This is a genomic window from Roseivirga sp. (assembly GCF_049099775.1).
In the GTDB taxonomy this organism is placed as follows: Bacteria; Bacteroidota; Bacteroidia; order Cytophagales; family Cyclobacteriaceae; genus Roseivirga.
Genome location: NZ_JAGDZM010000004.1, coordinates 1 through 230686 on the forward strand (window position 1 = coordinate 1; position 230686 = coordinate 230686).

Below are 230686 nucleotides of genomic sequence, written 5' to 3' on the forward strand. Positions count from 1 at the left end.
CAGTGATGCCAATGAGTTATTGCTCTTACAAAGCCATCGGTTTAGGTTTTTTAGGGGGGGCGCGAGCCTGCAAACCGAACTTTCAAGTAATTCAGGAAATTATGAGGCCACCGGTTTTCGTTGGAGGTCTTCTGACGATAGTTTGGCAGTAAATCAAGATGGTAATTTGACGCTGGATACGTTACTTAATACAAGCAACACGGCTATTCGATCTGGCGGTACATTAGTGATAGGAACTGATCAGGATGCGGTAGATGGAGGTTATGTACTCGAACAATTTCATTCGGGTACATTTACAGAGCTGATGCTGTATAATGTATACCTTAATACGGCCCAAAATACGATAGTTAACAACTATCTAGCCGCTAAATATAACCTGTCGATTACAAACGATTTCTACGCCTATCAAGCCAGTCACCCCCATGATGTGGCCGGCATTGGAAGACATGATGCTGATAACATCCATAAAGCGGCTATGTCTGACAATATTTTAAGGATAGAAAACGCTAGTAACCTTATCAATGATAAATCATACATGCTTTTTGGTCATGATAATGGGGCAATTGATACATGGTCGGAAAGTATTGGTTTAAATACACTGAAAATATCGAGAGCATGGCGTGTAGATAAGACAGGAGACTTAGGTGATGTGGATGTTATTATTGATACTAGTCAACTACCTGCTCTACCCTCTGGTTATACCGATTACATTTTGTTAGTAGATGCAGATGGAGATTTTAGTTCAGGTGTTACCTACTATCCGTTTACTGCTGATGAAGAAGTCAATGAGTATAAGTCCCCTGGTTTGTCGCTTAATAATGGAGATTATTTATCCATAGCTACTTTTAAACCAACACTAACAATAATAAGTGAGAACACTGTCAGTGGACTGGAAAATGCTGATTTTACTTTTAATGTATCGCTTAATTTCGTTCTGACCGAAGCCGTGACCATTGATGTAGTGATTTCAGACCTTTCAACCTCTGATGCAGATTATAACGTTAACAGTAGTCAAATAACAATTCCAGCTGGCAGTATTACTGGAAGTTATACACTGGATATTGTAGATGACGTCATAGTTGAATTAGATGAAGGTCTTCAAATTAGCCTATCCAACCCTTCCTTACCTCTGACACTCTTAAATAACGATATTAACTACACCATTTTGAATGATGACGAATATACATTGGCTTTTGCAAACAGTTCGGATGTATACCTGGGCTACGAAAACATTGCGGATAATGAAGGTAATGCAAATCCAAACATTTTAATTCAAATGGATCAGCCCGCTCAATCAGATTTAGTTATAGGTTATAGTATTATTTTATATTCAAGTAATAATGCAGAACTAAACAGTGACTACGTATTAACTGGTTATAATACAGTTACTATGTTAGCAGGTGATGACGAGGTTGAAATTCCTGTTCAGATAATTGATGATGGATTTTATGAATTACCAGAGGTTTTCATTCTAGAATTAACAGCTGATCCATCCTATGAGATAGAAGAAGGTGCAAGTGTCGCTTATTATGTCATATACAATAACTCAGATTCACCGGAACCAACTATCGGATTTATCAATGAGTCAGTCAGTGTGAATGAGTCTGCTAGGTCAGTAAGCATCGGAGTTAGTTTAGATGCTGCATCAGGTGTTGATGTATCTGTTCGCTATCAGGTTTCAGGGGGTACAGCTACCGGCAGTGGTGTGGACTATACACTTACAACTGCTTCATTGCTGACAATTCCTGCTGGCGATACTGAAGCTTTTATTGATATCACCTTAATCCATGACATATTGGAAGAAGGTACTGAAACTATTGTGTTGAGCCTCTCGAATCCCGATGAATCAGTACTAGGCACCAGTTCTGCTACCTTGAGTATTCTTGATACCCCTATAATCGGTATAACTGGCCCAGGTGGCGTAGGTGATGCAGGTACGAACAAGCTATGGCTGACTCCGGGAAGTATCAATTCAGGAAGCTCAAGTTTAAATTCATGGGATGATGTTTCTGGCAATTCAAATAACCTATCAGAAGGCAATGGCAGTGCCAGTACACTCCCTAGCTATAGTGCTAATGTGTTAAATGGCTATGGAGGAGTAGTGTTCGATGGTATTGACGACCGTTTGGTGCGTTCAAACTTTACTGATTTTCCAACGGATGCGGTTTCTGCATTATATGTGAATCAAACTACGGATAGTCATGACGGTGTTATTTCATACGCGATTTCAGGTGATGCCGGTGATGCCAATGAGTTATTGATCTTTCAAAGCCATCGGTTTAGGTTTTATGTAGGTAATGCGTTCGTACAAACCGAACTTTCAAGTAATTCAGGGAATTTTGAGGCCACCGGTTTTCGTTGGAGGTCTTCTGACGATAGTTTAGCACTAAATCAAGATGGTAATTTGACGCTGGATACGTTACTTAATACAAGCAACACGTTTATTCGATCTGGCGGTACATTAGCGATAGGAGCAGATCAAGATGACATAGATGGAGGTTATGAGTCCACACAATTTCATTCGGGTACATTTACAGAACTGATCCTATACAATGTCTATCTTAATGAAACACAGAATATCATTGTAAATAATTACTTAGCGGCTAAATATGACCTAGTCTTAACGGCAAATGATGTTTATAATGAAGATGAGGGAGCCAATGGGAATTTTGATTATGAGGTTGCAGGAATTGGTCAAATCAGTGCATCTGACAATCATTTAGAAGCTAAAGGTAGCGGCATTGTTAATATCAGTAATCCAAGGGATATAGATAACAATGAGTTTCTCTTTTGGGGGCATAACAATAGTGCGTTAAAAGCAGAAAGTCTCAATGTGCCGAGTAGTATTAGCCGTAGATTAGAGCGGGTATGGCGGGTAAGTCAAGCTGATTTGTCGGGCAGTACTGTTGATGTTGGTGGCGTAGATTTAAACTTTGATCTTACAGGTTTAGGTACAGTTAGAATAGAAGACTTAGTCCTTCTGATAGACACAGACGCAGATTTTTCTTCAGGAGCAACCGAAGTAACTGGAGCAGTTTACATAAATGAAAATCAATTTGGATTTACCAATGTGAATCTACCGGATAACAGCTATTTTACTTTATCTACAGTTAATCGTAATGAAACACCGCTTCCTGTTGAGTTGATGTTTTTTGACGGTCAAGTAGTAGGAGGTTCAAATGTACAACTGCATTGGTCAACTGCAGCTGAAGTCGATAATAGCCACTTTAACATAGAACGTAGTACTGATGGTATTGTATTTAATGCAATAGGACAGAAACTATCTATTGGAGATACCCAAGAGGTGTCGGAGTATGATTTCTTAGATGAAAGCCCCAATACTGGTATGAATTACTATAGGCTTAAGCAAAATGATGTTTCAGGCGACTTTGTGTACTCTTCTGTGATTAGTTTAAGGATTGAAAGAAATGAAGAGGAGAACCAATACAAAGTGTTCCCCAATCCTATAGCTGTAAATGAAGCATTGAAATTAGGGTATTCACTCATCGAGCATACGAAAATTAACATCCAAGCTTGGAACTCTAAAGGGGTAATTCTATATAAATCTACCCTAGACCTAAAACAAGGAGAAGGTCATGTTTCAATCGACTCTAATTTATTTAAGAGCGGGATAGTTTTTATAAGAATAACTGACGACCGAGGTAAGACAAGTCTTTTTAAAATCATAGTTCGCTAGTTTATTTTTTGAATTGAACGTTCATATTCTGTATTTGAAATACAATAAAATGCGTTCATTTTGAAATTTTTTTTTTAAAAACTTAGTGTGAATCATGATTATTATAAGAGAAATATTTATAATTGAACATGTGAATTGAATAGCCTAGATGGTGAATTTTAGATTTCGCTTCGAACGAAGCTTTTAAAAATTATTATTCATAAAAAATGTTGTTGAAGTATTATTGGTCACATACCAATGATCTAAAGTTCTCTTTAGTAAAAGCAACTGAACTTATCTGAACCTTTATTGCACTCCTTTTATTGATTTATCGAATATGTTATGCTCGTAAAAGGCTAATGACTGATAATGTATACAAGGGGATACTGAATTTCTTAAAGGATAGCTTGGAACTTGGTTAACTAAGTACTGGACTCCTTCTGAATATACAATACCTAGGATGTAAGGTCTAGGTTTTAATTGAAATAGAATAGGGCTTAGGTCTGAATTCGGCTGGCGAAAATATAAGTGTTTATGTCCATTGTACCTGAAATGGGACGGCATAAATGCACTAAATCTTTTGTGTCAGCTAGAAATTTAGACAATTGAAAAAAGTCATTATTTATTTATTGTTGTCAAGTATATATACTTTCAACTTCGGAAAAATAGAATCAAATACCTTTTCCCCTTCTAAGAGTAGAAGAAACTTTCGAGTAAAAGAAAAAGCTGAATCCTATTCCAAAACGGTTACAGGCGCTTGGGTAAACGCGGAAGAAAATTTTCGCAAACCGGATTATACACGAAATTATAAAGAGAAGACCAGTACAATTGCATTCAATTCCAGTTCAGGAGAAGGTGATGAAAATACTACTAATATTGAAATTGGTGTCGCCTTAAACCAGGTTTCAAGTCTTGATGTAACTGTTGATTTTAGTGTCACCAGTGGTACTGCCGATAGTTTAGATTACTCGTTAAATAGTAGCTCGCTCACGATACCTTCTGGAGAAATCAACGGTTCAATTAGCCTAACTGTCTATAGAGATGTGTTGACGGAGTCAGATGAATTTTTGACAATTACTTTAGCTAACCCGGTGAATACGGACTTAGGTGGTATTACGGCATTTAATTATACAATAAAAGATGTCCCGATGGGGCATACCGGACCAGGTGGCATCGGTGATGCCAACACTTTAGTAATGTGGCTTAAGCCGGAATTTTTGAATTATAATGACGGAGATGCCATTGGGATATGGACAGACGCTTCTGGCAATGGAAATGATCTTATACAAAATGACGATAACTTCAAACCTACATATAAGGATAGTGTATTAAATGGTTTTCCGGCTGTTCGTTTCGATGGTAGTGACGATAGGCTTGTGAAAGATAACTTTATTGATTTTCCAACAACGAGTTTTACGCTGTCAAATACAGTTAATTTTAGTACAGGTTTAAATCATACTTTTTATTCATATGAAATAAGTGATTATGCCAATGAATTAGAATTATTTAATGAAGGTACATTTTGGCCGATACGTATTTATTTAAATAACAGCAATTCAATTGCCCTACCTATTTCTCCTCAGAGCGACTTTCATAATTTGCTCTATGGTTATGAACGAATTCGGAATATACTAACTGTTTCTAAACTGAGCGAAGGCATTTTAGATTATCAGGTACAAAGCTTTCAGAATAACAGCGACTTGATTTCAGGTGGTAGATTTGCTCTTGGAGCGCGACAAACGACCACAAACGAAAATAATACGGAGACTATTACCGATAGTAATTTCTATGCTGGAGACGTTACTGAAAGTATCATTTATAATGTATACCTTAATGAAACACAACGTTATATTTTAGAGAATTACAAGATAGCGAAATACAAACTAACTCGTAGTAACATTTACAACAACTTTAACATTGGATTTGGACATGAAGTAGCAGGGATAGGTCAAATTAGTGCTTCAGATAATCATTTAGACGCCCAAGGAACAGGTATTGTTAGAATTAATAATGCACAAGATCTAGATGATGGCGAATTTTTATTATGGGGGCATAATGAATATACGGACCTTGATTTTACGTCAGCTGATGTTCCAAATGGTTTAACTGAACGCTTAAATATAGCTTGGTTAAGCATTGAGAAAAATTATTTTTCTACATCAAGTGCAGATGTAGGTGGTGTGGATATTAGCTTTGATTTATCTGACGTAGCATTAACAGTATCATTGGCTGATTTGGTGCTTCTAGTTGATGATGATGGCCAGTTTGCCAGCGGTGCTTCTATGATACAGGGCGGAATTGATGTCGGAAATAATATTATACGCTTTGAAAATGTTTCTGCCTTATCGGATGGTTCATATTTTACTATAGGTACTACAGTACCTGAAATTCAATTTAGCCAAGCCGAAGCTAGCGGTTCGGAATCTGTTACGAACTCATCTATTGAAGTAATACTCAGCGAGTCTTCCAGCAATGACATTACAGTAAACTATACTGTAACAGGAAATACTGCAACAGCAGGGGTAGATTATACAATGGAAAATGGAGCGCTAACCATACCTGCCGGTAGCACAAGTGCCTTTATTTCTTTTGATATAAGCGATGATACCTTAGATGAACTTGACGAAACGTTTTCTATAAACTTATCCGCTGCAACAGGCGCAAATATTGGCGCTATTAATGAGTTTACTTATACCATATTAGATGACCCTATTGGTTATTTAGGGCCGGGAGGAATCGGGAATTCAAACACCTTGGTGCTTTGGCTTAAGCCAGAAAGTTTGATGGAACTTGAGAATGGTGACCCTGTCAGTTCATGGACCGATGCATCTGGAAATGAAAATACCCTAACGCAAAGTATAACAAGTTCACAGCCAACATTAATTGAAAATAGCGTCAATGGTTGGCCATCAGTAAGGTTTTCAGCTGCAAATGGCCAATATTTAAAAACTAACAATGGCTTTAATAATTTTGATTCTAGTAGTTTTACTTTTTTTCAAATGAGTAAAGAAGACCCTTCGAATGATAAAGATAATTCTTCTTTTTACGCTTTAGGAACAGACAATGACATTGGACACTATTGGTTAAATTCGAATCTTCGTTATAAGCTTTATGGAACTCCAATCTTTAGTTTCAATAATAACGAATATACTGATTTTGTAATCCATGAATTTGTTTGGAGAAGGAGAGAGTTAAGCCTTTGGGCATTAATTAATAAATACGGTATAATTACTAACTTGATTTCTCAATCGGCATTCACAACACCATCATCAGGCGAAAACTTTGTCTTATCAGCTCAGTTTAACGGTGATGATCAATCATTTACCAACTATTATGCGGGAGATTTTTCAGAATTTATCGTTTATAATAAAGGAATCAATAGAACACAGATAGATATCTTAAGTGCATATTTAGAAACTAAGTTCGGCCTTACTCCTTTTGTTAAAATTTATAAACATGGTGACGATGCCAATGGAAATTTTGACTTTGATGTAGCAGGAATTGGAAGAGTCAATGAAGAAGATTATCATCTAGATAGTCAAGGGACTGGTATTGTAAGAATTAATAATCCACAAGATTTAGACGATCAAGATTTTTTATCATGGGGTCATGATGGCATTGACTTGAATGAATCAAGCAATGATGTGCCAGAAGGAGTAAGCATTAGATTAAAAAGAAGGTGGAGAGTATCTGAAGTTGTAAATATAAATTCAGCATTTTACAATTTTGCAAGTGGTGATGTTGGTGCTATTGATATAAGCTTTGATTTAACTGGGCTAGGCGGAGTTGATGTTACTGATTTAGTATTGCTAGTTGATGCAGATGGTGTTTTTATATCGGGTGCGACTTCTATAACAGGCGCGGAAGATCTCGGAAATAATATCTATCGCTTTTCAGGTGTAACCGCCATTTCAGATAATGATTACTTTACATTGGGCACTGCCGATGCAAATGAAACACCACTGCCTGTAGAGTTAATCAGTTTTGAAGGTAGTGTTTCGGACAATGCAAATATTGCACTTCAATGGGTGACTGTTTCTGAAGAAAATTGTAGCCATTTTGTACTAGAAAGAAGCGGCCCAGATATGATTTATAGTGCTATAACTAGTATAATGAGCCGTGGAAGCGCCGAAGAAGAGACTGAGTATAATTTTATTGATTTATTTCCATTGACGGGAAGAAATTACTACCGATTAAAACAGTTTGATAATGATGGTACTTACCATTATACGCCTGTTGTAAGTCTCAATTTTGGTGAGCAGAATTTAGAAAGCCAGTATGCAATTTCGCCAAACCCTATCGCCATAGGAGAAACCCTTCAACTAAAAGTGAATCTAAGTGAAGCAGGGCCAATAGAGGTATATATTGTTAGTTCAGCTGGGAGGCAATTGCATCGAAAGGGTTATAATCTTTCAAAAGGAGCAAGCACCCTTAATATTTCAACTTTAGGCCTTACAAAAGGATTAAACTATTTAAGAATAATTGACCTGAAAGGTTCGACTAAAGTTTTTAAGATAATTGTTAATTAGCCATATTTCATTCACTTTTATTCGGCTCTCAAGTTTGTCACTGGGTTGGTGCGGGCAGCTTTCAATGTTTGATAACCAACTGTTAAAAAGGCAATCAAAATTGCCAGTAGACCAGTTAAGCCGAAAATCCACCAAGAAAGATCAATTCGATAAGCAAAACCAGCCAACCATTGTTTCATAAGGTATACAGAAAAGGGTAGAGCAATTATAAACGCGAAACCCACCAGTATTAGAAAGTCCTTAGAGAATAGACCCACAATACTTACTACAGAAGCGCCTAAAACTTTCCGAATGCCAATCTCTTTTATTCTTTGCTCGGCAGAGAACATGGCCAAACCTAAAAGACCAAGACATGAAATAGCAATGGCCAATACCGCGAAAATATTCGACAAGCTGCTCACAATCTTTTCATTTTTATAAAGCTCAGCATATTCAATATCCATGAATTCGTAATTCAAAGGATAGTTCGGGTTTATGGTTGAAGCCACGTCCTCTAGACTTCGCAAGGCAGTTGAAGTTTGCCCTTGCAATGACTTTATCATAATTATTCCAAAATCAAGGTCTTCCTTTACATCTACAATTAATGGCTTAATAGGCTCATGAAGAGAGTGTGTATGATAGTCCTTCAATATGCCTATAATTCTACCTTGCTTACCCCATGCAGAAATTCTTTTACCCAATGGATTTTCTAAATCCATGGCTGCAAGAGCAGTTTCATTAATCATAAAAGCGGCACTATCTGTGGGAATACCCTGATCGAAACCGCGCCCATCGACAACTTCAAGGTTCATCATTTTTAAGAAATCGAAACCGACTGATGTTGGTTTGAAACTCATTTGTCTTCCTTCTTCCATTCCTTCCCAACGAAATGGACCCGCAATTTCAAAGCCCATATCATGTGGTGCTTCACTACTCCGATCAACCATAGCAATACCAGGTTGCTTTAATAACTCTTCTTTAAAAACTCCATATTTCTGGACCAAATCTCCTTCAACACGAACGTAGATAACATTTTCTTTATCATAGCCTAGATTTGCATTTTGGACGTAGCTAGTTTGTTTCGAAACCACGAGCGTGGCAATAAGGAGAAGTATTGATAAGCTAAACTGAAATATGGCTAGTCCCTTTCTTAGTAGTTGAGCAGACTTTGTGAACCTTGCCAGCCCTTTCAAGACTTTTGAAGGCTGTAACGATGATAAGAATAAAGCAGGGTAGCAACCAGATAGAAAGCCAGTGACTAAAACTAGACCAATCATTAGTAACCAGCTGTGCAATGAGTCGAAAGGCAAGTACATGGCTTTGTCCGTAAACGCATTGAAGATGGGGAGTACAGCACTTACAGCTATAAGTGAGATTACAGTCGAAATGGTCGTCAATAATAAAGATTCACCAAGAAATTGACTGATTAAGTAATAGCGAGTAGAACCAATTACTTTTCTAACACCAACTTCCTTAGCCCGTTTAAGCGATCTTGCTGTGGTTAAATTTGTGAAGTTTATACACGCGATAATTAGGATGAAAATGGCAACACCACTAAAAATTCTAACATATTCAATTCTTCCTTTAATAGGTTTCCCATTTTCGAAGCCTGCTTTTAAATATCGATCCCCAAATGGTTGTATGCCCAACGTAAGCTTTCCGAAGTTTTCATTAAAGTAAGAATCATTGTAGGTCGCCAGTTTATCTTCGAGAAGTTTTGGGTCAGCATTTTCCTTTAACTGTATAAATGTCGACCATTTGTTATCTGAAAAAACAACTGAAGCATTTTTGGCATTTTCCCAGCTAATGAGGAAGTCAAATTTCAATGAACTCTTGGCATCAACGTCTTTAAAAACCGCTTTGATAATCAAGTCACGCTTGTTTTCGTAGCGTATTGTTTTACCTATGGACTCTTCAGGCTTCTCAAAAAATAAAGATGCCATATGTTCAGAAATTGCAATACTGTTTATTTCTGTTAGCGCATTCTCCGCATTCCCAATCAAAATTTCATAAGAGAACATTTTAAAGAAATCTCCACCGGCTGAAGATCCTTTTAGTCGATGAGAAATATCGTTGATGCGAAAAGTAGAAGGGTAGCCCCACGGCAATTCATAAGATGTAGCATACGAGCTCACGTATTTTATCTCAGGAAAAGTTGGTTTCAATTCGTCAGAAAACCAAGGGGAATCATCACGGAAGTCATTATAGAATTCATATTCGCTAATCAAGTAATTCCCTGTTACTTCACCTTTCAATGTTTTGGTGACATAGAGGCTATATAGGTCGTCTTGATTTTCATGAAAATTATCTATACTTCTTTCATCATTCACCCAAAGCATAATCAAAAGAAATGAAGTGATGCCGAGAGCAAGGCCAACCACATTAATAAAAGAAAAGGCCTTGTTTCTTGAAATATTACGTGTTGCAGTAAGAAAGTAGTGTTTTATCATGGCAAATAGATATGGTGATGATTTTGAATCTTGTTTACGCCGAAAGGCTGTAGCTCTTATATAAAAAAGCACCTCTTTCAGGTACCTTCGGTTAGTTTGAAAACGCTCTTTTGAGGTGTTTTGAGATGTATAACGTTCATGTAAATCACCAATAACCTCTTCTAATAAATGGTCTGGACAAACCCACTTGATGATTTTATCCATCCATTTAGGTGGTAAATCTGTCTTTTTGGCCTTAGACTGATTGAATTCAGACATATTAATGAGTGCTTAGGTTTGGTAAAGATTGAGGTCCCATACTATTCCATAAGCTATCGCGAATGTCTTTCACGCTGTGTAGCATTTTACTGCCAAGTGTTGTTACCGTAAATAACCTTTTCCTTCGGCCACCACGTTCTTTAGATGCTTGTCCCATTTGTGATTCCAAATAGCCTTTCTTTTCGAGCCTTTGTAAGGCGGAGTGAACAGCTCCAGTGGTTACTGTTTTGGCCATTTGTTCTTCCAAATGTTCTGCCACTGCAACACTGTATGCAGTAGGCGTAAGTACGGCTACAGTCAATAAAACCAACTCTTCAAACTCACCTAAATCACTTCGTCTCATAAAAACATATGTATTACATCTATTTCGGTATAACAAATACTTTACCAAACTATGGATGGCCTTTCAGGATCTCTGAGAGTACTTTTTTGCTTTAGAGTCTCCAATGTGTCGTTCATCTTTGTACACCTTGAGCAACATTTTCGGACAGGTTGTTTATCAATTGCGAGAGGAAGAATGGAATATTAACGCCTGTTGTAAATGACGAATCAATTCGATTTTTCAACCGATATCATGCGTGTTTTGGAGAAACCGAATTGATGAGTTTAAAAATCTTTCGGACTAAAAGGAGAAAGGATCGGCTCATTTTGGCTATCTTTACATAACAAACTTAAAACCCGTAGATAATTAATGGCAAGATCACAGAATACGTTCCAAAAGAAAGAAAGAGAGAAAAAGCGCTTACAGAAGCGTAAAGAAAAGGAAATGAAAAAAGAGGAACGTAGAGCCAACGCATCAGGCGGTGGACTTGATGAGATGATGGCCTATGTTGACGAGTTTGGAAATATCACTGATACTCCGCCAGATCCACTTGCTAAAAAGAAAGAAGTTAAAGCTTCAAGTATTGAAATAGGAGTTCCTAAGCAGGAAAAAGAAGATATGACCGCCGAAAGGAGAGGAAAAGTATCTTTCTTTAACGATTCTAAGGGTTACGGATTTATCAATCAAGATGGTACACAAGAGCGTTTCTTCGTTCACGTGAATGGACTCACTGAACCAATTCAAGAAGGTGATAAAGTTGGGTTTTTACTAGAGAAGGGAATGAAAGGAATGAATGCCGTTTCTGTTCGTGTAATTCGATAATTCTTTATCCTTAAAAAATAACGACACACATTCCAAGTGTGGTAAAAAGTACCGGAGACTATTCTTCGGTACTTTTTTCAGTTTCAGCCGAATCGTCAGTTGACTCTTCTTCCGTTTCTACTCTTGAGGAGATTGATACGTTCAGTTTGAATTGCTTGTCGAGCTCAAAAGCATAAGTCGCAGTTTGCATCAATTCATTTGCCTTTCCAGATTGTTTTATAACAGCGATAAAATCCTGAGCAACAAGTGATGTTTTAGGAGCTACTAGAGGAGCACCTTGGAACATTTCTAGCTTAAATGAATAAACAATATTCTTCTTCGGAGCTAAATCCGTGAATTCATGTTTAGACATTTCATATTGTTGAGGTTCCTTGTCAGCATCAACCATAAGCTTGAGCATAACAGGGCGGTATTTCTTCCAAAGAGGATAAAAGGCACTAGTCTGGAGTGTATCGTATCGCATAAATCAGTTTTTGGTATTTAAGGCTGTGTCTGTTTTTAGTTTAAATGTTTAGGGTTAACACGGCCCCTTTTTCAAGTAGTATCTTGAATTAAAATAAGATTGATTTTTTGAATCAGACAGAATTCACTTCCAAGAATGAGCGCGTTTTGCCTTGTTCAAACTGCAAGTTATGAAAACCAATAGATAACTCGCCCTTCAAAGCCATTTGTTTTGTAGACTTTAGAGAGAATATTAGAAGAAAATCAGACTTAGGCCATCGTATTTTAAATAGGCTGGGCCTTTATGGCCATAATCTACCGAAGGTACTGATACACTATACTAGATACACCTTGAATAGACTAAGTGAATTTTCATACCTAAAATAAAGAGGTAATGAATTAAATCTTTTCAAACCATAAGTTTCTGATGAAATCTGTAAATACCTGAAAACCAGAAATTAATCCATCTGAACTTTGTTGAAAGTTTACGCCACCTAAGAACCACGAATTGCTTTGAAAAGAATGTTCTGTTACACCAGTTAATGAAATGCCATCGTTATGAATGTTTTTAACTAGCAACTGTCCATTACTAATAGAAATATCAAAAACGATGTCCAACGATCGGCAAAGGTAAGTGCCTAGATACTTTTGAAGATCATTTTCATCTAAACCCGTAGGGATGTAAGCTTCCAATAAAATGGCATCACTTTCACCAATAAATAGGTCTATCATTTTGTTTCCATTTACCGTATTGAACTCGAAAATTACACTTTCATCACCGCCACTTACCATTTGAAATACATTCTTCTTAATTGGAAGCAGCGCACTGTGATTGCCAGAAGAGCGAACATACCTTAGCGTATCATCTATAACTTCAATTCGCCTAGTTACAGCACCAAGTTTATCCCAATAGTCGCCAGCAAACTCCGATAACGCTTTTCTATTTAAATCGACAGTCTTTAAGCTTGCAAAATCAACTGTGGCAGGAACTTCGAAGGAATTTTCAAGAAACAAATAGCATGTCTGCATGCCCAAATAGCCGGTATATGGCTCGCCCGAATTACTGAGAACGATGATGGTGAATTCATCCTCAGGAAACTTAAACATTGAACTAGAATAGCCACCTAAGCTACCGGTTTTATAAATATTTAAAACACCTCGCTCTTTATGAAGAAACTGTTGTCCGTTTGTCAGTCGACCGTGAGTAGGGTTAATTGTATTTCCGTTGTTAAGCAATGCTGCACTATTCATTTTGTGAAACATCTCAGTACTACCAATTTTGGGATTCAACATATTGAGCTCCCATAAGGCCAAATCTGTACTAGAAGAATACACATTGGCCGATCCTTGATGAGCATAATTTGTTTGAACTTCGATAAAACCATTTTCAGAAGGGAAATAAGAAATGGCTTTGTTGCTTAATGACTCATCAACATTATCAACTATTGAAGTATTCAACATGCCTAAAGGTTGAAAGATGTTTTCGCTACAGAATTCAGAAAAAGATAAACCTGAAATATGACTTACAATTTCAGCTAGAAGAATCGCTTCGGTATCTGTGTTTGTGAAGACGGAGCCTGGTTTAAAACCTAGGCCTTCCTGAGCGTTTATCATAGCCATGGCATCTCTGTGAGTGAATGCGTCATCATCATCCCAACCAGCCAGTGATCTCAGTGTCCATACATCATGAAAACCGCTGCTATTTGAAAGTAAATGATTTATCGTAACCTTTTTATCTAATTTTTCGAACTGAGACAGGTACTTGCTGATGTTGTCCTCAATGTCCAATTTTCCCTGATCCGCCAACAGATAAATGGCAAAAGCCGTGAAGTGCTTCGACATACCCGCCAACTGAAATTTTGTATGAGGTGTATTACGTTCTCCAGTACCCAAGTTGGCTATCCCAAAACCTTTATTATAGATTATTTCTCCTTTTGAAATAATAACCGCTGCTCCACCGGGCGATTCTGTTTGACTTTTCCAATTAGAAAAAATGGAGTCTATTTGTGCTTCGGACTGAGCGAATGAACAAACAGAGCAAAAAAGAAATAAAACGGTCGCATTGAATCGATTTTTCATAATGAGTTTTTCACAATTATATATTGTGAATTGAGCCACGAGCTATGTCCTTATAAGACCGTGCTACGGATTTATAATTTCAAAGAATAAAATCACTCGCCAAATTCAATAGCTTAGTGATTGTTAAACAAACTAATTGAATGGATAAAGAAAAAGCCATTGCCAAGCTTTCAGGTAAATTGGATGATGAAAGTATAGAAGCATCAAAGTTTTTAAGTCATCTAGGCAGTATAAAGGAAGTAGAAGCCTTAAGTCTTTTGTTGAATCATAAAGAAACTGAGAACCGATTTTTAGCAGCCAAAACACTGGAAGACATGGAAGCCAATCAAATAGCACTTCCAAGGCTTTGGGAGGCCATAGAAAACCCTGAAAATTCAGAAATTAAAGGAGATTTGATGTCTACCCTCCAAGGCTATGATATCAGTCTATACTATGTTAACATTTTTAAGCTATACCTTTTTGGTGCTTTCAAAGTAACGCGAACTGCGGAAAACCTACTTGATTTTCAAGATTTCGACATCACCGCTCGTGTTATAAAAAAGGCCAAGAAACAGTGGGCACATTACAGCAACAATGTAAAGCAGGATGATGCCTATACCTTGAAAAAGTTGGAAGTAGAAGAGCGACTAAAAGACCTACAGGAATTCGTCGATTCACAAGAATCCCAATCATAAAACATCACTTGTGAAAATGTCAAACGAATGACTAAATTATAAGACCTTAATTTATGACTACATGAAGAATCTGGATAGAAGAAATTTTATTAAGAAGACATCCATTTCTGTTGCAGGCCTAGCAACTTTAGCATCCATTCCTGGTTGTGCAGATGAGCAAACTGAAAGAGTTCCCAACGCGCAATATATGGGTGGTTTTGCGGCACCAAAATTAGAAACCATTAGAGTAGCCTCAATTGGAGTAGGTGCAAGAGGGCCCGGTCATTTAAGGTTTCTTTCAAAGCTCGATGGCACAGAAATAGTCGCCATTTCCGATCTCTATGAGGATTTGGTTATGAAAGAAAAGAAGTATTGCGAAGAAGTTGGTCAAGGCCAACGGCATACAAATATCGCGACCTACTTCGGAGATGAAGACAAGTGGAAGGTAATGCTAGAAGAGGTAAAGCCAGATGTTGTATTCATTTGTACCAACTGGAAGAATCATGCGCCGATGGCGATTGAAGCCATGAAACAAGGTGCCCATGCTTTTGTTGAGGTACCTATTGCTGTTACGCTCGAAGAAATGTGGCAGATTGTTGATACCTCTGAAAGCACTAAAAAACATTGCATGATGATGGAAAACGTCAACTATAGTCGTGACGAGTTGATGTTCCTTAATATGTGCAGAGAAGGCGTAATTGGAACTCCACTTCATGCAGAAGCAGCGTATATCCATGAGTTACGCTTCCAAATGGAAGAACAAGAACGCGGTACAGGTTCTTGGCGAACGCATCATTATGCGAATAGAAATGGAAACCTTTATCCAACTCATGGATTGGGCCCTGTTGCACAATACATGAACCTAGGTCGTACGGAAGATACGTTCAATACGCTGGTTTCCTTTTCAACCCCATCAATGGGACGTGCCATGTATGCAGAAAAGAACTATGCTTCGGATCATAAATGGAATCAACTTGACTATCAAGGTGGAGATTTGAATACTTCCATAATTAAAACTAACCTTGGGCGAACCATTATGGTACAATGGGATGAAACTAGCCCAAGACCTTATTCACGTCATAACTTAATTCAGGGTACAAAAGGAACCTTAGCCGGCTTTCCAACACGTGTAGCACTAGAAGGTGGAGTAGAAGGCGCTACCAACAGCCATCATCAGTGGGCGCAAGGCGAAAAACTTGCCGCCATGTACGAAAAATACGATCATCCACTTTATAAACGCTTAAGTGCCGTTACACGAGAGAGTGGTCATGGTGGCATGGATGGTTTGATGGTCTACCGGATTGTAGAATGCCTAAGAAACGGGTTGCCATTAGATCAAAACATGTATGAAGGCTGTTTATGGAGTGCCGTAAGTCCGCTGAGTGAAGCCTCAGTAGCCAATGGTGGTGCTCCTCAACAATTCCCAGACTTTACCCGCGGTGGTTGGAAAACAACCGATCCACTTAAAATCATAGCTTAAACACTCTTTTATGAAACCCAATTACACAGGGCTAATCGTGCTTTTAGCCATTTCGATAATCACAAGTTGTTCTACACAACCAAAAACCATCTCATTATTCAACGGTCAAAATTTAGATGGATGGACGAACCATGGAGAAGAGCAGTGGTATGTTGAAAATGGAGAACTTATCTGTGAAAGTGGCCCAAGTGCTCAATACGGATATCTATCCACTAACGAATATTATGATGATTTTGAGCTGAACCTTGAATTTCTTCAAGAGTCGAACGGTAATAGTGGTGTCTTTATTAGAAGTACAGTGGATGGTACAAAAGTAAGTGGCTGGCAAGTAGAAGTTGCACCTCCAGGGAGCAATACTGGCGGAATCTATGAGTCTTATGGCCGTGGTTGGCTAATTCAGCCAGCACCTGAAAAAGACAATGCCTTGAAAATGGGAGAGTGGAATAAGATGAAAATTCGAGTAGAAGGCCCTAGCATTACCACTTGGCTAAACGGCACAGAAATGATTACGCTCGATGATGAAAAAATAGGCGAAGGCAAAGGTTCTGTCGCCTTACAAATTCATGATGGAGGAGGCATTAAAGTCCGTTGGAGAAACTTAGAACTTACACCAATCAATACTGATAAATAGAAGAACATGAAAAGTAGAACGCTTAAACGTTTCAATCTTGCAATTTTAGTTATTGTCCTCGGTAGCTTTATCGGGTGTCAGGCTTCATCAAAAAATAACGAAGAAGATGATTGGATGTACCTTTTCGACGGTACCTCAACTGAAGGTTGGCGTGCTTACAATGGCGATAAATTACCCGAGCAATGGGTGATTAAAGATGGCGCTTTGACTTTTGATACAGAAAAGAAGTTAGAATCAGAACACAGCGGAGGAAAAGACATTATTTACGGAGCAGAAGAGTTTGAAAACTTTGAACTATATCTTGAATGGAAATTGCCTCCAGGTGGTAATAGCGGTGTTTTTTATCACCTCAAGGAAGGTTATTCAGGCCCACCAGAAGTATCACCAGAGTATCAGTTGTTGGATGATCTACAATGGGAAGAAATCAATAATGCTACGTTAGCTGAATGGCAGAAAACGGCGGCGGATTACGCCATGCATACGCCTGACAACAGTGTTAAAATTGTAAAACCAGCTGGTGAATGGAATACAACAAGAATAAAGTTTACACCAGAGCTAGTCGAGCACTGGCTGAATGGCAAGAAAGTACTCTCATTTGTACCGTGGACTGACGATTGGTACGAGCGTAAAGCGGCTGGTAAATGGAAAGACTTTCCTGATTATGCCAAATTCAAAACAGGCTTTATCGGCCTGCAAGACCACGATAGTCCACTCTGGTTTAAAAATATTAAGATCCGCAAACTGTAAATCTTCCAAGAAATGAATAAAAGAGAGTTTTTAAAAAATGCTGCAATACTAACCTCTGCTTCTGTTTTGCCATCCTCTATTTGGCAATATGCCAAAGCAGATAAATTAAGAACGGCTCACATTGGTGTTGGGGGAATGGGCATGGAAGATTTAAAGTCAATCTCATCTCATGAAGCGGTAGAAGTCACGGCGCTTTGTGATGTAGATGCCAAGAATTTAGCCGTTGCACAAAAAAGACACCCAAATGCCAAAGTATTCGCGGACTATCGTGAGATGTTGAAGGAAATGGGTAATGAAGTAGATGCTGTAATCGTGTCGACGCCTGATCATACCCATGCACCTGCATCCATGATGGCTATGGGATTAAATAAGCCAGTTTATTGCCAAAAACCCCTCACACATCATGTTTCTGAAGCCAGAGCGATGCGAAAAATGGCCGAGGATAAGAATTTAATTACCCAAATGGGTATTCAAGTCCACTCATTCTATGACTATAAACTAGCCACTTTACTCATTCAGGCAGGTATTATAGGAAAAGTAAAAACCGTAAGAGCTTGGTCACCTAAGAACTGGGGGTTCGACGGACCCGCACCTACAGGATCCGATCCAGTCCCAAGTCATTTGAATTGGGATTTATGGCTTGGCACAGCCAAAGAACGCCCCTTTAAAGAGAATGTATATCACCCAGGGAATTGGCGTAAAATATTGGACTATGGCTGTGGTACTCTAGGCGATATGGGGGTGCATATATTTGATACACCATATAATGCATTAGCATTAGACATTCCTTTAACCATTAAGAATAAATGTAGGAAGCCAACTGGGTTTGGTTTCCCTGAAAATAATACCGTTACCTATAAATTCCCCGGAACAAAGTATACAGCCAAACATCTAAAGTGGGTTTGGTACGATGGCATTGATGCCCCTAAAAAGCATAAGGACTTGCGTTTACCAAATAATGAAACGCTACCAGATCAAGGCGCCATGTTTGTGGGTGAGAAAGGAAGACTATTGCTACCACACTTTATGCAACTCCCTAAATTGATTGTAAAAGGGAAATATCAAGATATCGATATGTCTATTATTCCTGAAACCGATCGTTTGGGCGAGCCAGTCAGAGATTATGGTCCGGAAGGAGAAAAACACTATCATCAGTTTGTAGATGCCTGCTTAGGCAAAGGAGAGTGTACCGCACCATTTACCTATTCTGCAAGGCTAACGGAAACCATCTTATTGGGCGTAATTGCAGGAAGGTTTCCGAATAAAAAGCTTCACTGGAACAATGAAACTTCTCTTTTTGACGAGAAAGAAGCTAATGAGTTTTTAAACTCTCCGTATAGAGAATTTTAAAACACGGCATTCCTAATTGATAAAAAAAACATCCTTATAACTATTATGAGGGTGTTTTTTTTGCCTTTAAGTGACTAGAATTTAATGTTTAGCGCATCAAATAAATGGCTCATCGTCCATGCCGGACCAATCATTAAGAATTGAACATCTTTTAAAAAAGAAGGCTTTTTGCCCTCATGCTTATGTCCAACAAACTGAACGATCCACGCCACCACAAATATTACTAACATGACAACCCAAAGGGGGGCCAAGTCTAATAAAACCACTTGTTGAATCGCTAATAATACTATCGTAGAAAACACCAACATACTGAAAAAGAGGATGACGGAAAGCCTTAAATAATAAATCAAACCAAGAATGACAATAACGCTTCCTACATGAGCAAAAGGCCTTAAAACTTCAGGTAAAAATTCTTGTACGGCCACTGGTAAGGCGATTCCAGCAAAAAGTCCTATCAGGCTCAAAAAAATAGCAGGAACACAGAAATAGTGAACTATACGATTGAATTTAGTTTGGTGACTTTCCCCGTATTCACCTAAAAGCTGGTCAATTTTTCTCATCGTTCAATTTGTTTTTCATTAAGACTTCCGATTCGTAATACTGATTTAGCAAAATTCTATTAATCATACAAATCCATAAAATTTTGAAGAGGGGGTTGGGTAGAGCCATCCGTTATGCGTCATCTCAACAACAATGAATAAATGAATTGAACTCAAGAACCAAATATGGATGGGTTCAATGTTTCACTAAAACTAAGAACGATGAAGAAGGCAAAATTAACTTTACTCTCCCTAGTCATCTCTATGGCTTTTGTAATCCAAAGCTGTAACAATGATGAAGAAATAATTGATGGATTTGACGAAACTGAAATCGACGATATTTCAATAACCGGCAATGGAATAGCACATGAATGGACAGACCTAATGTTGCGATTAGAACAGTATTCACAAGGCAGACCAAATGCATCAGCAAGAGCACTTGCCTATATTTATCTTACCGCTTATGAAACCGCTGTTCCAGGAATGACAAATTACATTTCTGTTGACGAAAGACTGAGAGGTCTTCGTATAAGAGATAGCGAAAGAGCAGATGAAGTTGATTATCAAATCGCACTAAATACTGCTTTTGCAAAGGCAATTGATCATTTTTTGATTAACGTACCGGAAAATTTAACCAGTGAAATCAATGCACTTGAAACTGAGATTGAAAGTCAACTGTCTACTGAAGTCACAGAAGAATTATTAATCGCATCGCAAGAATGGGGTAATTATGTTGTTGATCAAGTGATCTCTTACAGCCAAAGCGATGATGATGCTGAGGAACAAATATTGGACCCACAGCCATTGTCATACGAGCCACCAACTGGTGATGGATTCTGGACATATTCAGCTGATCCTGAACGTGCATTATTTCCTTATTGGGGAGAAAAAGTGAGGACATTTGTGATTGACCCTGATGAAACTACTACAGTAGACCCAATTGAGTACAGCGAGGAAGAGGGTAGTGACTACTTTGCGCAAATGATGGAGGTATATAACGTAAACAATGCCGCCAGAGCCGATCAAGGAGAACAACTTTGGATTGCTGAATTCTGGAGTGATGATGTGGAAGGCTTAATGATAAGCCCTCCAGCGAGGCAATTTGCCATTGCAAACCAATTGATTGTTCAATATGACTTATCACTTGATGAAACACTCGCGCTTTATTTAAAACTTGGTTTTTCACTTAATGATGCCGCAGTATCAGCTTGGAAATACAAGTATGAGCATATGGTAATGCGCCCAAATGTCTTTATTCATGAATTTATAGATGAAGAATTTCAAACGAACTTATTTAGACTCGTTGATTGGCCAAATCCTAGTTTTCCGGGTTATCCATCAGGTCATTCTACATTTGCATCAGCCGCAGCAGGTTTGTTTATAGACGCTTTTGGAGATGCTACCAACTTTACGGATAGAACACATGAAGGAAGAACTGAATTCCAGAGTGAACCAAGAACATTCTCTACATTTTCTGATATGGCATATGAAAATGCCTTTTCAAGAATACCATTAGGCGTTCATATTAGCATGGATTGTGAAGAAGGACTACGCCTAGGGTATGAAATTTCTGATGCTGTAAATAACTGGAACCTACTTTCAGATAGTTTCTAGTACTAAATCAGAATAGTTTTAGCTGCCGTGCTTAGACAATTATCTTGTCGACAAGATAATGGCTTAAGTACGGCTTTTTTACTCTTCATTACCATCATCGGCTTGCTCAACGTCGCCATTTTGAGAAAGCATAATAGCCACCCGTTTAGTGTTGGGGAATTGAGAGAAAACAATTACCATTACTACCGTAATAGGCGTACTCAGCAACATACCCGTTATACCCCAAATTTGCCCCCAAACAATAAGCGCCAATATGGTAACGAGTGGGCTTAAGTTAAGAGAGTTGCCCATTACTTTAGGTTCAATCACATTACCAATAACCCATTCTATAACGCCCAGGCCGACTAAAATGATCAAAAAAGGTGTGAATTCACCAAATTGCATCAAACTAAAAACAGCTGGAAAAAGTGTAGCAACTAGAGAACCAATGGTAGGAATATAGTTTAAAAGGAACATCAAAAGTGCCCAAAAGAAAGGTGAGTCCACCCCCATAATAGCAAGGAAAACATAGCCAACAATTCCGGTAAGTAAACTCACATAGGTTTTGAGTCTGATATAGTCACCAAAAGAAGTGCTAATTCTATTTAAGATTTTCATCACCCTAGACTCTTCACTCGATGTAATAAACATTTTTGTGAGCTTTTTCTTAAAGCTCGTTTCCTCTGAAAACATAAACGCAGCGTAAACCAGAATAATAATAGCATCTCCTAAAATTCCGGAGATAGATCCTGCAATTCCGCTGAGTGTATCGCCATAATCGAAACCCTCTTGAGCCGTATTAAATTGTTCTTGAATATTTATATTGAAAGTTTCGTTAATCTTATCTAAAAGACTGTTAATGTTTACCTTATAACTTTCATATGAAACAAGTAGTGAGTCAATGTTATTGGTGATTAATTTCGATAAACCTGCAAATCCAACCACTAAAATGACGAAGACCAAAACATTAACCATAGTGGTATTAAGCTTCTGACCAACTACCGGAATTTTGCGCGCTAATTGTTTCATTGAGGTACCGAGGTACCAAAGAATTACGCCAAAAACCAAAGGAATTAAAATACTTTCAGCATAGATCAATAGTGCTAAAACACCCGCAATACCGATAACACTATAGGCTAACTTTTTCATAAGTCAATAATAATCAATTAGAGAGAATATTTAAGGTTATGTATAGGAAGGTAATGTCATTGGTTAAAATATAAACTCTATAAAGTGTAATGAAAATGCGTCGACCAGTCTGTAAAGGCGGCAATTAATAATCCGATAAAGACATTGAGAAACGAATAGTCATATGCAGTTATATGAACAAAAAGAGCAACTGACTTATATAAGTCCAGTTGCTCTCTTTTCAAAGTTTTTAGACGCGGTTAGTCGATTTTAATAGATTTGTTCTGACTTGAAAGCATGTCGTTTACCTTCTTTAGGTCATTTTTTAGAATATTTTCCATTTTGTCTAAGTGTCCTTTTAGTTCCTTTTTCAATTCATCAAAAACCACATAAGCAGCATCAGTGGGTTTTGACTGGCCACCTTGAATACTTCTTCTCAAAGAAGCTAATCGATTGTTCAGTTTAATAGGGAAGTTCAATGGGTCTTGCGGACTTTGGTTTTTTACCTGATACAAATCCTCTTCAATGACCGTAAGCTTTTCAAGCATGCCTTTAATGGCAGTGTTAAGATCATTATTGTCTCCAGAAGCAATTTTCAGTGCTTGTTTACGGATTTTTCTAATCTGAATAACCGCTTCATTGGCTTCAGATGTCTTGTCACGAATCGCCACACTTAAATCAAATTGTAATTGCAAATCTTCGGGTGTTATTCCTTCAAGATTTGGATTCATTTCAATATCAAAATCAGTCGTATAAGATTTTCCATCATGAGTCATTTTTACTTTATAGTTCCCGATAGGCGCTATTGGCCCGCTTTGCGGTCTGGCACTCCAAATGATCATTCCATCAAATACTGTAGCGCCAGGATATCTCAAATCCCACGTAAAGGTATTCAGCCCTTTGGCAGTTGTAGGAATGCTGCTTCTACCGTTTTGTTTATTGCCAGTAAACGACTTAATCAATTCGCCATTGGCATCCATTATTTCAATTTTCACACTATCGGCCTGTTCAGGTAAATAGTACTGAACCGTTGCATTATAAATACCTCTGATAGGATTAGCAGGCTTGAACAGCGTGACTTTATTATCTCCATTGATTTTTGCAGCCTCTCTGAACGGTCGAATATCATCTAAAATCCAAAAACCGCGGCCATGCGAACCTAAAACTACGTCATCATCCCTCAAGACAAGATCACGAATAGGCGTGTCAGGTAAGTTTAATTGAAGCGATTGCCATTTAGCACCATCGTTAAACGAGACATACACACCATGCTCTGTTGCTAAATAAAGAAGTCCTGGCTTTTGTAAATCTTCACGAATAGCGCGGGCAAAATGTCCTGGTGCAATACCATTAATGATTTTAGTCCATGTTTTACCATAATCGGTCGTTTTGAAAACATAAGGTTCTCTGTCGTCAACCTGATAACGATTAGCCGCAACGTATAAGGTGCCTGGATTAAACTTACTTTCATCGATAATACTGATTCTTGAATATTTCGGTAAATCCTTTGGCGTAATGTCTGTCCAACGTTTTCCGCCATTTCTAGTGATGTGCATTTTACCATCATCGGAACCAGCCCAAATTGTATTTACATCATGATTTGAAGGAGCCAGTGCAAATACTGTCGCGTAAATCTCTGGCCCATTCATATCTTTGGTAATAATACCTCCAGTTTCACCAAGGGTTTCAGGGTCAGCATATGTCAAATCAGGACTGATTTTCTCCCAGGTTTGGCCATCATTTGTTGTTTTCCAAACATGCTGCGATGTAGTGTACATCGTAGATGGATCTTTTGGCGAAAACATAATAGGGAAGGTCCATTGCCACCTTTCTGGTAAGGCACTAGAAGGTTCACCAGAAAAGAACCTCGGATAAACCTGAATATCTCTTCTTTGGCCTGTTTTTCGGTTATAGCGTGTTAGTAAAGCACCTTGACTACCTGCATAGAATACATCAGGGTCAGTAGGACTCTGCGTAATCCAGCCACTTTCTCCACCGCCGACAGGGTAGTGCCATCCGTGTCCGGGGCCTCTGCCCAACATGTGCCGCCAGCCATCGCTTGGCATCGCCAGTGTACTATTATCTTGTTGAGCACCTGCTACGTGATACGGTACATCACTGGTAGTCATAACATGATAAAACTGAGTGGTGGTATAGTCTTGTTCTGTCCAAGATTGCCCACCATTTATGGTCACCGTTCCACCGCCATCATTTGCACTAATCATTCGGTTAGGGTCATTCGGATCAATCCACAAATCGTGATGATCACCGTGTGGTGGCCTGATTCGGATATCGAACGTTTCACCACCATCCGTTGATTTCCAGAAATTCACGTTTAAACCATACACTACATCCTTGTCTTGTGGATCGGCATAAATTCTAGAATAATAGAAGGCACGTTGTCTCAGTTTTCTCTCAGAATTCACACGTTTCCAAGTCCACCCCGCATCATCTGATCGAAAAATTCCACCTTCATTAGCTTCTACCACTGCCCAAACTCTATTGGGGTCAACCGGAGAGACGGTTACACCAATTTTTCCGATTGGTCCTTCAGGCATACCTGGGTTTTTGGTCAGATCAACCCATGTATCACCACCATCCAATGATTTCCAAAGCTTACAATCAGGGCCGCCGCCCCACATTTTCCATGCCTTTCGGTATACTTGCCAAGTGGAAGCATAAAGCACATCAGGGTTAGTTTTATCAATAATTAAATCCGCTGCACCAGCTTTATCGCTTACATAAAGTACTTTTTCCCAAGTATTTCCACCGTCTTTAGACCTGAAAACTCCTCTTTCTTCATTATCACCATAAACATGACCAAGTGCAGCCACATAAACGATATTTGGGTTTGTAGGGTGAACCCTGATTCTTGAAATGGCTTGAGTTTCTTTCAAACCAAGGTGTCGCCATGTCTTTCCGCCATCGGTAGTCTTATAAACGCCATCGCCTTGCGTAATACTACCCCGCAATTGAGTTTCACCACCACCTATATAAACAATATCAGGATTGGTTTCTGCAACGGCCACTGCGCCAATACTAGATGAGGTAATTTGTCCATCAGTTACTGGAAACCATTCGTTTCCGCCGTCTGTAGTTTTCCAAAGGCCACCACCAGTTGCGCCAAAGTAATACTCATTGGGTCTTCCAGGGCTTCCAGAAGCTCCTAAAGACCGCCCACCGCGTTGTGGACCAATATTTCTCCAAGAATAGCCTTGATAGAATGATGGGTCAACAGGATCAGGATTTTGAGCTGAAATGTCTTGTGTTGAAAAAATCAACATGATGCCCAAAAAAGAGAGCAAAATAGATTGCTTAGTTTTCATTGGTTTGAGATAAGGTTGAAGTGAAAAATACGAAATCTATATGTATGGTGGAGTACCATTTATTTTAGTGGTGAGCATTTTATCAGTCTGTTTAATTCAAACCTAAAAGTCGTTGCGTAAAATGGAATGCTTATTAACCTGAAATTGATCAAATTTTTATCTGGATTGAAAACTACGTTTGAAGAGAATTGAAATTCAGACTGTGTTTTTTTCACTCTCTTTAATTCTAAAGCGAATTTGATTCCATGTATTAGTACTCTGAAACATCCTTATTGCCCGTTTTTCTTTATCTGATACGTGAAACCCTTAGTAGGCCTTCAGTGTTTGGATTACTTTCAGCTAGGTTATTACCCCTAGATTTTATAGGGGATTCTGGGCAATAAAGATTGGATGTTCTTCTAATGTATGGGGACATAGTCTTATCGACATTTAGGTATGAAAATCAACTGAAACTAAAAACCCAGATGTCATGAAAAATCTAATCCTTTTCCTCGCGCTAATCCTCATCGGTAATGTATCAGTAGCCCAGCACTATTATTTCAATTCTCAACAAAAAAGAGCCCAGAGCTTTCAAGTTGGAATCAATTCAGGTGTTTACAATAATCACCTCATGCATGGTATTCAGATCGGAGCCAACTTCAATGAGAAATTAGAAGTTTCCTTTTTTCATATGAGAGATTATAAGTCGAGCAGAGAGAGTTGGATGGACTCAAGATGGTCTGGTCTTAACCTTAACTACATGCTAAATATCAATGAGAAAGTTCAATTAGGACCAATTATTAGAATATCTCAATTCAATAGCGAGTTTCAGAAACCATTTATCGGCCTAGAATCTCGTTTTGTATTAAACGACAATGCTAAGATTGGATTCTTCTACGGAAACGCTAGCTCCAATGGTGCTGGTATAAAACTTATTTGGAACCTCTACTAAAACTGACAGTCATGAAAGCTATCGTCGTCATACTCATTATAATTCTGTCATCCTGCTCTGACTTATATATTGTTCCAGAGTCACATTACATCATACCTGAAGGTAAGCACAGCAGTAAATTAGTAAACGGTTCAATAGGAGATAAGCTAAGATCTATCAAGACTGGGAGACTTGAGTTTAGTGCGAGATTTGACAACTCAGCTAGATATGATTTGCACAATAACAACCAACAAGACATAAATAAATTGATGGGGTTTTCAGAAGCCAATCAACATCATCAAGATGGTAGTATTCGCTTCGGTTGGAGATACGATAAAGCACAAGACATGGTAGAGATATTTGCTTATGCCTATCGCGATAAGCAATTGTACTATGAAGGCATAACTATGGTAGAAATTGGTCAGACTGCAGTTTACCGTATTGTGGTTAACCCATCAAGTTATTATCTCGAAGTGGATGGTGTTTCGTTAGTCCTTGATCGAGAACAAAAAGAACAGAAAGGATTCTATTATATGCTCTATCCATATTTTGGTGGAGATGAGAAAGCACCGCATGACATACACATTTATATAAAAGAATTGTTTAGGTGAGCTCATAGTAGTCGAGCTTTAAGTGTAAAGAGGTGTCGGAAGGGCACCTCTTTTAAAGGCCAGTCATCATTTATAAAACTATAAAACTAAAGTCATGAAAGCGCTCATCATTGTCCTTGTCATTTTTATAGGAACTCTTTCCTTACCAGCTCAGGATTATTATATAATGCCATCGAGGGCTTCGGTTCAAATTGAATTAGCAGCTTATGGCAGACGCTCAATCTTAGGCTATATGAATGGTATCAATATTGGAGTTGATATCAATAGCCGTTGGAATTTCTCATATACTCAATTGGTCCAAATCGCAAAGGGTGCAGATAGAATTAGCCAAAATAAATTTGAGGCAATAGATGTGAGTTATGCGATTAACCCAAAAAGCAATTTAAAATTAGAGCTTAACGTACAAGGTGGGTTTTATAATAAAAATTACTTAGCCATCCATCCATCATTACAAGTAAAGTATGCCCCTGAGTCAGATTACTTTGTGACTTTTGGGGTTGGTAAAAGCGATGGATTTCCTTTATTCAACTTTAAAGTTGGTGCTGTAATTTTCAAGAGGTAATTACCTTACGGTCTGCAATTCGCCTATTTAAGTGAAACACGTAGAAATGCATCATAGAATTTTTATCTATTACTAACGACTAAAATTCAATTAAATGGAAGGTTCAATACTTAAGAAAGAAGTAGAAAGTAAGCCCATTGGATATGCTCGATTTGAATTGACCGTAAACGACTTAGGGGAGCCAATAGATGCAAAAATTCTCGAAGTAAATCCAGGATTCGAAAAGTACTTTGGAATGGGAATCAAAGAGTTAAAGCACATTACAAAATTTCAATTGTTTGAATCTTTCTATAAAGGGCAAGAAGATCATTGGTTAAAAAAATATTATGACGTTGCCTTTAACGGAAAAGACTTTGTCGAGATCGTTGATTTCGACACATACCTTTCTTTTGAATTAAGTGTCTATTCTCCCGTTAAGGGGCAATTTGTTACCCTATTTCAGAACGTTTCAACCCGACAAAACAATGACCTTTTATACCGTGACATATTGACCAATATGTCCGAATCTGTATTTATCACCGATAAAGGCGGGTGCTTTAAACTTGTATGCCCTAGTACTAATGACATTTTTGGGCTTACACCTGACCAAGTCCAAGAAATAGGTTCAATAAACGAACTTATCGGTCTAGAGAAACAAGATTTATATGAATATGTCAACAATTCTAAAGAACCAATCGTAGCTAAGGATCTTATTCATAGCATAAAATGTCATAATGGAAGTGTCAAGCATTTGTCTGTAGATATTAAGAGAATCAATTTCTCGGATGAAGACCTATTATTCGTGTGCAGGGATGTAACAGATCAAATGGAGGTCACTAACGCACTAATGTTAGAGAAACAGAAGCTTAAATCGATAATCAATACAATTCCTGATTTGATTTGGATAAAGGATACATCAGGAAAATATATAACCTGTAATAAAGCATTTGAAAAACTGTACGATTTATCTGAAGATGAAATAATTGGCAAAAAAGACGATGATTTTGTGACTAAAGATGAGGCTGAGTCATATTTAAAGTATGACTTAATGGTAATGAATAAGACGCAAATTATTAAAAATGAACAGGTTTTATACCACAAAGATGACAACCAGAGAATAGAAGTTGAAACTACTAAGACACCGTTTTATGATTCTGGAAAAAAACTTCTAGGAGTTTTGGGAATAGCCAGAGATATAACCGAAAGAAAACGGTCACAAAAAGAGGTAGAACTATCTAATAAAAAATATGAGATGCTAGTGAGTACTACATCAGACGCTATATATATCCTAAATAAGGATCTCATTATAATGTCCGCTAACCATGCGGCTTCAGCCATGACAGGTTATTCTTCGGCTGAACTAAGAGGGATGTTTATTGGTGATTTGGATAAAGAGATAGGAGATGCACAGAGTGATAGTTATTTCGATGAATCGGTTGAACAAGGAGGAGCTTACCTTTTTGAACGTATTTATACCACTAAAGATGGGCGAAAAGTACCAGTAGAAATTAATGCTAATGTGGCTAATAAAGCTAGTGAAGACCAATATTTTTGTATAGTACGAGATATTTCTATTCGAAAAACGAAAGAAAATAGGTTCCATGAAATAATTGAGCAAGCCCCATATGGTATTGCATTGGTTGCCGACAATGGCACACCATATATGGTAAATGACAGCCTTAGTGACATGCTTGGTTATACCGCTAATGAACTATCAGAAATGTCCTTTGTGGAGTTCACACATCCAGAGGATAGGGAACAGGACCTTAACTTGTATAAAAAACTAGTTAATAGAGAAATTGATAGTTACAAAATCAATAAACGCTACATAACCAAAACTGGGAAGATTAAAAATTGTAGACTGGTAGTCTGTTTAATTGATGACCCATATGCTGACAACGGAAAAAGGGCATTGGCAATGGTGCAAGATGTAACAAAGAGAAAAAGACAAGAAAGAGAACTGGCAGAAAAAAACGAACTACTAGCGCAAGCGCAAAAAATAGCTAAAATTGGAAGCTGGCACCTCAGTGTTTTAGATGATAAGTTAAAGTGGACTGATGAAGTCTTTAGAATATTTGATACTGAACCACAGTCTTTTGAGGGTACGTTAGAAGCTTTCACCAGTTTTATCCACCCTGATGAAAAAAAATCAGTTATTCAGTATTTCAATGAATGTGTGGCTGAAAGAAAGCCTTATAGTATTACACATCGCATTGTTACCAAATCTGGAGTAATCAAATTTGTTGAAGAGAAGGCTTACTTTGAGTTTGATGATAAAAATAAAATGATTATTGCCCATGGCACAGTACAAGATGTAACTGAGACGCTCAGTTATCAAAACAAAATGAGCCTTCAAATCCGAAAGCTTCAAATGGCCTTAAGTTCCGATAACCTTGTTGCATTTGAGGTAGACCTTGAGTCTGGAGCGATTGACGTCTTCAGGGATGTAGAAGAGATTGATCCAAGTGTTTTTCCTCTGACCAATCTCCATAGTTTAGATAGTTTCATATCTAGTATTCGAAGAGAACAAAGAAATTCTGTGCTGCGCAAATTAGATGCATTGAAAACGGGTGCCTCAGATACCCTTATTAGTGAATTTCAAATTGCTCAAGATCATGGCTACACTTGGTATCGTGCTGTAATGTCTAGATTAGATATAGCGACAGAAAGCAATGAAAGACTCTTCATAATCATTAAAAATATTGATCAGGAGAAGAATCAAGATGATATTGAGCTCGTTGCACAGGAAATGGAGCGCCTAAGGATTTCAAGAGATATTCATGACAGTATTGGTCAGATGCTTATTGGAACCAGATTAATGCTAAAAACACAAATCATTAATGAAGAATACCGTCTAGAAGAGATTGATGAAATGCTAGATGAGATGATCAAAGAGAGTCGATTAATAATTAATAATTTCAGCATAAAGGTTAATGCCAGCAAAAATTTAAAAGAGACTTTTATAGACTTATCTGATAAAATGAGTCGCGTTTATCATGGTAATATTGAGATTTACTGGCAGGGGAAAGAGCAGTTCATTGATTTAAAGGTGATGACCAATATTTTCAGAATTTATCAAGAAGCTATTTCAAATGCTATAAAATATTCTGGCGCAAAGAAGATTAAAGTTAAAGTACGGAATCGTGATTTATTCTTTATGGACATTATCGATAATGGCAGAGGTTTTGATCCGTTGAATGTGGAACAAGGGTTTGGTATGCAAAACATGAAAAGCAGGTCGGAATCAATTGCAGCGGAACTGAATATTGAATCTGCTATTGGGGAAGGTACTGCAGTAAGGTTTAGATTAAAAACTTAGTAGAATAGATCGTCAAAGAGTTTTTCTCGGATCGCATATTTTACTAAACCTGCTATGTTTTTTGAACCTGTTTTCTCTAAAATATTGTGTTTATGAGTTTCAACAGTCCTCAAGCTAATGAAGAGTTCATCAGCAATTTCTTGATTGCTCCGTTCCTTAAAAACCAATTCTAAAATTTGAAGTTCTCTTTTAGTCAATTCTATGCCTGCTAACGTATTTGGAGAGGTTGTTAGCGTAGACATGATAGTTTCTGTTACTGCTCGAGAGTAGAATTTTTCTCCATTTACGACCTTTTCTATAGCAGATAGTAAATCAGCCGTATCACCTTCCTTTAAGACATAAGCTGATGCCCCTGCTTTGAGCATTTTTTTTATGCTTACTGAGTCGTCCATCATAGAAAGAGCAATAATCTTAGCTTCATTATCTATTTCACTGATTTGCTTAGTCATCTCGATGCCATCCATCTTTGGCATATTAATGTCCGCAATAATTAAATCAAAGGGTTCTGATTTCCACAGGTTTAATCCTTCAAGCCCATTATTGGCTTCTTTTAAGTTGCAGTCCAAAGACTTTCGTAAAAAAGAACCCAACACAGTGCGGATAATACGGTGATCATCTACCAGCAGTATATTCATACAATAAATTTTGGTCTAGAATAATATACTTAGTTTATCACTAAATGTCAACTTGATGACATTGTTCATAAGTGCAACTTAGTGGCTATTAAGTCTAATTCTGTACCTCTCAGCCAGATAAGTATTATATTTAACGGACTGCTCTATTAAATTTATTCTCAACCGAACCAAACCATGAAAATCACTATTAACTTACGCTCAGCCTATTTTAGCTTGGCTCTATTATTTCTCAGCGTTTTTGCCTTCGGCCAATCTAAGAAGGCTTTGAATCTCGAAGACTATAAAATTTGGAACAGCATTAGAAATACGGTATTGTCTCCTAATGGAGAATGGATGACCTATACCTATGCTCCAAATGAGGGAGATGCTACGCTACATATTAGACAAATAGATGGGGATACCATAAGAACGGCCACCAATGCAAAACAGGTATCCTTTTCTGAGGATAGTAAATGGGTGGCCTATATGGTCGACCCAGCTAAAAAAGTGGCAGATAAACTACGCGCTGGTAACAAACCTGTTGTCAGTAATTTGCACTTAGTAGACCTGAATACCAATGCTGTACAAGAAATCAAGAATGCGAAATCATACAGTTTTTCAAAAGATGCCAAGCTCATCGCTATTCACAAAAATGCGGCTGACAAGAAAGCCGAACATAGTGGTAGTGATTTGATCTTGAGGTATTTAGAGAGCGGCGTTACAGCCAATATTGGCAATGTATCGAGTTATGCATTCAATAAAGCAGGTACGCTTTTAGCCTTTCTTGTAGATGCCGATGGAGATGGCGGCAATGGTATTTATATAATGGACCTTACCATGAATAGGAAATGGCCATTACATACAAGTGCGTCAACCTATGCGCAAATGACGTGGAATAAGGCAGGTGATAAGATTGCAGTCTTATATGGTAAGAAGGAAGACGGGAATATGCAGCGTGATAATGCGCTTTTTTGGACGACTGGACTAACACCTGGAATGGCAAACGCATACAATGACCTCTATGAAGCAACAGCTTCTAATTTTCCCAAAGGAATGGTGATCAGTGAATATGCTAGATTGTCTTGGAATGAAAGTGGCACCCAGATTTACCTTGGAATCAAAGAACAACAGCAAGAGGTTAAGAAAGAAAATCAATTAAAAGCCAACGTCGATGTATGGCACTGGAAAGACGAGCAAGTCCAGTCTACACAGATTGTAAGGGCTAACAGAGACAGACGCGCTACGTACGCTGCGGTGCTCAATCTATCCAATGCTAATTTCATTCAACTGGCCAATAGCGACATGCCAAATGTCAATTTTAGTGATATGAGCAATTGGGCAGTGGGTAGAGAAGATAAGTCTTATAGAAACGATGTAAACAATCCCAGCGGCTTCGCTGATCTCTACAGCATTAATACCAAGACCGGCGAAAAACAATTGATCAAGAAAGGCAACTACTTTTTTTCCGGTATGTCACCAAACGGGCAATGGGCGATGTTTTCTACTAATGCCGAGTTAATGGGCTATAATTTTGAGAGCGGAGAAACTGTCAACCTTACAAAAAAAGCAGGAGTAAGCTTCTTAAACACTGAATTCGATAAGCCTACAGAAAAGCCAACCTATGGTATTGGTGGCTGGTCGGCAGATGGGAATTGGGTTTTAGTTAATAATAAATTCGATGTTTGGGCTATTTCAATGAATGGCAATGAGGCAATGAATCTAACGAAAGAGATGGGCAATGACCAAAGCATTCGTTTTAGAGCAGTGCAATTAGACCCAGAGGCCAAAGGTTTCGATATGTCAAAGCCAATCCTTCTTTCAGCCTATGGCGAGTGGACTAAGAAATCGGGCTATTACGAAGTGAAACTAGGTAAAAAGCCCAAGGCGCTTCGCTTTGAAGATAAAATGATTGGTCGATTGATTAAAGCTAAAAATGCTGATCGTATTGTTTATACCGAACAGACATTTGTAGACTTCCCAGACTACTGGATGTCGGATTTATCGTTTAAAAAACCACAACAAATTACAGATGCAAACCCACAGCAATCAGACTATAAGTGGGGGAAAAGAATACTCGTAGACTATACCGATAAACGAGGCCATAAACTTCAAGGAACGTTAGCCTTGCCTGCGGATTATGAAGAAGGTAAAAAGTACCCAATGGTGATCTATTTCTACGAAAGAATGTCACAAAGACACCACCAGTATTCTATGCCTACTTATGATGATAGGCCTCATATGTCTACTTATGCAAGCAACGGATATCTTGTGCTCATGCCAGACATTGTTTTCGATGTGGGGCTTCCAGGTTCTTCAGCATTGGATGATGTCACAAGCGCCGCCCAAGCCGTAATTGATTTAGGGTATGCTGACCCAGAACGAATTGGTTTACAAGGACATAGCTGGGGAGGTTATGAGTCTTCATTTATAGTAACACAAACAGATATGTTTGCCTGTGTTATTACTGGTGCGCCATTAACTAACCTCATCAGTATGTATAATGTAGCTTATAAACGAACAGGTAATTTAAATGGACCAATACTTGAATGGTCTCAAGGAAGAATGGGAGTAAGTCCGTGGGATAATATGGAGCTGTATAGAAGTCAATCACCTATCCATCATGCGAAGCATATTAACACGCCATTTATGATTTTACATGGAACTGCCGATGGCGCAGTGGATTGGGTACAAGGCTTAGAATATTATTCAACCGCACGAAGATTAGGAAAAGAAGTCATTCTCCTGTCTTACCCTGATGAACCGCATCACTTAGGCAAAGAAGCCAACCAAAAGGACTTCCAGATTCGAATGAAGCAATATTTCGATCATTACTTAAAAGGCACACAAGCGCCATTGTGGATGAGAGAAGGCGTAAAGCATTTAGATAAGAAGAAAATAGGTCCAGAAGTAATGGAGAAAGGAAATTAAGCCAAAGATAACATAGAATTAAGAGGCCAACTTTGTTACAAAGCTGGCCTCTTTTTTATGGTATGTGCATATGATAAATGTTGTTAACTAATGCATTGTCGATCGGCAAAATTGGCGAATAATCATTAGATTGAAAGACCGTATGTCCTTTAAACGTAGAGAATTAATCAAAATATTGCCGGTGGGCGCGCTTTTGCCCTGGCAGCTGATCAGTACATTTGCAGATCAAGACAGTCTCAACACAACATCTGCTTCCAAACGGCATCAAGAGGTCGATCAAGTGTACAATCAAGCGATTGTCTTTGACGGCCTACTGATTCCCCGAGGATGGAATGAAGCTTCCTTCAAGGCACTTGCCAAGTCGGGTTATACAGGCTTTAATGCCTCACTAGTTTCAAGAAACCTGAAGCTTGCTATGGCTTCTATGCGTGAATGGACTCAACGTATCGAAGACAACTCCGACAAGCTTATTCATGCGAAAACGGCAGATGATTTTCTGCGCGCCAAGCGAGAGAAAAAAGTAGCCGTGATGTACGGGTTTCAAAATGCCACCATGGTAGAGAAGTCCGTCGACAATGTTGACACACTCTACAAAGCAGGCGCCCGCTGGATTCAGTTGACGTATAATGAGCGTAATTTATTAGGCGATGGCTGTACCGAACGCACCAATGCAGGCTTATCCGACTTCGGGCTTGAAGTTGTAGAGCGTATGAATGAGCTCGGCATAGTCGTAGACCTATCGCATTCCGGAAGGCAAACCACCAACGATGCCATCGCTTTTAGCAAAGCAGGCGTTTCCTTTAACCATACCATGTGTGAGGCTTTATACAAAAATCATCCACGTGCCAAAACAGATCAACAGATTCGTGCCATGGCCGATAAAGGCGGCATGATGGGCGTGATTGGTCTAGGGTATATGATTGGTCCAGATCCCGGAGGAAAAACGACTTTAGACACCTATGTCGATCACATTGAACATGCGATTAAGATAGCAGGCATTGACCATGTGGGCGTAGCCACCGATTTTGCGATCGAAGGCCTCGAAGCCAATGGCGCCACGCGCGAAAACTGGTATATACCTCGATTGACAAGATTCAAACCCTCTTATCAAGTCCGCTGGCCACCTTGGATCCCAGAGTTGGACCAACCCGAACGCTATAAGTATGTTGCCAGACGATTAGACAAACGGGGCCATAGCACCACAAATATTGAGAAAATACTCGGTGGCAACTGGTTGAGATATTTTCGAGAAACATTGAAGGCCTGATTTTTTAATCGATTCAAGGCAAATTTTCTATGATGCATATGAACATGAAAGCAATATTGAATAATGGCACGTGGAAGAAGTGCTCCGTTTTAGGATTGATAGCACTGATGCTATCCTTCGGCTGTAGTCCTGAACCGAATCAATGGGAAGACATTAATGAAGAAGGAGCCTTTCTCGTGTACCGAAGGCAATCACTTATAGGAGAGGAGTCTTACAAAATCACTTCCAACAAGGACTCAATCATTGTGAAATCCCTTCAAGGTGAAAATGAAAGAGGGCGCATCACGGGCGTAGATGCTGAGCTGCATTTGACCATGGACCTATCACCAACCTACTATGTCAATAGACGGCTCGCCAATGGTGATACTACGAATAATTTGATCGTAGAAGTCAAATCCGATCAGGTTTCCGTATGGGAAAAGCGCTTTGAGGTAGCCACCACTTCAACACCCGATATGTTCTTTCCGCTGCACAGTAACATCCCTGCTGCGATGGAGATGATGCTCTATCACTACTATTTTAAGCAAGGTAAGCCAGAGGGCATTCCCACTTTACCGAGAGGTGAAATCACGATTACCAAGACAGGACAAGATATCATTCAGATCAAAGGAGAGGAAGTTACCCTAGATCGCTATGTGGTCGAAGGCATCAACTGGGGCGGCCGAACCATCTGGCTAGACCAATCCAACAACTTGATCGCTTTGGTCAAAGCCAATACACAAATCAGGGAATTGGTGAGAAAGGGCTATGAAGAAGCCTTACCAACCTTTGTGGCTGGTAATGTAACCGAGCAAATGAATACCTTGGCCCAATACACTGCCGACCATAAAGAAGATCAACCAGCTATTACCGCTTTGGTGGGAGCCGATGTGGTCGATGGCCTCAGCGATGTTACCCAAAAAGACATGACCGTGATCGTTGAAAACGGTAAGATCAAAACCATTGGAAGCCGAGCATCCACAGAAATCCCCGAAGGCGCTCAAGTGATCGACCTAGCCGGAAAGACCTTAATTCCGGGATTGTTCGATATGCACGCACATTCCAACCAAGTACAGTGGGCACCGGCTTATCTTGCAGGAGGCGTTACCACCATTCGCGACAATGGCAATGAAATTGAGTTCGCCACAGCCTTTAGAGATGCCATCGCCAAAGAAGGAGCCTTGGGTCCGGATATTTTGTTGGCAGGCATGACGGATGGCGCAGGCATTATGGGCAATGGCGTAATCCGAGCCACTTCACCCGAAGGAGCTCGCGAAGTGGTCGCCAAGTATTATGCGGAAGGCTACAATCAGATTAAGATCTATACCTCCATACAACCTGAGGTGTTGAAGGTGTTGGCGGAAGAAGCCCACAAAAAGGGAATGACCGTCACGGGCCATGTACCCAGGGCGGTTGGTAACACGGTAAGCGCTGTAGAAAGCGGCATGGATCAGCTCAGTCATAAAGGACTCTTTCTATCCGTACTTTATCCCGACAAAACCACCACCGAACTCGGTCGCTCTTTCTTATCCGAATATGAGGTCAGTGCTGCGCGATTGAAGCAAGCGACTGACTTCTTCCTCAAGCACAAAACCGTCCTTGACCCTACGATTGCACTCGATGTAATCAGAAGCCTACCCAGAGGAACACCCATCGAAGTAGCCGAACCTGATGCTTTTAGAATGGCCTATGAGTTATTTGAGGGAAAAAGATTCCGTAGCGGTGTGGGGCCAAAACGGTCGGTAGAGGCCACTAAAGATTATACCAAAGCGATGGAGATCATTGGTCACTTTTATAGAGCGGGTGTGCCGATCGTGGCGGGCACGGACAATGTGGTGCCTGTCTATAGCCTGTACCTAGAAATAGAGACTTACCACAAATTAGGCGGACTTACACCTTTGGAAGCCCTCAAAACGGCCACTATTATTCCTGCTAGGGCCATGGCCTTAGGAAACCAAACCGGAACGCTAGAAGTAGGTAAGGAGGCCGATATTGCCATTCTGAATAAAAATCCACTAGAAGATATCAGCAATTTAAGAACTGTAAGTGCAGTAATGACCAATGGAAACTATTACCTGAGCGATCCACTATGGAAAGCCGCAGACTTTATTCCCCGCAACAACTAAGCATTGATCTTCAAAACCTTTACCATGTACAAAACCAATACGCAATGCCTTGCGGCTGTCCTCTTAATGATTTTAGTGGCCAGCTGTACCTCACAACCTAAAGCAGAAGCCCCAGAGGCAGACTACGACCCGGAAGCCCGGTTAAAAGAACTTAATATCACACTACCAACGCCACCACAACCTGTGGCCAACTATGTCAATGGTGTGCGTGCTGGTAACTTGATTTTTTTGGCGGGGAAAGGCCCCAAATATCCAGATGGACGAGAGTTGAGAGGCAAGCTCGGTCAGGACATCACCATTGAAGAGGGTTATGAAGGTGCCAGAATGACGGCCATCAATCAAATGGCAGTTTTAAAAACCATGTTAGGCGATTTAAAGAAGGTAAAGCGTATTGTAAAAGTACTGGGCATGGTCAATTGTGATCCTTCTTTTGTAGAGCAACCCGCAGTGATCAATGGCTTTTCAGATTTAATGGTCGATGTCTTTGGCGAAAGAGGTCGACATGCTCGAGCCGCAGTAGGCATGACCTCATTACCTAGAGGCCAAGCTGTGGAGATCGAATTGGTGGTTGAAGTATATGAATAGGGGTTCATGAAATAGAGGATTTCACGTGTAACAGAAAATGCTTGATCAGTACTTTGGTGCATTCACAAAGAATAACTATTTATTTAGTTTATATTTGAGTAAATCTAAACTTCATCAATGAAACAGAAGGCCATTTTTACGCTACTCTTGCTTGCAACAGCAGCGCTTTCATTTGCTCAAGTTGACCGATCTGACACCACTAAGATTCTTTTCATAGGCAATAGCTATACATATTTCAACAGCGCTCCAGAGTTATTGAAAGGACTGGCCAAAGAAAAACTACCCAATCATGTCGTAGAAACACAATTGATTAGCCAAGGAGGGATGACTTTAGAAAGGCATTGGGAAGAATATCGGGCAGTGAAAGCCATTCATGCCAACGATTGGGATTATGTGGTGCTTCAAGAACAGAGTAAGCTTGGTATGCGCGTTATCATCGATGACCTTACTTATTTTGGACAAACTGATCGCTTCTTTGAGTATGCTAGGAAATTTGACGCGGAGATCAAAAAGACGGATGCCAAAACAGTATTCTTTATGACTTGGTCCATAGAAGACCGGCCAAAGGAACAAAAGATTCTGACGCAGGCCTATACAAACATCGCCAAAGAACTGGATGCTATAATTACCCCTGTAGGGCTGGTTTGGGATAAAGTACGAGATAACGACCAAATGGACTTATACTTTGTAGACGGTTCGCATCCATCTCCATCAGGTTCCTACTTAGTCGCTACGACAATGTTTGCCACCTTATTTGATAAAAGCCCAGTTGGTTTATCAGGAAAGTTAATGGGCAATCGACTTTCAAGTTTTGGAGTACCTGACTCAGTACCATCTCAGCTCGTTGATATCCCAGCTGCAAATGCAAAAACGATTCAAGTCGCGAGTTGGGTTGTCGCTAAAGCAATGAAAAGGAAAGGGGGCTATCCTAAAATCAAGAAACCAAAATTAAGTTATAAGATTCCCTCTCCTGAAACTGGCAAAAGTATTACTACGAAAGATATTGTAGGTAAATGGTACGGTACGTCTACCTATAGCAATGACTATAATGGATTGCTTTTAGACATTGAGGCAGTTGGTAATAGACTCACTGTGAATCTATCTTTCTACACGCCAGACAGAGCAGATCGAATGACTGTCACAAACGTAAGTATAGAGAATAATCAACTTCAACTAACCATTATGGATAGTTTGAGAAGCTTAAGCTCCAATATCAGCTTTTCGTTTATCAAAGATCAATTGAAGGGAGTATCAAAATCATCCTTGCGCAATGTAACACGCTATAAGCACTGGAATCTGACCAGAAACAATATGCAGAACGGCCTTGATTTAGAAGCTTCAGATATGTTATTACAAACGTTCATGTCCGACAGTAAGAAATCAGGATATATCGATGCGGCACTTACTTATTATAGAGATTACAGTGCGCTAATTGGTAAAGAATACAAACCAACAGAAGCCTATTTGAATGCCATGGGTAATATTCTATTAGAAGGTAAAAAGGTGACCGAAGGGCTGAATCTCTTCGAACTCGCCACGGCATTGTATCCACAATCTGTCAGTGCCTACCAGAATTATGGCGTAGCATTGTCAGGAGCAGGTCAGCAAGAAAAAGGGATAAAAGTGTACACCGAGGGGTATAAATTGGCTAAAAAGACAAACCACAAAAACTTATCGGTTATCGAGGCTAATCTGAAAAAGCTTAAAGCAAATGCAGCAATTCAAAGTATGCCACCACCACCACCGCCGCCACCAGGAGGTGGGCAATAGGCTTAAGGTCATTCGGAAAGCGAGCGCATTGCTTTCAGGGTTACTATAAATTTATTTCAGGATCTAGAAACTCTGATAAAGAAGCGGAACCTCACACATAATTAGGGCTATACATTTTCAGTGGAAATGGCTAGTTTACACTCATTGTCAATAACCAAACTACGACTAATTATGATGTCTCGCTTACTTATCTGCTTATTCTTATTTTCGAGTACACTCGCGTTTTCCCAAAAGAAAACACCACTTCGAAATTCTATTGAAACCTCTCAGCGGTCCATTCGCAAAAATGTACCTATGACCAATTCCATTCGCAAAGCTTTTGCCGAAGGTACGCGTGATTTTACGGGACGACCAGGTGCTAATTACTGGCAAATTCAGACAGATTATGATATTAATGCCAGCATTAACCCCAATACACAGATTATTACTGGTAGTGAAACCATCAGCCTGCATAATAATAGCCCAGAGCCCATGACAATGATCGTTTTAAAGCTCGATCATAACATTTTTAGAGGCGATGTACCACGTGGTTCTTCGCGACCAGCAGAAACAACTGACGGTATGGTGGTGACTAGAATTACGGTAAATGGCGACTTGGTAGATCTTGCACCAATTCCTAGGCCGCGTCAACGAGGGGCCAGATTGGCACCGCGGTTAGAAGCTTCAGGTCTGCAACAAACAGTAGCCTACATTTCTTTGGCGAATCCCATTCCAGCCAATTCAAAAGCGACACTAGAAATTGATTGGCATACGAAACTACCGGGTGGCGAAAAAGGTAATGCCCATAGAATGACACAGCGCTGGCAGCGAAGACTTTTTCAGCCAACGCAATGGTTTCCAAGAGTAGCCAAGTTTGATGACTTAAGGGGATGGAAAACGCAGCCTTATTTAGGTCCAGCAGAGTTCTTTAACAACTTCGGACGATTTGATGTGAAAATTAAGGTGCCGGCGGGTTGGTTAGTGAGTGGAACTGGAGTGCTTCAGAATCCTGAAGAGGTTTTAATGGCACCGATTAGAGAACGCATGGCAAAAATTACCGATTCAGACGATGAGATTACCATTGTTGGTGAAAATGAAAGAGGTGCGGGAAAAGCAACAACTACCGGAGAGAGTTTAACCTGGCATTTTGTAGCCGATCAAGTGAATGATTTTGCTTGGGCTACTTCTAATGAATTTATCTGGAAAGCTACACGCGCTACCATTCCCGGAAAAGGAGAAATCCCTATCCATATGTTCTATTTACCAGAAAGAGCGGAACGTTTTGCCCGCGCAGGCGAAATAGGAAGACATGCCCTAGAGTTTTATTCAAATCTTTGGGCGCCTTATGCCTTTCCTCAATTGACTTTCCAAGATGGACCAAGTGCGGGAATGGAATATCCGATGGTGGTGAATTCCAATCAGGGAGCGGCAGATCATGAAATTGCACATCAATGGTGGCCAATGATGCTTGGAACTAACGAAACGAGATATGGCTGGATGGACGAAGGCTTTAATTCATACATGAATATCCTTTCTAGAAATGATGCGAGGGGTGTGCCTTTCAACTTAGATAATAGAGGCAGAAGTTATGGTAGAGTAAGTGGTGGTGAAGATGAAGCCACAATGATGTGGAACGCCAATTACGGTGGGAATGGCTATGGCTATCAAACCTATAGCAAAGCCCCTGCGATGCTCTCCATGTTGGGCGGAATTGTGGGCGACGATAAAGTGATCGCAGCCATGAAAAAATATTCTGAAGTATGGGCATTCAAGCACCCTTCACCATGGGATTATATCTTCTTTATGAACAATGAACTCGGTGAAAACCTAGAATGGTTTTGGTACTACTGGTTATGGACTACCGAATCAGTAGAAGGATCGATAAAAAATGTAAAAACAGGCAGTACAACAGAAGTTACAGTACACCAAGCGGGAGAAATGCCTTCTCCTGTGGTCTTAAAAGTAGAATTTGAGTCTAATGGACCGAAAATCAAAGGCATGAAGAATGCGGTAATGGTGGATGATAATACAGCCATTGTTACTTGGCCTGTAGATGTTTGGTTTAATGGCAGTAGAACTTTCAAAGCTAAAATGACCTTTGGTGGAAGAAAGATTGCTAAGATCACTTTAGACCCAGCGGGAAGATTCCCTGATAAGGATGCCAGCAATAACGTTTGGACTAAGAAATAACCAATTCCCTGAGCCATTACCGCAATAAAAAACCTATGTCAATGGATGTCTCAATCAATCGAGGCATCCATTGATGTTTTAAAAATGCTTTGGTCAATTATGGCGAACTTTGCTGGTAATATGTATCAAATTGAAATTTCCATGTCTCGATCGATAGACATAATCAACTAAGCTACTTTAGGTGATTTTAGGAGGTTCAAGCCTTGAAGATTATGATTAGTTGCCAATAAGTAACTGAGCATCGGTTTACTCACTTAAATCGATTTTTATAGTCTAAATAATCAGAATAATCGGTTTCTATATGCTCTGCTGAAGACTATCTGATGCTTCAAATATTGCGAATCGTAGCATGTGTTACATGGTGTACGTTATTTTTGAAATATAAATAAATAATTATTTAATTCTATAAAATAATTTAAAAATAAAATATATAAAGTAATAATTATATTATAGCTAATAATATACCTCAAATTGGGTATTGTCAGTGTAATTGAAGCCTACTAGGTTTGTTTTAAATGACACTTGAAAAACAGATCAAATTTGTTTCAAATTGTTCACAATAGGTGAGAACCAGTTGAGGATATTAATGGGTCATTGAAATAAACACACACATTAAACCTTATTTTATCATGCAAAAAAAAGCAAAAAATCAATTTAAGAACGGGAAAGAAAAACTAACCTTCAACGAATCGAATGGCTACACTGAAGCAGACGCTAACCTTGAACTTGCTCATGGAAGTGTAATTGTTGCAGATATAGTTGCTGATGTAGTTGCTGATGTAGTTGCCGATGCCGTTGCCGATGCCGTTGCCGATGCCGTTGCCGATGCCGCTGCCGATGCCGCTGCCGATGCCGCTGCCGATGCCGCTGCCGATGCCGCTGCTGATGCTGCCGCTGATGCTGCTGCCGATGCTGCCGCTGATGCTGCTGCAGATGCCGCTGATGGTGGTATTTCTGCAACTACAGCCTCTAGGTTGAAAGCTTTAGGCCTTATTCTGGCAGGTTCCGTTATGGACCAGATTGTCACTCACGTAGTAGATGCTATTAAAGCTGCAAATCAAGGACCAACACCCGCCACAAGTGCTGACTATTGGAATGCAGTTCACAAACTAATGCTTAAAGACTATCCTTGTGATACAGGTAGTGGTACTCCATGTGGTAAAAATGTGAGGGCTGCTCAAGAGGCCATTATTATTCAAACTGCGGTTAATATTGCCAATAAATACCCTGATCAAGCTTCGGCTGCTAAAACGTTTGAGGGAAATTGGAGCTCTGCCGATCAGGATAAGCTTAAGAAAACCTTGACAGCTATGTCTACCGCATCTGGAATTCCGTCTATGGTTCAGTTTATGGCTTCTTATACCAGCTCTGGAGCTAGTGGAGGTGCATTGTTTATAGCAACTACGAATGTAGTCTCAGCAGTAACTGCTTATGTTTATTCAGATTAACTAATGATTAAGACGGGTTGGTATATCAGAAAAATGTTCGGTTGGCCTGAATGTTTTTATACCCGTCTTATCTTTTTTAAATGTTATCCTCTTCTATACTAATTAGATAGAGTACTTCTTGAATAGTAAATACTCAATACTCAATTGATCAATTACATCAGGTCAATTCTAAGTAATAATAAAATAGTATAGTGTCAAGCACTCTTTTCCAATAACAGGCAATATATATATGGATTCTAATGTAATCAACTTCATTAAGGAGAGTATTAAATACTATGATTTCCCTCAAGTTTCTTTAGGAATGGTAGTTAATCAGAGAGATGATTTTCATCAACATTTTAACTTAGAGGATAAAACAAAGACATGTTATAAGGTAGGGTCTATAACTAAAACAATAACAGCGTTAGGCATATTAAAACTTGTCGAAGAGCGTAAAATGTGCCTAGAAACCAACATCCATATGATCCTTTCGGGTTTTGGACACCTTCCTTTTTACAAGGATTTTTCAACTATTAGAATAGTCGACCTTCTTTTACATCAGAGCGGTTTGCCAAGAGGGAATAGCCGATACAGTAACCCTTCCTTTAAGGAGGTAGCTAACGAACTAGAGAATATCGAAGAATTATCAGCTCGAACGTACAAATATTCAAACCTTGGGTACATTATTTTAGGTTTAGTTATTGAAAAAATTGCTCAGAAAAGTTTCGAACAATACGTTAAAGAAAATATCTTAATACCACTTGAAATGAGGAATTCAGGCTTTGGACCTGAAAAATCTCTTCTCACAACACCAAACGCTTCTACATACTTACACTCTTCTGAATATAGAGACCGAAGATATAAGAAAATAAATATGATATCAGGAGCACATTCCAGTTTTGACCTTCATGTTTCTGTTCAAGATTTCGCCAACCTTATCCACTGTATTTTAAACAATGGACAGTTTAATGGGAAACAAGTCTTTCAAGAAAAATCTATTATTCAACTCTTCTCAAATAAGTGTAGAATTAATGAAAGAGTATGCAGTTGCCTTGGGTTAGATGAAATCAGTGGCTTAGGAAATAAGATCTATGTGGCTAATGGGGAGCATTGGGGACATAGCGCGTCAGTACTACTTGTTCCAAAATATGCATTTGGAATGATTTTGATGACCAACAGAGGTTCTTGTGGAGCTGTTCTTGCCCATCTTCTTCAAAAAGTGAATCGCTATTTACTTATGCAGCGAGACTCTCATCATTTATCATTTCATTATCATAGGGCTAAGGATATAATAGGTGAATTCATAGATATAGATAGTCATAAGGTTCTCGAGATATGCATAGAGAATAATTTGGAACTCTCTATGAAATTTAATGGCACATACAGGAATCAAATTCGATACTGGGGCCAAGGTATTTTTGATATTTTGGAAGGAGAGCTGTCTCAATTCATGATTATTCTAGAGTTTTCTAAAGATGGAGTTTCTGGCCTTAAGGTTGGTCCATATCACTTTGCAAAGAAAGGTGCCTTGCTAGTAAAAAAGAAGAACTGCAACTTCTCACTATTAGAGGGTGTCTATTATAATTCGACTGCCGGATTGCTTTCTGTTTTTAATCGTAATGGAAAGCTTTTTATTGGTTATTCCGCATCCAAAGAATCGGAGCTTCTTTTCCTTAAAGAAAATCGATTTATTCAACTAGATGGCCCATTTAAAAACGAAGAAATTGAGTTTGATAATTACTCTAGTCGGATGATAGTAAATGAAATGACTTTTGTAAAAACTATTGAAAAAAAATCTACCTAGTGTTTTCCTCTATACTGTATATTTTCACTAATGCCTTTATCATGTTAATGGTTTTTTGGATGATTTTCTGGGACTCAGAACGGTCGAACCCAATCCGGAAATACTTTATCCCCAGAATTCAGCATTGGTTTATTTGGTTGGGCTTAACCGCTGAATGGAAAATGTTTTCACCAGATCCTCCTTTAAGGAACATATGGCCTTTAGTAAAGTTTACCTTCTCTAATGATGAATTTGCCATTTGGGAACCTGAATCAATTTCGAAAATGTCTGTCATCAACAAGATCAGATACAAGAAATTCCATAAAGTATATTTCGAGGTATCAAGAGCAAAGGGAGCTACCCAAGCTAAAAGAGATTTTATAGACTACTTATTGACGAAATACTCATTCAATGATTCTTGTATTAAAGTTGAGGTGTATACGGTTTCTCAAAAGATTAATTCTTTCTATAAACAAAGTGAACCTGAACCAGAGATTTTCAAACAACTTGTTTTCACTTTTCATCCTGAACTAAACCTCTCGAATAATGACAACAATTGAAGGTATATATTCGGCGTGGCAGACATTCTTTTTCGAACCTCAGGAGGGTTATACAATAGCCTTGTTCAGAATAGGGTTCGGAATAATCCTTCTAAGGGAGGCCTTCTATATAATGGCTAACCTAGAAGAGTACCTAGGTCCTAATGGTTTAGTTGGCTACGACCGATACTATAGTCGGTCTAGAAAAGTTACATTCTCTCTTTTTCTTTATTTCCCACCAACTATGAGGTCAGTAAAGGGCATAATGATTTTGCATTTCCTAGGCATTGTAGGAATGATTCTAGGATTTCTAACTCCATTATGTATTGCGGTAACCTTTATTACGACACGTTCGATAGTCAATCGCAATCCATCGATTTGTAACGGAGGCGATAATGTATCGCGTATAATGTTATTTTATCTGATTTTTGCAAATGCGGGTCATGTTTACTCTTTGGATGAGATACTCTTTTATAACGCAGACTCCTCTGGTATTAGCCATACACTAGTATCACCATGGGCGATTCGACTGATGCAAATCCAGTTTTCTATTATCTACCTCAATACAACTTATTGGAAAATGAAAGGCACTACGTATAGAGAAGGTACTGCCGTGTACTATGCCATGAACAATCATATTTATAGTCGTGGTAGGATACCTGTATGGTTTATTCAAAAGCCAATGGTATTTGTTTTAACATGGGGAGCCTTGGCAGTAGAGTTCTTTTTAGGCTTTGGTGTTTGGATTGAAGAATTAAGGCCTGCGACAGTAATTGCAGGAATGGGTCTTCATTGTGTTATGGAATACATGATGAATGTTCACTTGTTTGGATGGTATATGATTACCTGTTGGATATTATTTATTGACCCAATTACTATATCTAATTTCTTTAATTCTATCATTATCTGATCTCATTTAATAAATCATGGTAAACAACCTTTTCAACTATAACAATAAAATCAAGGAGAAACTTTATCAGGGACAGGTGTCTTTTGGAGCATTTTTACTAAGTGCCAATAGTTTTATTGCAGAATCCTTGGCGAATCAAAGATTAGATTGGCTTCTTATCGATATGGAAGCCTCTCATGCTTCAAAAGAGGACCTTATCCATATTTTACAAGCATTAAATGGTTACGAAATATCACCCTTGGTACGTGTTTCTGATCGCAATAAACATAATGTGGACTATAGCTTAGATTTTGGTGCCAAAGGAATCCTATTTCCCAAGATAGACACAATTAACCAGGCGGATGAAATGAGTCTTTCTTGTTTTTATCCACCTAAAGGGACAAGAGGAGTAAACCCTATACGAACGTCGGGTTATTATACAAAGCCTACCAGATATTATAGTAGTATAAATGACGCATTGCTCGTATCAGTGCAAATAGAAAGTAGGGAAAGTGTTGAGAATGTCTTTGATATCGCTCAATCGGAGCATGTAGATGTTCTATTTCTGGGACTAGGCGATCTTGCAGCATCTTATGGACAAATAGGAAATGTAAATGGAGAACTGATGGAAGATGCGAGAAAAAGAGTGCTAAGGGCTTGTAAAAAGTACGATAAAATCCCAGGCATCTTCGCACATAGCAATGATGTCGCTAAGCAATATGTAAAAGAAGGATTCTTGTTTATAGGCATTGGTAATGACATTAAATTTATGAATGAAGGACTAAAAGATTGCCTCAAGCGTATCTGTGAATAAGATAGTGAGTCTTAACCTAATCAGGCGATAAAAAAGTCAGTATAAACATCAGCATTAAGGGAAAACCTAAAATATGTTGTGGTTGTTGCTCTAAAGGAAATCAACCTTACCTCTTTTTATCTTTTTTTATACTCTTTAATTCAAACTAACTTGAAACCTCGTCCTACCACTTTCTCTGCTATAAGTTAGTGTACCACCATGCGCTCGCACGATATTACGAGAGAGGGTTAAGCCAATACCGGAACCTTCGGCTTTCGTAGTGTAGAAGGGCACAAAGATCTCTTGCAGGGCATGTTCTGGAACACCAGGGCCATTGTCTTCTACGGTGATGTTGATGGTCTCTGCTTCCTGAGTCAGTGAAACTTGTAACTGAGGCTTCTCAATGCCTTTTAGGGCATCTGTAGCGTTCTTAATGAGGTTAATCAATACCTGAACCATCAAAGCACGATCTAGCATTAGGGTCCCCTTGACATCATCCTGAATCACAAAGTCAATGGATGGATCAGGCGCCATCAAGGAAGTAATCGATTCAATAAAGGCTTGGCTTTCGATCGCTTCAATATGCGGTTGAATCGGACGATTGATTTGTTTATAGGCTTCTACAAACTTGAGCATATCCGAAGTCCGCTCTTCAATCGCATTTAAGCTTTTGGCCACATTGCCTTGGTCTTTGGCGTTTAACTCAATGAGTTCCGGACCATTGATTAATTTCTTGTTGACCACGCGAATCAGCGAAAGGATAGGCGTGGTGGAATTCATGATCTCATGCGTCATCACCCGCATCAGCTTTTGGTAGCTTTCAAGTTCCTTGGCTTCTAAAGAACTTCGAATATCAGTGAGGGAAGTAATCTTCAAGGCTTTCCCTTTAAGTTTAAAGGATTCCGTTTTCACAAAGAGCTTTTGTCCATTGTTATGGTCAATCCATTCAGCAGGAGCACTTTCTTTCGCCATCAGCACCTGATAAATCTTCGGGAAGTCTGTCGCCAGTGAATCCATTTGACTCAAGCCCACAAGCTCTAGCAGTTCATTAAAGGCTTTATTAGTAAAGACCACCTGTCCATTTTGTTGATAGCAGATGACGGCACTGGAAATATGTTTCAGCACGGTCTGAAGGAGGCGAAACTCCGCTTCACGATTGGTTTGAAGCGTTTCCATTTGTTCGGAAATCAAATGAAAGGCTTCTTGCAATTCCTTTGAATGCGTTTTGTGCTGATAGGTGCGATTAAAATCGCCATATTGGACAGACTGTAAAAAACTCGCCCAATTTCTTTCCTGACTATGCAAACGCCAAGACAGCTCAATCGTCAAGATCAAAATCAACACCCCGAACATAACAGGGGTAATGGAAAGCTCCGTCTCTAAATAGGAGTAGACCAAGCCTATGGCGAGTGCTACGATCAGTAAAACCCGGATAAAAATCAGTAAGAAGCCTTTTTTAAAGATCATACTTCTTCAGTTTTCTGTACAGTGTGTTTCTTCCAATACCGAGTTCATTCGCTGCGTGGGTAATATTACCAGCATGTCGTTCCATCACTTCAACAATCTTCAGTTTCTCTACTTCATAGAGATTATCGGCTTTCTTTTGCGACGCGTCGGCACCTTTAAAAGAGTCGTCACTATCCATAATGACCATTCTCTCAATTGTATTCTTCAGCTCACGAATATTGCCTGGCCAATGATAGTCTTCTAGCGACTTCAATTGGGCTTTATCTAGTTTGAAGATACGCGCGTACTTCTTGTTAAAATGCGCTAGAAAATGTTCTACAAGCGGTTTTATGTCTTCTTTTCGGTTTCTTAAAGGCGGTAGTTCTATGTGGACTGTATTAATTCGAAACAACAAGTCTTGACGAAATTGATTGATATCATTCAATTCTTCCAAAGTCTTATGTGTTGTGCTGATCAGGCGAATATCAATAGCTCTCGGTCGATGATCACCCACACGGCTTACCGCTCTGTTCTGAAGTGCCGAAAGCATTTTGGTCTGTAATACTAAAGGGAGGCTACCGATCTCGTCCAACAAAAGTGTACCCAAATTGGCACCTTCCATTAAGCCTTGTTTGTCTTCACTAGCATCGGTAAAAGCACCTTGTATGTGGCCAAAGAGCGTAGACTCAAATAAACCACTTGAAATAGCACTCAAATCAGCGTTAATAAAAGGCTGCGCGGCTCTGGCCGACTGTTGATGTATGAGTCTGGCCAGCACCTCTTTCCCCGTACCGTGCGGACCAGTTATTAAGACAGAGGCCTCTGTATTGGCCACTTTAGAGATCATATGCATTACTTGCTGCATGGCTTTAGATTGGCCAATGACCATACTGCCCGATTGATTGGCCTGGTGAATAAGCAAGTCTCGGTTTGACCGAACACCTGCCAGATCTTGTTGCGTTTTCGCTAAGTTCAAACCCGCTTGAACCGTAGCCACTAGCTTTTCATTAGAGAAAGGTTTTTCGAGGAAATCTGTGGCACCTTGTTTTAAAGACTGCACGGCAATATCTAGAAAGCCATGCGCTGTCAGCACGATAATGGATAGGTGAGGCTTGATCTCCTTTAACTTCTTAATCCAGGCTAAACCTTCTGCACCATCCGAATCTCCGATAGCGAAGTTAAGATCGAGCAGGATTACCTTTATATCGGAAGTTTCTAAGCGAGACAATGCAGCGTTGGGGTGCTCCAATGTCAGAATTTCACCGAAAGCATCTTCCAACACCATACTAATGGTGTGCAGCATTAAATGATCATCGTCTATTGCGAGAATATCCACGAATAAATATAGTAATTTACTGTTCTAGGTTGGAACAGTAGCATGTACTTATGCGATCACTTTCGGTCTGTTTTACAAAGAAAATCTATTTATCTAACTGATTAGCAGGTGTTTAAAATTTGTGGCAAGTCTTTAGCCTAATAAGGGTCAAACGCAAACAATTATGACTAAGACTTTCTTTCTTTCGATCATTAGAAATCTCTGGAAAAACAGAGTAACCTCGGCCATTAATGTAATCGCCTTAACCCTTGGCTTAAGCAGTCTATTATTTCTTTATGTGCAAGAGCGCTATGAGCAGAGCTTCGATATGGATCAGCCATTGGCTAGCCAGATTTATAGGGTTAACCTCACGCTGAACTATCCAAATAGGTTGCAAAAGACAGGTAATACGCAATCGATGCTCGTGAAGGCGATTCGAAATGAATACCCAGATCTTCAGGGTGCTTTTCAAGTGATTGGCCCTGAATTCGCTTTAGTCACAATCGACCCTGGAACATCTTCTGAAAAGGTATTCGAAGAAAGTAGAAAGTTGCTTTATGCAGATAGTGCTTTTTTGAAATATTTCGACTACGATTTTATTGCAGGTAATAAAAGAACTGCCCTTGACGATCGTAACGCCTTAGTACTATCAACCAAAATGGTAGAGAAATACTACCCCGAATATGTTGGGAAAGAAGCTGGTTTGTTAGGGCAAGAAGTGGCGCTTTTCGATTCTATGCGCGTGTATATAACAGGGGTAATCGACAACCCGCCAAGCAATAGTAATATGCCGTTTCAGATGCTTACGTCTTCTGAGATTTATTATAGAGTGAATGATTGGGATAGAGACAATTGGGGAAATGTTTCGGCTGGTCTTACGTATGCAGTATTAAAAGAGGGTCAAAACCCGGAAGATTTTGAGGCTCGTTTTCCTCAGATGGTAGATAAGTATCGCACAAAAGAAGAGGCCGAAATAACTACTTATAGCTTAATCAACCTAAAGGATATTCATAATGATCCACAATGGGGCTTTTCAGGTAATTACACCAATGATCCGTCAATTGCCGTAGCGTTTTGGGCATTAAGTCTATTCATAGCCCTATCAGCTTGTATCAATTTCATTAACATACAAACCGCCCAAGTGGTAACACGGGCTAAAGAAGTTGGCGTTAGGAAGGTATTGGGTGGCAGTAGGTTGCAATTGATATTACAGTTCTTAACAGAGACCATTTTCTTAACGACTGTTTCGTTTTTTCTGGCCATATGGATTACTGAATTTGCTTTAGTTGGCTGGAATGACTTGCTCACGATTGTACAGATGAACATGCAGATTGATAGTTCAGTTTGGGCCTTTGGAGTCGGTATGATCTTAGTGGTCAGCTTAGTGGCAGGTATTTATCCAGCCATTAAATTATCGGCCTATCGACCTTCTGAAGCTTTAAGAAGTGGCTTTTCGGCCCTTACGAAAACGAAATCGGGTCTAAATTTGCGTCAGGCACTGGTTTTGACACAATTCGCCATTACGCAATTGATGATCATTGGAACGATTGTCGTGTCATTTCAAATGGATTATTTCATTAATAAAGACATGGGTTTTGATAAAGAAGAGGTAGTACAGATAACTACTTTCAGTCCTACTGATCGTGATGTAGATCGCTTAGCCCAAGTAATTGAGAGTATGCCTGAAGTGCTTTCTTACACCTTTGCATCCGGACCTCCAATGGACGCTGGTCGTTATTCTACCACTTATAGAGAAATTGGTTATGAGGAAAAAGGGGATATGCGTGTACGTAATAAATGGGTAGATCATCGATTTTTAAATACGTATGGCATCGAACTGATTGCTGGGAGAAACTTCCGTGCCGATGAATACAACGATACTATTGAGGGCTTTATCGTAAACGAAATGCTTGTCAAACAATTAGAGGTGGAGAGTCCGCTTGACGCGATCGGTAAGCAAATCCGATGCTATGGTACGAATGCTAGAATAGTGGGTGTTGTAAAAGATTTTCATGTCGACAGACTAAATCTTCCTATTGAGCCAGTGATTATGTTTCCTTGGCGAACACAAGTGAATGGTGCCAGCATTAAAGTAGCTTCAAGCAATATGCCTAAGGTTTTAGAGCGTCTTGAAAGTGAATGGCGTGATGTATTTCCAACGCGAACTTTCCAATACCAAACCGTTGACGATTTTATCAAGGAGGCTTATATCGTTGAGGGAATCATGTTTAAGAGTATTCGTATTTTCTCTTTAGTGGCCATCATAATTGGATGTCTGGGTCTCTATGGCTTGGTGTCTTTTATGGCTGTAAAGCGGACAAAAGAGATTGGAATCCGAAAAGTATTGGGCGCTTCTTTTGGGCAGATATTATTCAGCTTTTCGAAGCGATTCTTCTTACTAACGATCATTGCCTTCTTGGTAAGTGCTCCGCTAGCCTATAAAGCCATGGAATTGTGGTTGGCCAACTATGTGTTTAGCATACCGCTGAGCTGGGATATTTTTGCCATAGGTCTATTGTCTACTTTAATGTTAACAGTCGTCACGGTGAGTTACATCTCTTTTAGAGCCGCTACAACTAACCCGGCAGATACCTTGCAGGTAGAGTAGAGATTTAAGGCAAAATACGTTTAACGCGATCATAATGAATCGCTTCGAAATCATTAATAACCAAGTCTGCCTTTCGGTAGTCTTGGTTTTTTGAATGGATACTTTCAAAGCCAATGCAGAAAAGACCAGCGCCTTTGGCCGCTTCTATGCCATTGGTCGCATCTTCAATCACTAAACACTCCTCCGGGCCGAATCCAGTCGCCTCAGTGGCCTTTAAAAAGATTTCGGGGTGTGGTTTTGATGCTTTAAGATCGGCACCACTTAATTTGGCTTTGAAATACCTATTCAAATCAAATCGATCAAATATCCGATCAATGGTTGGCATTGATGCAGACGAGGCCAGAACAAGTGTAAGTCCGTTTTGATGATAGTCATCAATCAGGTTGCGAACACCACTGATCAGGTCAAAGGATTTATCAGTGTTAAAGATGACATCGAAATGACTTCTTTTTATAGCGACCATATCTTCTGCCGAACGATCAAGATTGAAAAGGTTGATCAGTTCCCGACAGACGTTAATAGTAGATTTCCCTCTTAGAGTATCATAAAGTACATCAGAAACAGATATTCCTACTTCTTTGAACATAGCAAAATATGCTTTTTGATGAAGTGGTTCACTATCAATGATAACTCCATCCATATCGAATATTATTGCTCTAAGCATGCGACTTCTTTTTTGCGAAGATATGCGTTTGGATTCAATTTTAACCAGAACTCAGGTTTGTGCTAGTTTAAGATTCCAGCCAGGTTTTGAATGGAATTGCTTTCGATTTACTGATAATCAATTCCTCGTTTGGGATAGGGCTTAATTTGATCTTCAATTTCCTGTTAAAATGTTGTGAGGCCGATTGTACTGATGTTCGTGAAATGATAAACTGCCTGTTGGCTCTAAAAAATTCCTGAGGATCTATCTGGTTACTGATTTTCTCTAAAGTCTGATCTATTTGGTAGCGCTGATCGTTGTGGGTTACGCAATAGACCATTTCATTTTCTAATTGGAAATAAGCTATGTCTGACAGTAAAAGCGGAATTATTTGATCGCGATAATAGACTAGCAGACTCTTTTTATACTGTTTTGTCTCTGTTCGGCGTAACTCGTTTATAGTACTTAATAACTGACTGTAAGTAGAAGTTTTATTGGCATAAAATATCGCATACTTATCTAGTGCCGCCGCTAGTGCTTTTTTCTCAATAGGCTTAACAAGATAGTCTACGCTGTTAACTTTAAAGGCTTTCAGCGCATATTCGTCATATGCCGAAGTAAAGATGATGGGGAAGTGGATTTCAGTTTGCTCAAAAATCTCAAAGGAATCACCATCGGCGAGTCTTATATCGAAAAAACCAAGGTCAGGTTTAGGGTTGGAAGCTACCCAATCGATTGTTTCTCTTACGCTTTCTACAATGGCCAAAACTTCAATTTCTTTGTTTAAGGATAGGAGAAGATCACACAGGTTTTGTGCGCCGCCTTGTTCGTCTTCAACAATCAATACTCTCACAGTAATGGGATTTTCACTTCAAAAGTGTTTTGCTCTTTTAAGATAACAATATCTCTTTTAGCGATGAGCCTATAACGCTGCGATAAATTAGATAAACCCATTCCTAAGCCCTCAGATGTCTCTTTTTCCCGTAAGTTGTTGACAACACAGATATTCTCATCTTCGATATATACCTTAATAAAAAGTGGATTGTCTTTAGTGATTACATTGTGCTGAGTGGCGTTTTCAACCAATAACTGAATTGACATGGGCGGTACTTTTTTTGATAAGTGCGCTCCGCTAACTTCAATTTCACATTTTAGTTTTTTGCCAAATCTTTTGCCCAATAGAAATAGGTATGACTTTACAAAGTCTAATTCTTCCTTGAGCTGTACCAGTTCTTCTCTTTTACTGGCCAAGGTATACCGATAGGTATTAGAGAGTTCTTGGATGAATTCAAGCCCAGCTTCCTTTTGCTCGTTCCGAACAATACTGCTCAAAGAACTGAGGGTATTAAAAAAGAAATGTGGACTGATTTGCTCTTTTAATGCGGCCAATTCTGCATTTGATTTTTCTTCTTTTAACTGAATTTTTTCGACTTCCGATCGCCTTACTTTTCGCCATAAAATCAAGAAATAGGCTTCTGCAATGGCAATTAAGGCAATAGGCAAGTTGTTCCAGATGAAATACTCAAAGGCTATTCTTTTCTTTATTGTAATGAAGTTATCGCTACTGTATAAGTTTTGGAGATAAGTAAGCCCGAAAAACACGATAACTGATAGCAAAACGATGACGAGAACCTTGAAAGGATTTGACCAAGATGCTCTTATCAAACGGTCTTTCCACTGGAAGTGAAAAAGGCCAAGTACTTGAAAAAGAATGAAATGTACTATAATAGATAAAAGACCAAAATGTAATCGCTGACGCCCGAGAATATCAAGAGAGGAGAAGTCTTCTGAGAAAACCCACTTGAAAGTACCAAGGTTCATCAATACCATAACCAGAATGCCGGATACAATAAGTAATGCGATAGACCAATCCTTTGTGCGCTGCATGTTATCTAAATCTATAGGCTAGCGTGAGCATAAAGTATTGACCAATTGTATTCCATTCCGTTTGAGAAAGGAAATTTCCCGTACTGATACGCTGAAAACCTCTGTACTTATTCAGTAAATCAAAAGTATTGATACTCACGGTTGCTTTTTCTGCTTGGAGGAAGCCGTAACTTACACTAGCTGATATTAATGGAATTGTGACTGATTCATCAAAACTCTGTGCATTAAAATTGGTGACGTTGGCATTAGCCGTAAAATTCCATCTTCTTGTAGGAGTGTATCTCAAGGTAGAAAAGTAACTGATATTGAAGAAGTTATCGTCTGGAATGTCGGCAATAGAAAAGTCATATTGGGTGTAGTTGATCGTTCCACCAAAGTTAATTCTAACCTTTTCTTTACTTCTGTTTTCGAAGCTCATGGTGAGGCCATGATTGAATGTTTTTGTTTCGTTTTCCTGACCGTTAACTAGGGTAATTCCGTTGGTCCAGTTTTCTAAAACAGAAACACTATAGTTTAGGCCTAGTGACCTAATAGGTGCCGAAAATTCAGCATTAAAGGCTAACATTGTCTGTCCGCTCGTGTTGACTGGCGTTGTGGTTTGTATCAATTGATCATTGACCGTTACAACATTATTAATCTTATGATTCGTATAATTCCCCATAGCGCGAATGAAAAATGAGGTAAAAGAGAATTCATCGAAAACAGACCATAGGAAACTTGCATTATGATTGAATTCTGGTCTTAAATCGAAATTTCCTTGATATAGATTGACTTGATTCTGGTTGTTTTCGATTGGAAACAATTGATTTGGGCTAGGTAAGTTGGCACTTGTATTATAACGAAATTCAATTCTTCTACCGCTTCTATATTGGTTACGATAAATCAGTCTTGGTGTAAAGAATAAATACTCTGGCGACTCACCGATGGTATTACTCAACGATTTTTCGAAGCGGGTGCCGCTAGCACCGAGGGAGAAATTGACAACTGACTTAGTCGTTGCCCTTCTTAAAGTAATTGTAGGTTTTACCGTCGTTTCTAAGGTGCTAAAATCTGGAATATCAATTCCAATTAATTCATTCTGGTCATTAAATGTACCTTCTTCTCTGTTTAGGTTTCTTTTGTTTGAGCTTATCGAAACTCCTAGATCGGTAGACCAGTAATTGTTAATTTTCTTGGTTAGGGTGGGTATAACGGTAGCATTTAGACGATCAACACGATCAGTTCTCAATTGATGCACTGTATTTGTAATCTCAGGCTGGAAAAGCGAAGTAATATTGGTCCAATCAAGTGCATTTTCATTATCGGTATAGTTGATGCCAAACTTAAGGCCAAACTGCAAATCATCGCCTTTTATCTTTAAAGAGTAGCTGTTATTGGATACAAGCGCAAATTCGTCAGCCACATTTAAAGTATTATTGATAAATGTGTTAAGGTCCATGTTACCTAGGTTAGCATTCGAATTAGTTTGGCTATTGGTTCGGTTTGAGCCTAAAGTAATATCTCCGTCTATTACAATGAGTTGTTTATCACCGATTTTGTGTCTCACTCCAAAGTCAATGTCGTTTGGCCGATCGCGCTCACTTTCGACAAGCGTAGAAGTTTGATTGTAATCTCCAGTTTCCAGAAAGTTCTGAGTAGATGCTGTTTCTAAAAGGTTCTTTTTGCGATTATTGCCTAGGAAACTGGCAAAGTATCGGTTGCCATTAGCTTTATTTAAAGAAAGATTTAGTCCTGCGGCAAAAGACTCATTGATTCCTTTAGAATTCTGACCGAAAGTGTCATTTCCTTTGTAGGTAAAACCGAATTGGTTAATGTTATTCTGAAGGCCTAAGACAGCTGCTTGAATCTTATCTGAAAAGCGATAAATCTTTGCTTCTCCTGTATAACTGCTATTCGTGCCTGCACCTGCTTTTATTTCTCCAAAATAGCCATTCTTGTGGTCGGCCTTCAATAATAGATTGATAGTTCTTTCACGTTCACCGTCTTCTATGCCTGTGAATACCGCTTGATCCGTTTTCCGATCTAATACTTGAATTTTATCAATCGCTTTAGCAGGAAGGTTTTTTGTAGCCACTTTAGGGTCATTTCCAAAGAACTCTTTACCATCCACCAATACTTTAACAACATCTTCTCCCTGCGCCTTTACATTGCCCTCACGATCTACTTCCACGCCTGGTAATTGTTCCAAAAGCTCTTCTACAGCGGCGCCTTCCCGTGTTTTAAAAGCATTGGCATTGTATTCTATGGTGTCAGTTTTAAACTTAATAGGAATTAACTCAGCCTCAACAATAACTTCATCTAGTGCTTTAGGGTCGAGGAACAAACGCTGATCTCCTAAGTCTGGATTTTCTAGCGGCACATTGATAGTCTTGTAAGTTGTCTTTAAACCAGTGAAAGAAAACTGCATTAAATATTCTCCAGATTTCACTCTTTTTATCTGGTATACACCCTTATCATTGGTGACACCAAAGTATTTCATTACAGAATCTGTTGGCTGTAACAATACTACTGTAGCAAAGGAGAGAGGCTTTCTGGCAGAGTCTAAGACTCGCCCCGTCAGATCCTGTTGCGCCTGTCCCTGAAAAATGAAACCGCTTACAAGCGTAGATATGAAGAGAAACTTTTTCATTATTGACCCTTGCCACCAAGACGTTTCGCACCGCCCCCGGATTTGTTCTTCATGTTGGCTTTAAACTCTTCTGTTTTGGCTGCTACTGTTGCGTCAAACGCTTCCCTTGTCATTCTCCTTCCATCCTTTAATTGAGATGCGAGTTCTTTAACCTCAAAGGATAAGTCTACTTCAGTTGCCAGTATAAACACCTCTTCGTTCTTTTCTACGGCAAGCACCAAACCAGGTAGACCTATATAGCCTGCAGGGCCTCCTGAAATAGGGATTTCTGCAGTAAACCAAGCAGTAAAGACTTGGCCGTTTTTAGTAGTTTCAGCACCAATGCATACATAATCAAGGATCTTTTTCTTTTGGCTAGTCAGTTTCCAAGCCATTGGTTCAATCGCGGAGCTCACTTGAAAATTCCTTGTCATAAACTCTATTTGTTCTACTTGTTTTCCTTTATCAAAGTCATAAAAAACCTCTTTCATTTCAGGTTTAGGTCCTTTTCCCCAATTAGCTTTTTTAAGAGCAGATTGGAGTTTCTCTGACATTGGTGCGTCGTCGTTCGGGTCTGTTTTGTAAAAGGCGGTGTTATTAACAAAACTGAGTAAATATTTATTTTTCCCTTGTTTTGGTTGATCTGCTAACCAGGCTTCCCAACGAGGATCGCTTTTATAATCACCAAAGTCATAAGTGGTAATTTGCTCATAGGAGACTTTTCCGGTTGTCTGTGCCCATAAAGAGTCACATACAAATAGCGCTAGGGTAAAAAAGAGCAGCTTAATTAAAGTCTTGTTCATAGATAGATCAGTTACTTGATGACTAATTTGAGTTTAAAAGCTTTAAAAAGGTAGAAAAAATCGGGTGAAGCGGACAATAGTAGGGCTGAATTGACCCATTTTAGCCTATGGTCGATGTTTCCTGTAAACATTGAGATGACTTTGGTATAATTTTTATCACCATATATTTCAAAAGTAAGCTCACGGTTGCCTTTCGCTAAATTTGAAAACGCTTCATTTTTAATGTGACATGACAGAAATAAAGGAGACTAGTCTATAAAAGAAGATTTTGAATATGATTTCGGGTTCAATTGTCTTCTAAATCGATTCAGGAATTGTAGCTAATTCATCAATCAGAACATCACCTGATTAATAAGGCTAGCCGTGAAAATACTGAGCAGGAACCAACCTAAGAAACCCTGTAAAATACATACATATCGGGCGATGCCGGTAGTAGGAATAGTTCCAAAGCCAAGAGTAACAAAAGAGTTTAAACTAAGCGTTAAGGCGTTCAGCAAACTTTTAGTAAAACCTAAGGACAGCATAATAAAGGGTTTTATATAGCCCTGTTCATTTTTATCTACAAAGGTTCTGTAATCTAGTATCAGCTGTCCTTTACTCTTGGTATCCCACTCACTAGGGAAAAAGAAATAGAACACCGCAAAGATGAGCAAGACAAATATCGAAATATTAATGGCCTTGGATGGGTTTGTACCATAATCAGTATAAAACCTTAGGAGTCGATTGAGTCTCCAGTTGATCCAATTTTCAAAGTCTTTATCGTTTTTCCATTTATATGAAAGTTCTCGAAGTTCCACATCCTTCATTTCTACATAGACCTGATTGGCGTCTTTCACCTGCCCATTTTCTTTTAATATTTTATAAAGCCGATAGTAGCTTGAAATCAGTTCTTGAAATAATTTTTCATTTGCCAGTTCTTCATCGGTTTCTCCATAGTAAACATCGTAGTACAAATCAGTTCCCTGAGCAAAGTATCTTTCCCAAAGCCCCAAAGGATCATTTTGATATGGGGCGTTATTAGCCACATCTGCTTTGTGCTCGGTAGCGGCCATCTTAAAGCCAGCCATGTCGCTCCAAGAGAGTTCGTTGTTCTTGGCCGAAAGTACCACATCTGTGATATCCAGCTTTTTGCGGAATACATTCTCCCAAAAACTCCAATGCTTATTAATGGCGGTATTCATGACAAGGGTAGTTCCGAAGTCATTTTGCCTCATGACAAGCGTTTTAACTTCGCCTTCTAGGTGTACTAATTCTTCTTCCGAACCAGGTTTAAAAACGTTATTGTTCATCGACCACTGTGAGACAGGGGTGTAATGGACGACATGGAATTGAGTTTTAAAGGTGTAATTTTCTGTAGAATCCGAATTGTAAAGCTTAAAGTTGCTGTCAATGGGTTCAAAAACGTTCATATCCATTGAAAAATCCGAAAAACCATCTCCATTTGTGATACCAAGGTATCCGCCATTTTTAAATGTACAGTCGCTGATCCAAAACTCACCGTCCATATAGATATTCCCAACATTTAGAAACTTCTTAAAGGTATTACCATTCCAAAAAGCCTGATTCATACTATTATCGAAACTCTCATAAAGGCCTAATTGAGAACTCTTTAAATTATATTGGCGTTCTATTTTTATTGAATCCAGGCTTAAAGTATCAGCTGAAACTTCACTAATTGTGAGCCTTCGAAATATGCTTTTTCTGAACATTAAGTTTTCGAGCTTTAACTGACTGATATTTAGGGCTGAACCAGAGACATTATAAAAGCTCAAGACCTTGACTGATGATTTTAGCCAAATAGAGTCAATGGCAATTGTTCTTCCCGTCTTTTGAGCTAGGCTTTCAAAGAATGATTCAGCATCTGATGGACTACCAGTATTAATGTCGTCTATCAGCCTGTGATCGCTTACCTCTAGGTATTCCTCACGACTATCCATTAGCTGAAGATAAAGTTGCGAGAGCTTGAGTGGGGATTGGAAGGCGTTTAGTGATACTGTAAGACTGCTAAAAAGCAATAAGGCCAGCAGTGCAGGCCTAAGGATGTTGTTTGAAATCATTTCGCTGAATTTAAACAAATTCAAGGAATTGATTTAGCGGTAGCACGTAATTAACCAAACAGTGGCCTTGCAGCCTGAATAAACGATATTCATTTCGCTTGTCTGATTGTATGGCTTTTGAATTAAATTAGCCCCTCATGTGACAATTTTTCAAAATGTGGTACTAACCTATTAAAGACAGCTTAATTATGATTTCGGACAAACAACGTTTTATGAGAATTCTTGATGAGCATCAAGGCATTCTGATAAATCTATGTTCGATTTACTACGATAACCCCAAAGATCAACAGGATGCCTTTCAGGATGTGGCAATCCAACTTTGGAAGTCTTTCAAAAGCTTTAAAGGCGATTCTAAATTAAGTACATGGATATATAAAGTTGCGCTGAACACTTTATTGAACAAAAAGAGAAGAGAGAAAAGACGCGCTTTGGAAATTACGTCTCTCGACCAAGCCGCAACTTTGCCTTTGCGTGAAGATCAAGGAGTAGATGATGATTGTCAGTTGCTAATGAAGTTAATTTCTGGCCTAGGCGATAAAGATAAGGCCATCCTTATTTTACACCTTGAGGGGTATTCTAATAAAGAGATTGCATCATCATTATCAATGAGCCAATCCAATGTTAGTACACGTATGAACCGTGCGAAAAATACATTAAAAGGAAAGTTAGAAGATAATAAGAAATGGAGATTGAGGATTTAAAACCTGCTTGGCAGAGCCTGAAAGTTAGGAATGCTTTGAATAATGGGAAGATGTATCAGCCGCAAGAGCTCATGCTACTGCTAGAAACTCAGGTCTACCGATCTGTTTCGCAGCGTTTAGTGGGAGCAGGGGTTATGTTGGCCTTAATCTTGTTCTTTTGTCAAGGTGGTTGAAATGTTGAATCAAATTATCTGGGATATTAGACCTAATATTTTCCCTGGAATAGAAATGTTTCGTTGGTATGGTCTCTGCTGGGCGATTGGTGTTCTGCTCGGTATCTATTTTCTTAAACAAGGCACCAAAAAAGACGAGTACCCAATCGAAACCGAAATACTAACCATTTATCTGATGATTGGTATTTTAGTTGGTGCACGTTTAGGGCATGTTTTGTTCTATGAGCCGGTCTACTATTGGGAAAACCCTGAAGCACTTTTACCTTTTACTATAAGTCCTTTCAAGTTTGTTGGTTTTCAAGGCCTAGCTAGTCATGGCGGCGTAATAGGTACTATTATCGCCCTACACCTTTATTGCAGAAAGTACGGACAAAAGCATTTGTTTATTCTGGATAGAATTGTGATTCCATCGGCCATTCTAGGGGCTTTTATAAGAATAGGAAACCTGATTAATTCCGAAATATTTGGTTTACCGACTGATGTGCCTTGGGCTTTTGTATTCGTAAAAGCGGATGATCTTCCACGACACCCCACTCAGATTTATGAGGCATTGTGCTATTTGCTCATCTTTTTCAGCTTGAGATTTTTAAAAAACAGGGCTTATTTCACAGCGATATCTGGAAGACTATTTGGTCTTGGGTTGGGGTTAGTTTTCTTATTACGCTTCTTGGCTGAGTTTCTAAAAGAAGATCAAGTGGCTTTTGAAGGCGGGATGCTTTTGAATATGGGCCAAATATTGAGTGTCCCAATGATTTTAGTCGGGGCATTTTTTGCCTTTAGAAAAAAGAATGCTGATTAGGTTTTAGCAAGTGTTTTCCAATAGTATTCTTTGCAGTGATTGAAGTTAACCATCCATTTTATTAGTGATAAATACCTGTTTCTGGGTATTGATTTTTAAGAACCAAAGTAGTAAATAGATAATATTAATCTGGGTACACTTAATTGTAAGCCTAGAGCTAAGCAATCTGTCAGGTTAGTTTTTTGAATTTAAGTAGCCATACGAAAAGAAGAGCTTAGCATTTAAACAAAATATTAGTAAGCTATTCAGCATATAATAAAATGGAAGAATCATTAAAAGTACTTCTTCAAGAGGCTCGTGAAATGGCCGATGGAAGTGGAAATCAAAGATCAAAACTATTGGACGCGATGCTTATAATCGCAGAAAAGGAGAATAATCCTGTTCAGCAGAATATTTTTGATTTATTGATGAGCTCCTATAAAAATTTAGAAAAGAAAGCGACCAGCCAATTAAGGATTTTGCAAATAGGGATTTTACTGATTATTGGAGGTATTATATTCTATTTTTATACTGAAGGTGAACATGGCAAAAAGCTTGAAGTAATTGAGGGAATAAAGAATAGTAATCTTCCTATTTCTTTAGTGTCCGATGAGAATGGCACAAAATCGAAACTAGAATTTGAAGGCGAAAGTTTCAATTCTGAAATTGCGGGAGAGTTAATAGACGACTATCAGGAAACTATTCTTTCTATTGGTGTAATAAACCATATTGCGCCAGAACAAAAACTTAGCAGTAGTTTTAAACTAGTTGATAATAAAAAACGGCTTGAAATCTCATCCAAAGATGATGTTCTTGGTTACGTTCAACCTACTTTAAAGATTTATGAGGTAGGAAAAGATAGTAATTCTAACGGTTCAGTATTAGAGAAATTAGATACTGAAGAGCATTATAATTTCGATTATCAAGACTCTGACGGTAGAACTATGTTTTACGGAAGGATTTTAAATAAAGTAGATGTAAAATATCAAAATGAAGAAACCGAAAATCGGTACAAAGAAAATCCAAGACTCTGCTTTGAAGAAGAAATTTTTCCTGGCTCATTTGAGTATACTGTGGAATTTAGCCTAGACAAAGAAAAGTGGATTGGACCGTTTCGATTTAATAATAGTTCATACGGAAGTAAAAAAGTTACCTTCATAGTAAAGGATAGTAATATAGATTTTCCTTATGTAATTGATATAGGAGCAGGGAAAGCCTGCGATAATAAAATTTACTTCTTTAACTCTAAGTTGCATAAGGCAGTTGTTTATTAGGGTTTTATTTCATTAGAAATGCCATAACGCTAATTTTTACTTCAGAACTGTTTGGTTATATGCATGATTACCAAGGTATTACAGGTCAGGTATTGACAGGATACACTGGCTTCAGTATGGGCTTAGTTTATCTCTGGAAACGGAATATTTGGTTAAACATATTTATCCATGGTGCCATAGATACCATTAGCATGTTTCTACTCTATAAGGGACTTTATATAGCCTGAAATCTTTTAGGCAATTTATCAAGTACCATTCCTGACTGGAAAGCCCATCTGCGCCCAAATTAAAATACCTTCATCTATTATGGCTGTATTCTTAAAGCCATAACGTTTGAGTGTGCTCTGAACACGCTCTGAAGCAGCATGCGGGCAAGCACAATAGATAACTATTTGTGTGCCGTCATTAGGAATGTTATCGATAAAATTCTCAGGATCTTCGTAATATGGAACGGGAGCAGCACCCGGAATATGCATCTGTCGCCAAGCCACTTCTGATCTTGCATCCAGAATTACCATTCTTTTGCCATCTTTCAACGCTTGATTGACTTGCTCAGCGGCAACATATCTACCGTCACGTAAATTAAACTCCGGTGCTTTGCTATCGGGGTTCAATACATATTCTTCAGGTGTAGGTACGCGCACTGTGTCTAACTGAGGAATGTCCCAACCTGAGGCTCTACTTCTTAAGAAAGCGGTAAGAGCATCAATGTCTTCTTTATTCAAATTATCTTTAAAGCCTACCATTGGGGTTCCATCACGACCTTCTGCAATAGCATACCTTAGAAAGTGATCTGTTGCTGTCGCTAAAAGCATAGGATTTGCAAGGGCGGGTGCGGAAACACCTTCACCTTTCTCTCCATGACAGACTGAGCAGTTTTCGGAATACAATGTGGAACCTTTTGCAATATCTCCTAAAACAGGTTCTCTCGATAAATCAATTGGATCAGTTACCTCAGCGGTTTGTTTAAGGTATTCTAAGAGCAACTCAATTTCTATATATTCCATTGGGCCACCTTGTGTTTTTAAATAACCTCCCATGGCCGTATTTGCTCTACCGAACTGAATAGTGTAGCGCATGAAATTATTATTCATGCTTGTGGCTAAGAGCGAATTCGATCGGAGGGAAGGGGCATTGTCTGCAGCGTAGCCTTCTCTATCATCACCATGACAAAGGGAACAGTATTTAGAATACATTTCACTGGCGTATTGGATCGCGAGTGAATCTAGTTCAGGTGTTGGTGCTAGTTTTCTAACCAGTTTACCTTGTTCCTCAGGTTCTTGAATAAATTCCAGTTGTACACCGAAGGCATTTTCAGCAGGTATCGTTATTCTTTCTGCACTTTTTTGTACGATGGTTTCCCCTAACTCGCTTTCCAAGTACTTATAAGTTGAATCAAGATTGAGCACATCGAACTGAATAGCAAATACACCTTCTCCTTGGGCTGTGTTAAATTCAGAAGCTTTTGAGTCACTTTCAGCGTTTACCAGGTGTAATTCCTGATTGTCGTATAACTTATATCTAACAACGTCATCCCCGGCCGCTACTTCTTCAAAACCCAATTTATTGTAAGTGTCGGAAGATGCTTTTAGATCGTCTACTGCCATTTTTAAGGCTGAAATTCCAACCACACCATTGGCGTGTTTGCTGAACATGCGCGTAAAGACAAACCAGGTATTCCAATCCTGTCCCATGTCTTGGTAATTGGTGGCTGTATTCTGGATAAATCTTGGTAGGTTCTTAGGTGGATTGTTCTGATCAAAATCAAGACTTCTGCGTTGCGGATCTCCATCATCTCTAGACCAACTTGTCGACACAGTGGAAGATGTACGATAAGACCTTGCTGAGTCCATTTCATAGCCTTCAGCAATTAAGCTTGAATAGGTAGAATCTACCGATGAACTGCTCAGAGAGAACATCCTTATGCCTTCGGCCGAAGAAAGGTAATTGGAAATAAAGTGAGGAACAGCACTTTGATTAGCAGAATCGCTAATAGACATAATCTCGAATGAAGTCATATCTCCAAACCCGATAGAAGCCATTACCGATTCGTCAAAAGTACCAATTCTACCGTTTCCATTGATGGTAAATCCTAAAGAGTCACGGTAGTATTTAATCACCGGTTCTAAATTATTAACCAATAAAGTGGCATTGTTGAGTCCAGATCCTTGGCCCATCAAGAAATTTGGTTCTTCTTCTTTCATTTGACAGCTGCCAAGTACAGAAAGGCTAAGTACCAACGCAAACAGGTTTAATAGATTGAAATGGTTTTTGGGGAGAAGTGATTGTTTCATATACTGCATATTCTACCTGAATATACAAATTGGATTCAAAAACGATAAATGGTTTTTGGTAAGTACTTCTCGGGATGCTGTTTTTGCTCTAATTAGCCTTATTCTTGGGGACTCGAGTTACAGGATTGATAAGAGATTAGTTTGGTTAGCATTTAAATGGAAGAGGTAAGCCGCTTTAGTTGGTACTATGTTTAATAGCTCTTTTCTCCGAATTGTTTGCCATTCTAAAATCGAAAATCAAGTTAGTACCTTCTACGGGCAAGGTAATTCTATGGAATTCATGCGCTGCTTGAACTTTTTGGAAGAATATTTTACCATAGTATTTTTCACCTGGAGCGATAATCTTTTTGTCGAATAATTCTTCAGGAAGGTAGACTTGCTCTGCTGCTGCTTTATCCGCCTTATTGTAAGCCACTTCTGATAGTACTCCAGTAGTTAAAAGGCTGATACCTGCTGTAAGATCTCGACTGGATGACCTTCTTTGATCTTCACGTGACCAACTTCTTTTAGAATTATCTTTTGCATCTAAAACGGCATCAACGGTAGTGATGGCCGCACCTAATAAGAAAAACAGAACTCCAGCATTGTTACTGTTTCGTTCTTTTGATTCGAACAACTCTATGGTTTGTTTTGGTAGCATAGCAGGAACTATTTCTTGTAAGGGTTTGTGCATTTCTCCTTCTTGATAAGACTCGTGATGTGCGTATTTTAGAATTTTTTCGGTATCGATGAGCAATGGAGAGGAGCTGTTATTCTGAATGCCCAAGCCAAACACATAATGATCATTTTGTATTTCAAGGTTGGCCAAGGTGATAGTAGCTTCGTCTAAATCTATGTAGGCTTCTAGGTTATTTTCTTTTGCGTCATAATCATATGGGACAAGTTTAAGCGGTCCGCAACTGCAAAAAAGTACAAGTAGGAGAAGAGTGTGTGTCGGTTTCATGCCAACTTTTAAGCAAGAATGAAGCCAATCCAAAATTGATCGAATTTTTCAAATGTTACAGAATAGCTCTATAAAAAGGTATTGTAATTTACGCTTGTAATTTCTTATTCGAGAACCGATTATCCGTCTTTTCCTTCATAGATAATCGAGCACTTTCATGGATTTTTCTGAAAGAAATAGTTATTCACGCTACTTAGTAATTAAGTTGTCTTGTTGATTTTAAATAGCCTTTCTTAATAAGTAAAAGGTTAAGGTTAATCATAAAAAAGTGTAATGTACTTGTATACAGAGCATTATAAGTTTACCTAGGGGCCATAACATCGAACGCTTGCCTAATGAATTGAATTTATTACATCTTTAGTAAAGCATTATAAATGCTAAATATAGTTTTTGGTTGTAATTTCAACCATTGGAATGTGAAGCCCATATCAGAATAAACAAAAAATAATGTGTTAAATAGTTTAGCATGTTCTCTCATATATCTCTTTTCCATTATTGATTCTTTTAAACATATTTTATTAGCGCCTAATTATAGACTTATTACTTTATGACCGTATGTGCTATTATTGTGGTTTTTGAGTGTCACGAGATCTCATTAGAAAGAATTATTCAACAACTCAATGTTATTGGTCTTCAACAAATAATCATTGTCAATAATGGTATAAGTGAATTGAGTTTGGCTTGTCAACCTATTGTTAGATTGATTGAACCAAATGAAAATCTTGGTGCAGTAGGAGGGTTTAAACTTGGAATGCAAAAAGCGCTCGAATCTAATTGTGATAATTTTTGGTTACTTGATGAGGATAATCTCCCTGAAGAAAATGCTTTGAGTACTATTTGCTCTGATTGGGATCAACTCAAACAGCATACTCCTGAAAACAAACTAATGATGCTTTCTTACAGGCCTCATCTTTTTAAGTATCTACACTTGAGTAGAACAGAAAAGGCTTTAAATATCGGGCCTTTGAAAAATAGTTATCTCGGTTTTCACTACCGTCAATTTTTTCAATTTTTACATAGAAGACTGACAAAATCTCAAGGAAATATTCACCCAGATAAACAAGGACTGGTGAAAATGAATATGGGTTATTTTGGTGGACTTTTTTTGCATAGGTCAGTGATAGCAGATGGTTTTTTACCCGATGAACTTTTTACTATATATTGGGGAGACCTTCATTTCACTAAGCACTTTAGGCATGCTGGTGGAAGCATTTATATGTCTTACAACAGTGTAATAAATGATATTGAAAATGAACTGAATCAGCAAAAACACTTTTTACATCACCCGGTGCTGGATCTTGTACCAGCATTTAAAGCCTTTGATTATGTGACAGGGCTATTACGTTTTGAAAATGAGATTCAAAGATCTACTATACCCTATAGTATAAATAAAGTTATCATGCTTTCTTTACTAAGGTTAATGGCAATATTAAGAGGAAAGTCATCGCGAATTAAGCTTTTGTCAAAAGCCAGAGCCGTTATAAATAAGTAAAGCAAATAGCATTCAACTGTTTTCCAAAATTCATAGCATGGATTCAAATTTTCGAGGTTTGACCATAAATATTATTTATGTAAAAGGTACTGTTGATTTGTTATTGCCTTTTTTGTCTACGCTTCTTCAATTTAGTGAATGTAGATTCAGGCTTGTTTCTAATGCTTGCCCTGCAAATGAAGAGGCACAATTGAAACAGTTTGTTATAACAGAAAATCGAACTTCTTTTTATTCGCTGGAGTCTTATCAAGTACTACTGCACCATGAAGTTTTGCATAGACTTTTAGCAAAAGAGCAGTCAGAATGGTTTGCCTTTATGGACTCGGACATATTTGCAAAGGGGAGCTTTCTTCCGGAAATGATGTATGCTTTAAAAGATAAAGATGCTGTTTTTACCGGGCTACCATTGTGGCATGAAGATTCAGAGTTGAAAATGCCTCAGAAATTCAAAATTATGGGCGGACGTTATTTTATGTCTCATAATGATTGCCTCTTAGGATTGTCTTACATGGCTATTTATAGAACAGGAAGTCTTAGGCATTTCATAAAAAGTACTGGCGTAGACTTTCGAAGGTATTATTGGAAGGAAATACCGGCTCTTTATCAAGATATTATAAGCAAGGCAGGTCTACGCAAGCATATGTATGATACGGCAAAAGTGCTCAATATTCTTTGGCAGGATCAAGGTGCTCGCATGGTCTACCATCCAGTAGATAACCTGATACATTTAGGCGGAGTGAGTGGAGAAGATAATCAAGGTGGATTGTTCTTGGCTATGAAACGGAATCTGTTGAGACTTATTCCTGCCTTAATCAGTACTTCTGTTAAAAGCATGTTTGGAATATCTGATAGGATTTCATTTCAGGAAAGATTAAACATTGAAAGGTTAGTCAAAAAAAGAAGAATATCAGCTATGCTGTTAAGGCAAAGGTTATATTCGTCGTCTGTAGGCTCTGATATGCAAATGAGACACTTTCTGGGCTCTGAAATAGCTCAGAAGTTTGAAACGGCCATAGAGATCATAGATCCAGTGATCAAAGAGTTTTATCAAAATCGATCGAAAAAGTAGTGTCAGAAAGACAAGATTTATTTACAAGGCTTATTAATGCTTACTCTAATCGTTATCTCGAGTTAAAGATATACAATGATCTAGAGAAACTATTCAACGCATCGCTTAAGAAGCCTCTTGCAGAATTAAAGATCCCTGTGCCTCAAAACAATGGAATGTCTCCAGTTATTTTATTGGGAATGCATCGTTCAGGTACAACACTGTTATCTAAAATACTCCGTGAATCTGGTGTTTATATGGGTAGTCTTAGGGGCAAAGACACAGATGAGTCTCTTTTTTTTCAAAATGTAAACAAGGCGATTTATAAACTCTCAGGTGCAACTTGGGATGTCCCTGAACCTTTTAAATTATCTCTTGAAGATGAGCTACATAGGTGTATTCTGACGAAAGTATTAAGTGAGTATTGCCTGATACCTCAAAAGACTAAAAGTTATCTGAGTACTACTTCCTTTACTAAACCTACTTTGTTCTCAATACCACAATTATGGGGCTGGAAAGACCCAAGGACCTGTTTTTCCCTCCCACTATGGCTCAAAATATTCCCAAGAGCAAAGATTATCTATATACAAAGAAATGGGGTAGATGTTGCTCAGAGCCTTATAGTAAGAAATGGAAAACTCAAAGGGAAACAATCATTTTCAGCAACTAAAGGAGACTTACTGGGAGCCTTTAAGCTTTGGGAAATGTACAATCAGGAGTGTTTAATTGGTATCAACTCGTTAGATCCTGAAAGAGTGCATACAATGCGCTACGAAGAGCTACTAAGAACGCCTGAAGAGATACTCTCTCAGGTATTTAACTTCCTTAAACTAGAAAAGCCTCTGGTTAATATAAATGACCTTATTAAGAATATAGACGACCAAAAGGCATATGCATTTACAAAGAGTACTGAATTGATCGATTTTTATGAGGGAATTAAAGAGACCGAGTTTATGAAACAATTCGGTTACGATAATATTTCAATTTAACGGGTTGATTTGTTCAATACTTCATTAGCTCTTTGCATCCATTGCCTTGTGTATTCGTTGTCAAATCGCTGATGTATGGCTTCTATTTCTGGTAGAAGTTTTTGCGTTAATTCATATTCCAACTTAGCGGGAATAGCGCCATGACACCCTTGATTTTGAGGTGTTATAAGATCTTTTTCAAGTTGAATGGAGCTATAGTTAGCATCTACACCTAAAAAACAAAAAACATCCTTTATTAATCTGTTAGGAGCTTTTTCTATTTGATCGAAAAAGCCAATAAACAACTGAGAATTGTCGAAATAACTTGTCCATCGTTTAATGTGGTAAGTATAACTAGTGTGTTCAAATAGTCTTTTATGTTTAATCTTCAGAACCTCTTCATTTGAAATTTCACTATTCACATCCGTCCTCCTCTTATACATATTTATTTGAGACCAAACACGATCAACCGGGTAGCGTATTAGGTAGATAAGTTTGGTTGCTGGCATCAGTTGGTGTATATGTGCTATTGTATTCGCATCGAGCCAGGCATAAGCAGGCGTTACTTCACCAGAAACCTGTTCAGCATCTGGTTTAAATAATGCTTTGTAGTATTCATCAGTCCTTTTGCCAAAGATGAATCGTGTTGTCCATAAAATACTGTTCTTTCGAAGAAAATGACGAAAGTTGCCTCTTACAAATTTACCTTGTAATTCGGGAGATAATATCTTGTATATCAATCTATTACCACGAGGTCTGTCGAAATAGTGGAGTTCTTTTACAAGTGGTAACCATATTTGAGGATGTAGACTCAGTTGGTGATGAAGCCAGGTAGTACCTGACTTTTGAGCTCCAATACATAAGAAATCGGGGTAGGACATCTATCAAACTAAGTATAAAAATCTCTTAATTTGCCTGAATTTAATTCTGACGGATTATGAAGCAAAGATGTAAGAATTCCTGAACTTGACATAAGTTGAATAGAGATTAGATGAAAATTAATGAAGCTCTTCTATCTTTGAAGATAAACTTCATTAAGAAGAACAAAAGTGAGCGAGATAGTAAGATCAGCAATCAGTTTTCATAACCAAGAACAACTGGAGTATTTCGGTAAAAAGGTCAAGAAAACGATGATTCCTGTAGAGTCACCTTATGTCATGAATCACATAAGGCACTTCTTACAGTTTACAGACATTTTAGTTGGCCAGGATATACTTGAAGTAGGGTGTGGCATGGGTAAATTCACTTTCCCCTTGCTCAAAGCTGGTTGTAAGATTACAGGTCTTGATATATCGCCATATTTACTCCAAAAATTCTTGGAGTATAATGAAGGCAGGTTTAACACCTCTCTAATATGCTCTGATATTCTAGAAATACCAGAAGAGTATAATGAGCGCTTCGACAAGGTGATTGGTTTTTTTGCATTACATCATTTCCATCATTTAGAAACGTACTTTCAAGCCATGGCTAGGGTTTTAAAACCTGGTGGCGAGATTATCTTTGTTGAACCTAATGCATTCAATCCATTCTACTATCTTCAAATATTTATTACTCCAGGTATGAACTGGAAAGGAGACAAAGGGGTAGCTCAGATGAGACCAAAAGTGTTTCAAAAGGCAGCTAAATATGCCGGGCTTAAAATGGAGAAAATAGATAGTTATGGATTTTTCCCACCCTTTATAGCTAATAAATCCTATGGTCTCAAATTAGATCATTTTCTAGAGAAACAGGCGCTATTGAAACCCATACTGCCGTTTCAATTAGTCAGGTTGGTTAAGACAGTTTGATGAACCAACATTTTACAGATCATTTTCAATTTTTAAAGCGTGCTGGTAACCTCGAGGAACGCAGTTCGGGTCATTGGGTAGGCAAAGGACAAAATCTGGATGTATCTTATCCAGCGTCACATCATAATATATTGCTAGAAGAACAGGAGAAATCCTTCTGGTACCGGCATAGAAAAAAATGTTTGAGTTTGATTTTAGACAGCTTTCCTACAAGAGAAATACTTGATGTAGGTGCTTCTAATGGTTTGTTAGCCAGTTATTTATCTACTAAATCAAGGTTTGCAATTTTAGAGCCACATGTAGCCGGCATAGAAAATGCTGTCTCTTTGGGAATCAAGCCAGTGATACAGGCAGATTTTTTAACAGCCGCATTTGAGCAAGATAGTATTCCGGCTATTGGCCTGTTTGATGTACTCGAGCACATTGAACATGACCTGACGTTTTTAAAAGAAGTACGACGGACCTTGGAACCCGGAGGCAAGCTTTACCTGACGGTACCTGCTTTCCATGCTTTATGGTCTGAGTTTGATGTACAAGTTGGGCATTTCAGGAGGTATAATCGAAAAAGGCTAGAAGAACAATTAAAGTTAGCCGGTTTTGAAATAGAATACTTTACCTACTTATTTGCTCCATTACCACTGTTTATTTGGATCCAAAGAGTGATAGGGGGTAAGAAAAGCGCGACAGCTACAACCAAATCCCATTATGCGGAAGGAGGAATTATAGGAAGTATGTTAAAACGATTACTCTCTCCGGAGTTTTACATGATTAGAAAACAAAAAACCGTGCCTTGGGGCTCAAGTTGTCTTTGTGTAGTATCCAAACCACAACGCTGATTGTTATGAGATATAATTTTGAGTTATACTCTTTTTACTCGGATGCAGAATCGATGAAACAGTGTATAAAGGCAGGAGTTGATGGTATAGTGGTTGATTGGGAGGTGGCCGATAAGAGACATAGACAAAGTCTTTTCAATACTCAGATTAACCGTCATGATCTCAGTACCCTAAAAAGTGCTGCCAGTACTTACCATGGTACGATAATTTGCAGGGTCAACGGAGGTGATCTGATATCACAAAATGAGATCAGTAGTGCCATAACCCATGGCGCTACTGATATCCTAGTTCCAATGGTAAAAAACCTGAGCCAGATAGAGCAGGTATTGAGATACATAAATGGCCAAGCACGCTGCCTGATAATGATTGAGACTATTGAAGCTATCAAAATCAGTGCTCAAATCGGTAGTCTTCCTATTGACGGGGTCTATGTAGGGTTAAATGATCTGGCGATAGCCAGAAACTCCAGAAATATTTTTGTGCCTATTGTTGATGGCACACTCGATGAAATTAAATCAAATATTCCTATGAGACTGGGGGTAGCCGGACTTACTCATCCAGCATTTGGGAGTCCTATACCAAGCCATTTGTTGGTGAATGAACTTAGGAGACTTGAATGTGATTTCACTTTTCTCAGGCGATCTTTTTATAGGGATGCCAGCCAGTTGGGTATAGCATCTACCATATCTGCTATTCGTAGGTCATTGGAAGAGCATACGCAATTCGATAAAACTAAATCGGAGATTTTTAAAAAACTGGTAAGTGAGATTGTTACGCCTATGATCTAAGCCTATATATGCGGCATTGAATGGCGCAGTAAGTGGCTCTAAACGCATAATAGCAACGCTTTCGAAAAGTATAAGATGATATACCTTCATTGGTAGCCCTGGCGGCTGGTAGATATTTTACATTTTTTGAAAGTGAATATGCCATTATCGTCATTATAGGATATCTACAATCGAAACTTATCATTTTTAGAACAACGCTTTGTTTGATTAAATAATAACTGCCGGCCTTGCGATGTAAACCCGTAATTGACTGTAAAAAGCCTTTGAAAAGGAGAGAAGTAAGCATTCTTCCTGCTTTCTGGTATTGACCAATGCGCTTAATAAAGACTACATCAGTATCTTTATCCAACGTTTGCAAGAGCTTGGATATCATTTCAGGATCATCCTGCAAGTCAGCATCCATGGTCAGAATTACTGGGGACTGTGCTTTCTTCAATCCGGTGTAAATGGCCATATTCTGACCACCGTTTCTTACCAAATTAATTCCGGTCACCTCTGAAAAGCGATTTGATAAAGTCGATATAGCTTCCCAGGAATTATCCGCAGAAGCATCATTGACTAATATGACTTCGCAACGGTGTCCAAGATCTTTTAAATCACCGATTATTTCTGTACAGAGGTCCGTAATGGTTGGTTCATTGTTATAGACAGGTATGACAACTGATACGTCTGGTTTTATTTGTCTCGTTTTTGTCATTAGCTACGCGATCGATACCAGTTAACTACATCCTGTAAACCCACTTTAATATCAAATTTAGGCTCCCAGTTAATAAGTCTCTTTGCCTTTGAAATATTTGCCTGTTTAAAGGTTTTGTCCATCTCTGAACTGGCATAGGTAATTTCAGAAATCAAGTCTGTAGTACGCAGAATTTGTTGCAAATAAGTCACGATTTCTCGTGCAGTATAAGCTTTACCACCTGCTAGGTTTATCTCTTCACCTGGAGTCAAAGGTACTTCACACATTTTGGCTATAGCAAGCACAATATCGTCTACATGTATGTAGTCTCTCACGATATGGTCGGATACAAGGTCGATAGACGCTTTCTGATTGTGTCTTTCCAACGCATTCACAATGAGTTTCTGTGCTGAATCATATGGTCCGTAAGCCCTGAAAACCCGGGCAAGAGAAACCGGTAGATTAAATTTCTTGGCGTAATCACGGCAAAGATTTCGTTCATTGTTTTTTACCAAGCCTCTATATGTATTAGGGTTGTATGGTCCAGTTTCCGAAAAAGCATCCTTTTCGTTGCTGCCATATACCATGGAGCTACAAAGATGAATCATTTTTTCTACCTGCATTGCCCTTGCATATTCCAGTACGTTGGTGAGCATTCGACTAGAAACATTCTGGGCTGTAATAAAGTCTGAAAGAGACTTAGGGCCATGACTACTAGGCTGGGCACTATGAATAATGATATTAGGGGCAATCTCTGGCACTTGCTCGATCAAGGAAGTAGCACCATCCAAAACAATACGATGCATGTGTACATCTGTAAGTACGTTCTGAATACGTTCAGTCGAACTCGATACTCTGGCTATAAGATGTACCTCTTTAGCCACTGAGGCGAGTCTTCGGACTATTGCCGAACCCACAAAACCAGTACCACCAGTAATAACCACACATTTGTTAGAGAAAAAACTAAGCTTAGTCGCGAAGTCAATGAACATTGAGATTCTTTTCTGCGATATTAGAGAATCTATCTTGTTCAATAAAGTAAATTTGATTTACTTTTAGATTTTTAATTCAATCTCATTTTTAAGTTAAAATCACCTTGCTGCAAAATGAAACACATTGATTGGTAAGAAAGCATTTTTGATTCATGACCATGGTTATTGCTATTGGCGGTTTAGGCGGGAGTGGTACCAGAGTGATAGCTGAATTGTTTATAAAATCAGGTATATATTTTGGCGATTGGACGAGAGAAACCAATGATAACATTGCCTTTAGTGCTCTTTTTAGAGGCACCGCTGTGAAAACTGACGAACAAGCATCTTTGATTCAAAAGAAGATAGCTCTCTTTATTAAGTACATGGAAAGAGATCACTTGAGTTTCTCAGAAGCATTGTCTTATCTAAATCTCTCAAAAGAGGCTGCCTTTTTTCGTTCCGCTAACATTAGTAAAAAACACATTTTCGGAAAGGTATTAAGCAAACCTAAGCAAAGACCATTATGGGGTTGGAAAGAGCCTAATACACACCTATACCTCGAATCACTCTTTTCTATGATTTCAGGTTTAAAGTACATTCATGTATTAAGGCATGGACTGGACATGGCTTTTTCAAAAAATAAGTCGCAGCTCAATAACTTTGGATCTTACTATGATCTCTCAGTTACTGGAAATGAAACATCCGATCAGTTAACTTATCTGCAATTGGAATATTGGATACGCTCAACTGAAGCGTTCTTTGAATCACAAAATCAACAAAAGAAGGAAACATATCTTTTGAATTATAATGAGCTATGCGCTGAGTCAAGTAACAATATAAAAAGGCTAATGAAATTTTGTGATGTCTCCATTACCTGCCAAGAACTAAATTTCTTAGCTAACTTGCCAAAAGAAACGGTTTCGAATAAAAGATATATTAAGTATGATCTTGGCATTTTTGATCAAAGGCAAATCGATTTTGTGACGCAAATGGGATTCGAAGTATGATTCGATTATTGAAGAATAATAGCAATGTAAGTGGGTTTTTGCTTTGGTTTTTGCTTACGCTGATTGTCTTTGCTTTTATAAACCCTTTTGATATTGCGATCTGGCGGGATAGAGCCTATCTGATGTATATGTCGCAAACTATTGCGAGAGGTACGGATCTATATGCAACGACACCTTTTGGTTACACACCTTTGGCTGCAATGGTCGCTGGGGGTATTATGTCAGCTATCCGGTTTTTAAATGGTACGGTTGATACAATTTTAGTTTCTAGGTTGATGGGAATGGGCTTATATGCCTGTATTATTGGAAGTCTATTTGTGCTGGGCCGAACGATCACAGGAAATAAAAGATCAGCCCATTTATTGAGCCTGCTTTTCTTAGGTTTTCTCTTTTTCTCATATGTCTCCGCTGTCAATTTTGAGCCTAAGTTTCTAGCCCTTTTACTGCAAATATGGGCCATGTATAGCCTGGTTAAAACAAAGCATCTGCAGGCTGGTATATTCTTCTCTCTTGCTGCTATGTGTTGGCAGCCTATGGTTATTAATTGTCTGGTTGTAATTCCCTTTTATTTGTCTATCGAAGGTTTTACCAAATCAGGGTTCCAGAAGTTGAGTTTATTCAGTCTGGGTGTTGTTGCTGGTACAATACCCGTATTATTCTACCTTTCTATTACGAACGACTGGATACATTTCTGGAATCAGGCCGTGTTAAGAAAAACGGGGTACGAAGGTAATGCACTACTGGATGCTCCATTGGCTTGGTTGCTATCAATTATCAACCCTAAGCTACTTTTAGACTCAATTCCTATACTAATTGGTTTCCTGGGAGTCTTTTTAATAGGCCTGAATATGTTTTTAAAGAAGCCCTTTTTGAAGACTTCGCTCCCGTATGATGGTACCCTTCGGTTATTGTACTTTTTGTTTTTTGGCTGGTTTTTCTTCAATGCTATGGAATTTCAGGGACCTATGGATTTGATTCCTTTGCTACCTGTAATGCTGATATTCGCTATTCTGTTAATGCAGAAATTCATTACTAAACTTTCAAGTAGTCACTTTCGTCTGGTTGTTGTTATTGTAGGCATATACGCTCTGTTCGATTTTGCCTTGCCTCTAAAACAGGCCACATTCACAGAACAAAAAGAGTATATCTCTGACTTGAAGGATAGATATGGCGATGCCTTTGTGATCAACTTTGAAGAATATTACGTATTGCAGCAAAAACCAATGCCACTTTACTATATGAGAATGGCCCTTTTTGAAGATCACCTGATCGATCGTTTTGAACCAGGAGGTTGTGCCGCCATTCTTAGTCAGGTCAAGGAAATGAAACCTGATTTTATCATTTCCAGAAGAACCACAGGACAACGTATGAGTAGTATTGGTAAATGTGGCCAAAAGGTGCTGGACACTTTTTCGACTACGTTTTATGATACTCATGAGATAGCTTCCGGGCAAGCAACTCCCATAAAAAGAAGTAATAAGAGATTTACTTATGATGTATATAAGACCCAGTTTCATTCAATAACGTTGGAATAATAAAGTATAGGGCTTCATTGATTAAAGTAGATTTATGCCATAAAATCAGTTATGAATAAACCCGATTTTTTGTGTATTGGAGCAGCAAAGGCCGGCACCACATGGCTTCATCAACAGTTTATGGCGCACAATGATATCTGGGTGCCTTTCGTCAAAGAGATTCATTATTTTGATCACCCACAAGTAAAACGCTGGATAAGTGTTGTTTTCAAAAAATCTGTTTTCGGCTCAGTTGTCCGTAAGGCAATTGTAATTGGAGTATTAAAAGGAGAGTTTAGGTGGCTTTATCAATACCTTTTTAAAGAAAGACACCCTAGCGACTATCATAAACTTTTTGATAAAAGAGAAGGGAAGCTGACGGGCGAAATCACACCTTCTTACGCATGGCTTCCGGAAGAGACTATTAAGAATATTGCTGCTGTACAACCCGATTGTAAAATCATCTATGTACTGAGAGAACCCACCGAAAGGATTTGGTCTCATTTGAATATGATTAAAAAGAAGAGCAGTCGAAATATTACAGACAAAGAGATTTATGCACGAATTAACAAGAGACATTACGCCTCGTCTGACTACCTCAATAACCTGGAGCGATGGGAGCGTCACTTCCCCAAAGAAAATATTCATATTGCTTTTTATGATGAACTCAAGGCTGATTCGGTCTCTTTCTTGAATAAAATTTATCATTTTTTAGAAGTCAGTCCTATCAACGAAAGCCCAGGTCAAAAAGAGTATAAAAGGAAAGTGAATGTAGGAAGATATGATAAAAGGCCTTCTAATATACCGATGGACTTAACGGTGAAATATCAACAGGACTTGATTTCGCTGCACCAAAAGTTCAATAATGTTTATACAGCAAAATGGCTATCCGATTCTATCACAAAAATAAATTCCACAGATTGATTCTTTAAGCTTGAGACGTGGGTTTCACCTCGGCTAATAAGAGTAGATTATTCATTTGATTTTATTGCCTCTACCAATAGCTGACTCAATAGTTTTGACCCTTTTTCATTCATATGTCGACTGTCGCTTAAATTATTCACATCAAGGAAAGATTCATGGGCGTAGACGCCATTAAAATTGTAAAATGGCACCTTCATTTCCTGTGAAATATGGTCGAGATAATTTAGCAGTATGGAATTCTTATCTGAATCAAAATTGTACTCTGGAGGCATTACCATTTTTACTTGAATGCCTGCATTCTGAAGGTTTTTTAATAAGTTTTCAAAACTTGCCTGAGTCTCCTCTGATAGCTTAAAGTAGTTTCTTTGTGCTCTTACATTATTAGCGTCAAAAGGTCGGTTAAAAGGTATATAACCACGGTCGTATTTATCCAACTGAAAGTATACGGCACCTTTGCTTTCAAACAGCGTATTGAACAATTTCTTTCTGTATTTGAAGGCATGAAACTGATTAAGAAAAAGAGAAGTAGCATTTAAGCCGTCTGCCGTCATCAAATCACTCAGCGCTGTTAGCGGCATGTATTCTGCATCTTGTTCGAGTACTCTTCCGTTGTTGGTGCTGAAGAAAAAGCGGTCTACAGAAATTATACAATGAGTTACTTGTTGATCATATTCTGAAAAAATATGCTCAAACCAATCTTCGTAAAAGTTAAGCCCAGCTCTACCATAACCAAAGTTATAATACCGAACCCCAGTGGCATCCAGTATAGAGGGCACAAGTGAATAAGCTACTGTAGAATTACCGATAATGATACCATTGACCTTATCGGGTGAGCTCTTAGCATTGAAAAGCTCTGCATACTTTTTATGAAAGTGCTTAGGTTCATATGGACGTGAGGCCTGGTAAATATTTAAGCCAGCAAAAATACTCGCAAAGAGTGCAATAAATATCAGGATATGTCGGACGAATTTTTTCATGATCAGAACTGAAAATATATAAAGCGACCTTCGTCAAAAGCTCCCAAATAGATAATGGCAAAAGTGATACAAATGTAAACCGCCCACCGATAGGATTTTTTCCATCCATAGCCCAGGTTTTCTATTGCAAAAAGCCTGGTTCTGCCATTCCACTCTATCAGAATAAAGATTATGACTATTAAAATAGTAGTGTAGACACCGTTTATATTCGGTAGGCCGAGACCAGAGAAGATAGAAAAAGAAAATAAACCTATAAAATAATCTAAGGCATGTGCCAGGTTATTGGCTCTGAATAGGATCAATAAAAATGAGATGGTAAGAAAGGTACTGAGCATTCCAAAGAACTCTCTGAAAGTAGGTAACCTTCTATTCTCTGCCACAGTACCTGTATGTTTTTTATGAGTTCCTCTGAGCATGGAAGGCAGAACAAACAGGCCATTGAACAGTCCAAAAAGAATGAATGTCCAGTTGGCACCATGCCAGAGACCGCTGATAGCAAAAACAATTAAGATATTCCGGGCGTTGATCAATTTAGACCCACGATTTCCTCCCAATGGAATATATACATAATCGCGAAACCAGGTAGAAATAGAAATATGCCATCGTCTCCAGAATTCACCATAATCTCTGGAAAAATAAGGGTAATTGAAGTTTTGCTTTAGATTGAAGCCAAATAACCGGGCTAGACCAATGGCTATATCAGAGTAGCCTGAAAAATCGCCATAAACCTGGAAACTAAATAGTAATATGCCTAAAACCAGTGTACTAGCGGTGAGCGTATCAGAATTGGCATAGATATGGTCTACAATCCTGGCACAATTATCAGCAACAATGACCTTCTTTACCAGCCCCCAAAGCACCTGCTGCATACCATTAACGGCCTTTTCATAACTGAATGCTCTTCTTTTGAAAAACTGAGGAAGTAGGTGAGTTGCCCTTTCAATAGGCCCGGCTACCAATTGGGGGAAATAACTCACAAAAGCAGCAAAGGCTATAAAGTCTTTGGTAGGTGCCAGTTTACCTCTGTAAACGTCAATGGTATAACTCAGTGTTTGAAAAGTATAAAAACTGATACCCACTGGTAATAGAATATTCAACCGGTTCGGACTAAACTCAATCCCTAACATTGAAAAACTATCGACAAAGCTTTCCAAAAAGAAGTTATAGTACTTAAAGAATCCCAGCAGTCCTATATTGACAAAAATACTGGTCATTAATAACCAGGTTCGCCGGACTTGTTTAATCTCTTTACCTAAAGCTAATCCAATGAGATAGTCTATTAATGTACTAAAGGCAATAAGTCCGAGAAATTTCCAGTTCCAACATCCATAAAAGAAGTAACTGGCTAAGAGTAAAAATAGGTTTTGCTCCTTAGGTCTATCGCTTGATATACACCAATAGATTATAAAAACTAGAGGTAAGAAAAGTACAAAGTCTATGGAGTTGAAGAGCATTTTCTGCTACCTGAGTTATGATCTAGCAAAAATAGAGAAATGTCTGGAACGACTACTTAACAGAATTATTTATAGTTTTTATTTGGCATGATTGGATTTCTGTGTTGGTTACAAGTAAAACGCCTTGTTAAGGAGTAATTATCACCAATTTGAGTTTGGTTATGACCTAAATCTATCAAATAAATTTGCTTGCATTGATAATGCTAAGTCTCGGTAATAAGATTAGATACAGACTATTTATGTATAAAAATGGAGTGGTGATATGATTTTTTATGTCATCATTAGCGCTTTACGCTCCTCTAATTGGTATATACTTTGAGGAGCAACTAGAACTAATAATTCAATTTTGTTAATCATACAACCTATGGGGACTATATTTCGTAATTGGTTACGTACCTTTATTCAACTGCTGTTGTAACAAAACTATTTTTCACAGCGTCAAAACTCACAACTCAAACAACAATTTGCATGCTTAAAAATTATATCAAGGTTGCTATCCGAAGTCTTCTTAGGCAACCTGGCTATACAGCCCTTAATATCATTGGTCTTACTGTAGGTATAGCCTCCAGTTTAATTATTCTGCTCTATATTTTTCATGAAACAAGTTTCGATAAACAACACTCAAAAGGAGATCGCGTCTATCGACTATCTACAGAGATAACAGAGCCAGATAATTCTTTTAAGTGGGCCAATATGACAAGACCCGCTGCTTTTACTATTAAAAATGAAAACCCTGAGGTGATTCAAGCAGCCCGCTTGCAAGGCTTAAGCGGTCAAGGCGGTATGCGGTTTACCCTAGATCAGGTAGATTATTTTCAAGATAACGTGTATGCAGCTGATTCAACCATATTCGAGTTATTTGATTATGAATTTGTGGCGGGTGATCCTAAAACTGCACTAGAAGCACCAAATTCCATTGTCATAAATCAATCGATGGCGACTAAAATATTCAAGAATGAGAATCCGATTGGTAAAACGATTCTTAACGGAGGAAATAGGGAAACTTCTCTGCAAGTTACTGGGGTGTACAAAGACATGCCCAAAACTTCTCACCTAATTGCTGAAGCCTTAATTTCTTGGAAAACAATTTTTCAAGGTGATGATGGCGGTTGGGGCGGCTGGGGTGTTTTTTCTTATGTCCTAGTAAATGAAGGGGTAACTAAAGAAGCACTACAAGTAAAACTTGATTCTACTGTAACTAAATACATAGCTCCAATTTTTGACCCACTCAATATAAAGGTAAAAATGATCCCTGTTCCATTAAAGGACATTCATTTGACTTCTGATTTTGAAAATGAGCCGGTTCCAGCAGGAGATATTCAATATGTACAGATTTTTACCGCAATCGCAATCTTCCTTATCATTATTGCGAGTATTAATTATATGAATTTAGCCACTGCACGGTCTACAAAACGGGCTATGGAAGTAGGCTTAAGAAAAGTAATGGGCGCACAACGGGGTGGTTTGATTGGTCAGTTTTTAACTGAGTCCATACTCATTACCCTCATATCGCTTATTTTAAGTGTACTCGTTATGATGGTTGTTGTTCCAAGCATCAATAACATTGTGGGTACAAGTTTAGAAATTGACGCCTTACTCGATACCAACGTTATTTTAGCAGTTATCGGCATTGTGTTTATCACAGGGTTTTTGGGTGGTTGTTACCCAGCTTTCTTCTTATCCTCTTTTCAGCCAGCGGCGGTGCTTAAAGGTGGCGCTGGTAAATCTGGTAGCAAAATCTTAAGAAAGGCTTTAGTAACGCTTCAGTTTTCTATTTCCATTTTCATGCTGATTGGCACTTTAGTGATTTACAGACAAATGCAGTTTGTGAGAAACAAAGATTTAGGTTTCGACAAAGAACAAATGATGCAAATCGACTTTAGGAGTAGGGCAGATGTAGAAAAATGGAATGTGCTTAAAAATGAATTAGTTCAAAATCCAAACATTTCTGGAACAGGCTCTTCTAGCACGACTCCAGGAAATGGCTATTCTAAGAATGTCTTCCTAATTGAAACAGAAGAAGGACCGATGGACAACCGTGGCTTAGACAACTATCGAGTGGATTATGATTTTTTCCCTACACTGGGTGTAGATGTAGTTGATGGACGAAACTTCTCTTTAGAATATCCATCTGACTCTTCTCAAGCTGTAATGGTGAATGAAGCCATGGTGCGTAGAATGAATTGGACTAACCCGATTGGTAAGAAGATAAACCTTACAGGAAATGACTCTTTACCTTCTGCGCTAGTTATAGGTGTTGTGAAAGATTTTCATCAGCAATCGCTTTATGATCCCATTACTGCATTAATGTTTACACCAAGTAGACTTAATCCTTCTGCTATTGTAAAAATCTCAGGTAAGGATGTGAATGCAACTATAGATTTTATTGAAGCGGCATGGGAAAGAACTTATCCAACAACCGCATTTGATTACGTGTTTATCGATGAGCAATTCATGGAGAACTACGAAGCAGATCAAGTTAGGGGTCAGTTGTTTTTAGGTTTCTCTGGAATGACCATCCTAATCGCATGTTTGGGCTTACTAGGCTTGGCTTCTTACACAGCGGAGCAACGTTCTAAGGAAATTAGTATTCGAAAAGTGCTTGGCGCTAATACGCAAGGCTTGATTAATCTATTGATCAAGGATTTTGTCATCCTTATTATTTTTGCGGCAGTACCAGCCTCCGTATTGGGCTATTTCTCTATGATGAATTGGTTGGGGAATTTTCAATTTCATATTACACCAGGCTTCACCATCTTTGCTACGGTTCTACTAAGTACCGTTTTAGTAACCGTACTCACCACTGGTTATCATGCGCGCAAAGCAGCTACAGCTAACCCTGCTCAAAAGCTGAGGAGTGAGTAAATTCAAAACGCTACTATTTCTATAATCATCTACTACGCTTCTAATTCTTATCTTGAATTAGAAGCGTAGAGCATGCATATTTGCGGATATAAAACAGAAACAACATGTCAGAAAAGAAGTTATATCATGTGGGTGAGTTAAGTTCGGAACAGCCTGCTAAAACACAATATGAATCTGCTAAATTTAAAAAGGCGCGCCACCCTGAGCCTTACCGTTTCGAAGTTAATTTAAGTGCTGAGGCAGGTAATATGCAAAGTAAAACTGGAGTTGTATCGGTTAATATTCCTGGTTTTAGCCCTGTTAAACTTTATTGCGATGAGCAGCCACCTGTAGGAGAGGATACTGCACCGCCACCATTAGCTTTCTTTTCGGCAGGTATTGGTTTTTGCCTAATGACCCATCTTACGGATATTCTTACCGCTAGAAAAATCCAAGTTGACAGTTTGAAACTGGAACAACGCATTGTTTTTGCAACTAACCTTGGGCATATGCGCGAGCATGGTTATATGACCGATGGTAGATGCGATATGGTTGAAACCCACGTAATCATTGATAGCCCTGAACCTGAGGAAAATATTAAAGACTTACTTAATGAAGCCGAAAATGGTTGCATGGCCCACTTTGCTTTAAGGAATCCAATTCCTTGGTCGACAAGGCTTGTATATAATGGTCAAGAGGCTATAAACAGATCATCTGAAGACAATTCTATTTGAAAATAATAGGCCATTAATTGTGCTACTAAATATTAAGATCAAAAAAAAAGCCCCTGCTAGAGGGGCTTTTTTTTCGACATATTTTGATTTTTAATCGAGGCTAAATTTTACCAGTCTATTCAGTGGACTTTCTAAAAAGTATAACTCATTGTTAAAAACATCAATACCCTTGGGGAAAGTCAATGTACTTAGTTTTCTAACTAATTCAGCTGCGGGATTGTCTTGAGTCAAGTCTAGTGTATAGATTGATCCTAAGGCACTATAATATAAAGTAGTTCCATCTACATTCATTTCATCAGGAAAGAGTAAATCTGATTTTAACGTACTTGCTTGCGGGGTTCCCTGACTTAGGTCGATTTGAGTGATTTTTGCATTAGAGCTCTCTTCCGATATGTATAAAATGTCACCTCCTAAAGTCATGTTTATTGGACTTTCAAGACCTGAAATTCCTAAATCTACTATCGAAAATGAGTCTGCAGTAAGGTCAATACTTACCACATCACTCTTACGTAAATCGGTTAAATATAAAAAGTTGTTATGGACGGCCATTCCACCAATTGTCAGACCGTCTAGCATGTATTCAACAGAAGGAGAGGCATCTGTTAGATTTATACGAGACAGTTTTGTGTCAATTCCCGGTACTTCCGTACGCTCGCTAATATATAAGTAGTCTTCATGCTTTACCAATTTCCAGATATTGCTTAATCCTGATACGACTGTTGTATGCTGCGAAGGGTCATTCATGTCTAATTTCAGCACCTCTTCATCTGTTGATATATAGAGGTCATTTCCCTCTCTAAACATAGAAGTCGCGCTAGAAAAGGTGTTTATGAAGTCTACGTTCTCGTATTCTGTTGTCACTGTAATTTCAGTAGAAGGAGTACTGCTTCCATTGATATAGACCTTTACATTATAAGTACCGGGTAGGAATGCCTTAAAATGGGCATCAAGGTCTTTTCCTGTATTTGTCCATTCTTGAATACCGGTAGTTTCATCCAGATTCCATAACCAGTTAGAGACAGTAAAAATATCAAAGTCCCAATCTAGGCCCGTCAGGCTACCACCTTGTCTTTCAAAGGTTACTTTTAATCTCTGACAATTCTCTTGCAGAGAAGCCGATAGGCTTAATGAAGTTCCTGCATCGATTGTAATATTTTGACCTTCAGTTCCTAGAATATTGGGGCCAAATGTACCTTCGGTAGGAAAAACAATGCTTTCTGTACCACATACTGTTGGTACCTGTGGAATGGGTTCTTCATCTTCAGATCCGCATGATAAAATTAGTAAGCAAAAAACTATTGAATAAAACAGGTTGATCTTTTTCATCTTTATTGATATTAGGTTTATACACATTTTGGTTCGATACCTTCACAATAGTCAGGTATATGAAAATGAGATGCTAAGCTTGATTATCGTATGAAGTATTGATGATCAAATGGATGATCAAATGGTAGGCTATCAGGAAATTACCGTTGGATAGACAGTTCAGGGCTATCGGTCAAATTCAGTTATATTTCGACAAATAAAATCATTAAGGTGTGTCCAGAAAAATGCTCAATCTTGATCTAACTAACTTAGAAAGGGTAACTCGAGGTAATCAATCATCGCTATTGAAATACCTTCGGCAGTTTAAAGAGTTAATTCCAGAAAGGGTGAGTCAGCTGAGACAAATGATAGCAGAAAAGGACAGAAAAGGGATTAGACAGTGCCTTCACAAAATGAGTCCTCAACTTGAGTTTTTTGGACTTAATGATGCGGTTGTCTTAAAACACAGGTTGGAACTGGAGTATGACAGCTTCCCTCAGGAAGAAATGGATGCTATGCTGAGGCAACTTTTAGATAAAATTGACCAGTCTTATATTGAAATTGATGAAGTCATCGCCAAACATATTTAGTATATGAGCTTTAATATCAGCTGTTTAATAATTGATGATGATCCTTTTATCCAGGACCTGCTTCGTGATAAACTAAGCTTCTTCGATGAAATTGAAGTAGTAGGTCAAGCACTGAATGGACGCGATGGTCTGACGCTGATCGAAGAGAAACGGCCAGGTTTAGTCTTTCTCGATGTAGAGATGACTGACATGACTGGTTTTGAATTACTATCTAGCATTTCTGATATCCACTTTAAAACGATTTTCATTACTTCTTATGGTCATTATGCAATTAAAGCCATTCGGTTTAATGCGCTGGATTACCTTTTAAAGCCTATTGATCTAGAAGAACTGAGAAATGCCATCAGGCGGTTTAAAGAACAAAGTCAAAATGAAAGCTCCAATAGTGCCCGTCATTTAGTGAGTAACCTCAAGCGCAAACCAGAAGATCAGTTATTGATATTAAAGGTGCAAGAAGGAGAGTTTTGCAGGCCTTTGAAAGACATAATCTGCATTGAAGGAGATCGCAATTATTCTAGAATCAAATTGACTGATGATTTAACCGAATTAGTAGCCAAAACGTTGAGTTATTTTGAAGAATTGTTGGAGGATAAAGATTTCTTTAGAATACATAAGTCGACCATCATCAATCGCTTACACATCTCCAAAGTTAAGAGTGAATTTATAGTACTATCCACTGGAGAAGAAATAGCTATTTCTAGGCGAAGAAAGTCTGATTTTATAGCATGGTATAACAAGAATGAAGCCTAATGAAAGCATTCCTGTTCTTCGCTTTCTTTACGTTTTCTACATGGAGTATACATGGCCAAGAGGCTGCTTATACATTTGAGCAATTACAACTGAAAGAAGCTCAATTGGAGCAAATTGAAAGGTGGGAGTATTGGCTAGGAGTAGCTGATAATCAGTCAAATACTTCCGAACAGATGAGAATATTGTTGAAACTATCGGAAAGTTATTACTCACTCATCGGAAATCGCGCCAAGGCCTATGACCTGTCTCTCCGTTTAGAAAAACTTATCGATGAACACCCAAATGCTAAGGCCATTTCGGAGGTATCTGCAAGACTCTATGTACTGTTAGGGAAGTTGAATGGCGATCAAGAAGAATATTTATTGTCACTCGGTTATTTTCATAAGGCTAAAGATTCAGCCATCCAATCTCAAGATACTTCAACACTTATTGAGACTAGTAACTATGAGGCGCAGACTTACTCTATTTTAGGTAGGAATGAGGAAGCTATGACACATTTCAATAAATTAATTACCGACAGTTCATCAAGCTATAGAACGCTATCGCAGTCTTTTCTAGCCAGACATTACCTAAGAAATAATCAATTAGATTCTACACTATATTTTGCTCAGCGAAGTATTACCTACAAAGCAGCACCTTTGCTTATGTCAGACCGACATTGGCTGTTGGCTACAAGTCATTTTTACGTCACCCAAAACTATGACTCAAGCCTCTATCATGGAAAACAAGCGCTGAATTATGCACTAGAAATGATGGCACCTAGGCAAGAACTTAATGCAAATAATATCCTTCTTAAGGTTTATGAAAAATTAGGGAATGCTCCTAAGACTAATTTTCACTTAAAGCGGTTTTACGCTTTACAGGAAGCACAGAACCGTTTTAATGATGCCTTGAAAATTGGAAGAATTAACATCCAAAAGGAAAGAGAAGAAGCCATACTTCAAAAGGAACTGGCAGATGAAAAGTTACTGGGCAGAAATCGTGCAATTCTTATTATAGCTTTAGCGGTGGTGGTTTTAACTATTTCGATGTTATTTATTCTGAAGCAGCTAAAACAAATTAGAAGACAAAATTTTGAAATAGAGAAAGAGAAACAGCGAGCAGAGATTTCAGAGCGATACAAAGAACAGTTTTTGGCCAATATGAGCCATGAAATACGCACGCCAATGCATGCTATTTCGGGTATGCTCAATGCATTATTGAGAAAGGTACCAAGGAAAGATCAGCAGGTTTTTCTGAATGCAATGAAAATCAGTGCTGACAACTTATTAGTGCTTTTGAATGATGCCTTAGACATGTCAAAAGTTGAAGCAGGTCAGCTTGAAATAGATCAAGATAACATCCGGCCAGGAGATATAATTAATCAAGTATTGGAGCTTTTCCAGTCAAAAGCTCAAGAAAAGAACCTCTTACTAACAGCTGAGCTTGATCAAGGTTTTCCTGAATGTGTGCTTGGTGATGCAGCCAGACTTAGTCAAGTCTTAATTAACCTGGTAGGGAATGCCTTGAAATTTACGGATAAAGGTCATGTTTTATTAAAAGCAACATTATCAGAGAATAAGCTGCTTATTTCTATAAAAGATACGGGTATTGGCATACCTAAAACAGAGTCCGACAATGTATTAGGTGCTTTTACGCAAGGAAGTAATATTGAAAAGGGTAAACATGGCGGTACTGGTTTAGGACTCAGTATATGCCAACAAATTATTGAGCTACAGCATGGTAGACTGTGGTTTGAAAGTACGGAAGGTGAGGGTAGTACTTTCTATGTTGAACTACCGTATCTGCCGTGTGATGTAGATGCTAGTGAATCTGAAATGCCTTTAGTTTATGAAGCGGCAATGAAAAAGGGCGAAGAACTAACCGGTTTAAGGCTATTAATTGCCGAGGATGTTGAATTTAATGTGATGGTAGTTTGTGATGATTTGAAATGGTTCATTCCTAAGGTGGAGTTTACTGTTGTGAATAATGGTAGGGAGGCGTTGGAAGCTATGGCGAATCAACCTTTTGATATTGTTTTAATGGATGTTCAAATGCCTATAATGAACGGCTATGAGGCCACTCGAGCCATACGTTCGACGCGTGACGGCTGGTCAAAAATTCCTGTTGTCGCGATGACTGCTAGTCTGTTAAAACAACAAGTTGACAGGTGTTATCAAGCAGGAATGGATGATTACATTCCTAAGCCCTATAAGCCGGAAACGCTAATTGAAAAAATTCATACATTGATTAAAAGTTGACTGAATTGATGAGTAAATACAGGATCATATGGTTTGCAAGTTTACTTTTAAGCGTATACTCCATTGGTTTGGCGCAGCAAAAAAAAGACTCTCTTGCTAAAGTTGGATTAGCACTCTATGCTGATAAAGATTATATACAAGCAGCAAACATTTTTGACCAAGTGGTCCGTGAAGAGCAAGTAGAAGGATTAGACTTTTTTAATGGAGCACGCATGTGGGCTAAGGCGAATGATGCAAACAAAGCATTTGATTACCTCAGACTCGCTTTTAATTATGGATTCATGGATTTGGATGCGGCTGATAAAAGTAAAGATCTCAGCTTGATCAGGCGATCTGATTCGTATAGAAAGTTAATTGCAAAAGAGCGTGCATTTCAAGCCGATTCAATTATTTCGATGGCGGATGTAGTTCACGCCCTTATTGAGCGAAATGTTGTCATTTTCAGTAATAAAAGGTTTATCAGTGATGTTCAGCCTTGGTTCGACGATCGAAGTGCTATAGAGGCACTCATCAAACAAGTGAACGATGAGCGTGTCAATAAGACACCAGAAGGACTCATTGATTTCCGGAGTAAGTCGCTTGTCATCAAGAACAGTACAGGGCCTATTCACCTCAATGGTTTGGCGTTAAAATCTCTAGAAATTCGGAATTCAAATGATCTTTCGGTCAATAAAACTAGAAGCTCTTCTAAAATGGAAGTGGTACAGCTCACTAACCTAGATCTAGCATCATTTTCTTTCGATTTAAATGGTCAGTCTTACGTCAGGTTCTTCTACATTAAGGCAGACCATGTCTCAGGTTATAATTTGAGGAACATCGTCAAATTTACGATTTCAGGCAGTGATCTGGAAATTAACACCCGCTATATATCAAGTTTTGAGTATGAGCTTTCTGGATCATTTGGCACTAAAGATGCACCACTGAAAGATGTGCTTATTAATAACACTGTTTTTAGAAAGGCTAAGGCGAATGGTACAACTATGACTGCACTAGGAATTTTTTCGAACACCTTATTTATAGAGCAATGTACTTTTGAAAACGAAGTCTCATTTCGGACTTCAGCAGTGAATAAAGTGTTGTGGCCACAAAACAGGTTTCTAAAGCCAGTTGACCTTAGCAAAGTTGAGTTTGGGAAGAATGGGCTACTTCTACCATATGGTCAGTTTGAAAAGGGTTTGGGTGTGGTAGATGTGCTTCGCCCATGGGAAATTGCTAAAGACAAACTGCTTATTACTGGTAACCTTGATGAAGTTAAAGACCCTCAAGCCTTCAGTTTTCTAGTAAGTAGTTATAAATTTCTTTTGGAAAGCTACGAAAGGGGTGGTGACAAAGCATCGAGTAAGGAAGCTTTTCTCAAACTTAAAAACTTGTTCTCGGTTAAAGACCGTCAATTGCTCGATGAGCAATTTTCAATTACTCGTTTATTAGATTATCAAGTGAATAGACTTAGCGGTGTGCTGAGTAATTATGGCACAAGTGCTGGCAAGGTTATTTGGCTGAGTTTTTTAACGATGATCATATTTGCAATTATATACTTGTTGATAGGAATCGGCTCTAAACGTGAGGTTCTAAACCATAATTTCAAGCAAGTTCTAATCCTATTTTCAACGGCGCTTATGACCAGTATTATGGCGCAAATAACCTTGAAGCCTGGCAAAGGGGCTATTCTTGGGTTGAAGTGGCTCTGTATAGTTCAAGGCATGATAGGGTGGACACTTTTTAGCTTTTTCATTGCAGCGCTGCTATATCAAACTTCAGTTTAATTGTATTAATGCCTTTATGTTGAAGATTGAATTTCACGTTCTTTGATATTTGAGTCAGTATTTATGCTAGAGGGTGAGCTATATTTTGACTATGCTACTTTTGATAGTCTATTTTGAGAATTTTCCATATAAAATCACCCATTTTAGTTTTGACTATCACTTCATCCCCAACAGTTTTATTAAGAAGCGCCTTCGCCATGGGGGAGTCCATAGAGATGTAATCTTTGTTACCTATTAACTCTTCGTAACCCACAATACGAAAACGATTTTGAAAACCTTTTTCTTCGTTTTTAATTTCTACCCAAGCACCAAAACTCACTTTCCCTTCTTGGTTGGGGTGATAGTCAATTACTTTAAAATCATCAATACACTTACACAAATAACGAACGCGATTGTCAATTTCTCGAAGACGCTTTTTATTGTAGTGGTAATCGGCATTTTCAGAACGATCGCCTAAACTTGCAGCCCAAGTCACCTTAGCAGTAACATCTGGGCGTTCAACTCGCCATAAGTGATCATGTTCTTCCTTTAACTTTTCAAAGCCTTCGGGAGTAATCATTTGCGAGCGATTGAGCTTTGGTAACGTAGATTCTGGAATTTTTCGTCTCATGATAAATGACCTTGTTTTGAAAACTTTCGCAAGATAATAAATGATGGATAGTTTGATGCGCAAATAACCAACCCACAGGCTTTCATTACTCGCCAACAGGAGGGAGAGGCTTCATGAATTGATCTTCAATCAGATTAAACTGGTTTATTTTAAGCTCAGTTATTTTTTCCAAACAATAGGAAGTCTTGCGAGCCACGATTGCTTAAGAAAAGGTCTTTTATACCATCTCCGTTAAAATCAACAAAGTCGATGTCAAAACCTCTGCCTTTGATGCTTTCCGGAAGCATTTCATTAGAATTTGTAAACTTTCCATTACCATTATTTAGATAGACGCTGAAAGGGGTCATACCTGCAAATCCAGCTCCATTGGTATTTCCTGTCATAATATCTACGTCTCCATCATTATCTATATCTAGAAAGGATATACCAAAACAACGATTATCATCTTTAGGTAAATGAGTATTGGTGATGTCTGAGAAAAACCCTTTACCATCATTCAGGAGTAAACGATTTTGTCTTGATGCATTTTCTACGAAAGCCTGAACATTACCGTATAAAATATCAAGGTCGCCATCACCATCAATATCGGCAACATCTACTTCTCTGGTTTCTTCGAGCGTGTTTCGGTAGGTTAATCTTGTCTTTGATTCATCTTTGAAAAAGCCTTTTCCATCGTTGATCATCAGGCGATTGGCATCTTCATTGGCAATTAGTAAATCTTGATCTCCATCATTATCAATATCTCCTAAGGTTAAATCTTGGGTTACATCAATAAATTCACCGAACCTTTCTTTCGTTTCATCTTTAAAGTGTCCTTTGCCATTGTTAATCAATGCATTATTCTGGCCGTTGTTTCCAATCAGAATATCAGGAGCCCCATCTTGGTTAAGATCATAGATGACCACAGAATTGGAAGTTCCTGTAACAGGAATACGGTCGCCAGCATCTGAAAAAGTACCATCACCATTGTTCAGGTAGAGTTCATTGGTCTTATCATCTTCACTTACGACTATAATGTCAAGGTCGCCATCTAGGTCAAAATCTGCAATGCCTATGTCTTCACTGTCATGATTGATCTGGGGTATGCGCTGGGCACTCTCATTGGTGAACTTACCTTTACCATCATTGATTAGAAGAATATTTGGTCGATGCTCATTGGCGATCAAAATATCCATGTCACCATCCTGATCGAAATCAGCGATAGCCGCATCCATAGAGAGTGCTTGCAGATCTTTATAAGGCAGGTGAGTGCGGGTGACGTCCGAGTAGAATGGTGTTGTCTTTGTTGCATCTTGACTGTAACTGGCCTGAGCTACCGTTAGCATCAGAAGAAAGAGGGTCGTTTTTTTCATAGACAAAAATTTCAATCGAAAGGCTAACCTAAGAAAGTACTTTTATAATCAACATTCCATTTTATACCTATGGCAATCGACTGTCTAAGGCCTGAGCATTTTATTCTAGAGATTTTGGCCTTTTTATGCGTAACAGGAGGGGGCAATGGCGCACTCTTTTGGCATTTTGGGTTTGTGTGTGAGCCTATGGGAAAGGCAAATGTGTGTGACAGACAGTCAATAGGACATTATAGTGGCTAACTGGTCTATGTGTCCAATTTTAAAAGTTGTTTTAATTGACAAAATCAATATTAGATTAGTTACAAATATTTCTGTAAGAACCGTATAATCTTCTTATATTATCTAATACTGACAATTTGTCGGCAAAACCAATTGGCCTGAAAATTGTCAATTTGTTGAAAATTAAAGATATCCGATATGGCCGAATCTATCCTTCAAAACTACCTGACCCTTCAACATATCAAGGTCACTGACGAATCAAGTATTGACAACTTAAAAAAGGCAGTAACCGAGGTTAAAAAACAACTAACAAGGAAGAAGCTAAAAGTCATATCCTACACACTGGTGGCGCTTGATCCTAAGATCAAAGACAATGATCCAATAGTTCAAGAGGTGGAAGCGATCATCATTAAGAAATGGTCGACCTTCAAAAATAGCGTGACCTCTACAAAGGATAAATCTACGACCTATGTAAGAGCCGTTATTCTGGAATCGTTAAGCCAGTTAGCAAAAAGTGATGCAGCTTTTTCTGCTTTAGTTTGGCATACCGCTCGCGATGTGGTTCAACATTACCAATTGGATTCAGAGAAGGACACAATTGTCAGACTTTTGCAAGCTGTAGCTGATAAATCTGAAATGGAAGGGCAGCTGGCTTGGGGTATCAACAGTCAGATTCAGGTACAGCAGTATAATGACGTAGAGATTTCGATATCACCACCAAAAGCTTCTCAAGTTCGGTCTGCTGCATTGAAAAAGAATTTGCTAGAGGCAGCACAGCATAACGGGTGGAAAAGCTATTCTGAAAACACAGGAAACAATCCATACCCCCCTAATAATCAACATTGGGCAGGTTTTTTTTCGGAAAATTTTGCAAAGGGTCTTGCTACAGAGATCAACTCTGCTTTATCTCAACAGAGTAAATCATTATCTACAATTTCTGATTCTGTGAAGAAAAGCCTAGAAACCTACTTTGCAGAACTTCAACCTTTTTTCGAAAAAATAAACAGGTCCTTTGTTAACAATATCACCGCCAACAATAAACGCAGTGAACTGATCTGGTGGAAGCAAGCCCTGTATTCTCACAGACTCAATGCTTCCTATCGCGGTTTAAGTCCGTTGGACACCGCTTTAATGACAGCCTTCGATTTAGCCGATCAGGTTGACCCCATCTATCCCATAAGTGTTGACTACCTGTTGAGGGAAACGTTAAAAGATCTACAAGGCGAAGAAGCAGATAAAAAGAAACCACTGGACGATTGGCTAGGTGAAATTTCAGACGCAACTGATTATTCGAAATCTGCTTTGGCAAAACATGTTGTAGAAAATGATGAGCGCAAAACACTGTTAGCAGGGTTGGCAAATACAGCATCAGAAGGTCCAGAATACTTTATTGAGGAAACGGGCATTGATAGTAAGGACGAAGTTTCTTTATCTGAGCTGGCTGTTTGGTTGTTTCACGGAGTGCAGGCACATGCCTTAGCAACAGCTAAATAGAAAGCAAGATGGCCAGACGTCAATGCAGTAAGGAGGGTTGTCATGCCCCGGAACATTTCTGTCAGGAATTAGGAACGCCAGATCATCTTCTGTGCGAGCACTTTATAGCAGACGTTCAACAAGAAAAACCCAAAGAATTTTCCACTAAAAATAAGGTAACAAGTTCCATTCCCTGGAGTGGTGATTTTTTACAGCCGGATGAGATCGACCTGCTGGCACATCGAGGGACACCTAAGATTGTAGGCTTAATCGGCTCTTCCGGTGCTGGCAAGACTACTTATCTCGCTATGCTCTACACTTTGTTGTTTAATGGTAAGCAAATTAAGGATTGGGATTTTGCAGGGAGCTACTCACTCAGTGGTTGGGAATTACAGGCAAAGACCTTACAGATTGAAGAAAATGGAAAGGTTCGTCATCCTGATGCTACGCCTTCCGACAAAGATTTTTATAGTCTCTATCATCTTGCATTGCGAAGTAAAAACCACTTACACGATATTCTCTTAGCAGATTCGTCTGGTGAGGTTTTTTCTAAGTGGGCAGACAATGTTAATGACCCCTCTGCGGAAAATGCAAGATGGATTTACGAGCATTCACAAGGCTTTCTGTTTTTCATCGACTGTCAGGCCGTAATAGAGCAACGTGGGAGTGCAAGGCTGGAAATTGTTCAACTGGCTGAACAAGTCAAAAAAGGATTGAATAATCGACCAATCGTTTTGTTATGGTCTAAGGCCGATTTGGCGGATGGCATGAAAAGTAACATTGTGGAATCAATCGAAACGCGTCTCAAAATGTTGTTCCCTGATGCAATTTCTCTTCAAATCAGCAACTACTCTAAATCCGACTCAGATGAACTATGCCATATCAATAATCTAAAAGGTACCGAGTCTTTGTTGAATCAAATAGATAATCCGCAACCATTGACAATTGTGCCAATGGAAACCGAATCCAACGAGTTTTTCTTTAAATACAGAGGTAGCTATGGAAGCAAATAACGAACTACTCATCATTGGCCCTCCAAAATCAGGTAAAACCACCTTTTTGGCACAGCTTTATGGCCGGCTCCTGTCAAGAAAAGGAAAGTTGACATTGGCGGAAGTACCTGGAAATATTGAGGGAATAAAGAATGCCTATAAGCGTCTGGCTGCGGGAAAAGAAACTGAAGCGACCGCCTCAGCAGAAAACCTGGAGGTATCCTTTTCGGTTTTGGACGAGGACAAGGAATTTCTACTAAACTGCAAAGACTATGGTGGAGAGCAGGTACGCGACCTTGTGAAGCTGTTAGAATATGACAGAACTTGGATCAAGCGATCAAAAGAAAACGATCGATGGATACTTTTTATCCGACCTACAGAAATTGAGAGCCACTATGACTTAAGCATGAAAGGCTTCGCTGAGGTAGAGAAAAAGAAAGGGGCTAAACTCATAAGTGGTTCATCCGACCAATCACAGTTCATAGAGTTGATACAAGTTTTACTTCATGCCCGAGGCACCGGGATGAAAGAGCCAATCAGTAACCCTTGTTTATTAATTGCACTTACGTGCTGGGATGAACTGAATACTACTGACACTCCTAAACAGGTATTGCAAAACCGGCTACCACTGTTTTATCAGTTTATTCGGTCAAACTGGAAAGAAGGTAAATTCCAAGTTACCGGAGTTTCTGCCCAAGAATTTCCGTTGAAAGATCATGAAGAAAACCAAAACAAGTACCAGGATGAACTGCCCGAGAGTTTTGGTTATCTCGTCACTGATAACAATCCCAAAGAAAGAGATTTGACTCTCTTGGTCCATGAGGTGCTGAATTTATGATAGTCATAGAACAAGCAATATATGGGGAGAAGCAAGGAATTACATCCGGCCATGATCTATTAGCAGCTTCAGAAGAAAAAAACGAACTGTTCAAACGTTTCAGCGGATACACCGACCTTGCTGACAGGCCGGAGGGAGGAGTACTACAAGCATCCGTTGTCCGTGGTTTGTTTGTTGAAGACCATTTCCTGCTGATCAAGACATTTCCCGATAGCGAGATGCTTCGTTCCGGAAGAGTATTTGCGCACACCCTTTTTATTAAGAAAGAAGACTTGTCAAAGCTCAAGGGTATTGCCGACCTCTTCAGGTTTCATTTGAGCTCCATCGACAAAGAAGCTGACATGGCTTCTATTGAGTATACACCGATTGATATTGAACCGTCTTCATCCATGCCCGGTAAACCAGAGATGGCCGCAGTCAATGCACTGCTAGCAAACCAAAGAGTAGTCTGGCTTTCTGAAGAGGGTTACTGGGAATGGCTGGAACGTATATGGATCAGAATTCCGATTGAAACTAAAATGAAACTTCGTATTGGAGCTGCATTTAATCCCCAGCGGTTGAAGACTGATGCGATCAACATTTTATTTGTACCAGGTGATTCTAAGTCATTATGGGCAAAGCATTCTATTGAAGTGATTGATTCCACCTCAATCGATTCGCACCAATCGGCAGCAGCCAATTGGCTCGTTGGGAGTGGTACAAAAGAGTCAGAATTTCAACAATTATTAGACGACTTTAGTCCAAAGATCAATTCCCTGTCCTTACTCAAAAGTCTACAGGATTACGGTAAGGTTTATCACACTTTGGATCAAGCACCTAAACTAGGTCCAATGCTGGCCTTTGCTAATTTCATTACTCTGGTCAACTTCAATGCAGGTTCAGGTCTAAAAGGTAAAGGACGATTATTGACGGCAATCATAAATGCGATTCCCCAAGCAACCGTCACACAGATCACAGCTCTTATTCATCAGACCTGGAAGGGCTTCCCGAATGCAATCGAAAAGGTGTCAGATGCTTTAAAGCACTGGTTGACAAATAATCTGTTCAGCAAAGGTAAAGCTCAAGAATCAGGCGGTATTGTGATGAAGGCTTTACAGTCAGATAAATCGAATTGGTGGACAGAAACCATATTAAGCTATATCCAAGAACGTTTGAAGAAATGGCAGATTGCAGATGCACCTATAATCTGGCATTGGATAATTGAAAAACCTGAGTTGGCAGCGAGGCATGCACATTGGTTGCCGGAAAATGTAGAAACGGATTTAGCAAAGGCCTTACCAGAACTTAAAAAGCCAGTAGCCGATTTGGTATTGAAAATGGCGAAGGAAAAACATTGGCTATTGATACATGCAAAAACGGTTATTCAGGTTCACAGTCCTATCCAAGCTACGGATGCACAACTCGAAATAGACACGGACAACAATCATTTCATTGCGTTGAGTGCTCTTTCTGATGTTATTAAGGAGAAGCAGTTTGTACAAATTGCAGCAGACAGAAATGATCAAAGACTACATGAAATAGCTGGGAAAAAGATAGCCAACAATGCTAGGCTAGTCATGAGTATTGACATACTGAAACTAGGGGGACAAATTTGCTGGGGAGCGTCAATTAAACATGGTGGTGCTCTTTGGGTAGGGTTTAAGGCACCTGAAAAAGAGCTTTTCAAGATCTTGGACCATTTAATCTCTGGTAATGATTTTGACGGAAATCTACTCGCTACTATTGGAGAAAGTGACGTTAACGATCTAACACACTACCCTAAAAGAAGTCAAATCTGGGCGGCCATTCCTGAAAATGCTAGACAAAGCTTTCTATCAAGTACTTCGAAGTCAATACTCAATGCGTATTTACTTGGTTCAGTTACAGTGGATGAAATTGAAAGACCAATTTCAGAAATGATAACATCGGATTCGTTTCAATCACAATTTTTAAATGAGAAAAAGGCTGACTTGGAGAGCGTTCTCAAACTTTATGATGGATTCACTGGACTTAATGATGGATTCTTGGCTGATTACATAACCTATTATTCTAAGCACATTTCTGCAGATGAAGCCACGAGGTTGGGTACTTTGGTTAAAAGTAATGGGTTTAAGAATTCCGCTAAAAGGATTTATGATAAATCAAGGTTAAATGATTCTTTCAAACCAGCATATGAAGAGTGTAGTTCACTGGTTGATCATGGTCTATTTGATTTTTTAAAAAGAAAACAAAGTAATTATTCTGAAACGAAAAACGAAAATTTCTCAATGTCGGACATACTTATTATTACAGCAACTGATACTGAGACTTCTGCAGTTTTGGAGAAAGCGAAAGAGAAGTTTTCAAGGGAAGCCGAAGTTTCAATGAAGGGCGAACATGCAGTTAGCTTTCTTGGTGTAATGAATGCTTTTAGAATTTGGCATGCACAGTGCGAGGCTGGTTCTGGAGGACCAGCCGGTTCACAAGCAATAGCTACGGACTTAATTGTTGAGTTTGATCCAAAGTATGTCCTAATGCCTGGAATAGCTTTTGGTTTGAATCAAAAGAAAGAAAAAATAGGTGATATTCTCGTTTCAACTCATGTTCGTTCTTACGAAAAACAAAGAATTGGTAAAAAAAAGAGAATAAATAGGGGAGAGAAAGTGCCTGCCTCATCGTCCCTAGTAAGTGCCTTAAGAACAGTCAAACAAAAGTGGAAAAAAGCCGATATGCATTTTGGAATTATATTGAGCGGAGAAAAATTAGTTGATAATCCAAAGTTTGTTGATCAACTTAAAAGAATTGAACCAGAATCCATAGGAGGTGAGATGGAAGGAGCTGGTTTGTATGCAGCAGCCCACAGAAAAAAAGTAGACTGGATTCTTTTCAAATCTATAGTTGATTGGGGTATGGGCAAAACCGATGAGCATCAGTCTGATTCTTCAAATTATGCCTCCGAGGTGCTTTTTGAAGCACTAGAAGTAATTACTAAATAGCGTCAGCCTATTGATAATTGTGTAATATTATGTTAAGTAGAATCAATTCTCAGTCTAGGTGAGTTAGCAGGGCAAAATACCGAGGGAGCGGTAGGCTGTGTGAGGTTAGTGATTATTTTGCCTAGATTTTTTGTTATTTTTTTATCAATGAAAAAGTAAAAGCCCAGTACTTGAACGATCCTGAAGATAAAAACCAAAAAGAATGAGCAATATAAAAATTAAATCTCCCTATTTAAACCATCCAAACAGGTTAGCCGATGTGATTGCTGCTATACAAGCCTTGGGATCCTACAAGTTTTACAAATTGTCTGTTGAAAAATGGGCAGACAGAATCACTGGCAGCAAGGATGAAGAGAATTGGAAAACTGTGTTCAAGGAACACCCTGAATTTTTTAGATTTGATTCGGATAGAAAACGAGTCTCCTTGGTACTAAGAAGAAATTATAGGAGAAACTATGATGTCGATCTTGAACAGCGTCTTACATATGAAGAACTTCAGGAGTTAAAAACAAAGGATAAATCAAGACTTGACGATCGAATCTCAAGGGAACCACTTAGTAATTCGGACATAGCTATTTTAGTATCGACAGCAATTGACATGCATGCCAGAGCTCTACAACATAAAAAGGAAGTTGAATGGTGGAAACCAGCGATCTTCGGATTACTTGGTGTTATCATTGGAGCTTTAATAAAGGGCTTCATGGAATAGTCAAATTATAGAGCGTTGGCCCGCAAGTGTATCACAGGCAAAATCCTTATCGCTGAGAATCGCGTATTTGAAAACGATCTGAACCATTGCCTTAGACACATTCATATCGAATCTAGAACGAGAATTCAGCAATTTCCCAATTAGAAGAAGATTAAGACATTATGTTAAATAGAAATTCTATTTAGAAAGGCGGGGGGCTGAGAGAATAGCGGGGATGCGTCCGCTTTGTGGGCTAGCCGCATTATTCTCTCTAGATTTTTGCATTCTTTTCATTAATGGAAAAGAATGAGCCACCCGAAGCCTCGGGACGGCTTGAGTGGGATTGTGCGTTAAGAATTTATTCAGTGAATGAATTTAGCGAGAGGCCGGCCTGTAGGGCGAGCATCATTTAGACATGCAACGCCAACACACAGCCAAACAAAGCGATGGCTCGCATGTGTTTTACTCATACGCACGAGCATGCGCACAAGGCCCTCGTGAATCTCCAAACTCGATTTGACAGGCGACCCCGAAGCTTCGGAACTAACGCCTGACAATCGCGTGTACAGAATGAAACTGTATAACAACCCGTATATTCAAACCTACAGAAAGCCTATGCCTGGCAATTCTTATGTAAGGATCAGCGTTCAGAAGGCTTCCGGTAGACGGCTTTAGCAAGTAGCCAGTATGTTGGGCAATCATCGGCATGAGATTGTAGTTGTTTGTCACAGTCGTAATGCTAAAGTGATTGAGAAGTATTAAAACTGATTATATAACAGGCGCTAGTTTGGGAAGGCGAAATTCCCTTAACATAAAACCTAAGGTTATTGTACTGGCGTAGCGATAACTGGTTTTATATTAAATACTGCGCAGGCTCGGTATTATGGGGATTATTGAAATTATGTAACATAATTAATATTATGTAAAATAGATTGTTTTAAGACCTGCACTCCACTGTTAGAACTTTATCAATTATTTTTTGGGCATAAAAAAAGGGACGCTAATGCATCCCTTTAATTTATTTTTATGTGTGTGAATTATTCCCCACCACCTTCTAACTTGTCAATCTTGTCAAGCAACTCATCTCTTTTCTCTGGCATTTTCAGCTGATCGTAAATTGTACTTAACGGACGTAATGCATATAGATCATTAGGATCTACTTCTAACATTTTAATAAACATTGGCATAGATTCTTTGAATTTCTCTACTGCCTGTTGCTTAAGTGCTTCATATTTTGCGTCGTCATCAATCTCAGTATTAGCATTGGTCATGATATCGGCAGCTTGGTTATAGATAGCCGAACCTAATACGTAATAAACATCAGCGTAATCAGGATCTAGCTCTAAAGCTTTCTTAGCGTTCTCTTCAGCTTTTACAAAATCGTCTTTGTTTAGCATTAAGAAAGCTAATGTGTAATAGTTGCCCTTATCAGCATTTCCAGCGGCTACTATTTCCTGTAATCCAGTAACTGCCTCGTCCATTTGATCAGACTCTACTAATACAGTTACTTCGTTAGTACTGTACCATTTGTCGCCTGGGTATAGTTCCTTTCCTCTTCTTATTGCCTCCAATGCTGGCTCGTAATCTTTAGCATTTACAAGCATGCTGATCACAGTTTTTAGTGCATATTCCTTATTGTCATAATCTCCATCGTAGTTCATAACAATCTTGTAGAACTTCATTGCTACTTCGTCAAGATCAGCGTTCTCCGCAGAATAACCTGCAAAAAAGGCTCTTTCTATCACCGTAGGATCCATTTCGTACAATAGATTAAGCATTGGGTGCGCTTTTTCGAAATCTTCTACCTCAAGTGCTTTGTTACTTTCTATAGTTAAGTGGTGTTCTAAAAGACCATAAGCAGTTCCTCCGTCGATCTGTTTTGTAGGATCAAGCGGGTTGAAGATAGGATTCTCCGTTAATTTTGCTTTGTTCTTTTCATCAGACAATTCGATGGCTTTGTTGAATTGCTTCAAACTTTCAGCAGCATCTGCTATGTCATTAAATTCTCCAGCTACATACTTTTGTAGGCTAACTTTACCTAAAACAGTGTATACACTTGGATTGTCTTTGGTTTCGGCATTTTCTGCAGCCTGATTGGCCAAAGTTACAGCTTGTTCATAATCGCCTTTTTTAAAGGCCTTTTCTGCACCTTTCAAGACTTTCTTCTGAGCAAATACGCCCATCGCAAGAATTGATAATGCTAATGTAAATACTAACTTTTTCATGAGTTTCAGTCTCTAGTTTAATCTTCTTTTTTGTCTTCTTGAGATGATTCACCCGAACCATCGGTATTTTCCGGAGTCTCTAATGCTTCGTCTTCACCTTCTATTCGTTCTATTTTTTCAACGGAAGATATAGCGTCTCCATCGTTTAAGCGAATCACACGTACCCCTTGAGTGGCTCTACCCATCACTCGTAATCCACTAACTGAAATCCTTATCGTAATACCAGATTTGTTAATGATCATGAGGTCATCGGTGTCGACAACTTCTTTAATGGCAACCAAGTTACCAGTTTTTTCAGTAATGTTAATGGTTTTGACTCCCTTACCTCCTCTTTTGGTAATTCTATAGTCATCTATGGCAGAGCGCTTACCGTAGCCTTTTTCAGACACTACTAATAGGTTAGCTTCTTCTCTGTTTACACATACCATGCCAACTACCTTATCATCGTCTCCTTCTAGCCTCACGCCTCTTACACCGGCAGCTGTTCTACCCATGGCCCTGGTTTGGTCTTCGTGAAAGTGAACTACCTTTCCTGAGCGCTTACCGATTATGATGTGATTATCACCATTGGTGAGTTTAACCGCCAATAATCTATCCCCTTCATTAATAGTGATTGCATTGATACCATTTGTTCTAGGTCTAGAATATGCCTCAAGACTTGTCTTCTTAATGGTACCTTTTTCAGTACACATAATTACGTAGTTATTATTTACGTAATCTTCATCTTTCAAGTCTCCAACACTGATTACGCCACGAATTTTATCTCCTGGTTCAATGTTAATAAGGTTTTGTACTGGTCTACCTTTAGCCGTTTTACTGCCTTCTGGTAGTTCCCATACTTTTTTCCAGAATACTTTACCGAATTCAGTAAATATCAATAGGTAGTTGTGCGTCATACCCATAAATAAGTATTCCGTGAAGTCATCTTGTTTGGAACCTGCTCCTTTTGATCCTACTCCACCTCTACCTTGTGTTCGGTATTCTGATAGTAATGTTCTTTTAATATACCCTTGATGAGAAATAGTAATCACCATTTCTTCATTAGGAATCATATCTTCTGTTGTAAAATCTTCTGCAGAATGGATAATATCTGTTCTACGCTCATCACCATAACGATCTTTGATTTCAGTCAATTCGTCTTTGATAATGCCCATTCTCAATTCTTCTTTCGCAAGAATCTCTTCCAAATGAGCGATCAATTCCATGAGCTCGTCGTATTCCTTCTGGATTTTCTCTCTTTCAAGACCTGTCAGTCTTTGAAGACGCATTTCCAAAATCGCTTTCGCTTGAATGTCAGACAACTTGAAGTTTTCTATTAAGCCTGCTTTCGCAATCTCAGGATCTCTAGAACTTCTAATTAAATTAATGACTTCATCAAGGTTATCTAAAGCGATTAAGTAACCTTCAAGAATGTGTGCACGTTTTTGTGCTTCTCTTAATTCGTACTCCGTTCTTCTGATCACAACCTCATGTCTGTGATCTACAAAGTGCTTTATTAAGTCTTTGAGGTTCAGTGTATAAGGACGACCTTTTACAAGTGCTACATTATTTACACTAAACGAAGATTGAAGTTGCGTGTATTTGAAAAGGTTGTTCAGTACAACGTTGCCTATCGCGTCTTTCTTAAGCTCATAAACGATACGCATTCCGTTTCTATCCGACTCATCGCGAATATCTGAAATACCTTCAATTTTCTTTTCATTTACAAGACCAGCTGTCTTTTCAATCATGCTGGCTTTGTTCACCTGATATGGAATCTCGGTGACAATGATTTGCTCACGACCTGTTTTAGTTGTTTCTATATCAGCCTTCGCCCTGAGCACTACTCTACCTCTACCTGTTTCCAGGGCAGATTTTACGCCTGTGTAACCGTAGATTGTTCCTCCTGTAGGGAAATCTGGAGCCGTAATGTACGTCATCAACTCACTGATGTCGATATCATTATTATCGATATAAGCATTGATGCCATCTACCACTTCAGTTAAGTTGTGTGGCGCCATGTTAGTGGCCATACCAACAGCAATACCTGAACTACCATTTAAAAGTAGATTGGGCAGCTTCGCTGGCAATACAGTGGGTTCTTTGAGGGAATCATCGAAGTTGAACTGGAAATCAACAGTTTCTTTGTTGATATCAGTTAATAATTCATCGGCAATTCTGCGTAAACGGGCTTCCGTATAACGCATGGCTGCTGGTGAGTCACCATCAACCGAACCAAAGTTTCCTTGTCCGTCGACTAATGGGTAACGTAATGACCATTCTTGGGCCATTCGTACCATTGTGTCGTAAACTGAAGAGTCACCATGTGGGTGATACTTACCGAGAACTTCTCCTACTATTCTTGCTGATTTCTTATATGATTTGTTCCAGTTTACTCCTAGATCGAGCATTCCGTATAAAACCCTTCTGTGAACCGGTTTTAAACCATCTCGAACATCGGGTAATGCTCTTGAAATAATCACCGACATAGAGTAGTCGATGTATGCTCCACGCATCTCATCTTCTATGTTAATCGGAATGATTGTTTCGTTATTTCCGTCTGCCATAAATAACTTAAAAAGTGTAATTAGTTAAGGCAGCAAGATACCAAAAATAATCGGTTTTGAAGGTCAAAAACTAATGCTTTAATTACCTTTCTTCGACTTCTTTTTCTTGGGTTTGGCGAATGAGTATCCTCTCGGTTTTCTACGGACTCTATTTTGACCATATCGTGGGTTCTGTTTCCTATAAAAAGGCCTTCCCCGGTAGATTTTTCCATCGAAAACATGCTCTAATTGTACCTGATCGGCTTGGTACTTATTTCTAGGATATGTTGGGTATTTGAGCAGTAAACCTAAGTCTATGCTGAATAATGAAAACTTATGTTGGGTTGAAATCTGATCGTTTGCAATGGTATAACTTCTTAACTCGAACGAAGACCTGATGTAAGCTTTAAAATACTTCGAGAATTTCTGCTGAAACATAATACCTACGTTGAAAAATGGGTCGTAAGTGATGAGGTCATTGTTGGCATGACTGCTTTTTATCTTCCAGACACCGCCTAATACATCGGCATGGATGGAATAGTCTCCTAGGGTATAGAAGTTATAGCTTACGGAGCCAAAGATTTTGGTTGTACTGAGTTTGGTCCTTGGCAGATTAAAGCCTCTTAAGGCGCTAGCAACATCTTGCGTAGATGTTGCATCGAAATTTAGATTGCCAAAACTGATTCCTCCCCCTATTCTAACCAAGTCTTCATCGGTATAGATTTTCTCCTTTGTAGTTTCGAAATGTTGCTTATCGAGTTTTTTGATACTGAATGATAAGCGGAATGTTAGGGGGTTAATATTTCCCGAATTACTATATCGAAAATCAACGGTATCTGACCGTACGATATGGCTATCGTCGTCGATTCGCTCAATTCCTATTGGCGTAATGTCATTAAACCAGTTGTTATAGGCATTTATAGGGCTTGTGGTACCGTCTTCCTGATCGAGGGGCACAATGTAGAGCTGATCTCCTCTTGGGTCGCGTATAATGGAAGCATCGGTGAATGTGTTGCTATAAGTAAAGTATCCAAAGCCTTTTTCGATGCTAAAATTGAAACGATTAGCAAATTTTCTCAGTGGGTTGACTAACCTTCTTTCGGCTTGTCTCTTCTGTTTTTCTGGGTCTGGTGCCTCTTCTAGAACAAAAGCATCAACATTGGCCTTCTTATTTTTCCTCTTAAAGAGTTGTGCCTCAGCCTGGAATGCCGAAAAACAAGTAAAAAAAATGAGTAGTAATAAAGTGCGCTTTCTAGGCAATGGCTCTTTGTTTCTTATTTAATGGTAAACTAAGGCAATTATTATGGAAGGCATAAAAAAAGACTGCAAAATGCAGTCTCTTTCGTTTTAGAATATATTAAGGTTGATTAAGGTTCTTCTTACATAGCGGCCATAATGCCGTCTACTTTTGCTTTTAAAGCACTATCGCTTTTATAAGCTTTCTTAATAGCATTGTACTGTTTAGCACCTAAAGAATACTTTGCTAGGTTGCTCACTACTGTTCCAGCAGCTTTAGTTCTTGCTTTTACAAGCTTTTGCATCTGACCATAGAAACCTTTTTCTAAGTCAGTAGCGTCAGCAGGTAATTTAGAGACATCGCCTTTAGCAGCTTTATTTAAAGCATCATATCTTTTACCATCAATACCTTCTTGCTGAGCAATGTAGCCATTTACTAGTGGGCTAATTTTTTCAGTAATAGACTTTTGGGCCATTAAAATAATAGCATAATCTTTTACCTCTTGGTCAGTGAAATCCTGCGCACTTACAGTACTAAATGCCATAGCTGAAAACAGCATGGTTAATAATACGGTATTCTTTAATCTTCTCATTTCAATTTTAAATTTTAGTTAAAAGAAAGGGTAGTCAATCCTTCTCTTCAGATAGTTTGTAGTTTAGTTGCTTAATACAGCGATACAAAACAAAGGAATTGTCGAAAACATACAAGCGAAAGTTTGTCAAATTTCGATTTAAGGCAATAATTTTAGGCCTAGTGTCCAATATTTGACGAATAAAATTCAATCATGCGTAAAGTATACTACCTATCCACTTGCGATACTTGTAAAAGAATCATGAAAAGCCTCAACCTTGAAGGTTTTGAAAAACAGGATATTAAAACTGAATCCATTACCACCGAACAAATTGAAGAAATGTATGCGCTTTCGGGTTCCTACGAAAGTTTGTTCAGTAAAGTGGCTAGAAAATACCGTGCCAATGGGTTGCACGAAAGAACTTTAAGTGAAACGGACTTGAAAGGTTTTATACTGGATGAGTATACATTTTTAAAGCGCCCTGTCTTTATTATCGATGATCAGATTTTTATTGGTAACAGTAAAAAGGTTGTAGCCGAACTGGAGACTATTTTAAGTTAGATGCTCTTGAGTTCTTGAATAGTAGCTTGAGGATCGACAGATTTAAATACAAAGCTACCTGCTACTAGAATATCTGCTCCTGCTTCTAGTAATTTGGGTGCATTGTTGATGTTAACGCCTCCGTCTATTTCAATTTGAGTACTCGCATTGTTTTCAGCAATAATCTCTTTAAGCTGCCGAACCTTCTTATAGGTGTTATCAATAAATTTTTGCCCTCCGAAACCTGGGTTTACAGACATTATACATACCAAATCGATATCCTTGATTGTATCTTCTAGTAATTGAACATTGGTATGTGGATTTATGGCCACTCCTGCCCTACAATCCAAAGCTTTTATTTCTTGAAGCGCTCTATGCAAATGATTCGTTGCTTCATAATGAATCGTCAGGTTTGCAGCACCAACATCGCGAAAAGCCTTTAAGTAATTCTCAGGCTTCTCTATCATTAAATGAACATCTAAGGGTTTGTGCGCGTGCCTATTAATAGCTTCACAAACCGGTAAGCCAAATGAAATATTTGGAACAAACAGGCCATCCATGATATCAATATGGATCCAGTCGGCTTGACTTTGGTTTAGCATTTCTACGTCTTCCTGTAGATTGGCAAAGTCTGCTGCTAAAATAGATGGGGCGATTATCGGAGCATTCATTATTCAAATATAATCCAATATTGACCAATAAACTTATCTGGTCTTAATGATCTTTTTCGTGATTAAACCATCTGGGGTAACGAGACGAACCAGTAAAAGACCTGGCCGAACTTTCGATAGGTCAATTTGCTGCTTATTGTTGAATAAGTTCGGGGTAAAAGAAAATCGTTCAACGGTCGATCCATTGCTATTCACCACATTCACACTAATGTCTTCCCCAAAGAAAGCCTCGCTAAAACTTAGCGTTAGGTATGTTAAGTCTGTAGGATTGGGATAAGCGATAACTCCTTCTTCTATCGGTATTAATGCTGCATCAGCAATTTTAGCAGCGGTTTCGAAGAATGGAATTCCGTATCCGAAATCCTGATCCGGGGCTTCTGCCCTATCTGCTGACTGCCTAATGATATCCATTAATTCTAGGTTGGTCTTTTCTGGAAAGGCCTGAACAAGCCCTGCCGAAAGGCCAGCAATTAAGGGCGAAGAAAAAGAGGTTCCGCTTTGAAAGGCAATTGAATTGGAGGAAGTCAATAATTGAGTATTGACTCCTAATGCCACTACGTCTGGTTTTATTCTATTATCTGCAGTTGGACCCGAACTACTGAAACTAGCTAGCGATTCTGTACTATTAATCGCACCTACCGCTAATACATTTTCACTATCTGCCGGGGCTGTCACCGACTGCCAAGAACTGGTTCTTTGATTCCCAGCACTATTTACTAAAAGTATGCCTTTGGAAGCAGCTAGATTCGATGCTCTGGTAATTACAGTGGTGCTGCCATCCATTTGCGACTCTAAATAATCCATTGAAGCATCATCGAATTCGCTATAACCTAGGGACGTATTGATTACATCAACTCCGATACTATCGGCCATTTCAGCGGCAAAAAGCCAATTATATTCTTCAATACGGTATTCACTGGCTTCGTTTTCCGTAACAGCCAGTACAAAAGTTGCCTCAGGTACCGCACCGATCATTTCTCCATCGGCACCAAGAATTGATAATACGCGAAGCCCATGATCATATCGGTTATCTACATTCGCATTATTATCTACATAGTTGAAAGTATGAGCTAATCGATTCTGTTCTAGTATATGATTAAAGGCGGGAATTGAAGTGTAATTTTCAAAACCAGAATCAAAAATGGCTACCATAACGCCTGCTCCTTTATAACCAGCGGCGTGCATGTCGTTGATGCCTAACATTTGATATTGCAACCTTTCTACTCTTGGCGGTTCTATGGGTGATTCCTCTGTGTCTGCCCTTTCACTGGGCCGTTGAGAAAGTATTGCATTTGGGGAAACCAGTTCAACCCGGTCAACAAAACTTAAGGCCAAAACATCATTCACAAAAGCATCTTCCATTTGAACTAGTACAGCGTTCATCCAACGGGTGGTGAAGAAAGTTTCTACGCCTAAAGCGGCCACTCGAGTTACGTAGGTTTTATTAACAGGAATATCTTCTTCCGAAACAGCGACATTATGCTTCAATCGTCGAGAAACAGATCGCTCTGAAAGAAATTCTAATGGTCTGTTTGTTGAATATGTAGTATTGGCCTTGTCTTTAAAAAAGACCATGTATTGTTCTTGACCATGAAGGCTAAGTGATAAAGTGAGGAAGAGTATAAATAAACTAGTTACCTGCTTCATTAGTGGTGCCGTGTGCTATCAGTGTTTCCAAATAGTAACGACCTGACTGCACTATTTCTTGGTTGGCACATGGTCCAACTGAACAGAATTTCACCTGTCGGTATTCTTTCCGTACCAATCCGATACTATCAGCATAAACTTCAGTGCGTTCATCTCTGAATGTGATGGCTAATCCTGCAGCATTTTCGTCATTATCGTCACTTACTTGAATTTCTGTCGCTCTTAAAAATGTATTAAACCCTTGCGTAAAGGGCTCATTAAAAGACAAATACTTTTGTGTGAGTGCTTCTTGCCCATTGAGTAGGTTCCTGTCCCACCTTCGAGTCGTATCAACAGGAAACACCATTTTCTGCAAGGGTATATTGTTTTCTACTGACACGGCTCTTCCAGCTTCCACCCTAGCAGTCCAGATAGAATCTAAGAGCCATGGGTCAGTACTTTGAGTTCTCGTCAGGCGACGTATTATTCTAGATTCTACACCATTCACTGTAAATGGTTCGTCCACTTCTTCTCTTAACTGATATTCCAGTGTATCACTAATTTCTACAGCCGTATAGCGAATTTCATATACATCGTACTCGCGAAACTTGTTTGGTTCTAGAAAGAAATATGTTTTTCCCAAGTCCGGATCTAATGGTGGTTCGGCGGGTGCGTCATCACCTGTACTGCAGGCATAAGTGGTGACTAGTGCAAGGAACAATAGGAATTGAAATTTCAATCGCATTAATGTAAAATTAACAGGTTTAGGGAATGATTAAATAACGAGAAACAACTATTCTTAGCGTTCCTTATTATCAAACTTCTTAATTGGACTACAAGTGTCTTAAAAAAGACCCTAATTTTTCCTGATTGATACTTTACATTTCTTGAAATCAAAACGACTATAGGCTCAAAAGCACATGTATTACTATCAAATTCTATTATTTTTGGGCAAAATTTCAAGTAGACGGATTAAAGAATGGCTTTAAAAACATTTGTAGTTGTAAGCGGCATTAATAACCTCAGCGACGCTCGGTATTGCGCGGGAATGGAGGTAAATGAGTTAGGTTTTAATATTGAGGCTGAAAACTCGAACTACACCGATCCTGACAAGTTTAAGGAAATGACTGATTGGCTTTCAGGCGTTGAATTCGTTGGTGAGGTACTTTCTGAAACCACTGATCTTGTAGAGACTACAAAAAGCTACAACCTAAATGGTATTCAAATAAGTCATCTAAGTCAGGTAAAAGCAGCGATCGCCTTAAATCTGAAGGTAATTTTCAATGCCGATTCTATTGAAATAGCTCAAGCAGCATGGGATGCATCTGGTAAAAGCCTTTCCTATGTTATTTTGAACGGAACGATTTCTACCCCTGATTTAATAGACGTCTCCTTCCCTTTTGTGCTAGCTGAAGGTTTTAATGCGGACACTGTATTAGCTATGCTCGAAACGAATAAGCCCAAAGGCATTTTACTTAAAGGTGGTGATGAAATAAGACCAGGCTATAAAGACTTTGATGAATTGGCTGATATTCTTGAAGTGTTAGAAATTGATGATCTCGCGGAGTAAACTATTCGCCACTCTTATAAAAAAACTCCCTTTAGAAGTTTCTTGTGGTAGTTCCTATTAAATTGAGCTATAAATCAATAAATATGAAACGACTCTTTCTTCTTTGCTTTCTTGTAATTTCTTCCGCTCAACTTTTTGCCCAAGATGAGGTGACTACCTTTATTTTGGTGCGTCATGCAGAAAAATCAAAAGACGACCCTAGAGACCCTAGCCTTTCTGAAGCAGGGGTAAAAAGAGCTGCTGCCTTAAATGCCATGCTTGGCCAGGCTGATATTGCCGCATTATACTCTTCCCCTTATAAGCGTACAAAAAGCACTGTTAAGCCAATTGCAGATGCTAAAGGTCTTGAAATAAACATTTATGACCCGAGAAGCGCTGCTTTTTTAGAAGATATTATGAAAGCACACAGAGGAAAAACTATTGTGATATCTGGTCATTCTAATACTACGCCAAGTGTTGTGAATGCACTGATTGGTAAAGATCAGTTCAAGCAATTATCTGAAAGTGATTTCAGTAAGATTTTTATTGTAAGCGTAACGGAAATCGGAAAAGGTACAGCGACAGTGCTTACTTATTAGAAAAGTGTAATGAAACCTGAGACTAAATCGAGACTCAAATCTGTTTCATTGCTAATTATTGTAGGATTTTATCTGTTTGCAGGCGCCAATCATTTCATCGATCCTGACTTTTATTACCCGTTAATTCCAGCATATTTGCCTTGGGTAAAACCCATTAACGTCATTAGTGGAGTGGCTGAAATTGCATTGGCTTTTGGACTCCTTTATAAGCCTACACGCAGAATTTCTTCCGTTCTGATTATCCTAATGCTCATCGCGTTTATACCTGCGCACATCTATTTTATACAGTTAGGCGGTTGTGTACATGAAGGCTTATGTGTTGCTGCCTGGGTAGCTTGGGCAAGATTGTTAGTGATTCACCCGATTCTTATTGCTTGGGTGTGGTGGCATCGGGAATAGTTTCCACTTTACCGATTTTCAAATAGGCTATCCCTATTAATGAGCTTACAAGTGTAATTAAGAAAAACAGCGATGCTAAGGCTACTGAAGCTGATTCATTCAATAGAAAAATTTCATAGCCAATGGTCATTGTAAGTTCTCGCACCCCAAAACCACCGGGCAGTGATATAGGTAAAGCCGCTAAAACTGATGAAAGTAAAAAGAGTGTAAAATAGTCTACATACCCTGTTTCTACTCCTAACGATTTAAGGATAAGAAAAGCGCAAAGCACTTGTAAAGACTGTACGCCAATGGCTTGGATGTTTGTGATATGACTTACTTTTTTATACGTCGGAAAGATATAATGTACCATAACGTAATAGGCAGGAAAGGCTAGTACTAAACCCAGCCAAAGCAGAAAACCATAACCTTCTAAAGCATCATACGCCGTACCGAGTAACCCAAGTCCACAGCCAAGGAATCCAAGCGCCACTACCCCGCTAATTCTATCCAAAAGCGTGGCCGCTAATAGTTGCTTGACTGGTTTCTTGTAAATTTTATTGAGGAGATAGACTTTGTAACCATCGCCTCCTATTCCTCCTGGCAAAAACTGATTATACAGCATACCTAAATAGTAAAGCTTCAGATTATAAATTTCACTCAGCCTGATTTCAATGGCTTTAAAGAAGTGATTTAACCGAATAGCACTTAGAATCTTAGAAGCATTAAAAGCTAATAGAGCCAGTAGTAACCAACCAATATTTGCTTTTAAAAGACTTGATTTAAGTTCTTCTACATCTATTTCGTCTACCACATAGTAAATGGCAAAAGCGGCAATTGCTATTTGAAGCGTTAGTTTAAGTCCTTTCTTAACTCGCTTGTCCAATGTAGGTTTCTTTCAGGCGATAGACTGTCTTATTTTGAGACTCAAAGTACGTTCTCATCATCAATTCAGCGATAATTCCCACCGTAATAAACTGAATACCCGCTAAAATCATGATACTCCCAAGAAGTAGTAGTGGTCTTCCCCAAATATCTGCTCCTGTAACAAATTTGTAAATCACGAGGTATAAATCGATCATAAAGCCCAAAGCGAACGTGATAATGCCTAATCCACCAAATAAATGCATTGGTCTTCTGAAGTATTTCTGGAAGAAAATCATCAGAATAAGGTCGGCCATTACCTTAAAGGTTCTGTTAATGCCGTATTTAGATTCACCATGAATTCTAGCATGGTGATTCACATCTACTTCGGTCATTTTAGCGCCTTGCAGTTTAGCTAAAACTGGAATGAAACGGTGCAATTCGCCATATAAACCCAGATTTTTAGCAATATCGCTTTTGTAAATTCTCAGCGAACAGCCATAATCAGTAAGTCTAACATCAGTAGTATTACGAATAATCCAATTGGCAATCTTACTTGGGAATTTTCGAAGTACAAAGCCATCTTTTCTATTTGCCCTTACTCCTGCTACCACGTCCATGCCTGATTCCTCAAGTTTGGCCATCATTTTAGGAATATCCGCAGGGTCATTCTGCAAGTCACCATCCATGGTTACTATGAACTCACCCTTGGCGGCTGCAATTCCAGCTGACATTGCAGTACTCTGACCATAGTTTTTATTGAATATCAGGAGTTGAGTTCGCTCATTGGCGACGGACTTGGCATTCTCAACGGTTTTATCCGTAGAACCATCGTCCACTAAAATTAACTCATAGTCTATACCTTCAAGCGCCTCGTATTCTTTCTGGCACAATGGAATGACATTATCTTCCTCGTTGTAAACGGTAACTACAACCGATAGCTTCATACTCTAAATTTGAACTGCAAAGTAAATGAGTTCTATCTCAAATACCTAAAAGGTTTTTATACTTCAATTGAAGCGACTGGTATTGAATAACAGACAATTGTTTAGCTTTGCCAATTCATGAGCAAACATCTTTCACTTGCGATAATTATTGCCTTAGCCATAGCCGTTTCTTACGCGAATATCGGTGGCTTAGATGTTTATGCTTTAGATGAGGCGAAAAATGCAGAAGCAGCTCGTGCAATGTTCGTTTCTGGTGATTATATAGTGCCTTATTATAATGGCGAATTGAGGACAGACAAGCCTTCTCTTCATTACTATTTTATGTCTGCTGGCTACAGCATTTTTGGCGTAAATGCTTTTGGAGCAAGATTCTTTTCTTCTCTAATGGGTGTGTTAACCATTCTAATCACCTTTCTTTTCGTTAAAAAGAATTTCAATGAAAAAGCTGCAGTAAGTGCAGCATTAGTGCTTATTGCTTCGCTGCATTTTAATTTCCAGTTTCATATGTCGGTTCCCGATCCGTATTTGATCTTTTTCATTACGTGGGCGTTTTATTCTTTTTATGAAGCTTACAAAACAGGGAATAAATGGCAGCTTCTCGCCTATTATTTCGCCATTGGGTTTGGAATTCTGACTAAAGGACCAATTGCTGTAGCCTTACCGGGTGCTACAGCATTGCTATTTCTCATTCTCAATAGAGACTTTAATTGGAAAACCATCTGGAGGCTTCAACCTTTTGGAGGCATTGCGCTGTCCTTACTAGTAGCATTTCCATGGTATTATAAAGTGCATATGGCCACCGATGGTCAATGGACTGATGACTTTTTCTTTAAACATAATTTATCACGTTATTCTGAGGCAATGGAAGGTCATGAAGGGCTTTTCCTATTAACTTTCGCCTTTGTTTTCGTGCTTGGGATGATGACTTATTTGCCTTTTGTATTCCAATCACTAAAGCACACTTGGAAAAACAGAAGTAATGACGCCTTATTGTATTGTGGTATCGCGTTCGCTTTTATTGTTATTTTCTTTGCTTCGTCAAGCACGAAGCTACCAAACTATACGGTGCCGGCCTACCCTGTTTTAGCGGTATTGGTTGGGGTATATATCCATCAATTAACTAATAAGTGGTTTGATAGCTTAGGCAATCGCATTGGGCTGATAAGCTACTGCATTTTCTTAATTGGCTTTCCAGTGGGTATTTACTTTGGAATAGCGCAAGACAAAACGATTTTTGGACTGACTGATTTGAGTTACTATTTCACCCTACTATCATTAGCGGGTATACTCATGCTGTATTTTGCCTTTGTAAAAAGGGATATTCATACGGTGCTCCGTGTAAATGTTTCAGCATGGATAGTCATGATCATTCTGTTCTTTTCTGTTATTTTTCCTGAAGTCGACGCGAAGAATCCAGTTAGACAATTAGTGCCTGAAATGGATAGAAACGCCAAAATTATCTCCTATCAAAGGGTAAATGCAGCCTTTATTTTTGAATTAGAAAGGGAAGTAACTCGCTTTGTAGATCTAGAAGAAATTAGAAAGATTGTCAATACCTATGATAAGGGCTATGTAATTTCCAGAACTACTTATCGTGATGAATTAGAACAAATTTCTGGACTTATTTATCAGGCAGAAGCGCGCGATATGTTCGAAAATCCTACTTCGTTGATCATGAAATGGGATAGATCGAAATAGTCTTATCGCTTGATCAAGCCACCTTTCAGCTTCTCGTTATCCGATTGTTTCTTGAAAATCCGGTAGGCCAATAATACAGATAAAATACCAAAGAGACTTCCCACATAGATATCTCGTGCAAAGTGTTGAAGTAAGTATACTCTAGAAAAACCTACTAAAACAGCGGTAATAAATAGTGCTACCCTTGCCCATTCATTTTTAATGATGAGTATTAAAAAGAAGAAGAGTGTAAAACCAGATGCCGTATGTCCAGATGGAAAACTGTCGTATCCTCTTACGGTTACCCCTTCTACAAAATTCAAGACCTCAATCTGATCTGCAAAGAAAGTTTTAGGTCTTGGTTCACCTGCCGAAAGCCATTGCTTGAAAATATGTACAAACACTGTCTGGAACGCAACTGCAATAATGAACATCAGAAAACGATAATAATTGGTCAACAATAAAACCAAGCCTAAAACACCCAAAAGCACGCCATCGCCCAGATATGTCCAGTATTTGAAGAATAAATCGAGTGTATTATTATGATTCTTATTGAACCATAGGACAATGTCGCCGTGGGCCGTCATAACTAGAACAACACCAAAAATGACAAGGTATGCGGTTGTTAGCCAATTAACTTTTGTTCCGAAGATTGTATCTGATTTCATCTCTTAAACCTGAATTTCATGTATTTAATTGGTTCTCCCAAATCAAGATATTTCTGTTCAAAATTCGTTTTAATACCGTGATGATCATCAATGTAATCGGAATTATAGAGGTCGAACGTATACTCTAAATCGATAATATCGGTTCTCTCTTTCAGTACCTCCAATGTATATTCAAAAAGGCCAGTATTATCAGTTTTGAAGAATACCTGACCTTGTGGTTTGAGCAAACCCTTGTACATATTCAAAAACCGAGGTGATGTCAAACGACGTTTCTCATCTCTGTCTTTCGGCCTAGGATCAGGAAAAGTGATCCAGAGTGTATCTATTTCTGCAGGTGCAAAGAAGCCATCAATATTATGGATTAAAGTCCTTAGAAAGGCCACTTGCTCCAATTTAAGATCAATAGCTTGTTTACTCCCCACCCACAAGCGATCACCTTTTATATCAACACCAATAAAGTTTCTTTCTTTAAATACCTTAGCTAGTCCAATGGTGTACTCGCCTTTGCCACAGCCCATTTCCACGGTAATTGGCCAATCATTTTTGAAATGCTTTGTATTCCAATGGCCTTTAAGCTCATTGAAATTTTCATCACCATCCTGTAAAATGTTAGGCAACTCTTTATTCTCGTGAAAACGCTTTTTCTTGGCTCTTGGCATTTTATAATCCGTCAATTTCGGCTACAACAAAGGTACTTCCTCCTACGAAAACAAGGTCTTCTTTATTTGCCAATGGTGTAACACTATTAATTGCCTCATTAACATCGCCAATATAATTGGCATGAATACCTAAGGCATTGGCCAATTGCTCTATTTGTTCCAGTGGCATGGCCCTTGGAATATTAGCCATACAAAAAGTCAATTGATATGTTTTTGGAATTAATGTGAGTAGATCTTTCACATTTTTGTCATTTACAAAACCTAAAACCATATGAACATTTGGTATTGAGAGACTTGCTATTTGATCAAGTATTAGCTGAAACCCCTCTTTATTATGTCCTGTATCACAGATGGTTAAAGGCGATTCATTCAAAGTTTGCCAACGTCCTTTTAGTCCTGTAAGCTCAACAACATTGTTAAGTCCTTCCTTTGTGGCATCTTCAGTAATATCCCAACCGTTGGTGCTCAATACATCAAGCGTAGTCAGTACTCCTGGTACATTCTTTCGCTGATAGAAACCCTCTAGGTCTGTGTTAAGACTGTTCTTCTCGCGATCGGCATAGATAAGATCAGAATTCGTTTGTGCGGCTTTCTTCTCAAAAACGGGATTAATTTCATCATTGCCTTCACTAATCACAACAGGTACATTTGGCTTAATAATTCCAGCCTTTTCTCCTGCAATTTCAGGCAATGTGCTCCCCAACATATCCATGTGATCATATCCTATATTCGTGATTAATGAAACTTCAGGAGTAATTATGTTGGTAGAGTCTAGTCTACCGCCTAGCCCCACTTCAACCACGGCTATATCAACTTCTTCCTTAGAAAAGTAATCAAAAGCCATCGCAACGGTCATTTCAAAAAATGAGGGCTTTATCCGATCGATATGGGGTTTATTTTTCACAACAAAATCAACAACCTCTTCTTCAGCAATAGGTCTACCGTTTATTTTAATGCGTTCTGTGAAGCTTTTTAAGTGTGGCGAAGTATAGAGTCCTACTTTGTAACCGGCCTGTTGAAGCACAGCTGCAAGCATATGAGCGGAGCTGCCTTTTCCATTAGTGCCTGCCACATGTACACTTTTGAAGTTCTTATACGGGTTGCCAAGTGCCTTGCAAAGATCTAGGGTGTTGGAAAGATCTTTCTTGAATGCCTTCTTACCATCCCTTTGGTACATGGGTAAGGCATTAAATAGAAAGTCAAGCGCCTCCTGATAATTCATGTCGCGAAGATAATATATGTTACAGATAATACTGTAAATGTGCCCTTAGGCTAATTAAGAGATTTCTTCGTTAAAATCGCCCTCATCCAATTCAAGTGATTTAACCGGTTGAATCGCATTGCCTGCAATACCTTTTACCGATCCGTACATATCGATAGTATTGTTGACCACTTTATCGATTTGTTTTTCTCTTTCTTTCCAAATTCTAGCCATCGCCCTTTTCTCACTATCCAAGGCATTTTTCATAGAAGTAAATCCTTCCACAATGGCTTCTACCTGCATCCTGAAAGTACTGCTTGTTAAGAAGTCATAAAGCATATGCATTTTATCGCCTTTGTTCTCTTGCGAGCCTACGGCAATGTTCACCTGAACAATTTGATCTCTTAATACTGCGCAAAGGCCTTTAAATTCATCGTAGTTACAAATCCAGATACCATCGCGCAAGCCCATACGATCCATATCCGATGGCATAACTTCAGTAACTAATACGCCAATATTTGCGCCTTTTTCTCGGATATCGGCTTTAAATTTCTCAATCCAGCTAGGCTGAAAATCTTTGGTTCTTTTACTTTCATAGTAAATGGTACCGCAGTTTTGAATGCTTCTGGTATTTACTATTTGAATGCAATCGCCACCGCGTGCACCTTTCTTAATTTCTTCAATACTATCCAAAGGAAACTGATTGGCAAGCCATTCTTCAATGGCTAATTCTTGAACTTCGCCTTGCAATTGCATGGAGCCCTGCTCTTGCTTACGCTTCATCTCTTCAGTCAAGCGTTTCTGGTCTTCGAGCTGTTTTTGCATTTCTTTAAACCGCAGCTCATTCTTTTCTTCTTCGGCTTTCTTTATTTTTTCTTTTTCGCCTAATAGCGTTTCATTAAGCTTCTTTTGTGCTTCGGCTTCAGCGGCTTCTTTCAGTTCGCTTTTTTCTCTTTTTAGTTTTTCAATTTCTGCCTTAGTTCGGTTGAGTTCTTTGATTTGCTCAGACTTTTCGTTGAGTTCTTTTTGTAAGGTTTGAAATTGATCGGATTGTTCTTCCGCAAGTTTTGTTTTCAAGCGTTCTTCAATGCCTTTTCTATCTTCTCTTAACTGTTTTTCAAGCCTATCTTTAAAGAGCTCGTTTTCTTGCTTCTTCTTTTCTTCAAATGCTGCTTTTTCTTGATTCAAAGACTCAAATTCCGATGCAAACTTGTTCTTTTCAGCCTGTAGTTGTTCTTGAAATTGCTGTTTGTATTTGTCTTCCAGCTGATGGGATAGTATGTCTTGTACATCAATTGATGTGTTACAATTGGGGCATTTAATATTAGTTTGATCGTTCATTAAGGGGATGATTGATTATGCTGTCTGCAAAAGATAAAGTTAGCATCCTTGATAAAAAAACAGCAGGCTCTTACGTGTTTATGTTTCGGTTTTGCTAAGAAAATCGAAAAGCCTCAACTTTTTAGAATTGAAAAGCTTAATTCATCTCACTTTGCTCAGCTAGATGGCCGATGCTTATTTAAGCGATATTCTAGAGGTGAATTTTGATGTCTCTGATACTAATTATTTGAACTTGATTAACTAGAACTTCTAGTTGGTTTTAATCACAAAGGTTACTTCTCCTTTTGAAATTGGGGCAGGTGCTTTGGAGGTATCAGTTTGCCTAAAGCTAAGCTTGAGTACTTGTTTCTTATAGAATTCGACAATGGTATTGTCGCTTATAGTTGTACCAGGTACTACTGAAACGTTCAACACTTTGCCTCTGTCATCTACATCGATCGCAAACTTGATAATGCCATCGATCTGAGAATCGTCTTTTTCAGTAGGAGGTCTTTCCCATTTCCATCCGTCAAGACTATAGCTTACCCCGATATCTTCACCGCCGGGATTGGTGCCTTGGGTTTCTTTATTGCCTTCAGGATTCCCTTGATTTCCTTTTTTATCAGGATACTCACCTTGATTGTTTGAAGTTGGCTTTTTAGAATCCGTATTGGTCTTTTTACCACCCATAAGTGCTCTAGAATCTAAAACAGGCTTAGGCTTTGGTGCAGGCTTAACTTCCTCTTTCTTTTCTTCTTCCACTATCTTTGGCGGAACAACTTCTTCTTTTTTCTCTTCTACTACCTCTTCCTTCTTCTCCTCTACTTTTACTTCACTTTCAACCGGCGTCACCACAGGTTTCTCAATTACTTCCTCTTGAACAACAGGTTTTTCTTCTTGAACCTCTTCAACTTTAACAGGATCGGGAATTACTTCTTCTTGCACTTCCGTTTGCTCCTCTTCTACAGGGTCTATTTCTTCTTGCGTTTCAACTTCCACTGTTTCTGCTTCTACCTCAGCATCTGGTGGAGTAACTTCTTCGGACTCTTCTGCCAGTGCTTCTGCTTCTTTTTCAACATCGCCACCGCCTTCTTCTTCAAAACCGAAATTCAATTCTATACCATATTCAGGAGTTGGTGGATCTGGAGGACTCCAGGCTACTAAAATGATCAATAGCAGAACAACCAATGCATGAATTGCAGTGGTCATTATAATGCTAAATTTCTTATCCTTTTTCTCCTGTTCAGACATGCTATTCAGGTTTTGTTACCAAAATTGTCTTTTGCTTTAGTTTGGCGGCAATTCCACCAACCCTTGCCATATGACCTACGGGAACTGACTGATCAATGTTTAAACTCAAGGTCCCTTCTTCTCCATTCACTAACCTTGCCAATTCCGATTCAAAGCTATCTGCAGTGATATCCTTTTGGTTCAATCGGTACTGTAAGTCTTCTGTTATGGTCAGACTGTTCTTTTGTAATACGATTGAAGATGAAGCTGCAGATGGCAGGTTTACTACTAAGCCTGAAGGCGTAATGAACGAAGATGTCAGCATAAAGAATATCAATAATAAAAACACGATATCCGTCATAGACGACATGCTGAATGCTGAATCTACTTTATGTTTTGATTTAATATCCATTATGTCGGCTCTTGTAATAAGTCAATAAAGTCGATTGAAGTATATTCCATGTAGTGAATAGCCTTCTGTACCTTGGAAACCAAGTAGTTATAACCTAAGTAGGCTATAATTCCTACTACAAGACCTGCAGCCGTGGTAATCATAGCCTCATAAATACCTGTAGATAGCAATTTAGGGCTTACTGAGCCTTCTTCTTGTGCGATGGATATAAAGGCTTGTATCATCCCTGAAACAGTTCCTAAAAAGCCAATCATTGGCGCAGCACCTGCAGTGGTAGCTAAAAGAGAAAGGTTCTTTTCTAGTTTATAGACTTCAATTTTTCCCACATTTTCAATTGAGGCTTCAATTGTTTTAAGTGGGCTACCGATTCTGTGTATTCCCTTTTCTATCATTTTAGCAATTGGGGAATCGGTTTGGGAACATAAAAGTTTCGCGCCATTTACATCGCCGCTACCTACTAAGTCTTTAATCTTATCCATGAATTCGAACGGTGTTTTCGCTGCTCTATTCAAGTTCCTAAGTCTTTCAAAGAAAATATAAATCGCTACAATGGATAGCGCTAGGATTGGGATTAACCAAAACCCGCCTTTGAGAATTAACTCAAAGAAAAATAAAGTTCCTTCTCCATCTGCCGCTACACCTGTTGTGTCGGCTCCATTCAATTGTTGTAAAATCACCATTTTAATATTTCAATACCCAGATATTTTGACCGTAATCTTCTACTAGTGTTTCTCGTTCTTCAAATGCTACAGCACGGCTATCACTTACTGCGACACCCACTCTGTGCAAAGTAAAATCACCCGAAGGCTCTATCATGTATGCGTTAATTCCCGAAGCAACAATTTTATTCGCTTCATCCAAGGCAAGGTCATCATCGAAAAAACTACCAATAACAACATAGAAACGTCCGTCAGGAGCAGAAATTGTTACTATTTCAGGCTTAGTCTCTACTTCCTGAACTTCTTCCACAACTGGCGCTGGTTCTTCTGGCTCAGGAGTTTCCTGAACAGGTTGCTCTTCTACTTCTGTTTTAACTGGCGGAGCAGGCTCTTCTACTTCAGCCTTATCAAATATTAAAAAATAGGCAGCTGCTGCAGCCAAAATGATAACAATAAATACGACAAGACCTGTATTATTACTTTTCTTCTCCTCTTTAGGGCCTTCCTTAGGGGCTGTAGTTGTTGCAGGCTCAGTTTTAACTGGTGGAACTACAGGTTTTTCTTCTTCTTTTTTAGGTGCTGAAACAGTTGATGCTTTTGTAGTTGCATCTGGCAGCGGAACTGCCTTCACTTCAGTTTTCTCTGTTGGTTTTGCCGTTGCTGTTTTTACTGCCTTTGGTTTAGGCTTAGATACCGTCGCTTTTGCTTTGGGCTTTGGAGTAGTTTTAGGTTTTGGTGCCGCTTTCTTTTTAGCGACTGGTTTTTTCTTTGGCGCAGCTTTCGGTGTCGCTGGTTCTATCTCCTTAATTTCAATGGCATCATCTAAGGGATCCAGTGAGATGTCATCTAATCCAAAATCATCATCCACTGGAGGTTTAGGAGATTTCGGCACAGGCTTTTTCTTAACAGGTGCTTTTTTAGCAGCTGTTGTTTTTTTTGCTGTCGTGGTACTCTTCTTTGGTGTTGACTTAGTTGTCCCGCTTGTTGTTTTTTTATCCTCATTAGGATCGGTATTCTTTTTTGCGGCCATTATTATTCAGGTTGATGAATCGAATCTTAAGTTAATAAAATATATGATGGGCACCGGACCAGAAAATTAGAATGAAACGGAAATACCGCCTAAAAATTGAATACCTCGCGATGGGTAATTCAGATATCTTTGGTAATTGGTGCCGAATAGGTTATTTAACTTCAAAAATACACCAAATTGTTGATTTAGTTGATACCGTCCTCCCAAATTTAAATCAAGGATATCGTCTAAGTCAAATGCCTCTCCTGTTTCTCCATTTAAAGCTTTTAAGCCACCTAAGTAGTACACATCTGCTGTTACCGAAAGGTTTTCTATCGGGAAGAACGTGTTGTGGAATGCAGTTTTAAAAGTGGGTAAGTGCCAAGCTTCTGCCAAGTTTGGAGAAGTAGCGCTCAAGTCATAATTGTAGAAGTCGAAACGTAAAGAAGACCTTACTTGCCCCTCTTGCTCATAATTTATCTCAGAGAAGATATTCAAACGATCGGTAGTACCATCGTCATAGAGAATTTCAAAGCGTGATGAGTCAGAGGCAGCATTCGTAATCAACTGAAGATTATTCAATGATGCTAATGATGCTCCGGCATTTAGTCTTAAGCCTTTAGATAAGTCTAATTCTACTCCACCATAAATATCACTTTCCTTTTCTGTATTTCTTAAATCGAAAGCGGCTCGTAAAAATGGGTTCTGTGTGATGGTTGATTCTAATGAGTTCATCATAACGGTACCTTCATACCCAGCATAAACTCTTAAACCAGTGTTAACACTGAAACTACCTTCCACAACTGGATAGATTGACATTCCATTGCCAGAATCATTATCGCCGGCAAAGTTTACTCCACCTGTAAGTGTGAAACCAGTACCTGTGTAATACAACCGTGGTTGAAGGTTTAAGTAATTCCTGTTTACATCAATGGTCGCATCTTCTCTTTTAGAGAGAATGGCTAGTGCATTCAAAGAGACTTTAATGTTCTCTGATAATTTATAATCAGCAGATACGTCGAAATTAAATTTATTCTCTTTTGCCGCTAGATCATCACTAAAGAATACCCAGTCGGTGTTGAAACTATAGTTTAAATCCTGATCGCGTTCTGTTTTCTCTACGCCTACATTGGCTGAAAAACGACTGAATTTTTGCTCAATTGCATCGCTCGTTAGATCTAAAACTGGATTATAGCCGAAGAAATGCACTTTCTGTTGGCTGTAGTTTAGGCTTCCTGATATGGTATTTAGGCCGTTGAAAAACTTTCCGCCAATCGCTGCCTCGGTTTTACCACTTCCTGAGTTCTCATCGAAAACTGGACCTGTACGAGATGAAAGGTGTCTCACGTAAAGGTTAAAAACGTAATCTTCGCTTTTTTTAGAACCTAAATAGCCTTCAAAGTAAGGTGTGCCAAAATTGCCGTAACCTGCTTTTACATAATTTGTGGTAAAATCAGTAGCCGGTTTGCTAGATCTATAGTTTGCCGTTTGAAAAAAGGGTTCTAATGGATTTAAGCTGTAATTAAACTTTTTAAAGAGGTAACTCTGCTTTGTAGCTACTCTGTTGACCGGCAATTGTGGAATCTTCTCAAAGTTCCTCGTCGCTGGTGGTAAAACTATCTTTCTATCCTTACGAATTACAATTTCAGCCTCTTCTTCTAGTCTGCCTGCTCCGCCTTGCGCAAAGGCTTGAAGTGTTACAAAAGAGCAAAGTAAAATGATTGATAATGACCTTTTCATTATTGGTTTCCTCCTTTATTTTGAGTTGTATCTTGACCTGCGGCTTCTTGTTCTGCTAAAGCAGCTTCAAGTTTCTCAATTTCGACGAGTTTAGTTTTCGCTTCATTCAAAACAGTTTCAATGATGGCGTTTTCTATAATTGAGTTCACAGTGCCTTTTGCTTGAAATAATTCATCTAAGGCTATATAGTTATCCGCCACTAATAAAAATGCTTTACCTAGCCATTCATCATACTCACCAAAGCTTTCGCTGAACTCAAATAACGTATTCAAAGATTGTTGATACTGTTTCTGTTGATAGAAAATCTTACCTAGTAAAAACTGAGCTTCTGCACCATATTGATCTTTAGAAGAATTAATGGTAGTCAGTAGCTGATCGATCGCTTCATCGAAATTTCCTTCACTATATGCCGATTTGGCGAGATAGAGCTGTGCCCTATTGGTAGCATCTTGAGAGATATTTCCTTTCGTGAGAATGTTATTAGCATAAACTCTCATTTTAGTAAAATCTCCCAGCTTAAAGTAAGCATCTAACAAGCCAACCCAAGCATCGTTTTCTTGACGCTTACTCCTTGCAATACCTTCTAGTTTGGTATAGTAATTTGCAGCCTCTTGAAAATCGCCTGCTTTAATCTGCAATTCACCAATTCTTTGGAAAACTACATCCATGTCATTGATTTCAGAGGCTCTGTCTAATTCATAATAAATTGTTAGGGCTTTCTCACTTTCAGACAGTCTGTAATGACTTTCTGCCCTGAAGAACTTGGCTTGATGCCTCAGAGGGCTTTGTCCATAACTCTTCTCATAATCTTCAAATGCCCCAATAGCCGCGCTATACTCACCACTATAATATTTGTTTTTAGCCGCTTCTAATTCTATCGTTTCTAGAGATTCATTATCAGGGTTTGCACTTCTGTACTTGGCTAGGTACTGATCGAATTCCAGCACCTTATTATTGAGTTTTAGAGTGTTCTGAAGCCCTAATAACGCACTGTTAGCCACTTTACTGGTTACATATTTATTAAGGATTGTTTTGTAGTCCTCTTCTGCTTTATCCAATTCATTTAAATTGAAATAAGCCAAGGCTCTACTTTCAAAAGCATAAGGTATAAATGGACTTTGATCCAGGCGCTCAATCACTCGGGTGAAGCCAATAATAGAAGCTCTAAAATCATTTGCTTCTAGTTGGATTTGAGCCTTTTTGTATATCGCATCATCATAATATCGCGATTGACTGTATCGATTAATGACAATGTCCAATGCTTGGATGGCTTCCGAACTTTTATTCTGGAAATCGCGAACAACTCCTTTTTGGAAGTATGCATAGTCAACATTTGGGTTATTGTTATCTATCGCTCTTTGATAGTAAGAAATCGCAGTGGCATATTCTTTATCTACATAGTAGCAGTCTGCTAAGCGAAGGATAGCGTCGTTATAATTCAGTCTATCCTTTTTGTTCTGGAGTGCATCAACATATCGTTTTAAATAGACTCTTGCTCGACTATAATCTTGCGTATTATAGTAAGCATAACCCATTCCATAATTTGCTTTCAGGTAGTATTCTGAATTTCTATTCCGTGTGTCGAACACTTTTTGATAAGAATTAATAGCAGAAGCATAGTTTCTAGATGTAGCTTCTGCTTCTGCTTTCCAGAAAAGCGCTCCGGTTTCAAGCTCTTTATCAACCCGATATCTTAAAGATTTATCGAATAACTGAATGGCAGTCTTATACTTTGCCGTATTGAAATATTCTGTTCCTTTATAAAAGGTCACTTTCTGATAAGCCTGCTTTATTCTATCTGTTTTATTCTCAATACGTTCTATAAACGTGATTGCGCGCAGGAAGTCATTTGTATTTAAAAAGGCTTCTGACAATAGATTATTCGCCTCTGGTACATAAGATGATGTTGGGTAATTCTTTATGAATCTGTCTAGTGCCCCAATTGCAATGGAGTATTTTTTGGCTTCGAAGTTTACTTTGGCATAATTAAACGCCGATTCTTCTTGAATGCTTTCGTTAAACGGAAGTTTACTCGCTTTGTCGAAAGCAGCAATAGCAAAAAGATAGTTCTCTTGTTCTACATAAAGCTGGCCTAAGTAATAAGAAGCATTTTGAGCGATTGTATCTTCTTTTAAACCTACCCTTTTAAAATCTTCTATGGCCGCTTCTGCATTTCCTAGGGTAAAATTTGAGTAAGCCATTCTATAAAGCGTCTCTTCCGTTATACTCTTTCCAGCGATTTGTCGGTAAAGGCCATAGAATTCAATGGCTTCTTCGTAACGTTCTTGATTGTAAGCTGATTCTGCCGCTAACTGATAAATCTGATAGAGATAATCAGTTCTTCTGCTTTCCGTCCCTATATCCTTAAATTTACCTGCATAAGCGAGTACTTCACCATAACGCTTCTGCTTATAGTAAGCACTGGTAATCATAATCGGTACGCGGAATTGGTATTTTGGACTTGTTTCTGATCGTTTTAAGTCTACCAATACCTTATCATAGTTAGCATCTAAATAAGCTAAGAAACCCGAATAGTAGTTTGCATCGGCATAGTATGGACTCTCTTGCTGTTTGGCTAAGTCGAAATATTCAATGGCTTCAGTTTTCTTGTTCAAGCTAAACGCCGAGTAAGCGATCTTAAAATTGGTTTCTGATCGCTCATTGTTATCTAAAACACTAGTATTGGCCAGTTTTAAGTACTTATTGGCGGTTCCGTAGTCCTTGGACTCAAATGCATTGATACCTAGGTTAAAATAAGCCTTAGATGCTTTTGGGTGGTTAGGACGCTTTGCAACGAAATCGGAAATAAGTTGAGTACCATCGGGGTTATTTAGGTTTAGCGCACAGTAGGCAACGTAGTATTCTGAATCTGCCTTTTTAATCTCATCTGTTCCTACTGCTAAGTATCTTTCGAATTGTTCTCGTGCCGCGCTAAATTTTTGCTTATCAAACAATTCTAGTCCAAAACGATAGTATTGGTTTTCGTTGTTTTGATGTAGCGTACTTTGAGCTGTTAATGACCCGAGCGCAATGAAAGAGATGCTGAATAAAAAAATTATCTTCCTCATCAATTTAATTTTTGCTCACTTTTACTCTAAACTCTTTTTGGCATTGATTATTGTCAGCTACTTGACTGACTATCTCAATGCATCAATTTAAATACTAATTCTTTCAATACCTCTTCTTCGCGTATTGCACCTGAATTCACTCCTTTCGACCTTAAATCAGCTTCTCTTAAGTGGCTAATATTTTGAATAACTTTTCCTAAGGCATAATGCGATGCAGCCATTTTATATTCCTTTACCACAAATGGTGGTACACCTATAGCCCTCGCTAAACCTGAATCTGATTTGTCTTTGGCGCTATGCACTAACAAAAGTTTGGTGTGATAAGAGTAAAGCAAGGCCACCATCGGAATTATTGAATGTGCCCTAATATTTGCTGAAAAATAGTTGACAATCCTATTTGCTTTTAGAATATCTCGCGATGAGATAGCTTTCTGCAATTCAAAAACATTATAGTCTTTGTTAATACCAACATACTTTTGAATATGATCTTCGGTGATCTGCTCTCCTTCTGCCAAATTGATGGCTACCTTACCAATCTCATTGCTCAAACGTTCTAAGTTTGTACCGATATAATCGGCTAGCATTTGAACGGATGGATAATTAATGTTTAAGCCCTTACCTTTCACATAGCCTTCAATCCAACCAGGTAATTCATAATCTCTTAGCTTAGTAGTGGTCACCAGCAAAGACTTTTTGTTCAAAGCCTTAGACAACGGCTTTCTTCCATCTACTTTCTTATGCTTATGGGCAAAAACGAGTACTGTAGAAGGCACAGGATTGTCCAAATAGTCCATTAACAGCTTTTGACCATCTTCCTTATTCAGGTCGGGAATTTCTTTGGCTTCTTTAACCAATACCAATTGCCGTTCGGCCATCATTGGAAAACGCCTGGCATTTGTGATAATCTGACTCATATTGGCATCCTTGCCATACATAACCGTTTGGTTAAAACCTCTTTCGGCTTCTGGCAAACAATTGTCTTCAATAAAATCTGAAATTTGGTCGATGTAGAAGGATTCTTCTCCCTGAAGGAAGTAAACCGGTGCGTACTTTCCGGACTTCAAATCACTTAATACCTGATCAGGATGCTGACTCATAGACTTGAAGTCAAATATAGTTACTCGAATCTATTTTTCGGTAGAATGAACTAAGACTTTTATGAGCTGTTTATATTTGAATTAAAATTGAGGATATGTCTTTGGAGTTAATTCAAAAAGGAGTCGATTGTTGCAGGAATAATGCATATGAAAAAGGGATAGAATTTTTCAATTCAGCATTAAAAGAGTACCCTGATCATATTGAGGCTTTATACAATAGAGCGCGCGCTTATTCTAAAGTGGACGAACTTGAAAAATCACTGAATGACTTTAAAAGGCTAGTAGAAATACAACCTTTAAATCCTTCTTTCATAGGAGATTATGCCGTAGCTCTTCATTTAAACAATAAGAACGATGAAGCGAGCATTCAGTTTGAAAAGGCCCTTCAATTAGAACCTGAAAACCCTTATCGTTATTCTTCCAGAGCCTTCTTTAAAGATAGAATTGGCGATCATGAAGGTGCACTTCTAGACTACGATAAAGCTATCGCTCTAGACCCTGAAGATGCCATTGCCATAAACAATAGAGGTTTGGTAGAAGAAAAACTAGGTTATGCTGAACGGGCAAAGAAAAGTTTTGAGAAGTCGAATGACTTGGTTGGATACAAGCCAGACGTCGAAAAGGAAATAAAACCCGAACCAAAGATAGAACCACCTAAAGCGTCTGCTACTAAGGCTGAGGTGTTAAAAACACTATTGACAAAGGATGGCCTAAAAGACTTCGGTAAGTTTACCGCTAATCTATTCAAGCCTAAAAAGTAACCCATTTTAATGATTAACTTGAAAGCACCATTAGACAGATACCAAAAAGAAGAAAAATGAAAAAACTCATTATTACATCTATCGCTTTAATCTTTACCACGGGTCTTTTGGCTCAAGTGAAAAAGGAAGATCAAATAAAATCTGCCATGTGGGCTGCTCCAGAGGCGGCACGAGAAGGTGCTCATGTTTATGGCTTCGATAAGGATGGAAGCTTCGTAACGCTACGAGAGGGTACCAACAACTTTATAGTACGCTCTGATGATCCTAACAAGGAAGGTTTCGAAATAGTATGCTACCCGAAAGATGTTGAGCCGTTTATGGCTAGAGGACGTGAATTAAAAGCAGAAGGTAAATCTCGAGGAGAAATTTTCGATATCCGTGAAAAAGAAATGATGAACGGAACGCTCCAAAAACCAGGCTATGGTTCTACACTTCAGATATATAGAGGTGCTGACGCTCGATACAACCCTGAATCGGGTAAAGTTGAAGGCGGTGAATATCGCTATGTAATCTACACTCCTTTGGCTACTGCGAAAACAACTGGTTTGCCAGAAAAACCAAATGGTGCAGGTCATCCTTGGGTGATGTTTCCTGGCTTATATCGTGCCCACATTATGATAACACCTCCAATGAAGCAATAAAGACCTTTTAGATTTCAATCAAAAAAAGAGCCACAGCACTTACTAGTATTGTGGCTCTTTTTTTTGGAACAGTTATTTAGTTTTTATTAAAGGAAATGAATAGCCGATTTGAAACCGCTGAAATGACTGTAAATCTTCTGCCTTATCATAAACGGCACTTGCTCTTAAGAATATTTCATTAAATCGATTATTATTGGGCCTGAAGGAAACATCAACTATTGCGCTTTTTATTCGCTTATCCGTTAATTCAAAACCGCTTCTCAAATTTTCAACACGTCCTGTGATATAGTCAAAACCAATGGTCCATCGAGTGTCAGGCCTAAACTCGATCGACAAACTCCCCTCAAATGAATAAGAAAGTTCATCTTTGCTTTCAGTTTCGCCAGGAAATAGTACCGATGTCCAATAAGAGCTTCCGATTGCGTCAATCCTAATTATAAATTTGTGTCTTGGAAAATCGAATGAAAATAGGTTGAGTCTTGTACTAAAACTCATATAATTGAACCTGTGTACGTTTATTGCCGATTGATCCTCGGTGTTTAAATCTAGCGACCTGAGCTTATCTTCTATTTTCGAAATCCGAACTTTTGGTTCGAAATAATTAAATGGGTGAAATACTAGCCTATTTTGAGCATTTAAGATAATTTTCCGGGAAACCTCTGCTTGAATTAGCCCATTGGGATTATCATTGGAGAATCCACTGAAATCCGTAAAAGCTCTTGTTTGAAAGAGATATTTAGTGTCCTCTTTAAACATGATTTGCATACTCGGTAATGTAGTTTTATCATCCGACAGTTTTTCGCGACTCACTCTATACAATCCATCTTTGGGGCTATAATCATCGGATTTGAGCGCCAAAAATGGGCTGTATTCAATAATTTCTCTTAGATCCAAGTCAAAACTATCAAAAGGGTTGTGAATATTTATCAGGTTCACCTTAAACATAATGCTGATGTCATATAATGAAGAAATACTTATTGGCGCTGGATTTCTATAGGTTTTGGCAATCGTTTCCTTCTCATATTTATTTACACTTATGATTTTTTTTAAAAGATCTACCACAATCAGATAATCATCTTCAAGTTCAAATTGTAAAATATCGTTGTTCCTATACAAATTACGAGGTTGAACATTCTTCTCATTTGAAATGATATTTGACCCTGTTAATTGCTTGAGGACGTTTTGTTCCATGAGACCTTTTGCTGAAAATTTTGTATCGATCGGAACTTCCGAGATCAATTTCCTCTTTTTTCGAGTCATACTACCATTGACAATCATATTCCGAATTGTCCCGTTCAATATTTCTAGTTCTACTGTATCAACACGGAACTGACGTGTTGCTTCAAAGAGCGAAACATCCTTCAGGAAATTATATTCCTTCCATTTTGATTTTGACATTGCGCTTAATTTTTTGTACCTATTTATTCTTTTAGCATTTCCGGTCCGTCTTTCTAATCTTAATAATCTGATATACCTTTTTTTCAATACATTATGATAGACTTTTAAACTGTCCATAAATTTCATTACACCGGCTCGTGGTGCTGGCAGCACAGAAAAACCTGAATACAGTTGAAAAAAGAGTTCATCCGCTTCACGGGCAATATCATCTTTCTTATAGAATAGTGATGGGTCTATCCTTATTACAGCTTTTTCAAACTTTAGCTTAAAAACCGAAAGTTTCAACACTGAAATACTAAAAGAATCAAGCGGACTCTTTTCCTTGGATAAATATATTTTATAATTATCACCATTTTTAAATGCCGACATTTTAAAGACTTGTTTCTCAATAACAAATTCGTCTTTCACACTGGTTTGTGCATAAATACAAGTTGATAAATAAGATAGTATGCCTATAAGGCATAGTTTTTTAACTATAAGATTCATAATTATATGTGTTATTAAAACTATAATATAGCTTTATAATTCTATTTACGCAATATCATAATTGATGAATCTATATTTGAAACCTACCAAAAAGAAGATGCAGGAGTTTGCTTAATTGGAATCAAAAAAAGCCTCATATCTATCGATATGAAGCTTTTTTATGTGATTCAAAATGATTTTACTCGCTTCGTAGCGCTTTAATCGGATTTGCGGAAGCTGTTCTAATAGACTGGAACCCGACAGTGACCCAAGCAATAACGGCAACAAACAGTGCGGGAATTACCCATATCATAGGGTTGTTGAGGTTGATCTGATAAGCAAATTCACGCAACCAATCTTCCATTACTAAATAACCCACTGGAATAGCAATAACGGCACCTAATACTACGAGTTGGGTGAAGTTCTTTAAGATCATGAACGTGATACTCTTAACTGATGCACCGAGAACCTTTCTCACGGCAATCTCCTTAAATCTACGCTCTAAAGTAAATGCGGCTAAAGCGAAAAGGCCTAAACAGGCAATTACAATGGCTAAGCCGGAGGAAGCAGTAAAAAGCTGTCCAAATCGTTTTTCATTCTCATAAAGCGAATTAAACGACTCATCTAAGAAGGTATATTCAAAGGGTTCGTCATCAATCATATCCTTCCATAGACTTTCAACTTTCCCGACAGTTTCTTGATAATTGTTTAATACTCGAATGGAAATGTAATTAGCGGAATACCAATCTTCTTCTAGTCGTCCATCTTTACCCATCATGCGAAGAATCATAGGCTCCACATCTCTTTTCAAAGACTCGAAGTTAAAGTCATTGACAACACCAATAATCGTGTAATCTTCACCGTCGCCCCTAGATAGCTTTTTGCCAATCACATCATCACCGCCAAGCCATTTTTTAGCTGCTTCATTGATAAGAATGTTGGCCGTATCAGTCGCCAACTTGTTTGTAAAGTTTCTACCGCCTTTCAATTCTAGTCCCATAGTTTCAAGGTAAGTATCGGTGACGAAAAGATTTATAAAGCCATACTCACGAGGGTTATCTTCCATTGTCTCATAGGTCCAGTCTGACATTCCTCCAGAAATGTAACTGTTACTCATACTTACATTCTCAATTGATGCCACTTGGCTTAATCTAGTTTTGAATGTTTCTCTTTTATCGGCCAGTGCATTTGCGTTTTTCACTACCATAATTTGCGCTGCATCGAATCCTAGTTTTTGATTCGATAGGAAGCTCAATTGTTTAAAAACAACAGTGGTACTGATGATGAGGAACACAGAAATGGCAAACTGAAAAGCAACGAGTCCTTTTCTTAACACGGCACTACCCTTACCTCCTTTTTGAGCTTCACCTTTTAAGGCTTTTACAGGTTTAAAACTTGATAAAACGAATGCTGGGTATGAACCGGCTAATAAACCAACAATAAGCACAAGGCCGAATAATTGCAGCAATACAGTGCCGTTAAATAGGTCTTGCAAGCCGAATGATCGATTAGCCAATAGATTAAATCCATCTAGCGCCAATAAAGCCAAGGCTATGGCCAATACCATGGAAATAACCGTCACCATCATCGATTCTACTAAAAATTGATTGATGAGCTGGCTTTTTAAAGAACCAAGAACCTTGCGCATGCCTACTTCTTTAGATCTCATCGCTGATCTTGCAGTAGAGAGATTCATGAAGTTGATACATGCTATTAGTAAAATGAAAATGGCGACCGCTGAAAAGACATAAACGTTATTGATATCTCCTCCTGAACCGAAAGACATTCTAGGGTGAAGTAAGTGTAAATCCGACATTAGTGTCATAGGAAAATCACGTTCCCTACCTCCTGCGGCTAGGTAATCTTCATAACTTGCATGCCCTGAATATTTGGCAATTACAGGTCCTACATAATCTGCAGCAAGTTTTTTGAGCTTTCTTTGTACAACTTCTTCGGTACTACCCTTTTCGATTTTAGCATATGTTTTAAAGTTGTTCGCAGTCCAATTTCCAATGAGGACCCAGCTCTCTTTCGGGTAGGAATTAATGTAGTTATACTTGAAGTGTGTGTTTTTCGGTGGATCGGCTATTACACCAGTTACTTTAAGTACATCGCCGTCTACTTCTACATCGCGTCCAATGGCTTGCTGATAATCGAATAACTTGTTAGCCAAAGACTGTGTCAACACTATCGCATTTGGATCGGTTAATGCTTCATTAGGGTTTCCTTCAATAAATTCTGCAGTGAAAACATGATGGAACGTTGAATCTGCATTAAAACCCATTGGTTCTTTAAAGACTTTCCCATCTACTTTAAAGGTTTGACTAAAAGGGCCTTGAATTCGAACAGTCTCCTCAATTTCAGGGATATCCATTTTTGCTTGAATAGCAAGCCTGGCAGGACTATTAAAACCAATTCTATAAATTCTATCGGCACCCGCATGATACTTATCATAGCTAAGTTCATGACTGATATACATTGTGATAAGTAGGCAGGCAGCCAGACCAATGGCCAAACCTCCAATATTGATCAGACTGTAGAAGCGCTGCTTTATCAGGCTTCTAAACGAGATTTTCATGTAGTTCTTGAGCATATTAATGTTGTTTAATGAGTTGATATCTTCTAGACCTTTGATATATCTTATTCGGAAAAACTTGAGCACATCCCACGAGAATCGCTTGCGAGCGGCTTTCAGTCCTTCTTGTTCTATTCTCTTGTAAAAGAGTTCGTATGCATCACCTTCAATGATTTCAAGCGCCCTCGGTTTGCAATAAAACCTTAGAAACTTGATCGACCACTGCGGTGGTTCTTGATCATATGGCGACATATTCCAAACTCAAATTTGGGATTTGATCATGTAATCTGTTACGTTGTTCTTTAATGAAGCTTAAAGACTTTTGACCAGCTACTGTGATCGAAAAATAGCGTTTTCTTCTGCCGCCACGTGCCTTGGTAGCACCTCCTACTCTAGAGTCTAGAAAGCCTTTTCCCTCTAGTCTGTCTAAAGCAGAGTGTACCGCACTGATGTTAATTTTCCGTTCAGTTTGACGTTCGATTTCCTCCATAACACTTATACCATAAGCGTTATCATTCAGGATAGCGACAACCAAAAGCACTAATTCTTCGAACTCACCGATATTGATTCGTTGCATAGCTTTTTATTTGTTTCACAATAGTAAATGAAATTGATATGTTTCACTATTGCAAATTAAATCTATCACCATGAAGCGAACTGTGTATTAGAGTTACTCAATTGGCGTAATAAAGGAATGAATCGGAGAGTTTAGTAACCTTGTTCTAAATCTATTTGATGGAGTAACTTCTGGTTATTATTTAGTAGCTCAAAGTTTATTAAAAGTAGTTTTATGGCGGATTCTGGGGTAGTCACACTCGCTACATGAGGTGTGATCGTTACTTTTTCATGCTGCCATAGTGGATTATCTGTCGGTAAAGGTTCTTCTTTAAAGACATCTAACAGCGCCCCTGAGAGCCTACCACTATTCAGCGCTTCGACTAGGTCTTTTTCGACCAAATGATTCCCCCTCGCTACATTTATCAGGTATGATTGCTCCGGCATTTTTCTAAATAAGTTAGCATTCAAAATGCTTTCGGTTTGCGGTGTTACTGGTAATAAATTCACCAAGACTTCGGCATGATTTAAGAACTCTTCATTTTGGGTCGCATCAAAACACTTTACGCCGTCAATATCCTTTAAGGTTCTACTATAACCAAAAACTTCAAAACCGAGTAATACTAAACGCTCTGCCAAATGGCTTCCCAAAGCACCTAGTCCCATTATGCCTACTTTTAAAGGTTGATAGGTTATTCTATCCCATATTGTTGCTCTCTGGTTATGTAGATGCGTTAACATGGATCGCTGGTGCATCATGAGCCCCATAATGACATAATTCGTCATATCACGGGCTAAAAAAGGATCAACTATTCTAGTGATTGGAATATGACTTGGAATTTGAGGATCACTTGTTAGGTGGTCGACACCCGCTCCTAATGAACTGATCCATTTCAACTTTGGAAGCTTATTAATTATGCCTTCTGCTAAAGGCTTCCACACGAAAAGTACCTCTACCTTACTGATGTCTTCCGTGGTGGGCCAAACATGAATTTTCGTAATGTCTCTTGATGCTGATAAACCTTCAACCCATGGTTTAGGGTCCCAAACTGAAGATGAAATAAGTATTTCCATAAATTCTACTTGTTCGCTGATGCTACAAAGTTCCACAGCCATGAAAAGGCTACGATAAGGCCGACATATATGAGCATGATGTTATTTTCTAGGCCAAATTCAGAGGTAAACGTTACGTAAATAAAGAATCCACCTACTAGTACACAGGATAGGCTGTAAAGTATGAGTAACCAATTTACCCAAGAAGCTCTTGAGGTATTAATGCGCCCTACAGGTAAAATAAGACTATACCCTACTAACATACCTGCAACGAAACCTGGAGCAAGCGTAAAACACCAGCCTATAAATGATCCCACGAATACTGAAAAGCATATCCCTACAAGCGTTGCTGTTTGTGATTCTTTGTTTGTCAATAAATACCTAGAATAAGTATTTAAGCGCATAAAGAAGTTAAAAACGGGTTCTATTACCCATGTGGATACCATAAATAATATCAGTGCATAACTTACATAATTAAGTAAAAAACCATATTCACCCAAGCTTTCTGCGCCACCCCTTATCAATCTGTTTATGACTACGATCCCTATCAGAATGGCCCATTGGGTTCCAGATTTCAGGTTGGCCATAAAGAAATAATACTTCAGAAAAATACGATAGAGTACGTATTTAGCTTTTAAAGTTTCAAGCATCCCAGACCGAGCATATTCATCATGCGGATCATACTTCAGTGCTTCTTTAAAGTGCCCAAGTGCTTTTTTATGACTTCCTTTTTCCAATTCTGCCCAACCGTAGTTTGCATGCGAAAGCGGGTTTTCTGGGTCTAACTCTAGTGCCTTATTTATTGTACGAAAAGAGCCTTCCTTATCACCAGATTTTAACTGTGCTGTAGACAACATGTTTCTACAGAAAAGATGTTCGGCGTCTATGGTCAATCCTTTTTGAGCTAACTCTATGGCTTCTTTATAGTCTTTCGAAATGAGTTTTAATTGAGCTTTTAGCCCATAGTAGTCTGGTTGGTTTGGGTTAAAAGAAATGGCTTTGGCAATGGCATTTTCGGACTTTTTATAGTTTTCAAGATTCAAGTGCGATGCAGAAATTACATAAAGGGCAAAGTCTATTTCGGGGTTCGATGCCAAGGCTAGCTTCGCGCTGGCAATGGCTTCTTCTGCCTCACCTTGTCTTAATTGACACAAGGCCATGTATGTCAAAGCGTAAGCATTTGTTGGTTCTTCCAACAATACGCCTTTGAGTTGTTCTATGGCTAACTCAATCTTCCCCTGGTTGATCAGTAATTCTGCTCTGTCTAAACTTGCCACTATTTATTGATCTTCAAGTATTTCAACACATCATCATATAAGCCAGAATCGTTAGCATAAATGGCATAATTTCTAGCTTTAGTAAACCATTCTTTGGTAGAGGCTACCATTTTCTTACAAGCTTTCAATAAGTCATTTGTTTCTATCGGCTGAGGCACACCCGTTTCAAAAGCCAACTCTAACTTACCTTCTATGCTAATGTCAATCATTGACTGAATGTCTGCGCCAGAAAATTCAGGAGTCTTTTTAGCCAATTTGTCTACGTCAATATCTTTTGTTGGTTTTTCGGCCAGCATAATCTCAAAAATTGATTTTCTTGCCTTTATATCTGGTGGTGAAACAAAGATCATTCGATCGAATCGACCAGGTCTTTTAAAAGCCGGATCCATATGCCAAGGCGAATTGGTGGCTGCTAAAATAAGTACTCCTTCATTGTCGACATCTACGCCATCAAGTTCGGTTAGAAATTGATTAATAACGTTTCTACCAGCCGAACCTTTCATTTCGCTGCGATTGGCACCAAGAGCATCTACTTCATCGATAAAAAGTACGCAAGGCGCATTCTTTCTTGCTATTTCGAATATTTGGTGAAGATTTCTTTCGCTGTTTCCAAGCCACGCATCAAGTATATCATTGATGCCGATTGTTAGAAAATTAGCATTTACTTGCCCTGCTGTTGCTTTGGCTATATGTGTTTTACCACAACCCGGAGGTCCGTAGAGTAAAATGCCGCCTCCAGCTTTTTTACCATAAGCTTTATATAATTCTGGGTGCAGAAATGGTTTTATAATCTTGAGGTCAATTTCTTTTTTCACATTTTCCATTCCACCTACATGAGAAAAATTTGTAGACGGTCTTTGCATGCCTAGTGTTCTTTCTGCAAAGTCTTGCTCAATTGTCTCTGTTGATGGTGCGCTGCTCACTTTAAATTCCCTATCCAGAGCATCTTCTTTAAAAGAAGGATCAATAGCCAAAATCTGCTGATACACATCTCTTGCTTGCCCTGCACTACCATCTTTTAGCAAAGTTTGGCAGTATAGCTTTAGATAATTGATGTTTTGATCTTGTGAAGCGATCAGTTCTTCTAGTACAATAATAGCCGCAGAATAGGCACCGTTATGGAAGTAAGCTTCAGCAAGCAATGCCTTTGATTCAGTATCGTTTGGGTCTAGTTGCAAGAGTACTTTAGCTTGACCTTCTACAGCAAGCCATTCTTTTTCTTTAACTGCCTGCTGGGTCACAAGCTTTCGTAACTGAATATTGTCTGGTGATGCGTCTAAGGCAGATAGTAGCGATTTGAGTTGGTCTGAGGCCATGTTTATTGTCTAGATTAATCGTGTTGACCAATATATTGCAAAAGCAATGAACTAACGATCCGCTCAACCAATAATTGAAATAAAATTTACTTTTTACTTACCCAAGCACTGTCTTTGATATAGAATCGCCATGGTTTCAAGGCATCTTCTCCTGCATAGTCCACACCAATTCTAGTAGTGCTAACGATGGCTTCTGGGACTATGGTTGTACGTTCTTCAAGCCAGATGGTATTTCCCAATAAGTCTATACCGTAGTGGTTATTTGTTTTAATACCGAGGGCTTGCGCCAAAGTTCCTGGTCCTGAACTTAGTTTTGGAGTGACTTTCTCCTGATTCCGACGCTCTAACATGACCTCCTTTCCTAATAAAGGCTCAACTCCTCGCACTAGAATAGCATCTGCTTTATCTTCTTGGTTAGTGACAATGTTGAAAAGGTGATGAATTCCATAACAGAGATAGACATAACTAAACCCACCCTGCCCGTACATGACTTCTGTTCTTTTACTTCTAAGCCCATTGTTGGCATGACAAGCCATATCATTCCTACCAGCATAAGCTTCTACTTCAGTGATGATAGCTGCTGTATGCTTACCGTCTACCTTTGTATAAAGTACTTTACCTAGTACATCTTTGGCAATGTGTACGACATCTGGCCTCTCATAAAAGTCTCGCGTTAGCTTCATTTATATAAATTAAGAAACCCTTTTAGTTTAAGGAGGGTTTAAAGAACAAACTATAACCAAGAATAACATGAAAAAGACTTTTTTAACACTAGCCTCATTGTTAATGTTTCTAATTGCTGGAAACACTGCACTTGCACAAAGAGGGCCAGCCGCTAGCCCAAAAGCGACTATCAAACAAATGATTGGTAACACTACTATGAACCTTGTTTATAGCAGACCTAGCCTTGATGGAAGAGATGCTAACGACATGGTTAACAAATTGAATAAGGGTGGGACTTGGAGAACTGGAGCTGATACCAACACCCTCATCGGCTTTGATAAAGATGTGACTATTGGCGGTAAGGCTTTGGCAGCTGGTAGTTATTCTTTATGGACAATCCCTGGAAAAACAGAATGGACCATCGTAATCAGTGGACATACTGATAAATGGGGTACTTCTTACGACGATTCAAAAGACGTTCTCAAATTCACTGCTAAAGCAACTAAGTCTAAGAGTGTTGTGGAGACTTTTAGAATTGATTTGACCGATTTTGATAAGAACTCAAAAGACAAGGCAAATCTAGAATTAGCTTGGGGAGATATCTCCGTTAAATTTCCTATCGAAGTTAAAAACTAAGACCCTTCTTAAAGAATTTGTGAAAGCTCCTACGCTATGTGTGGGAGCTTTTTTTATATCTTTAAGCCGAAAAATTAAAGTCACTATGAGAAAGACACATCTTACACTAATCGCCTTAATGCTTGCAGTATCTGCCATGGCGCAAATAACTATGCCACCTCCTAGTCCTACTTTCGAACTGAAAGGAACTGTAGGCTTAGCGGAAGTAAAAGTTGTTTATTCAAGACCAAGCGCTAAAGGTCGCGAGGTTGCTGGGAATTTGATCCCTTACAACGAAGTATGGAGAACGGGGGCTAATGCCTCAACAAAAATTTCCTTTAGCAAAGCTGTAAAACTTAATGGTAATGCTGTACCTGCTGGTGATTATGCATTATACACAATGTTCACTGAAGAAACTGCCACTATTATCTTAAGCAAAAATCTTACCTGGTGGGGAGCACTTGGCTATGAGGCTAAAGATGATTTACTGAGATTTGAAGTGCCTGTGAAACACCCAAGTAGTCACTACGAAACCTTTACCATGAGCTTTTCTGATTTCACGATGAATTCAGCTAACCTGAATATGAAATGGGAACACACTAAAGCGATGTTCTCTATTGAAAGTGATGTTGATGCTAGTGTGATGGCCGATATTAAAAAACAGGTGATTGATGCTGCGCCAGAAAATCCAGGGGTTTATTTTCAGGCTGCAGGATACTATTACGAGACTGAGAGAGATTCTAAGTTAGCTTTAAACTGGGTGAATAAGGCATTAGATGCTAGTCCAGAAAAACAGTATTGGGTGTTTCACTTGAGAGCAAAACTATTGGCCAGAATGGGTAATAAAAAAGAGGCACTCGCAGCCGCTAAGGAGTCTATTACTTTAGCCAAAGCAGGTGGCAACCCAGATTATGTAAGATTGAATGAAAAACTTATTTCTGATCTGAAATAAGCTTATTGATATCGAATATTAAAGAGGCTTCGGCCTCTTTTTTTATGTCTTATAAATTAGCGTTTCGGGCAACTCTTACACATTTTCTTGTGCTTTTTCTTATACTTCTTACAGCATTTTTTGAAACAACATCCTTCTTGAACGATCATAGAACTGATCGGTGAATCCTCTTTTAGGCAAGGATTCGGTTGGTCAAAAAGCAGCTCCTCAATAATATTCATCAATCCTTGTTTTTATTTAGACTGATTACAAATAACGGTCACAAACCTTTAACAATCAAACTTTAGGCATAAAAAAAGGGAAGCAAAACTTCCCTCTTCTTTCAATTCGTTTTATTTCAATCGGCAGCCTGTATTTCTTTAGCAACAGCTTGAACTTCGTCTAACACTCGAAGTAAATTACCACTCCATATCATACCAATTTCTTTTTCAGAATAACCTCGCTTAACCAGCTCGAGGGTAACATTAAAAGTTTCTGATGCATCATTCCAACCTTCTACTCCACCGCCACCATCGAAATCTGAACTTATACCCACATGCTCTATTCCAATCTTTTTCACTAAATAATCAATATGATCAACGTAATCAGCGACATCTACCGGTGGTGCTACACTGTTAATCAATGAATCAATTCGATCCTTGTGCTTTTCTTGAAAAGCCTCATAACTGTCAAAATAGGCAGTTCTTTCATTTCTGCTCATTGCCCTATACAGAGCAGCTGGCTTTATTTCAAAACCTTCTTCTTTGGCAATTTGAGCGATCACTTCACTGGACTTGGTACGATTGGCATTGTGTTTTTCTGTGTTCAAATAACTTTTAAAGGCAACTGTTTGAACCACTCCACCATTTTCTTTAAGCATCATCAACTGTTCATCATCAAGATTTCTGCTAACACTTTTATTCAATGCTCTGGCTGACGAATGAGACGCAATTACTGGCGCTTTTGACATTTCCATCATTTGCATATTGGCTACTTTCGAAGGGTGGGAAAGATCAATCATGATTCCCCATTTATTCATTTCTTTAATTACCTCGCGACCTAAGTCACTTAAGCCATTGTGCAACCAAACACTGTCTCTTTCGCCAGTATTGGAATCGCTTAACTGACTGTGACCATTATGGGCTAATGACATATACCTGGCTCCCCTATCATGAAATTCTTTGACTCTTGAAATGTCCATTCCCACAGGGTAACCATTTTCAATGCCTATCATAGCGACCTTCTTGCCTGTAGCAGCTATACGCCTAACATCATCAGATGTTAACGCAATTTCGATTTTATCTGGAGCAATTTCTTCGGCAAGTCTATGGATAGCTTTAAACTTATCATCTGCATTAGCATAAGCATTATTAAAGCCCTCATCAGTCAATTCACGCTGACCAGTATAGACTATAAACCAAGCTACATCTAAACCACCCTCTATCATATTGGGCAGATTTACCTGAGTGGGCAGTTTTTTAGTGTAGTTATTGTCTTCGGTGAAGTTGTTGGTATTAATGTCATCATGGGTATCAAGCGTAATCACCCGATCGTGAATACCTCTGGCATAATCGACCACTTCCTCTTCTGTCATGTCGTTGACTGACTTTTCTTGAGGTTGGCAAGAAGTAAACAGGAATAAAGTTATTCCTAAAAAGTAACTCAGTTTTTTCATCGTTTTGGTTAGTCTGTTGAAAACCGAATTTAAAGCGAATTAAATAAACCTCAATCTACTTTCTGTTTAATGGTAGAACAAACCGAACGTTCAAATAATAAAAAAAAGGTCGAACCATTATTGGATCGATCTGGTAACTACTAAATAACACCTTGTAGCTTTTTTTCATTATCATATTACCTATCTTTTCTTGTAAGTTTGGGTTTATCGATTTCTTGTTTTTGTAGGTTCACTTTCTTCTCAAGCTCAATCAAATAAAGCGTCAGCTCTTCTATTTTCTCAAGTAGTTTCAGCTGCATCTCTCCCACATTTTGACCTTTGGTTTCTACTTCTTTTGCACTTGGAATATTGGGTAAATGAGAATTGGTTTTGATATAGCTCTCTAACTCTGATAGGCTTCTCAGTTTGTAATCAGACTTAAATACATAATCCGGTACTGTTCCGGGGGTAGCTGTAACTTTTACTTTTTTGGACTCAATATTACCATTGACAACCAAGTCACCATCTGGTATACCAACATCCCCATTAACATCGTATTGAAGCAGCAAACCATCATATGCAGCTGCCACTTCTGGGTGAATGAAAAACAATTCTGAAATCCCCAGTCTACCGCTTGATCCATTAGTTTCATAAAATGTAAATCTTAACGATTTAGTTTTAAGAAACTCATTATCAGCATCTCTACTTGGTAGCTCTACCATGTAAGAGTACTGATTATAATTTTCTACATCCGCAAGTACCTGCCAGACATTATTTACCTTATTCAAAGCTTCTATTTTAAATTTGACAGGAGGAAAACCTCTTGTTGTCCACCCCACCCATGCTCCACGTTGTTTGTGTTCTATCGGAAAACCAGTTATTTCAATCACTGTTGGATTAGTAATAGTGGGTGCAGACCCCGAATATGAAGGGTTCATCTTACCATCAAAAGCACGGTCAAGCGCAATAGAAGCACCAGGATTAGCCGTTTGATTAACTTGATATCTCAATGTTGCCCTGAACAAGATGTTCTTTTCAAGTCCGTTAACGGTTCTATTTCCTGGAATAATCTGTTCTTCTATTTGAGCCTTAATAGATATAAAAACAGCCATTAAACAGACTGTTATGAATATTCTTTTTCTCATGTGGTTTTAGTTTTAATAGTTAAAAACTGATTTCTGCTATGGCTTTATTGACCATATACAGCGTTATATCCCTTTAAGTTTTTGAATTGCTTGAGCTTGTTCTTTTATCGTCCTTTTCAACTCCGCTGTCTGTTTTTGTTGATCTATCACGTAGAGCGTTAATTCTTCGATTTTTTCTAGTAGTTTCAGCTGCATCTCTCCTACATCTTGGCCTTTGGTTTCTACTTCTTTGGCACTTGGAATATTGGGTAAATGAGAATTGGTTTTGATATAGCTCTCTAATTCTGGTAAGCTTCTCAGTTTGTAATCAGACTTAAATACATAATCAGGAACTGTACCAGGTGTCGCAGTGACCTTGACTTTTTTGGATTCTATGTCTCCTTGAACAGCCATATTGCCATTGCCATTGACCGAGAGAAGCTCAGTATTTAAATCGACATTCCTTAAAGTAAAATACCCATTTGACCATATACCAGAGCCGATGTCGAAAGTTGTCCCGTTCTCGTCATAAAACTGTATTCGAGAGCTGCTTGAAGAGAGGTTATCATTTAATCTCAAAGTGCCATTGATGTAGGAGGTTCCATTAATTGTGGTACTACCATTCACTATGGTATTTCCTCCAAATTGGTTGTTGCTACCCGTTGTAATCAGACTACCGTAGATTGTCTTTGATTGATTGGGAGTATTTATCCCATTCCATAACAGGTCAATATTCTCAGAAGTACCGGACACATCTGAACCAGATTCATTTTTTATGGCAAAGATACTGGCGTTAGCACCTCCATTGGTTGTATAAGACGAAGTATAAAGATCAACGTGCTTTGAGTTTGTCGATACATAATATTTTTTCCCTCCCCTCAAATAGACAACAATCTGATTAAATGATTTTGTACCTCTGTATATACCAAGTATCGAACGTTCACTGGCATGAAATAAATTATTATAGACTTCGTACTCCTTAGATAAATCCGTCCAGCCACCACCTCTAACAACTGCAGTGATAGAGTGCATATTATATGACGAACTGCCACTCTGAGATGTCATTTCAATATTAAAAAAATGTTTCTTTCCATATACGTCTCCTTGAATGGATACTGGATAAAAATTACTGCTATTAAGACCTTCAAGGTTTATTTCGTGACGCCTGTGAGAAAAGGTCTGAAGTCCATTCTCAATAAATACATTTGCACTAGCACTACCACTAACTGTTAGATTACCATTAACTGTTTCGTCTTGCTGCGCATTGGAGTATGTAAAAACTGCCATTAGACTGACTGTAATCAATATTCTTTTGCTCATTGTGTGTTTAGTTTATTAGTTGAAAAATTATTTTATTAAAAACTTAAAGCAGCATATCACTTTTAACCAATACTCCTCGAGACAAAAACCTAGTCTTTATAGGTTTAGTAAATAATCTCTGCGAGACGCTAAAAATAGAGACCGTTTGGTAAGACAATTCTAACCCTTACCGCCTGACTCAAGCAACTTTATGCGTTTTTCTTGCTGAATAATATATAGCGTTAATTCTTCGATTTTCTCGAGTAGTTTAAGCTGCATCTCTCCCACATCTTGCCCATTGGACTCGACTTCTTTTGCGCTTGGGATATTGGGCAAATGACTATTTGCTCTAATGTAGTTCTCTAATTCCGATAAGCTTCTAAGCTTGTAGTCAGGTTTGAAAACATAATCTGGTACACTTCCAGGGGTAGCAGTGACTTTTACTTTTTTGGATTCTATATCTCCTTGAACTATGGTATTTCCTCCTAATATGTTTTCACCACCAGTTTTAATACCACCGAGATTAAACTCGGCTTGCAAACCGTTGATTACATAGGTTCGTATGATTCCAATATCTGGACTACCGGTATTACCCAAATCAATAAATTGTCCATTATTGGTACTGTATGAAATTGCAATTGGGGATGGACTAGCAGAACCAACTACAACTTTATTTTGGATTAACACTTCTTCATTAATATCCAATCCACCGCCATTTTTGAAGCGTATGCCATTCATTGAAGCACGGCGTATCACAAGATTATCAGAACCATCCATATATATTCTACCAGATTGGTTACCATCACCAGATTGAATAACTCTTATTCCTCCATTTTCACTATCTGTTGTTTGTTTAAGAATCAACCTTCCAGTTCCATCTGGACTATAGCCAATACCTAAGTCGCCAGTTTTCGCAAGCCGCATCTTTTCAGTGTTTCCTCCTGCTCTAAAAACCAAATCGTGATTACTTGTCGTTCCTATCCACCCATCAGCCCCTGAAAAAGCAATTTCATTTGGGTCTAAACCCAAGCCAGTTGTTCCGAATCCAAATTGAAGCCAAGAGTTAGTTAAATTAGTGGACCCCGCAATGCTAGAAGAATGCATTAACCTTAGACGTCCATCAGGTATTTCTACGTCTCCATTTGCTAATGCTTTAAAAACTAGTCTATCATAAGTGTTATCCGTAGTGTAATTACCATTGCCACTTATAATAGCGAAAGCATCTGCTAGATCATTATCTCGAAGTCCTACGACAAAATGACTTGAGGTTCTACCTTTGATAATTGATCCAAAAGCACTTCCCGATATTAAACTTGTTATGTCCGTATTGGTACCCTCATATTTGTCATAAAGTGTATGACTGATCGTAACACCTCCCAAAAATGCTCCCCCTGTATTTGGTACATAGGTCTGAGATAAAGCGACTTTCATAAGAGAAGTCAGAAGGATAACTATAACTATTCTTGTTTTCATATTGATTTGACTTTGTGTGTTGAAACTGCTTACTCTTTTGGCAATGGTCAGCCAATAACTAGATTATTTCCCTTTAAGCATTTTTATTTCTTGACTCTGTTTTTCAATAGTCTTTTTTAACTCAGTAGTCTGTTTTTGTAGATCGATAACATAAAGCGTTAATTCCTCGATTTTCTCGAGCAATCTGAGTTGCATCTCCCCTACATCTTGCCCTTTAGACTCTACTTCTTTGGCGCTTGAGATATTGGGCAAATGAGAATTGGTTTTGATGTAGCTCTCTAATTCTGGTAAACTTCTGAGTTTGTAATCTGCCTTGAACACATAGTCGGGTACACTTCCAGGAGTAGCAGTGACTTTTACTTTTTTGGCTTCTATTTCGTCATTCACGATCATCTTTTGTGTGAAACGACTTATGCCGTTGACATCTAATAAAAAATCTGGGTTTGAGGTACCGATCCCAACAAATCCATTACCATCATTTAGATAAAGAGGATTGGCTATTCCACCGATTAGAAATGTTGAATTTGAAGCTGAGGCATCAGCATTAAGAGAAACTGAGGCTATGGCTCCATTGACCTTATCGACAGCCTTTACATAAATGCCTAATAATCGCATTTCAGTACCACATTCACTCGGTAGTTTACCTTCTATCCTCCAGTAATCTGGATGTGTAAAACCTTGTGCGGTGGCCTGCTGCCTATTAGTTGGAATTTTGGCCCATTTGAAAGTACCCTCATTTGGAGACCCCCAATCTCTACTAACCATAAACTCATGTCCTGGCAAGTTTTTCCATGTGAACCAAAACCTAAAACTAGGGCTACCACAGCCTGGCATGTTGTCAGCCTTTCTGAATCCAATATAATACTCCCGAGTATATCCAGACGGTATTGGAGTTGTAAACAGATCTTCCATATCCGTATAAATAGTTCTGGATATAATTTTCCAACTTGATGAAGTTACCTGAGCCGCTCCTTCATTTGTTCCAAAAATTTGAACTATACCTCTGTCTAAGTCTTGAGAATAAACCGAATAACAAGAAAATAGTATAAGATAAGTCAATAATAGCTTAGGTTTCATGTGCATGTGTTTTGGTTGTTAAAAAAGTTGTTTTGTTTAAGCTTTATAGAAACCATCGTTTAATTAGAGTCCTATGCTATAGGACTAAAAAATGGTTTTTATAAGTTTATTAAACGGAAATAGTGAGACTCTAAGACTTGCATTAGTATTCTCATTGGTTCAGGGGTATAAATGTTCGATAAACTCTTTGTTCTTCAATTATTTCTTTTGCCGATCCAAATCAAATCCAAGCCTAAAAACCCAAGCTTGATTACTAGGGCTTTTATCTTCGTCAAAAAGCAGGTCGTAAAAGAGGGTGAAATTCATTTGTATATTTTTCTTCAAGGTCAATTTTCGGCCTAAACCGATTAAGGCACTTTGGACCCAATCCTCACCCAAATCGGTTTCGTTTACATCTGTTGGCCTTAGCTGGGTGTATTCAAAATTTCCTTGGACGAAAAATGACTTCCAAAACTCATATCGCGCGAAACTTCTTAGACCCGTAGCTTTATCCTTGGTTTGTACTCCTTTTGGTTTTTCCACGAAGATCCGTGTGGTTCCTGAAAGGCCTATGGCCGATTTTAGCCCTAAAGGATAAGTCAGGTTCAAAGCTAAATCCACAGAGGCTGGTTGTTGGCGATTTACCTGAAGGTTACCGCCAATTATTACTCTTTCCGTAAAAGACATTCCTTTGTAAGGATTATACCTTTTTGGTGCTTCATTAACACTTTCCAGGCTAGGAAACTTCTCTTTCGCCTCGTTGACTTTTTGTTGCGCTTCGTCAAACTTGTCTTGAAGGGTAGTTTCTCCTACTTTTTTGAGCTCATCAGCTTTCTTTTGGAGTTTTTCCTTGACAAAATCATTGGTTTGAAACTTATCCAAATTGGATCTATATCCTTCTGGTAAGGCTTCATAGGCCTTAACCTTATCTATTTCTTTTTTTAATAATTGAGCTTGAGGCAAACTGGTAACTTGCTCTAATAATTTGTCTTCCCAATTTTCAAAGTTTGATTTATAATTTTCAAATGATTCCTTTAGCTTGGCAACACTCCCATTAAGACGTTTCAACTCCGAAACATCTAACATTTCTACCAGTTCCTCTTTATTCTGAAGTAAGCCCTGCTTTTGTTTGAGCTCATCAATTAAACCAATGCTCTCTTGAATATCAGTAGCGATTGGTAGATTTTGTGGTGTTTCTTTTAAATCGGTTAGTAAGTCGTTTTTGAGTAACGTTAGATAATTCGTTACGGAATCTTTGGCTTGGGTTTTGAGTTCGGCTTTTTTGGATTCCAGCTCTAGGGAAAGTAGTGAGTCTATATCAGAAGAAGGAAGGTCTGGATAGAGGTTTGACAATCTCTTATTCAGCTTTCGTTTTACTCTATTAAGCTCTTTTTGAAATTTCTGGTTAGCCTTATCGAGTGATTTAGTGCTTATTTCTATGGTCTGGTCATTTGCCTCTTCTTGTCCGACCAAAGGTGAAATGAGCATCACTAAAATAAGTACAGACCAAATGTTTTTCATTGATTTAAGAACTGAATAAAAATTAAATATATCGATAAATAATTACATAAATGAATAATATAATTTTAAATATTTTCCAATTTTCATCGTTTAACTTGTGTGAGCACTATTAAAACACTTTTATACCAAAATGAAAAATATGCTTACTAGTCTATTCTAAATAAAATCAGTTCCTTGAGATAGTTCATAGTTAAAAACCGACTATACTTCTACCTTATTCGTCTCAGTAAGGCGCTATGTCCAAAAATACAGTTTAAGCACGGCGATTAGCATAACCACACTTTTTGAGTAGTTAATCGTTTTTCTGGAGAGTCTCTTTAAATGAGTTCTCAGGTTGAGGTTGTTCCTCTCAATTCTTAATGTTTGAAAAGCGTCTCTCACATGAAGGTTACTTGGAATAATGCTTTTATAAACCATTAGGCCATCTGTGGCAATAAACTTCGGTTTGTATATTAAAACTCCTGAAATCATCGGACTCAGAAATTCCCCGCTTCTTCGACCAACTTTAAAGTCAACCACCCACTTACTCGTTCGATCATAGATATAGGTAATCCATTGTTGATTCTTCTTCGAACCAACAAATGTCCACATCTCATCAATTTCATAGATACTATCCGTGCATAGTATTCTTGGCTTTTTTACTGATTTCGCTATCAGTTTGATTCTTACTAGTACTGTGTTTTTTGAAATTGACAGCAGTCGGCCAATACCACGGATGCCCACACCTTCTTTGACCATTGAAACAATCTGATCGTTGATATAGGAATGATAGGCTTGATTACGATAAGTGGCTTGCTGATATTTTAAGCAGCTTTTACAGCGGTATTTCTGCGTGCCATTGCTTTGTTTACCACTTCTATGGCAAGGTTTGGAACAGTATTTACAATTCATCAGATACTTTGATACATGAGGTTTGTAAAAACGAGATTTATGCCCTTCTAAGACATCATTATATCAAAAAGAAAAGTCCGATACACTTTATTGGCATATCGGACTTTCTAACTATTTATTGATTATCAATTACTTAGCGCTCGAAAAAAGTAAATCAGATACTTTGATACATTACTAGATAATTGGGGGTACTACTCATTACTACTAATCCATGGATCATAAATATGCTTTGCTTCTTTCAAGCTGACCCAAGGCAAAATAAGCCCCGATATTGATTCATCATTAACAACGGAATTACTCCCTTTATCAAAAAGTGAATATTCATAACTCCTTTTTTTCTCCTTTTCCTTTCTGCTAAATATTGTCTTCACTACTTTATTTGAAAGAAGAGTATTCAAGAACAACATTTCATTTTTCACAGCTTCATCACTATTTAAAAAATCGTCAAATATCTCTTTGTTATCAATTAATACCGTCAATCGTAGTTCATCTATCCAAAAAACAAAAGTGATAGGGACATAATTCGCACCTTGGGGTGTGATACTAATAGTAAAAACATCACCTGAATCCTTGAAAAAAAAATCTTCATTTTCAATTTTTGGGAATAGTTTTTCTTCCAAAAAAGATATTAACGGCGAAAAAAACTCTACATCTCTTAATCTTTGAAGTTTTAACATTGGTCACTATTTTATACTACTTCCATTTAGGGAAATGTTTATGTCCACCACCTAATTTCCTAAGCCACTTATTCAATGGGCGTAATAACTTTGGAACTCTACTAATATATTTAGGATGAGAACCCCATGCAAGCCTTATATTTCTTGCACCAATAGTTGGATTCCACCCTTTCCCTAATCTCCACCAATTACCCTTATTCAGCCAACTTTTATTCCTTACTACGAGTTCAGCACTTTTCCGTAAAAGTGTAGAATTTGTAGCTTGATAAGCCGTCCTTGCCCCATTAGCTATAGTTGAACTAGATGCTATTGTACCTTCCATTAATGCTGGCAGAGCTTCAATCAACATAGGTGCAGCAGCAGCTACCAGAATTGTACCAGAAACTCCTCTTTGGACAACCTGCCCTATTTGAGACATATATTTTTGACTATGTGCAATAGCATCTTCATACCCATCCGTTGAAGAACTAAGAGTTTTAGAATGACTTAGAACATTTCTAACGCCCTCAATTCCATTCTTTTTGTACTGAGCATAGATTCCTCGTTCAATTGGATTATTACTATCTCTTAAATCTCTCAAGATTGACATTTGTGATAGACTTAAACCATTTGTCGATGATCCTTCAGATGAATTACTTCTTCTTGCAGCTTTGCGTGCTTTTCTCTCTGCCTTCTTTCTAGCTCTTTCAGTTGCATAAACAGTTACACTTCCACAATTTCCGTCAGGACAATCTTCACCGATTAACCCAGTAGGGTCATTAAATATGATTGGGTTATTGTATCCAAAATTGTACGGTGTAATACTCGACAAAACATCTGCCATTGCATCAACTTGCATAAACCTACCTAATTGAGCATCATAACCTCTAAAAGGGGTTTCATAGATGTCAAAGTCAAATGCTTCTGTTAATTCAGTACCCGCATTATACTTAAACTGATTAGGCTTACTGAGTGGTGCCGTACTAGAGAGTGCATTAATATTCATCCCAAAGGGATAGTAATGATCTTCTTGTAAAATGGCGCCTTTGGTGTGGGTAATATCAAGATCATCAAAGTAGACATTATAATTTAGGCTTGGATCATTCTCATTACTCAGATAAACATATACATAACCTCCCTGATTGATGCTTTTGGAAATACTGAGCTCCTTAAAGCCACTAACTTGATCTGTTTGAACAAAACCTCCGTCTACGTAATCAAAATCTTGGTTCAGTATTAATACATTTAGGTATGCTCTTGGCCGAGATGCGGCCCCATCACTTCCTACATAGACCGCAGCTGTGGCTGAGTTGAACCCTGTGAACAAATCGTAAATAGCCTGTTGTTCCGTACCACCTCCGCTGGCACCACCAAAAATACTTGCAGCAGCTGCCGCTATTACAGTAGCTGAATTCTCATAGTCACCGGTGTAACTTCCAGCATGATAAGATTGTACTACAATGTCAATTTGATCTCCGGCCGACACCGAAAGAAGCTTTCCTGGACCAATTTTGCGATTTGTTTGGGAAGCATTGAGACGCACAGTTTCGTCATTGGTTATTCCTTCAATTGCAGTAGTATTCTCAGTTGAATTATTATCTTCTCTAGTATTAGACAGATTCAAGAAGATTGATTCCTCAAAAGCTTGAAGGTTAATTCCATCGGGCTTTGTATCGGTCTCCATTGTAGCTCTGTATATAGTAACATCTTGGTCTTCAGTCAAAGTCATGCGGGTATTGCCTAAGTGGTCTTTCACAAAATAGTCGTATACCAAATTACCTTGATAATTCTTCCTTACTCTACCTTCTTCATGTGCAAAATGCTGCAACTGATTATTTTCATAAATAAATCCCCCGACATAATCCGTTGTACTGATTACACCGCTGTTACTTACTTTCTTTCGTAATTTAATACCGGCTGCATCATACACATATTCAATTGTCTTACCTGAGTTATTACTGAATTCTATGCGCTCTGGTAAGTTTAAATGATTATAGGTTATGTCACCATTACCTAGTATATCCTTATTCTTGTCTTGGGTCATGTTGCCATTAGCATCATAAGTGTAGTCATTACCCGAGGTATTTCCATCTACAAAATCACCTTGCCCTAGGTCTCCTTGTTCGCCTAGAGCGCCTGCTGCATCTGAGACGAAAGCGAGTTGGTTGCTTTTATTGCCATTGAGATACTCGTAAGTAAGTTGGTCAATGATCTTGATAGTTCCTGCTACTACTCCTTTTCTCAATAGGCTCGTGATATTACCATTGGCATCGTAACTATAGTTGGTACTAAAGTCGCTTTCTGTATTTATCCAACTAATACCTTGGCTATAGTCTGCTTTGGTTAACCTGTTAGAAGCATCATAATCAAAACCATAGGCTCGCTGATCACCGCTTGATGCCGAGCGCCACTTTACTCCAGCAATGTTTCCGTTTAGCTGATTAACATCGAAACCAAAGTCATAGCTCAGGTCCATCCCAAAGTAATGGCCTCCGGTACCATTGGTAACATAGTCTTCGTTGATTCCTTCTAACCAACCCCTGACATTGTAAGCGTAGTTCAAGGTTTCTAATGGTGAGGATGGATTACCTAGCGTCTTGCTTTCAAGTTGGCCTAAATCATTGTAGGTATTCGTTACAATGGTTTTATAGCTTCCCCCATTGAGTTTTTCCTGAATGGAGAGCAGTCTACCAGTTCCTGAAGCATCATAAGTAAAGCGCTTGGCTATGCTGGTCTGACTATTGGCACTGGCATTAGGGTTGTTGTGTACGGTATAAGTATTAAGCACCTTACCGCTAAAATCATACTGTGTAGTGCTGATGTCTAGACCATTTACATGATTATCGGATTGACTCTGGATTACCCTTCCTCTATCATCATAAAACATAACCGTTGTTAGCCACTGATCAGTGGTGCCTAGTACTTTCACTTTGCTCCCTGTGGCCATACCTGTAACATCTACATTATCTTCTGGGTCTACAAAATTATAGAGTGTCTGCTGTGCACTTGTAGTGTAAAACTCTATTTCCTTACTGTCATCATAAGTCTGACTTGTAAAATCATAGTCATCGAAGTAACTTACTGACAGCACTTCTACATTACTATCCATAACCGGAAAAGTAGCATCGTAATACCCTTGATAATGCGTGTACTCGTGACTAAGAGATTGTGCAAATTCGGTTTCGAATTCTTCAGTTCCGCTATCAAACCCGGGGAGGAAGTTGATCACCCCGCCTGTTTTAACTTTATATAAAGTTGTACCAGAAACATGACTACTCACTGTAATATTTATTCCTTCTACAGCGCCTGTTGTAACAGGTGCCTCTTTCCGTACAAAAGGGTCATTATTCCAATTATCAACGGTTGATTGAATACTAGTCCTAGAGCTGCTATTAGCGTAAAGACCTGTAATTACTGGTCTTCCTAGCGGATCATACTTGGTGAAACTCCAATTATCATTTGCTTCCATTTCTGCATCTCTACTGGCTACAAGTCTGTCTAGATTGTCATAGACCATTTCTACAAGGCCACCACCTGGTACTTCTTTGGAGATCATTCGGTTACGACCATCGTAAGTGTACTTGAATATAAGTTCATTCATATCAGTGGCATTCCAAGACCAGCTACCTGAAATGAGTTCTACTGCTCTTGGGGGAAGGACATACCTGAGGTTACCTCTATTGTCATAGATATAGTAAGTATTCAACCAATCGGAGTGACCATTATTAGTACTTGTTCCTTTTTGGACTTGCTTCAAAATCACACGGCCTAACTTATCCGTGAACTCCTTGACATGGTTATTCTCTTCGTCAATGGTGATATTTACCATAAGGCTCCCCGCATTATATTCTGCCAAAGTAGAAGGATTATTTGAACCGATGACTGTCCAAATGCGCACACCGTCTGTAGTTATATTAGTTCTCCATTCATAACGTATGCCCTCACTATTACCAGCCGCCCAGCTATTTCCTGCGGCAAATTGTTTTGTCACCCTATTTAATGGTGAATTCTCAAATTCGGTCAATTCATAGTAGACATCTTCATCTCCATTGAAATGAGCATCGTAAAAACTATCCTGTTCAGCAAACGGATCAATTCTAAAGATTCCGTCATTTCCAACTGCCTTGTAAGGCAGATAAGTTTGCATAATTCTTCCAAATTGATCGTAGGTTATGGCTTGTACCACATCAGACAGACCATCTGGAGAGGCTTTTCGATTAACTGTTTGAATGTGTCTTCCAAGTCCATCCATAAATTGAGTAGTCATCAACACATTGCTAGGTGATTGTCCGCTGGACAGAATCGAACTCTCTGTCAAGCCCGGTTTTAAAACATCATAGCTACGGATATAATTGATATAGTGTCCGTTATTATAAACACCCGGGGGGCTGATCAGATTGATGTTTTGAGTAGGTTTCACCTCAGTATTAGGTTTATTTTGCCCTACTAGATTAGCCGAAACAAGCGCAGTTAACATAAGGCTCTTGATAAATCTTCTTAAAGTCTTCATAGCCATTTCTAGTTTTGCTGTGTGTTAGGAATGATCTGCTTGTAGGCATATTCAACCAGCTTGACAATGTTACCCTCCTGATCCTTTATGCGTTTCAGTCGGCCGTAAGTATCATATTCATAGAACATTTTGATACCATTAGGACTCGTCTGGGAAAGAATGCCCACGCCTACATCATAGGTCATCGTAGTGATAAGAGCGTTTTTCATCGCTGCATTGTTTCTCAAAGCATCTAAAGCATTGCTAATATTTAACTGACTACTTGGTGAATCCAAAGTTGATTGAGAGATTAATGGATCAACTTCGGCATAAGTAGCGTTCTCAATCTGTGCAACAGGATATACACTTCCATAACCCCAAAGCACTGTAGTAGAAACACCCGCCGGATTGATAAACTCACGAATGTTTCCATAGCCATCGTACAATTTGTATTCGAGACGCTGTTCGTAACCGCCACCAAAAGACAAACCTGTAGTAGTCGTAGAAAAACTGCCAGCATCACTATTGAATACATGAACCTTATCCGGTAAATAGTTATTGCCAACTTGTTGATAGAGAATACCTGAAGCACTTTCTACCACTCCATTTACTTTCGTGGTTTGTTCTATCGGGGTACCAATAAAATTACCGCTAACCATCTCTGAAATAATACCTGTTGGGCCAGACATGTCAGAGGCATATTTATATTCCTTTAATACTGTATTTCCATTGCTATTTGTATTTGTTTCTGATTTGAGTAGATAGTCATCGTTATAGGTTCTATTGACTGTTTGCGACAAAGTACCACCTGTTAGATAGGTCTCCGTTATAATCTCTTTTGGTGCTACAAAATGCCTTTCTAACGTGTAGACTTCCATAATACCGGGGTTGCTGCCTAACCAGTCTACTTTAACCGCCTTTATACCATTTGAAAGATCCTCAACAATATTATTGTAATCCGTTTTGTCCAGTTTAGTTGATCCACTATTGTAATTTGAAACATCTTCAGTCTGGCCGTTGGAGTGACCATAGGTCGCTTTGGCTGATAAACCATAATAACCAGGAACATTAGGAGTGTTGATGTAGTGATAATCTCTGAAGCCATTATTCCCAGTGCCAGACCCCTCGAAATATTCTCTTACCCAAGTATAGCCAATATGGCTGCCTTGTGCGGCCCCGCCATCGGATAAAACAGAACCAGACATAAATGCATGGAAATTCATAATCTCATAATTTCCACTTCCTCTAGAAATAGAAAAGTTCATTAAAGGATTCATTAGGCGTCCAGTGGAAAACTGTGTTCCTGCACTATAATCTTTGTAATCATACCTTCGTTTAGCAACTATAGAATTTGTACCATCATAATTGGTTATAGACTTTATTCTAGCACCTCCAGCAGCTTGGTCATTATCGCTTTGAATGACGGTAGATGCGGCGCCAGTTTCACAAGATTTAGGGTACGAAATTGTTATTCGACCGTATGAGTAAGTTCCATTGTGGGATACCGTTCTGGCTCTTACAAAGTAGTTCCCAGGGCCAACATTCAAAGAAGCGATCCCGGTAACAGAATATTGAGGGGTGGTACTATCGATTGCATTACCTAATTCACTGAACTGTTTTACAAAAACTACTGTATTTGTACTTGCGTCAACTACCTCTACCGCCGCAGTACCCCATTGATTGGAGCTAAATGGTAATTCGCAGATTCCATCTGGGGGACCAAGGAAAAAGTTGGCGCAAGCTATTCTATAGCTTACGGTGATCGACGAATTACAACTACCACCGTTAATTACAAAACCGTTATATGCTGTGTTACTGCTGCTAACAGTTTGTACCGAGTTCTTTGGTCCTTCAATTGAAATTTGTTTAGTTCCCACTACGGGAATTACTTCTCGACCTTCAAGACGATACTCATGGCCTTCGTACTCATAAATAGTGAATCCACCTGTTGGATAGTTGACTCTTTTTAATAATCCAGCCTTTCCATAATTAAAGTTTGCCTTACGTTCATCTGTCTGATAGTAGAACAAATCGTTTGGTAAGTAGGTATTAATAGTCGGCCCATAGAAGTTGGTAACTGTCGTGTAGCCAGTGCTTACAGGTACTAAAGAGGTGTTATTATCTTTTCCATTGTAAAACCCCCAATAATCTACCCCTAAAGTGGATTTATCCGGTAATCCGCTTGATCCATTTTCATAGTCAAATGAATACACCTGGTCATCAATAGTTACTCCGTCTAGCCTTAGTCTCTTCATTTGATAAGAATTTCCAGCACTATTATTAAAATAATTCTGCGAAAAGCTTATCGTATGATTTAAACTTGAAAGTGTACTTGAGCTGCTTACAGTGAGCCCTGTGAGCCGCTGTGGAGAAAGGATGGAGAAAGTAGGTTGGTTACTTCCATTGACTTCTCCTCTTTTTTGAGCGAAATTCTGATGGTAACTGGTCAGGGCTGATAAGTCAGCTCTTGAAGTCTTACTAAAATTGATGTCTAAACCATTGTATTCGCTATGAATTCTCTTAGGATAAACATGTTCTACAATAGTATAGGAACAGCTTTGAATGTCATCGGTTACAGTTTGCCAAGCACCATCAACAGAACGCTTCTCCCCAAAGACATGAGCAGATTGAGAGATGTAGTCACTAAAACCATTGGACTTAACATCATATTCAAAATTCAACTCACGACCGTTTGGTGAAATCACCTTACTCAAATACCATGTGGTAATAGCTCTTTTATTGGTGTTCATTATTTGTAAAATATCAATTTGACTTGCAGTACATCCATTAATTGAACCATTGGCATTACCTCCTAGGGAGGTGACCCATTCTTTTACTTTAAATTCTCCAATAAAACCATCAGGCGTGGTAATTGTAAAGTATTTATCATCATTGTAAAACTTAATGAAGGTAGGGTCTTCCTCTAGTTTTACGACTCTGTCATCTACAGAAGTTGATAAACCAACTGATGCACCTGATGAGTTAACTGATTCACCGTCTCCATGGCCTTTAGGTAATACAAAAGAACCATTATACCCCATGAAGTTGTAATTAAAAATATCGGGTTCTGTATCTTTTTGTCCACCGGGAGATATATAGAGCCAAAATGGGTGTTGTGTTGTAGGCGTATCATCTATCTCTCCTTGAGGTGGTATCGTAGGGTTATAGGTCTCTGGGAGCAATTGTTCATCAAATAGCCAACCAGCACCTTGAATATCATTCAAAGACTTTACAGTTCGAGAAATAGTCCCTCCCATTGATAAGCCCCAACCTAAACCAATATAGCTGGCCTCCTCCGACGCTTTTACACCTCCACTGGCATAGTTTAAAGAAATTGGAAACTGTTTTCCGTCAAACTGAACTGTATAAAGCGGAATACTTAGGTTTTGTTTGCCGGTATATGGGCTAGTTGGAGTAATATCGTATTGAACCAGTTTAGCCGCATTAGGGCTAGGTGGAACAATTTGCGGTATATCGGTTTGTGCAATAAGCCCTGTTGATAGTAGCACAATAAATAAAGGTGTAAAAATCTGTTTCATATGTGTGTTGCTCAGTTCTTAGGGTGAATATTCTTATTTTCTAAGTTGTGACATTATTTTATTCTTGATAAGCTTGAGTTGATCTAATGCTAGTTTTTGCAGTCGATCTGCTTTAGGTTTCGGTGATTATTAATATAGTTATTTACAAATAAATAATTGTCAATAAGGGTGTTCTAATTTTATGTTTAAAATAAAAATAGATTAGCATGTAAACTAAGTATCTATATAGTAAGTGCACTTTAGATCAATAATAATGGGTTTTGACTATATCCATTTTTCAGCAACTGTCTATTTTAATTGATTGAAGAATGCCCTTTTACATTATCAATGGTTTCTATAACTTCTCCTTCAAGATTCCTTTTAGCTGTTTTTCGAGATAGTCGATTTGTTTTTGTTGTTTTGATATTTGTTTCTGCTGCCCAATGGTATAGAGTACCAATTCCTCAATTTTCTCTAACAACTTCTGTTGAATCTCTCCCAAATCTTGCCCATTGGCTTCAACATCAGCAGCTTTGGGGATATTTGGTAAATGGCCGTTAGTTTGAATATATTTTTCTAACTCAGATAGACTTCTGAGTTGGTAATCAGACTTGAATACATAATCCGGAAATGAACCAGGAGTCGCAGTGACTTTTACTTTTTTGGATTCGATATCGTTATTAACAGTGAGTTTGTTTGAAATATAACCCTCCCCATTTACCACTAATTCTCCAGTATTAACTTTCTTATAGGCAAAGCTAGCACCTTGAGTGAAATGGAATCCATCACTATTCATCCTTAGCTGCCCATAATACAAACCACCTTGATGAAACCTAAGTCCAATATAGGCTGATGGGTCCGAGGTATTTTCCGAATACAATTCTAAATGATAGCTACTTGGATCGCTGTTGGCATTTTTTTGAACTCTCTGACTTGTAAGAAATACATTTTCGGCACTTAGTTTGCCATATCGGCTGTCAAGTACGGATGAATAGCTATCTGTCGTTAGCACTTCTCTCCAAGTACCTAAGTCATTCCATCCAGTTCTGAAGTACATAGTCCCTTTATTCTCTGGAACATACATCTGTAGTCCATAGTTGGTACTGTTGAACATCTCCAAAACATAACCATAAGAATATGAGCCAGGAGGGGCATCAGTATGTCCAGAGGATTTACCGATTTTTTTAAATTGAAAAAGAGAAGGAGAGGAAAAATCATAAGCTCCAACAGGACTTCCTTTCTCAAAATAGGTTTGACTAAACGTAAGAGTACTAATTAACAATCCTATAAGTGTGAGTTTATATTTCATTACTTTTTAGTTTTTTTCAGAGTTTTCTTTTTAAGTATGTCTACTTGTTTTTTCAATTCAATCACATAAAGCGTCAGCTCCTCAATCTTCTCCAATAATTTTTGCTGGATATCACCTAAATCTTGGCCATTGACTTCAACATCAGCAGCTTTGGGGATATTTGGTAAATGACCATTGGTTTGAATGTATTTTTCTAATTCCGAAAGGCTTCGAAGCTGATAATTGGGTTTGAAAACGTAATCTGGAAAGGAACCTGGTGTAGAAGTGACTTTTACTTTTTTGGATTCGACATTTCCATCTACAATGGCGTGACCAAGAATTTTGGTTTCTGATTGAATTTCGAACTGATCCGTTGATCCTCGATAGTAAATATAGCTTTCAGCACTTGAGTCTTCGAAGCCAATTCCCGACCAAGCATCGTTGGATCGAACTCGGATTGGTGCATCGTTATCTGCTGTTACCCTCAAGTAGTTAGCCCCAGTAGACAACCTGGCTTGACCTGTTTGATAAAAGTTTCCAGTCATCGTCACGTCACCATTAAAGACACCACCGGCTTCTGTAATTACCCTTTTATCATTCCAATATAAACTGGCAGCCCGTATGCGAACATTAATCCAATCATTATGTCCAGATCCATAACCACCGATATAGAGATTTCTATTGAGATTACCATCGGGACGTAGATAGGATGTGCTTCGATTAAACGTTACACCTAGCCCATTCAATACAACTGTCGCTCCATTGGAAATTGCATTGATATTACCATTCATATCGAGAAAGCCGCTTATCGTTTGCCCGACAGAGAAGTTGTTATCAACGTTTGTATAAGCTTCATTTTGAGCTTTAACTGATGAAAAAACAACCATGAAACAGGTCAAAATCAGTAATCTAATTTTCATTTAAGTATAGCTTTGGTTATTGGCATGATCTTATTTTCGTTTACCACCTTCTAGTTTTTGAATCTTCTCGGTCTGTAGCTTCACAGTCTCTTCTAACTTTTGAACCTTTTTATTTTGTTCAATCACATAAAGCGTCAGCTCCTCAATCTTCTCCAATAATTTTTTCTGGATATCGCCTAAATCTTGGCCATTAGCTTCAACTTCTTGCGCTTTGGGGATATTGGGTAAATGGCCGTTGGCTTGGATGTATTTTTCCAGCTCAAATAGGCTTCTGAGCTTATAACTAGACTTAAATACATAATCTGGAAAGGAACCTGGTGTAGAAGTGACTTTTACTTTTTTTGATTCGAGATTACCATTTACGAACAAGTTTCCATTTGGGTGGAATTCAAGGGCTTTGGTTACATCAAAATTTTCAGTATTAATAGAAGTCGAAGGAAGGATCATGTATTTATTGCCGCTAACGACGGTTGAAAAAAAATGACTATTTAAGGGTCTGATTAAAAAAGCATTTGCTGAATATTGACGAATAAGGTTTGTCATACTGCCCCCACTTAGTTGTAAATATTCAGTGGCCGCATTTCCTTCGGTCAAAAGCCTCGAACCATTCCAATAGAGGTTGCTGGCATTGATATTTACATTCACCCAATCAGTAGTTCCTTGGCTATAACCACCCAAATAAAGATTTCTACTTAAGTGACTATCAGGCTTTAGATATGATGTGTTTCTGCTAAACGTTACACCAAAACCAGCATAAGTTGTGGTTCCATTATTAGTAATAACTAGGCCACCAGTCATCGTGTCACCAGCTTTATTGACATATGATTGGGCGATACTTGTGGAAGCAATGAGAAGGGCGATTAATGTAAGTTTTATTTTCATCTCAAAAAATTTTAAAAAAAATGATGTTTGTTAGTATCGATTATTACATAGTGCAACCGTATGCTATTCGTTTAATGATTAATACGCAAAACAGGAATCAAAAAAATGGCTCAATCACATGCAGTATATTTTCTTTTAAAATTTACGCATCTTGTTCTCGAATTAAGTATTCATACAATCGTCTAATTATAACACAGACATAATAGATATTTGTCAATTATATATATTTATTGTCAATTTAAAAAGTATTGACTTGTTCATTCTTTATTACAATTTCTTAATACTATTTTAGTATATACAAATAATCCAAGTGTTGGCCTAAATAGCTATCCAAATGGTTTGTTTTTCGCCGGATGTTCTTAGAATAGTTAAAGCCTGCATGGAAAATTATTTCTGTAATAGTTTCTTACTAACGGTTGATTTCTCTAAGAAATGAGCTTATAATTGCGAATTGATTTAGAGCGTCCCCATGGAAAAATTCGTTAATGTTAGAAAGCTAATTGGTGGAAAGAACCCAACGCTTCTCAAGTGGCTTCCTGGCTTTATCATTAGATATATTGAACGGATAGTCCATCAAGATGACATCAATGAATTTATGGCTAATCATAAGGAGGCAAATTCTTATGAGTTTTGTAAAGCCGTAATGGAAAAATTCAATGTAAAGCTTGATATCTCGGGAATAGAGAATGTGCCTAGGCCTCCAGAAGGCATCATCTTTGCCAGTAACCACCCGCTAGGTGGCTTTGATGCCCTTGCCATTATCACTTCTTTAAAAGAAATCAGACCAGATATAAAGTTTATCGTAAACGACTTATTATTGAGCGTTAGAAACTTAAAAGATAGCTTTATTGGGGTTAATAAAGTGGGTAAGAATGCGGCGGCTTCTTTGCATAAAGTCGACGAGCAATTTCGTTCTGACTTCGCTACTTTCATTTTTCCAGCAGGATTAGTCAGCAGAAGAGAAAAAGGGGTAATTAAAGACTTAGTTTGGAAAAAAACGTTTGTCACTAAAGCGAAAAAATACCAAAAACCAATAGTTCCGGTGTATATTGAAGGTAAGCTGACTAATAGATTCTACAGACTTGCTAATTTTCGCAAGGCTTTGGGCATTAAGCTCAATATTGAGATGTTTTATTTAGCGGATGAATTTTACAAACAGCAAAACACACGCATGAAAATTACCATTGGAAAACCAATTCCAGCAGTGACTTTCGATAGTACAAAATCGGATATGGAATGGGCACAATGGACGAAAGAAGAAGTATACAAGCTTAGAAAATAGACTTAAAGCAAATAATAAAAGAAACCAATTTGAAAGCTATTGTTCCCCCTATAGAAAGAGCATTGATTGAGGAAGAACTCAATGCAGAACGTTTTATTAGGAATACCAATAAAGGGGGCAATGAAATTTACATTGTCAACTACCACAACTCGCCGAATACCATGCGCGAGATCGGTAGGTTAAGAGAAGAATCTTTTCGTGGTGCTGGAGGTGGTACTGGTGAAGAAATAGATATCGATGATTACGATACTAAAGAAAGGTGCTACGAACAGCTAATTGTTTGGAGCCCTGAAGACCAAGAAATCATTGGTGGCTACCGTTTCATTACGGGTGATAGAGCCTACAATCCTGAAACAGATAAATTTGAGCTTTCTACTGCGCACTATTTCAATTTCTCAGACCAGATGAAGAAGGATTATCTCCCTTATGCTATCGAACTTGGGAGGTCTTGGGTGCAACCTAGTTATCAGCCATCTGTTAACCCTAGAAAAGGACTATTTGCCCTTGCCAATATTTGGGATGGTCTTGGTGCTTTGATTGTTTACTATGCTGATGAGATGTATTATTTCTTTGGCAAGGTGACGATGTACACCAATTACAATCAGGAAGCCAGAGATATTCTACTTGCTTTCTTAGCCAATTATTTTCCTGACAAGCATGATTTATCTCAGCCAAAAGAAGAATTGTTTTCCGGCTATTCTGACAAGCTCTTTAAAGAGAATTTCCCAGCCGACATGCCATTTGAAGAAGCGTTTAGAATTTTACAGCGCCTGCTAAAAGATCGAGGAGAATGGATTCCACCGTTGATTAATATTTACATGAATCTATCATCTTCAATGATGACATTCGGCACAGCCCATAACCCTGAATTTGGCGATGTGGAAGAAACAGGCTTACTCGTAACGATTAAGGACATTCACCAAAACGTGATCGATCGGCACTGCACTGGTTATACAAAGCCCACCAAATAGTATAATTCAAAAGCACCTTTAGTGGATTCATTTGATTCCTGATAAACCTTTTTATCTTAGTTTATCATTTAACTCAATTAATCACTATGGACTTTACCCTAGGTATAGAAGAAGAATACATGGTCATTGACCCTGAGACGCGTGAACTGGTGTCTCACGAACAAAAAATTGTCGAAGCCGCACATCGACATATGGAAGACCAGGTAAAGGCAGAAATGCATCAGGCAGTGGTAGAAGTTGGCACTAATATCTGCACTGACATAAAAGACGCACGAGATCAAGTCACCTACCTCAGGAAAACTATGTGTGAAATCGCGAAAGACTTGGGGTTTAGAATAGGCGCCGCAGGAACACACCCATTTTCTGAGTGGAAGAAGCAGCTCATCACGCCCAACCCGAGATATCATGCCATTATCAATGAACTTCAAGATACCGCGCGCTCCAACTTAATTTTCGGCTTACATGTACATGTAGGTATCGAAGATAAATCAATGGCACTGCATATTGTCAATCAGATTAGGTATTTCTTGCCGCACATATATGCCCTATCCACGAATTCACCATTTTGGGAAGGCAGAAACACTGGATTCAAATCATTTAGGTCGAAGATCTTCGATAAGTTTCCGAGAACGGGCATACCACCATTATTCGAAAGTATCTCTGAGTATGAGGACTATGTCAATTTATTGATCAAAACAAGATGCATTGATAATGCGAAGAAGATATGGTGGGATATACGCGTGCACCCTTTCTTTCCCACATTAGAAGTGAGGATATGTGACATTCCATTGACAATCGATGAAACGATTACCATCGCGGCCCTTATTCAGGCGCTCTCCTACAAGTTATATAAACTGAGAACACAAAACCTGAACTTTGCTACTTATAAACGTGGTTTGGTAAACGAAAACAAATGGCGAGCGAGTAGATACGGAATTGATGGAAAATTGATTGATTTTGGTAAAGAAAGTGAGATTAATACGAGAATTCTTATCCATGAACTTTTAGACTTTATAGAAGATGTTGTGGATGAGCTGGGTTCGCGTGAAGAAGTAGAAAGAACTTATGAAATTCTCGAAAAAGGCACTGGTGCCGACCGTCAATTGAAAGTCTATGAAGAATCTAACGACTTCAATAAAGTAGTAGACTATATCATTGATGAAACCATGTCAGGAACCAACTAACTTAGAAATTCAACCAATAAGTAAGTTTAAACACTAAGGCTCTAGATTTTGATGGGCCTAAGTTGATAAAGCCCTCGTCGTTCGTAGCAAGATAGTTATCGGTATACACAAGGAAGAAATCAGACACAGGCGCAAACCGCCATTGAAGCCTTGAGTTAATATTCAAGTTGTCAATCTGCGTATTGTATTGAACAAAAGTCGTCCAGAAAAGCTTCTTCGTAAATGTAAAATCAAATCTAGGACCAATTAAGAAAAGGTTAGCGTCATTATATGGATCAGGAAGTCTAATTCGATTATATGCAAAATTGATACTTGTAAACCCTAAAGGTTGGTACCTGAAATTCAAACTCCCTTCCAAGTTAATTCGAGTACCATTGAAGTACTCTCCTGATCTTGTACTTACACGAAAGTTGATCAATTTTCGCTGGTCGGAATTATAACTGGCAATAATCAAATTATTATGATATCCTGTACCACTTGGTAAAGCAAGCCCTCCCGAACCACTAGGATCAAAACCATTGAACAGAAAAGTATATTGTCTTCTAATTCTAGTACTAAATCGCGCAGAACTCCTCCAATTAATGTCGTACAAGATATTCATGTCCCAGTCAAGAAAGCCAAATTCCTTATTACCTACCATATCGAAATCAAAGCCAGGTCCATGGCGTTGAATTCCACCAGACTTTGGAAAGAAAGAATAACGCACCGTGTTGGTCAATTGCCTGATATCCCTTCGCCTTACAAAACCCACCTCAGGGTTATAATTCTCGCCGACAGACTGTGCTGTCATGTTCCAAGACCATTTTGGAACGCCGTAACTAATTTCGAACCCGGTAGAAAATGATTGGTCTGGTTGCTCTTCTTCAATCGATTTGTGATAAAATGCTTTACCAGTCCATCGGTTGTCTGCAGAAGCTAAGTTATAATCAACACCCACCGTTCTATTCCAGCGAGCATACAAATTGGTGTCATAATTAGACTCACTTTCAAAGGTCTGCTTATTGACAAATAGAAACGAAACATTCGATCTAGCAAAAACCTTTTGCTGAAGCGATAATACCGAGTAATTGTAAGACGGTAAGTTCGCAGCATCCTCTCTGCCCGCTTGCATGGAAAGAAAGCCTAGCCGAAGATTATTATTGATTTTACCACTTAGTCTTGTACCAACTGGTATTGGGTTCTGAAGATTCTGACCAGTATTTTCATCTCTCGCTACTCCTATTCTCCTTGAGAAAAAGGGCCTTGAACCTCGATTACCATAATTGGCAAAGAGGTCAGCATTTTCCAGAAAAAACTGTCTACGCTCAGGAAAGAAAATTTCAAATCGATCGAGATTTGTCACCTGTCGATCTACTTCTACTTGAGAGAAATCCGGATTGACGGTTAAGTCTAAATTAAGGCCTGGCGTAACAGCGTATTTTAAGTCAAACCCTACATCAAAATTTGTTTCAGAAGGCTCATCGGTTTGAAAATCTTTACTCACCCCTGAAGCGATGTAGGGAATAAACGAGATATTGGAACCTGGTTTTTTAGTAGGTCTATCCCACTCCATTTCACGTAGTGTAGCAAGGTTAACGATCGAGAAATTCCTAGAAATCGGAGACCAAGTCGACCTTTCGGCGTACTCACTGTCCACTCGGTAGAAGTTGACATTCCAAGTGGATTGCCCCTCAGAGAAACGAAGTGTTTTTAAAGGAATAGCCATTTCAGCTACCCAATATCCATTTTCTTGACGTGCTTCTCCTCGCCATTTATTGTCCCAATCAAGACTAAAAGCACCTTGTCCACTTCCGCCATTGGCTATAAGTCCTTCTCTCCTAACCCCAAATGGATTGATTCCGAAAATGAATGCATTTGTATTGTCCTGAAATGCGTCTATTAAAATCGAAAAAGAATCATTAGCATCGCCGAAAAAATCTCTTCTCAAAGAAGGGGTAATGTATCCTCTATCTCCATCAGGGTTTTGCATAACACCCAATACATAGATAAACTGGTCATCATATAAAACTTTTGCCACTGATTGGGCATACGCCAATGAGGTATCCATTGGAAAGTACTGCTGAAAATTGAAAGCAGAATCTGCAAAAGACCAGATATCATCAACTTTTCCATCGATAATAACCTTCTGATCTATTTTCTTAATCTCAATATTCTGAGCAATGGCCAAATGACCAATACTAAATATTAACAGACATACCCAAACCTTCATGCCCCAAAACTAAATCTTCTTTCCATTGAATCTTGAACATTTATATCAATGGAACATAATCTTTAATAGTGCCTATTAGAGTTATCTGAACCTTCTGTTTTTTAATTTTAAAACATTCTAAATTCGAATTTTACTAGATTTGAAACACCAACCAATTCTTATCATGAATCGATTTTTTCTTGCCTTGGCAATGATTCTATTTTTAAATGCTTGTAAAAGCGATGATGAAGGACAACCTGTAATAGATCTTACAGGCAAATTTGTAATCCCTGCAACTACTCGAGACACCGTCTTATTTGCCACTTCCGTAGATAATGTATCTATTCCAATATTTATTTCAATACCATCAGCAGCGACAAACTTGGCCGGAACGGTTATGATGCATGGGTCTGGTGGAAACTGGGATGACTCGGACACGAATAATGATGGAATTGACGACACGATTGAAGAATGGGAACTATCTAGTCAAAACGAACAGTGGAAATCGATGCTAGATAATGAGGGCATTGTATCTGCTTTTCCTGGAAGTTATTACAGACGAGGAACTGTTGAGAATGCTGGCGATTGGAAAAATCCACCGCTTCAGTTTGAAATAAGCGCATCCTTTATAAGAAATTACGATGCTTATAAAACGCTCGAAGTTTTGAAAAACCTTGTCCGTGAAGACGGTACAGCGATTGTTACGCCTGATAACGTAGCTATTGTTGGTTTTTCACATGGCGCAACGGCTGTCCAGAGCACTTTATTTGATACGTCAGTCGTTCCAGTAAATTGGGAATGGTCACAATCTTATAGCGGCACCCTGTATACAAACGAAATTAGAGTTCCTGCTTCACTACCAGCGGATGGCGGCTTTCGAGCCGGCATCATGTATTACCCCGGTTCTTTTCACAATAGTTATTACGGAAATCCTTGTAGTGGCACCAGTATTTTTCAAACGTATACTGATTTTATGATTCATGTACCTTCAGAAGATAGCCTAACGCCAAACACTAATTGTATGCTAGAAACTGTAGGAAATAATGGTGGAGGAACCGCGACCATCCACAGATATGAAGGTGCAAATCATGGCTTTGATAATAGCAGTTCAGGTATTGATGGTGGATCGAATGCTTTAGCTCGAACGCGCAGTATTAATTATTTAAAATTAAAGTTAGGCCTAAACTAGTATTTGTCTAATAATCAACAGCTTAAGACTTCTCCGAAATAGTAGAAAATTTGATATAGGCAACTTCTAACTTAAAGGAACCTTCCTTTTTTGAATCAGTAATAAAGCCTAATCGAATAGTGTTTTTTGCGGCTCCCTCGGACATTGTTCGGCCTGTGACTCTACCCATTCTATATTCCTTAAGCTCATTAATATTAATGCTAATCGTTTTCCATTCATCATTCGAAGAAGCAATTGGCATTTTAAAGTTGGGCCTCCAAAATCGTTGATATTGGTAGACATTGAGCGCACAATCTAAACCACTGCTTTTGTACTTTATCTCTACCTGATCATAAACTGATAAATCATAGCGAGCATAAGGTGCTCTAAGAGAAGTGAAGCCACCGTTATTTTCTAGTGAAACTGTTCCAGAAAAAACCATACTATCATCAGTAAGCACAGCTTTTCCATTAGAAAGACCACCCATTACACCGTCATTTACGACAGCCCAGTTTTCCCCACTTTTACCTTTTCCAAAGTCGAAAACCATTTCTTCTGGTGTTGAGAAAATTGCTAGAAACAAATAAAGCGCGATTGTCATAGTTCCATTTTAGAACCATAACAGAATGTCGGGTAGAATGTTCTAATTTATGTAATTGATATCTTTAGAATTGATCTGATTGAATATAAGCCTCTATTACCGCTTGCTCTCCTTTTTTGCCACTTTGTGAATTGCCATGCTCCATTCCGAGCACTCCTTTAAAACCCTTCTTGTGGATGTATTTAAACACGTTCTGGTAATTGATTTCACCTGAAGTTGGTTCTTTACGGCCTGGATTATCTCCTATTTGAAAGTATGCAATTTCGTCCCAGCAGTTTTCAATGTTAGGAATTAAGTTTCCTTCAGTAATTTGTTGGTGATAAATGTCGAACAGAATTTTGCAGGATGGACTATTCACTGCCTTACATATTTCATAGGCTTGTGCTGCTTTCGAAAGGAATAAACCTGGATGGTCTCTTGGGTTTAATGGCTCTAAAACCATAACTAACCCATGAGGTTCTAGCAGTGCACAAGCTTTTCTCAAACTATCCACTACGTTAGCCGTTTGGTAGCCCATATCTTTACGTAAATCAAGATGCCCGGGTACAACAGTCATCCACTTAGCATTGACGCGCCTTGCTACCTCAATAGATTCTTCTATTTCTTTTAAGAATTGATCTTGCCAATCCTTTTTTCCACTGGCGAGGTTTGGCTCTTGCCAAAAAATAGTATGCGCTACAAATACGCCCATTGTCATTCCATGAGATTGCATCTTTTCCGCTATTTCTTCTTGAATGTCTATCGGCCTTTGCTTCATGTCATTATCCTCCAGTGATTTGAATCCTTGGGAAGCCATAAAATCAATTTCATTGAGTATTCCTCCTGGGGCCAACTTTCGGAACATACCGAAATGGGGTGCATAATTCAGGTTGAAACTTTGTGCTTGTTTTACTCCACTAAAAACATTTTCAATTCCCAGCATTAAAGCACCTGAACCTAGCAAACCTGTTTGTACAAAATCTCTTCTTTTCATGAGTCAGTTTTCTATGAGTTAATATACAAAATCTCTTCAGCTGATTATATTTAAGCTACAATCCATAGCAGATGTATATAAAAAAGAAATACTCAAAGAAAGACATGGCCGTTTGGACTTTACGAGAAAGCATCTTTTTCGTAATTATGGCCACTATAGTCACTATACTCTATGAGGTAGTTGGCTTAAAGTGGCTCCAATTGCCTTGGACTCCGATAGCACTGGTTGGTACTGCCGTTGCCTTCTTAATCAGTTTTCAGAATAATGCTGCTTATGATCGACTTTGGGAGGCTCGAAAAATTTGGGGTGGTATTGTGAATACTTCTAGAACATGGACCATGATGATAAAAGATATGGTCAATAATCAACATGCAGTAGAACCGAGGAGCCAAGAGTCATTAGCTAAGGAAAAAAAGGTATTAGTCCATAGACAAATTGCTTGGATGAGCGCTTTACGATATGCACTTAGGCAAAACAAGCCTTGGGAAACATTCAAAGGGGCAAAATCGAATAGGAAATGGCATGAAATGCTTGATTTACCTGAACTTAATATTCCGCTTGAAACGGAGCTTTCTAGACTATTAGACAAGAGTGAGGTTGAATATGTAATGTCTAAAAAGAATAAAGCAAATGCTATTCAAACCTTGCAATCGAACCACTTAAGGGAGTTAAAGGATGGTGGTTTTATTTGGGAGTTTTCTTTTTTAGAATTAGAAAACGTTCTCAAAGAATTCTTTAGTCTTCAAGGTAAATCAGAGCGTATTAAGAACTTCCCATATCCACGACAATATGCTACGCTAGGGTATGATTTTGTCAATCTTTTCAACATGCTACTCCCCTTTGCCATTGTTCCTGAATTTTGGAAGATTGGACAAAATCTAGCGGAAGTGTATCCGGGTTTTGGGGAATATTTCATTTGGGCAGCAGTACCTGTTTCGGCAGTAGTTTCTTGGATTTTTAACACCATGCAGCGCATTGGTACGGCTGGAGAAAATCCGTTTGAGGGTTCTGCAAATGATGTTCCTATTACTACAATGGCAAGAGGAATAGAAATAGATATGAGAGAAATGATGGACGAAGGTGCGGAAGAAATTCCTTTACCTCATCCTCCTGTCTATGACATTCAGATGTAATTAAACTGTCTTAATTATCTATTAGTAAAGATATCTTCAGCAAACTGAGGGTCGTACAGCTCGTCTAGATAACTTGTTCGGGTAAGCACGCTGTAGTTATCTCGACAGCTTTCTAAGCCACTTCTCATAATTGATATACACCTGCCGTCTTCATCAGCGCCTTCCCTATGATCACGTAAAAGAGAACAATGTCCCAATTCGTGAAAGACTATAAATTCTTTGAAGATATCAGGGGCTCTTAGCCAGAAATCAGCATCAACCATCACATGATTAGGGTTTCTACCATTGAAATTGCAAACGCCAGCTACATTTTCCTCATCTATAGGTTCGATAACTCCGGTAATACCTTCCGCAACTAAATCAATTGAAATTCCTCTTGATTCGGCTTGAGCTTCAAAGCGAATAAAATATGGCCAAAGTCTTTCATCTACGCCGGGAAACGTTCCTTCAATCACCATGGGTGCGCCTGGAATTTCATCGGTTTTATCGCATGCTACAATTGATAATCCCACAAAAAACAATAAACTCAATTTGATGTTTTTCCAACGCCTCGCTTCCATACTCGTATCGTAATCTAGTTTCCGATATAACGCGAGTTCGTCGATTTATTATTAGATCACACCATCAAGATTCCAGACAATTATCCCGTAGACGACAAAGCGGATAATGCGGAAGGATGCGAATAGTAGATATTTTTTCTGGGGGTATGCCAGGGTGCCGGTTAGCATACTAATAAGCGCAAATGGCAATGGCGTTAAAGCTGCCACAATGATTAAACCACTCCCATACTGATCATATTTTTGTTGATATTTCTTCAGTTTGAGTCGTTTTTGAAACAAGTTCAAAAAGAACTCCTTTTTTCCTAAAACTCTTCCTAAGCGGTAATTTAGCCAGCCGGCGAATAAGGAAACCATAGTCATAGTGGAAACAGCAGTGATGTAATAGTGCCATGGGTCGTCAAGTGACCAAAACATAAATAGTTCTGGAGGTAGAATTCCTACAAAAATCTCTGAGACTAAGAAAATAAAGAACATTAAATAATAGCTATCAGAAACAGCATATTCAATGATTTCGTATTGGCTTTTGAAATAACTTTTAAATAGAATCAATAGCACTATAAGCACTATTAGGTAGATAAAGCCCTTGATAATGTTTTTAGAAAAGAAGCTATAAAACTCTCGTTTGTTATTGGCCATTGAGGGGTGATTCTTCCCTCAAAGTAAATAGAATAATTATGAAGATGAACTAAAAATAGACTTAAGCTTTCTCAGCTTTGTAGGCATCTATTATCTCTTTGAAAAACATTGGGTTGGTAAACTTGTCGATGACCTTTACATTTTTGAAAGGAGCTAACTTTTCTTTTAACTCTGATTCCATTTGGCCACTGTAAACATAGACCCAAGTTCCTTCCTTTTCAAGCTTATCGATGTTTCTGTTTATTAGGTCCGAACCTTGAATATCTGGCATCATCTGATCGGTAATCAATATGTCATACCTATCCTGATCTATGAATTCATTGGCCGTTTTACCATTACTAGCTTCCACAACTTCTACGTCGTCATACATAAATTCAATGAAATCTTTCAGCGTATCTCTCACCGCGAAATCATCTTCTACAATCAGAATTTTAATCATATACTTTTTAAACTTATAAAAACACTAGTGCCATCAGTTCCTCGAGACGTAATCCATAGTTTATGTCCTAAACGCTCTGTTAAATCTTTTGCAAGATAAAAGCCCATACCCGTTATTTCTTGATTCTCATCAACTTTTGATTGATTAGTACCCAATGTTTTTAATTGTTCTTCAGAAATACCGACGCCATAGTCGCGTACTTCTATAATCAAATTACTACCCTTTTGGTTTAAATGAATTTCTACTGGAGCATCGGTTTGCCGTGAAAATTTCATTGCATTACCGATCAGTGTATTCATAATGTACTTCAAAGTCATTTTATCAGTAGCGTAGCGCAAACCTAAGTTTGACTCTGGTGTACTTATTACTTCTAAGCTCCAATTCTCATTCACGAAGTCAGACAATTCTTTAAAATTGACTTTATCGCTTGCCTTTTGGTTAAGCGTCATAAAGTAGATAAAGTCATGAAGCATTCTCTTGATAGACTCAACAGAACTGAGCGATAGGTCAACAATCTTATCCTTTACTTTTGCAAACTTTTCAGGTTGCTCGCTCGATCTTTTGATCATTTCCATATTCATCTGAAGTGTAGCAACAGGCATTTTAATTTCATGTGAGATCAGTGAAAGCATTGTCTGTCTACTCTTTTGATACTCCATTTCTGCCCGAGATTTAGTCAGCATATCCATTCGCATTACAAATGTTTTGAACAAGGCAAGATTGGCAAGTATTACGGCTATGGTCAATAATAGCGCTCTTAACCCAAAATGGTTACCATAAATATTTAAGAAATCTATCGTTTGAATAAAAACCCACAATACAAGAACTAAGAGTGCCGAGATAAGATAACTCGACGTTGGTTCCCGATCTATTTTAGCCCTTATTACAGTGTACAGAAACACGCAGCCACTAAGAATCATGAATAAGAGGTAGTATCTAAGAATACTTGTAAAAAACACCGAAGGCGTTACGAGAACAATGATAATATTGATGATTGTAACTATCAGAAAAATTCTTTTGAACCATTTATTGGTCTGATTTGGATAGAGCGTAAAAATGAATAATCCTCCGAATAAAGAAGCAGTATATCCACTCAGGTATTCCAAACAGATGGCCAGATCAAAGTTCAGCGTATTGAGCATGGCATGAAGTGGATAATAATCTGTACCAACAAGTCGATACATCATACTAAGAGAAAAAAGGGCATAAAACGGCACTGGCAAGGACAAATGACGATATGCAGCGGAAAAAGCGATCAGAATAAATCCAGTAATAAAGAAGGCACCAGCCAAAAAGAGACTTAGCCCTTGATTTGTTCTCAGCTCCTTGATAAGCTTATTCCAACTACCAACTTCTAAAGAATAATAAAGTCCTGCATTAGAATGATGGTAATTGGATACTTGGATAATTACATCTAAAGTATCTGACTTAAACTCTTTAAGAGAAACAACTTTTGGTTCTCTGTAGCCTCTATATTCTTTTTTAGTTTTTGCAACTACTCCTGATTCATAAATCAGGCTGTCATTTACAAAAACATTGTATGAAGAAAACGCATTGGTAATAAGCATGCCCGATTGCGGCTTTTCCTTTGGCAAAATTAGTCGAACAGCATAAGTGGCATAACCAAAATCAGGCAACTCAACGCCATTAATTTCAATCTTAGACCAATCGTGAGGAACTTCTATTTGAGTAGGTGGCACATTTGAATCTGATCTTTTCTCTATGAGTTGATTCCAATAAAAGTCCCACTGACCATCCAATTTATAAAACTCCTCCCCATCCCAATCTCTCAGGTCTATAACACTAATATCCTGCGCTGTCATGCTATTTAAGCACAATACAAAAAGTAAGGTAATCGTTATTTTGATCTTCATGTAATAGTAGTGAAAGGCCAAAATCCTGACCTGAAACCTGGTAGCTAGTGTCCTTGAGTTTGGGTGAAAAGGTAACTTATTTTTGTTTAGCAGGTATTCGCGGAATTGTCATGATTTCCGTTTGACGACCATCAATATACCAAACACCTGTCTTATCAAAAAATGCTTCTTCTTCTAACATGATTCTAATCTCTTTATCCCACTCTTTTATAAAAACAGACGCGTTTAATTCAATAGAATATGCCGTATTTAAATGAAGTGGATAATCTCCCGTTACAGGAACACCACCTTGCGAATCCCACATACCGAGAGTTGTACCTGAAGCATGCCCATGATAACCTATAGGATGTGTATAAATAGAAGGTTTTATTCCTGCCTTAATCGCTGTTGCTCTACTCATTTTTAGCACTTCATTACCAGTTCTACCCTCTTTGAAGTTTCCAGTAAAAATATCTTGTAGCCTATTGCCTTTCTTGAAAGCCTGAACTAAGTAGTCTGGTACTTCCTTTTCTCCCGGTTTAAGAATATATGCATTCTGTTGCTGATCAGTATTTAGTCTTAAATATGTAATTCCAAAATCGCAATGGAGTAAATCACCTGGTAAAATCACATTCTTATCTGGACGTTTACTGAAAGATCTTAAGTGGTCTGAGTTTTCAGGATCAGCTCGCTGAACATCTACTGTTGGGTGAAACCAAGTTTGCAGCTTTAGTTCTCGAACGCGTTCTCGCATCCACCATACCACATCTTCGGTAGTTGTTACGCCAGGTGTAATTACCTTATTAGAAAATGCCTCTTGAATAATATCATGAGAAATTCGTGTGATGTGCGGATAGATAGCCATCTCTGCATCAGTTCTAGTTTCCAACCAACCGATCGCCAATTTTTCTGCTGATACAATTTTAGATCTATCTTTCTGACTAAGTGCTGCTTTAAATTCTTCTAAGTCAGTGGCAACTATGCCATCAGTAATTCCAAAATACTTCGATTTATTAATGCCTATTTTTTTGGGGTTCCGTTCATCGATAAGCTCAGCAAGTCTTTCCCATTGGTTTGGTTGCTTCTCCTTGTCCCAAGCACTTTTAAAGGTCGAACCTACGTCGTATCTAGCCACGGCTAATGTTTCTATGCCAGAACCATCAGGCTTATTAAAAAACACCAAAATGGTTCTTCGCCTAGCAGCCAACCATTCTGCAGGCAACAGGGTTTTGATAATTGGATCTTCATTGTATTCTCTAGAAATGACTACCCACATATCTATCTCCTCCCTATTCATAATCTCGGGAAGGTAGTTTTGTACTTTATCCTCAAGCAAACTATTAATTACCGCAGCTCTTTCTTTCATTGAAAGAACATTTGGACTTACAGTCTGTGCAGTTGCAAAAATTGTGGGGAAAAAGAGAATTAGAAATAGTAAAACGTTTCTCATCATTGAGGTTTTATTTCCTGAAAATAATTAAAAGCCATCGAACATCAAATGTGTTGGAAATCTCAGGAATAATTAGATCAAAAAACCGCTTAAAACCGACTAATACCATTTAAGGAGAAATGAAAAATATCTTTCGAAAAGGTGTATTCTTTGCGCCTCAATTGCGTTTCACCACTACATGCAACCAAACACACCGGGCTTATTTGCATTCCTATTAGTAGGCCTATTTATGAATTCGATTTGTCTTGGGCAGACATTTCAACAAAATGCAGTTCATCAAGAACATGTCCCCAATCTTTTGTATGCCAATGAGTTATCAGATGGCACCTTACACTGGAATAACTGGTATGCTAAAAACGAGACTGAATTTTATTATACGCTTCAAGAGAATGACAAGTCAGTTATTGTGAAAAGAGCGGTCGATGGAAATAAATTAGGTGTCATAGAAAGGTTACCATTCAATAATGAATTCAATTGTTCTCATCCTTGGGTAAGTAAAGATGGAACGCATATCATATTTCAAGCTTCAATTCCACACCCTGATGGAAAGAGATCGGACTTTAATATTTGGGAATCTTTTCTTGGAGAAAGCGGTTGGTCTAAACCTAAACTATACTCAAAAGCTACCTCAACCATTTACCACGAAGGAGCTCCTATACTTTGTAAAAGCGGCAATATTTACTTTAATGTAACAAAAGAGTCCAACGGAGAAGCTGATCTTTATGTACTAAAAAATGGAGAAAGTAAAGCTAAGCAACTACCCTCCTCTATTAATTCCAAACATTTTGAAGGAGATTTTTTCGTCGATGAAAATGAGGAATATATCATATTTTCCTCTTTTGAAAGAGAAGGATCCCTAGGTCAGTCAGACTTATACATTTCATTTAATAATAATGGAAAGTGGTCAAAAGCCGTTTCTCTCGGGCAAGGAATAAATTCAATGCAACAGGAGTTAAGTCCTTTTGTAACAAGTGATGGCCAGTATTTGATTTTTACTAGCAACCGGCGATCTGGATCAAGTCTAAGGCCATCCTACGATCATTTCATAGTAAATTTCAATATCGAACTATTTCGGTAATTCACCGTTGGCGTAGTGATTTATGAGGTAACAAAATCATTTGTTATTTTCAAGGCCATGTCTAAACCCCATACTGCCCTAATTCTCCGACTTACTTCCGGAAAAGTTCATCCATTTTTAATTGGCATTCTATGTTCTGCTTGCTGTGCAGGCATGGTTTGGCTCATGGTTGAATTGGATGGAATCGATATGACATGGATGTTTATAGAGACCAACATGTACTTTATTTTCACTTTTGGTTATATGATCTTCATGGCTCGAGTGATTCACAATAGCCATGTCAATAGCTTCACTAAATTACTCTCAGCAGGAAATTTTAACATTGAAAAAAAGTCGTTTTGGCAAAATGAGATGGCCAACCAGCGAAAACTCACTGTCGAAACTATAGTTGCATTAATCATTGGTTTCACCCACGCCTATTTCGATGTTTTTCAGTGGGTTGTTAATGGAACTAGAGAATTTACATTTATACGGCTAGGCATCGGTATAGAAATCATGTTAATGTGGTTAGTTATTACTCATGCCACTTCTACATTTATGCGCAATATGACGGTCATGAATAAAATGTCACGAGAAATAGATGTCGACCTTTTGAACATGGACAAATTCATGCCACTAACTAAATCGGGAATTACCAGTATTCTTGGATTTATCGGGGCCTATTCACTCCTTTTTGTTCAAGGTGTACGAATTATCGATATCCAAAATCCAGCAATTGCCATAATCATTCCATCGATTTTCTTTCTCATTAGAACACCTCTAAAAGGTGTAAGAAAACGAGTTAGTATGGCAAAGCATAAGGAATTAGTACTCGTGGATTCGGCCATTGAGGGTGATAGAGAAGCGCTTAAAAGGTCTAGGATTAAGAAAAATTTAGATAACATCAATGTTATCGATTTAATCAACTATCGGAAGATAATTCAAAGTGTTTTTGAAATCCCCGTCAATATCCCAACAGCATCAAGATTCATTTTTTATCTCATCATTCCATTACTTACATGGATAGCAGCCTCAGTTGTAGACAAAGTGATAGACTACCTAATTAAGTGATAACAAACGTTTGCTAAAGCACATCCAAGAATACAGATTATATTAGATGCTGTAACGTTTTAGCTTATTATTGACTCATCCATTCTAAAATGAAAAGAACTCTAAGTCTTCTCTTATTCCTAATATTTATTTCGCCGCTCTCTTTCGCACAAGATATCAAGGTTGAACCACCATTTTGGTACGCTCAAATGCCTACTGAAAAACTGCAACTGTCCTTATATGGAGAAGGTTTAGGCAATTGGAGGGCTAGCATTGAAGCGCCCGGAATTACACTTGTAAACCAATTGGCTGGTGATTCTAAGAATTATCTATTCATCAATTTAGAGATTAGCCCTGATGTAAGAGCAAGTAGTATTTCCATTGACCTTAGAAATGGTAGAAAGCATAAAAAGTTGAACTATGAACTGAAGGAAAGGCTAATTGAAGCGAATAAAAATCAAGGCTTTAGTAGCGAAGACGTTATTTATCTGCTTATGCCCGATCGCTTTGCCAATGGTAACCCTGACAATGACACGATCGAAGGTATGCTTGAACCAGCCAGAAGAGACGATCCCAGTGGTAGACACGGTGGAGATTTAAAAGGAGTTCAAGAACAGTTAGACTACATCAAGGAACTGGGCATGACAGCTGTTTGGCTCACTCCTGTTTTCGAAAATGATCAAACCCCAGAATATAAAGGTTATCACGGCTATGCAGCTACCGATATGTACAAGGTAGATCGACGTTTCGGAAGCAATGAAGAGTTTGTGGCGTTTGTTCAGGCCTGTCATGACAAGGGCTTGAAAGTTATAATGGATATGATTCACAATCATATTGGCGATCAGCATTGGTGGATGAAGGATTTACCTTTCAAGAATTGGGTGCACGATCAAAGTGTTTATGGAAATACTTCTTATAGAGGTTCTGTGGCATCCGATCCATATGCTTCAAAATATGATGAAGACAAATTAATTAAAGGTTGGTTTGTGAATGAAATGCCTGATTTAGATCAGCGAAACAATGTTTTAGCGGATTACCTGATTCAAAATACATTGTGGTGGATAGAATACAGCGGTGTAGATGGTATTCGCATGGATACTTACGTTTACCCGTATAAAGAATATATGGCACGATGGGCTAAAGAGGTAATTGAAGCCTATCCAAATTTTAATATTGTAGGTGAATCATGGGTAGAAAACGTGGCTTCTGAGTCATATTGGCAAGAGGATAAAGCGGGTGAAAATGATGGTTACAATTCTTACCTGCCTAGTGTCACAGATTTTCAAATTCATTTTGCTGTAAGAGATGCTTTTAACTCGGATTTTGGTTGGGAAAGCGGCATTATGAAACTCTACTATGCCTTAAGTCAAGACAGACTCTACTCCGACCCTATGAAGAATGTCATCTTCTTAGATAACCACGATATCGGGAGAATCTTTTCCACGTTAGGCGAAAACCCTGACCACCTTAAAATGGCTTATACTTATTTATTAACGACTAGAGGAATTCCTCAAGTTTATTATGGAACTGAACTAGCCTTTAAACAAGGCACTCAGGGTGGTGATGGAGATAAAAGAGCTGACATGCCTGGAGGTTGGGCAAGTGATTCAAGATCTGTTTTCACAAAAGAAGGTAGAACTTCAGCTGAAAACGACATGTTTGATTATGTCAAGAAAATTACGAATTGGCGAAAAACCAGTGATGCTATTCACCATGGAAAACTATTGCACTTCTTACCTACTGATAATGTTTATGTCTACTTCCGGTATACCGATGACGAACGAGTGATGGTGATCTTGAACATGAATGATGAACCGATGACGATCAGCAGAACAAAGCATATCGAGATGCTAAGAGGCTTTTCAAATGCGACAGATGTAATGAATGGTACTGCTTTTGATATCTCTAAGGATTTTCAAGTACCTGCTAAAAGGACTACGGTACTACGGTTTAAGTAGGCTCCACTCCCATTTGAGCATGTCTGGGTTCTTCCGCATAACGTGGATCGTGGATATAAGGTAGTTTACGCATAGCTGTCATTTCTAGGCTCAGGAAATCAAACTCTTCTACAAGTTTGCCTACAAGTTCGTAAATGCCCTTACCTCTAAATGGATATTGTGCTGCTACAGGTGGAAAATGAGTCGTATCTATAAAAAGCCCTTCCCTGTCTATCCAAGTACCAAACTGCATCCTTTTACCATTCGATGTTGTTGTGTTTTTGATATGTACTAGATAGCCAATCATGCGGACGGTTTGGTTTTTATAAGTGGCCATTTCCCTTACTAGAACATTTCTTGGTGGCTCTGCTTTCAGCAAATCGAAAGGATTACACAAAGGAAAGCCTAAGAGGTCTTGCTGATCGAAAGCATCTTCTAAAAGATCATAACTGAGTTCAGGCAGTTCAAAACGTTTCACTTCAGGGTCAAAAAGCATTCGGACTGGGTTCGTTTTTTTGTGGTTACCCAGTTGAAAATGAGCTTCCCACAATAAAGCTTTTTTAGATTGGCCTGTAAAGCGAAAACCACCTATTTTGATTAATAAGCTCAATTGATCTAAGGAGATGCTAACTCGTTTTAAGAAGTTATCGAAACTCATAAAAACACCATTTGCATAGCGTTCTTTCAATATTTCTTCAGCAGTAGACTTTTCCAGATCGCCAATAAAGGCAATGCCCAAGTAAATAGTTTTGCCATAGATAGTACAGAGATATTCGCTCTGATTTACGCAAGGGGCTTGAATATCGGCACCATGCATAAAGGCTTCATGGGCATACAGTTCCATTCTGTAAAAGCCGCCGCCATTATTCATTGTTGCCACCATATATTCTAGTGGGTAATATGCTTTTAAATACAAACTCTGATAGCTTTCTACAGCATATGAAGCCGAGTGTCCTTTGGCAAAAGCATAGCCCGCAAAGCTTTCAATTTGTCGCCAAACTTCAGCTGCTAGTTCAAAGGTGTGGCCTTTTTTGACACAATTTCTAAAGTACTTATCGCGTACTTTTTGAAACTCTTCTCTCGATCGGTATTTGCCAGACATTCCGCGCCTGAGCACATCCGCCTCACCCAAAGTGAGGCCGGCAAAGTAGTGTGCTACTTTGATTACATCCTCCTGATAAACCATAACACCATAAGTTTCGGGCATAATATCTCGGAGGATGGGATGTGCTTCATTTCTCCGATCAGGCTCTCGAAAACGAAGAATATACTGCCGCATCATACCCGATTTGGCCACACCAGGTCGAATTACAGAACTAGCTGCTACAAGGCCTAGATACTCTTCTACCCGAAGTTTTTTGAGCAACATGCGCATAGCGGGTGATTCTACATAAAAGCAACCGATGGCTTTTCCTTCGCGAAGCATAGCCTTTATTTTCTCATCTTTTTTAAGGTTTGCTATATCATGAATATCAATTTTTGGGTCATTTGGATGGTTCCTTTCAATTTCTATTAGGCTATCCTTGATTTTACCTAGGCCCCTCTGGCTAAGAATATCGAACTTATAAAGTCCCACATCTTCTGCGATAACCATATCGAAATGGGTAGTTGGAAAACCTTTTGGTGGAAGGTCAGTAGCGGTATAATAATGTATTGGCTTTTCTGAAATAAGAATACCTCCGGCATGAATACTCAGATGATTAGGAAAACCCTCGATATATTTCCCATAACGCAAAACGAGTTTATGCAGATCGTCTAAATCTTTATAGGGTGCGCGCTGAATATGATCAATTTCATGAGGGGGAATTCCTAGCACCTTCCCTAATTCGCGCACCACAGCCTTAAACTGAAAGGTACTATAAGTGGCTAGAAGGGCTACATTGGGGTAACGATTAAAGATGTATTCTGTAATATCTTCTCTGTCCTTCCAAGAAAAATCTATATCAAAATCGGGCGGATTCTGCCGATATAAATTGATAAAACGCTCGAAATAGAGATCTAACTCAATAGGATCGACATCGGTAATGCGCAACAAGTAAGCTACGACAGAATTGGCACCACTTCCACGACCTACATAGAAATACCCCTTGTTTCGAGCATACTGGCAAATGTCCCAATTGATAAGAAAATAAGACATAAAACCTTGTTGCTTAATCACATCAAGTTCCATTTTGATACGCTTCAAAATGTCTTCAGTAGGATTTTTATAACGATAGGGTAATCCTTCTTCACATAACCGTTCTAGCGTTGCTAGGTCTTCATTAGCATCTTTCCCAAATGCTGATAAATTCTTATTGAGATGTTCTCCATCAAAGTCGAAATGAATACTACAACTCTCCAATAGTTCCTGAGTATTATCAACCATATAAGTATGATTTTGATAAATACTCAACAATTCATCTAAGGGGTAAATAAAGTCACTAACACTTCCCTCTTCTGATTTAGGAAGCATGCTCAACAGCGTATTATTATCGACAGCTCTTAAAAGCCGATGGGCATTAAAGTCCTTTTTAAGCGCGACACGTTCTAGGGAGGATTCGTCCACTTTACTCCTAAACGTGGCAGTTTGCAGCAATACTAACTTTTGCTTATCCAACTGATGTGGTGGATAGATGAGTCGAGGTAAATCCGTAGGCCTAACCCCTACATATTCTAATTTTTTTAGTTTCCAACCAGAGTATTTACTAAAGGGATAAACAACATATGCTTTTTTGAAATCCGGTGCGCTTTCAGGTATCTTTTCTCCACTGTGTAAATAGTGAGATAGGTAATCGTTTAGTTCTTTAAAGCCTTCATTATTTTTGGCTATACCAATGAACAGTTGATCAGCTCCATTTCTAAAATCTATCCCTAAAACAGGTTTAACACCATATTTAGATGCTAAGCGAACAAAATTAATGGCTGCAGGCGTACCATTAATATCAGTAAGAGCAAAACACTTTACACCTGCTCTTTGGAGTTCCTCCAATAAATCTTTGGTATTGAGTGTGCCATACCTAAAGCTGTAATACGTATGAGTATTTAGATACATTCTACTTCTAACTCATCAAGAGTCAGAAGCAAAAATACTAATATTATTAGTTCATCAGTAGAAATACTAAAAATCTACATCATCAAATTGACTAGAACATTTTAACTGATTCCGAACAAGTAAAAAGATCTTTAGAATTACCAATAGCCGCTAAATTTGATTCTACTCTACCAATATCCTTAATAGTATTGCCGATATAATAAGGAACTGTCTTTTTATTGGCTCGAGTACTTCCCCCTCTTCCATGCTTAAAACCTAAATTATGACAATATTCATGAGCCAGGTTTCCAGCTACCTGAGCTCTTAAAAGGTTTTCTTTATTCCCATAATTATTAATCCATTCATCAAGCTTATTTAAGTTGATCCAAGTAGCATGAGTACTTGGAGTTGTATAACCAACAACACCTGGCTTGGTACGATAGGGATGAATCCAGATGTCAATATCCATATCACCATGCACATTCGAATCGGTAGACGATTCTTCCGTAAAACGATCATTTCCACTCATAAACACATTGTAGACCTCAGATCTACTCAATCCATTGCTTTTTCTAAATCGCTTAGGGCGCCTTAAATTCGTTCCCTTTACTTTTGCCTCAAATAAATCGCTGTAATTGATAATTTTCTCAAGTAGTGAAGCGCTTTCCTTCAGAAGCTTAATGTGCGTCTCATCAAAAGACACACCCTCATCGGATTCAATAATTTTCAAATCAACTTTTAACATATCGTTATTAATTAATGGAAAGAGCAGGCTTGAAAAGGAAGTCTAACCCATTCTTCAAAATCATTTTAACCAGCTTGATACCAAGTTTCACCCAACCAATCGGGCCTTTTAATATATCGATGACAATCGGTATGATTTTTCCTAGCACACCAAAAACTTTACTCATTGAATCTAAAAGAGCGTCTACTCTACGCTGATGCTCACTTACATCAGCCGATGAATAGCCATACTCAAGTGTAGCAACAGTATCAAAGTCGATATCGAAATCACTAGTAACTAGGTTATTGGTGGTGATTTTTCTCTTGCTGAAGAAAAAACTAAAAGTCTCAATAGTTTTATTGATCGCTTCACGGATCTCTCGTATTAGGTAACCAACCGCATTTTTCACCTTCTTGAAAAAGGAACTGATCACTTCGATAACCTTTTGTATTCCCGTAGCGATCCACTGCACTGCTCTTTTAAAGAATCCAACCACTTGACGCATAAAACCCTTTGCCTTTCGAACCTTCTTCTTTCTTCGGACAGTTTTTTCACCTAATTGTTCATCAACTAATTGGTCAACACTGGCTAATACCTTATTTCTATCAGCTTCATTTTCTACTTGATCTAATAGATCTTGAAGCTGCGCCGAAACGGCTTTTGTATCAAACTCATCAGCATCAAATCCTGCTTCTACATTAGGGATTCCGATCAGCAGAAGATACTTGTAGTTAATAAGCCAATTACCTCCTTTCATTCGAAAAGCAAACCTTGAAGGAACTACATGCAGTTGCTGATCTGCAGTATTCATTGATTCTATCAAATCATGAAAGTCTTCCAACGCTTCAATCGTTCTCAACTTCATGTCACCATCAATTTTATGACCATACGCACCTAGCAACCAGAGTTTAATCTGTATCAGTCTTACCATAAAGGCATTGAAAGGATGATTTTGAATTACTTTCAAATGCTTTTCAGCCTTATTTGTTAACCAAGGCTTGTCTATCAATTGCTCGCTATAATAGTCCGTGGTGGTACTGGAAATGGAATTGGCATTCTGGACTAATCTCAGACTCTGTTTCATGGCATCTGAATCTCGCTTTAAACTAGATTTGCCATCATAGTCAACGCTTACAATACCTCTAAAGCTTTTATTCCAGGTTCTTCTGGCTGCGACTGAAATCAACTCATCAAAGTCATCAATTAAATTAAATAGCGATTTCCGGCTAGTAACTTGTAAAAACTTGGAGAGCTGGACTAACCCACTTTCTAGTTCAGCATCATAACTACTATTTACCGCTGAAACTAATCCTAGTAAGTGCAGCCTAAAACGCAGTACTCTTACCAGTATAGCATCATTTTTCAATGCTAAAACATGATCACTCAATTTAAATCGGCCTTCTAAGTCACTTAAATTTGCCAAGTCATCAAGCTCAAATTCAGTTAAAGCCTTTGATGTGATTGGCCTATTGGCTTGATAAATTTCTGATTGAATATACTCTGCTCGAAATGCTTTAATCCCCGAATTAATAGCTGTTTTACTCGGTCTTTCTTCGCTACCATCTTTTGAAAAAGAAACGTAGCCGAAATTATCTAGTAAATCGACTGTTTCCTCATCGAAAGATTCTGACAAGTATTTTAATATTTTACTTTCGGACATTTGTGCGCGAGTAAATCAATAATACTATTGTTATTGGAATTTATTTTTTGATAGATATTTCCTTACCTGTTGGTGTTTTGTTTTTAGAAACTGAATCCAGGGATGAGGAGACGACTCTTCCGTCTTATCTACTATTTCACTTTTCTCTCGTACTTCGGTCAGAATTGATTTAGGGTTAACCTGCTGAATATTAACCCTAAACAATCCTTCAAAGCTGAATAACTTCATATAAACCTTCTTAGCTAGCTATTTGAGCCCTACAATGGTATCATAAATTGCTTTTCTGGCGTTTTGGCTATCCTGAACAACTGTTTTGTGATACTCTAAGACATCTGAGTATGCTGGATTATTATTAACAAATGCGACGGTATCTCCATCAATTTCAAACCGAGCATAACCGACTAATTCCTCGTTGGCTAGCGATGCTCTTACGGCGTCAAATACTACTTTACTACTTGCGTTTCCTCCGTCAGTATTAAAGTCCATACTTACTGGAATGTTAGTAGGTGCCGCTTTTGTAAATGTGGCTACTTCTAGTGTTGCAAAATCTGTTACTGCTGCTTCTAATTTTTGTAAAAGTCCCATTGGTTTAATTTTTAATTATTGCTGTTATTAATTTTAATGTTGTTTCTCTTGCTCTGATTGATTGCTTTATTGATGCATGCTGTAATGTTTTAACATCCGGGTTTTCTGGGTTTATGTAAGCAATATGATCTCCCTCTAAATCAATTCTACTATAGGCTCCTATCTCTGCTCCTTCTTCCGTTTTGATGAGTGTAGCTACCTCGGTTGAGCTTAAATCTCGAATTGTATCGCCTAGCACTTTTATAAAATCTAACTTCATGACTGGATTAACTTTGCATTAAAGATTCAATCATATTTTTAGAGCCATTGCCATAGACTCCATCTATTGCTAAGCGATTATTGGATTGAAATAATATGAGGGCATCATGTGTCATTTGACCAAAAGCACCATCGGGGTCTCCACAGTTATAACCTAATTGATTGAGGACTAGCTGAAGTTTTTCTACCTCTTTACCTCGGTCACCTTTTCTCAGCACTGGCGCTGGTAATTCATTGCTGCTATTTTTTTCTAATCGACGAAAACCCAATACTTTTTCGGCACTATAGGCAGCTATAGACACTCTATTGCCTTGATTACCCCCTAAACAGAATACTTTAGAGCCATCAGCGGAATACCCTGTAAAAATAGCCACGTGTCCTTTCCAAGATTGTATGCTTTCTCTCCAAAAAACGACGATATCTCCGGGCTTTGGATTCTTGGTCTTTTTACCAACATGCATCCAAGACCGGGCATTTGCTTTTCCAGTATGCTGATAGTCTAATTGTACACAACAATAATTGATAAATATGCTGCACCATGGCGTTTCATCGTCGTTAATCGATTCAAAACCTGATTCATGGGCATAAGTCAGGATTCTTGCTTCATGTTGATCTCCTTCAATCTCGCTAACACCGAGTTCCTTGAAGGCTAATGCTAGTAGTTTACTCATGGCTATTTTCTTAGCCATTTAAGTTCTTGGTTTTCGGTAAAGATTCAAATACCTATAAGTAGGTATTTCTTTAGTTATTGATTATCCTGTTGAGGCAAGTCTTTCTAATGCCCTACTCTAGAAATAGGGATGAGTATTAATTAAATAAATATAACAATATATTTAAACATGTTAATTTATTAATATATAATTACTGACGTCGATTTGCAAGTAATGGTGGTGGCTCTCCATTGAACGGATTAAAGCGACTAATTGTCTTGGCTTCTATTCCAAAAGCTCTCATCACTTTTCTATCTCCATATTTATCCCTGATCTTATCCATGGCATGGTACAGACTAATTACCTCTTCAGCATCTTCAAATAAGTTAATCTGGTAGCCTCCTTCTACCAAATGACTAAACCTAACCCCTATTAGCCTGACAAGCAGTCGTTTATTATGTAGTTTATTAAACAACTCCATCACTCTAGCAATTAGCACATGGTCTGCAGAAGTATATGGAATTCGAGACTGCAAGGTATAGGTATTAAAATCTGAATAGCGGACTTTCACCGTAACGCAAGCTGTTAGTTTCAAGCCTCTTCGTAGCTGAAATGCTAAATTTTCTGCCATAGCCAATAGTATGGCTTTTAGCTTATGAATATCAATAGTGTCTTTATCGAAAGTACGTTCTGTTGAGATTGATTTACGTTCATTATAAGGTACTACGGCAGAATGATCGATACCATTGGCTTTTTTCCAAATGGAGACGCCGTTTTTTCCCAAAACCTTTTCCATCAATTCTACAGGCATTTCCTGTATTGTCTGAATCTTCTTTACACCTAAGCTAAAAAGTGTCTGTTGGGTTTTTTCTCCCACCATAGGAATTTTGCTCACAGAAAGTGGTGCTAGAAACGGCTTCTCATCACCCTTAGCTATTTTCAATTGATTATCTGGCTTGGCCACACCAGTTGCTACTTTCGATACTGTCTTATTCTTAGACATGCCAAAGGAAATGGGTAGCCCCGTTTCTTTTCTAATTTTTTTCCGAAGCTCTGTGCCCATCTGATAGCTACTGAAAAACTTATCCAAGCCTGTCAAATCAGCATAAAACTCATCTATTGAAGTCTTTTCATATAAGGGAACTGTTTCTTTTATAATAGCCGTAACATCTTCAGAGTATTTAGAATAGGTGCCCGAATTTCCTCTAATCTGTATAGCCTCAGGACAAAGTTCTTTGGCCTTTTTCATGGGCATGGCAGAGTGAACTCCATAAGCTCTAGCTTCATAGCTACATGCGGCCACTACACCTCGGTCCGTTACTCCACCAATCAGCACAGGCTTTCCTTCCAAACGGTTATCTAACAATCGTTCTACCGATACAAAAAATGTATCTAAGTCCATATGCATAATTGTACTATCTGTAGACATCAGCACACAGGTTAATAGTATCAATAAGATCAATTGATGTGGCGCACCTAGATAAAGCTAGGTGTCTGGATAATTTCAGCATGTTCGGTTCAGTGATTAGACTACAAATTAGCTAATATTTTTAGTTAACTAAAAATATTAGCTAATTATGATTTCACTTTCCAAGGCAACAGTGTTTATACTTATTATCACTTCCGCATGGGCAAGGGCTATTTCTGCTTAAGGGCTTAGCCTTAATTTCTTTTGCACTTAGTGTATGTGTCATTTTTTGATTGAAGAACATCGATAACATCATATATAATTCAGGGTGTTTATCTTCAAGAAGATGCGGCCTTTCAAAGAAATACTCTCCTGCTACGGCAAAGAATTCCTTTCCATTTAAGCCTCCATACCCTCTAATACCCGATTCACCAGCGTGGATTTTACTCATTTCAACCCTAACTAGGTCAATCCAAGGCATAATGTGTTCATCGGTCATGAAAGACACGGGCACACCATCAATAACTCCATCTTCTTTATCATAGAGATGGATAAATTCGTGAATACCTACGTTTTGTTTGTCCTGTGTATTATCAAACCCGGCGTGCAAGGCAGGTTTTGAAAGAATCATTTTCCCTTCCATGGCTCCGGATCCCACCATCCCAACGATCAGTTCTTTAGGATTTTCAAAATTGAAATTTTGATCAAATGCTGAGGGGTAAATAATTACTTCATCTAGGTAGCCATACTCCCATCCCTTAAAACCAAACAAGGGAATTACTGCACTGGCAGCTACCAAAAGGCGATCGGCTATAGTAATTTCAACTTGAACACCATTTACAGGAACATTTCTTAGAAATCTTCCAACTTGTTCAAGAAAGTCTTGCTGGCCAACTTCATTTAGTTCTCTAAAAAAACGAACCCTCTGAACAAGTATTCCATGCCAGTTAGGTGGAATTACTAACGGTTTCTGATTCCTAATGTATTTTTTCACAAAAGGAAAAGCTACTAAAGCCCCAGTACCAATAAGAATATAGACTACAATCACTTTTTAGGTTCCACTTTAAAAGTCAATTTAAAATAGATGAGCAGTGCGCTGAGCACAAAAATGATGGAGTTGGCTATAATAACAGGAAGTAGGTTAAGAGAAATGGCATAGATTAACCATACCACAGTACTAGTAATTACAATCAGTAGCATGTTCATACTCAAATCGCCTACGCTCTTGGTTTTCCATGCCTGAAGCACCTGAGGGATAAAGGTTATACTACTTAAAAGCGCACCGATATGCCCCATTATTTCAGTCCATTCCATATTTCTTCTGTTTAGTTGTCCCTTTTTTCTTATTGAAACGTGATAGGGTTGAATGTTATAAAAGTAACTTTAAACAAATAATTTTTCCAAAGCACTAATTTTTTTAACCATGAAACGATTTTCAACAATTCTAATGTCAATGCTACTGATTGGTGGTATGACATTACAAGCACAAACAGAGATTTCTAAAGAAGAAAAAGCTGTAGTGATCAAATACCTGAAGGAAACTCAAAACGATATGATAAAAGTTTTGAAAGGTCTTTCTGAAGCACAGCTAAATTTTAAACCAGATGCAGGAAGCTGGTCAGTAGCAGAGTGTTTAAAACACATCACCATATCGGAATCTGCCCTATGGGGAAATTTTGTGACTGGAGCAATGGCTACAGCTGCAGACCCTTCAAGGCGTGGAGAAGTTCAGATGACGGATGATCAGATTATGGGACTTATTGAAAGCAGGGAGCAAAAAGTAAAAACCTTCCCTCCTTTTGAACCAAACAACAAACCAGAATCTGTTAAGGATGTACTTAAAGAGTTTAAATCCTTAAGAGCTGAGCACATTAAGTTTGTAAAGAAAACGAATGCTGACTTGAGAAACCACTATGGAACGCTTCCATTTGGCACTGTAGACACTTACCAAGCTATTTTATTTATGGCTGGCCATACCAAAAGACATACCGACCAAATGAAAGAAGTAATGGCAAACGCATCATTTCCTAAGCAATAATTCACATTGATTTTCACTTAAAAGCCTAGCTTCATTATCTTGAGGTTAGGCTTTTCTTTGATTTATAGAGTTTTTCTCCTTATAAATGGGCTTCGGTAGCTCCTTAACTCATATTATTTTGTCAAGTTCCTTATATTCGCATCCTAATACTTTTTAAACATGCGACTTGGGCAACTTTCAAGACAACTTAACATCTCAGCCGATCAGATTGTAGCGGTACTTCATGACAATTTCCGCGAAGTAAACAACCATCCCAATATCAAGATAACTGAGGAAGAACTTGAGTTTTTGAATGATCGTTTTGCTCCAAAAGAAACTGCTGAACCGGTTCCAGAAGTAGTAGAAACTACAGAGGAAGAAGTTATTGAAAAAGTTGTCGCAGAAGAGCCACAGGAAGTTTTAGAAACCACAGCAGAGGCTCCAGAATTTATAGAAACACTTCGTCCGCAGGTAATAAGTCTAGAAGAAGAATTTCTGGCACAAACAGAATCACTAGAAACGTATAAAGCTGAAAAACCTCATTTAGAAGGCTTAAAAGTAGTTGGGAAGATAGATTTACCAGAACCTGTTGTAAAGGAAAAAGAAGAAAAGCCTGAAGAAAAACCTACGCGTAAGCCTAGAGCAGATCGATCTACCAGACAGCGAAAACAACGTACAGATCGGCAACAAAACTCTTTGGTTGAAGAACGTAAGAAGGCCAAACGACTTGCCATAAAAAAGAAATTCGAGGAGGAAGAACGTCTAAAACAACTCAAGAAAAAGCATTACGAAGAAAACGTAAAGGCTAAGATTAAACCGCCCGTTTCTAAAAAGAAGAAAAGTAAAACAGCAGCAACAACCACTGAACCTGCCGTTCCGTATAGCGACAAGCCTAAAACTTCAGCAGCAGCTAATCCAAAAATGAAGAAGGATAAGAATCCGATAAAGCGTTTTTGGCTATGGCTCAATGGCGCATACGATAACTGATCAGACAACACTTTCTTTTTCTTCATGATTAATATAAACGAAGACATAAAATAACACCTTGCTTTTTCGTTGACTAGAAGTAAATGAAACCTGACACCTCGTTTAGGAGTTAGTTATCACGGGTCAAAATATCAACTGAAATCAACAATATGCTGCAACGTACCACCACTGCGTGCTTGTGCCTAGCTATTTTCTTAGTGCTAGGCTGTGAAAATGAAAAAGTTCCTATTCCATTTAAACCAAGAAACGATCACGAAGCTTATGAACATGCTTTGGAAGAAGCCAACTTGCTTTCAACAGCACTAGGCGCAGATTGGAAAAAAGGTGCAAAAACATCTTTAGAATCCCCTATTAAAATTACTTCTCCCTTTGAAGAAGCTATTTATGTTGACGATAAAGAGGCCGTAGCCATTGGCTATCAGTTCAATGCAAAACGTGGCCAGAAAGTACAGGTCAATGTGGAAAAACTCTCTTTAAATGATGCTAAGACCTTTGTAGACTTGTTTCGCATTGATGAACATAACAAACTTCATCATGTAGCGACAGCTGATAGTGAGGAGCTTTTATTAGGCTTTGAACCAAGACGAGATGCCACATATGTTTTGCGGTTTCAACCTGAATTATTGAGAGGTGGCGAATATAAAATCACCATTCAAAATGTACCAACGCTTCAGTTTCCTGTAGCCGGCAAAACCGATAGAGCAATTGGTAGTTTTTGGGGCGCCGATAGAGATGGCGGTAGAAGAAAACATGAGGGTGTAGATATTTTTGCCCCTAGGGGCACGCCAATTATTGCCCCAACTGATGGTTATGTACGCACAGCAGGCAAACGCGGTATTGGTGGAAATGTAGTTTGGCTTTATGACTCAAAACGCTCTCAAAGCCTATATTTTGCTCATTTGAATAAAATTCTTGTAAAGAAAGGTGACAGAATAAAGCTTGGAGATACCCTGGGTACTGTTGGCAATACAGGAAATGCCAGAACGACACCCCCGCACCTTCACTTTGGTATCTATAAGAATGGAGCAACAGACCCAATCAATCATTTAAGAGCTGCTGGTAATCGCTTAAAACCCGTCACTGGTGATTTATCTATGCTTGGTCAAGAAGTAAGAATTAATAGATCCACAAGCATGTCGGTAGATGCTAATGGCAAACAAACCGTAAGCATAACTAAAAACCAGATTGCTCGCACAATTGGAACCACAGCTACACAATTTAGAATTGAATTGCCGAATGGTCAGGAAGGTTATGTAAGGAAAAGTGTAATTAGCGGCCTAGATAGATCGCTAGAAAGACTTTACGCCAGTTCGGATGGTACACTTCTAAAAAGTCCTGATAGAAGAGCATTCCTAGCCGATGTAGAACCAAATGATCAGTTGTATATTTTAGGAAAGAATAGAGACTTTTGGCTTGTTGAAAACGATGCTGGACAAAAAGGCTGGATTACCAATAATTACAAGAATCAAGGTCGATCTAGAAGAAGCTATTCAGACGAACCTCGTTAAATCAATTCACTCCATTCTTAACTTTCACTACTTCGGCGATTACGCTTAATGCTATCTCTTTCGCAGACATAGCTCCTATATTCAGTCCGATAGGTCCTTTTACGCGACTGATCTCTTCATCAGTGAATCCATAAGATTTGAGCCTATCAATTCGTTTGGCCTGTGTTTTTCGACTACCCAATGCTCCAATATAGCGTACGTTCGATGGCAGTAAAATCTTTAAAGCCTCATCGTCAATTTTAGGATCATGTGATAAAATGACGGCATAGGTCTCTTGATCGAGCGCATAACTATTCAAAACTTCTTGTGGCCAATTAACATGTAAAGTATCAGGAGGCGTTTTAAAGTCTGTTTTATGAGCGAAAGTGTCCCGCGGATCAATTACGATCGTTTCAAAATCATACAAATTGGCTAAGCCGATCAATTCCGCTGTTATATGGGCCGAACCAATCAATATCATCTTATTCTTTGGCGGGAATGAATGGACAAAGTATTCTGTTTCAGCTAGAGATAACAAGGCATTAGATCGCATATCATAAGCCTCAATGACCTTAGCATAAAGCGAATTATCAGCAGAAATTTCATCTAAAAGGAATCTATCACCATTAGAAAGATCAGTGACTACCGCTATACCTTTATTAGACGCTAGTGCATTAGTTAGTCTGTTCCATAGATCAGCACTATAAAACGGTGTAATATGTACCCATACTTCACCCCCACAACTTAAGCCCACTTCCCAAGCATCTTCATTAGCAATACCAAATTTCACTAGTTCAGACTTTCCAGTCTCAATAACCTTCAAAGCCTTGGTTACCACAGCATTTTCAACGCAGCCACCACTAACTGAGCCAATCATTTGTCCTGACTTAGTTACGACTAAACATGAACCAGCTTGCCTAGGAGAACTTCTCCAAGTCTTTACTACCGTTGCCATAGCGAATTCTTCCTTCTCTGCTACCAGTTGCTTTATTCTTGTAAGAATGTCTAACATAATGTCTCCTTTGCCAGTATATTTGAATGGTTAACAAATATACCCTCAATTTGCTTTTCGATAATCACGGTAGACAACTGAATTATTTGCGCCTTGCAGTGACTGACAGGTGTAATCTCAGATGCTTTTACTGCATGCCAGAAGAGGGACTCAATTTCAGTAAGAAATCACAAATCCTCACGTATGAGGAAATGGAAAGACTCATTGGCATTTTGGCTAAGCTGGGTATTTCTAAAATTCGTATTACTGGAGGTGAACCCTTCGTAAGAAAGGACCTTGTTCCTTTCATGAAAACGGTATCGGAAATTGATGGCATTGATCGATTGAGCATCACCACCAATGGCACAGGTCCACTTAAGCAGATAGAAGACTTAAAAACAATGGGCATTCATGCCGTTAACTTAAGTCTCGACTGTCTCGATCGTGAACGTTTCCATAAGATTACCCGAAGAGATGAGTTTGAGCAGGTGATGAGCTATTACAAGGCCTTGCTTGAAGCCGGTATTAATACCAAAATCAACGCGGTAGTGATGCAAGAGCATAACCTGGATGATATCATACCGATGTGTGAACTCACTCAGCAGGACAATGTAAGTGTTCGTTTTATTGAAGAAATGCCCTTCAACGGTGGTAGCAAAGGTTACACACCCATTGAGTGGAATCACAATAAGATATTAGCACATATTAAGAAGGCTTTTCCAAACCTAATTAAGCTTACTGACGAGAAAAACTCTACTTCTTATAACTATCAGATTCCTGGAGCGAAAGGAAGCATTGGCATCATTCCAAGTTATACACGTACTATTTGTGGCACTTGTGATCGCATCAGATTGACCCCTAAAGGCGAGTTAAAGACTTGCTTGTACCAAAATGGAAGCTTTAGCTTCAGAGACTTTATGCGAGATGGAGCCACCGATCAAGAAATCGAAAACAAGTTCAAGGAGCTATTCAATCAGCGAGCCAAAGATGGTTTTGAAGCAGAAAAGCAGAAGTCATCAGAATCTAGCTCCTTCGAGTCTATGGCCACAATTGGAGGGTAAATAATCAGAAGCCATGGTCGAAGCAACGGGTTTAATAAAATTCATGAGACGAACTAAGGCTAACACTGGTTTAACTCACTATGTCAGGTCGAAATGGATTAAAGAGCTTTTCAAAAATTATTCTAGCCGTCAAGAAGTTCATGTCTGGTTTAAACAAGAACAAGGTAGCAGAATGGGAGTCTATAATCCAGGTGGGGGTGGCGTAAGAATTAAAGGTAGTTCAAGTGAATTACTTGGTTTCAGGGTATTGTTATCAATTAGTTATTCGGCTGCACTCAATCGATCTACTCTCAGCATCTATCCATCAACATTAGGTTCTGTAAAAGAGGTTAAGTCTTTCACAATCAATGAAGGGTTCTTGCTAATAAGGGAATGGCTCCAATTAAGTAGACCTGAAACTTGGTTTGAAGGTAATAGATACTTTCAGGTTGGATTAAACGAATCTCTATCCCAATACTCCATTTTTGAAATTCACAATAACAGAATAATAAAAAAGGACGTAGTCCCTATAAAGATTCCAATTACTGATTAAATAATGATTTCATACGAAGAAGCCCTCGACATAATCTCAAAACACCCTTTTAGTCCAAACACCGAAAAACGTGCTTTATCGGATGCTAGCAGCTATATATTGAACGAGTCACTCTATGCTGATAGAGACTTTCCTCCCTTCGACAGGGTGACTATGGATGGTATTTCTATCAATTATGAGTCATATCAGAATGGGCAACGACAATTTGAGATAGAAAAGACAATTGGTGCAGGTATGCCACAAGCAAGCCTTGAAGACAATTCAAAATGCGTGCAAATAATGACTGGTGCCATGCTACCCTTAAATGCGGATACTGTCATCCGCTATGAGGATATCACTATTGAAGAAGACCTAGCGACAGTCAATATCGACACCATTAAATTCAAGCAAAACGTCCACTTTAAAGGAGAAGACAAAAAACAGGGCGAACTAGTCTTGTCAAAAGGTACGGTTTTAGGTGCTCCCGAAATGATCATTGCCGCTTCTATTGGCAAACCGACTTTAGAAGTTTTACTTCCTCCAAAAGCCGCGATTATTACTACTGGAGATGAGCTTGTTGGGATAGATGAAACACCGCTAGATCATCAGATTAGAAGGTCAAGTAATTATGGCGTTCACGACCTTTTGAAGACTTGGAATATCAACGCCAAACAACATCACCTTAAAGATGATAAGAAATTGATGAAGAGTGAGTTATCATCAATTATAGAAACTGTTGATTTATTAGTGCTTACGGGAGGCGTTTCTCGCGGTAAGTTCGATTTTCTACCAGAAGTATTAGAGGAACTCGGTGTTGTAAAACTCTTCCATAAAGTGAAACAAAGACCTGGAAAACCGTTTTGGTTTGGTACTACGCCAAATGGTACTACAGTTTTCGCATTACCCGGAAATCCCGTTTCGACTTTTGCCTGCGCCAACATCTACATTAGACATTGGCTGGAGCTTTCATTAGGTATTCGGAGAAAACCAATCTATGTAAAATTGAATCAGGTTATTGATTTTCCGCCACCACTCACCTATTTCTTAGAATGTAGTGTACAATCAAATGAATTGGGAGAACTAGAAGCTACCCCAATTCGTGGTCACGGTTCAGGGGATTTTGCCAATATGAGTCAAGCCAATGGCTTTGTTATATTACCGAGCGACAAGAATAGCTTTAAAAAAGGAGAAGTTTATCCTTATGTCCAATACAGAAAGACCATATAAAAAATTCATGCACAATTTGAGCGCTACACAGCTCGAATACCTTCTCTGGGGAATAAAACCGTTAAATTCAGTGGTTAGAAATATAGAAGAACTCCTAGTTTCCAATCATTTGAGATTAACGCAAGAAGAGAATTACAAAAAACGCTTAATAGAACCTGATGCGAAATTTAACGGAGCAACAATCCACAGTGCCCATAAATTGATAATTCAAATTGTAAAGGCTCATAAGGAAGAAAACAGTAACATTGAAACACTTCTATTGCCTCCCCTAACTCCATTATATTTGATTGATCTGATCTATAAAGCCAATTCAAAGAAATTCTCTTTATTCAAAAAGAATTTTGTGATCAACCCCTTGTTAGAGAATGGATACTTAAGACTGGATAATTTCGGACTTGTTAGAAGAACCTCAGAAGCTAAAGAACACTTGAACTCAGTAAAGCGAAGTCTTGGAAATTTTGGCGAGATTAAGTCGAGTGACTTTATGGCTATAAAAAAGATTACTTTCGGCCATACCATGATTATACCACAGTTCAAATCAAAAGAAGGTTTAGAACTAAGAAAAACAATAAAAGAGACAAATAAGAATAGCTTTTGGGGTACACTCTTTAATCAGGAGGATCAATTTTATCAAGATGGACATGGTCTTGGTGGAGAATATTAAAACTATGACGAAAAAATTCACCCATATAGATGAAGAGTCACCCTCAATGGTAGATGTTGGTGATAAAAACACGACTAAGCGCACGGCTATTGCTCAAGCCCTAGTTCAGCTACCTGAAGAAATGAAGGCATATATAAATGACGGGGAGATCAAGACCTTGAAAGGTCCTGTCTTTCAAACCGCCATAATTGCTGGAATTCAGGGGGCCAAAAGGACTTCAGAATTAATTCCTTTATGTCATCAACTGAATTTGAATAAAGTAGATATTCAAATCAGTGTGAATGATGAATTGGAAGTGAAAATTATATCCGAAGCACGCTGTTCTGGTAAAACAGGTGTAGAAATGGAAGCACTAACAGGGGCTTCAGTTGCCGCATTAACGGTTTATGATATGTGTAAGGCTTTTTCTCACCATATAGTAATTAAGGAAACTAAATTGCTTAAGAAAACTGGCGGAAAATCGGATTATCAATCTTAATGACCACCGTTATTCTGAATAAGGCATAGCGCAATGAAGAACCTGTCCTTTGAATTGATAAGATTCTTCGCTTCACATGTTCCGCTCAGAATGACGAAAAAGACAGCATGAAACTAGTAGCAGGCACAGATAAAGGGCTAATCATTTACGAGCAAATCCAAGGTGAATGGAAATTAACTGACATTCAATTTATCGGCATGCCCATTGGTGCTTTTCATGAAGATACAACGAGCGTATGGTGGGTAGCGATAAACCACAAGCATTGGGGTCCCAAAGTCTATAAGTCCCAAAACCAAGGCGAGAATTTCGTCGAAGTCAAAGCACCAAGATTTGGTAATGAAAGCCCATTTACGCTTAAATCAATCTGGAAAATTGAGAGCCAGTCTATTGGCCCGATCAAGAGAATATATATTGGAACTGAGCCAGCGGCATTGTTTCTATCGGACGACGAGGGTGATTCGTTTAATGAACTTTCCGGCCTGTCACAACATAAAAGCAGGTCAACTTGGCAAGGCGGTGGAAAAGGTAGCAATAGTCCTTTTCTGCATACACTAGTAACCCACCCAGACAATAGCAATGAATTAATAGTAGGTATTAGCTGTGCTGGTGTATTCAGATCAAACAATCTGGGTAATGATTGGAAATCCAGTAACAAAGGCCTTAAATCTTTCTTTTTACCTGATTCTGAGACCGAAATAGGTCACGATCCACACATTATGTTGAGGCATCCAAAAGATGGGAATGTTATTTGGCAACAAAACCACTGTGGCATCTATAGATCTGAGGATAATGGCAACTCATGGACAGATATTTCGGATTCTTCTGGAGAGGCAGTTTATGGCTTTGCCTTAGTGATAGACGAAGATGACGTCAATACAGCTTGGGTCATTCCGGCACAATCTGACAGTCTCAGATATCCCATTAAAAATAAGTTAGCCGTTTACAAAACCACCAATGCCGGTAAATCATGGAATGCACAAAGAAATGGTCTTCCTCAAGAAGCGGCCTTCGATCTAGTATTAAGAGCAGGTTTCAGTAAAAAGGACTCAAAAATGGCTTTTGGTACTAACAATGGGAATCTCTATCTCTCTGAAGATGAAGGAGAGCACTGGCAAACCTTAAGTCAGAGTTTGAGCGCGGTTAGAACCGTGAACTTTGTTGACTAAGCCCGCATTTGATTGGAATTCAGCATCTTTTTAGACAACTTCCTATCACTTTTTAAACTTTATGCACATGAAACTAGGAGCATTTTCAATCAGCTTGGCCGTAAAAGACATTCATACCTCGAAAGCTTTTTACGAGAAATTAGGTTTTAGTGTATTTGCAGGTGACATCGAGAGAAATTACCTCATTATGAAGAATGGAGACTCCATAGTGGGGCTTTTTCAGGGTATGTTCGAAAAGAATATCATGACTTTTAACCCGGGTTGGGACCAAAATGCCCAAACACTTGATTCTTTTGATGATGTAAGAGCAATACAAGAGCACTTGAAGCAAAACAATATCGCATTGGAACAAGAAGCTGATGCTAACACTTCTGGCCCTGCCTCTGTAGTCTTAACTGATCCTGATGGCAATCACATTCTGATTGATCAGCACGTTTAGGTTCGACATACTGAACGCAGTGAAGCATCTAAGGAAGAAGGATGAATAAGAGATTCTTCGCTTCGTTCAGAAGCCAAGGTTAAACCATTTTTTGTATTTCACTCCAACTCAACGTAGCACAAGTTTTACGTTCCGGAAATTCTCGCGCTGCAGCAAAAGCGAGTAAATCCTCATCTTCAGTTAGCGATTCTGGGCTTTGATCGGAATCTTCATTCACCAATTCAAAAAAAGCATCAATCATAGGTTTAATATCCGCAAGCGTATTCCCTTCTATCAGTTTTGTTAATACAACTGTAGATGCTTTGGAAATGGCACAGCCAAATCCTTCAAAACTTGCTTTCTGAATCGTGTTATTAAGAATTTTAAGGTAAAGGGTGTATTTATCACCACACATGGGGTTGTAAGCTTCCAATACATGGGTAGCATCTGCCAATTTGCCCATTCGACTTTCATCTTTGGCATTAGCCAAAATATGGGTTTGATAGAGCGCCTTTATTCTATCATTCATGATACAAACTCCTTGATTTCTATCAATGCTTGAACGAGTGTGTCGACATCTTCTTTTGTATTATAAATCGCGAAAGATATTCTTGCGGTTGCTGGTTGTTTCATACGCTTCATAAGTGGCTGCGCACAATGGTGACCTGCTCTAATACATATTCCTTTTTCATTTAAAAAGGTACTTAAATCGTGGGCATGAACGCCTTCCATTACAAAAGAAAGTACTGGTGCGCGATCGACAACGTTTCCTACAATTTGTATACCGTCTAAACCGCCAACTTTTTCTAAGGCGTAATTCGTGAGCATATGGGTATGTTTTCCAATCTGATCGTAACCAATTTCATTAATAAAATCGATCGATGCGCCTAGCCCTATTACTCCTGCAATATTGGGAGTACCTCCTTCATGTTTGGTCGGTGAATCCTGAAATGAACTTTCTTTAAAACCAACTTCTTTAACGATTCCCCCGCCTAAACTCATTGGCGGCATAGCTTCTAATAGCCCTTTCTTTCCATAGAGCGCTCCTACGCCTGTTGGGCCATATAGTTTATGACCTGAGAATGCCAAGAAGTCGCAACCCAAATCAGTTACATCAATCGGATCATGGGATAAGCTTTGAGCAGCATCTACAAAAACCGGAATTTGCTTGGCCTTGGCTCGGTTTACGATGGCTTTCAAGTCGTTCTTGACACCCAAAGCATTCGAAATTCCTGTTATAGCCACCAGCTTAACCTTATCATTCAAAAGTGCTTCGTAGGCCTCATAGTCCAAGTTACCGGTGTCTTTCATGGGAATCACCTTGATTGAAGCCCCTTTCTCATTACATACGCGTTGCCAGGCGAGAATATTAGCATGATGCTCCATTTCGGAAACAATTACTTCGTCTCCAGCTTCAAGTCTAGGTCTTAAATAAGCATTAGCCAGCTTGTTAATGCCATCTGTTGTACCGAAAGTAAAAACAATTTCATCTGCGTGTTGGGCATTTATCAATTGCTTCACTTTGTGTCGTACTTGATCGAATTGCTTTGTAGTATTATAGGCAGGCCAATAAGAGGCTCTACCTACCGTTCCGTAGTCATTTGCGTAAAAATTTGTAATGCTATCGATTACTGCTTGTGGTTTGTGACATGTGGCAGCATTATCTAAATAAACTAGCCTGTGGCCATGAGGTGTGGCCTGTTTGAAGATTGGAAATTGCGCTTTGATCGTACCTATACTAGTCATATGAAATAAAATTATGGGTGTGCTGAAACCCAGACTTCACCATCTTCAAATACTTCTTTTTTCCAAATTGGAACCGTTTCTTTTAATGTATCTATAGCATATTGACAAGCCTCGAAGGCTTCTTTTCTGTGCGCTGAAGAACAAGCAATTACTACTGCCTCTTCTTCAATTTGCACCAATCCAGTACGATGATGAATGACCATTTGATGCAAATACCATTTCTTGATAGCATAGTCAGCAATTTTTTGCATTTCTTTTAGCGCCATCTTTTCATAGGCTTCAAACTCTAAATGTTTTACTGTCTTGCCTTTCGTCTGATCTCTAACTGTTCCAACAAATACCACGATACCTCCAGCTCCAGGGTATGTTACTGCATCCGTACATGCTTTGGTGTCTAATTTATGTTCAGTTATGAATATATTTTCCATTTCAACCACCGCTTACTGGCGGAATTAGTACCACCTCGTCTCCTACTTTCAATTCATAATCATCATTTACATAATCGGCATTTACTGCAAACTTTAAGGAGGATAGTTTCTCGAAATCCGGGTACTTTTCAGTAAGTAAAGCCCTCATTCCGCCAACAGTATGATTATCAATCAAAAGAATTGATACTTGCTTTCCTTTTAAGATGTCTTTGGCAATTCCGAATGCCGTTACTTCTATATTCATGCCTATGATAGATTTCTAATGCTAATATACCTTCAAAGCAGGATCAATTTCACGCTGCCAGGCTAAAATCCCCCCGCTTAAATTGACTAGGTTATCGAAACCTTCTTTTTCCAATAGACGAATCGCTTTTTCACTTCTGCCACCTGCTTTACACATCACAATCACTTGATCGTTTCGAGGTATTTCATCCAAACGATCACTCAGTTGGTTTAATGGAATTAATGTGCCGCCTATATTAGCTATTTCATACTCATAATCTTCCCTCACATCCAGCACAAAGGGGTTATCACTGGTTATCATTGCTTTTAATGCCTTTGGAGAAATATTTCGAATGATAGGTTGATCTGAACTTACACTACAAAAGGCCTCATAATCTATTAACACAGTCAATTTCGGATCATCACCGGTCAATGGATTATTTTCTTGATGTGTGATATTGAGTGTTCTGCTCGACATATCTGATGCATCGAACAAGAATAACTTTCCAGAAAGTGTTGTACCTATGCCAGTGATTATCTTAATCGCTTCATTGGCTTGCATAGAACCAATTATACCTGGTAATACACCCATTACACCGCCTTCCGAACAACTTGGTACTAATTCTGGTGGTGGTGGCGTGGGAAACAAATCTCTATAGTTTGGCCCCTTTACGCCATCCTGGTCTGTTTGATTAAAAACAGAAACCTGACCTTCGTATCGAAATATGGCTCCATAGACCAGAGGTTTGCCTAAGAAAAAGCAAGCATCATTTACCAAATACCGAGTGGGTAAATTGTCAGACCCATCCACCACTAAATCAAACTCTTTGATAATGTCCAAAGCATTGGATGAACTAATCGGTTCATTGAAAATTTGAATATCAACGTTTGGATTCAAATCAGACAGCCTGCTGCTTGAAACTTCGGCTTTTGACCGACCAATTTCTGAAGTCTTGAAAAGTACCTGACGGTGTAGGTTTGATAAACTCACTTCATCGAAATCAATGATTCCGATTCGTCCAACGCCAGCTGCTGCCAAATACATTAAATTTGGTGCACCTAATCCTCCAGCTCCAATCACCAATACAGAGGCATTTTTTAGCTTCTCCTGACCTTCTACTCCGAAATCGGGTAGAATAATCTGTCTATTGTATCTGATGAGCTCTTCCTTATTTAACATTTTAATCAAGAATATCTACTTGTCACTAGTCTCAATTTTTATTCAGCTTTTCGTAATCATTTGGAGTATCAAGATCGGTGATAAAACGCTCATTATCGACGTTTAGGTTCAATACTTTTTCAGCGTTTTGCTTTATAATTCCTGAACAACCATTGGGTTCGGCGTGATTAAGAATGTCATCAAAATAATCACTTCCAAAAATCACAGGATTCGCGCGATGATCTTGAAACCATGGCACCAAAATGTTATGAGCATCACATTTTTGCTCAAATGTATTGATCAACAGGTTGTAGTCCTGTGAAGTCAATAACGGCATGTCGCCAAGACACACCATAACTGCCTCAAAAGGCTTCAATTCATTTAACCCCACTTGGATAGACGAAGTCATTCCACTTGTAAAAAGTTCATTTTGTACTATTTGGTCGTCACCTTGAAGTAGAATTTGATCCTGCACCTGAGCAGCGTCTCTACCTGTAACAATTACGGTTTTCAATAATCTACTTTGGGCAAGTGCTTGATAAGTTGTGCCGATTACCGAAGAGTTTCCGTAAGGCAGAAGCATTTTATTGGGGCCTTGCATGCGATCAGAGAGTCCTGCCGCTAGTAAAATGCCTCCAATTCGATTCATAGTGAAATCTAGAGAATTAGGCATAAAAAAAGGAGCTCAAAGCTCCTTTTCTGTATTTTCATTGGCACTTATTGTGCGTTGTCATAATAGAACCTTTCGTGTACGATCTGATCTCCTTCCCATTTTTGAACTCCAACTTGTTCCATTTGAGCACGGTTGCCGTCTTGAAATGTAACATCCATCATGGTTTCGTGCATTACCACGCCATTTTCCTCATCAGAGGTAATAGATTTAACCTCCAAATTGTGAAATTCCTTGACATAACTTAGGAATTCTACTTCGTGTGCTCTACAAGCATCTTTTCCTTCCCAAGAACCTCTAGGTTCTGTCATCACTACATTGTTTGCGTAGTATTTATCAAATGCCTCTAATAGTTGGCCACGGCCAATCATGTTGTAAATGTCTTGTGTTCTTTCTTTGTATGTCATAGCTAATTGAATTATATATATGTACATACATGTATTACTCAGAAATAGTTCACGTATTACGAAATATTTTCACTAGATCAGAAAAGATGGATTCGGACAATTGAACAAATACTTTTCTTTCTCACTTGCCTTGCATACCCCTGGGTAGTCACCAGAAAAGGACTCTATATCCTTCATTAACTGAAAATGGAGATGCGGTGGCCAATGAAAGTTCTCTTCATACTTACCCATAGTGGCTAGTCTATCTCCAGTAAAAAACTTATGACCAACTTCTAAAATATCAATAGAGGTTTTACTTAAATGCCCGTAAAGTGAATAAAAAAGATGGTTATCAAATTGATGTTTTAAGATGATTACGGGACCATAATCACCGTGCGTGTTCCTATTGGCAAATGAGTGTACTTCACCATCGAAAGGACAATAGACTTGAGTTCCTGCCTTTGCCCATATATCTATTCCTAAATGAATAGTACGGGGCTCCTCTCCTTCAAATAAATCGCTTCTAGAATAAAGGTCTCTATTTTCTCCATATCCTCCGATCCCTACAGCTTTATCGCTTGCTTTTATCTGGTCGAAGATAAAGTTCCCAAAAGCTATTTCACTATTAAGATCAATTGTAGACAAAGCCGTATTATCAGCGCTAAGGTCTAAGGGTAACCAAGATTTAAACTTGACTACTGGGTGAGTTTTTATGCTATACTGTCTAAAAAGCGCTTCGATCTCCATTTTAATTAATGGTCTATCTAAGATGGGCAATTAAATTTTGCATGAAATTCATACACTTATCTAATTGTTCTTTAGCTACAAACTCATTGGCCCTATGTGCTTGTGCTATATCACCTGGTCCACAAATTATTGCTTCAAATCCTCCTTCTGCGAACTGCCCTGCTTCAGCGGCATAAGAAACCGCATCAAGTTTTTGCTCATTAGCCAATTGCTGAGTTAGCGATACTATTTCTTGATCTGCTTGGGTATTAAGCCCAGGAACAGCAGGATGAATATTACTTGTTTTGATAGCGAAATCAGGAAAAACACTTCTTAACTCCTTTTCTCGCGACCTACAATACACTTCAAACTCTTCAAAAATTTCTTGAGGGGTTTCAGATGGAATGGTTCTAACATCCCAATTAAACTTGCATTCTTGGGCGATAACATTTGGTGCTATTCCTCCAGCAATCTTACCAATATGAATTGAAGTGTGATTTGGTGTAAATCGATCGTCTATTCTACCTGCACCAATTAGGCTATTCATTTTATCTTCTAACCACAAAACCAATCTCATGGCTTCGTGAATGGCACTTACTTCTTGTTTAATTCTACTACTATGGCCTTCAGATCCGGTAACGACGGTCTCGAAAATGCAGATACCTTTCTGACCTACAGTTGGAATCATCATTGAAGGCTCACCTATAATGGCAAATTGAGGTTTTTCGTCATAGTAGTCATTGATCGCTTGAACGAGCTCTGGAGCGGCCAAACAGCCAATTTCTTCATCGTAGGAAAACGCGAAGTAGATCGGTTTTTTTAAGTCTGCTTTAACCATATCTGGAAGCGCCGCTAAACAACAGGCCGCAAATCCCTTCATATCGCATGATCCTCGTGCATATAACTTGCCGTCAGATTTATCTATTAAATCAAATGGCTCAGTATTCCAATCTTGGCCTTCTACAGGGACTACATCTGTATGCCCAGAAAGTATGATACCGCCCGAAACAGCAGGTCCTATTCGACAGTGGAGAGATGCTTTATTTCCTTCTTCATTTGGTACTAGAACGCCTTCAACATTATGCTTTTCTAAATAGTCTTTAATCCAATGGATAATAGACAGGTTGCTTTCTCCACCCAAAACAGGGAATGAAACTAGCTTCGATAAAATTTCTTCTGCAGTCATTATTAGTACACTTTATCTTTAAACACCTTCACGTGATGCATGCTAATTAAACACTTCTTTCCTGAACAATATTTTATGCTGGTCCCCAGTTGATCAAAACCGTTATCAATAAGACCGTCCAGGCAATGGCCAATATCACGCCTACTACCGGTATAATAAACCTTAACCATTTATCGAATGGAATTCTACACATCGCTAACATCGCGATTAAGCCTCCCAACGTCGGGTTCAATAAATTCGTAACACCATCACCAATTTGATAGGCTAAAATGGTTGTTTGTCTTGTTAAGCCTAATACATCCCCAACCGGAATCATAATTGGCAAGGTCGCCAATGCCTGACCACTACCACTTGGAATGAAGAAGTTAATGACCGATTGTGCACCTGACATGGCTACTGCTGATGCATATACTGGTAGTCCTGACAGGCCTTCAGCTAAGTAAAATGCGATGGTATCAGAGATATTTCCCATCTCCATCGCCACTTTAATGGAAGTAGCAAAACCTACCATAAAGGCTCCTGGCGCAACAACTGACACGGCTTTCAATGCGGTTTCGCTGATCGTTCTGCCACTCATTCGAGCAGCAAGTCCAGCAGCAATTGAGATCATTATGAAAATGGCTGAGATCTCATTGATATACCATTTATAGGTAAATACGCCAAATAACATAAAGGCCATTCCGCCTACAAAAATCAAAAGGATCAACCAGTTATTAATTGTCATACGATATTCACTAAGCGGTTTTGACAGTTGGAAACCACTGGTATCAATGCCTAAAGAAAGGCTCTTTTCGGGTGATTTAAGTATCTTTTTGAAATAGCGAATATTACAATAGGCTAAAAAGGACAGCGCCGAAAAGCATAAAATAGATCGAATTAACCAACCGGAAAACATGGGCATTTCGGCAATGGTATGTCCTGTGCCAACGGTATATGGATTGAATGGGGAGAGTCCGAACCCAACGGTCACTCCTCCTACCGATATCGCTGCGGCCAGCATTAAATCTCCTCCTAGGGCAAGGCTGGTGATGGCCGCAATGGGTATCAGTGCAATGTTGTTTTCATAACCGACGAAAACACCAAGCATTCCAAAGACATAGGTCATGATAATCACAACAAGGTATCTTCTTTCTAAGCCAAGCTTCTTTATAAAAGTACCAACTGCATTTTCGATCATTCCTGATTTTTCAAGTATTCCGAACATGATACCACTTGATAGCACCACAAAAATGATGGCAATAGCGGAAGAAAACCCTCCTGGGATTGATAAAAATGTATCTAAAAAGGAAAGCGGTGTTTGCTCAATGGTCTCATAAGAGTTAGGGACAACCCTTGGTCTACCATCTACAATTTCACGTTCGAATGATCCTGCTGGAATAATATGGCTCAGAATTGCCGTTAAGACAATAATAGAAAACAGCATCACTATAGGATGCGGCAGTTTTTTATACCATTTATTCGAAGTTAAGTCAGTCACATAAATTACTTAAGCGATTCGAATTGCTTCTTAATCTCTAAAAATTTGGCTTTTAATTCTTCAAATCGATCATAAGCATCTTTGCCTGGCTGCTGATCTGCTCTAGAAATCATGCTATTCAGGTACCCTGTTTGTGCACTCAGCATAGGCTGCATGTAGGTACCAGGAGATGTCACTAATTGGTAGTAAACCGCATCAAGTGCTTCTTTCTTCTTCTGGTTTTTCTTACTCACCTTTTCTTGATTCAATGAGTTATCCAGTGCTTTACGCTCATCACTAATGGTTTTGATCAGTTTAGCGACTTCACCTTGAAATTCTCTTAAACCGAGTGCCAGCGTTTCTTGCATTTTAACATCTTGATCGTTTACAAGCGTAGATCGTGGGTCTAATTCAACATTGAAGCTTTGCTCCAGCACCTGATCGCCAATAGTGAGTCGAGCTTTGTAAGCACCTGTTGAAACCATTGGTCCATTGCCCATATAAGATCTATTTGGGTTAGCATTCCAACCGCCATGATGTCTCATATTCCAGTTGAACCGGTTAATACCAGCCTTATTCGATAAACCACCTGATGCTGGTGGATTACTAAAGCCTGTACCCATATCCACTTCCGTATTAACAGCAGGTTCGGATTTTCCACTCACAAATGAGCGAACTATTTTACCTGAATTACTAAGGATGTCAAGTCTTACTTCTTGCTTTTCATCAGCGATATAATACTCTAAATTAGCACCAGACCTAGGGCTATTTCTTCCATTCATGCGATATCTTATCGCGTCTTTAGGACTGAATAAATAAGCTGAGGTTTGAGCGGCTTCCTCTAAACTTCTAATGCTTGATATGTTATCGAGTATCCAAAAACCACGTCCCATTGTCGACATGACCAAATCATCTCGATGAATTTTCATGTCTGTAATTGGTGTAATTGGAAGGTTATTGTTGAATGGCGTCCAAGTCTTACCATCGTTTAAAGAAACGAATAGGCCAAACTCAGTTCCTGCATATAAGACTCCCTCTTTTTCTGGGTCTTCTCGAACAACACGTGTTGGATAATCTCCTGGCAAACCATTATCACCTGTAGTTAACAGCTCCCATGTCTGACCATAATCCTCTGTCTTATAGATATATGGAGCATAATCATTCAATTGATATCTTAATATTGCTACATAGGCTTTTGCAGGGTTATGTACTGATGGTTCAACGGCATCAACTCGACCGCCAATTGGCATATCTGGGGTTACTCTTTCCCAGTTTGCACCACCATCTTTAGTAACATGCACCGGTCCATCATTTGCGCCTACCCATATGAGCCCTTCTTTAATCTTAGATTCCTGAATAGCGTAAATCGTACTGAAATACTCTTCACCTGTTACATCTCTCGTTATTGGTGCGCCTGGCACTACTTGATATTTATCGTCAAATGCAGTTAGGTCTGGAGAAATAATCTGCCAAGTTTTTCCATCGTCCATGGTTTTATGAACGTATTGAGAAGTATGGTAAACCACATTTGGGTTATGTGGTGAAATATGTATTGGTGCTACTCTTTGAAATCTAAATTTCAAGTCTTTAGGGTTATGGCCGTAGATATTACTAGCCCCAACGTAGTACTGCATTTCTTGACCTGTTTGTTTGTCAAATGTGCCAAAACGTCCTTTACAATTAGAATAAACAATATCTGAATTACCAGGCTTTGGCACGGCAGGGCCAGTTTCACAACCACCCACACCAAAAATAGTAGCGCGGGCATTTCCGGTTTGCATACTCGGAACAGCCATCGTAGAATTATCTTGTTGCCCTGCATACAGCCAATATGGTTCTTGATCATCAACATCTACCTGATAAAGCTCTGCTGTTGGCTGATTTGATTGGCTAGACCATGATTGACCATTATTTAAGGTAACATTTGCTCCTCCGTCATTTGCCTGAATCCAAATCGATGTATCATTTGGGTTTATCCATATATCATGATTATCACCGTGTGGTGTTCTTAGCGATCTCCAACTCTTGCCGCCGTTTTCAGATTTTAAGAATCTCAGTGCACTATTATATAGCACATTCTCATTTCTTGGATTCGCATAAATATTGGTGTAATAGAAAGGCCTGTTCGTTAAATTGGAGTTATCAGATACAAACTCCCAACTCGCTCCTCTGTCATTTGATCTATATAAACCACCTTGTTCATCAGAGGCTTCAATATTGGCATAAACTACATTAGGATCAGCAGCAGAAACTGCAAAATCTATCTTACCGATCAGATTTGCGGGTAAACCATTGGTAAGCTTTGTCCAGTTGGCACCTCCGTCAGTCGACTTATAAACCCCGCCTTCAGTAGATCCGCTAATTATTGTCCATGGTTTTCTTTCACCTCTCCAAGCGCCTGCATATATCGTATTTGGATCGTCAGGAGCAAACTCTAAATCCGAGAATCCTACACTATCAGAATGGTATAGAATCTTATCCCAAGATTTTCCTCCATCCACTGTTTTATAAATCCCTCGATCTTCATTTTTTCCAAAAGCCTGTCCAATTGCAGCTACATAAACAACATCCGGATTATCTGGGTGAATTTCTACAGCACCAATCTGTCCTGTATTTTTTAAGCCTATAAATTCCCATTTCTTTCCAGCATTAGTCGATTTATAAACTCCTTTACCGGTAATTACATTAGAACGGATTCCATCAGAACCTGTGCCTACATAAAGAATATCGGGCTGGTTTTGGTAAACAGCTATAGCGCCGATTGATGGTGTAGAAAAATAGCCATCTGACACGTTTCTCCAAGAAATGCCGTAATCGTTGGTTTTCCATACGCCACCACCAGTTGCGCCCATGTAAAATACAGACGGTTGAGACGCTACGCCCATAACGGCAGTTACTCGACCACCTCTATTTGGCCCAACACTTCTAAACTGATATGATTTGAGTAAATCAGCCATATCCTGCCCAAGCACTGGAACAGTTAAAAACGTTAGTAATATCACTTTTAGGATGCTTCTTCCAGACATTTGAAATTATTAATGTAGAACAGTTGAATCAGATTTGGAAGATAATATAAAAGCACCGAAACTCCGTCTTGCATTTCCTTGAATGGACAAGTGATTATTCAGAGTGTTTTCCTGCAATGAAACCAGTGGTCCAAGCAGCTTGAAAATTAAAGCCACCAGTTACGCCATCAATGTCCAACACTTCGCCAGCAAAAAACAATCCTAGACAGATTTTACTTTGCATAGTTTTGAAGTCTATTTCCGAAAGTGAAACACCACCACAGGTTACAAACTCTTCTTTAAAGGTAGTTTTACCTGAAACTTCATATTGGTCGTTTAAGAGTACATTCAACAACTTATTCAAGCCTTTCTTGCCGATCTCCATCCAAGGTTTATCGCCATCCAATGCAATTCTATCGAGCAAATAATCCCATAGTCTTTGAGGTAACAAAAAAGGATTCTTATTGCGCATTAATCGTTTTCCGTATTGCTGCATATGGTCATTGACTTTTTCCTTGAATGCTTCTTCAGATATTTCGCCCAGCCAATTAACATGGATTATAAACTGATAATTCAGATCACACAACAGTCTAGCCCCCCAAGCCGATGTTTTAAGAATAGCGGGGCCGCTCATGCCCCAATGCGTAATTAACAAAGGACCAGATTGCATTAACTTCGTTTTCTGTACCCTAACTGTTGCATTAGGTACAGATAGCCCCATCAAGCTCTTAATTTTCTCTTTGGGCATGTTAAAAGTAAAAAGTGAAGGAACTGGGTTTTGAATGGTATGCCCAAGTGTTTCCAACCAGTTAAAGCCATCTTTTTTGGGACTACCGCCAGTGGCTACTATTACTTTATCAAAAAGTGTTTCTTTATTGTCAATCGTTAGGGCCAATTGTTCGGATTGTGGACTAATCCTACGTATGGCTGAACCTAGAGATATTCTAACACCTAATCTTTTACACTCATCCATCAGTGTGTCGATGATGGTTTGAGAATTATCAGTTGTAGGAAACATCCGATTGTCTTGTTCCACTTTCAAGTCAATACCTCTATTGGTAAACCAATCGACAGTATCTTGAGTATAGAATTGATCGAAAGCCTTTCTTAGTTGTTTTCCGCCTCGTGGATAGAATTTGGCCAATGCGGATTTCTCGAAACAGGCATGCGTCACATTGCAACGGCCACCACCTGATACTTTTACTTTAGCCAAAAGTTTATTTGACTTCTCGTAAATAGTGACATGGGCATTGGGTTCGTGTTGCTTTGCTGATATTGCGGCAAAAAATCCAGCTGCACCACCTCCAATAATTGCAATTTTTCTAACGGACACGCTCAAAGATATCAAGTCATATGCAATGCACATGATATCTCATTGATTTTCGAACCTAATATTTAAGACGAACTCTTGAGCGAGGTAAAGTCGTAAGTCCAAATTAGGCCCTGCTAATGAAAAACTATTTGAAACTTATAATTAAAGCTATTGCGATAACGATTCTAGTGTCTTTTTTATGGCTATATAGCGAGCCAAAAAATAATGTCAACTCGACGGTTTTTTCTTCTACCCTCCCAAGTGCTATTATCGTGAATGGGGTTGAACAACCCGAAGTCCTTAATTTCGATTACCTCTTTTTTAATCTTCTTATGTTCAATAAGGGTTTCAATCACCATTTCACTTCTCATGGTACTCAGCCATTGATTGTATTCCTTTCCACCACGGTTATCGGTATGACTATGTACGGTGATTGCAAAATTGTGCAAATTCGGTATGGAGTCTAAGAAACTCATGAGTTCTTTGGTTTGTCTCCTGCTCACGTAATAACTTCCACCACCAAAATATATACTTTGCACATGCGAGGGCTCGCCAAATTTTTGTGCCTTTACATCGGTAAAGCAGAGCATCGTAAAACCAAGAAGTATTAGCCCAAAACGCATAGACTCTAATTTAAATGTTTTCAACGAATTGATCCTTAGCTTGTTCGCTATAATTGTCAGGAAAATGGTGTTTTTAACAAATTCAATACGATAATGTCAAAAAAGAGACTCATCATAGTCATGGGTATTTCAGGATCAGGTAAATCTACTATAGGCAGAAAACTGGCCGATAAGCTAGGTATTCCGTTTTTAGATGCTGATGATTTTCATCCAAATGAGAACATCAAGAAAATGTCGAGAGGCGTTCCTTTAGATGATGATGATCGGTGGCCATGGCTTGGTGCCATTGTCGAATATGTAAAGCAATCACACCGAAATACATTCGTTTTGGCTTGCTCTGCCTTAAAGCAATCATATCGAGATTATCTCGGTCAAAGACTTTCTAATGAATATGTTTTTTTAAAGCTGAATTATGATGAGGGTGTTGAACGGCTCAAAAAACGTGAAAATCATTTCATGCCCACTTCTCTTATCCAATCACAGCTCGACACCTTAGAAGAACCCAAAAGCTCGCTCACTTTTACTGGTAGCCAAAGTCCTAATGAAATCACCATTCTAGCGGCCGATCATTTCGCGGACTTCATATAATTGATTAGCTTTTTGGTCAATTTGAAACGCCATGCATGACCTACAACTCATCCTTGCTATACTTTCGGGAATAGCGATTTTACTTTTACTCATTATCAGGCTAAAGCTAAATGCCTTTTTAAGTCTTTTAGTGGCCAGTATTTGGGTAGGGCTTATCGGAGGTCTTTCGGCTGAAAAGATCATTGAATCTATTTCCAGCGGCATGGGCAATACGTTAGCCTTCGTTGCCACTATAGTGGGCTTAGGTGCTATTTTCGGTGCCTTGTTAGAACATTCTGGTGGGGCGCAAGCACTCGCGAAATTTCTGCTTAAAAAGGGCGGTGAAGCTAAATCAAGATTAGCACTATTAGTTACTGGTTTCATCGTCGCTATTCCTGTTTTTTTCGACGTTGGCATTATCATCTTATTTCCAATTGTAAAGGCACTTGCTTTGAAAAGCGGTAAGAATGTACTGCACTATGCCCTTCCGCTTTTAACCGGATTAGCCATTACACATAGCTTTATTCCACCTACACCAGGCCCTGTAGCCGTAGCAGAAATTCTCAATGTAGATTTGGGTTATGCCATAGTTGTAGGTGCTGCTATTGGTTTACCCATCTCACTTATCTGCGGATTAGTGCTAAGTAGATTTATTACACCTAAAACGGCCATTGAAAACCTTAAAGAAGATGTTGTCGATGATAAATTTGATGGTGGTTTGGTGAAAACTATTTTCTTTATTCTTGGCTTACCCATAGTGCTCATTCTCGTGGGTTCATTATTAAAAATACTAGCTGGTGAAGGAATTATCCCAAATGGATCTTTGGTAGAAACGGTGAGTTTTATCGGTCACCCTTTTGTTTCTCTGATCATTGCCACCCTTTTGGCTATGTATTTCTTGGGTACCAAAAGAGGCGCTACCAAAAAAGAACTTTTCGATGTTGCGAACAGGTCTCTCGGGCCAGCAGGCTCTATTATTCTTATAACGGGAGCTGGTGGTGTGTTAAAGCAAATGATGATCAATACCGGCATTGGCGATATGATTGCAGAGGCCATGAAGTCTGGCACCATTTCAATAGTACTTCTCGCCTACTTTGTAGCAGTGCTGGTTAGAATCATGCAAGGCTCGGCTACTGTTGCCATGCTTACCGCAGCGGGAATTGTAGCTGCCGTTATTCCAGGCATGGATTTAACTATGATGGACAAAACGCTGCTTATGATGGCCATTGCTGCAGGCTCCATCGTGTTATCACACGTAAACGATAGTGGATTCTGGCTTGTCAATCGCTATTTAGACCATACCGTTCAACAAACGCTTAGGTCTTGGACAATCCAGTCTAGTATGATTTCGGTAAGCAGTTTTATACTAATCTACATAGCCTATCAGGTTCTTTAACTACCACTCGGTATGGAAAATACCTTCCCGATCTAGTCTTTCATATGTATGAGAGCCAAAATGATCGCGTTGTGCTTGAACCAAATTCATTGGTAATCTTCCTGATGTAAAGGCATTAAAGTAGTTCAAACCGGCGCTCATCGCTGCTAAAGGCACTTGTGCATTTATTCCTTCCGAAACTACTTTGGCTGTACTAGGCACTAAAGGCTTAATCATAGCCGCAAAAATCTCGTCGAGCAGCAAGTTCTTAAGGCTTGGGTTTTTGTCAAACGCCAGTCTCATTTGCTCTAGTAACTCAGCCCTTATAATGCAGCCACCTCTCCAAATCTTAGAAATCGTTTCAAGGTTTAAATCATAGTTATAAGTGTCTGAAGCGTAGACTAACTGCTGCATACCTTGCGCATAGGTAACTATGAAACTGAAGAATAAGGCCTCTTCAAGTTGTTCGATAGTCAATTCAATAGTTTGGGCAATTTTGGCTCCATAAAGGGTTTCTGCCGTCATTCTCTGAGGCTTAAGTGCAGAGATTTCTCTCATGCTCACCGCAGCATCAATTGTAGGAATTGGAATACCTAAATCCATCGCATTTTGCGATGTCCATTTACCAGTTCCTTTTTGTTTTCCTTTATCCAGAATAGCATCTATAAGATCGCCTTCCGATAATTCATCTTTTTTGTCGAAAATCTCAGCAGTTATTTCAATTAAGAAAGATTTCAGCCTGCCTTGATTCCATGTTGAAAAGGCACTTTGTATTTCGGCATTCGAAAGCCTCATTCCATTCTTCATTAGAGAATAAGCTTCTGAAATCAATTGCATGAGTCCATACTCAATGCCGTTGTGTACCATTTTGACATAGTTACCAGCCGAACCATTCCCTAAATGTGCTACACAAGGTTCGCCATTTACTTTGGCAGAAGCTGCCTCAAAGATTGGTTTAATGTAAGTATAAGCATGCTTATCGCCTCCTGGCATAATGCTAGGCCCCTTTCGAGCGCCTTTTGCGCCACCTGAAACGCCTGCTCCAAAAAAGTGAATCCCATCAGCAGCCAACTCTTCAAACCTTCTATTGGTATCGGTGAAAAATGAATTCCCACCATCAATGATGATATCTCCTTTAGACAGATGAGGTTTCAAATCATTTATCACAATATCTACGGGCTTACCCGCTGGCACTAGCAGCATTATTTTTCTTGGGCTGGATAGTTTATTAATAAACTCGATTTTGTCTTGTGTAGCATGTACCACACGTCCTTCACCTTCAGTAAGTAATGAGTCTACCTTTTCCTTATCTAAATCAAGCCCAATGGCTGAAAAATCATTATCCGCAACATTGAGGATAAAATTCCTCCCCATTACGCCTAAACCCACTAAACCAAAATCAAATTCTATATCTGTCATATTCAAATTTCTATACATAAAGCACCCTGCTTAGCCGAATTAATAGAATCATTAAATTTAATTCGACATAAAGCTAAATCGACTTCTATCATTGCACGTCATTCGCTAGTTTTGGGAACTATTTTCTGGCGTTTCGATTTAAGTCTTTACAAAGAAAGCAAGCTAGGTCGACCAAAAAAAATAAATGAAAAAAACTGACAATCAGGCACTGGTAATTTTTGGTGCTTCTGGTGATCTCACCGAAAGAAAACTCATCCCCGCAGTATTCAATTTATTCTGTGGAGGTTTTCTACCAGAATCTTATGCCGTAATTGGCGTAAGCAGGTCAAGTTTTACAGATGCGGCTTATAGAGACAAGGTTGTCTTCAACAACGAGCATTTAAAAAGTAAGCCTGGTGCTACTGAGGAGAACCTCAAGCGTTTTGCAAAGATGGTTTATTATCAGGCCGTCGACACTAAGAATACAGAGACATACGTCCAGTTGAAAAACCGTTTAGAGGCGCTTGATCAAGAAATCACAACCAAGAGCAACTATATTTTTTACTTAGCCACGCCACCGAGTCTATATCAGACCATCGCGAATGGTTTGGCTGAAAATGGCTTAAACAACAATGAAAATGGTTGGAGCCGATTAATTGTAGAAAAGCCTTTCGGTTATGACTTAGCTTCGGCTAAAGCATTGAATAAAGGTCTGCTAAACAGTTTCTCAGAAGAACAGATTTATCGAATCGATCACTACTTGGGCAAAGAGACGGTTCAGAATATGTTTGTGACCCGTTTTGCCAACAGCATCTTTGAACCACTTTGGAACAGAAATTATATTCACCGCATCGAAATCACTGCTGCTGAACATGTAGGCGTTGAAAAAAGAGGTGGCTATTACGATTCTTCTGGAGCTTTAAGAGACATGATACAAAACCATCTCTTTCAGCTAGTTGCACTCGTTGCTATGGAGCCTCCTGTTCGCCCCGATGCAGAATCTATTAGGAATGAGAAATTGAAAGTTTTCCAAAGTCTCAGAGCTTACAGCGATCAAGATATTAAAGAAAATGTTATTCGTGGGCAGTACTTAAATTCTACAGTACGCGGCGAATCCATCAGTGGATATAGAGAGGAAGAAGGCGTAAATGATCAGTCGAAAACTGAGACTTATGTTGCCATGAAATTCTTCATTGATAATTGGCGGTGGGCTGATGTGCCATTCTATATAAGAACTGGAAAGAGCATGCCGACTCGTGTCACTGAAGTGGTCATCCATTTCAAACCAAACCATCATCACCTTTTTGCACATGATAGCTCATTATCCAATCAGCAAAATGTACTCGTGATTAGAATTCAACCAAACGAGGGCATTTTATTAAAGTTCGATATGAAAATACCTGGTGCTGGTTTCAATACCGAGCAGGTAAATATGGACTTTAAATATGATGAGCTAAGCAATGTTTATGTACCTGATGCTTATGAAAGGCTCATTTTGGACTGTATGCAAGGTGACGCTACACTTTATGCTAGAGGTGATAGCACCGAAGCTGCATGGGAGTTTATAGATCCTATTCTTAAAGCTTGGGAGAAAGACGATTCTATACCAGTCTACGGTTATCCTGCCGGTACATGGGGGCCAGAAAATGCAGACAACCTTATTGAGGGCGAAAATATGAATTGGCGCTACCCATGCTCAAACCTAACTGACGACGGTAATTATTGCGAACTATAAGTAATGAAAAAACAGATATATAAAGATGCAAATGCTGCTGCAGATGGTTTTGCACAGTATTTATTGTCGAAGCATAAAAGTCAAGACACTCTTTCCATAGCATTGTCTGGTGGTTCTACACCTAAAATATTATTCAACCTGCTTGCCGATAAATACCTTTCAGAGATTGATTGGTCGAAAATACAGCTGTATTGGGGCGACGAACGTTGTGTACCTCCTACTGACAATGAAAGCAATTATAAGATGACGGTAGATCACCTTATTTCAAAAATTAATATCCCAGAAACAAACATTCATCGCGTTCTGGGTGAAAACAGCCCCACTGAAGAAGCTGTTAGATATGGGCAACTGCTCGCCGAGCACCTACCTATTGTTGATGGCTTGCCAGAATTTGACATTATCATTCTAGGAATCGGTACTGACGGTCATACAGCATCTATATTTCCACATGAAATAGAGTTAATGACAAGCGCTAGTATCTGTGCTATTGGTATTAACCCAGATTCCGGGCAAAAACGCATTACACTAACAGGACCCGTCATTAACAATGCTAAGTCAGTATGTTTTTTGGCTACAGGTGCCAGTAAAGCAGAAAAACTATCGGAGATATTTTCTGCATCTGGAAATTTTGAGTCCTATCCAGCAGCCCATGTTTCCCCTACTCACGGCGAACTAATTTGGTTTTTGGATGAAGACTCTTCAAAATAATAATTAATAATATATATGTATGTTATTAATTACATATGTTAATATATTAAAAATAAACACAACCTAAGCTTAGATCATGAAACTCTCAGAAGTAAAAAATTCGCTCACCAGACTTTCAGAACTCCATTTTGTATTACCTGATGGCACCCCTATTCCATCGCACTTTCATATTACGGAAGTCGGTATCATCCAAAAGAATTTTATCGATTGTGGTGGAACCATGAGAGATGAAAAGGTTGTAAACTTTCAACTTTGGTCTTCAATTGATGTCGATCATCGATTACAACCTCAAAAATTAAACGACATTATAACCTTGTCGGAAAAATTGTTGGATATGGGAGATTTTGAAGTTGAAGTAGAGTATCAAGGGGCAGAGACAATCTCCAAATTCGGCATATCATTCAATGGTACTAACTTTAACCTAACCAACAAACAAACAGATTGCCTTGCGCCCGACAAGTGTGGATTGCCTGCAGAAAAACCCAAAATCAGGTTAAAAAATATTAGGATGAAGGAAACCTCTTGCGATCCTAATTCCGGTTGTTGTTAAATAAAAAGGTCTTTTCTTATGTTTCCACAAGTAATCGCGACACTCGAAAACGCAGCTAGTACTTCAATCCCAAGCAGTCGTTACGCTGTTTTGGATAAACTAGTTGACTATTGTGTACAACAGCTCCAAAAAGAGAGTGAATTACGGTTAAACTTTATATGTACTCATAATTCACGCAGAAGTCAGTTCTCGCAAGTTTGGGCAGTTGTAGCTGCAGCGCACTACAACATTCCACTTAAGTCATATTCTGGTGGAATTGAAGTTACGGCGTTCAACGAAAGAGCTATTGCAGCTTTAGAAAGACAAGGACTAAAAGCAACTGGAGATATATCAGATAACCCGCACTACAAAGTGTCGTTTTCTGACAATCATAGCACCATAGAAACATTTTCAAAGCTTTACGATGATCCAATAAATCCGTCAACTGGGTTTGCAGCCGTAATGACCTGTTCCGATGCGGACGAGAATTGTCCTTTTATACCAGGAACGGACGCACGTATTCCTTTGAGGTACGAAGATCCTAAAGCATTTGATGGAACTGATAAAGAAGCAGAAATGTATAGCGCCAGATCGATACAAATAGCTTCTGAAATGCTATATATTTTCAATAAGATTAAAGAGACAATTAAAGCCTAATCGATCGAGAACAGGTACCTAGGTACAATTGTATTCTCTTTTTCATAAATTTGTATTAACAACACAATCAAAAACTTACAAATGAAAAACTCAATACAACTCACACGTATTATTCTTGTTCTTTTTATCAGTACAGCTTTTCTATTCTCTTGTGATCCTGATGATACTAACCCAATCGATGAATTGGTAGGCACATGGGATGTCACCAACATTACTACTGTAAACTGTACTGATCCTGACGATAATGAACCTAACTTAATCACCTGTTTTACAGAGTTTGGCTTCGAAATATGTGGATCAGCCACCCTAGTCATCGATGCCGATGGAAACTTAACAACCAACTTTGTATCAACTATTACAGAACTCTCTACTAATCTTTCACAAACTGAAACGGAATCTGAAACATCAACTTTCACAGTTGATGGGAATAGAATTACTATTTGCTCTGATGGAGATTGTGAAACGGCTATTTATGCCATTACTGGAAACACTTTGACTTTGTCGAACGACGGCTCTACTTCTGATGGTTGCCAATCGACAATTTCCGGCGTAAAGCGTTAAGCACTTAGCTTAATATAGATTTATCGCCATTGAGGATACCTAAGACTTTATCCTTATAATTTCTACCGATCGGGAGTTCGTTACCAGCTATTTCTATGATGTTATTGGAGTAGGCTTCAATTTTCTTGAAAGGAACTATGAATGAGCGATGTATTCTTATGAAACAGTCTTCGGGTAATTTTTGCTCTAAAAAGCTAATTTTCTGAAGACTGATCACATCCTTGTTTGGCATTTTTATCCGCACATAGTCCTTCAGGCTTTCTATATAAAGAATGTCTTTTAGGTACACTTTGACCATTTTTCGGTCCGCTTTTAAAAAAATATAAGGGTGATCAGTTCTTAATTCATCGGGATGATTTTCTTCTACAACTGTGCTAGAATTTTCATTCATCGCTTTGTTTACCGACATTAAAAAGCGCTGAAAAGAGATAGGTTTTAATAAATAGTCAATAACATCTAGCTCATAACTCTCAATGGCATATTCTCTATAGGCCGTGGTAAAAATTATCTTAGGCAGTGGATGTAAAACTTTTAGAAAATCTATGCCGTTCAACTTGGGCATTTGTATATCGAGAAAAATAAGCTGAATTGACTCTTTCTTCAATATATCGAATGCCTTTACGGCATTGTCACATGAAGCAACCAGCTCCAAACCGTCTATTTTGGCAACATAAGATTCAATCACCTCACGTGCTAATGGCTCATCATCTACGATGATACATTTCATATTAATGACCTTTTAAATTCAATTTGAGCACAACTAAAAACGACTCCTCAGACTCATGGATGTCCAATTGATAGTTTTCTCCGTATAATATTTCTAACCTTCTTTTAACATTCTTGAGACCTATCCCCTTTTTGTATTCAAAGTGATCTTCTTCTTGATGTTGTATACTTTTACTGTTTTCTACCTTTAAGGTTAGCTGATCTTCCTTTCTATTAAGGTCAATCGCTATCCAAGATTGGTCTAATTCTTCACTTACGCCGTGTTTAAAGGCATTTTCGACAAAAGGTAAAATCATTAAGGGTGCCAATTTTACATCGCCTATATGTTGCGAGCAATTAAAGTTGACTTCTAACCGATCGCCGTAGCGAATTTTCTCAAGGGCAATATAGTCTCTCACCAGTTTCACTTCTTTTTCTAGTGACACACTGTCTGCACTACATTCGTAAAGCATATAGTTCAGTAAATCAGAAAGCTTTAATACTACCTCCGGGGCTTCTTTACTGCTTTTAAGCGTTAAAGCATATAGGTTATTGAGTGTATTAAATAGAAAGTGCGGGTGAATTTGTGCCTTCAAGAATTTAAGTTCAGCTTGAAGCTTTTCTTCCGATAGCCTTCGATTATTCTTTTCTTGTCCGTACCAGTATTTGAACCACTTGGAAACTATGGCCAATACTACTACTGGATAAATCTTGGCAGTAGTTTTAAATATCTTACCCAAATTCCATAAAATAGGCTGATAAGGGTCGTTCGGCCATAGCAAAGGTTTTTGCACTAAAACATAGACAAACCAGTTTAGGCCACTAAAAACAAGTATAATTACTAGCAGTGCACTAAAGAATTGGCCGTACTTACCTTTAAAAAGTAGTTTGGGCATTAGCACATACAGCACTAAATATACCGCTGGTATTTGAACAATAGCATCTAACCAAACATGTTGAAACTGCCGGCGATAGTCTTCTTCAAAAGAGCCATATACAATCGCAAAAAAAGAGGTGTAGATAAGCCAAAAGATCACATGCCACATAAACCGTGGTGTACCAAACATGAGTCTTTCAAAATTGATCTTAGGCATGAGTAAAGCTATTGAAGCTATTCTAAAGATTAAGCATTACCAGAATTTAACTTAGTTAATTATTCGTCCGGCCATTGCCAATTCGAACTTTAAACTTATCCAATAAGTTGCAAACTTTCAGTTAATTGGATGTAAGGATTGCTTCGACCCCTGAAGTTAATCTTTACATCGACCAACTACTTAATAGTGCAAAAACCACCCTTTATCTTATACATGTAAACATTGGTCTAAAAGGTAGAAATAAGCCAAACCTAAAGTTCTAGTCATAGTATACGCGATCATACCAACGGTCAACTCGTTCTGCTATGAAACCACTTTTCAACCTTCTTTTACTTTTAATTACAGCGAATATTATTGCGCAAGAATCAACGGAAACTCGAGACTTATTTACCTATAACTTGAATAGTACTAGCGAAATTATCACTATTGATGGAGCTGGTGATGACTTGGGTTGGAATAATGCTGAAAAGATAAATCAGTTCATTAACCACTGGCCTACCGATCAGGGAGTATCCAATGCCTTATCTGAAGTATGGGCTACCTACGATGCTGAATTTATCTATATAAAAGCCAAACTCTTCGATACTGGAGAACGTGTGGTTCAGTCATTAAGACGTGATAATCGCGATGCACATTGGAACAGCGATAATTTCACGGTAGTCATCGATCCATTTAATAATAAGCAAAGCGGCTTTTTCTTCGGCGTAAATGCTGGAGGTGCTCAAATGGAGGCTCTTCTTAGTTTAGACGGCGGCAGAACAGAGTTTGATGAAAACTGGGATAACAAGTGGTATTCTGAAGTAAAACAGTATGCCGACCATTGGCTGGTCGAAATGGCAATACCGATGAAAACGCTTCGATACGATACCCAAATAGCCGACTGGGGGATCAACTTCATTCGTGGAGATATGAAACGAAACGAATTCTCTACCTGGACGCAATTCCCATTAAACTACGGTGGCATTGATTTAAACTTTATGGGCACGCTCAAATGGGAAATGAAGCCTGAAAAGGCCAAAGGAAAAGTAGTACTGATCCCTTACCTAGCTGGTGGCACGCAAAGAGATTTTGAAGATGCTGAGGGTGAAACTAACTATGTACAAGACTTTGATGCTGGAATTGATGCTAAAGTGGCCGTAACAGGCTCATTAAGTTTAGATCTTACACTAAACCCAGATTTTTCGAATGTAGATGTAGATCAGCAGGTAACGAACCTCACAAGGTTTAGCATCTTTTTCCCCGAAAGAAGAAACTTCTTCCTTGAGAACGGAGATATATTCTCAAATTTTGGGAGTTGGCAAATTCAACCATTTTTCTCTAGAACAATAGGGCTATCGGAAGGTCAGCAAGTGCCGATTAATTATGGCGCTCGGCTTACAGGAAATCTTACCAAGGATATGCGCTTAGGCGTTATGAATATACAGACCGGAGAAACCAATGAGTCATTAGCCAATAACTATACCGTAGCAGCCGTTCACCAAAAGGTACTAAAAAGGTCGGTGCTTAAAGCGCTCTTTATAAATCGGCAAGCCGGAGACGATTTTGGCAGAAATGGAGGTTTAGAATTCAACTATGTACATCCTACTGGCACTTGGGATAATACGGTAAGGTTTCATGCGGCTACCACTGACGAAAAACTTGGCAAAAACACCTATTATGGCCTATCTGGAGGTTATCGTGGTAGACATTTACGGGGCGGATGGACGTTTGATCGTGTTGGTGAAAACTATATTACCGAACTAGGGTTCAATCCCCGCATCAACAATTTTGATGCAATTACAGAACTGAACGTCCGAAAGGGATTTACAAGAAATAATGTATGGTCAGTGTACAGGTTTTTCCCAAAAAGTGATAAAAGCATTTTAAACCAACACGGACCGAGAACATGGCACTGGCTCTACAATAATCCAGATGGTTCTTTGAATGAGCGAAACCATGGCTTGGGTTACGATTTTATGTTTAAAAACACCTCTGAATTAAGGTTTAACAGGTTCTTTACCGAGGTAAACCTTCCTGTAGCGACTAACCTCATTGGCTCCGATACTCCTCTCCCAGCCTCAAATTTCAAATTCACTGATTATAACATAAACTTTAATACAGATAGACGAAAAGTGTTCAATACAGAATGGACTCTTCGTTATGGAGATTTCTACAATGGTACACGATACGGACTTGCTACAGGACTAAATGTTAGGGCACAACCTTGGGGTACTTTCGGTGTGAATTATGAATATAACCGGGTTGAACTTGCCGAAGGCTTTGGTGAAACTAAACTTCACCTTTTCAGGGCCAATACTGAAATTAGCTTTTCGAATACCATGTTCTGGACAACGTCAATACAATACAATTCTCAATCTGAGAACTATAATATCTTCAGTCGCTTTCAATGGCGTTTCAAACCGATGTCCGACTTCTTCTTAGTTTATACAGACAATTATGGGAACGATGGCCTTAATATAAAAAATCGTCAGATTGTATTTAAAGTGACCTACTGGCTCAATATGTAAAAACCTAGTGCCGGACTATCAAATATTTTCAAATAGGCATCTCCTAGACCTCATTCGTTTGGCTTAATTTACAACATGAATGAGCGCACGTATGGCAACACTCACCTCTTTGTTATTCCGGCCATTATTTGGGGTTCCACTTGGTATGTCATCACTTTTCAATTAGGAAAAGTTGATCCATTACTCTCTGTAGCATATCGATTTTTAGGTGGCGCTTTTATCCTATTTACTTACTGTTTCATCAAAAAAAAGCCATTAAAGTATTCTTGGAAAGAACATGCCAGAATTGGGCTTCAGGGCTCGCTTTTATTCGGCATAAACTATTGGCTGGTTTATCAATCAGAATCATTAATCAATAGCGGTTTAGTAGCTGTAGCATTCTCCACCATTATATTCTTCAATATGATTTTTGGTGCCATATTTTTGAAGCTTAAAATAGTTTCTAAGGTAATTTCTGGGGCCTTATTAGGACTAGTGGGAACGATTATAATTTTTAAAGATGAGTTACAGTCAATTGATGCTAGTGGAGATACAATGACTGGTATTTTACTTTGTTTTCTTGGGGTTGCCAGTGCCAGTCTGGGGAATATTGTTTCAGCTAGCAATTCTAAAATGAAAATCCCGGTGATTCAATCAACTGCTTATGGTATGGGCTATGGTGGTTTGATGATGTTGGCGATTGCTCTTGGTCTTGGAAAGGAATTTGCCTTTGACACAAGTCTTGAATATGTACTTTCACTGAGTTATTTAACCATTTTTGGATCTATAATCGCGTTTGTTACCTATTTAACACTGATTAGCAAAATTGGGCCAGATCGAGCGGCATATGCCATTGTATTACTGCCTTTGATTGCGGTTACCATATCAACCCTTTTAGAAGGGTTTAACTTCACCGTTTACACTGCACTTGGCATGCTATTATTGCTTTTAGGAAATTACTTTGCGCTAGCTAAAAAGGGCAAGTAAGTACTATTCTGGTAGCAATCGGTAAAGACCTTTACCTTCTACGCCGACGTATAGATATCCGTCATTGCCCATTTCTACATTTCTTACTCTACCGATACCTTCTGCGATCTTTTCTTCTTTGACTACCTTATCATCTTCAATTACTAGCCTCACTAGATATGAGAATTTCAATGATCCGACAATCAGGTTACCATCCCAGCCAGTATATTTTGAGTTACTAACGAAAGCCATACCACAGGGGGCAATTGAAGGCACCCAATAGGTCACTGGTTGTTCCATACCCTCCCTAGCTTGTTCATCGGTGATTTTGCTACCACTATAGTTTATACCATAGGTAATTACAGGCCATCCGTAATTCTTTCCTTTACCAATAATATTCACCTCATCTCCACCGCGTGGTCCATGCTCATGCGCCCAAATATCGCCAGTCATTGGATTTTTAGCCATACCCTGCGGATTTCTGTGCCCATAGGAAAAAACGGCTTTTTTCGCACCATCTATACTTACAAATGGATTATCAGTTGGTATACGCCCGTCATCATGTAGTCGATAAACTTTACCGCCATCGCGGGTAATATCTTGAGGGTTATTATCTCGATTACCTCTATCGCCAATTGAAAAATAAACGTAACCGTCATTATCAAATGCGATTCTACTTCCAAAATGCTGCCCAGCCCTTGTATTTGGAGAGCCTTTGTATAACACTGTATGGTTATCGAAACTTTCTCCGTTCCATTGTGCTCTCGAAAGCGCTGTCATGGCACCAGAACCCTCGCCCTCATCGCTTGCAAATGTAAAATAGACCCATTTGGTGGATTCAAAATCAGGGTGTAATTCAATATCTAGTAACCCTCCCTGGCCACGAGAAATAGCGTTAGGACCTCCTTTTACATCTTTATTAACGACTTCTCCATTGGAAACCCTTACTATGGCACCGCTCTTTTCTGTAACCAAAATATCTCCATTGGGCAGGAAAGTCATCCCCCATGGATTGGCCAGTTCAGATGTGACTAATTCAGCGGTTACGGCTTTAGTTGTTGGCTGATCTGAATTGTTTAATTCTGGAGTATCACAAGCTAAAAAGCCGAGAACGGTAATAAGTGTGGTTACTAATTTGAAGTGCATTTTATTTGGTTTTAGTTTTCTGAGCAATACTTAAGTATTAAAACTATGAGATAAATAAGAAGGTTATGAAATTTATATCAACAGCCAATATCAACGTTCTTATTTCGTAAATCAACGGTTTTCACAATGAATTCCTTGATCCGGGTTTCGTTTATTTGTACGCTTTTCTTGAACCTAATGCACCCCTTACCTACGTCAATGCCTTTTAACAACTCCCCTGTGGAATCTATTTTAGCTGCATCGCCTACATATAGGCTTACATAATTCTTTTGAGCATTTAAATGAAAGATTTCACCTTTAGAATTACTATAACAAAGCATCTTATAGTTTATGTCTTCTTTTAATTCAGGCAAACTGCCTTTTATGATCTCCCTTAATTCAAGTAGTTTATCTTTCCTCCAATCAGGTTCAAGCGCCTTTATGTAGGCCGCTGGATCTTTTACATCATATTGCATACTGTAAGTTAGCTAATCAATTGTATAGAATAAAACGGGTGAGTCCCACCTCTTTAAAAGTACTCTTCCTAAGAATTTCACTATATTTTGATCTAGAAACAGCAAGCATGAAAAAGACAGTATTTCTTCTCTTGTTTTTGACTTGGTTTGGTATACATACCGCTCAAGGTCAGGTTAAGATTGAATTTCCCAAAGAGTGGAAGGTTCTTTCGATGAAAGAGGTTATGGAGAACCAAAACTTCTCTCCAAATGATCTTATTTATTATGGACCTAATGGAAAAATAATAGATCAAAAAAAGGCAGCTAAACTATTGAGTAGCCAGAAATACTTTCAGGATTTCTATGGCAATAAGAAAGGAAAGGTAGTTGCTATGCACATTAAAGCTTTTTCAAAAGCTCAATTGCAAAGCATCCAGAAGTTTAAGGAAGATCAAAAGGCACTTGCTGCTTTAGTTGGTACACCGGCAAATACTTTTAAAACGGTAGATATGGAAGGTGAAGGCATTGACATTTCAGCATTAAAAGGGTCTGTTATAGCGGTTAATTTCTGGTTCATCGGCTGTAAACCATGCATTTTAGAGATGCCTGAATTAAATGAAATTGTCGAAAAGTATGAAGGTCAAGCTGTTAAGTTTGTCGCTGTTGCTTTAGATAAAAAGTCACCTTTAGAAGGTTTTTTAGCTGAAAAAGCTTTTGAATATGACATTGTCCCTGACGGCCGATCTATTGCTGAATTATACGGCATACAAGGCTATCCCACACATTGCATCATTGATAAAGAGGGAAATATCCAATATTTTAAATCTGGTTATAGCAGTAATACTGCAAAAGAGGTGGACGCTAAAATCAATGAGCTACTCAAAAAATAACATCTGCTATGAACAGATTCAATACTGCATTCTTCTTACTAACTTTTTATTCTGGCTGTTTAATGGCACAAAACGAATTTAGTATTCATGATTACGCCGATTTCATGAGGTATGAAAAAGCAAATGCTGCCCTTCTTTCACCAGCTGCAGATGAAAATCGTGTAGTTTTTATGGGCAACTCAATTACTGAAGCATGGGTTTCTTATAGCCCTACCTTTTTCTCGGATAACAACTTCATAGGCAGAGGAATTAGTGGACAAGTGACACATCAGATGCTTTTGAGATTTCATGCAGATGTTGTCGCCTTGAAACCAAAAGTTGTGGTAATACTTGCTGGCACTAACGACATAGCTCAAAACTCTGGTCCAGTTTCTTTAGAGGAAATTGCGAATAATATTATGAGTATGGCGGCTATTGCCAAACAGAATGGGATAAAAGTATTGTTGTGTTCTGTGCTTCCTGCGAAAGATTACCCCTGGAAACCTGGCATGAAGCCCTTAACCAAAATACCAGCGCTAAATAGTATCATAAAAGCTTATGCTGAAGCCAATAACTTCACTTACGTTGATTTTTTCGGTGCTATGGAAGATGGAAATGGTGGTTTACAAGTGCCAGAATATACTTCCGCAGAAGACCTTGTACACCCGAATAAAGCTGGTTATACCATAATGGAAAACGTTTTAAAACCAATTATTCAATCCGTTATAAAGTCCAAGTAATTATACTTTGGCAACCATTGCTTCGTAATATTGATTGACAGCTACAGCGGCCTTTCTACCTTCAGCAATTGCCCATACCACCAAAGATTGCCCTTTTCGACAGTCACCAGCTGCAAAAACATTTGGTTTAGAAGTCTTAAAACCACTCGCTTTTATATTTGAAGAAGGATCAAGTGTCAGATCGAATTGTTTTACTATGCCATTCGTTTCAGGTTTTGAAAACCCAATCGATAGAAAGACAGCATCGCAAGGTAAAATCTCTTCACTCCCCTGAATTTCTTCATACTGAAAACTGGCTTTGTCAATCCATTTAATTTTGACTGTTTCAACGCCCGTAAGCATTCCTGCTTCGCCAATAAAACGCTTTGTCAATAAAGCCCAATTTCTATCGACTCCTTCTTCATGAGATGTGGAAGTGCTTAGCACCATTGGCCATTCCGGCCAAGGGTTATTCAAAGTTCTGGCAGTTGGCGGCTTGTCTAGCAGCTCTATTTGAGTAACCTGAACGGCACCTTGTCTATTGGCTGTACCCACACAATCGGCTCCTGTATCACCTCCACCTATAACCAAAACCTGTTTTCCTCGCATGTCATAAGTAGAATTGATTTCTTGCATTTCACCTGCAATCAGTTGGTTTTGATGTTTCAAATAATCCATGGCAAAATGGACACCTTGTAACGCTCTACCTTCTATTTTTAAGTCTCTTGGTATAGTTGAGCCAGTACATAGAACAATGGCATCAAACATTAGCTCTAATTCATTTGCACTTATATCTCTTCCTATTTCAATTCCGGTTTTAAATTCAATTCCTGCTGATTTCATTAAGTCTATGCGCCTTTTCACCACTGACTTATCTAGCTTAAAATCTGGTATGCCATAACGCAGCAATCCACCTGGTTTTTCATCTCTTTCGAAAACAGTGACACTGTGTCCCTTCATACGT

At 38.6% G+C, this 230686-nt stretch carries 191 protein-coding genes (1 of these 191 cut by a window edge); 88 read left to right on the forward strand and 103 right to left on the reverse strand.

Annotated features, from left to right (window positions below):
• The coding region (locus tag JXQ92_RS04605) for a Calx-beta domain-containing protein (protein WP_421985414.1) at positions 1-3697 on the forward strand (3697 nt) is incomplete at its 5' end.
• A gap of 584 nt (positions 3698-4281) precedes the next feature.
• Complete coding sequence (locus JXQ92_RS04610) at positions 4282-8205, forward strand: Calx-beta domain-containing protein (RefSeq protein WP_421985415.1); 3924 nt, start codon at positions 4282-4284, stop codon at positions 8203-8205.
• A gap of 17 nt (positions 8206-8222) precedes the next feature.
• Here JXQ92_RS04610 and JXQ92_RS04615 read toward each other — a convergent pair whose 3' ends face one another.
• Together JXQ92_RS04615 and JXQ92_RS04620 are read right to left on the reverse strand one after the other, a co-directional pair.
• A complete protein-coding gene (locus JXQ92_RS04615; protein ID WP_421985416.1) occupies positions 8223-10892 on the reverse strand; it encodes an FtsX-like permease family protein in 2670 nt (889 codons plus the stop codon).
• Position 10893: 1 nt separating this feature from the next.
• On the reverse strand, positions 10894-11235 hold the full coding sequence (locus JXQ92_RS04620) for a PadR family transcriptional regulator (RefSeq protein ID WP_421985417.1): 342 nt from the start codon (positions 11233-11235) through the stop codon (positions 10894-10896).
• Positions 11236-11583: 348 nt separating this feature from the next.
• On the opposite strand from JXQ92_RS04620, the gene JXQ92_RS04625 reads away from it, so the two are divergent.
• Positions 11584-12036, forward strand: coding sequence for a cold-shock protein (locus tag JXQ92_RS04625; protein ID WP_421985418.1), 453 nt, complete (start codon positions 11584-11586; stop codon positions 12034-12036).
• Positions 12037-12094: 58 nt separating this feature from the next.
• On the opposite strand, the gene JXQ92_RS04630 is transcribed toward JXQ92_RS04625, so the two are convergent.
• Both JXQ92_RS04630 and JXQ92_RS04635 read right to left on the reverse strand, forming a co-directional pair.
• Positions 12095-12499 carry a hypothetical protein gene (locus JXQ92_RS04630; protein WP_421985419.1) on the reverse strand — a complete coding sequence of 135 codons (405 nt, stop codon included), beginning with the start codon at positions 12497-12499 and terminating at the stop codon, positions 12095-12097.
• A 377-nt stretch (positions 12500-12876) separates the two neighbouring features.
• Positions 12877-14556, reverse strand: coding sequence for a serine hydrolase domain-containing protein (locus tag JXQ92_RS04635; RefSeq protein WP_421985420.1), 1680 nt, complete (start codon positions 14554-14556; stop codon positions 12877-12879).
• Positions 14557-14696: 140 nt separating this feature from the next.
• Here JXQ92_RS04635 and JXQ92_RS04640 point away from each other — a divergent pair, with 140 nt between their 5' ends.
• The 5 genes from JXQ92_RS04640 (at position 14697) to JXQ92_RS04660 (ending at position 19417) form a co-directional block, all read left to right on the forward strand.
• Entirely contained in the window at positions 14697-15230 is a 534-nt protein-coding gene (locus JXQ92_RS04640; RefSeq protein ID WP_421985421.1) for a hypothetical protein, read from the forward strand.
• A 61-nt stretch (positions 15231-15291) separates the two neighbouring features.
• Positions 15292-16689: a Gfo/Idh/MocA family protein gene (locus tag JXQ92_RS04645; RefSeq protein WP_421985422.1), complete on the forward strand. Its 1398-nt coding sequence runs from the start codon at positions 15292-15294 to the stop codon at positions 16687-16689.
• A gap of 10 nt (positions 16690-16699) precedes the next feature.
• Entirely contained in the window at positions 16700-17320 is a 621-nt protein-coding gene (locus JXQ92_RS04650) for a 3-keto-disaccharide hydrolase (protein WP_421985423.1), read from the forward strand.
• A gap of 6 nt (positions 17321-17326) precedes the next feature.
• Positions 17327-18067 (forward strand): 3-keto-disaccharide hydrolase, encoded by a 741-nt coding sequence (locus JXQ92_RS04655; protein ID WP_421985424.1) that lies wholly within the window; start codon positions 17327-17329, stop codon positions 18065-18067.
• Positions 18068-18079: 12 nt separating this feature from the next.
• Positions 18080-19417 (forward strand): Gfo/Idh/MocA family protein, encoded by a 1338-nt coding sequence (locus tag JXQ92_RS04660; protein ID WP_421985425.1) that lies wholly within the window; start codon positions 18080-18082, stop codon positions 19415-19417.
• 74 nt (positions 19418-19491) lie between these two features.
• Here the strand turns inward: JXQ92_RS04660 and JXQ92_RS04665 are convergent, their stop codons facing one another.
• The gene (locus JXQ92_RS04665) at positions 19492-19977 is read right to left on the reverse strand and encodes a DUF962 domain-containing protein (RefSeq protein WP_421985426.1); all 486 of its coding nucleotides are present in this window, start codon (positions 19975-19977) and stop codon (positions 19492-19494) included.
• 201 nt (positions 19978-20178) lie between these two features.
• Between JXQ92_RS04665 and JXQ92_RS04670 the strand changes: the two genes are divergently transcribed.
• Positions 20179-21570, forward strand: coding sequence for a vanadium-dependent haloperoxidase (locus JXQ92_RS04670; protein WP_421985427.1), 1392 nt, complete (start codon positions 20179-20181; stop codon positions 21568-21570).
• A gap of 78 nt (positions 21571-21648) precedes the next feature.
• On the opposite strand, the gene JXQ92_RS04675 is transcribed toward JXQ92_RS04670, so the two are convergent.
• Positions 21649-22698: an AI-2E family transporter gene (locus tag JXQ92_RS04675; protein WP_421985428.1), complete on the reverse strand. Its 1050-nt coding sequence runs from the start codon at positions 22696-22698 to the stop codon at positions 21649-21651.
• A 239-nt stretch (positions 22699-22937) separates the two neighbouring features.
• Positions 22938-26003 (reverse strand): VPS10 domain-containing protein, encoded by a 3066-nt coding sequence (locus tag JXQ92_RS04680; protein WP_421985429.1) that lies wholly within the window; start codon positions 26001-26003, stop codon positions 22938-22940.
• A gap of 469 nt (positions 26004-26472) precedes the next feature.
• On the opposite strand from JXQ92_RS04680, the gene JXQ92_RS04685 reads away from it, so the two are divergent.
• The 4 genes from JXQ92_RS04685 to JXQ92_RS04700 all read left to right on the forward strand — a co-directional run bounded on the left by JXQ92_RS04685 (position 26473) and on the right by JXQ92_RS04700 (position 31384).
• Entirely contained in the window at positions 26473-26934 is a 462-nt protein-coding gene (locus JXQ92_RS04685) for a hypothetical protein (protein ID WP_421985430.1), read from the forward strand.
• Between the two features lie 11 nt (positions 26935-26945).
• On the forward strand, positions 26946-27524 hold the full coding sequence (locus tag JXQ92_RS04690) for a hypothetical protein (RefSeq protein ID WP_421985431.1): 579 nt from the start codon (positions 26946-26948) through the stop codon (positions 27522-27524).
• Between the two features lie 94 nt (positions 27525-27618).
• Positions 27619-28086, forward strand: a complete 468-nt coding sequence (locus JXQ92_RS04695; RefSeq protein ID WP_421985432.1) for a hypothetical protein — start codon at positions 27619-27621, stop codon at positions 28084-28086.
• A gap of 94 nt (positions 28087-28180) precedes the next feature.
• Entirely contained in the window at positions 28181-31384 is a 3204-nt protein-coding gene (locus JXQ92_RS04700; RefSeq protein ID WP_421985433.1) for a PAS domain S-box protein, read from the forward strand.
• On the opposite strand, the gene JXQ92_RS04705 is transcribed toward JXQ92_RS04700, so the two are convergent.
• On the reverse strand, positions 31381-32019 hold the full coding sequence (locus tag JXQ92_RS04705) for a response regulator (protein WP_421985434.1): 639 nt from the start codon (positions 32017-32019) through the stop codon (positions 31381-31383). The two genes, JXQ92_RS04700 and JXQ92_RS04705, sit on opposite strands and share 4 nt — an antisense overlap.
• Before the next feature lie 174 nt (positions 32020-32193).
• Between JXQ92_RS04705 and JXQ92_RS04710 the strand changes: the two genes are divergently transcribed.
• The 11 genes from JXQ92_RS04710 to JXQ92_RS04760 all read left to right on the forward strand — a co-directional run bounded on the left by JXQ92_RS04710 (position 32194) and on the right by JXQ92_RS04760 (position 48274).
• Positions 32194-34926, forward strand: a complete 2733-nt coding sequence (locus tag JXQ92_RS04710; RefSeq protein ID WP_421985435.1) for a prolyl oligopeptidase family serine peptidase — start codon at positions 32194-32196, stop codon at positions 34924-34926.
• A 142-nt stretch (positions 34927-35068) separates the two neighbouring features.
• Entirely contained in the window at positions 35069-36193 is a 1125-nt protein-coding gene (locus JXQ92_RS04715) for a dipeptidase (protein WP_421985436.1), read from the forward strand.
• Positions 36194-36237: 44 nt separating this feature from the next.
• Positions 36238-38298 (forward strand): amidohydrolase family protein, encoded by a 2061-nt coding sequence (locus JXQ92_RS04720; protein ID WP_421985437.1) that lies wholly within the window; start codon positions 36238-36240, stop codon positions 38296-38298.
• 24 nt (positions 38299-38322) lie between these two features.
• A complete protein-coding gene (locus JXQ92_RS04725) occupies positions 38323-38883 on the forward strand; it encodes a RidA family protein (RefSeq protein WP_421985438.1) in 561 nt (186 codons plus the stop codon).
• Between the two features lie 117 nt (positions 38884-39000).
• Entirely contained in the window at positions 39001-40653 is a 1653-nt protein-coding gene (locus JXQ92_RS04730) for a DUF4886 domain-containing protein (protein ID WP_421985439.1), read from the forward strand.
• 294 nt (positions 40654-40947) lie between these two features.
• Complete coding sequence (locus tag JXQ92_RS04735; RefSeq protein WP_421985440.1) at positions 40948-42822, forward strand: M1 family metallopeptidase; 1875 nt, start codon at positions 40948-40950, stop codon at positions 42820-42822.
• Between the two features lie 629 nt (positions 42823-43451).
• A complete protein-coding gene (locus tag JXQ92_RS04740) occupies positions 43452-44270 on the forward strand; it encodes a hypothetical protein (RefSeq protein ID WP_421985441.1) in 819 nt (272 codons plus the stop codon).
• A gap of 229 nt (positions 44271-44499) precedes the next feature.
• The gene (locus tag JXQ92_RS04745) at positions 44500-46053 is read left to right on the forward strand and encodes a serine hydrolase domain-containing protein (RefSeq protein ID WP_421985442.1); all 1554 of its coding nucleotides are present in this window, start codon (positions 44500-44502) and stop codon (positions 46051-46053) included.
• A gap of 41 nt (positions 46054-46094) precedes the next feature.
• A complete protein-coding gene (locus JXQ92_RS04750; RefSeq protein WP_421985443.1) occupies positions 46095-46592 on the forward strand; it encodes a hypothetical protein in 498 nt (165 codons plus the stop codon).
• Positions 46579-47481 carry an HTTM domain-containing protein gene (locus JXQ92_RS04755; RefSeq protein WP_421985444.1) on the forward strand — a complete coding sequence of 301 codons (903 nt, stop codon included), beginning with the start codon at positions 46579-46581 and terminating at the stop codon, positions 47479-47481. Before JXQ92_RS04750 ends, JXQ92_RS04755 begins: the two co-directional genes overlap by 14 nt.
• 16 nt (positions 47482-47497) lie before the next feature.
• The gene (locus tag JXQ92_RS04760; RefSeq protein ID WP_421985445.1) at positions 47498-48274 is read left to right on the forward strand and encodes an HpcH/HpaI aldolase family protein; all 777 of its coding nucleotides are present in this window, start codon (positions 47498-47500) and stop codon (positions 48272-48274) included.
• Between the two features lie 135 nt (positions 48275-48409).
• Here JXQ92_RS04760 and JXQ92_RS04765 read toward each other — a convergent pair whose 3' ends face one another.
• The gene (locus JXQ92_RS04765; RefSeq protein WP_421985446.1) at positions 48410-49720 is read right to left on the reverse strand and encodes a sensor histidine kinase; all 1311 of its coding nucleotides are present in this window, start codon (positions 49718-49720) and stop codon (positions 48410-48412) included.
• Complete coding sequence (locus JXQ92_RS04770; RefSeq protein WP_421985447.1) at positions 49710-51035, reverse strand: sigma-54-dependent transcriptional regulator; 1326 nt, start codon at positions 51033-51035, stop codon at positions 49710-49712. The genes JXQ92_RS04765 and JXQ92_RS04770 overlap by 11 nt, the downstream gene beginning before the upstream one ends.
• 163 nt (positions 51036-51198) lie before the next feature.
• Between JXQ92_RS04770 and JXQ92_RS04775 the strand changes: the two genes are divergently transcribed.
• Positions 51199-53622: an FtsX-like permease family protein gene (locus JXQ92_RS04775; protein ID WP_421985448.1), complete on the forward strand. Its 2424-nt coding sequence runs from the start codon at positions 51199-51201 to the stop codon at positions 53620-53622.
• Positions 53623-53626: 4 nt separating this feature from the next.
• Here the strand turns inward: JXQ92_RS04775 and JXQ92_RS04780 are convergent, their stop codons facing one another.
• From JXQ92_RS04780 to JXQ92_RS04805, 6 genes are all read right to left on the reverse strand, one after another.
• Positions 53627-54286: an HAD family hydrolase gene (locus tag JXQ92_RS04780; RefSeq protein ID WP_421985449.1), complete on the reverse strand. Its 660-nt coding sequence runs from the start codon at positions 54284-54286 to the stop codon at positions 53627-53629.
• A gap of 67 nt (positions 54287-54353) precedes the next feature.
• On the reverse strand, positions 54354-55118 hold the full coding sequence (locus JXQ92_RS04785) for a LytR/AlgR family response regulator transcription factor (protein ID WP_421985450.1): 765 nt from the start codon (positions 55116-55118) through the stop codon (positions 54354-54356).
• Positions 55115-56152 carry a sensor histidine kinase gene (locus tag JXQ92_RS04790; RefSeq protein ID WP_421985451.1) on the reverse strand — a complete coding sequence of 346 codons (1038 nt, stop codon included), beginning with the start codon at positions 56150-56152 and terminating at the stop codon, positions 55115-55117. Before JXQ92_RS04790 ends, JXQ92_RS04785 begins: the two co-directional genes overlap by 4 nt.
• A 1-nt stretch (position 56153) precedes the next feature.
• On the reverse strand, positions 56154-58781 hold the full coding sequence (locus JXQ92_RS04795; RefSeq protein ID WP_421985452.1) for an outer membrane beta-barrel protein: 2628 nt from the start codon (positions 58779-58781) through the stop codon (positions 56154-56156).
• Positions 58781-59563, reverse strand: a complete 783-nt coding sequence (locus JXQ92_RS04800) for a GLPGLI family protein (protein WP_421985453.1) — start codon at positions 59561-59563, stop codon at positions 58781-58783. The genes JXQ92_RS04795 and JXQ92_RS04800 overlap by 1 nt, the downstream gene beginning before the upstream one ends.
• 332 nt (positions 59564-59895) lie before the next feature.
• A complete protein-coding gene (locus JXQ92_RS04805) occupies positions 59896-61620 on the reverse strand; it encodes a hypothetical protein (protein ID WP_421985454.1) in 1725 nt (574 codons plus the stop codon).
• 188 nt (positions 61621-61808) lie between these two features.
• Here JXQ92_RS04805 and JXQ92_RS04810 point away from each other — a divergent pair, with 188 nt between their 5' ends.
• The 5 genes from JXQ92_RS04810 (at position 61809) to JXQ92_RS04830 (ending at position 64773) form a co-directional block, all read left to right on the forward strand.
• Positions 61809-62321, forward strand: coding sequence for an RNA polymerase sigma factor (locus JXQ92_RS04810; protein ID WP_421985455.1), 513 nt, complete (start codon positions 61809-61811; stop codon positions 62319-62321).
• Positions 62303-62494: a hypothetical protein gene (locus JXQ92_RS04815; RefSeq protein WP_421985456.1), complete on the forward strand. Its 192-nt coding sequence runs from the start codon at positions 62303-62305 to the stop codon at positions 62492-62494. The genes JXQ92_RS04810 and JXQ92_RS04815 overlap by 19 nt, the downstream gene beginning before the upstream one ends.
• A gap of 1 nt (position 62495) precedes the next feature.
• Positions 62496-63293, forward strand: coding sequence for a prolipoprotein diacylglyceryl transferase (lgt, locus tag JXQ92_RS04820; RefSeq protein WP_421985457.1), 798 nt, complete (start codon positions 62496-62498; stop codon positions 63291-63293).
• A 260-nt stretch (positions 63294-63553) separates the two neighbouring features.
• Complete coding sequence (locus JXQ92_RS04825; RefSeq protein WP_421985458.1) at positions 63554-64546, forward strand: hypothetical protein; 993 nt, start codon at positions 63554-63556, stop codon at positions 64544-64546.
• 32 nt (positions 64547-64578) lie between these two features.
• Entirely contained in the window at positions 64579-64773 is a 195-nt protein-coding gene (locus JXQ92_RS04830; protein ID WP_421986411.1) for a type II CAAX prenyl endopeptidase Rce1 family protein, read from the forward strand.
• 18 nt (positions 64774-64791) lie between these two features.
• Here the strand turns inward: JXQ92_RS04830 and JXQ92_RS04835 are convergent, their stop codons facing one another.
• Positions 64792-66840 carry a c-type cytochrome gene (locus JXQ92_RS04835; protein ID WP_421985459.1) on the reverse strand — a complete coding sequence of 683 codons (2049 nt, stop codon included), beginning with the start codon at positions 66838-66840 and terminating at the stop codon, positions 64792-64794.
• A gap of 175 nt (positions 66841-67015) precedes the next feature.
• Complete coding sequence (locus JXQ92_RS04840; RefSeq protein WP_421985460.1) at positions 67016-67783, reverse strand: hypothetical protein; 768 nt, start codon at positions 67781-67783, stop codon at positions 67016-67018.
• Positions 67784-68330: 547 nt separating this feature from the next.
• On the opposite strand from JXQ92_RS04840, the gene JXQ92_RS04845 reads away from it, so the two are divergent.
• From JXQ92_RS04845 to JXQ92_RS04855, 3 genes are read left to right on the forward strand one after another with little or no spacing between them, the layout of a single operon-like run.
• On the forward strand, positions 68331-69275 hold the full coding sequence (locus JXQ92_RS04845; protein ID WP_421985461.1) for a hypothetical protein: 945 nt from the start codon (positions 68331-68333) through the stop codon (positions 69273-69275).
• Positions 69276-69312: 37 nt separating this feature from the next.
• Positions 69313-70344, forward strand: coding sequence for a hypothetical protein (locus JXQ92_RS04850; RefSeq protein WP_421985462.1), 1032 nt, complete (start codon positions 69313-69315; stop codon positions 70342-70344).
• A complete protein-coding gene (locus JXQ92_RS04855) occupies positions 70344-71312 on the forward strand; it encodes a sulfotransferase (protein WP_421985463.1) in 969 nt (322 codons plus the stop codon). Before JXQ92_RS04850 ends, JXQ92_RS04855 begins: the two co-directional genes overlap by 1 nt.
• On the opposite strand, the gene JXQ92_RS04860 is transcribed toward JXQ92_RS04855, so the two are convergent.
• Positions 71309-72172, reverse strand: a complete 864-nt coding sequence (locus JXQ92_RS04860) for a sulfotransferase domain-containing protein (RefSeq protein ID WP_421985464.1) — start codon at positions 72170-72172, stop codon at positions 71309-71311. The genes JXQ92_RS04855 and JXQ92_RS04860 overlap by 4 nt on opposite strands.
• A gap of 168 nt (positions 72173-72340) precedes the next feature.
• Here JXQ92_RS04860 and JXQ92_RS04865 point away from each other — a divergent pair, with 168 nt between their 5' ends.
• Genes JXQ92_RS04865 through JXQ92_RS04875 form a run of 3 tightly spaced genes read left to right on the forward strand, consistent with a single transcriptional unit; the run spans position 72341 to position 74702 of the window.
• Positions 72341-73078 carry a class I SAM-dependent methyltransferase gene (locus JXQ92_RS04865; protein WP_421985465.1) on the forward strand — a complete coding sequence of 246 codons (738 nt, stop codon included), beginning with the start codon at positions 72341-72343 and terminating at the stop codon, positions 73076-73078.
• On the forward strand, positions 73078-73914 hold the full coding sequence (locus JXQ92_RS04870) for a methyltransferase domain-containing protein (RefSeq protein WP_421985466.1): 837 nt from the start codon (positions 73078-73080) through the stop codon (positions 73912-73914). The genes JXQ92_RS04865 and JXQ92_RS04870 overlap by 1 nt, the downstream gene beginning before the upstream one ends.
• A gap of 5 nt (positions 73915-73919) precedes the next feature.
• Positions 73920-74702, forward strand: a complete 783-nt coding sequence (locus tag JXQ92_RS04875) for an aldolase/citrate lyase family protein (RefSeq protein WP_421985467.1) — start codon at positions 73920-73922, stop codon at positions 74700-74702.
• On the opposite strand, the gene JXQ92_RS04880 is transcribed toward JXQ92_RS04875, so the two are convergent.
• Positions 74692-75399: a glycosyltransferase gene (locus tag JXQ92_RS04880; protein WP_421985468.1), complete on the reverse strand. Its 708-nt coding sequence runs from the start codon at positions 75397-75399 to the stop codon at positions 74692-74694. The two genes, JXQ92_RS04875 and JXQ92_RS04880, sit on opposite strands and share 11 nt — an antisense overlap.
• Complete coding sequence (locus JXQ92_RS04885) at positions 75399-76412, reverse strand: NAD-dependent epimerase/dehydratase family protein (protein ID WP_421985469.1); 1014 nt, start codon at positions 76410-76412, stop codon at positions 75399-75401. The genes JXQ92_RS04880 and JXQ92_RS04885 overlap by 1 nt, the downstream gene beginning before the upstream one ends.
• Before the next feature lie 110 nt (positions 76413-76522).
• Here JXQ92_RS04885 and JXQ92_RS04890 point away from each other — a divergent pair, with 110 nt between their 5' ends.
• From JXQ92_RS04890 to JXQ92_RS04900, 3 genes are read left to right on the forward strand one after another with little or no spacing between them, the layout of a single operon-like run.
• Complete coding sequence (locus JXQ92_RS04890; protein WP_421985470.1) at positions 76523-77356, forward strand: sulfotransferase; 834 nt, start codon at positions 76523-76525, stop codon at positions 77354-77356.
• Positions 77353-78891 carry a hypothetical protein gene (locus tag JXQ92_RS04895; protein ID WP_421985471.1) on the forward strand — a complete coding sequence of 513 codons (1539 nt, stop codon included), beginning with the start codon at positions 77353-77355 and terminating at the stop codon, positions 78889-78891. Before JXQ92_RS04890 ends, JXQ92_RS04895 begins: the two co-directional genes overlap by 4 nt.
• Before the next feature lie 51 nt (positions 78892-78942).
• On the forward strand, positions 78943-79794 hold the full coding sequence (locus JXQ92_RS04900) for a sulfotransferase family protein (protein WP_421985472.1): 852 nt from the start codon (positions 78943-78945) through the stop codon (positions 79792-79794).
• A 47-nt stretch (positions 79795-79841) separates the two neighbouring features.
• Here the strand turns inward: JXQ92_RS04900 and JXQ92_RS04905 are convergent, their stop codons facing one another.
• Both JXQ92_RS04905 and JXQ92_RS04910 read right to left on the reverse strand, forming a co-directional pair.
• The gene (locus JXQ92_RS04905) at positions 79842-80771 is read right to left on the reverse strand and encodes a hypothetical protein (RefSeq protein WP_421985473.1); all 930 of its coding nucleotides are present in this window, start codon (positions 80769-80771) and stop codon (positions 79842-79844) included.
• 2 nt (positions 80772-80773) lie between these two features.
• Positions 80774-82225, reverse strand: a complete 1452-nt coding sequence (locus JXQ92_RS04910; protein ID WP_421985474.1) for an MBOAT family O-acyltransferase — start codon at positions 82223-82225, stop codon at positions 80774-80776.
• Between the two features lie 468 nt (positions 82226-82693).
• On the opposite strand from JXQ92_RS04910, the gene JXQ92_RS04915 reads away from it, so the two are divergent.
• Positions 82694-85090 carry an ABC transporter permease gene (locus JXQ92_RS04915; protein ID WP_421985475.1) on the forward strand — a complete coding sequence of 799 codons (2397 nt, stop codon included), beginning with the start codon at positions 82694-82696 and terminating at the stop codon, positions 85088-85090.
• A 104-nt stretch (positions 85091-85194) separates the two neighbouring features.
• On the forward strand, positions 85195-85803 hold the full coding sequence (locus tag JXQ92_RS04920; RefSeq protein ID WP_421985476.1) for an OsmC-related (seleno)protein: 609 nt from the start codon (positions 85195-85197) through the stop codon (positions 85801-85803).
• A 90-nt stretch (positions 85804-85893) separates the two neighbouring features.
• Here JXQ92_RS04920 and JXQ92_RS04925 read toward each other — a convergent pair whose 3' ends face one another.
• A complete protein-coding gene (locus JXQ92_RS04925; RefSeq protein WP_421985477.1) occupies positions 85894-87129 on the reverse strand; it encodes a hypothetical protein in 1236 nt (411 codons plus the stop codon).
• Positions 87130-87353: 224 nt separating this feature from the next.
• On the opposite strand from JXQ92_RS04925, the gene JXQ92_RS04930 reads away from it, so the two are divergent.
• From JXQ92_RS04930 to JXQ92_RS04945, 4 genes are read left to right on the forward strand one after another with little or no spacing between them, the layout of a single operon-like run.
• Positions 87354-87698, forward strand: coding sequence for an Hpt domain-containing protein (locus JXQ92_RS04930; RefSeq protein ID WP_421985478.1), 345 nt, complete (start codon positions 87354-87356; stop codon positions 87696-87698).
• Between the two features lie 3 nt (positions 87699-87701).
• Entirely contained in the window at positions 87702-88448 is a 747-nt protein-coding gene (locus tag JXQ92_RS04935) for a LytR/AlgR family response regulator transcription factor (RefSeq protein WP_421985479.1), read from the forward strand.
• On the forward strand, positions 88448-90688 hold the full coding sequence (locus tag JXQ92_RS04940) for an ATP-binding protein (RefSeq protein ID WP_421985480.1): 2241 nt from the start codon (positions 88448-88450) through the stop codon (positions 90686-90688). The genes JXQ92_RS04935 and JXQ92_RS04940 overlap by 1 nt, the downstream gene beginning before the upstream one ends.
• 8 nt (positions 90689-90696) lie before the next feature.
• A complete protein-coding gene (locus JXQ92_RS04945; RefSeq protein ID WP_421985481.1) occupies positions 90697-92451 on the forward strand; it encodes a hypothetical protein in 1755 nt (584 codons plus the stop codon).
• Between the two features lie 94 nt (positions 92452-92545).
• Here the strand turns inward: JXQ92_RS04945 and greB are convergent, their stop codons facing one another.
• Both greB and JXQ92_RS04955 read right to left on the reverse strand, forming a co-directional pair.
• Positions 92546-93061 carry a transcription elongation factor GreB gene (gene greB / locus JXQ92_RS04950; protein ID WP_421985482.1) on the reverse strand — a complete coding sequence of 172 codons (516 nt, stop codon included), beginning with the start codon at positions 93059-93061 and terminating at the stop codon, positions 92546-92548.
• Positions 93062-93216: 155 nt separating this feature from the next.
• Positions 93217-94413, reverse strand: coding sequence for an FG-GAP repeat domain-containing protein (locus JXQ92_RS04955; protein WP_421985483.1), 1197 nt, complete (start codon positions 94411-94413; stop codon positions 93217-93219).
• 417 nt (positions 94414-94830) lie between these two features.
• Between JXQ92_RS04955 and JXQ92_RS04960 the strand changes: the two genes are divergently transcribed.
• The 5 genes from JXQ92_RS04960 to JXQ92_RS04980 all read left to right on the forward strand — a co-directional run bounded on the left by JXQ92_RS04960 (position 94831) and on the right by JXQ92_RS04980 (position 101598).
• A complete protein-coding gene (locus JXQ92_RS04960) occupies positions 94831-96126 on the forward strand; it encodes a GTPase-associated system all-helical protein GASH (protein WP_421985484.1) in 1296 nt (431 codons plus the stop codon).
• Between the two features lie 8 nt (positions 96127-96134).
• A complete protein-coding gene (locus tag JXQ92_RS04965) occupies positions 96135-97118 on the forward strand; it encodes a TRAFAC clade GTPase domain-containing protein (RefSeq protein ID WP_421985485.1) in 984 nt (327 codons plus the stop codon).
• Entirely contained in the window at positions 97105-97935 is an 831-nt protein-coding gene (locus JXQ92_RS04970; RefSeq protein WP_421985486.1) for a hypothetical protein, read from the forward strand. The genes JXQ92_RS04965 and JXQ92_RS04970 overlap by 14 nt, the downstream gene beginning before the upstream one ends.
• Positions 97932-100889 (forward strand): hypothetical protein, encoded by a 2958-nt coding sequence (locus tag JXQ92_RS04975; RefSeq protein WP_421985487.1) that lies wholly within the window; start codon positions 97932-97934, stop codon positions 100887-100889. Before JXQ92_RS04970 ends, JXQ92_RS04975 begins: the two co-directional genes overlap by 4 nt.
• Positions 100890-101091: 202 nt before the next feature.
• Entirely contained in the window at positions 101092-101598 is a 507-nt protein-coding gene (locus JXQ92_RS04980) for a hypothetical protein (protein ID WP_421985488.1), read from the forward strand.
• Between the two features lie 1016 nt (positions 101599-102614).
• On the opposite strand, the gene JXQ92_RS04985 is transcribed toward JXQ92_RS04980, so the two are convergent.
• The 4 genes from JXQ92_RS04985 to JXQ92_RS05000 all read right to left on the reverse strand — a co-directional run bounded on the left by JXQ92_RS04985 (position 102615) and on the right by JXQ92_RS05000 (position 108156).
• On the reverse strand, positions 102615-103802 hold the full coding sequence (locus JXQ92_RS04985) for a hypothetical protein (protein WP_421985489.1): 1188 nt from the start codon (positions 103800-103802) through the stop codon (positions 102615-102617).
• A gap of 17 nt (positions 103803-103819) precedes the next feature.
• A complete protein-coding gene (gene gyrA / locus JXQ92_RS04990; RefSeq protein WP_421985490.1) occupies positions 103820-106348 on the reverse strand; it encodes a DNA gyrase subunit A in 2529 nt (842 codons plus the stop codon).
• A 78-nt stretch (positions 106349-106426) separates the two neighbouring features.
• The gene (locus JXQ92_RS04995) at positions 106427-107587 is read right to left on the reverse strand and encodes a hypothetical protein (protein WP_421985491.1); all 1161 of its coding nucleotides are present in this window, start codon (positions 107585-107587) and stop codon (positions 106427-106429) included.
• Positions 107588-107706: 119 nt separating this feature from the next.
• Positions 107707-108156, reverse strand: a complete 450-nt coding sequence (locus JXQ92_RS05000; RefSeq protein WP_421985492.1) for a hypothetical protein — start codon at positions 108154-108156, stop codon at positions 107707-107709.
• 192 nt (positions 108157-108348) lie between these two features.
• Between JXQ92_RS05000 and JXQ92_RS05005 the strand changes: the two genes are divergently transcribed.
• A complete protein-coding gene (locus tag JXQ92_RS05005; protein WP_421985493.1) occupies positions 108349-108696 on the forward strand; it encodes an arsenate reductase family protein in 348 nt (115 codons plus the stop codon).
• Here JXQ92_RS05005 and rpe read toward each other — a convergent pair.
• The 3 genes from rpe to JXQ92_RS05020 are packed head-to-tail and all read right to left on the reverse strand — an operon-like array spanning position 108693 to position 111717.
• Positions 108693-109346, reverse strand: coding sequence for a ribulose-phosphate 3-epimerase (rpe, locus tag JXQ92_RS05010; protein ID WP_421985494.1), 654 nt, complete (start codon positions 109344-109346; stop codon positions 108693-108695). The two genes, JXQ92_RS05005 and rpe, sit on opposite strands and share 4 nt — an antisense overlap.
• Positions 109347-109379: 33 nt before the next feature.
• Positions 109380-110993, reverse strand: a complete 1614-nt coding sequence (locus JXQ92_RS05015; protein WP_421985495.1) for a S8 family serine peptidase — start codon at positions 110991-110993, stop codon at positions 109380-109382.
• Complete coding sequence (locus tag JXQ92_RS05020; RefSeq protein ID WP_421985496.1) at positions 110977-111717, reverse strand: hypothetical protein; 741 nt, start codon at positions 111715-111717, stop codon at positions 110977-110979. The genes JXQ92_RS05015 and JXQ92_RS05020 overlap by 17 nt, the downstream gene beginning before the upstream one ends.
• Before the next feature lie 234 nt (positions 111718-111951).
• Here JXQ92_RS05020 and JXQ92_RS05025 point away from each other — a divergent pair, with 234 nt between their 5' ends.
• The 3 genes from JXQ92_RS05025 (at position 111952) to JXQ92_RS05035 (ending at position 113519) form a co-directional block, all read left to right on the forward strand.
• Complete coding sequence (locus JXQ92_RS05025) at positions 111952-112542, forward strand: phosphoribosylanthranilate isomerase (protein ID WP_421985497.1); 591 nt, start codon at positions 111952-111954, stop codon at positions 112540-112542.
• Positions 112543-112625: 83 nt separating this feature from the next.
• Positions 112626-113120, forward strand: a complete 495-nt coding sequence (locus tag JXQ92_RS05030) for a SixA phosphatase family protein (RefSeq protein ID WP_421985498.1) — start codon at positions 112626-112628, stop codon at positions 113118-113120.
• A gap of 9 nt (positions 113121-113129) precedes the next feature.
• Complete coding sequence (locus JXQ92_RS05035) at positions 113130-113519, forward strand: hypothetical protein (protein WP_421985499.1); 390 nt, start codon at positions 113130-113132, stop codon at positions 113517-113519.
• Here JXQ92_RS05035 and JXQ92_RS05040 read toward each other — a convergent pair.
• Positions 113488-114384, reverse strand: coding sequence for a lysylphosphatidylglycerol synthase transmembrane domain-containing protein (locus tag JXQ92_RS05040; RefSeq protein WP_421985500.1), 897 nt, complete (start codon positions 114382-114384; stop codon positions 113488-113490). The two genes, JXQ92_RS05035 and JXQ92_RS05040, sit on opposite strands and share 32 nt — an antisense overlap.
• Positions 114368-115309 carry a glycosyltransferase family 2 protein gene (locus tag JXQ92_RS05045; RefSeq protein ID WP_421985501.1) on the reverse strand — a complete coding sequence of 314 codons (942 nt, stop codon included), beginning with the start codon at positions 115307-115309 and terminating at the stop codon, positions 114368-114370. Before JXQ92_RS05045 ends, JXQ92_RS05040 begins: the two co-directional genes overlap by 17 nt.
• 117 nt (positions 115310-115426) lie before the next feature.
• Here JXQ92_RS05045 and JXQ92_RS05050 point away from each other — a divergent pair, with 117 nt between their 5' ends.
• Positions 115427-117007 (forward strand): ArnT family glycosyltransferase, encoded by a 1581-nt coding sequence (locus JXQ92_RS05050; protein WP_421985502.1) that lies wholly within the window; start codon positions 115427-115429, stop codon positions 117005-117007.
• A gap of 2 nt (positions 117008-117009) precedes the next feature.
• Here JXQ92_RS05050 and JXQ92_RS05055 read toward each other — a convergent pair whose 3' ends face one another.
• From JXQ92_RS05055 to holA, 11 genes are all read right to left on the reverse strand, one after another.
• Positions 117010-117654, reverse strand: coding sequence for a phosphatase PAP2 family protein (locus JXQ92_RS05055; protein ID WP_421985503.1), 645 nt, complete (start codon positions 117652-117654; stop codon positions 117010-117012).
• Positions 117651-118313: a tRNA (guanosine(46)-N7)-methyltransferase TrmB gene (trmB, locus tag JXQ92_RS05060; RefSeq protein ID WP_421985504.1), complete on the reverse strand. Its 663-nt coding sequence runs from the start codon at positions 118311-118313 to the stop codon at positions 117651-117653. The genes JXQ92_RS05055 and trmB overlap by 4 nt, the downstream gene beginning before the upstream one ends.
• A gap of 1 nt (position 118314) precedes the next feature.
• Positions 118315-119535, reverse strand: coding sequence for a bifunctional folylpolyglutamate synthase/dihydrofolate synthase (locus tag JXQ92_RS05065; RefSeq protein ID WP_421985505.1), 1221 nt, complete (start codon positions 119533-119535; stop codon positions 118315-118317).
• 54 nt (positions 119536-119589) lie between these two features.
• The gene (locus JXQ92_RS05070; protein WP_421985506.1) at positions 119590-120855 is read right to left on the reverse strand and encodes a DUF2130 domain-containing protein; all 1266 of its coding nucleotides are present in this window, start codon (positions 120853-120855) and stop codon (positions 119590-119592) included.
• A 249-nt stretch (positions 120856-121104) separates the two neighbouring features.
• Positions 121105-122085: a hypothetical protein gene (locus JXQ92_RS05075; RefSeq protein WP_421985507.1), complete on the reverse strand. Its 981-nt coding sequence runs from the start codon at positions 122083-122085 to the stop codon at positions 121105-121107.
• Position 122086: 1 nt separating this feature from the next.
• Positions 122087-122476, reverse strand: a complete 390-nt coding sequence (locus JXQ92_RS05080; RefSeq protein ID WP_421985508.1) for an ExbD/TolR family protein — start codon at positions 122474-122476, stop codon at positions 122087-122089.
• Positions 122476-123156 (reverse strand): MotA/TolQ/ExbB proton channel family protein, encoded by a 681-nt coding sequence (locus JXQ92_RS05085; protein ID WP_421985509.1) that lies wholly within the window; start codon positions 123154-123156, stop codon positions 122476-122478. Before JXQ92_RS05085 ends, JXQ92_RS05080 begins: the two co-directional genes overlap by 1 nt.
• 1 nt (position 123157) lies before the next feature.
• Positions 123158-124165 carry a hypothetical protein gene (locus JXQ92_RS05090; RefSeq protein WP_421985510.1) on the reverse strand — a complete coding sequence of 336 codons (1008 nt, stop codon included), beginning with the start codon at positions 124163-124165 and terminating at the stop codon, positions 123158-123160.
• Positions 124166-124231: 66 nt separating this feature from the next.
• Positions 124232-125884, reverse strand: a complete 1653-nt coding sequence (locus JXQ92_RS05095; protein WP_421985511.1) for a hypothetical protein — start codon at positions 125882-125884, stop codon at positions 124232-124234.
• Positions 125884-128952: a tetratricopeptide repeat protein gene (locus JXQ92_RS05100; protein WP_421985512.1), complete on the reverse strand. Its 3069-nt coding sequence runs from the start codon at positions 128950-128952 to the stop codon at positions 125884-125886. Before JXQ92_RS05100 ends, JXQ92_RS05095 begins: the two co-directional genes overlap by 1 nt.
• A 74-nt stretch (positions 128953-129026) precedes the next feature.
• On the reverse strand, positions 129027-130049 hold the full coding sequence (gene holA / locus JXQ92_RS05105; RefSeq protein WP_421985513.1) for a DNA polymerase III subunit delta: 1023 nt from the start codon (positions 130047-130049) through the stop codon (positions 129027-129029).
• A 95-nt stretch (positions 130050-130144) separates the two neighbouring features.
• Between holA and JXQ92_RS05110 the strand changes: the two genes are divergently transcribed.
• Together JXQ92_RS05110 and JXQ92_RS05115 are read left to right on the forward strand one after the other, a co-directional pair.
• Positions 130145-130810, forward strand: coding sequence for a tetratricopeptide repeat protein (locus JXQ92_RS05110; RefSeq protein ID WP_421985514.1), 666 nt, complete (start codon positions 130145-130147; stop codon positions 130808-130810).
• A 56-nt stretch (positions 130811-130866) separates the two neighbouring features.
• On the forward strand, positions 130867-131451 hold the full coding sequence (locus JXQ92_RS05115; protein ID WP_421985515.1) for a hypothetical protein: 585 nt from the start codon (positions 130867-130869) through the stop codon (positions 131449-131451).
• Between the two features lie 72 nt (positions 131452-131523).
• On the opposite strand, the gene JXQ92_RS05120 is transcribed toward JXQ92_RS05115, so the two are convergent.
• The 7 genes from JXQ92_RS05120 to JXQ92_RS05150 all read right to left on the reverse strand — a co-directional run bounded on the left by JXQ92_RS05120 (position 131524) and on the right by JXQ92_RS05150 (position 140773).
• A complete protein-coding gene (locus tag JXQ92_RS05120; RefSeq protein WP_421985516.1) occupies positions 131524-133335 on the reverse strand; it encodes a hypothetical protein in 1812 nt (603 codons plus the stop codon).
• A gap of 178 nt (positions 133336-133513) precedes the next feature.
• Positions 133514-136141, reverse strand: coding sequence for an ABC transporter permease (locus JXQ92_RS05125; protein ID WP_421985517.1), 2628 nt, complete (start codon positions 136139-136141; stop codon positions 133514-133516).
• On the reverse strand, positions 136128-136466 hold the full coding sequence (locus JXQ92_RS05130) for a PadR family transcriptional regulator (protein WP_421985518.1): 339 nt from the start codon (positions 136464-136466) through the stop codon (positions 136128-136130). Before JXQ92_RS05130 ends, JXQ92_RS05125 begins: the two co-directional genes overlap by 14 nt.
• A 131-nt stretch (positions 136467-136597) precedes the next feature.
• Complete coding sequence (locus tag JXQ92_RS05135; protein ID WP_421985519.1) at positions 136598-137518, reverse strand: 2-hydroxyacid dehydrogenase; 921 nt, start codon at positions 137516-137518, stop codon at positions 136598-136600.
• Between the two features lie 5 nt (positions 137519-137523).
• The gene (locus tag JXQ92_RS05140; protein ID WP_421985520.1) at positions 137524-138774 is read right to left on the reverse strand and encodes a tetratricopeptide repeat protein; all 1251 of its coding nucleotides are present in this window, start codon (positions 138772-138774) and stop codon (positions 137524-137526) included.
• Positions 138774-140090 carry an AAA family ATPase gene (locus JXQ92_RS05145; RefSeq protein ID WP_421985521.1) on the reverse strand — a complete coding sequence of 439 codons (1317 nt, stop codon included), beginning with the start codon at positions 140088-140090 and terminating at the stop codon, positions 138774-138776. The genes JXQ92_RS05140 and JXQ92_RS05145 overlap by 1 nt, the downstream gene beginning before the upstream one ends.
• Before the next feature lie 86 nt (positions 140091-140176).
• The gene (locus JXQ92_RS05150) at positions 140177-140773 is read right to left on the reverse strand and encodes a DNA-3-methyladenine glycosylase (RefSeq protein WP_421985522.1); all 597 of its coding nucleotides are present in this window, start codon (positions 140771-140773) and stop codon (positions 140177-140179) included.
• Positions 140774-140840: 67 nt separating this feature from the next.
• On the opposite strand from JXQ92_RS05150, the gene JXQ92_RS05155 reads away from it, so the two are divergent.
• Together JXQ92_RS05155 and JXQ92_RS05160 are read left to right on the forward strand one after the other, a co-directional pair.
• On the forward strand, positions 140841-141389 hold the full coding sequence (locus JXQ92_RS05155) for a DUF2911 domain-containing protein (RefSeq protein WP_421985523.1): 549 nt from the start codon (positions 140841-140843) through the stop codon (positions 141387-141389).
• A gap of 85 nt (positions 141390-141474) precedes the next feature.
• Positions 141475-142320 (forward strand): DUF2911 domain-containing protein, encoded by an 846-nt coding sequence (locus tag JXQ92_RS05160; protein ID WP_421985524.1) that lies wholly within the window; start codon positions 141475-141477, stop codon positions 142318-142320.
• A gap of 337 nt (positions 142321-142657) precedes the next feature.
• Here the strand turns inward: JXQ92_RS05160 and JXQ92_RS05165 are convergent, their stop codons facing one another.
• The 13 genes from JXQ92_RS05165 to JXQ92_RS05225 all read right to left on the reverse strand — a co-directional run bounded on the left by JXQ92_RS05165 (position 142658) and on the right by JXQ92_RS05225 (position 163070).
• The gene (locus tag JXQ92_RS05165; protein WP_421985525.1) at positions 142658-143974 is read right to left on the reverse strand and encodes a dipeptidase; all 1317 of its coding nucleotides are present in this window, start codon (positions 143972-143974) and stop codon (positions 142658-142660) included.
• Between the two features lie 176 nt (positions 143975-144150).
• Positions 144151-145098, reverse strand: coding sequence for a hypothetical protein (locus JXQ92_RS05170; RefSeq protein ID WP_421985526.1), 948 nt, complete (start codon positions 145096-145098; stop codon positions 144151-144153).
• 63 nt (positions 145099-145161) lie between these two features.
• Positions 145162-146397: a hypothetical protein gene (locus JXQ92_RS05175; protein WP_421985527.1), complete on the reverse strand. Its 1236-nt coding sequence runs from the start codon at positions 146395-146397 to the stop codon at positions 145162-145164.
• Between the two features lie 159 nt (positions 146398-146556).
• On the reverse strand, positions 146557-147849 hold the full coding sequence (locus JXQ92_RS05180) for a hypothetical protein (RefSeq protein ID WP_421985528.1): 1293 nt from the start codon (positions 147847-147849) through the stop codon (positions 146557-146559).
• A gap of 63 nt (positions 147850-147912) precedes the next feature.
• The gene (locus tag JXQ92_RS05185) at positions 147913-148926 is read right to left on the reverse strand and encodes a hypothetical protein (protein WP_421985529.1); all 1014 of its coding nucleotides are present in this window, start codon (positions 148924-148926) and stop codon (positions 147913-147915) included.
• A gap of 198 nt (positions 148927-149124) precedes the next feature.
• A complete protein-coding gene (locus JXQ92_RS05190; RefSeq protein WP_421985530.1) occupies positions 149125-150426 on the reverse strand; it encodes a hypothetical protein in 1302 nt (433 codons plus the stop codon).
• Positions 150427-150660: 234 nt separating this feature from the next.
• Positions 150661-151317, reverse strand: coding sequence for an IS1 family transposase (locus tag JXQ92_RS05195; RefSeq protein WP_421985531.1), 657 nt, complete (start codon positions 151315-151317; stop codon positions 150661-150663).
• Between the two features lie 191 nt (positions 151318-151508).
• Positions 151509-151994, reverse strand: coding sequence for a hypothetical protein (locus tag JXQ92_RS05200; protein WP_421985532.1), 486 nt, complete (start codon positions 151992-151994; stop codon positions 151509-151511).
• Between the two features lie 16 nt (positions 151995-152010).
• Positions 152011-156483 (reverse strand): DUF6443 domain-containing protein, encoded by a 4473-nt coding sequence (locus JXQ92_RS05205; RefSeq protein WP_421985533.1) that lies wholly within the window; start codon positions 156481-156483, stop codon positions 152011-152013.
• Between the two features lie 8 nt (positions 156484-156491).
• The gene (locus JXQ92_RS05210) at positions 156492-160001 is read right to left on the reverse strand and encodes a hypothetical protein (protein ID WP_421985534.1); all 3510 of its coding nucleotides are present in this window, start codon (positions 159999-160001) and stop codon (positions 156492-156494) included.
• A gap of 334 nt (positions 160002-160335) precedes the next feature.
• Positions 160336-161289, reverse strand: coding sequence for a pyocin knob domain-containing protein (locus JXQ92_RS05215; protein ID WP_421985535.1), 954 nt, complete (start codon positions 161287-161289; stop codon positions 160336-160338).
• On the reverse strand, positions 161289-162188 hold the full coding sequence (locus JXQ92_RS05220) for a hypothetical protein (RefSeq protein ID WP_421985536.1): 900 nt from the start codon (positions 162186-162188) through the stop codon (positions 161289-161291). The genes JXQ92_RS05215 and JXQ92_RS05220 overlap by 1 nt, the downstream gene beginning before the upstream one ends.
• 30 nt (positions 162189-162218) lie before the next feature.
• A complete protein-coding gene (locus tag JXQ92_RS05225; protein ID WP_421985537.1) occupies positions 162219-163070 on the reverse strand; it encodes a hypothetical protein in 852 nt (283 codons plus the stop codon).
• 469 nt (positions 163071-163539) lie between these two features.
• Here JXQ92_RS05225 and JXQ92_RS05230 point away from each other — a divergent pair, with 469 nt between their 5' ends.
• From JXQ92_RS05230 to JXQ92_RS05240, 3 genes are all read left to right on the forward strand, one after another.
• A complete protein-coding gene (locus JXQ92_RS05230) occupies positions 163540-164352 on the forward strand; it encodes a 1-acyl-sn-glycerol-3-phosphate acyltransferase (protein WP_421985538.1) in 813 nt (270 codons plus the stop codon).
• A 29-nt stretch (positions 164353-164381) separates the two neighbouring features.
• The gene (locus tag JXQ92_RS05235; RefSeq protein ID WP_421985539.1) at positions 164382-165323 is read left to right on the forward strand and encodes a GNAT family N-acetyltransferase; all 942 of its coding nucleotides are present in this window, start codon (positions 164382-164384) and stop codon (positions 165321-165323) included.
• An 86-nt stretch (positions 165324-165409) separates the two neighbouring features.
• The gene (locus JXQ92_RS05240) at positions 165410-166507 is read left to right on the forward strand and encodes a carboxylate-amine ligase (RefSeq protein WP_421985540.1); all 1098 of its coding nucleotides are present in this window, start codon (positions 165410-165412) and stop codon (positions 166505-166507) included.
• Position 166508: 1 nt separating this feature from the next.
• On the opposite strand, the gene JXQ92_RS05245 is transcribed toward JXQ92_RS05240, so the two are convergent.
• Positions 166509-168716: a DUF5916 domain-containing protein gene (locus tag JXQ92_RS05245; protein ID WP_421985541.1), complete on the reverse strand. Its 2208-nt coding sequence runs from the start codon at positions 168714-168716 to the stop codon at positions 166509-166511.
• Positions 168717-168879: 163 nt separating this feature from the next.
• Here JXQ92_RS05245 and JXQ92_RS05250 point away from each other — a divergent pair, with 163 nt between their 5' ends.
• The gene (locus tag JXQ92_RS05250) at positions 168880-169884 is read left to right on the forward strand and encodes a dienelactone hydrolase family protein (RefSeq protein WP_421985542.1); all 1005 of its coding nucleotides are present in this window, start codon (positions 168880-168882) and stop codon (positions 169882-169884) included.
• A gap of 22 nt (positions 169885-169906) precedes the next feature.
• Here JXQ92_RS05250 and JXQ92_RS05255 read toward each other — a convergent pair whose 3' ends face one another.
• Together JXQ92_RS05255 and JXQ92_RS05260 are read right to left on the reverse strand one after the other, a co-directional pair.
• Positions 169907-170464: a CIA30 family protein gene (locus JXQ92_RS05255; protein ID WP_421985543.1), complete on the reverse strand. Its 558-nt coding sequence runs from the start codon at positions 170462-170464 to the stop codon at positions 169907-169909.
• 64 nt (positions 170465-170528) lie between these two features.
• Positions 170529-171437 carry a hydroxypyruvate isomerase family protein gene (locus JXQ92_RS05260; protein ID WP_421985544.1) on the reverse strand — a complete coding sequence of 303 codons (909 nt, stop codon included), beginning with the start codon at positions 171435-171437 and terminating at the stop codon, positions 170529-170531.
• A gap of 71 nt (positions 171438-171508) precedes the next feature.
• On the opposite strand from JXQ92_RS05260, the gene JXQ92_RS05265 reads away from it, so the two are divergent.
• Positions 171509-172570: a bestrophin family protein gene (locus tag JXQ92_RS05265; RefSeq protein WP_421985545.1), complete on the forward strand. Its 1062-nt coding sequence runs from the start codon at positions 171509-171511 to the stop codon at positions 172568-172570.
• Positions 172571-172584: 14 nt separating this feature from the next.
• On the opposite strand, the gene JXQ92_RS05270 is transcribed toward JXQ92_RS05265, so the two are convergent.
• The 5 genes from JXQ92_RS05270 to JXQ92_RS05290 all read right to left on the reverse strand — a co-directional run bounded on the left by JXQ92_RS05270 (position 172585) and on the right by JXQ92_RS05290 (position 177508).
• A complete protein-coding gene (locus tag JXQ92_RS05270) occupies positions 172585-173100 on the reverse strand; it encodes a hypothetical protein (RefSeq protein ID WP_421985546.1) in 516 nt (171 codons plus the stop codon).
• 81 nt (positions 173101-173181) lie between these two features.
• The gene (locus tag JXQ92_RS05275; RefSeq protein ID WP_421985547.1) at positions 173182-173766 is read right to left on the reverse strand and encodes a VTT domain-containing protein; all 585 of its coding nucleotides are present in this window, start codon (positions 173764-173766) and stop codon (positions 173182-173184) included.
• A gap of 61 nt (positions 173767-173827) precedes the next feature.
• Complete coding sequence (locus JXQ92_RS05280; protein ID WP_421985548.1) at positions 173828-174205, reverse strand: response regulator; 378 nt, start codon at positions 174203-174205, stop codon at positions 173828-173830.
• The gene (locus JXQ92_RS05285) at positions 174202-176079 is read right to left on the reverse strand and encodes a sensor histidine kinase (RefSeq protein WP_421985549.1); all 1878 of its coding nucleotides are present in this window, start codon (positions 176077-176079) and stop codon (positions 174202-174204) included. Before JXQ92_RS05285 ends, JXQ92_RS05280 begins: the two co-directional genes overlap by 4 nt.
• A gap of 76 nt (positions 176080-176155) precedes the next feature.
• Positions 176156-177508, reverse strand: a complete 1353-nt coding sequence (locus tag JXQ92_RS05290; protein WP_421985550.1) for a M24 family metallopeptidase — start codon at positions 177506-177508, stop codon at positions 176156-176158.
• Between the two features lie 229 nt (positions 177509-177737).
• Here JXQ92_RS05290 and JXQ92_RS05295 point away from each other — a divergent pair, with 229 nt between their 5' ends.
• From JXQ92_RS05295 to JXQ92_RS05305, 3 genes are all read left to right on the forward strand, one after another.
• Complete coding sequence (locus JXQ92_RS05295) at positions 177738-178586, forward strand: hypothetical protein (protein WP_421985551.1); 849 nt, start codon at positions 177738-177740, stop codon at positions 178584-178586.
• A gap of 57 nt (positions 178587-178643) precedes the next feature.
• A complete protein-coding gene (locus tag JXQ92_RS05300) occupies positions 178644-179636 on the forward strand; it encodes a hypothetical protein (protein WP_421985552.1) in 993 nt (330 codons plus the stop codon).
• A gap of 89 nt (positions 179637-179725) precedes the next feature.
• Entirely contained in the window at positions 179726-181573 is a 1848-nt protein-coding gene (locus JXQ92_RS05305) for a glycoside hydrolase family 13 protein (protein ID WP_421985553.1), read from the forward strand.
• Here the strand turns inward: JXQ92_RS05305 and JXQ92_RS05310 are convergent.
• From JXQ92_RS05310 to JXQ92_RS05350, 9 genes are all read right to left on the reverse strand, one after another.
• The gene (locus JXQ92_RS05310; RefSeq protein ID WP_421985554.1) at positions 181566-184583 is read right to left on the reverse strand and encodes a DNA polymerase III subunit alpha; all 3018 of its coding nucleotides are present in this window, start codon (positions 184581-184583) and stop codon (positions 181566-181568) included. The genes JXQ92_RS05305 and JXQ92_RS05310 overlap by 8 nt on opposite strands.
• A gap of 91 nt (positions 184584-184674) precedes the next feature.
• Positions 184675-185307 (reverse strand): hypothetical protein, encoded by a 633-nt coding sequence (locus tag JXQ92_RS05315; protein ID WP_421985555.1) that lies wholly within the window; start codon positions 185305-185307, stop codon positions 184675-184677.
• Between the two features lie 7 nt (positions 185308-185314).
• Positions 185315-186946, reverse strand: a complete 1632-nt coding sequence (locus JXQ92_RS05320) for a hypothetical protein (protein WP_421985556.1) — start codon at positions 186944-186946, stop codon at positions 185315-185317.
• A gap of 246 nt (positions 186947-187192) precedes the next feature.
• Positions 187193-187531, reverse strand: a complete 339-nt coding sequence (locus JXQ92_RS05325; RefSeq protein WP_421985557.1) for a hypothetical protein — start codon at positions 187529-187531, stop codon at positions 187193-187195.
• 4 nt (positions 187532-187535) lie between these two features.
• On the reverse strand, positions 187536-187790 hold the full coding sequence (locus JXQ92_RS05330) for a hypothetical protein (RefSeq protein WP_421985558.1): 255 nt from the start codon (positions 187788-187790) through the stop codon (positions 187536-187538).
• A gap of 7 nt (positions 187791-187797) precedes the next feature.
• Positions 187798-188478 (reverse strand): TIGR02594 family protein, encoded by a 681-nt coding sequence (locus JXQ92_RS05335; RefSeq protein ID WP_421985559.1) that lies wholly within the window; start codon positions 188476-188478, stop codon positions 187798-187800.
• A gap of 172 nt (positions 188479-188650) precedes the next feature.
• The gene (gene dinB, locus JXQ92_RS05340) at positions 188651-189868 is read right to left on the reverse strand and encodes a DNA polymerase IV (RefSeq protein WP_421985560.1); all 1218 of its coding nucleotides are present in this window, start codon (positions 189866-189868) and stop codon (positions 188651-188653) included.
• Between the two features lie 154 nt (positions 189869-190022).
• A complete protein-coding gene (locus JXQ92_RS05345; RefSeq protein ID WP_421985561.1) occupies positions 190023-190895 on the reverse strand; it encodes a zinc-dependent peptidase in 873 nt (290 codons plus the stop codon).
• Complete coding sequence (locus JXQ92_RS05350) at positions 190892-191161, reverse strand: SemiSWEET family sugar transporter (protein WP_421985562.1); 270 nt, start codon at positions 191159-191161, stop codon at positions 190892-190894. The genes JXQ92_RS05345 and JXQ92_RS05350 overlap by 4 nt, the downstream gene beginning before the upstream one ends.
• A 109-nt stretch (positions 191162-191270) precedes the next feature.
• On the opposite strand from JXQ92_RS05350, the gene JXQ92_RS05355 reads away from it, so the two are divergent.
• The 3 genes from JXQ92_RS05355 to JXQ92_RS05365 all read left to right on the forward strand — a co-directional run bounded on the left by JXQ92_RS05355 (position 191271) and on the right by JXQ92_RS05365 (position 194359).
• Positions 191271-191885: a DinB family protein gene (locus JXQ92_RS05355; RefSeq protein WP_421985563.1), complete on the forward strand. Its 615-nt coding sequence runs from the start codon at positions 191271-191273 to the stop codon at positions 191883-191885.
• A gap of 159 nt (positions 191886-192044) precedes the next feature.
• Positions 192045-192851 (forward strand): hypothetical protein, encoded by an 807-nt coding sequence (locus tag JXQ92_RS05360; RefSeq protein ID WP_421985564.1) that lies wholly within the window; start codon positions 192045-192047, stop codon positions 192849-192851.
• Positions 192852-193000: 149 nt separating this feature from the next.
• Positions 193001-194359: a peptidoglycan DD-metalloendopeptidase family protein gene (locus JXQ92_RS05365; protein WP_421985565.1), complete on the forward strand. Its 1359-nt coding sequence runs from the start codon at positions 193001-193003 to the stop codon at positions 194357-194359.
• 1 nt (position 194360) lies between these two features.
• On the opposite strand, the gene JXQ92_RS05370 is transcribed toward JXQ92_RS05365, so the two are convergent.
• The gene (locus JXQ92_RS05370) at positions 194361-195350 is read right to left on the reverse strand and encodes an XdhC family protein (protein WP_421985566.1); all 990 of its coding nucleotides are present in this window, start codon (positions 195348-195350) and stop codon (positions 194361-194363) included.
• A gap of 26 nt (positions 195351-195376) precedes the next feature.
• Here JXQ92_RS05370 and moaA point away from each other — a divergent pair, with 26 nt between their 5' ends.
• From moaA to JXQ92_RS05405, 7 genes are all read left to right on the forward strand, one after another.
• Positions 195377-196390, forward strand: coding sequence for a GTP 3',8-cyclase MoaA (moaA, locus tag JXQ92_RS05375; protein WP_421985567.1), 1014 nt, complete (start codon positions 195377-195379; stop codon positions 196388-196390).
• A gap of 43 nt (positions 196391-196433) precedes the next feature.
• Positions 196434-196922, forward strand: a complete 489-nt coding sequence (locus tag JXQ92_RS05380; protein ID WP_421985568.1) for a hypothetical protein — start codon at positions 196434-196436, stop codon at positions 196920-196922.
• 3 nt (positions 196923-196925) lie between these two features.
• Positions 196926-198128: a molybdopterin molybdotransferase MoeA gene (locus JXQ92_RS05385; RefSeq protein ID WP_421985569.1), complete on the forward strand. Its 1203-nt coding sequence runs from the start codon at positions 196926-196928 to the stop codon at positions 198126-198128.
• Between the two features lie 7 nt (positions 198129-198135).
• Positions 198136-198792 (forward strand): hypothetical protein, encoded by a 657-nt coding sequence (locus JXQ92_RS05390; protein ID WP_421985570.1) that lies wholly within the window; start codon positions 198136-198138, stop codon positions 198790-198792.
• Positions 198793-198796: 4 nt separating this feature from the next.
• Complete coding sequence (gene moaC, locus JXQ92_RS05395) at positions 198797-199270, forward strand: cyclic pyranopterin monophosphate synthase MoaC (RefSeq protein WP_421985571.1); 474 nt, start codon at positions 198797-198799, stop codon at positions 199268-199270.
• Between the two features lie 107 nt (positions 199271-199377).
• Positions 199378-200436, forward strand: coding sequence for a WD40/YVTN/BNR-like repeat-containing protein (locus JXQ92_RS05400; protein ID WP_421985572.1), 1059 nt, complete (start codon positions 199378-199380; stop codon positions 200434-200436).
• Between the two features lie 67 nt (positions 200437-200503).
• On the forward strand, positions 200504-200875 hold the full coding sequence (locus JXQ92_RS05405) for a VOC family protein (protein ID WP_421985573.1): 372 nt from the start codon (positions 200504-200506) through the stop codon (positions 200873-200875).
• 79 nt (positions 200876-200954) lie between these two features.
• Here the strand turns inward: JXQ92_RS05405 and sufU are convergent, their stop codons facing one another.
• The 13 genes from sufU to JXQ92_RS05470 all read right to left on the reverse strand — a co-directional run bounded on the left by sufU (position 200955) and on the right by JXQ92_RS05470 (position 213773).
• Positions 200955-201383: a Fe-S cluster assembly sulfur transfer protein SufU gene (sufU, locus tag JXQ92_RS05410; RefSeq protein ID WP_421985574.1), complete on the reverse strand. Its 429-nt coding sequence runs from the start codon at positions 201381-201383 to the stop codon at positions 200955-200957.
• On the reverse strand, positions 201380-202600 hold the full coding sequence (locus JXQ92_RS05415) for an aminotransferase class V-fold PLP-dependent enzyme (protein ID WP_421985575.1): 1221 nt from the start codon (positions 202598-202600) through the stop codon (positions 201380-201382). Before JXQ92_RS05415 ends, sufU begins: the two co-directional genes overlap by 4 nt.
• Positions 202601-202611: 11 nt before the next feature.
• Positions 202612-203028, reverse strand: a complete 417-nt coding sequence (locus tag JXQ92_RS05420) for a molybdenum cofactor biosynthesis protein MoaE (protein WP_421985576.1) — start codon at positions 203026-203028, stop codon at positions 202612-202614.
• Position 203029: 1 nt separating this feature from the next.
• Complete coding sequence (locus JXQ92_RS05425; RefSeq protein WP_421985577.1) at positions 203030-203272, reverse strand: MoaD/ThiS family protein; 243 nt, start codon at positions 203270-203272, stop codon at positions 203030-203032.
• Positions 203273-203293: 21 nt separating this feature from the next.
• Positions 203294-204430, reverse strand: a complete 1137-nt coding sequence (gene moeB, locus JXQ92_RS05430) for a molybdopterin-synthase adenylyltransferase MoeB (protein WP_421985578.1) — start codon at positions 204428-204430, stop codon at positions 203294-203296.
• 31 nt (positions 204431-204461) lie between these two features.
• Positions 204462-205058 carry a nucleotidyltransferase family protein gene (locus JXQ92_RS05435; protein ID WP_421985579.1) on the reverse strand — a complete coding sequence of 199 codons (597 nt, stop codon included), beginning with the start codon at positions 205056-205058 and terminating at the stop codon, positions 204462-204464.
• Between the two features lie 68 nt (positions 205059-205126).
• Positions 205127-205486, reverse strand: a complete 360-nt coding sequence (locus tag JXQ92_RS05440) for a nuclear transport factor 2 family protein (protein WP_421985580.1) — start codon at positions 205484-205486, stop codon at positions 205127-205129.
• A 72-nt stretch (positions 205487-205558) separates the two neighbouring features.
• Complete coding sequence (locus JXQ92_RS05445; protein WP_421985581.1) at positions 205559-206212, reverse strand: peptidoglycan DD-metalloendopeptidase family protein; 654 nt, start codon at positions 206210-206212, stop codon at positions 205559-205561.
• A 13-nt stretch (positions 206213-206225) separates the two neighbouring features.
• Positions 206226-207377 carry an acetylornithine deacetylase gene (gene argE / locus JXQ92_RS05450; protein WP_421985582.1) on the reverse strand — a complete coding sequence of 384 codons (1152 nt, stop codon included), beginning with the start codon at positions 207375-207377 and terminating at the stop codon, positions 206226-206228.
• A gap of 73 nt (positions 207378-207450) precedes the next feature.
• Positions 207451-208854: a YfcC family protein gene (locus JXQ92_RS05455; protein ID WP_421985583.1), complete on the reverse strand. Its 1404-nt coding sequence runs from the start codon at positions 208852-208854 to the stop codon at positions 207451-207453.
• A 5-nt stretch (positions 208855-208859) separates the two neighbouring features.
• The gene (locus tag JXQ92_RS05460) at positions 208860-211859 is read right to left on the reverse strand and encodes a WD40/YVTN/BNR-like repeat-containing protein (RefSeq protein ID WP_421985584.1); all 3000 of its coding nucleotides are present in this window, start codon (positions 211857-211859) and stop codon (positions 208860-208862) included.
• A 94-nt stretch (positions 211860-211953) separates the two neighbouring features.
• A complete protein-coding gene (locus tag JXQ92_RS05465) occupies positions 211954-213171 on the reverse strand; it encodes an NAD(P)/FAD-dependent oxidoreductase (RefSeq protein ID WP_421985585.1) in 1218 nt (405 codons plus the stop codon).
• Positions 213172-213353: 182 nt separating this feature from the next.
• Positions 213354-213773, reverse strand: a complete 420-nt coding sequence (locus JXQ92_RS05470; protein WP_421985586.1) for an OmpA family protein — start codon at positions 213771-213773, stop codon at positions 213354-213356.
• A gap of 93 nt (positions 213774-213866) precedes the next feature.
• Between JXQ92_RS05470 and JXQ92_RS05475 the strand changes: the two genes are divergently transcribed.
• Both JXQ92_RS05475 and JXQ92_RS05480 read left to right on the forward strand, forming a co-directional pair.
• The gene (locus JXQ92_RS05475; RefSeq protein ID WP_421985587.1) at positions 213867-214361 is read left to right on the forward strand and encodes a gluconokinase; all 495 of its coding nucleotides are present in this window, start codon (positions 213867-213869) and stop codon (positions 214359-214361) included.
• Positions 214362-214392: 31 nt separating this feature from the next.
• Positions 214393-215736, forward strand: coding sequence for a GntP family permease (locus tag JXQ92_RS05480; protein WP_421985588.1), 1344 nt, complete (start codon positions 214393-214395; stop codon positions 215734-215736).
• Here the strand turns inward: JXQ92_RS05480 and gndA are convergent, their stop codons facing one another.
• Complete coding sequence (gndA, locus tag JXQ92_RS05485) at positions 215737-217134, reverse strand: NADP-dependent phosphogluconate dehydrogenase (protein WP_421985589.1); 1398 nt, start codon at positions 217132-217134, stop codon at positions 215737-215739. It abuts the gene before it with no gap.
• 184 nt (positions 217135-217318) lie between these two features.
• Between gndA and zwf the strand changes: the two genes are divergently transcribed.
• The 5 genes from zwf (at position 217319) to JXQ92_RS05510 (ending at position 221303) form a co-directional block, all read left to right on the forward strand.
• The gene (zwf, locus tag JXQ92_RS05490) at positions 217319-218848 is read left to right on the forward strand and encodes a glucose-6-phosphate dehydrogenase (RefSeq protein ID WP_421985590.1); all 1530 of its coding nucleotides are present in this window, start codon (positions 217319-217321) and stop codon (positions 218846-218848) included.
• A 3-nt stretch (positions 218849-218851) separates the two neighbouring features.
• Positions 218852-219556 carry a 6-phosphogluconolactonase gene (gene pgl / locus JXQ92_RS05495; protein WP_421985591.1) on the forward strand — a complete coding sequence of 235 codons (705 nt, stop codon included), beginning with the start codon at positions 218852-218854 and terminating at the stop codon, positions 219554-219556.
• Between the two features lie 76 nt (positions 219557-219632).
• Positions 219633-220106, forward strand: a complete 474-nt coding sequence (locus tag JXQ92_RS05500) for a DUF6428 family protein (protein ID WP_421985592.1) — start codon at positions 219633-219635, stop codon at positions 220104-220106.
• 18 nt (positions 220107-220124) lie between these two features.
• A complete protein-coding gene (locus JXQ92_RS05505) occupies positions 220125-220742 on the forward strand; it encodes a protein-tyrosine-phosphatase (RefSeq protein WP_421985593.1) in 618 nt (205 codons plus the stop codon).
• A gap of 81 nt (positions 220743-220823) precedes the next feature.
• The gene (locus JXQ92_RS05510) at positions 220824-221303 is read left to right on the forward strand and encodes a lipocalin family protein (RefSeq protein ID WP_421985594.1); all 480 of its coding nucleotides are present in this window, start codon (positions 220824-220826) and stop codon (positions 221301-221303) included.
• A gap of 4 nt (positions 221304-221307) precedes the next feature.
• On the opposite strand, the gene JXQ92_RS05515 is transcribed toward JXQ92_RS05510, so the two are convergent.
• Positions 221308-222030 carry a LytR/AlgR family response regulator transcription factor gene (locus JXQ92_RS05515; RefSeq protein ID WP_421985595.1) on the reverse strand — a complete coding sequence of 241 codons (723 nt, stop codon included), beginning with the start codon at positions 222028-222030 and terminating at the stop codon, positions 221308-221310.
• A 1-nt stretch (position 222031) separates the two neighbouring features.
• Entirely contained in the window at positions 222032-223102 is a 1071-nt protein-coding gene (locus JXQ92_RS05520) for a sensor histidine kinase (protein WP_421985596.1), read from the reverse strand.
• Positions 223103-223407: 305 nt separating this feature from the next.
• Here JXQ92_RS05520 and JXQ92_RS05525 point away from each other — a divergent pair, with 305 nt between their 5' ends.
• Both JXQ92_RS05525 and JXQ92_RS05530 read left to right on the forward strand, forming a co-directional pair.
• Positions 223408-225609, forward strand: a complete 2202-nt coding sequence (locus JXQ92_RS05525) for a DUF5916 domain-containing protein (protein ID WP_421985597.1) — start codon at positions 223408-223410, stop codon at positions 225607-225609.
• A gap of 75 nt (positions 225610-225684) precedes the next feature.
• The gene (locus JXQ92_RS05530; RefSeq protein WP_421985598.1) at positions 225685-226575 is read left to right on the forward strand and encodes a DMT family transporter; all 891 of its coding nucleotides are present in this window, start codon (positions 225685-225687) and stop codon (positions 226573-226575) included.
• Positions 226576-226578: 3 nt separating this feature from the next.
• Here the strand turns inward: JXQ92_RS05530 and JXQ92_RS05535 are convergent, their stop codons facing one another.
• Together JXQ92_RS05535 and JXQ92_RS05540 are read right to left on the reverse strand one after the other, a co-directional pair.
• The gene (locus JXQ92_RS05535) at positions 226579-227700 is read right to left on the reverse strand and encodes a PQQ-dependent sugar dehydrogenase (protein ID WP_421985599.1); all 1122 of its coding nucleotides are present in this window, start codon (positions 227698-227700) and stop codon (positions 226579-226581) included.
• Between the two features lie 77 nt (positions 227701-227777).
• On the reverse strand, positions 227778-228155 hold the full coding sequence (locus tag JXQ92_RS05540) for an iron chaperone (protein ID WP_421985600.1): 378 nt from the start codon (positions 228153-228155) through the stop codon (positions 227778-227780).
• A gap of 107 nt (positions 228156-228262) precedes the next feature.
• Between JXQ92_RS05540 and JXQ92_RS05545 the strand changes: the two genes are divergently transcribed.
• Both JXQ92_RS05545 and JXQ92_RS05550 read left to right on the forward strand, forming a co-directional pair.
• Positions 228263-229024, forward strand: a complete 762-nt coding sequence (locus JXQ92_RS05545; protein ID WP_421985601.1) for a TlpA family protein disulfide reductase — start codon at positions 228263-228265, stop codon at positions 229022-229024.
• An 8-nt stretch (positions 229025-229032) separates the two neighbouring features.
• Positions 229033-229743: an SGNH/GDSL hydrolase family protein gene (locus JXQ92_RS05550; RefSeq protein WP_421985602.1), complete on the forward strand. Its 711-nt coding sequence runs from the start codon at positions 229033-229035 to the stop codon at positions 229741-229743.
• Here JXQ92_RS05550 and JXQ92_RS05555 read toward each other — a convergent pair whose 3' ends face one another.
• Positions 229744-230686, reverse strand: partial view of a glutamate synthase subunit beta gene (locus JXQ92_RS05555; RefSeq protein ID WP_421985603.1) — the 3' portion only. Its footprint extends 485 nt past the window's final position; 943 of the gene's 1428 nt are visible here — the last part of the coding sequence; its start codon lies off the right edge, out of view; its stop codon occupies positions 229744-229746. It abuts the gene before it with no gap.

Bases quoted from the DNA above. Each gene is read 5' to 3' on its own strand.
- JXQ92_RS05285 (WP_421985549.1), bottom strand. From the start codon at position 176,079: ATGAAGATCAAAATAACGATTACCTTACTTTTTGTATTGTGCTTAAAT.
- JXQ92_RS05255 (WP_421985543.1), bottom strand. From the start codon at position 170,464: ATGACAATCGCGCTTTATTTGTTTCTAGCAATTTTCTCAACACCAGAA.
- JXQ92_RS04900 (WP_421985472.1), top strand. From the start codon at position 78,943: ATGAATAAACCCGATTTTTTGTGTATTGGAGCAGCAAAGGCCGGCACC.
- JXQ92_RS04695 (WP_421985432.1), top strand. From the start codon at position 27,619: ATGAAAGCGCTCATCATTGTCCTTGTCATTTTTATAGGAACTCTTTCC.
- JXQ92_RS05245 (WP_421985541.1), bottom strand. From the start codon at position 168,716: ATGAAGGTTTGGGTATGTCTGTTAATATTTAGTATTGGTCATTTGGCC.
- JXQ92_RS05275 (WP_421985547.1), bottom strand. From the start codon at position 173,766: ATGGCCAATAACAAACGAGAGTTTTATAGCTTCTTTTCTAAAAACATT.
- JXQ92_RS05220 (WP_421985536.1), bottom strand. From the start codon at position 162,188: ATGAAAATTAGATTACTGATTTTGACCTGTTTCATGGTTGTTTTTTCA.
- JXQ92_RS05000 (WP_421985492.1), bottom strand. From the start codon at position 108,156: ATGAGAAGATTAAAGAATACCGTATTATTAACCATGCTGTTTTCAGCT.
- JXQ92_RS04850 (WP_421985462.1), top strand. From the start codon at position 69,313: ATGGATTCAAATTTTCGAGGTTTGACCATAAATATTATTTATGTAAAA.
- JXQ92_RS05385 (WP_421985569.1), top strand. From the start codon at position 196,926: ATGATTTCATACGAAGAAGCCCTCGACATAATCTCAAAACACCCTTTT.
- argE (WP_421985582.1), bottom strand. From the start codon at position 207,377: ATGACTGCAGAAGAAATTTTATCGAAGCTAGTTTCATTCCCTGTTTTG.
- JXQ92_RS04750 (WP_421985443.1), top strand. From the start codon at position 46,095: ATGTTAATGGTTTTTTGGATGATTTTCTGGGACTCAGAACGGTCGAAC.
- JXQ92_RS05175 (WP_421985527.1), bottom strand. From the start codon at position 146,397: ATGAGCAAAAGAATATTGATTACAGTCAGTCTAATGGCAGTTTTTACA.
- JXQ92_RS05420 (WP_421985576.1), bottom strand. From the start codon at position 203,028: ATGGAAAATATATTCATAACTGAACATAAATTAGACACCAAAGCATGT.
- JXQ92_RS05525 (WP_421985597.1), top strand. From the start codon at position 223,408: ATGAAACCACTTTTCAACCTTCTTTTACTTTTAATTACAGCGAATATT.
- JXQ92_RS04890 (WP_421985470.1), top strand. From the start codon at position 76,523: ATGACCATGGTTATTGCTATTGGCGGTTTAGGCGGGAGTGGTACCAGA.
- JXQ92_RS05510 (WP_421985594.1), top strand. From the start codon at position 220,824: ATGAAAAACTCAATACAACTCACACGTATTATTCTTGTTCTTTTTATC.
- JXQ92_RS05515 (WP_421985595.1), bottom strand. From the start codon at position 222,030: ATGAAATGTATCATCGTAGATGATGAGCCATTAGCACGTGAGGTGATT.
- dinB (WP_421985560.1), bottom strand. From the start codon at position 189,868: ATGTCTACAGATAGTACAATTATGCATATGGACTTAGATACATTTTTT.
- JXQ92_RS05135 (WP_421985519.1), bottom strand. From the start codon at position 137,518: ATGGAAATACTTATTTCATCTTCAGTTTGGGACCCTAAACCATGGGTT.
- JXQ92_RS04810 (WP_421985455.1), top strand. From the start codon at position 61,809: ATGATTTCGGACAAACAACGTTTTATGAGAATTCTTGATGAGCATCAA.
- JXQ92_RS04645 (WP_421985422.1), top strand. From the start codon at position 15,292: ATGAAGAATCTGGATAGAAGAAATTTTATTAAGAAGACATCCATTTCT.
- JXQ92_RS04970 (WP_421985486.1), top strand. From the start codon at position 97,105: ATGGAAGCAAATAACGAACTACTCATCATTGGCCCTCCAAAATCAGGT.
- JXQ92_RS05230 (WP_421985538.1), top strand. From the start codon at position 163,540: ATGGAAAAATTCGTTAATGTTAGAAAGCTAATTGGTGGAAAGAACCCA.
- JXQ92_RS05020 (WP_421985496.1), bottom strand. From the start codon at position 111,717: ATGCGATTGAAATTTCAATTCCTATTGTTCCTTGCACTAGTCACCACT.
- JXQ92_RS05190 (WP_421985530.1), bottom strand. From the start codon at position 150,426: ATGAAAAACATTTGGTCTGTACTTATTTTAGTGATGCTCATTTCACCT.
- JXQ92_RS05300 (WP_421985552.1), top strand. From the start codon at position 178,644: ATGTCTAAACCCCATACTGCCCTAATTCTCCGACTTACTTCCGGAAAA.
- JXQ92_RS05435 (WP_421985579.1), bottom strand. From the start codon at position 205,058: ATGAATCGAATTGGAGGCATTTTACTAGCGGCAGGACTCTCTGATCGC.
- JXQ92_RS05260 (WP_421985544.1), bottom strand. From the start codon at position 171,437: ATGAAAAGAAGAGATTTTGTACAAACAGGTTTGCTAGGTTCAGGTGCT.
- JXQ92_RS05195 (WP_421985531.1), bottom strand. From the start codon at position 151,317: ATGAATTGTAAATACTGTTCCAAACCTTGCCATAGAAGTGGTAAACAA.
- JXQ92_RS04760 (WP_421985445.1), top strand. From the start codon at position 47,498: ATGGTAAACAACCTTTTCAACTATAACAATAAAATCAAGGAGAAACTT.
- JXQ92_RS04860 (WP_421985464.1), bottom strand. From the start codon at position 72,172: ATGTCCTACCCCGATTTCTTATGTATTGGAGCTCAAAAGTCAGGTACT.
- JXQ92_RS05200 (WP_421985532.1), bottom strand. From the start codon at position 151,994: ATGTTAAAACTTCAAAGATTAAGAGATGTAGAGTTTTTTTCGCCGTTA.
- JXQ92_RS05335 (WP_421985559.1), bottom strand. From the start codon at position 188,478: ATGGCTAAGAAAATAGCCATGAGTAAACTACTAGCATTAGCCTTCAAG.
- JXQ92_RS05155 (WP_421985523.1), top strand. From the start codon at position 140,841: ATGAAAAAGACTTTTTTAACACTAGCCTCATTGTTAATGTTTCTAATT.
- greB (WP_421985482.1), bottom strand. From the start codon at position 93,061: ATGAGACGAAAAATTCCAGAATCTACGTTACCAAAGCTCAATCGCTCG.
- JXQ92_RS04655 (WP_421985424.1), top strand. From the start codon at position 17,327: ATGAAAAGTAGAACGCTTAAACGTTTCAATCTTGCAATTTTAGTTATT.
- JXQ92_RS04915 (WP_421985475.1), top strand. From the start codon at position 82,694: ATGCTTAAAAATTATATCAAGGTTGCTATCCGAAGTCTTCTTAGGCAA.
- JXQ92_RS04730 (WP_421985439.1), top strand. From the start codon at position 39,001: ATGAAACAGAAGGCCATTTTTACGCTACTCTTGCTTGCAACAGCAGCG.
- JXQ92_RS05095 (WP_421985511.1), bottom strand. From the start codon at position 125,884: ATGAAAAGGTCATTATCAATCATTTTACTTTGCTCTTTTGTAACACTT.
- JXQ92_RS05280 (WP_421985548.1), bottom strand. From the start codon at position 174,205: ATGATTAAAATTCTGATTGTAGAAGATGATTTCGCGGTGAGAGATACG.
- JXQ92_RS05445 (WP_421985581.1), bottom strand. From the start codon at position 206,212: ATGGAGATCGAAGCGCTTTTTAGACAGTATAGCATAAAAACTCACCCA.
- JXQ92_RS05085 (WP_421985509.1), bottom strand. From the start codon at position 123,156: ATGGTGATTTTACAACAATTGAATGGAGCCGACACAACAGGTGTAGCG.
- zwf (WP_421985590.1), top strand. From the start codon at position 217,319: ATGAAAAAAACTGACAATCAGGCACTGGTAATTTTTGGTGCTTCTGGT.
- JXQ92_RS04670 (WP_421985427.1), top strand. From the start codon at position 20,179: ATGAAGAAGGCAAAATTAACTTTACTCTCCCTAGTCATCTCTATGGCT.
- JXQ92_RS04680 (WP_421985429.1), bottom strand. From the start codon at position 26,003: ATGAAAACTAAGCAATCTATTTTGCTCTCTTTTTTGGGCATCATGTTG.
- JXQ92_RS05080 (WP_421985508.1), bottom strand. From the start codon at position 122,476: ATGGATATTAAATCAAAACATAAAGTAGATTCAGCATTCAGCATGTCG.
- JXQ92_RS05110 (WP_421985514.1), top strand. From the start codon at position 130,145: ATGTCTTTGGAGTTAATTCAAAAAGGAGTCGATTGTTGCAGGAATAAT.
- JXQ92_RS04700 (WP_421985433.1), top strand. From the start codon at position 28,181: ATGGAAGGTTCAATACTTAAGAAAGAAGTAGAAAGTAAGCCCATTGGA.
- JXQ92_RS05165 (WP_421985525.1), bottom strand. From the start codon at position 143,974: ATGAAAAAACTGAGTTACTTTTTAGGAATAACTTTATTCCTGTTTACT.
- JXQ92_RS05360 (WP_421985564.1), top strand. From the start codon at position 192,045: ATGCGACTTGGGCAACTTTCAAGACAACTTAACATCTCAGCCGATCAG.
- moaA (WP_421985567.1), top strand. From the start codon at position 195,377: ATGGTTAACAAATATACCCTCAATTTGCTTTTCGATAATCACGGTAGA.
- JXQ92_RS04685 (WP_421985430.1), top strand. From the start codon at position 26,473: ATGAAAAATCTAATCCTTTTCCTCGCGCTAATCCTCATCGGTAATGTA.
- JXQ92_RS04705 (WP_421985434.1), bottom strand. From the start codon at position 32,019: ATGAATATACTGCTGGTAGATGATCACCGTATTATCCGCACTGTGTTG.
- JXQ92_RS04665 (WP_421985426.1), bottom strand. From the start codon at position 19,977: ATGAGAAAAATTGACCAGCTTTTAGGTGAATACGGGGAAAGTCACCAA.
- JXQ92_RS04715 (WP_421985436.1), top strand. From the start codon at position 35,069: ATGTCCTTTAAACGTAGAGAATTAATCAAAATATTGCCGGTGGGCGCG.
- JXQ92_RS05090 (WP_421985510.1), bottom strand. From the start codon at position 124,165: ATGGCCGCAAAAAAGAATACCGATCCTAATGAGGATAAAAAAACAACA.
- JXQ92_RS05530 (WP_421985598.1), top strand. From the start codon at position 225,685: ATGAATGAGCGCACGTATGGCAACACTCACCTCTTTGTTATTCCGGCC.
- moaC (WP_421985571.1), top strand. From the start codon at position 198,797: ATGACGAAAAAATTCACCCATATAGATGAAGAGTCACCCTCAATGGTA.
- lgt (WP_421985457.1), top strand. From the start codon at position 62,496: ATGTTGAATCAAATTATCTGGGATATTAGACCTAATATTTTCCCTGGA.
- JXQ92_RS05045 (WP_421985501.1), bottom strand. From the start codon at position 115,309: ATGAAGCTATCGGTTGTAGTTACCGTTTACAACGAGGAAGATAATGTC.
- JXQ92_RS05540 (WP_421985600.1), bottom strand. From the start codon at position 228,155: ATGCAATATGATGTAAAAGATCCAGCGGCCTACATAAAGGCGCTTGAA.
- JXQ92_RS04960 (WP_421985484.1), top strand. From the start codon at position 94,831: ATGGCCGAATCTATCCTTCAAAACTACCTGACCCTTCAACATATCAAG.
- JXQ92_RS05520 (WP_421985596.1), bottom strand. From the start codon at position 223,102: ATGCCTAAGATCAATTTTGAAAGACTCATGTTTGGTACACCACGGTTT.
- holA (WP_421985513.1), bottom strand. From the start codon at position 130,049: ATGAGTCAGCATCCTGATCAGGTATTAAGTGATTTGAAGTCCGGAAAG.
- JXQ92_RS05380 (WP_421985568.1), top strand. From the start codon at position 196,434: ATGAGACGAACTAAGGCTAACACTGGTTTAACTCACTATGTCAGGTCG.
- JXQ92_RS05065 (WP_421985505.1), bottom strand. From the start codon at position 119,535: ATGAATTATCAGGAGGCGCTTGACTTTCTATTTAATGCCTTACCCATG.
- JXQ92_RS04640 (WP_421985421.1), top strand. From the start codon at position 14,697: ATGGATAAAGAAAAAGCCATTGCCAAGCTTTCAGGTAAATTGGATGAT.
- JXQ92_RS04840 (WP_421985460.1), bottom strand. From the start codon at position 67,783: ATGAAACCGACACACACTCTTCTCCTACTTGTACTTTTTTGCAGTTGC.
- JXQ92_RS05120 (WP_421985516.1), bottom strand. From the start codon at position 133,335: ATGAATCTTATAGTTAAAAAACTATGCCTTATAGGCATACTATCTTAT.
- JXQ92_RS05505 (WP_421985593.1), top strand. From the start codon at position 220,125: ATGTTTCCACAAGTAATCGCGACACTCGAAAACGCAGCTAGTACTTCA.
- trmB (WP_421985504.1), bottom strand. From the start codon at position 118,313: ATGCCAAGAGCCAAGAAAAAGCGTTTTCACGAGAATAAAGAGTTGCCT.
- JXQ92_RS05350 (WP_421985562.1), bottom strand. From the start codon at position 191,161: ATGGAATGGACTGAAATAATGGGGCATATCGGTGCGCTTTTAAGTAGT.
- JXQ92_RS05210 (WP_421985534.1), bottom strand. From the start codon at position 160,001: ATGAAACAGATTTTTACACCTTTATTTATTGTGCTACTATCAACAGGG.
- JXQ92_RS05185 (WP_421985529.1), bottom strand. From the start codon at position 148,926: ATGAAACCTAAGCTATTATTGACTTATCTTATACTATTTTCTTGTTAT.
- JXQ92_RS04615 (WP_421985416.1), bottom strand. From the start codon at position 10,892: ATGTCTGAATTCAATCAGTCTAAGGCCAAAAAGACAGATTTACCACCT.
- JXQ92_RS05475 (WP_421985587.1), top strand. From the start codon at position 213,867: ATGTCAAAAAAGAGACTCATCATAGTCATGGGTATTTCAGGATCAGGT.
- JXQ92_RS05370 (WP_421985566.1), bottom strand. From the start codon at position 195,350: ATGTTAGACATTCTTACAAGAATAAAGCAACTGGTAGCAGAGAAGGAA.
- JXQ92_RS05310 (WP_421985554.1), bottom strand. From the start codon at position 184,583: ATGTATCTAAATACTCATACGTATTACAGCTTTAGGTATGGCACACTC.
- JXQ92_RS05550 (WP_421985602.1), top strand. From the start codon at position 229,033: ATGAACAGATTCAATACTGCATTCTTCTTACTAACTTTTTATTCTGGC.
- JXQ92_RS05365 (WP_421985565.1), top strand. From the start codon at position 193,001: ATGCTGCAACGTACCACCACTGCGTGCTTGTGCCTAGCTATTTTCTTA.
- JXQ92_RS05145 (WP_421985521.1), bottom strand. From the start codon at position 140,090: ATGGCCTCAGACCAACTCAAATCGCTACTATCTGCCTTAGACGCATCA.
- JXQ92_RS04735 (WP_421985440.1), top strand. From the start codon at position 40,948: ATGACCAATTCCATTCGCAAAGCTTTTGCCGAAGGTACGCGTGATTTT.
- JXQ92_RS04720 (WP_421985437.1), top strand. From the start codon at position 36,238: ATGAAAGCAATATTGAATAATGGCACGTGGAAGAAGTGCTCCGTTTTA.
- JXQ92_RS04740 (WP_421985441.1), top strand. From the start codon at position 43,452: ATGCAAAAAAAAGCAAAAAATCAATTTAAGAACGGGAAAGAAAAACTA.
- JXQ92_RS04660 (WP_421985425.1), top strand. From the start codon at position 18,080: ATGAATAAAAGAGAGTTTTTAAAAAATGCTGCAATACTAACCTCTGCT.
- JXQ92_RS05330 (WP_421985558.1), bottom strand. From the start codon at position 187,790: ATGAAGTTAGATTTTATAAAAGTGCTAGGCGATACAATTCGAGATTTA.
- JXQ92_RS05440 (WP_421985580.1), bottom strand. From the start codon at position 205,486: ATGACATACAAAGAAAGAACACAAGACATTTACAACATGATTGGCCGT.
- JXQ92_RS05405 (WP_421985573.1), top strand. From the start codon at position 200,504: ATGAAACTAGGAGCATTTTCAATCAGCTTGGCCGTAAAAGACATTCAT.
- JXQ92_RS04800 (WP_421985453.1), bottom strand. From the start codon at position 59,563: ATGAACAAGACTTTAATTAAGCTGCTCTTTTTTACCCTAGCGCTATTT.
- JXQ92_RS05005 (WP_421985493.1), top strand. From the start codon at position 108,349: ATGCGTAAAGTATACTACCTATCCACTTGCGATACTTGTAAAAGAATC.
- JXQ92_RS05035 (WP_421985499.1), top strand. From the start codon at position 113,130: ATGAAACCTGAGACTAAATCGAGACTCAAATCTGTTTCATTGCTAATT.
- JXQ92_RS05215 (WP_421985535.1), bottom strand. From the start codon at position 161,289: ATGAAATATAAACTCACACTTATAGGATTGTTAATTAGTACTCTTACG.
- JXQ92_RS05125 (WP_421985517.1), bottom strand. From the start codon at position 136,141: ATGTCGCCATATGATCAAGAACCACCGCAGTGGTCGATCAAGTTTCTA.
- JXQ92_RS04835 (WP_421985459.1), bottom strand. From the start codon at position 66,840: ATGAAACAATCACTTCTCCCCAAAAACCATTTCAATCTATTAAACCTG.
- JXQ92_RS05390 (WP_421985570.1), top strand. From the start codon at position 198,136: ATGCACAATTTGAGCGCTACACAGCTCGAATACCTTCTCTGGGGAATA.
- JXQ92_RS04925 (WP_421985477.1), bottom strand. From the start codon at position 87,129: ATGAAAAAGATCAACCTGTTTTATTCAATAGTTTTTTGCTTACTAATT.
- JXQ92_RS04945 (WP_421985481.1), top strand. From the start codon at position 90,697: ATGAGTAAATACAGGATCATATGGTTTGCAAGTTTACTTTTAAGCGTA.
- JXQ92_RS04690 (WP_421985431.1), top strand. From the start codon at position 26,946: ATGAAAGCTATCGTCGTCATACTCATTATAATTCTGTCATCCTGCTCT.
- JXQ92_RS04955 (WP_421985483.1), bottom strand. From the start codon at position 94,413: ATGAAAAAAACGACCCTCTTTCTTCTGATGCTAACGGTAGCTCAGGCC.
- JXQ92_RS04635 (WP_421985420.1), bottom strand. From the start codon at position 14,556: ATGAAAAATCGATTCAATGCGACCGTTTTATTTCTTTTTTGCTCTGTT.
- JXQ92_RS05325 (WP_421985557.1), bottom strand. From the start codon at position 187,531: ATGGGACTTTTACAAAAATTAGAAGCAGCAGTAACAGATTTTGCAACA.
- JXQ92_RS04905 (WP_421985473.1), bottom strand. From the start codon at position 80,771: ATGAAAAAATTCGTCCGACATATCCTGATATTTATTGCACTCTTTGCG.
- JXQ92_RS04795 (WP_421985452.1), bottom strand. From the start codon at position 58,781: ATGAAAAAGTTTCTCTTCATATCTACGCTTGTAAGCGGTTTCATTTTT.
- JXQ92_RS05400 (WP_421985572.1), top strand. From the start codon at position 199,378: ATGAAACTAGTAGCAGGCACAGATAAAGGGCTAATCATTTACGAGCAA.
- JXQ92_RS05470 (WP_421985586.1), bottom strand. From the start codon at position 213,773: ATGCGTTTTGGGCTAATACTTCTTGGTTTTACGATGCTCTGCTTTACC.
- JXQ92_RS04755 (WP_421985444.1), top strand. From the start codon at position 46,579: ATGACAACAATTGAAGGTATATATTCGGCGTGGCAGACATTCTTTTTC.
- JXQ92_RS05480 (WP_421985588.1), top strand. From the start codon at position 214,393: ATGCATGACCTACAACTCATCCTTGCTATACTTTCGGGAATAGCGATT.
- JXQ92_RS04620 (WP_421985417.1), bottom strand. From the start codon at position 11,235: ATGAGACGAAGTGATTTAGGTGAGTTTGAAGAGTTGGTTTTATTGACT.
- JXQ92_RS05115 (WP_421985515.1), top strand. From the start codon at position 130,867: ATGAAAAAACTCATTATTACATCTATCGCTTTAATCTTTACCACGGGT.
- JXQ92_RS05250 (WP_421985542.1), top strand. From the start codon at position 168,880: ATGAATCGATTTTTTCTTGCCTTGGCAATGATTCTATTTTTAAATGCT.
- JXQ92_RS04940 (WP_421985480.1), top strand. From the start codon at position 88,448: ATGAAAGCATTCCTGTTCTTCGCTTTCTTTACGTTTTCTACATGGAGT.
- JXQ92_RS04930 (WP_421985478.1), top strand. From the start codon at position 87,354: ATGCTCAATCTTGATCTAACTAACTTAGAAAGGGTAACTCGAGGTAAT.
- JXQ92_RS04805 (WP_421985454.1), bottom strand. From the start codon at position 61,620: ATGATTTCAAACAACATCCTTAGGCCTGCACTGCTGGCCTTATTGCTT.
- JXQ92_RS05070 (WP_421985506.1), bottom strand. From the start codon at position 120,855: ATGAACGATCAAACTAATATTAAATGCCCCAATTGTAACACATCAATT.
- gndA (WP_421985589.1), bottom strand. From the start codon at position 217,134: ATGACAGATATAGAATTTGATTTTGGTTTAGTGGGTTTAGGCGTAATG.
- JXQ92_RS04965 (WP_421985485.1), top strand. From the start codon at position 96,135: ATGGCCAGACGTCAATGCAGTAAGGAGGGTTGTCATGCCCCGGAACAT.
- JXQ92_RS04725 (WP_421985438.1), top strand. From the start codon at position 38,323: ATGTACAAAACCAATACGCAATGCCTTGCGGCTGTCCTCTTAATGATT.
- JXQ92_RS04675 (WP_421985428.1), bottom strand. From the start codon at position 22,698: ATGAAAAAGTTAGCCTATAGTGTTATCGGTATTGCGGGTGTTTTAGCA.
- JXQ92_RS05545 (WP_421985601.1), top strand. From the start codon at position 228,263: ATGAAAAAGACAGTATTTCTTCTCTTGTTTTTGACTTGGTTTGGTATA.
- JXQ92_RS04985 (WP_421985489.1), bottom strand. From the start codon at position 103,802: ATGAAAAAGTTAGTATTTACATTAGCATTATCAATTCTTGCGATGGGC.
- JXQ92_RS04745 (WP_421985442.1), top strand. From the start codon at position 44,500: ATGGATTCTAATGTAATCAACTTCATTAAGGAGAGTATTAAATACTAT.
- JXQ92_RS05415 (WP_421985575.1), bottom strand. From the start codon at position 202,600: ATGACTAGTATAGGTACGATCAAAGCGCAATTTCCAATCTTCAAACAG.
- JXQ92_RS05425 (WP_421985577.1), bottom strand. From the start codon at position 203,272: ATGAATATAGAAGTAACGGCATTCGGAATTGCCAAAGACATCTTAAAA.
- JXQ92_RS04780 (WP_421985449.1), bottom strand. From the start codon at position 54,286: ATGCTTAGAGCAATAATATTCGATATGGATGGAGTTATCATTGATAGT.
- JXQ92_RS04825 (WP_421985458.1), top strand. From the start codon at position 63,554: ATGGAAGAATCATTAAAAGTACTTCTTCAAGAGGCTCGTGAAATGGCC.
- JXQ92_RS05015 (WP_421985495.1), bottom strand. From the start codon at position 110,993: ATGAAGCAGGTAACTAGTTTATTTATACTCTTCCTCACTTTATCACTT.
- JXQ92_RS04790 (WP_421985451.1), bottom strand. From the start codon at position 56,152: ATGCAGCGCACAAAGGATTGGTCTATCGCATTACTTATTGTATCCGGC.
- JXQ92_RS04870 (WP_421985466.1), top strand. From the start codon at position 73,078: ATGAACCAACATTTTACAGATCATTTTCAATTTTTAAAGCGTGCTGGT.
- JXQ92_RS05030 (WP_421985498.1), top strand. From the start codon at position 112,626: ATGAAACGACTCTTTCTTCTTTGCTTTCTTGTAATTTCTTCCGCTCAA.
- JXQ92_RS04625 (WP_421985418.1), top strand. From the start codon at position 11,584: ATGGCAAGATCACAGAATACGTTCCAAAAGAAAGAAAGAGAGAAAAAG.
- JXQ92_RS05225 (WP_421985537.1), bottom strand. From the start codon at position 163,070: ATGAAAATAAAACTTACATTAATCGCCCTTCTCATTGCTTCCACAAGT.
- JXQ92_RS05180 (WP_421985528.1), bottom strand. From the start codon at position 147,849: ATGAAAACAAGAATAGTTATAGTTATCCTTCTGACTTCTCTTATGAAA.
- JXQ92_RS04920 (WP_421985476.1), top strand. From the start codon at position 85,195: ATGTCAGAAAAGAAGTTATATCATGTGGGTGAGTTAAGTTCGGAACAG.
- JXQ92_RS04975 (WP_421985487.1), top strand. From the start codon at position 97,932: ATGATAGTCATAGAACAAGCAATATATGGGGAGAAGCAAGGAATTACA.
- JXQ92_RS05075 (WP_421985507.1), bottom strand. From the start codon at position 122,085: ATGTCTGAACAGGAGAAAAAGGATAAGAAATTTAGCATTATAATGACC.
- JXQ92_RS04880 (WP_421985468.1), bottom strand. From the start codon at position 75,399: ATGACAAAAACGAGACAAATAAAACCAGACGTATCAGTTGTCATACCT.
- JXQ92_RS05355 (WP_421985563.1), top strand. From the start codon at position 191,271: ATGAAACGATTTTCAACAATTCTAATGTCAATGCTACTGATTGGTGGT.
- JXQ92_RS05320 (WP_421985556.1), bottom strand. From the start codon at position 186,946: ATGTCCGAAAGTAAAATATTAAAATACTTGTCAGAATCTTTCGATGAG.
- JXQ92_RS05305 (WP_421985553.1), top strand. From the start codon at position 179,726: ATGAAAAGAACTCTAAGTCTTCTCTTATTCCTAATATTTATTTCGCCG.
- pgl (WP_421985591.1), top strand. From the start codon at position 218,852: ATGAAAAAACAGATATATAAAGATGCAAATGCTGCTGCAGATGGTTTT.
- JXQ92_RS05170 (WP_421985526.1), bottom strand. From the start codon at position 145,098: ATGAGAAAAAGAATATTCATAACAGTCTGTTTAATGGCTGTTTTTATA.
- JXQ92_RS05295 (WP_421985551.1), top strand. From the start codon at position 177,738: ATGAATTCGATTTGTCTTGGGCAGACATTTCAACAAAATGCAGTTCAT.
- JXQ92_RS04910 (WP_421985474.1), bottom strand. From the start codon at position 82,225: ATGCTCTTCAACTCCATAGACTTTGTACTTTTCTTACCTCTAGTTTTT.
- JXQ92_RS05055 (WP_421985503.1), bottom strand. From the start codon at position 117,654: ATGAAATCAGATACAATCTTCGGAACAAAAGTTAATTGGCTAACAACC.
- JXQ92_RS04895 (WP_421985471.1), top strand. From the start codon at position 77,353: ATGATTCGATTATTGAAGAATAATAGCAATGTAAGTGGGTTTTTGCTT.
- JXQ92_RS05100 (WP_421985512.1), bottom strand. From the start codon at position 128,952: ATGAGGAAGATAATTTTTTTATTCAGCATCTCTTTCATTGCGCTCGGG.
- JXQ92_RS05240 (WP_421985540.1), top strand. From the start codon at position 165,410: ATGGACTTTACCCTAGGTATAGAAGAAGAATACATGGTCATTGACCCT.
- JXQ92_RS04875 (WP_421985467.1), top strand. From the start codon at position 73,920: ATGAGATATAATTTTGAGTTATACTCTTTTTACTCGGATGCAGAATCG.
- JXQ92_RS05050 (WP_421985502.1), top strand. From the start codon at position 115,427: ATGAGCAAACATCTTTCACTTGCGATAATTATTGCCTTAGCCATAGCC.
- JXQ92_RS05160 (WP_421985524.1), top strand. From the start codon at position 141,475: ATGAGAAAGACACATCTTACACTAATCGCCTTAATGCTTGCAGTATCT.
- JXQ92_RS05500 (WP_421985592.1), top strand. From the start codon at position 219,633: ATGAAACTCTCAGAAGTAAAAAATTCGCTCACCAGACTTTCAGAACTC.
- JXQ92_RS05315 (WP_421985555.1), bottom strand. From the start codon at position 185,307: ATGTTAAAAGTTGATTTGAAAATTATTGAATCCGATGAGGGTGTGTCT.
- sufU (WP_421985574.1), bottom strand. From the start codon at position 201,383: ATGAATGATAGAATAAAGGCGCTCTATCAAACCCATATTTTGGCTAAT.
- JXQ92_RS04815 (WP_421985456.1), top strand. From the start codon at position 62,303: ATGGAGATTGAGGATTTAAAACCTGCTTGGCAGAGCCTGAAAGTTAGG.
- JXQ92_RS04765 (WP_421985446.1), bottom strand. From the start codon at position 49,720: ATGATCTTTAAAAAAGGCTTCTTACTGATTTTTATCCGGGTTTTACTG.
- rpe (WP_421985494.1), bottom strand. From the start codon at position 109,346: ATGAATGCTCCGATAATCGCCCCATCTATTTTAGCAGCAGACTTTGCC.
- JXQ92_RS05290 (WP_421985550.1), bottom strand. From the start codon at position 177,508: ATGAGAAACGTTTTACTATTTCTAATTCTCTTTTTCCCCACAATTTTT.
- JXQ92_RS04935 (WP_421985479.1), top strand. From the start codon at position 87,702: ATGAGCTTTAATATCAGCTGTTTAATAATTGATGATGATCCTTTTATC.
- JXQ92_RS05205 (WP_421985533.1), bottom strand. From the start codon at position 156,483: ATGAAGACTTTAAGAAGATTTATCAAGAGCCTTATGTTAACTGCGCTT.
- JXQ92_RS05535 (WP_421985599.1), bottom strand. From the start codon at position 227,700: ATGCACTTCAAATTAGTAACCACACTTATTACCGTTCTCGGCTTTTTA.
- JXQ92_RS04710 (WP_421985435.1), top strand. From the start codon at position 32,194: ATGAAAATCACTATTAACTTACGCTCAGCCTATTTTAGCTTGGCTCTA.
- JXQ92_RS04845 (WP_421985461.1), top strand. From the start codon at position 68,331: ATGACCGTATGTGCTATTATTGTGGTTTTTGAGTGTCACGAGATCTCA.
- JXQ92_RS05025 (WP_421985497.1), top strand. From the start codon at position 111,952: ATGGCTTTAAAAACATTTGTAGTTGTAAGCGGCATTAATAACCTCAGC.
- JXQ92_RS05130 (WP_421985518.1), bottom strand. From the start codon at position 136,466: ATGCAACGAATCAATATCGGTGAGTTCGAAGAATTAGTGCTTTTGGTT.
- moeB (WP_421985578.1), bottom strand. From the start codon at position 204,430: ATGTTAAATAAGGAAGAGCTCATCAGATACAATAGACAGATTATTCTA.
- JXQ92_RS04775 (WP_421985448.1), top strand. From the start codon at position 51,199: ATGACTAAGACTTTCTTTCTTTCGATCATTAGAAATCTCTGGAAAAAC.
- JXQ92_RS04980 (WP_421985488.1), top strand. From the start codon at position 101,092: ATGAGCAATATAAAAATTAAATCTCCCTATTTAAACCATCCAAACAGG.
- JXQ92_RS04650 (WP_421985423.1), top strand. From the start codon at position 16,700: ATGAAACCCAATTACACAGGGCTAATCGTGCTTTTAGCCATTTCGATA.
- JXQ92_RS04630 (WP_421985419.1), bottom strand. From the start codon at position 12,499: ATGCGATACGATACACTCCAGACTAGTGCCTTTTATCCTCTTTGGAAG.
- gyrA (WP_421985490.1), bottom strand. From the start codon at position 106,348: ATGGCAGACGGAAATAACGAAACAATCATTCCGATTAACATAGAAGAT.
- JXQ92_RS05265 (WP_421985545.1), top strand. From the start codon at position 171,509: ATGTATATAAAAAAGAAATACTCAAAGAAAGACATGGCCGTTTGGACT.
- JXQ92_RS05150 (WP_421985522.1), bottom strand. From the start codon at position 140,773: ATGAAGCTAACGCGAGACTTTTATGAGAGGCCAGATGTCGTACACATT.
- JXQ92_RS05460 (WP_421985584.1), bottom strand. From the start codon at position 211,859: ATGTCTGGAAGAAGCATCCTAAAAGTGATATTACTAACGTTTTTAACT.